This is a genomic window from Methylobacterium sp. M6A4_1b (assembly GCF_053345175.1).
The window spans coordinates 1-214663 of record NZ_JBKEZQ010000007.1 but is presented as its reverse complement, the minus strand read 5'-3'; the positions used below and the strand labels follow the sequence as shown (position 1 = coordinate 214663).

Genomic DNA, 214663 nt, shown 5'->3' with positions numbered 1-214663 from the left:
CTAGGTGTCGTTGCCCAGAAGGTTGTTCAGCCTTTGCCAGGGTGTCTGTCGGCTGAGGGCGGAGTGGGTTCGGCTGGTGTTGTAGTGGTCGATCCCGGGGCTCATGGCGCGTATCCGCTCGGCGGACGAGGCGTAGGGCTCGGCGTAGATCCATTCGCGCAGCGAGGTCTGGATGAAGCGCTCGGCCTTGCCGTTGGTGCGCGGCGTGTAGGGCCGCGTCCGAACGTGGCGCAGGCCGGCCTCGGCGAGCAGATCGCGGAAGGCATGGCTGCGGTAGGCCGAGCCGTTGTCGCTCATCACGCGCTCGACGGTGACGCCGTGCCGGGCAAAGAACGCCAGCGCCTCGTTCATGAAGGTCAGCGCGCTCTGCTTGGTCTCGTCGGGCAGGACCGCCGTGTAGGCAAGACGCGAGGCGTCGTCGATGGCGACATGCAGGGCCTCCCAACCGATGCCGCGCCGGCCATCGCGCCGGTTGCCGGTGATGCGGTGACCGACGCCCTCGATCCGGCCGAGCTTCTTCGTGTCGATGTGGATGAGTTCGCCCGGCCTCTCGCGCTGGTAGCGGATGACCGGCGGTCGGGCTTCGAGCGCGCTGAGACGGCCGAGGCCCAGGCCGCGCAGGACTCGGCCGACGGTGGAACGTGGCAGGGCCAGGCGCTCGGCGATGACCTGACCCGTCAGCCGCGTGCGCCGCAGAGCCTCGACCTGCGTGCGGATCACGGGCGTGACACGCACCTTCGGTCGGAGGGGCGCCGAGCTTCTGTCGCGAAGCGCCCCCGCGCCACCCGCCCGAAAGCGGGCCAGCCACTTGTAGGCTGAGCGCTCGCTGAGGCCGGCGGCCTGCGCCGCCTCGGCCACGCGCCAGCCTTCGACCAGGATCCGGTTCACCAGGAGGGCTCGACCATGGACCGTCATGCGGGCATGCTGATGCGTGTTCATCCGGGGCGCTCGGTCAGGGTTGGTCGGCTTCGCAACCCCAGCCTCTCACCCCCGCCTCGGGTGAACAACCTTCATAGCTTCGACAGCTAGCCCGGTCCTCCCCAGACAGGATGTCCCATGCTCGCTTGCGCGATCCTCGACGATTACCAGGGCGTCGGCCCCACCATGGCGGATTGGTCGGATCTGGCGGACCGCCTCACCTTGCGGGACCTGCGCACCACCTTCGCGACCCGGGACGCCCTCGTCGATGCGATCCGGGATTGCGAGATCGTGGTGATGATGCGCGAGCGCACACCGTTCCCGGCCGAGCTGTTCGCGCGGCTGCCGAAGCTGCGGCTCCTCCTCACCAGCGGGATGCGCAACCTGTCGATCGATCTGGCCGCCGCGAGGGCGCACGGCGTCACGGTCTGCGGCACAGCCAGCCACCCCGAGCCGCCGGTGGAACTGACCTGGGCGCTGATTCTCGGCCTCGCCCGGCACCTCGTGCCCGAGGTGCAGGCCCTGCGCACGGGCGGCCCCTGGCAGGGCAGCATCGGCAGCGATCTGGCCGGACGACGCCTCGGCCTCCTCGGCCTCGGCAAGACGGGCGCTCGCGTCGCCCGGATCGGACAGGCCTTCGGGATGGAGGTCAGCGCCTGGAGCCCCAATCTCACGGCCGAGCGGGCCGCGGCCGAGGGCGTCGCCCTCGCGCCTTCCCTGGAGGCGCTGCTGGCGGTGAGCCACGTCGTCTCGATCCACCTCGTCCTCGGCGAGCGCACCTGCGGCCTGGTCGACGACGCGGCGCTGCGCCGGATGCGGCCGGACGCATTCCTGATCAACACCTCCCGCGCCGCGATCGTGGACGAGGCCGCGCTGCTGGCGGCCCTCACCGAGAACCGGATCGCCGGCGCCGGCCTCGACGTCTTCGAAACCGAGCCGCTGCCGCCGGATTCACCCTGGCGCACCCTGCCCAACGTGCTGGCGACGCCGCATCTCGGCTACGTCACGGAGCGGAACTACCGCACCTACTTTCCCGAGATCGTGGAGGACATCCGGGCGTTCCTCGATGGGGCGCCGATCCGCGTCCTGGGCTGAAACCGTCCGGAGCGGGTCTCAGGCCCGCTGCTCCACGAAGGCCCGCATCAGAAGGTTCGCGATCGCGAGCGGCGGCGGCGTCGTGAGTCCGTCGGGATGGCGGCCCTCGAGCATCGCCGCGACGCTGTCCCGCGAGAACCAGCGCGCATCGGCGAGCTCCTCGGGATCGAGGGTGATGGCCGCGTCGAGGCTTTCGGCCACGCAGCCGATCATCAGCGAGGACGGGAACGGCCAGGGCTGCGAGGCGTGGTAGCGCACCGCCCCGACGGTCAGGCCGACCTCCTCGAAGGTCTCGCGCCGCACGGCGTCCTCGACGGTCTCGCCGGGCTCGAGGAAGCCGGCGAGGCAGGAATACATGCCCTCATGGAAGCGTGGCGAGCGCCCGAGCAGACAGGAATCGCCCCGGGTGATCAGCATGATCACCACGGGGTCGGTGCGGGGAAAGTGGTGCGTCCCGCAGGCCGTGCATTCGCGGCGGTAGCCGCCGGCCGCGAGGGTGGTCGGGCTTCCGCAATTCGCGCAGAAGCCGTGGCGCGCGTGCCAGCCGAGCAGCGACTTCGCCGTGGCGAGGAGCCCGAGTTCGTGGGGCGCGATCCGGCCCTCGCCGGCGAGGCTGCGCAGGTCGTTGGTGCGGAAGTCCGGGTCGGCCTCGATGCCCTCGGCCATCTCCGCCGGCAGGGCCGCGGCGAAGACCGGGGCGCCCTCGAGGCGCCCGAGAAAGAGCGTCAGGCTGCGCGGGCCCATAGGGGCGGCCGCCTCCGGCGTCAGGAGCGCCGTGTCGCCCGCCAGGACGATACGGTCGCCGGCCAGAAGGACGATGTGGGCATCGGGCGCGGCGAGGTCGGGAATCGCGGAGGCGCTCTCGGCGGAGTGGCGCACGAGGCGGTTGTGGACGTAGCCGAGCCGGCCCTGGAACTCGGCCATGCCTCAGGCCGCCGCGAAGAGGGCGCCGATGCGCTCGATCATCTGGGCGCGGGCATGGTGCGGGTAGGGGGTCGCGGTGCCGATGCCCCAGACCGGCTTCGGCCAGGCGGGATCGGAGCGGAAGCGTCCGATCACGTGGACATGGAGCTGGGCCACGACGTTGCCCAAAGCCGCGACGTTGACCTTGTCGGGCTTGGCGAGGGTCAGCATCACGCCCGTCGCGATCCGCATCTCGTCCATGAGTGCCTGCGCATCGGCCTGCGACAGGTCGGTGAGCTCGCTGGCGCCGGCCCGCCGCGGCACGAGGATCAGCCAGGGGAAGCGGGCGTCGTCCATCAGCAGGACGCTGCACAGGGCGAGGTCGCCCACATGCACGGTGTCGGCGGCCAGTTGCGGATCGAGGGTGAAGTCGGTGCTCATCGCGAGGCGATGTAGAGCGGAACCGTGGCCGATGCGAGGGGTGGCCGGCGTCAGATCCCGCTGAACCAGTTGTAGCCCTGGTCCTCCCAGTAGCCGCCCGGATAGTCGTTGGTCACGAAGATCACCGCGATGTGCTTGGGGCTCTTGAAGCCGAGCTTCGTCGGCACCCGGACCCGGAGCGGATAGCCGTACTCGGGCGCGAGGGGCTGGCCGGCGAAGTCGAGGGCCAGGATCGTCTGCGGGTGCAGGGCGCTCGGCATGTCGAGGCTGCCGTAATAGCGGTCGGCACATTTGAAGCCGACATACTTGGCGGTGAGATCGGCGCCGCTCCGCTCGAGGAAGGTCCGCAGCGGCACGCCGCTCCACTGCCCGATCTGGCTCCAGCCCTCGATGCAGATGTGGCGGGTGATCTGGCTCTCCTGTGGCAGGGCGCGCAGCTTCGCCAGCGTCCAGGGCGCCTTGTCGTCGACGAGGCCGGAGACTTCGAGCTTCCAGGTCGCCGCGTCGATCTCCGGGATGTTGTCGGGCGGGTAGAAGGCGTTGAAGCGGAAGGGGCTGTCGATCATCGAGGCCGGGTAGGTCGGGGCCAGGGTCGCAGGATCGAACAGCCATTGCTGGACCCGGTCGTTGGCCCGCGACATCGCCCAGAGCATCCGGTCGGCCAGGGTGCCGTTGCTGCCCGTGGAGAGATCGCAGCCGGAGAGGAGGGTCAGGGCTCCGAGCGAAAGGCCGCCGCGCAGCACCGTCCGGCGCTCCAGGCGGGCGAGGGCGGGGGCGAGGTCGCGGCGCAGGGCCTTGAGCCGAGCGGCATCGTCGGGGTCGCGCGGCATCAGCGGACGGTCTCCTCGGTGACGCGGGCGCGGCCGGTGATCATCGCCAGCAAGGTGCTCGGCACGATGACCACGAGGGCGAGGTGCAGGAGGATGAAGCCGGCGAGGCCCGCCATGGCGCCGAAATGGACGCGCCGCGCCCATTCGTAGCCACCGAACAGATTCGCCAGGGCCTGCCACTGCACGGGCTTCCAGAGGGCGCATCCGGAGGCGACCAGGAGGAGGCCGAGCGCGATGGCGACCACGTAGGCGAGGCGCTGTACCGCGTTGTAGCGGCCGACCCGGTGGCTGAGCCGCAGTGCCAGCGCGGCGCGGGCGTCGCGCCAGACCGCGCCCGGGCTCAGGGGCAGGAAGGCGGTCGCGAAGTGCCGGGCGATGAGTCCGTAGACGAGGTAGGCGAGGCCATTGAGGGCGAAGAGCCACATGGCGGCGAAGTGCCAGGCGAGCGCGCCGCCGAGCCAGCCGCCGAGAGTCGCCCATTTCGGGAAGGCGAAGGGGAAGAGCGGCGAGGCGTTGTAGATCGCCCAGCCGCTGAACAGCATGCAGAACACCGCGACCGCGTTGATCCAGTGGGTGATCCGCACCACGAGGGGATGGATGACCACGAGCCGCGACGGGGTTTCGGGGACGATCGTCAACGGGACCTCGGTCTCACGGGGCACTCGGTTTCTTGAAGTGCCTGGTTTCTTGGGAGCGGCGACGTTTCCCGGAGGCGGTCACCCCGGACCCGCCCGCGGCTGCGGACAGGGCCGGGGACGGGATCACATCGACGGGACGGTGCCGTTGCGGCCGACGATCAGCACCACGGCGTTGAGCTTGCCATCGGCGCCCGCCTTGGTGAAGGCCACGACCTTTTCGCCCGCCACCACGATGCTCTTCTCGCCCGGGTCGACGAGGGTCACCGGCACGTCCTCGGGCACCACCACCTTCTTCTCGCCGCCCTGGTACTTGACCAGCATGGTGCGCCCCTCGGTGCCGGACAGGCTGCCGATGGCGCCGTTGGTCATGGTGGAGTTCGAGCCGAGGTCCCACGGATAGTGGCCGTCGGCGGTGCCGCGCAGGGAGGAGGCGAACACCGTGACCTGCAGGGCCTTCTGGGTGCCGTCGGGCTGCGGGATCGCGGCGGTGCCGATGTAGCTCTCGGACTTGATGTCGGACAGCTTCCCGGTGCTGGCGGCGAGGATCTTGGTGTCGTCCCCGAAGGTCACGGTCTTGCTCTCGCCCATGCGGGGCTTGATCGTCACGGTCGATCCGTCGACGGATTCGATGGTGCCGCGGTAGCGCACCACATCGGCGGCCCGGGCCGGTGCGGCGGCGAGCGCGAGGCCGACGGCGAGGCCGGTGAGCAGCGTCTTCATCATGGCGTCCCTCCTGGGTTGTTGTTGAGCGGGCAACCAAAGCCCGCTCCGCCCGATGCTCCGGGCGTCCTGAAACCGGTTCTGTCGGCCCCGAGGCTCCGCTCACATCGGCGGAACGGTGCCGTTCTCGCCGACGATCATCCGATCTGCCACGGCGAGGCCGCCGGCATCCGCCTTGGTGAAGGCGACGACGCGGGCGCCCGGCTTGATCTTGCTGGCATCGCCGGGGGCGAGGGCCACGACGGGCACGCCTTCCGGCACGGTGATGGTCTTCTCGCCGCCCTTGTAGGTCACCCGGATCGTCCGGTCGGCGGTGCCCGAGAGCGCGCCCACCGCACCGTTGGTCATGGTGTTCTCCCTTTCGAGATCCCACGGGTAGTGACCGTCGCCGGTGCCGCGCATGCTCGGCGCGAACACCGCGACCTCGAGGGCCTTCAGGGTGCCGTCCGCCTGCGGCGTGGCGGCGGTGCCGATGTAGCTGTCGGGCTGGATGTCGCTGATCTTGGCGGTGTTGGCGGTGGCGACCCGCACGGCGTCGCCGAGCCTGACCTGCACGGGCGCCCCGAGGCGCGGCTTGATGGTGACGCTGGTGCCGTCCACCGCCTCGATCGTGCCCCGGATGCGAACCACCGGGGAATCGGCCATCGCCGGCAGGCAGAGCCCGAGGCTGGACAGGGCGAGGACGAGGGTCAGCGACTTCATGCAGATGTTCCTGGCGACCGGTCCATGCCGGCGGCCGGGACGCTGCTCCCGATCGTTCGCGTGCGCAAGTCAATTGCGCGCGATTCGTCTGCGTCACTGTGCCGTGCGTTCAGTATGCCAATGGCTCAACGCGACCAGAGTTCGGTGTGCAGGACGTTCAGTGAGCCATGAGCATCGGGATCGCCGCATGGGCGAGAAGATGGCTGGTCGGTCCCCCGAAGATCATCTGGCGCAAACGACTTTGGGTATAGGCGCCCTTGATCAGAAGGTCACAGCCGAAGGCTTCGGCTTCAGCGAGATAAACCTCGCCCGGCGTTCGCCGGCCGGCCGAATGGGCCCGAAAATCGGCGCTGATCCCCTCGCAGGCAAGGGCACGGGCCAGCTCCTCGGCGGTGGGACCCGGCACCGTCCCGCCCTCGACGCTGATGACGCGGATCCGCTTCGCCTGCCGCAGGAAGGGCATCGCGAAGGCCACGGCCCGGGCCGTCTCGGTGGAGCCGTTCCAGGCGATCAGGATCGCCTCGCCCAGGGTCGCGGGGGCGATCGGCGGAGCCAGCAGGATCGGCCGCCCGCTCTCGAACAGGGCGGTTTCGAATGTGGTCATGCGCGGTGCGCCGTCCTCGGCACCGGGCCGGCCCACCACCGTGGCGGTGAACAGGCGCGCATACTGGCCGAGGAAGCTGTCGCCCGCCGGCACGTCGGGTCGCCAGCGGTAGCGCGGACCGGCCCCGAGGGCCTCGGGATTGCACGGCCCCTCCGCCGCGAGCGGCACGCCGGCCCGGGTCATGAAGTCGATGAACTGCCCGCCGGCCCGCTCGGCCTCGACCTTGTCGGCCTCCTCGTCGCGGAGCCAGGTCATGCCCCCGACCATGTCGACGGGAACGTACTCGGCCAGGGCCGGCCGCAGGGAGACGCCCTCGATGAGGCTGCCGAACCGGCGGGCGGTGAGGATCGCGGTCTCGAAGACCGAGGGCAGGGCGTCATGGGATGCGACGGGAACGAGCAGGGTCTTCATCGGGGAGCCTTCCTCGCAGCGGCACGATGGGTTCAGGCTAGTGCGAAACGTCGTTCCGGAAAACAGGACGACCCAGGGCGATGAGAGTTTTCCCGGCGTGCCTGTGCGGGCATGCCGGACAGCGCGGAATGCAGCCTATTTCCCCAATAAGCTTGGCCGGCTCAAAGATCAGTCCCGATCGAGAAGGGCTCAGAAAAGAGTCGGTTCAAGCTCGGAACCCAATCGAGCCTTCATCGTTGGCCCACCAATCATGACAGGCAGGTTCCGCAACACGGATGAATAGCCTTTGGCCGTTTAGACTGCACTGTCCCGCCAAATTAGAGGAACACATGATCAAGAAGACTCTCGCTCTCACCGCCGTGATGACCGCCCTCTCCGCACCCGCCTTCGCGCAGGGCATGGGCGGTGACTTCCGCATGGATGCCATGCAGGCCAACGCCTTCGAGATTCAGTCGAGCCAGATCGCGCTCGACAAGAGCCGCAACCCGCAGGTGCTGCGCTTCGCCCGCGACGCGATCCGTGACCACCGCGCCGCCAACGTCGCCCTGGCCGGTGGCGAGGGCAACTACGCGGCGGTGCGCGGCAACGAGGGCCTCGGCAGTCTGGTCACGGCCCCGCTCGCGGTGGCGGGTGGCGCCGTCGGCGCGGCCACGGGCGCGGCCGTCGGTGCCGTGGGCGGCACCCTGAGCGGCGGTCCCGTCGGGGGCGTCGAGGGCATCGGTTCGGGCGCGGCTCGCGGTGCGGCGACGGGCAGCCGGGCCCTGAGCGGCGACGTGGACACCACCGCGGGGACCACCATCATCCAGCCGAACCCGCAGCAGCAGGCGATGCTTGCGGAGCTATCGCAGACGCCGGCCGGCCCGCGCTTCGACCGCCTCTACGGCCGCATGCAGGTCCAGTCGCACGAGACGACGATCGGCATGTTCCGCTCCTACGCCGCCTCGGGGCCGAACCCGGCCCTGCGCGCCCATGCCGAGCAGGCCCTGCCGGTCCTGCAGGCCCACTACCAGATGGCGCAGAGCCTTCCGGGCGCCCGCTGAAGCCGCACCGGCGACACGTCGGGCCGAGTGCCCGGCGTGAGGCCTCGATCGGAAAGGACGCCGGGCCCCAGGGCCCGGCGTCCTTCTTCGTTTCAGGCCTCGGCGCAGCCGATCATCGCGGCGGGGCTCAGGCTGCGGCCGGCCTGATCGATGGCCGGCTTGAACGCGCCCGTCTCGGGGTCGCGCAGGAGCAGCTCACCGCGCGCGATGCCGAAATGGGCGCCGTGCAGGGCCAACTGCCCGCTCTCCACCCGCTTGCGCACGAACGGGAAGGTCATCAGATTCTCGAGGCTCTGCGCGACCATCGCGTATTCGAGGCGGGTCAGGTAGTCCGGGGCCTCCGTGTCGCCGGCCTTACTGGCGGCGGGCTCGACCAGGGAGACCCACTTGCCGATGAAGTCGCCCTTCGACAGGGGCTTGGCGGGGTTCGCGTAGGCCTTGATGCCGCCGCAGGTGGCGTGACCCAGCACCACGATGTGCTTGACCTCCAGCCCCTCCACCGCGAACTCGATCGCCGCCGAGGTGCCGTGAAAGTCGCCGCCGGTCTCATGCGGGGGCACGATGTTGGCGACGTTGCGGATCACGAAGAGTTCACCGGGTCCGGTGTCGAAGATGACCTCGGGGGAGACGCGGCTGTCGCAGCAACTGATCATCAGCACCTGGGGGCTCTGCCCCTCGGCCAGCTTGGCGTAACGCTTGGCCTCGTCGGTGAGGCGTCCGTCGATGAACGAGCGGTAGCCGGCTTTCAGCGTCTCTGGAAACATGGGGGTCCTCCCTCGGGGTGTCATGAATGGCACGCCGTCGAGCGGCGTGCCGGTGGTCAGGGTTGTCCTCGCCAGTTTAGGACGACGGGTGTGGGGGGTATCGTCCCGGCGACGATGTCGCGGGCGACCGCGACGAGGCCGTTCGGCTCGATACGTTCGGAGGTGGCCTCGAGTTCGGCCAGGGTCCACCAGCGGGTACCGAGGACCGGGTTGTCCTCGGTCTCGGCGAGGCGGCGCGTATCCACGGTCGCGTCGGGCAGGCGGACGACGAAGTAGCGCTCGCGGGCGTAGCGGGAGGTCCGGAACAGGTGGAAAGGGCCGTCGCAGGACGCGACCTGCGGCCCGATCTCGGCATTCGCCACGCCGATCTCCTCGGAGAGTTCGCGGCGGCAGGCTTCCACATGCGTCTCGCCGGCCTCCAGCCCGCCCCCGGGCATGAACCAGAAGGTGCGCTCCTCCGGCCGGACCGGATCGATCGGGCGCACCGATTCGTAGGCGATGAGCAGGAGGCGATGGTCGGGGTCGAACACCAGCGCCCGGGCGATGTCGCGAACGGTCAGATCCTGCGTCATGTCCCCCTCACGGCTCCGCTTCGATCTCCGATCTAGCAGGGAATCCGCCTGCGGCCAGGGGGCGATCCGCCGGCGGGGCCGGCATCCAGATCACGATAGGAAGACCCTCTTCGTCCGAACCGGGCGGATCGGGCAGCGGACGGGCACGGCCTTCGGCGAGATCGCGGGCGACCACGAGGGCGGCCAGCGCATCGAGATGGTCGTCCGCGCCGGTCCCCGAGGGGCGCGCCGCGATCAGGCCCTCGGGCAGTCCGGCGCCGGCGAGCAGGGCCCGGCGCTCGGCCAGACCCGCACGGCGCATGGGACCCTTCTTGCTCGCCGCGAGGGGACGTCCTCCGTTGAGGCAGTGGAACACGATCTCGGGATGGACCTCGTGGAGGCGCGTGACCAGGTCGGGACGGGCCCGGAGCGTCGCGTCGACGGTCCGGATGGCGGGGAGGATGTTCCAGCACTGGATCGAGGGCGCGAAGGGCGGCGTACTGTGCGCGCGCGACAGCACCTTGGCCTCCTCGTAGGTCGCCGCGTAGACCGCCGCGCGGGCCGGCACCGGGAATACGCTCGCGCGTCCGGCGCCCAGGACGGCGCGCGCCGCCCGGTCCGCGCTCCGGCCGCCGCCCGTCACATGCGCCTCAAGGCCGATGGGACAGTCGATCCCGACGCGGATCGGCGCCTCGGGGCCGTCGAGGAAATCGACCGGCCGGGCGACGCGCACGGCACGGAAGCGGGTCGCGTCGTCGAGGTCGAGGAGCACCCCGGCCCAGGCCCCGCGGCACCCGTCGAGGCCGCCGATCCAGCGCGTCATCGGCGTGGGCCGGACGCGGTCGACACGAACCGGATCGGGCCTGGCCCGTTGTCGCTGCTCAGGGCCGCCGCTGCCGGCGGCCGCCGAAACGGGAATGCGTTCATGGACATCGCCGTCGATAAGGTCACCGAAATCATTCTGCGCGTGCGCGCCGTCGATGTGAAGGAAGGGCCGACCGACCCCGATTCCGGCTCGAACCCGACCGATGACGGGGCCACGGACGTGCTCATCTCCGGCACCGACGACGCCACCGAGGAGGAGTTGCGGGCGATGATCGGTGCCCTCAACGACGACGAGCGCGCCGACCTCCTCGCGCTCCTCTACGTCGGGCGCGGCGACATGGAGCCCGAGGAATGGTCGGAGGCGGTGCGCTTCGCCCGCGAGCGGGAAGCCGCCGGCGAGGGCGCCGCCCGCGAGATCCTCGGCATCCCCAACGCGGGCGACCTTCTCGAAGAAGGCCTGTCCAATCTCGGCATCACGCCGGACCTGCCCTAGGCCGCAGGCAGGACGAACCAGGGGCGGGCCGGCGGCTCGCCCCTGGGCGCGGCGTCAGAGGCAGGGCAGGACGAGCGCGGTGTCGGCGACGAAGCCGGCCGTGTCGCGCAGGCTCCGGGGCTGGGCCGGATCCTCCGACACCGCCTCGGCCTCCGTGTGCAGGCGGTCGTTGCAGGCGCAGGTGGCAATCTGCCCCCTCGGCGGCGAGCAGATGTCGTGGTGCATGCAGGCGACATCGAGGGCATCGATGGGCGGGAGCGGGCTGCGGTTCCCCGGGCCGCAGTAGTTGCCGTGGATCAGGAACGTCCCGCGCTTCAGGTTGACGTAGGGCGTCTCCTGCGCGCGGACGGCGGGGATCGCGGCGGCCGACAGGGCTGCGGCGAGTGCCAGGCGCGCCACGAGGGGCCGGAAGGGTCGTTCTGCGTTCATCATGAAAGCCTCGTCCACTTGGTCTGATCGCGCCCTCGACGGAGGAGATGGGGCCGCGTCTCCGAGTGACAAGCGTCAGGCTATTTCGATGTCGCGGCCGACGCGCCGACGAACCCATTCCTGTTGCGATCCGGTCGATGCTGGAGCAGCCATGAACCGGCAAAACAATCGCCATGGGAGAGACTGTCGTGGACTGAATTTCCGTATGCCGGATGCTTCCAAAGGGCGACTGCATGCGGGAACGGGACGACCTGGACGGCATCGGCCGGATGCCGGCGCGGCCAGGGGCGCCGGGCGTCATCCACACCGTTAACCTTTTCTTAACCCGCCGATTGTGGTGCAACGCCGGGCGTGGGACATTCGTTAACAGAAGCTTAACGGGGCCAAGGGCGGTCATGCGGTACGGGTTTTCCCTGCGTTTCTCGGCTCTGACGTCCCGGGTCGCCGCCTTCGGCGCCGCGACGCTGTTCGTCGGCCTCGCCGCCCTGTCGGGTGCGGAGGCGCAGACCCTCGCCGCGCTCCCCACCGTTCCGAGCGCGATCAGCGCCGGCGTCCAGACCCGTCCCATCGCCGCCTGGGTCGATTTCTGCACCACCTACGCGACGGAGTGCGCGGTGAACACCGCCGAGCCCGCTCAGATCACCCTCACCCCCGCGATCTGGAACACCATCGTGTCGGTCAACCGCCGGGTGAACAAGTCCCTCGTCGCCGTCACCGACATGGATCACCTCCACGTGGCTGACCGCTGGGACCTCGCCGAGGACGGCTCGGGCGATTGCGAGGACTTTCAGCTCCTCAAGCGCAAGCTCCTGGCCGAGACCGGCCTGCCGCGCCGGGCGATGCGGATGACGGTCGTGATCGACGAGAAGGGCGAGGGGCACGCCGTGCTGACCCTGCTCACCGATCGCGGCGACCTCATCCTCGACAACAAGACCAGCACGATCCTGCCCTGGCGCCAGACGGGCTACACCTTCATCAAGCGCGAGAGCCAGGACGCCGTCGCCTGGGTTTCCCTCGGCCGGGCCGCCTCGCCGGTCACCACCGCCAACCGCTGAACCGTCCCTGCACGGGATCGTGGAAAACCCGATCCTTTAAGGCGCGGTTAAGCGTGGCGGCGCGAGGGTGATCCTGCTCCGGGATCCTCCGCCATGACGTTTCGCGATCTTCTCCGCGCCGGCGCAGCGCCCGCGCTGCTCTTCGCCTTCGTTGCCTCCGCCGCGGCTCAGGAGGCCCCGAGCGTGGCCGAGCGCCACGCGTCGTGGCGCGCCTGCCTCGATCGCAACTTCGCCCTCGAACGCGCCCTCTCCAGCCGGGTCATCGCGGCCGACGCGGCGCTTCGCGCCTGCCGGCCGAGCGAGCAGGCCTACCTCGCCGCCCTCTCGGCCTCGCCCCTCGTCGACGGGGACGACGTCGCCCGGGTCCGGCCGGCCCTGCTCCTGCGTGCCAGGGGCTGGCTCCTCGACGGCGGGCGCCAGCGCCCGCTCTGACGGACCGGGTTCGGGGCGCGGCCTGATCGCCCGCGAAAGGCCGGCGACTCAGGCGAAGGATTTGCGCGGGTCGAAGGCGTCGCGCACGGCCTCGCCCGCGAAGACCAGCAGGCTCAGCATCAGCGCCACCACGAAGAACCCGGTCAGCCCGAGCCAGGGCGCCTGGATGTTGTCCTTGCCCTGCGCCAGGAGTTCGCCCAGCGAAGCCGAGCCCGGCGGGAGACCGAAGCCGAGGAAGTCCAGGGAGGTCAGGGTCCCGATCGATCCGTTGAGGATGAAGGGCAGGAAGGTCAGCGTCGCCACCATGGCGTTAGGCAGGAGGTGCCGGCTCATGATGCGGATGTTCGAGAGGCCGAGCGCCCGGGCGGCGCGCACGTACTCGAAGTTGCGCGCCCGCAGGAATTCTGCCCGCACGACTCCGACGAGGGACACCCACGAGAACAACAGCAGGATGCCCAGCAGCACGAAGAAGCCCGGCTCGATGAAGGCCGAGATGATGATGATGAGGTAGAGGGTCGGGATCCCGCTCCAGACCTCGATGAAGCGCTGCAGGGCGAGGTCGACCCAGCCGCCGAAATAGCCCTGAACCGCTCCGGCAATCACGCCGATCACCGACGAGATCAGGGCGAGGGTCAGCCCGAACAGCACCGAGATGCGGAAGCCGTAGATGATGCGCGCCAGCACGTCGCGGGTGGTGTTGTCGGTCCCGAGCCAGTGCTTTTCCAGCTCGGCGCAGGGCTTGCCCCCGTTCTGGCACTGGGCTTCCGTCAGCATCCAGGTCGGGGGCGACGGGGAGGGGGTCGGCAGGCCGTCGATGATCGTGTCGTAGGAATAGGGGATCGCCGGCCAGATCGCCCAGCCGTTGTCGGCGATCTCCTTGCGCGTCTCCGCCGAGCGGTAGTTCGGCCGGGCATAGAAGCCGCCGAACTTCTCGTCCGGGTAGTCGACGACCACGGGGAACAGGATCTCGCCCTTGTAGGAGACCACCAGGGGCCGGTCGTTGGCGATGAACTCGGCGAACAGGCTCGTGACGAAGAGGCCCGTGAAGAGCAAGAACGACCAGTAGCCGAGCCGGTTGCGCCGGAAATTGGCGAGGCGCCGCCGGTTGAGCGGCGACAGGCCGCGACCGGTCGGGGGCGGGGCGGCCGCCTGAGTGGACTCGGGACGCACGACCTCGTTCATCGGGTGCGCCCCTGTCCGTCGGATGTCAGCCGTCGATGCGCGTCGCCGTGCCCTCGATCTCGTTCGGGCGCAGGCCGCCATGGCGCTCGAGGTGTCGCCGCAGCAGGCGCACGTTGCGGCGGTTGGCCTTGAACGCCGCATCGAACAAGTCGCCCGCCAGGGGCACGGCGCCGAGCGCCCCATCGGCCGCGATGTTCAGCGCCATCCGGGCGATGAGCCAGCGCGGCGCTCCGAGCCGGCGCGCCTCCACCACGATGTAGGAGGCCAGCAGCATGCCGGCCACGTCGCCCACCACCGGGACGAGACCGACCAGGGCGTCGAGGCCCACCCGCCGGTTGATGCCGGGAATCACGAAGGCCGAGTCCATGAGGTGCGCGAACGCCTCCAGGCGCAGCAGCGTCGCCTCGCGGTCGTCCGTCTTCGGCCGGAAGCGGGTGGCGACACCGGCGGTCTGGGTGAAGTCCATGGTCGGGCTCCGGGGCAAGTCCAGCCTGGGGGAACGGTGCGGCGTGGTCATGGTCCGGGATGTGGCCCCGGCCCCGCGCGCCCGCAAGCACCGCCCGCACGAACCCGCCCATCAGGCTGCCTGCCGCGCGACGCTGGAGAGCCGGTCGAGGGCCCGGTCGAGGACGTCGTCCGTCTTGGCGAAGCAGAGCCGCACGAGGTGGCGCACGGAAGCGTCGGGATAGAACGCGCTGATCGGGATCGCGGCGACGCCGTGCCGGCGCACCAGGTCGTCGCAGAACGCCACGTCGTCGTCGCAGCCGAGCGGCGCCAGATCGACGTTGAGGAAGTAGGTGCCGTAGGAGGGCAGCACCCGGAAGCCCCGCTCGGCGAGGCCCGTCGCGAGGCGGTCGCGGGAGGCCGCGAAGCGTGCGCGCATGCCGGTGAAGTAGGCGTCCTCCTTGGCCAGGCCGTAGGCCACCGCCTCCTGCAGGGCGGGCGGCGTCGTGAAGGTGAGGAACTGATGCGCGTTGGCCACCACCCGCATCAGGGCCGGCGCCGCCATCACGAAGCCAACCTTCCAGCCGGTTAGGCCGAAGATCTTGCCGGCTGATCCGATCTTCACGGTCCGGTCGCGCATGCCGGGAAGCGCCATCAACGGGCAGTGCCGCGCGCCGTCGAAGACGATGTGCTCCCAGACCTCGTCGCAGACCGCCACCACGTCGTGCCGCGTGCAGCAGGCGGCGAGCAGCGCCAGGTCCTCGCGCCCGAAGATCGTGGCGCTGGGATTGAGGGGATTGTTCAGGACGACGAGCTTGGTCCGGTCCGTGAAGGCCTCCGCGAGGGCGTCCGCGTCGAGGCGGAAATGCGGAGGCTGGAGCGGCACGATGCGGGCGACGCCCCCGGCCCGGCGCACCAGCGGCAGGTAGGCGTCGTAGAGGGGCGCGAACAGCACGACCTCGTCGCCCGGCGCGATCAGGGCGAACAAGGCGGCCGCGATGGCCTCGGTAGCGCCCGAGGTCACCATCACCTCCGCCATCGGGTCGAGGTCCAGATCCTGATGATGCGCGTAATGCGCCGCGATCGCCCGGCGCAGATCGGGCAGGCCCATCATCGGCGGGTACTGGTTGTCGCCGTACAGGACGGCCTCGGCGGCCCTGCGCCGGACGTCCTCCGGTCCCGGATCGTCGGGGAAGCCCTGGCCCAGGTTGATCGCGCCGAGTTCGCGGGCGAGGCCCGACATCACCGTGAAGATGGTCGTCGGCAGATCGGCGAGGACGGGATTCATGGAGCGGGATTCACGAGGAACGGGGTTTCGCCGGGTGGGACGGTGTCAGGGCGTGGCGTAGCACGCCCCTTCGTCCCGAAGAAATGTGCGTCCTCGCACGCGGCTTCGCTCGCATCTTTCCACCGCGCCTGACGATTGTTGACTTTCATCAGCCATCACGTAACTTCCGATCCACGGCTGGAGCGGTGATGGCCGGCACGGGACTTCGCCCCCTCGTTCCGTGCTCGTGTCGTCGCCGCTCCGGTCCGTCTCAAAAGAGGTCGTCGCTCCCCCAGCGGCGGCCTTTTTCATGTCGTCGCACAACACCGACGCAAGAGGCGGTTTCGACAGCCGGTTCGCGCCGACCGCTTTGCAGCAATACGCCGGAAACGCGAAGGCCGCACTGGAGTCGCATTGGTCGCCTAGGTCGTCTTCCATGCCGCGCCGCGACCGCCTTCGAGACCTGGGACCGGCCGGTGCCGAGACCCGATTCCGAGCCATCGCGTGTCGGCCGGGATTCGGCTGCGCGGCGGGTGGGGTGCGACGTCGTTCGATCCTGTCCCGGACCGTCCGGGGGCCTTATCTCATCCCTGTCGGCGGGCCGCGCGGGTCAGGCCCGGCGCGCGGCCCGGGATTGCGTCGCGTCCAGGACCGTTGGTCTCGGGAGGGCCTTGCGGTTCTTCCGCTCGCAACGCCGACCGCAACACGTCATGATCGTTAGGCCATGAACGAAACCTCGCCCATCCGCACCGAGACAGCGCGCGAATATCCCGGGGCGCTGCCGGGCGACGCGCTACCGGGCGACGCGCTACCGGGCGATGTACGCGGCACGCCGCCCGTCCGGCGCCGCAGCCGGGCGGGCTTCTGGTTCGTCCTGCTCCTGATCCTCGCGGGCGCCGGCTATGCCGGGTACCGCTCCTACCTCGCGCCGAAATCGGAGAGCCAGGTGGCCGCCCCGTCCGGGCGCGGCAAGGGTGGCGGACGCGGTGGGCATGGCGAGCCGGCCCAGGCGGTGGGGATCGCCACGGTGGCACCCGGCGACGTGCCGATCGTTCTCGCCGGCCTCGGCACCGTGACGCCGCTCGCCACCGTGACGGTGCGCTCGCAGATCAGCGGCTACCTCACCGAGATCGGGTTCCGCGAGGGTCAGACCGTGAAGAAGGGCGACTTCCTCGCCCAGATCGACTCGCGGCCCTACGAGGCTCAGCTGGCCCAGTACCAGGGCCAGCTCATGCGCGATCAGGCGCTGCTGCAGAACTCGAAGCTCGACCTCGCCCGCTTCCAGCGGCTCTCCCAGCAGGACTCGATCTCGAAGCAGAACGTCGACACGCAAGGGGCTCTCGTGAAGCAGAACGAGGGCACGGTGGCGGCCGACCAGGCCCTCGTCGACCAGCAGAAGCTCAACATCACCTATACCCGCATCGTCTCTCCGGTGGAGGGCCGCGTCGGCCTGCGCCAGATCGACCAGGGCAACTACATCACCGCCGCCTCCACCAGCATTGTGGTGGTCACGCAGCTTCACCCGATCTCGGTGGTCTTCACCCTGCCGGAGGACGACGTGGCGCGCGTGATGCGGCGGGTGCGCGCGGGCGCCAAGCTCGCCGTGACGGCCTACGACCGGGGCGACACCAACGTCATCGCCACGGGCGTCCTCGACACCGTGGACAACCAGATCGATACCACCACCGGCACCGTGAAGCTGCGGGCGATCTTCGAGAACCAGGACGACGCGCTGTTCCCGAACCAGTTCGTCAACGCCAAGCTCACCGTCGACACGGTGCGCGCTGCCCCCATCGTTCCCACCGCTGCGATCCTGCGGGGGACGCCGGGTACCTACGTCTACCTGATGCAGGGCGACGACAAGGTCGTGGTCCGGCCGGTCAAGCTCGGCGAGGCGGACGGCCCGCGGACGGTGGTCACCGAGGGGTTGAGCAACGGCGACCGCGTGGTCGTGGACGGCACCGACCGTCTGCGGGATGGGGCCGGCGTGCGGGTGACCGAGGAGGGCGGCAAGGCCGTCGCGGCACCCGCTCGCGAGGCGTCGGCCAACACGCCCGCGATGCCGGCGGCCGCCCCCGTGAAGGAAGGCGAGAAGGCCGATGCCGCCAAGGCGGACGCGGTCGCCCCAGAAGGCCAGAAGCGCGAGCGCCGCCGCCAGAAGCCCGCCGAGTGATGTCCTGCGTAACGCGGATCCGCCGTGCGCATCTCACTCTCCCCTCCGCAGAGAGGGGAGGGCTGGGCTCATGAACCCGTCCCGCCTCTTCATCCTGCGGCCGGTCGCCACCACGCTGTTCATGCTGGCGATCCTGCTCGTCGGCATGGTGTCGTACCTGAACCTGCCGGTCTCGGCGCTGCCGTCGGTGGATTACCCGACGATCCAGATCCAGACCTTCTATCCGGGCGCCAGCCCCGAGGTGATGACCTCGGCGGTGACGGCTCCCCTGGAGCGGCAGTTCGGGCAGCTCGCCAACCTGAACCAGATGACGTCGCAGAGCTCGGCCGGGGCCTCCGTCGTCACCCTGCAGTTCAGCCTGGACCTGCCCCTCGACATCGCCGAGCAGCAGGTTCAGGCGGCGATCAACGCGGCCGGCAACCTCCTGCCCTCCGACCTGCCCGCACCCCCGATCTACGCCAAGGTCAATCCGGCCGATGCGCCGATCCTGACCCTGGCGCTGACCTCGAAGACCCTGCCGCTGACCGAGGTGCGCGATCTCGCCGAGACGCGGCTGGCGCAGAAGATCTCGCAGGTGGCCGGCGTCGGCCTCGTCAGCACCGGCGGCGGACAGCGGCCCGCCGTGCGCATCCGCTTCAACGCCCGGGCGCTCGCGGCCTACGGCCTCAACATCGACGACCTGCGCACCACGGTCACCAACCTCAACGTCAACACGCCCAAGGGTACCATCGACGGCCCGACCCAGTCCTACGCCATCAACGCCAACGACCAGATCCGCGACCCGAAGGCCTACGACGACGCGATCATCGCCTACAAGAACGGTGCGCCGGTCCGGCTCTCGGACGTGGCCGACGTGGTGAACGGGCCGGAGAACACCAAGCTCGGCGCCTGGATGGACGAGACGCCGGCCGTCATCCTCAACATCCAGCGCCAGCCCGGCGCCAACGTCATCGCCACCGTCGACAAGATCAAGGCGCTGCTCCCCCAACTCCAGGCGACCCTGCCGGCCGCCATCACCGTGACCGTGCTCACGGACCGCACCACCACCATCCGCGCCTCGGTGCACGACGTGCAGGTGGAGCTGGCGCTGGCCATCGGCCTCGTGGTGCTGGTGATCTTCCTGTTCCTGCGCAGCGTCTCCGCGACCCTGATCCCGAGCCTGTCGGTACCCCTCTCCCTGATCGGCTCCCTGGCCGTCATGGACCTCTACGGCTTCTCCCTCGACAACCTGTCGCTGATGGCGCTCACCATCGCCACCGGCTTCGTGGTCGACGACGCCATCGTGGTCATCGAGAACATCGCCCGCCACGTGGAGGAGGGCGATTCCCCCCTGGAAGCCGCGCTCAAGGGCAGCCGCGAGATCGGCTTCACCATCATCTCGCTCACCGTCTCGCTGATCGCGGTGCTGATCCCGCTCCTGTTCATGGGCGACGTGGTCGGGCGCCTGTTCCACGAATTCGCGATCACGCTGGCGGCCACGATCATCATCTCGGCGGTGGTCTCCCTGACCCTCGTGCCGATGCTGTGCGCGCGGCTGCTCAAGGCCCACGTGCCCGGGAAGTCCGAGCGCCGCGAGGGCGTCATCGCCCGCACCGCCCGCCGGGGCATGGACGGCATCATCGCGAGCTACGGCCGCATGCTGCGGGTGGTGCTGCGCCACCAGACGCTGACCCTCCTCGTCACCCTCGGCACGATCGCGCTCACCGCCTACCTGTTCGTGGTGATCCCGAAGGGGTTCTTCCCGGTGCAGGACACCGGCGTCATCCAGGGCGTGACCCAGGCCGACCAGACCGTCTCCTACGCCGCCATGGCCGAGCGCCAGCAGAAGCTCGCCGCCATCGTGCTGAAGGACCCGGACGTGCAGAGCCTGTCCTCCTTCATCGGGGTCGACGGCCAGAACGTCACCCTGAATTCCGGCCGCTTCCTCATCAACCTGAAGCCGCAGGACGCGCGCACCGCCCGCGCGCCCGAGATCATCGAGCGGCTGAAGGCGGCCACCACGAACGTGGCCGGCATCCGCCTCTACCTGCAATCGGTGCAGGACCTGACCATCGACACGGCGGTGGGCGCGACCCAGTACCAGGTCATCCTGGAGAACCCGAACCTGACGGAGTTCGAGACCTGGGTGCCGCGCTTCGTGCGGGCTCTGCAGGCCTCGCCGCTCCTCATGGACGTGGCGAGCGACCTGCAGGCGAGCGGGCTCGCGGCCTACATCACCATCGACCGGCCCACCGCAGGGCGCTACGGCATCACCCCGGCGACCGTCGACAACGCCCTCTACGACGCCTTCGGCCAGCGCATCATCTCGACGATCTTCACCCAATCGAACCAATACCGGGTCATCCTCGAGGCCGACCCCGAGCTGCACAAGACGATCGAGAGCCTGGACCACATCTACCTGCCGTCCTCCACGGTCGCCTCCGGCCAGGTCCCGCTCTCGGCGGTGGCCCAGGTCAGCGAACGGCGGGCACCGCTGCTGATCAGCCATCTCGGGCAGTTCCCCGCCACAACCGTGTCGTTCAACCTCGCCCCCGGCGCGGCCCTGGGCGACGCGGTCTCGGCGGTCGAGGCGGCGCGGCAATCCATCGACCTGCCGCCGAGCTTCCGCGTGGTGCCGCAGGGCTCGGTCTTCGCCTTCCAGTCGGCGCTCTCGAACCAACTGTTCCTGGTGCTGGCCGCCATCGTCACCGTCTACATCGTCCTCGGCGTGCTCTACGAGAGCTTCATCCACCCGATCACCATCCTGTCGACCCTGCCCTCGGCCGGCATCGGGGCGCTGATCGGGCTGATGCTGTTCGGCCTCTCCCTCGACATCATCGCGATCATCGGCATCGTGCTCCTGATCGGCATCGTGAAGAAGAACGCGATCATGATGATCGACTTCGCGCTCCAGGCCGAGCGCGAGGAGGGGATGAGCCCCCGCGACGCGATCTACGAGGCCTGCATCCTGCGCTTCCGGCCGATCCTGATGACGACGCTGGCGGCGCTGTTCGCGGCCGTGCCGCTCATCGTCGGCACCGGCGTGGGGTCCGAGCTGCGCCAGCCACTGGGCATCGTCATCGCCGGCGGCCTCATCGTGAGTCAGGTGCTGACCCTGTTCACCACCCCGGTGATCTACCTCGCCTTCGACCGCCTGGAGCGGCGCCTCTCCGGCCGCCGTGCCGGCGGCGCCGACAGCGTCGAGGCGCTGCCGTGAACGTCTCCGAGCCGTTCATCCGTCGGCCCGTCGCCACCACGCTGCTGACCATCGGCGTGCTGCTCGCCGGCATCTTCGCCTTCATGAAGCTGCCGGTGGCACCGCTGCCGCAGGTGGATTTCCCCGTCATCCTGGTCCAGGCGCAGATGGCCGGCGCCTCGCCGGAGACCATGGCCACCACCGTGGCGGCGCCGCTGGAACGGCGCCTCGGCTCGATCGCCGACGTCACCGAGATGACTTCGACGAGTTCGCTCGGCTCGGTACGCCTCGTGCTGATGTTCGGGCTCAACCGCGACATCGACGGCGCGGCCCGCGACGTCCAGGCGGCGATCAACGCCGCCCGGGCCGACCTGCCGACGGCCCTGCGCTCGAATCCGACCTACCGGAAGTTCAACCCCGCCGATGCGCCGATCCTCATCCTGGGGCTGACCTCGAACACCCTGATACCGGGCCAGCTCTACGATTCCGCCGCCACGGTGGTGCAGCAGAAGATGTCCCAGCTTCCCGGGGTCGGGAACGTCGACATCGGCGGCTCGTCGCTCCCGGCGGTGCGGGTGGCGCTCGATCCGACCGCCCTGTTCAACTACGGCATCGGCCTCGAAGGCATCCGTGCGGCCCTGGCCTCGGCCAACGCCAACTCGCCCAAGGGCGCGATCGAGACCGAGACGCGTCACTACCAGCTCTACGCCAACGACCAGGGCCGGGTGGCCGCCGATTACCGCGACCTCGTCGTGGCCTATCGCAACGGCGCCGCCGTGCGCCTCACCGATGTCGGCACCATCGAGGATTCGGTGGAGGACCGGCGCAACCTCGGCCTCGTCAACGGCAAGCCGGGCGTGATCCTGTTCATATACAAGCAGCCCGGCTCCAACGTCGTCGAGACGATCAAGGGGCTCAAGGCCGCGATCCCGCAGGTGACGGCGGCGCTTCCCGGCGACATCGACCTCACGGTCACGGGCGACCGCAGCGCCACCATCCGCGCCTCGCTGGCAGAGACCGAGGAGACGCTGGTCATCGCGGTCGTCCTCGTGATCTTCGTGGTGTTCCTGTTCCTGCGCTCGGGACGCGCCACCCTGATCCCGGCGGTGGCCGTACCGATCTCCATCGTCGGCACCTTCTCGGCGATGTACCTGCTCGACTACAGCCTCGACATCCTGTCGCTGATGGCGCTGATCATCGCCACGGGCTTCGTCGTCGACGACGCCATCGTGGTCCTGGAGAACATCCAGCGGCACATCGAGCAGGGCAGGCCGCGGGTCGAGGCGGCCCTGCTCGGCTCCCGCGAGGTCGGCTTCACCGTCATCTCCATGAGCCTGTCCCTGGTGGCGGTGTTCCTGCCGATCCTGCTGATGGGCGGCATCGTCGGGCGGCTGTTCCAGGAGTTCGCCGTCACCCTGTCGCTGGCGATCCTGATCTCGCTCGTTCTGTCCCTCACCACCACGCCGATGATGTGCGCGCTATTGCTCCGGCGCGAGGCAGCGCACGGGGCGGCGCGGCCGAACTGGCTCGTGCGCGGCCTCGAGGCCGGGTTCGACGGGATGCTGGCGGGCTACGAGCGCACCCTGCGGGTCGCCATGCGGCACCGGCGCCTGGTGGTCCTCACCCTGCTGGCGACGGTGGGGCTCAACGTCTATCTCTACATCATCGTCCCGAAGGGCTTCTTCCCCGAGCAGGATACCGGGCAGATGATGGGCGGCATCCAGGCCGACCAGCGCATCTCGTTCCAGTCCATGAAGCAGAAGCTGGAGCAGGCCACCGCCATCGTGCAGGCCGATCCGGCCGTCGACAGCGTCGTCGGGTTCACCGGCGGTCGCGGCACCAACTCGGCCAACGTCTTCGTCGGCTTGAAGCCCCGGGGCGAGCGCGAATCCATCACCGCCGTGATGGCGCGCCTGCGCCCGAAGCTGTCCCGCGTCGCCGGCGCCCGGCTCTACCTGTTTCCGCGCCAGGACCTGCGCATGGGCGGCCGCCAGAGCTTCGCCCAGTACCAGTACACCCTCCAGGGCGACACCGCCGAGGAACTGTACCAGGCCGCGCCGAAGCTGGTGCAGGCCCTGCAGAAGAACCCGATCTTCGCCGACGTCACCTCGGACCAGCAGGAGGGGGGGCTCGAGAGCCGCCTCGTCATCGACCGGGCCAGCGCCTTCCGCTACGGCCTGACCCCGGACAAGATCGACAACACGCTCTACGACGCCTTCGGCCAGCGCCAGGTCTCGACGATCTACAACCCGCTGAACCAGTACCACGTCGTGATGGAGATCGCCCCGCGCTACCTCCAGAGCCCCGACACCCTGAAGATGCTCTACGTCTCGACCTCGGGCGGCAAGGCGCGGGGCTCGGCCACCACCAACGCGGTGGCCGGCACGGTCGCGGGCGCCCCCGCCGCGGCGGCCCCCACCGGCGCCGTGGGCTCGACGGCGACCGCCGATGCCAGCGCCGCCTCCATCGCCACCGATTCCGCCCGCAACGCCGCGGCCAACGCCATCGCGGGCGGCAAGGGCGGCGCCTCCTCCAGCGCGCCGGTGTCGAGTTCCAAGGAGACGATGATCCCGCTCTCGGCCTTCGCCCGGCTGGAGACCGGCAACGCGCCGGTCCAGGTGAGCCACCAGGGCCTGTTCGTCGCGACCACGATCTCGTTCAACCTCGTGCCGGGCAAGAGCCTCTCGGATGCCACCGCCGCCATCGACGCGGCGATCACCGACCTGCGCCTTCCGGCCACGATCCACGGCGAATTCGCCGGCTCAGCCAAGAGCTTCCAGGAATCCTCCTCGCGCCAGCCGCTTCTGATCCTGGCCGCTCTCGTCGCCGTCTACACGATCCTCGGGATCCTCTACGAGAGCTTCGTGCACCCGATCACGATCCTGTCGACGCTGCCTTCGGCCGGCATCGGCGCCCTCCTGGCGCTCCTCGTCTCGGGGACCGAGTTCACCGTCATCGCGCTGATCGCGGTCTTCCTGCTCATCGGCATCGTGAAGAAGAACGCGATCATGATGATCGACTTCGCCCTCGATGCCGAGCGCACCCGCGGGGCCTCCCCCCAGGCCGCGATCTTCGAGGCCTGCCTCTTGCGCTTCCGACCGATCATGATGACAACGCTCGCCGCGATGCTCGGTGCATTGCCCCTCATCCTCGCCGGCGGGGAGGGCTCCGAACTGCGGCGGCCCCTCGGCATCGCCATCGTCGGCGGCCTGATCGTGAGCCAGATCCTGACCCTCTACACCACCCCCGTCGTCTACCTCTATCTCGACCGGCTGCGCCGCCGCGCACCGGCGTCCGGCGCCGCGCTGAGCCCCGCCGAATGAGTCCCATGTCCGCCGTGGCAGGCCGTTGCGTGCGCATCTCCCTCCCCCCCCTGCGGGGGAGGGTGCCTGCGGAGCCGGCGGGAGAGGGGGCGAGCGCTCCGGATCACGCGCTCCCCTCTCCCGACCCGCTGCGCAGGCCACTCTCCGCCGCGGAGGGGGGAGGGAAGGGGCGTTCGTGCCTGACTGCCATCCTCCTCGCCGCCACCCTCTCCGGCTGCATGGTCGGTCCGGACTATTCGCGTCCCTCGGTGGAGACGCCCCTGGCGTTCAAGCAGGGCGGCACCCGCGAGGACAGCGCCGCCTACGTGGCGAGCCGCAAGGGCTGGCGACCGGCCTCGCCCGATGACGGGGCCGAGCGTGGCGACTGGTGGCAGGTGTTTCGCGACCCCACCCTCGACCGGCTGATCCGCCTCGTCGACGTCGACAACCAGAGCCTGCGGGCCCAGGTCTCCGCCTACGAGCAGGCCCGCGCCTTCGTCGCCCAGGCCCGCGCCGCGCTCTTTCCCACGGTCACGGGCGCCCCCGGCATCTCGCGGTCCCGCTCCCTCGGGATCGAGCGCACCAACGTCTCGCTCCAGGGGCAGGCGAGCTGGGAGCTCGACCTCTTCGGCCGCATCCGCCGCAACATCGAGAGCGAGGTCGCCACGGCCCAGGCGAGCGCCGCGGAACTCGCCCTGGTGCGCCTCACGCTCCAGTCCGAAGTGGCGACCAACTACCTGACGCTGCGCTACCAGGATTCCCTCCAGCGCGTGCTCAACGAGAACATCGAGGGCTACAAGAAGAGCCTCGCGATCACCGAGAACCAGTACAACGCCGGCGTGGCCGCGCGCTCGGACGTGATCACGGCCCAGACCCAGCTCCAGACCACCCAGGCCCAGGCCATCGCCGTCGGCCTCCAGCGCGCCACCTTCGAGCACGCCATCGCGCTCCTCGTCGGCCGACCGCCCTCCGAGCTGAGCCTGCCGGTGGCGCCGCTGCCCGCGCGGCCGCCCGCGGTGCCGGTCGGCATTCCCTCGGCGCTCCTCGAGCGGCGTCCCGACGTGGCGCAGGCCGAGCGCAACGTGCAGGCTCAGAGCGAGCAGATCGGCGTCGCCGTGGCGGCGTTCTACCCCACCGTCACCCTGTCGGCTTCCGGCGGCATCTCGGGCAACCCGGCCAACGGCCTGTTCTCGGCCGTGAACCAGGTCTGGTCCGTGGCGGCCGCCGGTTCGGAGGTGTTCTACGATGGCGGCGCCCGCGCGGCGGCCCTGCGCATCACCCGCGCGGCCTACGACGCCAGCGTGGCCAATTACCGCCAGACCGTGCTCACCGCCTTCTCGGAGGTCGAGAACGGGCTGGCCGGCGTACGCATCCTCGCCCGTCAGCAGGTGGCGCAGGACGAGGCCGTCGCCTCGGCGCGGCGCGCGGTGGAGATCACCCTCAACGAATACCGGGCCGGCACCCAGAACTTCACCACCGTGGTCACCGCGCAGGCGATCGCCCTCAACAACGAGGTCAACGCCCTGCAGGTCCGGCTCAACCGCTTCACCACCGCCGTCTCGCTGATCCGCGCCCTCGGCGGCGGCTGGGACGTGCGCAGCCTGCCGAGCGGCGACGAACTCAAGGACGCCCGCCTGCCGGTGGATTCGGGCCAGGCCGTCCGCACCGACGAATAGGCGCCGATCGGGCCAGCCCGTGCGATCCGGCACGACCTTGGCCGGAACGTCGCCGGACGCCGCAGGTTGACGAGCGGATTTTGCCGTCGCGCCGCGCGGCAATCGCCAGTGGAGGCCGTGGGCCATGGACCAGACACCCCCCGCCAAAGCGCCCGCCGAGGCTCCCGGGCATCAGCCCGTCCCGGCGGCGCCGCCCTGCACCCTGGTGATCTTCGGGGCCGGCGGCGACCTGACGAAGCGGCTGCTGATGCCGGCCCTCTACAACCTCGCGGCCGGCGGCCTCCTCGATCCGGAATTCCGGATCATCGGCGTCGATCACAACGCCAATACCGACGAGGGCTGGCGCCAGAATCTCACCGACACGATGCAGTCCTTCACCACGGACCGCTCCTCCGAATTCCATCCCGATCACATCGATTCCGAGGCCTGGGGCTTCGTCCGCGAGCGCCTGCACTTCCGGCAGGGAGATTTCACCGCCGCCGAGACCTTCTCGGGCCTCGCCCAGGCGCTGTCCGGCAACGTGATCTTCTACCTCGCGGTCTCCGCCCGCTTCTTCGGACCGATCGTCGACGCCCTGGGGCAGGCCGGCCTCCTGAAGGAAGGGACGGACGCCTTCCGCCGGGTCGTCATCGAGAAGCCCTTCGGCAGCGACCTCGATTCGGCGCGGGCGCTCAACGCCCGCATCCTGAAGCAGGGCGCCGAGAGTCAGTTCTTCCGCATCGACCACTTCCTCGGCAAGGAGACGGTGCAGAGCATCCTGGCGATCCGCTTCGCCAACGGCCTCCTCGGCCCCGTCTGGCATCGCGACCACATCGACCATGTGGAGATCACCGCGGCGGAGACCATCGGCGTCGAGGAGCGCGGCGCCTTCTACGAACCGACCGGCGCCCTGCGCGACATGGTGCCCAACCATCTCTTTCAGCTGCTCTGCATGGTGGCGATGGAACCACCCAGGACCCTGGACGCCGAGGATGTCCGCGACGCGAAGGCCCGCCTGATCCAGGCGGTGCAGCCGGTCCAGCCCGGGCAGGCGGTGCGCGGGCAGTACGGCGCCGGCCAGGAGCACGGGCACGCCGTGGCGGCCTACCGCGACGAGCCGAACGTCGCCGGGGAGTCTCGGACCGAGACCTACGTCGCCCTCGAGCTCGCCATCGACAATCCGCGCTGGACGGGCGTGCCGTTCTACTTGCGCACCGGCAAGCGGATGACCGACCGCGTCACCGAGATCGCGCTTCACTTCCGGCCGCCGGCGTCATCGCCGTTCGCGACCCCCGACGCGCCCGTGACGCCCGACGTCCTGCGGTTCCGCATCGATCCCGAGCAGGGGATGGACATCGTCATGAATGCCAAGCGGCCCGGGCCGCGCCTGGATCTCGGCCGGGTCACGGCGGCCTTCGACTACGGCGACTTCTTCCGCGAGACGCCGAGCGTCGGCTACGAGACGCTGCTCTATGATTGCCTGATCGGCGACGCGACCCTGTTCCAGCGCGCCGACAGTATCGAAGCCGCCTGGGCGGTGGTCGATCCGCTGCTGAAGGCCTGGGCCGAGGCCCCGGTGGAGCCGTACGCCGCCGGCAGCGACGGCCCGGAGGGCGCGACCGTGCTGCTGGCGGCGCAGGGGCACTGCTGGCTACCGCTCGGCGAGGGTTGAGCGCGCCGGGCGCCGCCTCGCACTCGCCGGCGTCGCGGACGTCGCCGGCTGCAGATCGGCGAGCGCGTCGTGATGCAGGAGCAGGACACCGGTGGCGGCGGCGAGCTTGCGCGCCGCGGGCGTGAACCCGGCATTGGAGACCACCGCCGCCATGTCGCCCGACCAGTAGCGCATCGCCGCGGCGACCTCCTGCACGGCGCCGTTGCCCACCGGGCGCCCGTAGCGCTTGCACTGGACCACGAGACGGATCCCGCTCCGCTCGGCGACGATGTCGGCGCCCTGATCGCCGCTGGCCTGGGTCGCGCGGGCCTGCCAGCCCCCGTCTCGCAGGCGCTCCGCGCAGTAGCGCTCGTAGGCGACGCCCTCCGTCGGCGCTTCGCTCTCGTCCGGCACTGGCACGCCATCCGCCACCCGCTCGATGATGGCGAGAATGTCATTCCAGGCGCCGTCCACCGCGTCGCCATGGCCACGCGCTTCGAGCTTCGGCAACACGGTGCGCTCCGCGAAGTAGGCGCGCTCGCGCTCCCATCCGTCGCTGATCAGGTTGCCGTAGGCATCGACGAAGCATTCCTGCCGGCGCCGCAGAGCCAGGGTCGCCGCGTGCGGCCGCGCGATCCTTCGGATCAGGCGGCGCAGGCGCCGCGGCCGGTCGAGATGGTGGAGGAGGACGCCGGCGAGCGCGAGGCCGGTGCCCACGGCACCGGGTTGCCCGAGCCACAGGGCGCAGCCGCCGCCGATCACGGAAGTCCAGAACAGGCGCGCCACGAGGCGCGATCGGCCCGACATGCGGTGGTCCCAACCCGAGGGGTGCCGCGATCGTGCGACCGCCGGCATCGTCGAGCGCGACCGTGCCAGCGTAGGGTTGCACGATCTCTAACGGAGGGCGATCCCGGGACCGCGCGCGTGCGTCGGGCGGCTCGCCGATGCTGACGCCGCCAGGATGGAAGTGTGAACGCCGGGTCGCCTGTCGCTGCGAATACCGGGCTGACCTGTGAACCGAACAGCATCGGCCGGAAGGCCGGGCATTCGTCCAGGAGCGTTTGGATAACCTGTGGATAAAACGGAGAGGACCGGGGTGTCAGGCCCCGGCCCTCTGATCCGTCGATCTCGGTCCGCCACCCGCGGGTCACCCGGCCTCAGGCCTGGGCGGCCACCCGGGGACGGCGTCCGCGCGGGGCCGGCGCGGCAGCCTCGATCTCGGCGGCGGGAACGGTCTCCTGCTTACGGCGCTGCTGGCCGAGGCCCATGTTCTTGGCCAGTTCCGAGCGGGCAGCCGCGTAGTTCGGGGCGACCATCGGATAGTCGCTCGGGAGATTCCACTTGGTGCGATACTGCTCCGGGGTCATCTCGTAGCGCGTGCGCAGGTGGCGCTTGAGCGATTTGAACTTCTTCCCGTCTTCCAGGCAGACGATGAAATCCGGCGTGATCGAGCGCTTGATCGAGACGGCGGGGGTCAGAGGCTCAGCCTTCTCCTCGGTCCCGACCTGATTCAGCTTGCCGAGGGTGAGGTAGACCGAGCCGATCAGGGCGGGCAGGTCCGCGATCGGAACCGAGTTGTTGCTCACGAAGGCAGATACGATGTCTGCCGCGAGTTCGATGTAGTCCGGCAGGGGTCCGTTCTCAGCGCTCATTCTGAATCTCTCGTTGCATTTCGGCTGCCGCCACCCCCACTGCGATCCGCTGTTTCGGAGGTTTGGGATGTAGCGGCATGGTTGTGACTTGTCGGTAGCTATGATGAAGACAAGCAAAACGCAAGAGCCCAGTCAGGTGTCGTAAAGCTGGCGTTCGGTTTCTTCCTGTTGAACTGGAATAGATCAGCAGCAATAGCCATTCCGAAAATCCAGCCTGATTTTGCCCAATTTTCTACCTTTCTGCACAAGGTCTGAAGGATCATCCTCCAGCGCCTATATGTCGCCCGAGGCAGACGGTAAAATTAATTTTACCTGGGATCTTGATTGATCTGATAGGGCTCAGATGCCGCGCTTCATCTGATCCAATTAAGTCCTATTGGGTCGTAACTTAGCAAACTGGGGCGAAGAACTAAAAAGGTCCTTGAATACAGAATTCTAATGCGTTCCGGCGCGGGCAGTCTGCGATGAGGGCGAAATTTCTGGCCGATCGGTGCGCATTCTCCCGCAAAAATTTATGCCGGGCAGATGTGGATGATCCGAAACGGATGATCTCGGCACGCGCCCAAGTCGTCTCAGGCCCAAGTCGTCTCCCGCGCAAGTCGCCTCGCGCCAGGTTAGTCATCGCTGCGGTTGCGCGGACCGTAGGACTTGAACCGCTCGACTGTCCGCCAGATCTCGTCGTCCGCCAGGACGATCGGCGTCCCGACCTGCAAGGCCATCGCGTATTGTCGGCAGAGGGCCTCCACCTCGACCGCGAGCCAGAGTGCCTTCGGGAGGTCCGCGCCGACGGCGATCATGCCGTGATTGGCCAGGAGGCAGGCCGTCCGCCCCTCCAGGGCCGCGAGGGCCGCGGCCGACAGGGCCTCGGTGCCGTAGGGGGCGTAGGGGGCGCAGCGCACGGTCGGGCCGCCGGCGGCCGCGATCATGTAGTGCACCGCCGGGATCTCCTGCCCGCACATCGCGAAGGCGGTGCAGTGGGTCGGGTGCGCGTGCACGACCGCGTTGACCTCCGGCCGCGCCGCGAGGATGTCGCGGTGAAAGCGCCATTCGGACGACGGCGCGAGGGGGTGCGCGTGGCCACCGTCGAAATCCATCGCCACGATGTCCGCCGCCTCCAGGGACTCGGCCGGGATCCCCGACGGCGTGACGAGGAAGCCCGCGCCCGCCCGCACCGAGACGTTGCCGGAGGTGCCTTGGCTCAGCCCGAGGGTGATGAGGTCGCGCATCGTCGCGACGATGCCGGCGCGGGCCGCCGCATCCGCGGCTTCGGGAGAGGTCAGGGACTTCGGCATGCGGGACTCCGGGCGCGAACGCCCTACCGGTCGGGCGCGGGCGGTCTATAACACCGCCTGCCGGATGCGCTCGCCGTCCGGCCCGGTTCAGGGGCGGTGGCCCCGTCACCCGAGCAGAGGCGTCCCGCCTGATGAGTACGTACCGCTTCGAGGCGTTGCTCGCCCCGCGCGCGATCGCCCTGGCCGGTCTCGAGGCGGGGCCGGCCGGGTTGGCCGAGGCCGTCCTGGCCAACCTGCGCCGCGGCGGCTTTCCCGGGCCGATCCACCGGCTCGGACCGGACGCGGCGGCCGGGATGGTCCCGGGTTTCGCCGACCTGCCGGAGGCGCCGGACCTCGTGATCCTGGCGACCCCCGCCGCCGAAATTCCCGATCGGGTCGCGGAAGCCGGGCGGCGCGGCGCGGCCAGCGCCGTGATCCTGACGCCGGACGTCGGCGACGCCGTCTGCGAGGCGGCCCGGGCGGAGGCGCGCCGCCATGGCCTGCGCCTGCTCGGCCCCGGCAGCATCGGCCTGTCCGTGCCGGGCGCGCAGCTCGACGCGAGCCTTCTCGCGCGTGCGCCGAAGGCCGGCGACCTTGCGCTGGTCTCGCAGTCGGGCACGGTGGCCGCCGGCATCGTCGAGTGGGCGGCGCGCCGGGATGTGGGCTTCTCGGCGGTGCTCTCCCTCGGCATCGCCTGCGACATCGACGTGGCGGACTGCCTCGACCACTTCGCCGCCGACATCCGCACCCGCGCGATCCTGCTCTCCCTCGATGCGGTCATCGATGCGCGCAAGTTCATGTCGGCGGCGCGGGCCGCCGCGCGCGCCAAGCCGGTGGTGGTTCTGCGGGCGGGGCGGCACCGGGCGCCGACCCGGCACGCCGCGACCCATACGGGCGCGCTCGCGCGGCCCGACACCGTCTACGAAGCCGCGTTCCGGCGCGCCGGACTGCTCTCGGTGGAGAGCCTGGATGCGATGTTCTCCGCCGTGGAGACCCTCGGGCGCCAGCGCCCCTTCCCGGGCCACCGCCTCGCGATCCTGGGCAACGGACGCGGCATCGGCGCCCTGGCGGCCGACCGCCTCGCCGACCGCGGCGGCACACTCGCGGCGGCGGGGACGCTGGGCAATCCCGTGGATCTCGGCGTCGCCGCCGGGCCCGCGGATTATGCCGAGGCCCTCGCGCCGCTGCTGGCGGATCCCGGCAACGACGCGGTCCTGGCCGTGCACGTGCCGACGGCGCGCTCGGACGGCACGGAGGTCGCCGCGGCGATCGCCGATACCGTCGCCCGCATCCGCCGGAGCGGCGCGCGCAGGAAGCCGGTCTTCGCGGTCACGATCGGCGAAGAGGCCGAGGCCGTCGGCCGCCTCGCCGCCGCCGGCATCCCGCGCTTCTCCACCGACGACGCAGCGGTCGAGGGATTCCTGCACCTCGTGCGCTACCGGGAGGCGCAGAACGACCTGATGCGCACGCCCGATTCGCTGCCGCGCGACTTCTCGCCCGACGTCGAAGCGGCCCGCGCCGTCGTCGCGCAGGCGGTGGCCCAAGGGCAGACCTGGCTCGATCCCGTGGCGGTGGCCGACCTCCTCGCCGCCTACCGCATCGACAGCGTGCCCCTGACGCTCGCCCCCGACATCGATGCCGCCGCGACGGCCGCCTGGCCCATCATCGCCCGCGGCGGCGCCGTCGCGCTCAAGGTCGTCTCGCCGGACATCGTCCACAAATCCGACATCGGCGGCGTACGGCTCGACCTCACCAGCGAGGCCGATGTGCGGGCGGCCGCCGCCGACATCCTGGCCCGGGCCCGCCGGCTCGCGCCGGAGGCGCGGATCACCGGCTTCGCGGTGCAGCCGATGATCCGGCGCGGCAAGCAGCGCGAGCTGATCGCGGGCCTCGCCGAGGACCCGACCTTCGGGCCCGTGGTGGTTTTCGGGCGCGGTGGCACGGCGGTGGAGGTCATCGACGACCGGGCCGTCGGCCTGCCACCCCTCGACCTGCGCCTCGCCTCCGAGCTGATCGACCGCACCCGGGTCGCCCGGCGCCTGGCGGCCTACCGCGACGTTCCGGCGGTGAACCGCCACGCGGTGGCGCTGGTCCTCGTGAAGCTCGCGCAGCTGGCCGCCGATTGTCCGGAAGTGCGCGAGCTCGACATCAACCCGCTTCTCGCCGACGAGACCGGCGCGCTCGCCCTCGATGCCCGCGTGATGGTGGCGCCCGAAGCCGTGGCCGGACGGCGCGCCCGGGGCGCTTACCATCCGCGCTTCGCGATCCGCCCCTATCCGGTGGAATGGGAGCGCACCCTCCACCTCCGGGGCGAGACCGTCACGGTGCGTCCGGTGCGTCCGGAGGACGAGGCGCTGTTCCTCACCTTCTTCCAGTCGGTCAGCGCCGAGGATCTGCGCCTGCGCTTCTTCGCGCCGGTGCGGGACTTCAACCACGCCTTCCTCGCCAAGCTCACCCAGCTCGACTACGCCCGCGCCATCGCCTTCGTGGCCATCGATGCCGCCACCGGGATGATGCTCGGTGCCGTGCGGCTCCACGCCGACGCCAATCACGACAGCGGCGAGTACGCCATCCTGATCCATGGCGACCGCAAGGGCACCGGCCTCGGCCACGCCCTGATGAGTCTGATGATCGACTGGGCCCGCATCGAGGGACTCGCACGGGTCGAGGGGACGGTGCTGCGCGAAAACAGGCCCATGCTCGCGGTCTGCCGCCAGCTCGGCTTCACCACCCGGCCGGACAAGGAGGATGGCGGCGTGATCAAGGTCTCGCTGGCCCTCTAGGGCGGCTGCCCGATCCGCCTCAGGCCCGCTCGGCGATCCGCCGGACCCCGCCGGGATCGGCGCTCGCGCTGAACTGCGACGGCGACATTCCGAAATGCTGCCGGAACGCGCGGCTGAGCTGGGCCGCGCTGCGGAATCCCACCTCCTCGGCCAGCACCGCGATGGGATGCGGCTGGGCCGGCGCGCCGAGGGCCTCCTTGATCCGTTCGAGCCGGGCCGTGCGGATGAAGCATTCGACCCCGCCCACCGGCTGGAACAGCGCGAACAGCTTGGAGCGCGAAGCGCCGATGCGGCGCGCGACTTCGGCGGCGCTCAGGTCCGGGTTGCCCAGGTTCGCCTCGATGTAGAGACAGGCCTTCTGGTAGAGCCGGGCCGGGTCGTTCAGCGCTGTCCCGTGTCCGAGGGCGGCCGTGACGGCCTGGGCCATCAGCGTGGCCGTATGGCTCATCGTCTCGGCATCGAGGGCCGTCAGGCGCGGCAGGCGCTCGCGCATCCGCAGGAGATGCGAGGTGTAGGGATCGGCGATATCCGGCGGGATGACGAGGCCGTGGATCCGGTCCAGGGGGCCGAACCAGCGCCGGGCGAAGGCGCGCGGCATGGCGACGAAGTTGCGTCGCTGGCGCGGGATGCCCTGGGCGTCGCGAATGATCGTCGGACGGGAAAAATCGATGACGTAGACCGAGCCGGCCCCGGTCCGCACCTCCCGGCCGTCGAAGTTGCCGATGATGTCGCCCGTCTCGACATGCTGCAGGACGATCGCGTCGAGGCCGTCGTAACCGAGCTTCTGCGCCGGCCGATGGAAGACGAAGGGGACCCCGTCCATGAAGTGGAAGCGCAGGTGCTCGGACCAGAAACTGGTGATCTCCACATGGAACGGCGTCACCAGCGGCGTCATCAGCGCCGCGCTGGCGAACATCAATTGGTAGACCTGTGCGGCGTCGGCCTCGGGATAGTCGCCACTGGAGAAGCGCACCTGCCGGAGGGGGAAGGTCCCGTCTTTGACGTGCCGGTCCGAAAGCGAAGTTTGCAAGGTTGGGATCACGAAAGCGGGCGAAGGGTCGGAGTGATCAATGACTTTCGCATCCTCCGGTTCCGCCGCCGCGGCTGGATCGATTCGCGCGGAGAAAGTGCTGGTGCGTGGTCGGCGTGGCCAAGTCTGGCGCCCCGGACCGCGGGATCGGTGCGCACGACGCGCCGCGCCCCGGATCTACGCTGGACTCACGCCGGAGATCGCGATCGACCATCGGCTGCCGCAGCGACGTCTTTCCATCGAAATTCGGGACCTGCGACACCCGATCTGACTTTCGATTTGCTAAACGGCGGCTGAGCGCGTACAGTTTCAATATCAATTCAACGGCAGAACCTCGGTGGCGCGGTTTCGTTTACGAAATCGAGCCGAGGATTTTTAGGCCCTGAACTGGTGACGGAGACGGCCGCGCATGATCGCGTGGACCTCCGGTAGATGAAGCCCGCAAGGGCGAAGGAATACGATGGCTGTCGGTACTGTTAAGTGGTTCAACGAAACAAAGGGTTTCGGTTTCATCCAGCCGGATAACGGCGGAAGCGACGTGTTCGTGCACATCTCGGCTGTCGAGCGCGCCGGCATGCGCGGCCTCGCGGAAGGCCAGAAGGTCTCCTACGAGATGGAAACCGACAAGCGCAGCGGCAAGCAGTCCGCCGGCAACCTCCAGACCGTCTGATCACGGCGGGCTCCCGTGTGGAGCCCGACCTGTTTCGAGAGCCGCCTCCCGAACGGGAGGCGGCTTGCTCGTGTTCTGAGACCCGATTCCAGGGGAGCGCGCCGAGGGCGGCCTCCCGCATGACAGGATCCTGTGTGAGCCAATTCAACCCGAACTCGATGACCGACCGCCTCAAGGCCGCGACCGAAGCCCGTGCCGCGGCACTGGCGCGCTTCCGCGATCGCCCGGCAGCGGATGATCCGGCCGTGGTCGCCCGCAAGGCGGAGCGGGCGCAGATCGCTCGGGAGCGCGAGATCCGCGTGGCGGCTCGCGAGCAGGCCCGGCTCGAGGCCGAAGCCCAGCGTGCCGCCGAGGCCGAGGCCGAGCGCGAGCGTCAGGCCGCCGAGGAGATCCGTTCCGCCGAGGAGAAGGTGGCCCAGGCCGCTGCCGCCCGTCTGGAGCAGAAGGCCCAGCGCGATGCCCGCTACGCCGCCCGCAAGGCCAAGGCGCGCCGCTAAGAACGGCGCCGGGATCCGTTGATCCTGCGACGAGACGCGGCGGGTTCGGCGCGAACCCGCCAGGCGGCGCGTCCCATGGGACGGGCCCGCATCACCGGGACCGCCGCGGCCGGCGGCACCACCCTTGGCGCGACCCCGGTCCGCCAGACCTCCACCGAGGAGACAAGCGCCATGTCCCACAAGTTCAAGATCGGCCAGCGCGTGCGCCGCGCCCAGATCGGCTACACCTCCCCGAAGACCGACATCACCGACGTCTTCGAGGTGATCCGCCTCGTTCCCGAGGACCAGACCGGCGAGCCGTTCTACCGGATCAAATCCGGCAGCAGCGAGCGCGCGGTGCGCGAGGGCGAGATCACCGAGGCCTGAGGGGCGTACCGCCGCGCCCGTCACGGGGGCACCGCGCAACTCCACCGAGATTCGACGGCAGCGGCCTCTTCCTCACGCCGTGAGGGGGAGGCCGTTCGCGTCAGCCCAGCACCACCACGCGGGAGCCGATCTCGACACGGCCGTAGAGGTCGATGACATCCTGGTTGATCATCCGGATGCAGCCCGACGAGACGCTCTTGCCGATCGATTCCGGCTCGAGGGTTCCGTGGATGCGGTAGAGGGTGTCCTTGTTGCCCTGCCAGAGATAGTGCGCCCGCGCGCCGAGGGGATTGCGCGAGCCGCCGGGCACGCCGAGGCCGCTCTGGAGCTGGGAAACGGAGCGCGCCAGCTTCGGCGTGCGCGCGATCATCTCCTTGGGCGGATACCAGTCCGGCCACATCTGCTTCGAATTCACCGTCGAGGCGCCGGACCACGAGAAACCCTGCTTGCCGACGCCGACGCCGTAGCGTCGCGCCCGGCCGTTCGGCTGGACGAGGAAGAGGTGGTGGGCCCGGGGGTCGATCACGATGGTGCCCGGGGTCTCCGAGCCCGTATAGGCGACCTCCTGGCGCAGGAAGGACGGGTTCGCCTTGCGCCAGTTGAAGGCATAGACCGGAAAGGGCTCGTCGGTGATCGCCGCGTAGGCGCGGTTGAAGTCGATGGGGCCGTTGTCGACGGGCTTGGCCGGAGCGGCCTGCTGGGCCGAGGCCGGGGGCACCTGGCGCGGGGCGTAGAGGTCCGCATCCGGATCGTCCGCCATTGCGGGCCGGCCGCGCTGGCTCCGCACCGGGTCGAGATCGCGTTCGGCCCCGCGCTCGGAATAGGGCACGTACTGGCCGCCCCGGCGCCGGTAGAGCCGCCCGTCCTCGTCGCGATAGAGGCGCTCGTCGTCGTAGGCGCCATCCCCGTCGATGGCGCCGCCGAAGAGGCCGCGTCCCTGGGCGAGGGCGGACCCGACGGGCGTGAGGAGCGCGAGGCTCGTCGTCGCCCCGGAGAGAAGCGTGCGGCGGGTCGTGTGAGACATGGGGCGGTGCTCGGGCAGTCGTCGGAGATGGGTCGTTCGTGCCCGGGCCTAGCAAGTCGACGCAGAGCCGTCACGTCGTGTGGACGAAGGGCAGCCCTGCAAGAGCGCTAAAGTTCGCGGGCGATGCAGTGCGGGCACAATCACCGCCCTTGGAAACCATCCGGAAAACCTTTCGAAGACCCGCGCGAATACGGTGGTATCGCGCTTTCACCATGTCGACGAAAAAACGGTGCCCAGTGCCGCGATCCGGTTGCGGGCCGGTTGCAAAACCCCGGGCCGTGCCGACATAGCTGCTCACACGCCGACCCCCATCCTCGAATACATGGAACGCGACCCGTGCCGGTCCCTCCGCGTCCCCGTAACCGCGCGCCCCATGCGGCGCTCGCGGCGCTTCTGCTCGTCACGCTGATGGCCGGCGAGAGCCAGGCCGGCCGCAGCCGCACCCCGCCCGCGCCGGAGCCGTCCGCACCGGTGACAAGCTGGACCTCCACCGAGCCGGAGAACCCCACCTGCCAGCGCACCCGTCGCAAGCTCTGGCAGGCCGGGGAGGGCTGGGTGGTCCGCGGCGTCACGGTCTGCCGGTGAGCGGGGTCGCGCGCCGCGCCGGAGGTCCCCACGGGAAATCGACGCTGGCTGCGCGCTTGAGCGTAGGACAATCGCCCGCGCTTGGTTAAAGCTTGTCGGGCCATGCGTCGGATCCTGAGAACGGCCACCTCGATCGGGGCGAGGCGCGTCGGCGGGAGCGTGGCCGGAGGAATGCTTGAGTAGGATCGGCGACGCGCCCGAGACGGGGCCCGAGGCCCTCGCGCGCTACGACATCCTGGACACCGCCCCCGAGGACGCGTTCGAGGACATCGTCACGCTCGCCTCCCGGATGCTGGAGATGCCGGTCTGCCTGATCTCGCTGGTGGATACCGACCGCCAGTGGTTCAAGGCCCGGGTCGGGTTCCCGCGTCCCGAGACCGCGCTCACGGAGTCGATCTGCGCCCACGCGGTGCAGCAGGACGGCCTCTTCGTCATTCCCGACACGACCCGGGATCCGCGCACGGACGCGAACCCCCTCGTCACCGGTACGCCGCACGTGCGCTTCTACGCCGGCATGCCCCTGCGCACGCCGGAAGGGGCGGCCCTGGGCACCCTCTGCGTCCTCGACACGAAGCCGCGCGCGCTGACCGAGGCGCAGGGCTTCATCCTGCGCACCCTGGCCGGTCGGGTCATGACCGAACTCGGCCTGCGGCGCGCCCTGAAGGAGCGCCGCGCGAGCGACCGGCACAACGCGGCGATCATCGGGAGCGCCATCGACTACGGCATCATCACCCTGGACCTCGCCGGCCGGATCACGAGCTGGAATGCGGGGGCCGAGAGCGTCCTCGGCTGGAGCGAGGCCGAGATGACGGGTCGGGCCGCCGACCTCTTCTTCACGCCGGAGGACCGGACGCGCGGCGTGCCCGATCACGAGATGCGGCTCGCCCGCGAACTCGGCCGGGCCAACGACGAGCGCTGGCACATGCGCAAGGACGGCTCGCGCTTCTGGGGCATGGGCGAGATGATGCCCCTCAGGGACGAGGCGGACCGCCACATCGGCTATCTCAAGATCCTGCGCGACCGGACGGCCGAGCGCCGGGCCGAGGAGGACCTCCGGAAGCAGACGGCCCTGCTCCAGACCGTCACCGACCACTTGAGCGAGGCGGTGGTCCGCCTGAGCGAGGACGACGTCGTCACGTTCGCCAATCCCGCCGCCGAGGCGATGCTGGGTTGGCCCCGCGGCGGCCTGATCGGCCGCAACCTCCACGACACGGCGCATCACCACCATCCCGACGGCCGGCCCTTCCCGCGGGAGGAGTGCGAGGTCGTCCGGTCCCTGCGCAGCGGCGTCGCCCTGCGGGACCGCGAGGCGACCTTCTTCCGCCAGGACGGCTCGCCCATCGACGTGATCACCAACAACGCGCCCATCATCGAGGACGGGGTGGTGCAGGGCGGCGTCCTGACCCTGACCGACATCACCGAGCGCAAGGCGGCCAATGCCCGCCTGCGCCGGAGCGAGGAGCGCCTGAGCCTCGCCCTCAACGCGTCCGGCATGATCGGAACCTGGGACTGGGACCTGCGCGAGGACGTGATCTACGCCGATCCGAACTTCGCCCGGATCTACACCGTCGATCCGGACCGCGCCGCCCTCGGGGCGCCCCTGGCGGAGTACATCCGCAACTTCCATCCCGACGACATGCCGCGGTTCCAGGCCGAGCTCGACCGCCTCTTCGCGGGCGCCAAGGAATTCGCCTGCGAGTACCGCATCCTCCAGCCGGACGGCTCCCATCGCTGGGTGATCGCCCGCGGGAGCCTGGTGCGGGCCGCAGACGGGACGCCGCTGCGGTTTCCGGGGGCTTCGGTGGACATCACCGAACGCAAGCGGGCCGAGGAGCGCCAGGCGGCCCTGGTCGAGCTCGGCGAACGCCTGCGCGAGTTACGGGACCCCGGCGAGATCGCCTTCGTGGCCGCCGAGATCGCCGGCCGCACCCTCGGGCTGACCCGCGCGGCCTACGGCGTGCTCGACGATTCCGGGGTCTACCTCGACATCGTCCGGGACTGGACCCTGCCGGGGGCGGGCACCCTGGTCGGCCGCCACCGCTACGCCGATTACGGCTCCTACCTGCCGGAGCTGCGCCGGGGGCTGGCCGTCGTCATCGCGGACGTGGAGACCGATCCGCGCACCGCGGACCGGTCGGCGGCCTTCCGCGCCCTCGACGTGCGCACCGTCATCAACCTGCCGCTGATGGAGCGCGGACAGCTCGTGGCGGTGTTCTGCCTGCACGATTCGAAGTGGCGCGACTGGACGCCGGACATCCTCGACTTCGTGCGCAACGTCGTCGACCGCACCCGCGCCGCCGTGGCCCGCCTGCGGGCCGAGGAGCAGCAGGAGCTGGTCAACCGCGAACTCAGCCACCGCATGAAGAACCTGCTGGCCATGGTGCAGTCGATCGCGACGCAGACCATGCGCACGGCCGTCGACGTCGATACGGCCAAGGAGGTGCTCGCCGGCCGCCTCATCGCGCTGGGCCAGGCACACGACCTCCTGATGGGAGGCGCCCTCGGCAGCACCCTGATCGGCCCGGTGGTGCGGGGCGCCCTGAAGCTGCACGAGGACCGGGAGGGCCGTTTCCGCCTCGACGGACCCGAACTCGAGATCGGCGCCAAGCCGGCCCTGTCGCTGGCGCTGATGCTGCACGAACTCGCCACCAATGCGGCCAAGTACGGGGCGCTCTCCGAGGAGAACGGGCACGTGGCGATCCGCTGGGACGTGCGCGACGAGGCCGGCGAGCCCAGCCTCGCCTTCTCCTGGGCCGAGATCGGCGGGCCGCCGGTGACGCGGCCGACCCGCAAGGGATTCGGCTCGCGCTTCATCGAGCGCGGACTCGCCGGGCAGGTCGGGGGCACCATCGACCTCGACTTTCCCGCCGATGGCGTCACCTGCGTGATCACCGCACCCCTAGCAGCCTTCCAGGCCGACGGCTGAGCCCGGGACCTGCGCCGAATAACTTCTGGGCAGTGCCGCCTCGTGCGGCAGCCCGATGCCGCTGCCGTCGGCAGCCAGATGCCCGCGGACCGGGCAGGCATGGGCGTGGACGACCTCCGAAGATCTGGCACGTTCGGTGCTTGGCTCGACTCGTCGCCAGTCGGCGACGCGCGGAGCAAAGGCGCTCCGCACGCGGACGGCGTGAGTCCGGATCCCTTGGCACGAACGGCCGCTCCGCGGCCGCGAACCTCGAGACGCACTCCATGGCCAGCTTCAAGACCGTGATGAAATCCGGTCATCCTCCGACTCTGTTCGCCGCCTTCCTCTACTTCGATTTCTGCTTCGCGATCTGGGTGCTCAACGGCGCCATGGGTCCGTTCATCACCGAGACCTACAAGCTGACCCCGGCCCAGACCGGCTTCATGATCTCGCTGCCGATCCTGGCGGGCGCGATCATGCGCTTCCCGCTCGGGATCCTGGCCCAGTATATCGGCCGCAAGAACGCCGCCATCACCGAGATGACGGTGATCATGTTCGCGATGGCCTTCGGCTTCTTCTACGTGGACACCTACGACGAGGTGCTCGCCATGGGCGTGCTCCTCGGCATCGCCGGCGCCTCCTTCGGCGTCGCCCTGTCCCTCGGGTCGGGCTGGTTCCCGAAGGAGCACAAGGGCCTCGCGATGGGCATCGCCGGAGCCGGCAATTCCGGCACGGTGCTCGCCGTGCTGTTCGCGCCGCCCCTGGCCCAGGCCTATGGCTGGCAGACCGTCTACGGCTTTGCCGGCTGCGTCATGGCGATCCCGCTGATCGTGATGATCGTCTTCGCCAAGGAGCCCCCTGACGCCGAGCACCAGTCCTTCAAGGAGCACGTCTCCTGCCTGTTCCAAAAGGACGGCTGGGCCTTCAACCTCATCTACATCATCACCTTCGGCGGCTTCATCGGCCTGTCGAACTTCCTGCCGACGTTCTTCTACGAGCAGTTCGCCGTGACCAAGGTCGAGGCCGGCCGCCTCACCATGCTGGCGGCCCTGATGGGCTCCGGCATCCGCGTCGTCGGCGGCTACTTCGCCGACCGGCTCGGCGGCATCCTGGTGCTGTCCGTGGTGCTGCTCGCCGCCGTCGGCTCGTTCCTGCTCCTCACGGCCTCGCCCTCGCTGGCGCTGACCACGGCCCTGTTCATGCTGTGCTTCGCCGCCCTCGGGGCCGGCAACGGCGCCCTGTTCCAGCTCGTGCCCCTGCGCTGGCCCGCCAACACGGCGGTGGCCGGCTCGATGATCGGCGAGGTCGGGGCCCTCGGCGGCGCGATCCTGCCCAACGTGATGGGCCTGTCGAAGCAGTATACCGGCTCCTTCGCCCTCGGCTTCGTCGGCTACGCGGTCTTCGCCGCCCTGGTCCTGGTCTGCCTGCTGGTCTGGCAGCGCAAATGGGTCGGCACCTGGGTCGGCCCGCGCGGCAAGGTGCTGGCACCGAGCACGCCCGAGCACGCCGAGGCCGGCCGCCTCGATCCGCTCACGGCCTGAGCGGCACCGCCGGCGCTCAGCCGATCTCCTCCGCCACCAGCGCGAAGGTCAGGACATCCACCGAAGCCGCGCCGCCGCGCAGGAGGACCCGCGCGGCGGCGTTGGCCGTGGCACCGGTGGTCATCACGTCGTCGATCAGGAGGATGCGTCGGCCCTGCAGCCGGGGCCGCGCCGCCTCCGGGACCCGGAAGGCGCCCTGGAGGTTCGTCGCCCGGGCCACCCGGCTCAGGCCCACCTGCGGGCGCGTCGCCTTCACGCGGGCGAGGTAGCCCGGCTCGGCAGGCCGCCCGGCGATGCGGCCGATCCGCCGCGCCAGGAGGGCGGCCTGGTTGAAGCGGCGCCGCCACAGGCGCCACCGGTGCAGCGGCACCGGCACGAGGCAATCCGCCCGGGTCAGGAGGTCGGTCCCGGCGCCCGCCATCATCCCGGCGAGCGCGGGACCGAGATCCAGGCGGTCCTCGTATTTCAGGCGATGGACGAGGTCGCGGGCGACGCCCTCGTAGAGGGCCACCGCCCGCGCCTGTCCGAAGACCGGTGGATCCGCGATGGCGCGCGGGGAGAGCAGCGTGCCGGTGCCGTGGTCGATGGCGAAGGGCGTGCCGAAGCGGGCGCAGCAGGGCTGCTCGATCAGCCGCAGGCCCGACCAGCAGCGGGCGCAGAGGGCGTGCGGGTCGGCGATGGCGCCGCCGCAGCCCGGGCAGGTCGGCGGATAGACCAACGCGAGGGCACCTCGGAGTGAGGCGCGCAGTCGAAGCGCGACGAGGCGGGCGGCGGGTGCCATGACGGCCACCCTACCACCCGCATCGCCGGGATACGATCTGTGATTGTGCTCAGCGGGCCTGCTGCTGCGGCTGAGCCTGGTTCTGCTCGCGGTCGCGCTTGTTGGCCTGATGGCGGCCGACGACGCAGCCGGCCGCGGCGCCGAGGACCCCATGGCCCGCCACGTGGCCGGCGACGCCGCCGACGAGCGCACCCTTGATGCAGCCCTTGGCCTCGGCGCCGGTGGTGCCGAGGCTGATCCCAGCGAGGGTGAGGGCCGCGCCGAACAAAATGGACTTCATGGCGTCTGATCTCCTCGATTCGTCGTCGAATCGCTGGGCCTTAACAGCGAGGGCCGGAATCACGTTCCGTCCCCGTTGCCGCTGGCGCGCACGATCCCGGCGCGCCATCTAGATCGTGATGACCGCGCCCCCGCTGTTCGATACGGGCCTCGCCCGCCGCCGCCTCGCCCGTGCCCACCGGGCCGGCTATGCCGACTTCCTGCTGCGCAGGGTCGTCGACGATCTGGAGGACCGCCTCGGGGCGGTGCTGCGGACCTTTGCCGAGGCCGTCGACCTCGGCACCCCGTCGTCGCTCGCCGCCGGGCGCCTGCGCGAATCCGGCCGGGTCGGGCACCTCACCCGCCTCGCGCCCCGCGCGGAGGCCGGCGCGGTCCTCGCCGACCCCGAGATCCTGCCGCTGGCGCCGGGCCGGTTCGACCTCGCCGTCTCGCTCCTCGCCCTGCAGCACGTCAACGACCTGCCCGGCGCCCTTGCGCAGCTGCGCCGGACCCTGCGCCCCGACGGGCTGTTCATCGGCTGCCTCCTCGGCGGCCGGACCCTGACGGAGCTGCGCCAGGTCTTCGGGCAGGCGGAGAGCGAGGTCGAGGGCGGCGTCAGCCCGCGCGTCGCCCCCTTCGCCGAGGTCCGCGAGATGGGCAGCCTGCTGCAGCGGGCCGGCTTCGCCCTGCCGGTCACCGATGTCGAGACGGTCACGGTGCGCTTTCCCGACCCGTTCGCGCTGATGCACGACCTGCGCGCCATGGGGCTGACCAACGTCCTGATCGACCGCCGCCGCACCCCCCTGCGCCGCGACACGCTCCTGCGTGCCGCCGCCCTCTATGCCGAGCGCTTCTCCGATCCCGACGGGCGCATCCGCGCCAGCTTCGAGATCCTGTGGCTCTCGGGCTGGGCCCCGCACGAGAGCCAGCAGAAGCCCCTGAAGCCCGGCACCGCGCAGACGCGCCTCGCCGAGGCCCTGGGCACCACCGAACGCAAGCCCGAAGGACAGAACCCGTGAGACACGAACCATGAGGCAGCCCGGACCCGACCATCCGATCGCCATCGTCCCGCATACCGGCCGGCTGCGGATCCGGCTCGCGGGGACGCTTCTCGCCGAGACCGAGTCCGCCCTCGTGCTCACCGAGGCGGACTATCCGCCGGTCTTCTACGTCCCGCGGGCCGACGCCCGCTGGGAGCATTTCGCCCCGAGCGCCCGCCGCAGCCACTGTCCGTACAAGGGGGATGCGAGCTACTTCACGCTGACGACGCCGGACGCCGACCGGCCGGACGCGGTCTGGAGCTACGAGGCGCCCTATCCGGCGGTGGCCGCCATCGCCGGGCATCTCGCGTTCTATCCGGACAAGATCGACCCGATCGAGCAGGACTGACCGAGCGCGGCCGTCAGTCCCGGACCTGGGACCAGAACGCGGCCTTGCGTCCGTGCAGACGACGCAGCGTGCCGCGGTAGGCCTCCGGATCCTCCGTCAGGCCGTCGAGGGCGTCGAGGTAGCGGGCGGCGTGGCCGTAGGCGGCGCTGCGCCCGTGTTCCAGGATGGAATCGATGAGCAGGCGGTAGAGTTCGGCCGCCGCTTCCGGCCGGGTCCGCTCGAGAGCCTCGGCGGCGGGCGCCAGGATCTCGTAGCGGGTCCCGTCCCAGCTGCCGCGATGGGCCAAGACCAGGCGGGCGGCGCGGTCCGCATTCGGCCAGTGGGTGAGGAAGGCCAGGGCCCGGTAGCGGTCCGGATGGGCTTCCGCGTGGTCGAAGGCGCGCTCCAGCGCCTCGTCGTCCTCGAAATCGGGCAACTTGGCGAGGTAGGCCCGCAGCATCGCCGGATCGAGGTTGCGCCCGAAGGCCGCCCAGCGCAGGGCCTGTGCGGCCTCGGTTTGCCCGAGGCTGTCGAGGATTCGGATCTCCACGGCCTGGCGCGCCCGTTCGGGAGCGTCAGGGTCGAAATGCCCCGTGAGCAGGGCCTCCCGGGTGACCACGACCGGCCCGCGCTTCTGCGGCCGGCGGATCCAGTCCAGCGCCTCCGCTGCCCGGCCCGCCGCCAGCAGCCGCTCGGCGATCCGCACCCGGTCCGGCTGCTCGGGGGACACCGCCTGCTCGAAGCCGATGAAGGCGTCGACGTCGCCGGCCCGGTCGGCCAGGGCCTGACGCATCCGGACGACGCGGCTGCGCGCCAGCCGGGCGGCCCAGGCTCCCTGGTCGCTGGCCCGGCCCTCCGGAGCCGGGGGCGTGGCGGTCGCCAGCGCCACGTCGAGGGGCGCCAGCGCCCCCTCGGGCAGCCGCGGGATCAGATCGTGCAGCAGGGTTTCGACGAAGCCGTGGCCGTCCGCGCCGAGGCGGATCACCAGTCCGGTGGCGACCCCGGCAGCCTCCTCCGTGGGCAGGTCGACGATCAGCGCGGCGGCCGCATCGGCCGCGCGCTCGTAGACGCCGTGGATGCGTCCGCTCGAATCCTCGGCCCGCCCAAGGACGTCGCCGGCGCCGCCGAGGAAGCGGATCAGCCGGTCGAGGGCCGATCGGGGGTCCAGGGCGGCGAGTTCGGTCACCACGGTGGTGAGCATGGCGTCGAGGTCGGCCGCGAAGGCGCGCTGTTTCTGCCAGTCGATGTAGCCCTGGCCCCGCTCCAGGGCGGTGAGCCGCCGGTCGACCAGCGCCGCGATGGCGTCCGGCCCCTGCAGGCTCGCCACCGCCGCGGTCACCAGCTTCTTGAAGGTCGGGTTGCGCGCCGTCTCGGACAGGACGAGGCCGATCAGGCGCTCCAGCCCGAGCTCGGTCAGGGTCTCGGGGCTCGGCGTGGTCTTTCGCGACGCGCGCTTCGGCTTGGCCGGGCCGGGCTTGCTGGTACCGGGCTTGCCGGTACCGGGCTTGCCTGCACCGGACTCGCCGGCTCCGGATTTGCCGGCACCCGGGGCCTGAACGTGACCCGCCTTCGTCGCCGGTTTCGCCGCTGCCCTGCGTGCCATGCGCTCCACTCCTTCTCCCGACGGGGCGGGTCGCGCCGGACGGGGTCTGTGCCTCGGAAGTGGATCAGGGGCCGAGCAGATCCAGCAGGAAGGGGATCAGCGGTGCATCCGCCGGCGGCATCGGCTGGTCCTTGAGGTCGCGCGGGCGCACCCATTTGAGGACCTGACCCTCCATGGAGCGTGGCAGGCCTTCCCAGCGCCGGCAGATGTAGAGCGGCATAAGGAGATGGAAATCCGGATAGGCGTGGCTCGCGAAGGTGAGGGGGGCGAGGCAGGCCTCCCGCACGCCGATGCCGAGCTCCTCGGCGAGCTCGCGAATCAGGGTCTCCTCCGGCCGCTCGCCCGGATCGACCTTGCCGCCGGGAAACTCCCACAGGCCGGCGAGCTGCTTGCCCGGCGGGCGCTGGGCGAGGAGCACGCGCCCGTCGGCATCGACCAGGGCGACGGCGACCACGAGGAGGATGCGCAGGGGCGCGGGCGCCGCGGCGGTCACGGGGCGATCGCGAAGGTCGCGGCGACGTCGGCGGCGGTCTCGATCGTGCCGGCGACGAGGGGCACCGGAGCGCCGCCGCGCTTGGACCGCATCGGCGCGGGCGCCGCGAAGGCGATCGGCGGGGGGCTGCCCGTGGCCGGGGACTGGATCGACACCACCCGCCCGAGCGTGACGCCGGCCGCCTCCGCCAGGCGCTCGGCCTGGGCGCGCGCGTCCTTCATCGCCGCGCTGCGCATGGCGCTTTCGGCCGTGTCGGGATCGCGCAGGCCGAAGCTGACGCCGTCGATGCGGTTCGCGCCGCCGTCGAGGGCGCGGCGCATCAGGTCGCCGAGGCGCCCCATATCGGCGAGGCGCACCCGCACCGTGTTGCTGGCCCGGTAGCCGTCCGGCTTCTCGGTGAAGGTCCCGTCGGACTGGCGGACCGAGCGTGTGACCGGCTGCAGCGTCACGGCGGAGGTGCCGAGATCCGCCTCCGGGACCTGAAACTCGGCGGCCAGGACCAGGATCGCCTTGGCGGCGGTGCTGGCGCCGTCGAGGGCGACGGCCGGGGTCGCGCCCCTGGCCTCGACGCCGATCTCGACCGACGCGAAGTCCGGCGCCACCTCGGAGCGGGCGCGCCCGACGACGCTGATCCGGCCCTCGGTCGGCCCCGGCCTGTCCTCGGCCCGCACCGCGCCGCCGGCGCCGAGCAGCGCCAGCGCGAGGAGGGCGAACGCTCCGGCGCGCCTCATGAGCGGTAGTCCCCGTTGATCTCGATGTAGAGCTTGGTCAGGTCGCAGGTCCAGACGCGCGCGCTGCCTTCGCCGAGGCCTAGGTCGACCCGCACGGTGACGTCGGGCTCGCGCATCACCGCGCTCGCCGCCGCCTCGCTGTAATCCGGGTCGCGGGCGCCTTCGCGGGCGACGCGCACGTCGCCGAACCAGATCGCGAGGCGGTCGCGGTCGGCCGGTTCGCCGGCCTTGCCGACGGCCATCACCACCCGGCCCCAGTTGGCGTCCTCGCCCGCGATGGCGGTCTTCACCAGGGGCGAGTTGGCGATGGACATGGCGATCCGATGGGCCGAGGCGTCGCCGGTCGCGCCCGTGACCTGCACGGTGACGAACTTGCGGGCGCCCTCGCCATCCTTGGCGACGAGCTGGGCCAGCTCCACTAGGAGGTCGTCGAGGGCGGCGCGGAACGCGGACAGGCGCGGATCGTCGGCGGTGGAGATCGCGGCGTTGCCGGCGGCACCGGTCGCGAACAGCATCAGGGTGTCGGAGGTGGAGGTGTCGCCGTCCACGGTCACGCAGTTGAAGCTCGTGGCCGTGCCGGCGGTGAGGAGCGCCTGGAGCACGTCCTGCGGCAGGGCGGCGTCGGTGAAGACGAAGCTCAGCATGGTGGCCATGTCGGGCGCGATCATGCCGGCGCCCTTGGCGATGCCGTTGAGGGTGACGGTGACGCCGTCGATCGTGGCCCGGCGGGTGGCGAGCTTGGGGAAGGTGTCGGTGGTCATGATCGCCTGGGCGGCGGCGGCCCAGGCCTCGGCACCCTCCTGCGTCCGGCCGGCGCAGTCGGCGAGCACGCCCTCGAACTTCGTGGCGTCCAGGGGCTCGCCGATGACGCCGGTCGAGGCGATGAAGATCTCCTCCGGGCGGCAGCCCGCCGCCTCGGCCGCGATCCGGGCCGTCAACGCCACGGCCTCGCGCCCGCGCAGGCCCGTGAAGGCGTTGGCGTTGCCGGAATTGACCACGAGGGCGCGGGCGCCCGGGCTGCCCAGCGCCTCGCGGCACCAATCCACCGGGGCCGAGGGGCATTTCGAGCGGGTGAACACGCCGGCCGCCTGCGTGCCCGCGGCGAGCGCCACGTAGAGCACGTCCGTCCGGCCCGAATAGCGGATGCCCGCCTGCGCGGTCGCGAGCCCGACGCCGCGAATCGCCGGCAGCTGCGGTTGGGTCCGGGGCGCCAGCGGCGAGACGGGGGGGCTCTTGGCAGACGACATGGACGGGGGCTCCGGATCTCTGCGGCCGTCTCGGGCGCGCGGCGTGGCCGGTGTTGCCCCGCCCGCGCCGCCTTCGTCAACCGCGGTGAGCGTCATCCGGCCGTCGCATCCCGACCCGGTGTCCCGAAGCCTTGCAGATCAAGCACTTGCGCGCTCGCCGCAGTGCAGCATCGCGGGGCGCCCGGGGACGTCCGGATCGAGCGAAACGGAGACGGACGGAACCCGAAAGTCGTCCGCCTCCAGGGGAAGAGGGCTTGTCTGTTCGAGCGAACGTGACATAGCATGCTGCGACGCACAGTTTCCGAGGTGATCGGCACGGATGTCCAGGCGCGACGGGAGAGTGTCGACTATGGAACGACCGATTTCACCAGGTGGCGCCTATGGCGTCCAGGTCCTGATCGCCGGCCGCCAGAAGCATTGGCGCGACGAGGTCTCGTCCCAGATCCGGCGGGCGGGATTCGCGGCCACCACGGTGGATTGCGGCGTCGATGCGATGACGGTCCTGGCTCTGGGCCTTCCCGTCGATGTTCTCGTCACCGACGTGAGCCTGCAGGGCAAGCTCTGCTGCCAGAAACTCGCCCTCGAAGCCCGGGCCCTTCGCCCGGACCTGCGCATCGTCTTCGCCAGCGACCTCGAATCCCTGGCGAGCGAGGAAGACCCGACCCAGTGGCTCGAAGACCTGTTCGATGCCCAGTTCCCAAACGACCGCGACGGCCTGATCGCGCTCCGGCGCATCGACAACGTCGCCAGCACGGTGTGGGACGCTCTTCGCAGCCCTGCGTGATGCGAGGCCTCTCCGGGGCGCGACAAACCGGATGCTCGCCACCTCCCGCCGGGATCGACCCGCTCCGCTCGGCGAGCCGGATACCCCGATCACGTGACGGTTTTCTGACGATCGGCGCGAGCGTATCGGTCGCGCTCCCGGACGGGCAAAGCCCTCGCATGGAAACGGCCCTCGCGCGGACGCGAAGGCTTTCGAGAGTTGGATCGCGACGAACGCGAGGTGGCGATCCTCGGGGCGATCACTGCGCCTTGGGGGCGTCCGCCGGCTTCGGGTCGGGATTCACCTTCGCATCCGTGTTCGTGGTGGCGTCCGTCGTCGGCTTGGCATCGGCGTTCGGCTTGGCCTTGCCGAGATAGATGTATTCCGGCGCGGCGCGGAGCTGATCCTTGTTGGTGTCGATCGTCGCCTTCAGGGTGGCGTCGTCGACGCGCACGAGCTTCAGGGCGCTGGGGTCGACGGCGACGTACTTGGTGCCGATGCCGAGGAAGCCGCCGACGCCGACCACCCAGGATTTCACGGTGTTCTTCTCGTCGAGCACCACGTCGGCGATCTCGCCGATGGTCTCGTTGCCGGCGTTCTGGATGGTGAGGCCGACCAACTTCGAGGTGACCATGTCGCTCTTGTTCTGCACCACGAAGGTGGGGCGCAGATCGTTGGCGAGGGTGGCGGGAGCGGCCTGGACCGGTGCCGACGCGGCGGCGGGCGCGTTGGCACCCGGCGACTGAGCGAGGGCGAGGGTGGCGCTGGCAGCGAGAAGAGCCGTGCCGAGCAACAGGCTGCGCATGGGCGGAGTCTTTCGAAAAATCGAGCCGAAGGTCGAACGAGGGGGCCGTGATGGCACACGCTCAAGTTCGGGCCTCCGCCAAAGGTTCCCGCGATACGGCATGGTGAATGGACGAACGCCGGTCCGGCCTTAGGTTCCTGGGCATAGGGGCGGCGGAACCGGTCCGCGCGCCCGCCAAGGGGTGCCGTACCATGTCGAACGCCAAGTGGAACGCCATGTCGCCCGAGTCCCGTTTCGCGCTGCCGCGCCGTCACGCCCTGGCGATCCTGGGCGGTGCCCTCGTCTGCGGCGTCCGCCCGGCCCTGGCCGATGCCGCGAAGGCGGGCGCCTTCGCCTTCGAGAAGCCGGAGGGCGGCACCCTGCCGCTCTCGGCCTATGCCGGTCGGCCCATCCTGGTGGTCAACACCGCCACGGCCTGCGGCTATGCCGGGCAATTCACCGGACTGCAGGGCCTCTGGACCCGCTTCGGCGACCGGGGCCTCACCGTCATCGCGGTTCCGTCGCCCGATTTCGGCAATCAGGAGCCCCTCGACGGGGTCGCCATCGCGGAGGCGGCGCGCCGGAACCACGGCGTCACCTTCCCGGTGACGGCCAAGACCCATGTCCGGGGGCCGGCCGCGCACCCGTTCTACCGCTGGGCCGCCGCCGAGAAGCCCGGCAGCACGCCGGGCTGGAACTTCCACAAGTACCTCGTCGACCGGGACGGCAGCCTGATCGGCGCCTTCCCGTCCTCGGTCGAGCCCAACGATCCGCGCATCGTCACCGCGATCGCCAACGCGCTGCCCGCCGCCTGAGGCGTCAGCGCGGGATGTCCCGCGGCGGGCGAAGCGCCTCCGGCTTCGGTGGCGCGCGGCGGAGACGCCGCGGCCGTTCGGTGCTGCCGCGCGCCGGCGGCGAGGCGTAGTTCGATGCGAAGGGATTGGCCGGCGTCCGATCGGCGCTGCCGAACAGGCTGAACTGGGCCCGGGCGTCGGAGCCCGCGCACAGAATCGTCACGAGAAGGGCGAGGAGGAGGGGGCGCATGCGGCTCCTGGGGCCGGCCGCATCCGGCCGGATCGATGGGGTCCCTTGCTCCGATACCGCAAGCCCCCACATCCGGCGAGATGCGGGCGCCGGATCGCCGGGGGGGCCGGGACGATGTCGAGGGACGGAACGATGAAGCCGCACCGGTTCGAGCAGGCGGGGACCGTCTTCGAGATCGCCTTCGAGCGGGCGCCCGAGGGCTGGGTCGCCCACATTCGCCGGGAAGACAGCGAAACCACCCACGCGATCGGGTTCCCCGACGGGCCGGGCTACGATCCGACGGACGTGCGCGGCTCGCTGATCGCGGGCTGCGAGGCGGCGCTTCCGAACCTGTCCTGGGCGCGCCCGACGCGTCACTGAGGGGAACCTCCGGAAGCGCCCCGTGTTCGCCCTCCCACATGCGCCCGGCACCCGTGCCCGCGCGCGAAACGGGAAGGAACGGCCGATGTCCGAGATCACCTATCGCATCGTCGAACACGACGGCGGCTTTGCCTACAAGGTGGGCGACGTGTTCTCCGAGACGTTTCCGAGCCACGACGAGGCCCTTCAGGCGGCCCAGGCCGCCGCGGCCGAGCAGCAGGTTCCGGGCTCGACGGAAGGCATCCGCTACCAGGACAGCAAGGGCGCCTGGCACGACGAGACCGCCCAGGGCAACGACCGCCCCACCGCCCGCGTGGTCGATTGAGGACCGGTTCCGGGCACGCTCAGGCCGTGCGTCGCAAGGCCGGGGTTCCGCCGGCCGGCCATGCCGCCAGGGCCGCTTGCGGGCCGGGATCCGCCTCCGGGCGGTGCCGGGCGCTGCCGGTGCGGTTCCGCCCGGCCGACTTCGCCCGGTAGAGGGCTTCGTCGGCCGCCTCGAACAGGGCGGTCGGCGTCGCCGCGCCGTCGCGGCTCGTGGCGACGCCGACGCTGACCGTCACGTGATCCAGCCCGTCGCCGCGCCCGGCATGGGGCAGGGCCAGCGTGTTCAGCGACAGGCGCGTCCGCTCGGCCAGGGCGATGGCGGCCTCGCTGTCGAGACCCGGCAGCAGCAGGGCGAATTCCTCGCCGCCGTAGCGCGCCACGAGATCGGCGGCGCTTCCGGCCCGGGCGGTCAGCAGGCGCGAGACCGCGCACAGGCAGGCGTCGCCCGCCCCGTGTCCGTAATGATCGTTGAAGCGCTTGAAGTGATCGACATCCACCAGCATCAGCGCGAACGGATCGCCGTCCCGGGAGGCCTGCCACAGGGCATCGAGGCGTTCCGAGAAGGCGCGCCGGTTGGCGAGGCCGGTCAGCGGGTCGGTGGTCGAGAGGCGCATGAGGCGCGCGTTGGCGACGACGAGCTGCTGCGCCCGCAGGGATTCCCGTAACGTATAGAGATAGTTGCGCCGGTTGGCGCTCTCGATCTTGTGTGCGGCTGCCAGACTGAAGGCGATGCCGATCAACATGTCGAGACGGATCAGGTCTGCGAGATCGGGGGCGATCTCCGGGTGGGCCGCGATGGCGAGGCCGCCGAGGAGCGCGGCCGTGCCCGAGACGATGCAGGCCCAGGTGAACCGCAATGCCAGGGAGATGTTGGCGAAGATCACCGTCAGCCAGATCGCCGTGGTCGCGTGGGCGAGGTTGGGTCCCTGCCCGAGCCAGAGGGTGCCCGCGGGGATCATCGTCGCGGCCAGGACGCCGAGGCCGCACAGGGCCTCCCGCATCCGCGCGCGCACCCGGCTCAGGGCCACGAAGATCGCGACCGCCATCGGCGTCACCAGGCCGATCCGGAAGGCGAGATTCAGCGTCGCGAGGTTGGGCGTCGTGACGTAGGCCGCCCAGGCATAGAGGTGGAAGACTGCCAGGCCGATCAGGGTGGCGCGGCGCAGGTGCCGGACCCGCCGGTGGCCGGTCTCGGCCTCGAACCGGGCCTCGAGCTCGGCCGGGAAGGCGAGGCGCCAGCGCGTCGCCTGCAGGGTCCGCTCGATGAGCATCAGCAGGTGGTCGCTGGCGCGAAACGACAGGGAGCCCGGATCGTCGGACGATCGGGCGGCAGACGAAGCGGTCACGCGTGGGGAGATCCATCGGCGGGCCGGCGGCGGCCCGGACGCAAGATTGCCTGCGACCCGTGTGGGCATGCTTTCCCCGATCCGTAAAATGCGACCGATCCGTTGTGCGCGGCCACCGCGCCGCAGGGGGAACCCCCCTTGCGGCGATGGGGGACCGAATGGACAATTGCCTCGCCGGCCCCACCTCGTGCATGCCTCGCCGTGAGCGGGGCCGCGCGCCGCGGCGGATCGGCCCTGCGAAGGGGCCGCCCGACGCCGCCCACCCCGGCCCTTCCGCCTTCTGGAGTCTGCCCGTGACCGTCTCGAACCCGCGCCAGCCCGACCATGCCATCGACCCGCTCTTCATCGAGCGGTGGTCGCCGCGCGCCTTCACCGGCGAGGCCGTGCCGGAATCCGAGCTGCTGCGGATGATCGAGGCCGCGCGCTGGGCCCCGTCCTCCTACAACTCGCAGCCCTGGCGCTTCGTCTACGCCCTGCGCGGCACGCCCGAATGGGAGACCTTCCTCGACCTGCTGGTGCCGGGGAACCGCAAGTGGGCGGAGGGCGCCGGCGCCCTCGTCATCCTCGTCTCGAGCAAGCTGATGAAGACCGGCGACGGGCTGAAGCCCTCGGCCAGCCATTCCCTCGACACCGGAGCCGCCTCGGCGAACTTCCAGCTCCAGGCGATCCGGCAGGGCTGGCACGTGCACGGCATGGGCGGCTTCGACAAGGAGCGCTCCGTCACCGCGCTCGCCGTGCCCCCGGACCATCAGGTCGAGGCGGCCTACGCCGTCGGGCGCGCGGCGGACCCGGCCGACCTCACCGAGGAGCAGCGGGCCAAGGAGGTGCCGAACGGGCGGCGCCCGATCACCGACTTCGCCTTCGCCGGCGCCTTCAAGGCCCGCGAAGCCTGAGCCGCCCGCCGTGCTGAGGCCCGCACCCGACCATGCCGCGCTCGTCGCCGGTTTCGCCTGGGACATCCCGGAGCGCTTCAACATCGGCGTCGATGTCTGCGACCGCTGGGCCGCGCGCGAGCCCGGCCGGGTCGCGATCCAGGAGGTGGTCGGCGCGCGGGTCTCGGAGTTCACCTTCGGTGACCTGCGGGACCGCTCCGACCGCCTGGCGGCGGGGTTGCGGAGCCGGGGCGTGGCGCCCGGCGACCGCGTCGGCGTGCTGCTGCCGCAATCGGCCGCCGTGGTGATCGCGCACGCGGCCGCCTACAAGCTCGGGACGATCGCGCTGCCGCTGGCCGGCCTGTTCGGACCGGACGCCCTGCGCTACCGGCTGACCGATGCCGGCGCGCGGGTCCTGATCACCGACGCGGCGGGCCTTGCCAAGATCGACGCGATCCGCGCCGACCTGCCGGCGCTCGAATGCGTCGTCTGCGTCGACGGCGCGCAGGGCCGGGCCCTCGGCTACGACGCCCTGCTGGCGGAGGCGCCGGACGGGTTCGTGCCGGTGGACACCCGGGCCGACGACCCCGCCCTGATGATCTACACTTCCGGCACCACCGGGCCGGCCAAGGGCGCGCTGCACGCCCACCGGGTGCTGCTGGGGCACCTGCCGGGCTTCTGCATGATGCACGATTTCCCGCCGAAGCCCGGCGACCGGATGTGGACCCCGTCCGATTGGGCCTGGGCCGGCGGCCTCCTCAACGCGACCCTGCCGAGCCTGCATTTCGGCCTGCCGGTGGTGGCCTGCCCGAGCTTCCGCTTCGAGCCAGAGGCCGCCTTCCGGCTGATCGCCGAGCGGGCCGTCACCCTCGCGTTCCTTCCGCCGACCGCCCTGCGCATGCTGCGCGCCGTCGCCGACCCGCGCGGGCGCTTCGACCTCGCGCGCCTGCGCAACATCGCCTCCGCGGGCGAGGCCCTCGGCCCCGAGACCTTCGACTGGGCGCGGCGCGAACTCGGGCTCACCATCGGCGAGGCCTATGGCCAGACCGAGTGCAACCTGGTCCTCGCCGCCTGCCGCTCCGCCGGGGTGGCGCGGGCCGGCTCCACCGGGCGGCCGGTGCCGGGGCATCGGGTCGCGATCCTGCGGCCGGACCGGACCGAGGCCGCCGACGACGAGCCGGGCGAGATCGCCATCGCCCGGCCCGACCCGGTGATGTTCCTGCGCTACTGGAACCAGCCGGAGGCGACGGCCAGGAAGTTCGCCGGCGACTGGATGCTCACCGGCGACACCGCCCGGCGCGACGCCGACGGCTACGTCCACTTCGTCGGGCGCGAGGACGACCTCATCACCTCGGCGGCCTACCGCATCGGCCCCACCGAGATCGAGGATTGCCTCGGCGCCCATCCGGCGGTGGCGCTCGCCGCCGCGGTGGGCAAGCCCGACCCGCTGCGCACCGAGATCGTGAAGGCCTATGTCGTCCTGCGCGAGGGATTCACCGCTTCCGACGCGCTGGCCGCCGAGATCCAGGCCTTCGTGCGGACGCGCCTCTCGGCGCACGAGTATCCCCGCGAGATCGCGTTCCGCGACAGCCTGCCCATGACCACCACGGGCAAGATCATCCGCCGGCAGCTGCGCGACGCGGGTTGAGGTGGTCGAATCGTGGCGCGGGTGCCGGCCGGACCGATCTCCCGCGTCCCGCGAAGCCCCCCGACCGCGACGGGGCGCGGACAGGCGCCCCCGTGGTCGCCGGCACCTCGCGGTTCGCGCAAGCTCAGACGCCGCACCGGCAGCGGACGAAGCCGTTGGGGCGAGGTCTCGCGCCCCCGTCCATCCGCCCGGCGGCGAACCCGCGCGTGGCCGAGCTTCGCATCTGGAATAGGTCGCATAAAGACATCTTTATATCTTGATTGCCTCCGGTCCGACGCCCTGCTATAGGCCTCGCCGACACGCAACGAGAGACGGAGCGAACCCCCATGGCCCAGGATTACATCGTCAAGGACATCGGTCTGGCCGATTACGGCCGCAAGGAGATCTCGATCGCAGAGACCGAGATGCCGGGCCTGATGGCCACCCGCGAGGAGTTCGGTCCGTCGCAGCCGCTCAAGGGCGCGAAGATCGCCGGCTCGCTGCACATGACGATCCAGACGGCCGTGCTGATCGAGACCCTGAAGCATCTCGGCGCCGACATCCGCTGGGTCTCCTGCAACATCTACTCGACCCAGGACCATGCCGCCGCCGCCATCGCGGCCGCCGGCATCCCGGTCTTCGCCATCAAGGGCGAGACCCTGGAGGAGTACTGGGACTACACCTCGAAGCTGTTCGACTGGCATGACGGCGGCATGCCGAACATGATCCTCGACGACGGCGGCGACGCCACCATGTTCGTGCACCTGGGCCTGCGCGCCGAGAACGGCGACACCGCCTTCCTCGACAAGCCGGAGTCGGAGGAGGAGGAGATCTTCTTCGCGCTCCTCAAGAAGAAGCTCGCCGAGAAGCCGAAGGGCTGGTTCGCGGGTCTCGCCGACTCGATCAAGGGCGTCTCGGAAGAGACCACCACCGGCGTGCACCGCCTCTACAACCTCGCCAAGGAGGGCAAGCTGCTCTTCCCGGCCATCAACGTGAACGACGCCGTCACCAAGTCGAAGTTCGACAACCTCTACGGCTGCCGCGAGTCGCTGGTCGACGGCATCCGCCGCGGCACCGACGTCATGATGGCCGGCAAGGTCGCCATGGTCGCGGGCTTCGGCGATGTCGGCAAGGGCTCGGCCTCCAGCCTGCGCCATGCCGGCTGCCGCGTCCTCGTCTCCGAGGTCGATCCGATCTGCGCGCTCCAGGCCGCGATGGAAGGCTACGAGGTCGTGACGATGGAGGACGCCGCTCCGCGCGCCGACATCTTCGTCACCGCCACGGGCAACAAGGACATCATCACCATCGAGCACATGCGGGCGATGAAGGACCGCGCCATCGTGTGCAACATCGGCCACTTCGACAACGAGATCCAGGTCGCCGGCCTGAAGAACCTCACCTGGTCGAACATCAAGCCGCAGGTGGACGAGATCACCTTCCCCGACGGCCACCGCATCATCCTCCTGTCGGAGGGTCGCCTGGTGAACCTCGGCAACGCCACCGGCCACCCCTCCTTCGTGATGTCGGCCTCGTTCACCAACCAGACGCTGGCCCAGATCGAGCTCTGGACCAACCCGGGCAAGTACGAGAAGCAGGTCTACACCCTGCCCAAGGCCCTCGACGAGAAGGTGGCGCTCCTCCACCTCGAGAAGATCGGCGTGAAGCTCTCCAAGCTCCGCCCCGACCAGGCCGCCTATATCGGCGTCTCCGAGAACGGCCCGTTCAAGCCCGACCACTACCGCTACTGACGCGATCTCCGGCCGATCGCCCCGGATCGAACGGACGCCCGCTCCCGTCTCCGTACCGATCGCGCGGGCAGCGCGGGTCCCCTCTCCTGAAGGAAAGGGAGCCGGTCGTGCTCGACAAGACCCATCGAGGCTCGCGAAAGCGGCCTTGGACGAAAGCGGCCTTGGACGAGAGCGGCCTTGGACAAGTGCGGCCTTGGAGAAATGAGAAATCCGGTCGCCGACCGGGTCTGACGCACCGGCCGGGGGACGACGGCGCCTCCTGACGCGAAAAGGCCCGGCCCGAGATTGGGCCGGGCCTTTTCGTTTGGCCTGTCGCGAACCGGGATCGCGCGATCCCGGTGCTGGAGACCTCAGGCCGCGCGGACGGTGCCGAGGAAGCCGCTCATCTCGGCGCCCAGCCGCTCCGACTGCGCCGACAATTCCGTGGCCAGGGACAGGACCTGCGTCGCGGCGGCCCCGGTCTCACCCGTGAAGCCGGCGACGCCCGCGATGTTGGTGGTCACCCGCTCGGTGCCGGCCACGGCCTCGGCCACGTTGCGGGTGATCTCCTGGGTGGCCACGCCCTGCTCCTCGACGGCGATCGCGATGGAGACGGCCCGGTTGTTCAGCTCCGCGATCCGGTTGGTGATCGTGCCGATGGCCGTCACGGCATGGCCCGTCGAGCCCTGGATCTGGTTGATCTGCGCCGCGATCTCGTCCGTAGCTCGGGCCGTCTGGTTCGCCAGCTCCTTCACCTCGGCGGCGACGACGGCGAAGCCCCGTCCGGCCTCACCGGCCCGCGCGGCTTCGATGGTCGCGTTGAGGGCGAGCAGGTTGGTCTGCCCCGCGATGGCCGAGATGATTCCGATCACGTCGCTGATTCGGGCCGCGGCCTCGCTCAGGTTCTGGACCATGGCGGCGGCCTGGGTTGCCTCGGACACCGCCGTCTGCGCCAGGCTGGACGAGCTCGACACCTGCCGGGCGATTTCCTGCACGGACATGCCGAGCTTCGCGGTCGCCGAGGCCACCCTGGAGACGTTGCCGGAGGCTTCATCGGCGGCGGCCGCCACGCTGTTCGACTGGCGGGCCGTTTCGTCGGCGACGGAGGTCAGGCCCTGGGCGGCGTGGCGCAGGTGGGAGGCCGCCGTCGAGACGGTGCCGAGAGCGTTGCCGACGGCCCGTTCGAAGTCGTCCGCCATTCCCCGCATGCCGATCCTGCGCTGGGCCTCCGCGTCGAGGCGGGCGGTGGCCGAGGATGCCTCGATCTCCCGCGACCGGATCAGGCTGTCCCGGAACAGGCCCAGGGCGCCGACGATGTCGCCGATCTCGTCCCGGGCGCAGGCGAGCGCGATGGGGCCGTCGAGATTGCCCTGCGCCATGTCCCGCATCCGGGCGACCACGGGGCGCAGCTGCCGGATCGAGACGATGTTCCAGGCCGCCAGGCCCAGGCCGATGAGGAGGGCGACGCCGCAGAGTCCGAGCATGACCGTCTGGAAGCCGGCCGTCACCTCTCGGGTCTCGGCCGTCAGGGTCCGGTTCTTGGCTTCCTCAAGGTCGATGAACTGGTTGATTCGGGCCAGCCATTCCACGAAGGCGGGGCGCCCTTCCGCGAGAAGCTGCGCCTTGGCGCCGGCGAGGTCGCCGCCTTGCGTCTTCTCGATGACGGCGGCCACCACCGGCATCGTGCGCGCCTCGACGCCCTTGATGCCTTCGAGAATACGGATTTCCTCCGGGGAGGCGTCGCCCTTCGCCAGCATCGCGTCGAGCTTGACCGCAGAGGTCGCATACTGATCGGCCAGGTGCGTGATGGTGCTGAGATTGTCCCGCAGGTTCTCGGGTCCTGACATGAGAACCACGTCGCGCAGGCTGATGGCCCGGTCATGGACGCTGCCGCGGAAATTGATGGCATAGCGCTGTTTGACGCTGTTGACGTCGTTCGCCGTCGTCAGGCTCGCTTCGATCGAGCGGACTTGTGTCATGGCGAAGCCCGCCAGGGCGATCATCAGGGCGATGATGATTGAAAAACCGGCGATCACGCGGCCACTTAGGCCAAGGAAAACACTCATCGTCGAAAGCTCCTGGCACTAATGCCGGACGCTGGAAATAAACAAAAGTTCTTAAAATTGCGCTGTACTGATAAACCCCGGCGTTGTCCGCTCGATCCCGAATCCGCCCGGCGGAACCGGGAACTGTGGCTTTTTGGGATCATTCGGGAGCGGACGAGCCGAAAGTGCCAAAGTTAAGCTTAACCCTCTTCCGGGACGATTCCGCCTCGCGCTAGTGTGGGCTGATTCCTCAGATGGAGTGGCTCGCAGCCGGCCTCCGGGCGGGTGCGGGATGGACGCCCTTCGGCGTCTCATCGAAGATTCGTGGAGGCGGGACGGATCATGAGGGTCGAACCAACGGCGCGCGCCCTGCTGTGCGCCGGCTCTCTCGTCGTCGCCGTCCGACCGGCCTGGGCGGCCGGGACGGGGATGGATGCCAGCGCCGCCGTCTCGGGATTCGGGCAACACACCCACAACGCCGCCGGTCTCGCGATCCTGATCGGCCTGACGGTGTTCTCCACCATCGTCGCCCTGCTGCACATGCGCGAGCGCAGCCGCTGGGCGCGGCGCGAGCGCGACCTCGTCACGGAGTTGTCGGCCCTGCGCGAGTGCCACGACCGCGCCGAGATGCTCCTGAACGCCGAGCGCCAGGTCCTCATCACCTGGTCGGGCCGCGGGGCGCCGGCCATCGAGGGCGATGTCGGCCTCATCGATGGCCGGCGCGCGCCCGGCGACGCCGACCTCGGCCTGCCCGCCTTCGAGACCTGGCTGCACGCGGTGGATGCCGATGCCCTGAACACGGCGGTCGAGGCGCTGCGCGCCCGCGGCGCCGGCTTCCGCCTGAGCCTGCGCACCCAGTCGGGCCGCTTCATCGACGCGCACGGGCAGGCCCTGTCCGGCCGCGCGATCCTGCGGCTGCGGGAGACCACGGACGAGAAGCGCGAGCTGATCGACCTGCGCCTCACCCTGCACGAGGCCAAGCGCGGCCTCTCGGCGCTCGGCAGCCTCCTCGACGCGATCCCGCAGCCGGTCTGGCGCCGCAACCGCGACGGCGTCCTCGCCTGGGTCAACCTCGCCTACGTGGCGGCGGTGGAGGCGGGCACCCGCGAGCGCGCCCTGGAGGGCGGCGTCGAGCTCCTCGACCGGCAGGCCCGGGAGCTCATCGCCCGGGACGAGGCCGCGCGCCCGATGGCCGGGGGGCGTGCGGCCCACCGCCTGTCCGCGGTCGTGGCGGGCGGACGCCGGACCCTGGACGTCACCGAGAGCGCCATCGAGACCGGCCGCGTCGGCATCGCCGTCGATGTCTCGGAACTGGAGAGCGTCCGGGCGGACCTCCAGCGCCAGATGGACGCCAACGTCCGCACCCTGGACCAGCTGCCCACCGCCGTGGCGATGTTCGACGCCCGCCAGCGCCTGATCTTCCACAACGCCGCCTACCGGCAGCTCTGGGACCTCGACCCGGCCTTCCTCGACGGCCGCCCCCTGGACGGCGAGATCCTCGACCGGCTGCGGGCGGCCCGCAAGCTGCCCGAGCAGGCCGATTTCAAGTCGTGGAAGGCCGACGTGCTCGCCGCCTACCGCGCCGTGGAGGCCAACGAGGCCTGGTGGTACCTGCCCGACGGGCGCTCGCTGCGGGTCGTCGCCGACCCCAACCCGCAGGGCGGCCTGACCTACCTGTTCGACGACGTCTCGGAGAACATGAAGCTCGAATCCCGCTACAACGCCCTGATGCGGGTGCAGGCCGAGACCCTCGACACCCTCAAGGAGCCCGTGGCGGTGTTCGGCGCCGACGGCCGCCTGACCTTCGCCAACCGCGCCTTCGCCACCCTGTGGCGCCTCGACCCCGAGACCCTGGGCGAGCGCCCCCGCGTCGATGCCGTCATCGCCGCCTGCCAGACCCTCTCGCCCGACGAGGACCCGTGGATCGACATCCGCGGGGCCATCACCGGCCTGGAGAGCCGGGCCGGCCTGACCTGCCGCCTGGAGATCGTCGACGGCACCGTGCTCGACTGCGCCGCCCAGCCGCTGCCCGAGGGCGCGACGCTGCTCACCCTCATCGACGTCACCGCCAGCGTGAACGTGGAACGCGCGCTCACGGACAAGAACGACGCCCTGGAGCGCACCTCGCAGCTGCGCGACACCTTCGTGAACCACGTCTCCTACGAGTTGCGCTCGCCGCTCACCAACATCATCGGCTTCACCCAGCTCCTCGGCGACGAGACGGTCGGCGCCCTGAACGAGCGCCAGCGCGAGTATTCCGGGCACATCATGCGCTCGTCGGGCGCGCTGCTCGTGATGATCAACGACATCCTCGACCTCGCCTCCATCGACGCGGGCTCCCTCGAACTCACCCGCGAGGTGGTCGACGTCCGGGCCACGGTCGACGCCGCCGTGCGCGGCCTGGAGGACCGGCTCGCCGATTCCGCCATCACCCTCGCCCTCGACGTGCCCGACGACGTCGGCACCTTCGTCGCCGACGGCAAGCGCGTGCGCCAGATCCTGTTCAACCTCCTGTCGAACGCCGTCGGCTTCTCGGCGCCGGGCCAGCAGGTCCGCGTGGAGGTTCGCCGCGACGCCGCCGAGCTCACCCTGGCGGTGGCCGACCAGGGCCAGGGCATGCCGCCCGACGTCGCCGCCCGGGTCTTCGACCGGTTCGAGAGCCACACGCTCGGCACCCGCCACCGCGGCGTCGGCCTCGGCCTGTCGATCGTGCGCTCCTTCGTGGAGCTGCATGGCGGGCGGGTCAGCCTGGAATCGGCCCCCGGGTCCGGCACCCGCGTCACCTGCACCTTCCCGATCACCGAACCGAGCGCGCGCCGGGACGCCGCCGAGTAGGGGGCGTCCCGGCGTAATCCCCATGGAGCCTTCGCCCCGCCCGCGATTTGGTTAAGGATGCTCCGGTATGACAGCGGGGCTCCGCGCGATCCGGATCCGGCCGCGGCGGCGCACGGCCATGGAGGAGTTGGGCGTTGAACGAGGATGGTGCCGACACGCCCCAGCGTGAGGTGAAATCGGCCTGGGAGATCATGCTTCCGGAGGAGGGCGCCACCGAGGATCTCGGCCGCTTCCTCGCGGGCCTCCTCGTGCCGGGAGACATCGTCGCCCTGTCCGGCGGCCTCGGCGGCGGGAAGACCACCCTGGCGCGCGCGCTGATCCGCGAGCTCGTGGGCGATCCGGACCTCGACGTGCCGAGCCCGACCTTCACGCTGATCCAGCCCTACGAGGCGGCCGACGGGCGCCCCATCGTCCATGCCGATCTCTATCGCCTGCGCAGCCCCGACGAGCTCGTCGAGCTCGGCTTCGACGAGATGGCCGAGACCGCCGTCACCCTGGTGGAATGGCCCGAGCGCCTCGGACCCCGCGATGCGCCGATGCTGACCGTCGACCTCTCCCTGCGGGCCGAATTCGGGGACGGCGCGCGCTTCGCCCGCATCGACGGCAGCGGCGGCATGGCCGCCCGCCTGAAGCGGGCCCGCGCGCTCCGCATCCTCCTCGTGCGCAGCGGCTGGGACGAGGCCGCGCGCACCAACATGCAGGGCGACGCCTCCTCGCGCGCCTACGAGCGGCTGGTGAAGCCGGACGGCAAGAGCGCCGTGCTGATGATCTCGCCACCCCGCGCCGACGGACCGCCGGTGCGCAACGGCCGCCCCTACAGCGCCATCGTCAAGCTCGCCGAGAGCGTGCACGCCTTCGTCGGCATGGATCGCGGCCTGCGGGCGCTGGGCTTCTCGGCGCCGCGGATCTACGGCGAGGACCTCGCCGAGGGCCTGCTGATCCTGGAGGACCTCGGCTCCGAGCCGGTGGTCGACGCCAACGGTCCGCGCCCGGAGCGCTACGCCGAGGCGGTGCGCCTTCTCGCCAAGCTCCACGCCACCGAGCTGCCGGGCGTCCTGCCGGTCGCCGACGGCATCGACCACGTGCTGCCGCCCTACGACCTCGAAGCCCTGGTGTTCGAGACCGAGCTGCTGCCGGACTGGTACTGCCCGGCGATCCGGGGGGCCGAGCTGCCCCACGCGGCCCGTTCGGAATTCGTGGCCCTGTGGGCGGAGGTGCTCGACGGCATCAAGCCCGACCGCCCGACCTGGACCCTTCGGGACTACCACTCGCCGAACCTGATCTGGCTGCCCGAGCGCGAGGGGCTGGAGCGCATCGGCGTCATCGACTTCCAGGACGCGGTCCTCGGCCATCCGGCCTACGACGTCGCTTCGCTCCTCCAGGATGCGCGGGTGGACGCCAGCGCCGAGTTCGAGCTGCGCCTCCTCGGCCTCTACGTGCGCGAGCGCCGCGCCCGCGAGCCCGATTTCGACATGCAGGCCTTCGCCCGCGCCTACGCGGTGCTCGCGGCCCAGCGCGCCACCAAGATCCTCGGCATCTTCGCCCGCCTCGACCGGCGCGACGGCAAGCCGGCCTACCTCGCGCATCTGCCGCGCATCGAGGGCTACCTCGCGCGCAACCTCAACCACCCCGCCCTGACCCACCTGCGCCTCTGGCACGAGGCGCACCTGCCGCACCTCGTGCCCAAGGCCGCGGGCGCGTCCGAGCCGGGCGAGGGCGCTCAGGGCCCCGCGATGCCCGCGTGAGGCTGCCGGACGGCAGCCCGCGCCCGCCCGAGACCTTCTGCACGAGACGAAGCCGCCATGTCCGACACAGCCCCCATCACCCGCGCCTTCGTCCTCGCGGCGGGTCTCGGCAAGCGCATGCGCCCGATCACCGCGACGGTGCCCAAGCCCCTGGTGGAGGTGGCCGGACGGGCGCTCCTCGACCACGCCCTCGACCGGGCGGCCGAGGGGGGTATCACCGAGGCGGTGGTCAACGTCCACTACCTCGCGGACCTGATCGAAGGCCATGTCGGCAAGCGCCGGACGGCCCCGAAGATCGTGCTCTCGGACGAGCGCGACGTCCTGCTCGAGACCGGCGGCGGCGTGAAGAAGGCCCTGCCGCTCCTCGGTGACGACCCGTTCGTGGTCTTCAACGCCGACTCGTTCTGGCTGGAGGGGCCGGACTCGAATCTCGGCCGCCTGATCGCCGCCTGGAACCCGGAGGCGATGGACATCCTCCTCCTCGTCGCCCCGACCGCGACCAGCCTCGGCTACGAGGGCAACGGCGACTTCGTGATGGATTCCTCGGGCGCCCTGGAGCGCCGCGGCGAGCGCGAGGTGGCACCCTTCATCTATGCCGGCGTCGCCATCCTGAAGCCCGGCCTCTTCGCCGGGACCCCCGAAGGCGCCTTCTCCCTCAACCTCGTGTTCGACCGCGCCATCGCGGCCGGCCGCCTGCACGGCCTGCGCCTCGACGGGCAATGGCTCCATGTCGGCACGCCGGAAGCGATCACGGCGGCCGAGGCGCGGGTGAAGTCCACGGCTCCGACGATCTGAGCGCAGGCTCCCGATCCGTCAGGGCGTCGCATTCCAGGGCACGGGATTTGGTGGCATGGAGGGTGAGATGCCGACCTCAGACGTCTCGTCCCCCCACGTTTTCTCGATCCCGCCGGGTGCGTCCTTCCTGCCGACCCTCGCCGATGCCCTGATCTCGGGGCGCCTCGTCGGCGCGATCGGCGACGACCCCTTCGCGCTCGCCTCCGTCACCCTCTACCTGCCGACGCAGCGGGCGGTGCGGGCGCTGGCCGCGATCCTCGCCGCGCGCCTCGGCCAGGCGGCCCTGCTGCCCCGGATGGTGCCCCTCGGCGAGGCCGACGAGGCGGAACTGGACCTCGCCGCCAATCCGCTCCTCGAGAACGGCCCCGACCTCCTCGCCCCGGCGATGCCGCCCCTGGAGCGCCGGCTCATCCTCGCGCGCCTCGTCCAGGGCTGGGCCGAGGCGGTGGACCGCACGCTGCTGCCCATCGACGACGACGTGCCCTTTCTGGTCCCGTCATCCCCCGCCGACGCCATCGGGCTCGCCGCCGACCTCGAACGGCTGATGGACGCGCTCACCGTCGAGGGCCTGCCCTGGGCGGAGATCGGCGGCGCCGTCGAGGCCGAGTACTCGCGCTACTTCGGCCTGACCTTGGACTTCGTGAAGATCGCCGCCGAGGCCTGGCCCGGGATCCTCGCCGAGCGCGGGATGAGCGACCCGGTCTCGCGCTCGCGCCGCCTCGTCCTGGCCGAGGCGGACCGGCTCGTCCGCGACCGCCCCACCGATCCGGTGATCGTGGCCGGCTCCACCGGATCGGTGCCGGCCACCGCCCGGCTGATCGCCGCGGTGGCGGCGCTGCCGCGCGGCGCCGTGGTGCTGCCGGGCCTCGACGACGCCCTCGACGCCGCCGGCTGGGACGCCATCGAGACCGGCGAGGGCGTCTCGCGCGAGATCGCCCACGGTCACCCGCAGGCGATCCTGCACCGCCTTCTCGGTCCGGCTTGCCTCGACCGCGACCGGGCGCTGGTGGCGACCCTCGGAGACCCCTCCGCCCAGGCCCGCGCCCGCTTCGGCCTGCTGTCGCAGGCCCTGCGGCCGGCCGAGACCACGGAGGCCTGGGCCGCCCTCGACCCGGCCGAGCGCGCCCGGCTGGCCGAGGCGGGGATGCAGGGCCTCGCCGTGGTCGAGGCCAGCGACGAGCGGGAGGAGGCGCTGATCATCGCCATCGCCCTGCGCGAGACCCTGGAGATTCCCGGCGCCACGGCCGCCCTGGTGACGCCGGACCGCTCCCTGGCGCTCCGGGTCGCGGCCGAACTCGCCCGCTGGGGCATCGTCGCGGAGGATTCGGGTGGCGAGGCCCTGTCGCGCAGCCGGGCCGGGCGCCTGGCGCGGCTCGCCGCCGAGGTCGCGGCCGATCTCCAGCCGGCCCGGCTGATCACCCTCCTGTCCCATCCCTATGTCCGCCTCGGCATGCCGCGCAGCGACGTGGTCCGGGCCGCCGCCGCCCTGGAGATCGGCGCCCTGCGCGGGCCGGCCCCGGCGCCGGGCTTCGCCGGGCTGCGGCAGGCGCTCGCCGACCAGCGCGCCGCCACCGGGCGGCGGCCCCGGGCCAAGCGCCGCCTGACCGACCGCGACTGGGACCTCGCCGCCGGCCTCCTCGACCGGCTGGACCTGGCCTTCGGCGGCTTCCTCGACGCGGATCACCGCGGCGTCGGCAACCTCGTGGCCTACGCCGCCTCGCATCGCGCCGCCTTCGACATCCTGATCGACGCGGCCGAGGGCGAGGCCGTCGACGACGCCTCCCTGGGCGTGCTCGACACCCTGTTCGACGACCTCGAAATGGCCGAGCCCGGCCTGCTGCCCGGTCGCTTCGGCGACTACCCCGCCTTCTTCACCGCCCTCGCCCGCGAGCGGATGGTGGCCTGCAGCGACGGGCGCCCGCATCCGCGCCTGCGCATCCTCGGCCTGCTGGAGGCGCGGCTGATGAGCGTCGACCGGGTGGTGCTCGGCGGCCTCGACGAGGGCGTCTGGCCCATGAAGACCACCACCGACGCCTTCCTGAACCGGCCCATGCGCGAGCGCATCGGCCTCAACCCGCCCGAGCGCCGCATCGGCCAGAGCGCCCACGACTTCGTGCAGGCGCTCGGCCACCACGACGCGCTGATCACCCGGGCGGCCAAGCGCGAAGGCGCGCCGACCGTGCCCTCGCGCTTCCTGCAGCGCCTGCGCGCCTTCACGGGCGACGCCTGCTGGAACCGGGCCCTCGACGCCGGGCGCCGCTTCTCGGCCTATGCCGCCGCCCTCGACCAGGGCACCGGCCCGGCGCAGGCCCGCCTGAAGCAGCCGCGGCCGAAGCCCGACCCGGCCCTGTTCCCGCGCTCCCTGAGCGTCACCGAGGTCGAGACCCTGGTGCGGGACCCCTACGTGATCTTCGCCCGGCACGTCCTCGGCCTCGACCCGCTCGACCCGGTGGCGGCCGAGCCGGGCGCGGCCGACCGCGGCACGCTGATCCACGAGATCCTGGGGCAGTTCGCTCAGGATCATCCCGAGGCGCTGCCCGAGACGGCGGTGGAGCGTCTGTTCAGCCTCGCCCTCAACGCCTTCCGGCCGATCTCCGACACCTACCCCGAACTCTACGCCGAGTGGTGGCCGCGCTACGAGCGGCTGGCCGCGCACTTCCTGGCCTGGGAGGTCGAGCGCCGGGCGCAGCTGGCGCGGGTCCACCCGGAGATCTCCGGCAAGTGGGTGATCCCGATGGGCGCCGAGACCTTCACCCTGCGGGCACGGGCCGACCGGATCGAGCGCCGCCGCGACGGCGGGGCCTGCATCGTCGACTTCAAGACCGGGCTGCCGCCGAGCAACAAGGAGGTCTTCGCCGGCTTCTCGCCCCAGCTCACCCTGGAGGCGGCGATGCTCATGGCCGGCGCCTTCGACGGCTTTCCGGCCTCCACGCTGACGCCGGACCTCCTCTACGTCCACGCCTCGGGCGGCCGCAAACCCTTCGAGCCCCTGGCGGTGAAGCCGCCGCGCGGGGACGAGCGCGAGGTCGCCGCCATCGTGGCCGAGCACGTCGCGCGCTTCCGCGGCCTCGTCGCCCGCTTCCTCACCGGCGAGGCCGCCTACACCTCGCGGCCCTATCCGAAATACGCCAAGTCCTACGGCGACTACGACCACCTCGCCCGGGTGCTCGAATGGTCGCTCGGCGGCGAGGGGGACGTCTGAGACAATCCGCGGCGCGAGCCGGGTTTCGATCTTGCCCGACATCGCCCGCGATATCATTGTGTGAACATGATCGTCGTCGATGCCAACGTCGTGCTTGGCGCGCTTCGATCACGCAACGGAGCATCCCACGTCGTGCTGCGTGGTCTGCTCGCCCGCCGGTTTTCGTTCGGGCTCTCACCCGCGATGGTTCTCGAGTACGAGGAAGTCCTCAAACGGCCGGGACTGCTGGGTCCTGCGCCCGGGATCGACGAGGCCGGGATCGACGCGATCCTCGATGCCCTGTGCGCGACCGCTGTCCTGACCCTGCCCTGGTTCCGGGCCGTACCTGGATGATCCGAAGGATGATCTCTATGTCGAGTGCGCCCTGGCCGCCGGAGCCGAGCCGATCCTGACCCACGACCGCCACTTCCGGAACCCGGTCCTGTCGGCGTTCGGCCTTCAGGCGATGGCACCGCAAGCCTACCTGACCCGCTGACAGATACGAGGATGGGCCATGCCGAACTTCGCACTCCGCCTGCCCGACCACGTCATGTCCCAGGCCAAGACGGCGGCTGACGAGGACAACGTCTCCATCAACCAGTTGCTCGTCGCCTTCATCGCGGAAGGCCTCGGGCACCGCCGAGGCCTGAAGGCGCTCCAGGCGCGTGCCGGGCGCGCGGACGTGGACGCGGCCCTGGCCCTGCTCGACGGCGCCCCCGACGTCCCGCCCGAGCCGAGGGACCGGATGAGGCTGGATCGATGAGCGGGATGACCGTCCGCGAAGCCTTCGTCGTCGACGACCTCACCAAGGCGGCCCAGCGCCGGGCCGCCGACCCGCGGGCCTCGGCCTGGGTCTCGGCCAATGCCGGCGCGGGCAAGACCAAGGTGCTCACCGACCGGGTGGTGCGCCTGCTCCTCGACGGGGCGCCCCCGGCCCGCATCCTCTGTCTCACCTTCACGAAGGCGGCGGCGGCGAACATGTCGATCCGGGTCTTCCGCGTGCTCGGGCGCTGGGTGACGCTGGACGACGCCACGCTCACGGCCGAACTCACCGAACTCACGGGCGAACGCCCGCCGCGAAAGACCCTGCAGGTGGCCCGGCGCCTGTTCGCCCGCGCGGTGGAGACGCCGGGCGGCCTGAAGATCGAGACCCTGCACGCCCTCTGCGAACGCCTGCTGCACATGTTCCCCTTCGAGGCGAACGTGCCGGCCCGCTTCGTGGTGCTGGACGAGACGCAGGCGGCGGAGGCCTTCCGGATCGAGACCGGGAACGTGCTGGCCGACGCCATCGGCGGCCGGCATCCGCATCTCGGCGAAGCGCTGGCCGTCGTCGGGCCGGAGGCGACGGGGGATGCCCTGCGCAAGGCGATCCGCAGCGCCATGCGGGCGCGGGACGTGCTCGACAGCCGCTCCGGCCTCGACGGACCCTTCGCCGCGCTGGCCGACGCCCTCGGCGTCCGGCCCGGGGACAGCGCCGCGGCGATCGAGGCGCGCATGCTGGACGGCGTGCTGGGCGATCTCACCGACCTCGCCGGGCGGCTGCGCACCGGCAAGGCCACCGACGACGGCATCGCCGACAGGCTCCTGGCGGTGGAGGCGGCGGCCTCGCCCGGCGAGGCCCTGGAGAGCTATCTCGGGATCTTCTTCACCAAGGAGGGGGCGCCGAAAGCCGACAAGAGCCTCGGCACGAAGGCGGTGCCGGAGGAGGCCAAGCAGGCCCTGCGCGACGAGCGCGACCGGCTCGAGCCGCTGCAGGACGCCCTGCGCGGCGTGCGCGCCCTGGAACGCACCCACGCGCTCTTCACCCTCGCGGGCGAGATCCACCGCCGGGTGGAGGCCCAGAAGGCCCGCCTCGGCGCCCTCGACTTCGACGACCTGATCCACAAGACCCTCGACCTCCTCGGCCGGGTCGATTCCACCTGGGTCCTGTACAAGCTCGACCGCGGCGTCGACCACGTGCTCATCGACGAGGCGCAGGACACCAACCCGCACCAGTGGGAGATCCTGCGCCGCATCACCGCCGAATTCGCCTCCGGCGAGGGCGCCCGCGAGATCGCCCGCACGCGCTTCGCCGTGGGGGATCCCAAGCAGTCGATCTACAGCTTCCAGGGCGCAGAGCCCCGCGAGTTCGAGACCACCCGGCGCGCCTGGCAGCGGGCGGCCGAGGGGGCCGACCTCGCCTTCGAGGACGTACACCTGAACCTGTCGTTCCGCTCCGCCGGCGGCGTGCTGCGCGCGGTGGACGCCACCTTCGCGGTTCCCGAGCACTACGAGGGCCTGTCCTTCGAGGACGCGGCCGTCGGCACCACCCACAGCACGGCGCGGACAGCGGCGCCCGGCACCGTGGAGCTCTGGCCCATCGAGGAGCCGGCCGACGAGCCCGAGCCCGACGCCTGGGCCGCCCCGGTCGACGCGCCCGAGACCAACGCGCCGGCCATCGTCACCGCCCGTCGGGTCGCCCGCGCGGCGCTCGCCTGGATCACCCGCGGCGACGAGACCGGCCGGGTCTGGCGCCCGGGCGACATCCTCATCCTGGTGCGCAAGCGGTCGGCGGCCTTCGAGGAGGTCATCCGTGCCATGAAGGCCCTCGGCGTGCCCGTCGCCGGCCAGGACCGCCTCGACATCGCCGCCCACATCGCCGTCAACGACCTCGTGGCGGTGGGCCGGGCCGGGCTCCTGCCGGCCGACGACCTGACCCTCGCCGGCGCCCTGAAGACGCCCCTCGTCGGGCTCGACGACGACGACCTCGTGCGCATCGCGGCCCGTCGAGACCTGCACGAGACCCTGGAGGACGCGCTCGCCCGGCACGCCGCCGCCGGCGACCCGGCCGCGATCCGGGGGCACGCGGCCCTGCGGTCCTGGATCGACCTGGCGGCCTGCGAGGGGCCGTTCGGGTTCTACGCCGCGCTGCTCGGCGCGCGGGGCGGCCGGCGCGCCCTGGTCTCCCGCCTCGGCGGCGAGGCCGGCGATGCCATCGACGTCTTCCTGATGACGGCGGCCCAGGCCGAGCAGGCGCCCGACGCCCCCTCCCTCGGCGGCTTCCTCGCCCGCTACGACACGGTGCCGGGGCGCGGGGAGGGCGGCCACACGGTCAAGCGCGACCTCGATTCCGGTCGCGACGAGGTCCGGGTGATGACCGTCCACGGCGCCAAGGGGCTCGAGGCGCCGGTGGTGGTCGTCATCGACGGCTGCGAGGCCCTGGGGCGCAACGACCCGCCGCTGCTGCCGCTCCTGCCGGGGGTGCCGCGGTTCGGCCAGGGCGCCGCGCCGCTGCCCCCGATCTGGGCCGGGGCCAGGGCGGGCGACTGCGAGGCCGTCACCCAGGCCCGCGCCACCCTGCAATCCCGAGCCCGCGAGGAGCACAACCGCCTCCTCTACGTGGCGATGACCCGCGCCGCCGACCGCCTCGTGGTCGCCCCCTATCGCGGGCACGAGGCCCCGAGCGAGGCGGCCTGGTGCGAGATGATCCGCACCGGGCTGGAGCGCTCCTTCGGCCCCGGGGAGGGGCTGGAGACGCCCCACGGCCCCGCCACCCTGTGGCGCGACGGCGGCGCGGCGGAAGCGCCGGCCCCGGCCCCCTCCGCCGTTCCCGGGCCGCCGGAACTGCCGGCCTGGCTGGAGGCCCCCGTCCCGGCCGAGATCGAGGCCGCCCCGCCGGTGACGCCCTCCGGCGCCCTCGGGGCCGCCGACATCCGCCGCGAGCCGGGCCAGCGGCAGGCCGACGGCGAGGCGCGCCGGCGCGGGACCCTGATCCATTCCCTGGTGGAGCATCTGCCGCGGATCGAGCCGGCCCAGCGGGCGGCCGCCGCGAGCGCCTTCGTGCGCGCCCGCGCGCCCGGATTCGATCGGGCCAAGCAGGACGGCATCGTCGCCGCGACCCTGCACCTCTTCGACGAGCCGGACCTGGCGCCCCTCTTCGCGCGGGAGGCCCGGGCCGAGGTGACGCTGTCGGGGCGGGTCGTGGTCGGCGGGGTCTCGCGCCCGGTCTTCGGCCGCGTCGACCGCCTGGCGATCACCGGGGACACGGTCTGGGTCGCCGACTTCAAGACCGGCCGGCCTCCGCGGGAGGACGCGCCGCTGCCGCGCGCGGAGGCCGGACAGATCGCCCTCTACGCCGCGCTCCTGGCGGAGATCTACCCGCGCCACCGGGTGGTGCCGATGCTGGTCTGGACCTCGGGACCGGTCATCCGCCGGCTCGATGCCGATGCGGTCGCCGCCGCCCTCGACGCGCTGGCGCGGAGGGCGGCGTGAGCGCGCCCTAGCGCCGTCCGCCGGCGGCCCGCTTCGGCGGCGCCGGCGTGCCGGCATCCTCCTCGAAGAGTTCGGCGAGCTTCTCGGTCATCGCGCCGCCGAGTTCCTCCGCGTCGATGATCGTCACGGCGCGGCGATAGTAGCGCGTCACGTCGTGGCCGATGCCGATCGCCAGCAGTTCCACCGGCGAGCGGGTCTCGATGTCCTCGATCATCCAGCGCAGGTGGCGCTCGAGGTAGTTGCCGGGGTTGACCGAGAGCGTGGAATCGTCGACCGGCGCGCCGTCCGAGATCACCATCAGGATCTTGCGCTGCTCGGGCCGGGCCAGCAGGCGCTTGTGCGCCCAGTCCAGCGCCTCGCCGTCGATGTTCTCCTTGAGCAGGCCCTCGCGCATCATCAGCCCGAGATTCTTGCGCGCCCGGCGCCAGGGCGCGTCGGCGCTCTTGTAGACGATGTGGCGCAGGTCGTTGAGCCGGCCCGGCATGTTCGGCTTGCCGCCGGCGAGCCACGCCTCGCGCGACTGGCCGCCCTTCCAGGCCCGCGTGGTGAAGCCGAGGATCTCGACCTTGACGCCGCAGCGCTCCAGGGTGCGCGCCAGGATGTCGGCGCAGGTCGCCGCCACGGTGATCGGGCGCCCGCGCATCGAGCCGGAATTGTCCAGCAGCAGGGTCACGACGGTATCGCGAAAATTCGTGTCCTTCTCGCGCTTGAAGGAGAGCGGTTGGAACGGATCGGTGACCACGCGCACGAGGCGGGCGGGGTCGAGCTGACCCTCTTCGAGGTCGAAGTCCCAGGCGCGGTTCTGCTGGGCGAGGAGCCGGCGCTGCAGCCGGTTGGCGAGGCGCCCGACCACGCCCTGGAGATGGGCGAGCTGCTTGTCGAGGTAGGTCCGCAGGCGCGCGAGTTCTTCCGCGTCGCAGAGATCCTCGGCGTGGATGATCTCGTCGAAGCGCGGGTTGAAGACCTTGTATTCCGGCCCCCGCGGCTCGTTCGTCCGCTGCGACGGCGGACGCCAGGCTTCCGAGGCCTCCTCGGATTCGGCGTTCTCCGCCTCGTCCGGCAACTCGCCCGAGGGCGCGTCGGCGGCCTCGGTGGCGCCTTCCTGCAACTCGTCCGTGGCCTCCTGCGAGGTCTCCATCTCGGAGCGGTCGCCCTGCGACTGCTCCTCGGCCTCGCCCTCGCTCGGGGTCTGCTCGTCGTCCTGCGACTCGTTCTCGTCGTCGTTCTCGTCGTCCTCGGGGTCGAACGGCGTCTCGTCCGCCATGTCGAGGGAGGACAGAAGCTCGCGCACCGACCGGGCGAAGGTACGCTGGTTCTCGAGGGAGCCGATCAGCCCGTCGAGGTTCGCGCCGGCCTTCTCCTCGATGTGGGAGCGCCAGAGGTCGACGATCTTGCGGGCCGCCTCGGGGGGCGCCGCGCCGGTCAGCCGCTCGCGCACCATCAGGGCGACGGCATCCTCCATCGGGGCGTCGGCCCGGTCGGTGATGTCCTCGTACTTGCCGCCGCGATGGTAGCGGTCCTCCAGCATGGCCGAGAGGTTCGAGGCGACGCCGGCCATGCGCCGCGAGCCGATGGCCTCGACGCGAGCCTGCTCGACCGCGTCGAACACCGCCCGGGCGCCGGCATTCTCGGGCGCGAGGCGGCGGTGCACGGCGACGTCGTGGCACCCGAGCCGCAAAGCCATCGAGTCGGCGTTGCCGCGCAGGATCGCCACGTCCTCGGGCGTCAGCTTGCGCGGCGGCTCGGGCAGGCGCGCCTTGTCGCCGGTCAGCGCCGGGCGGTCGCTGGCATAGACCACCTCGATCTCGGAACGCTTGGCGATGGCGCGCAGGCAGCCCGCCACCGAGCGCTTGAGCGGTTCGGCAACGGGCTCGCGCCGGTCGCCGGGCTTGCGGTTGGAGATCGACATGCGGGTCGACGGCTTCCTCGAAACGGGCGGGAGGGGGTCAGCTCAGGGCGACGTTCGACGCGCTCTCGGGCAGGTCCTTGCCGAAGGCGCGCTGGTAGAACTCCGCCACCAGGCTGCGCTCCAGCTCGTCGCACTTGTTGAGGAAGGTCACCCGGAAGGCGAAGCCGATGTCCTGGAAGATGTCGGCGTTCTCGGCCCAGGTGATCACCGTGCGCGGGCTCATGACGGTGGAGAGGTCGCCGTTCATGAACGCGTTGCGGGTCAGGTCCGCCACGCGCACCATGCGGTTGACGATGTCCCGGCCGCCGTCGCGCTGATAATGCGCCGCCTTCGACAGGACGATGTCCACCTCCCGGTCATGGGCCAGGTAGTTCAGGGTGGTGACGATCGACCAGCGGTCCATCTGGCCCTGGTTGATCTGCTGGGTCCCGTGATAGAGGCCCGAGGTGTCGCCGAGGCCCACCGTGTTGGCGGTGGCGAACAGGCGGAAGGCCGGGTGGGGGCGGATCACGCGCTTCTGGTCGAGGAGCGTCAGGCGCCCCGACAGTTCCAGCACGCGCTGGATCACGAACATCACGTCGGGCCGGCCCGCATCGTATTCGTCGAAGACCAGGGCGACGTTGTTCTGCAGCGCCCAGGGCAGGATGCCGTCCTGGAAGGCCGTGATCTGCTTGCCGTCCTGCAGCACGATCGCGTCCTTGCCGACGAGATCGATGCGCGAGACGTGGCTGTCGAGGTTGATCCGGATGCAGGGCCAGTTCAGGCGCGCGGCGACCTGTTCGATATGCGTCGACTTGCCGGTGCCGTGGTATCCGGTGACCATCACGCGGCGGTTGCGGGCGAAGCCCGCCAGGATCGCCAGGGTGGTCTCCCGATCGAAGATGTAGTCCGGATCGAGATCCGGCACGTGCTCCTCGCTCTGCGAGAAGGCCGGAACCCGGAGATCGAGGTCGATGCCGAAGGCCTCTCGGACGGAGACTTCCCGGTCGGGGAGCGAGGCGGGCGAGACGTCAGAAAGCATAAGGACCTCGTCGGGGCGCGGGCGCCGTGGGCGTGTCACGGAACGCGCGGGCTGTGTCGGACTTCGGGGTCTCGCGGTCCGGGGACGATGAACCGCGCGCGACCGCCATCTAAAGGTCGACGCCGGGCGGCGCCAAGGGGTGTCTGCGCTGCATATAGGGCCTCGCCCTGCGATTGCCGCCCACCCAGAGCAGGGGAGCCCCGGAAAACGTGCATCGATCGTGCCGGAACTCCGGACGCGGCGGCGCCCGGCCCCTCAGCAGAGGCCGGCGCCGCGCAGGGCATCGTGCGCCCGGATGATGTCGCGCAGGCGTTCCTCGAACGAGCGGTCGCCGCCGTTGGCGTCGGGATGGAAGCGCTTCACCAGGATCTTGTACTGCGCCTTGATGGCGGCCGCGTCCGCGTTCTCGTCGAGGCCGAGCACGTCGAGGGCCTTCAGGGTCGCGGCCGAGTGCCGGGGCCGGCGCGGCTCGGGGGCGGCCTTGCGCCGGGCGGGCTCGCCGACGCCCTCGGCGCGCAGGATGTCCAGCGGGTCGACATAGGCCCAGTCGCGCTTGGGCGCCGCCTTGCCGCGCTCGCCGGCCGTGGCCGGGTTCACGCCCATCGCCCAGGTCGGGCGATGCCCGATGATCGCATCCTTCTGGAAGGCCTGCACGGCGGCGTCGTTCATGCCGTCGAAGTAGTTGTACGTGGCGTTGTAGGCCCGCACGTGGTCCATGCAGAAGCGCCAGTACTGCCCCTCCGCCTTGCGGCCCTTGGGCGCGCGGTAGAGCCCGGGGTTCTTGCACCCGGGGGTCTCGCAGGTCTGGGCGGCCGCCGTCTTCGGCTCGTCGCAGGACGGCTTGATGCGGATACTGTCGAACAGGGGCGAGTTGAGATCCATGATAGGGCGATTATGAGGGGGCGGGTCGGAGACACAAGAGCGACGGGCCTGATGCCGCATGCGGTGTTGGGGGGTTGACGCAGGCCGGGCGCCGTAGCCCGACCCCAGGAAACATGAGGAGACGCCCGCGATGACCGAGACCGTGACCCTGAAGGAGTGGATCACCGACACGCTGCGGGCGCAACTGGCGCCGCAGGACCTGGCGGTGATCGACGAATCGCACCTGCATGCGGGCCATGCGGGGGCGCGGCCCGAAGGCGAGACCCATTTCCGCCTCGAGGTGGTCGCGGCCGTCTTCGAGGGCAAGAGCCGCGTGGAGCGCCATCGCATCGTCAACGCCGCCCTCGAGCCGGCGTTCAAGCGCGGGCTCCACGCCCTGGCTTTGCGCGCCCGCACGCCCGCCGAGGCGTCCTGACCGAATATTTCCGCGAGAGACCCCGCCGTGGCCCTTCAGTGCACGCCCCACATCGCCATCGACGAGGCGGAGCTGGAGGAGACCTTCGTGCGCGCCTCCGGCCCCGGCGGCCAGAACGTCAACAAGCTCTCGACGGCGGTGCAGCTGCGCTTCGACGCCCGGCGCTCGGCCTCCCTGCCGGATGCCGTGGCCGTCCGCCTGATGCGCCTGGCGGGCCGGCGCCTCACCGTCGACGGCGTCATCGTGATCAGCGCCCAGCGCTTCCGGACCCAGGACCGGAACCGGGCCGATGCCCGCGAGCGGCTGGCCGAGCTCGTGGCCGAGGCCGCCGTGCCCCCAACGCCCCGGCGCGCCACGCGCCCGACGCTCGCCTCGAAGAAGCGCCGCCTCGACGACAAGTCGAAGCGGAGCGCCACCAAGCGCCTGCGCGGCAGCAGCGGGGATTAGGGGCCGGGTCCGAGGCCCTGGCCTCAGATCTTGACCGCCGCCGTGCCGTCCGGCGGATGCGTCTCGACCTCGCCGCTGACGTAGCGGCTGCCCGGCTTCATGATCGTCAGAACCAGGGCGACGACCGCCAGCAGCGCCGAGACCGCGGCCGGGAACAGGAAGGCGTCCTCGCCGTAGCGCATCTGCAGGAAGCCGCCGACCACCGCCCCGGTGCTCAGCGCCGCCCAGAGGGGCGCCTGGATCCAGAACGAGGGCGCCACCGTGCCGAGCATCAGGTTGGCGAGGCCGGTCCCGAACCGCACCACGGCGCCGGTGACGTAGGTGAGCGCGAGGCTGCGCCCGCCCTCGTCCTGCAGCGTCGCGTTCTGCAGGCCGAGCGCGATGACGATCGGGTAGGCGTGGAGCGGGAAGGCGAAGCTGCCGTGCGGGACGATGAGCCCGATCGTCAGGAGCACCGATTGCAGCAGGAGCAGCACCGACAGGCGCCAGCGCCCGACCCAGGCCGCGATCAGCGTCCCCGCGAAGGCGCCGAAGCAGAACAGCACGATGACCGAGGCGACCCGCGAGGTGCTCTCCCAGTCGAACCGGCTGACCGAGACGCCGAAGCGCGTCGTGTTCCCGCTCATGAACGACATGAACAGCTGCGAGAATTCGAGGAACCCGATGGAATCGGCGCAGCCGGCCACGGCCGAGAGCGCCAGCGCGAACGGGATGCGCGTCGCGGCGCTCGCGGGAAACGACTTGTTCTGCGTCTCTGCCATAAGTCTGCTGTCCTCCGTTCCGTGCGGGGGTTCGAATGAAGGGTCGTCGGGCCGATGCGCCCGGTGCGGCGTCGGACCCCGACGTCAGGTCTGGGGCGGGGCGCACCGATGCGTCCGGAGCAACAGTCGCGCTCCGGGTTGGTTCAACCGCGTCGTGCGCTGGCGCTCAAGGGCCGCAACGCAAACGTGAAGGGTCCGGCCGCCGGGCCACGATCACCCGGCCCGGGACGTCGACCCCGTTTTCCCGCCGCGCGACGGCGGGCCGGCAGAGTTCGAGATCGAAGCCCGCTCCGGCCAGGATCTCCCGCACCAGCGCGTCGCCGTGGGCGAAGCGGGCATCCGCCCCCAGGACGAGCCCGTCGCCCGGATGGGATTGCACGGTGAAGGCGAAGCGTCCGCCGGCCCGCAGGACGCGGGCGCTGCCGGCGACCATGCCGGCGACATCGCCCACGTAGATCATGACGTCGGCGGCCGTGACGCAATCGGCCGAGGCGGGATCCTCGGCGCCGAGCGCCGCCACCAGTTCGCCCTCCACCAACCGGTGATAGAGGCCGCGCCGCCCGGCCTCGGCCAGCATGCCGGGCGAGAGGTCGATGCCGGTCAGGTGCGCCGGCCGGCCGGCGAGGGCGGCCCCGACGAGGCCCGTGCCGCAGCCGAGGTCGACGACGCGCCCCAGCGGCGCGGCCGGACCCGCGGTGGCATCGAGGGCGTCGGCGACGAGCGCATGCCCGCGATAGGACAGGCCCTCGACGAGGTGGCGGTCGAAGCGCGGCGCGTAGGCATCGAACAGCGCCCGGACGTAGCCCGGCGAGATCGCCGTGACCGCGTCGCCGGCGCCGATCCGCACCAGGGCCAAGCGGGCGCCCTGCGCATCCTCGGGGTCGATGTCGAGGGCGTTGGCGTAGGCGCGCAGGGCCGCGTGATGGTCGCCCGCCCGTCCGCCCCGGGCGTACCGGGCCTCGCGGGCGCGGCCGAGGAGGAACCAGGCCGGGGCGAAGCGGGGCGCGATCTCCAGGGTCTGCTCCGCCATCTCGGCGGCGCCGTCGGGGTCGCCGTCGTCGAGGCAGCCCTGGGCGTAGGCGTAGCGCCGGTCGGCGCGAAGGTCGCCGGAGGTGATCGTGCGGGACATGTGGCTGCGCATGGGTCTCGGGCGCCCTATATGCCGCGCCGATGAGTTTCAGCGCCAGCGATCTTCTCACCCTGACCCGCGAGGGCCTGTACTGCCCCCTCGGGGGCTTCCACGTCGATCCGACCTGGCCGGTGCCGCGCGCCCTGATCACCCACGGGCACGCCGACCACGCCCGGGCGGGCCACGGCCGGGTGCTCGCCACGGGCGAGACCCTGCGCATCATGGCGGTGCGCTACGGGGCGGAGTTCTGCGAGAGCCGGCAGGAGGCGCCCCTCGGCCAGGAGATCCGCATCGGCGACGTCACCGTGCGCTTCGCCCCCGCCGGGCACGTGCTCGGCTCGGCCCAGATCGCGATCGAGGCGCGGGGCGTCCGGGTGGTCGTCTCGGGCGACTACAAGCGCGCCTACGACCCGACCTGCCTGCCCTTCGAGGTGGTGCCCTGCGACGTCTTCATCACCGAGGCGACCTTCGGCCTGCCGGTGTTCCGGATGCCGGACACCCGCGACGAGGTGAGGAAACTCCTCGATTCCGTGGCCCTGTTCCCCGAGCGCGCCCACATCGTGGGCGCCTACGCGCTCGGCAAGGCCCAGCGCGTCATGGCGCTCCTGCGGGAGGCCGGCTACGACCGGCCGATCTACCTCCACGGCGCGATGGAGAAGCTGACCGAGCTCTACAAGCAGGAGGGCGTCCCCCTCGGCGAGACCCCGAAGGTGGTGGCGGCCGACCGCGCCAAGCTGCACGGCGCGATCGTGCTCTGCCCGCCTTCCTCGATCCAGGACGTCTGGTCGCGCAAGTTCCCCGACCCGGTGACTTCCTTCGCCTCGGGCTGGATGCGGGTGCGCGCCCGGGCCCGCCAGAAGGGCGTCGAGCTGCCCCTCTGCATCTCCGACCATTCCGACTGGCCCGATCTCTGCCGCACCATCCTGGAGACCGGGGCCGGGGAGGTCTGGGTCACCCACGGGCAGGAGGACGCCCTGGTGCACTGGTGCGGGACGCGCGGCATCGCGGCCAAGCCCCTGCACCTGCTGGGCTACGGCGACGACGGGGAGGCCGAGCCGGCCTCCGCTCCGGAGGAGGCCGCGTGAACGACTTCGCCCACCTCCTCGACCGCCTCGCCTACGAGCCGCGCCGCAACGCCAAGCTGCGCCTGCTGCAGGACTACTTCGCCCACGCCCCGGACCCGGAGCGCGGCTACGCGCTGGCCGCGATGACGGGCGGACTGACCTTCCGCGAGGCCAAGCCCGCGATGATCCGGGGGCTGGTCGAGGCGCGGGTCGACCCGGTGCTGTTCGCGCTCTCCCACAATTATGTGGGGGATCTGGCCGAGACCACCGCGCTGATCTGGCCGGCGCCCGCGGCCTCGGCCGATGAACCGGTCGTCGGCCCCGGCCACAACAACCCGCCGCCGCACGTGCCCACCCTCGCCGAAGTCGTGGAAACCCTCGGCACCGTGAAGAAGGCGGATCTCCCCGCCCGCATCGCCGAATGGCTCGACGCCCTCGACGAGACCGGGCGCTGGGCGCTCCTCAAGCTCATCACCGGCGCGCTGCGCGTCGGCGTCTCGGCCCGGCTCGCCAAGACCGCCATCGGCGCGCTCGGCGGCCACGAGGCCGACGCCGTCGAGGAGGTCTGGCACGGGCTGGAGCCGCCCTACGCCACCCTGTTCGCCTGGGTCGAGGGCCGGGCCGAGCGGCCCGCCACCCTGAACCCGGCGCCGTTCCGGCCGCCGATGCTCTCGCACCCCATCGACGAGGAGAGCGACTTCGAAAAGCTCGATCCGGCCGCCTTCTCCGGGGAATGGAAGTGGGACGGCATCCGCGTCCAGCTCGTCGGGGGCCGCGACGAGGCCGGCGTCCAGGTGGCCCGCATCTACTCGCGCACCGGGGAGGACATCTCCGGCGCCTTCCCGGATCTCGCCGAGGCCGTCACCTTCTCGGGCGCCGTCGACGGCGAGCTGCTGATCCTGCGCGAGGGCCGCGTGCAGAGCTTCAACGTGCTCCAGCAGCGCCTCAACCGGAAGGCCGTCACCCCGAAGCTGCTGGAGGAATTCCCCGCCCATGTCCGCGCCTACGACCTGATGCAGGCGGACGGCGAGGACCTGCGCCCGCTGCCCTTCACCGAGCGCCGGGCGCGCCTGGAGACCTTCGTGGCGGCCCTCGACCATGCCCGGATCGACCTCTCGCCCCTGGTGCCGTTCGCCACCTGGGAGGATCTGGCCGCCGCCCGCGCCGACCCGGCCGCATCGGGGGCGGGCGCGGATGCCGACGCCATCGAGGGCGTCATGCTCAAGGCCCGCGACAGCGCCTACCTGCCCGGTCGCCCCAAGGGGCCGTGGTGGAAGTGGAAGCGCGAGCCGTTCCGGGTCGACACCGTGATGATGTACGCCCAGCGCGGGCACGGAAAGCGCTCGTCGTTCTACTCCGACTACACCTTCGGGGTCTGGCGGCCGCGCGAGGACGGCAGCCCCGAGCTCGTGCCCGTCGGAAAGGCCTATCACGGCTTCACCGACGCCGAGCTCGCGAGGCTCGACCGCTACGTCCGCAACAACACCACCAAGCGCTTCGGCCCGGTGCGCGAGGTCGCCTACGGGCTCGACCACGGCCTCGTGCTGGAGATCGCCTTCGAGGGCGTGCAGCGCTCGACCCGGCACAAGTCGGGGGTCGCCATGCGGTTTCCCCGGGTGGCGCGCATCCGCTGGGACAAGCCGGCGGCGGAGGCCGACCGGATCGAGGCCCTGGAGGCCATCCTGGCCCGGGGCGAGCGCGAGATCGCGCCGGGCGAGACCCCGAAGGAGGCGGACGCATGAGGACGGGCGGCAGGATCGGCGCGCTGGAGGGGTTCTCCAGCGGACCCGTGGAGCGGCAGGCGGGCGCGACGCTCACGGTGTCGACGCCCGGCCCGGGCTTCACCGACATCACCCGCGCGGTCGCGGAGTTCCTTCAGCGCAGCGGGGTCGCCACGGGCCTCGTCACCGTGTTCTGCCGGCACACCTCGGCCTCCCTGACCATCCAGGAGAATGCCGATCCCGACGTGCAGACCGATCTCCTCACCGCCCTCGACGGCCTCGCTCCGCGTCATGCCGGCTACGTCCACGGGGCCGAGGGACCGGACGACATGCCGGCCCATATCCGCACGCTGGTGACCGACTCGGCCCTCAGCGTGCCGGTGCGGGGCGGACGCCTCGGCCTCGGCACCTGGCAGGGCCTCTACCTGATCGAGCATCGCGACCGGCCCCATCGACGCGAGATCCTGCTCCAGGTCGTCGGGGCCTGAGCCCCGCCCTCAGCGCCGGATCAGGATCACCCCGCCGATCAGGAGCCCGACGCCGAGGAGGCGCGGCCCGTCCAGGGCGCGCTGGGCGAGGCCGAGCCAGCCGAAATGGTCGAAGGCCACCGAGGCCAGCATCTGGCCCGTGACGAGGAGCGCCAGGAAGGTGGCCGCGCCGAGCTGCGGCACCAGGATCGTGGCCAGCGCGATGAAGACCGCGCCGAAGAACCCGCCACTCCAGGCCCACCAGGGGATGCGCGCGGCGAGATGGGCCGAGGGCAGCGGATCGCGCAGGGCCAGGGCCAGCACCACCATGGACAGGAGGCCGACGAAGTAGCTCGCGAAGCCCGCCCAGGCGGAGGAGTTCAGGGCGATCCGCAGGTTCGCGATCAGCGCCTGCTGCACCACGATGCTGGCGCCCGCCATCACGGAGAGGGCCAGGGGAAGCAGGAGGTTGAGCATGGGCCTCGGAACCGGTTCGGGAGACGGGTTCCTTGACAACCATCCCGCGGCCATGCCGTCAAATGACGGATCGGCGCATTTCCATGCGGACGCGGCATGATCAATCCGGCCCATCTCGATCTCTTCCGCGCCGTGATGCGCCATGGCGGGATGACCCGGGCCGCCGCGGCCCTCGGGGTCGGCCAGCCGCATTTGAGCCGGGCCATGGCGCAGCTCGAGGCCGAGACCGGCCTGTCGCTGTTCGTGCGCGGCCATGGCAGCGCCCGGCCGACCCCGGAGGGCGAGGCCTTCGCCCGGGAGGTCGAGCGCAGCTATGCCGGCCTCGACCATCTGCGCCACGCCGCCCGGCAGATCCGCGAACTCGGCACCGGACCCCTGCGCATCGCCTGCCAGCCCTCTCTCGCGTCGCGCCTGCTGCCGCGCGCCATCCGGCGCCTCGTCGCCGACCATCCCGGCGCCCGCGTCGCCGTCCACGTGCCGAGCCCGGACACGATCTGGGCCTGGGCCGCCTCGGGCCAGTGCGACCTCGGTCTCGCCCGCCCGCGCGCCGGCCATGCGGGGGTGACGGCGGAGCGCTTCCTGACGGTCGATGCGGTCTGCGCCGTGCCGCGCCGGCATCGCCTGGCCCGCCGGCATGCCATCGCGGCGGAAGACCTCGCCGGCGAGACCCTGATCGCCGGTGGCCCGGGCCTGTTCCAGGAGGCGGTCGAGGCGCGGTTCGCGGATGCCGGCTGCGTGCCGCGCTTTCCCCTGATGGCCCAGTACACGGCGGCGCGCTGCGGGCTCGTCGCGGAAGGGCTGGGCCTCGCCATCGTCGACCCGGTCCCGGCCGGCGAACTCACCGGCCTGCCGATCGTGCTGCGCCCGTTCCGGCCGGCCCTGGCCATCGAGACGATGCTGGTCCGTCCGGCGGGCCGTCCGCCGGGGCGCCTCGCGGAGCGCCTGGTCGAACTTCTCCGGATCGAGCGCGACGCGCTGGTCTCGGTGCGGCGCGTCGCGCCCGTGTGAGGCGCGATGCTCGAAACCGCCCCGACCGGGACCGAACCCGTGCCCCGCCGCTCGGTTCTCCGCATATCGACGACACGAAACCGTACGTGGGAGAGATGCGATGAAAGCCCTCGTCTGGCACGGCGCTCAGGACATCCGCTGCGAATCCGTTCCCGATCCCCGCATCGAGGACGACCGGGATGCGATCATCAAGGTCACGGCCTGCGCGATCTGCGGCTCGGACCTCCACCTCTACGACCACTTCATGCCCGGCATGGAGAAGGGCGACGTCATGGGCCACGAGTTCATGGGCGAGGTGGTCGAGACCGGCAGGGGCATCAACGGCACCCTGCGCAAGGGCGAGCGGGTGGTGATCCCGTTCACGATCATCTGCGGCGAATGCGACCAGTGCCGGCGGGGCTTCTTCTCGGTCTGCGAGCGCTCGAACCGCAACAAGCACCTCGCCGCCAAGGCCTTCGGGCACACCACCGCGGGCCTGTTCGGCTACACCCACCTCACCGGCGGCTACCAGGGCGGCCAGGCCGAGTACGTCCGCGTACCCTTCGCCGACAAGACCCACATCAAGGTGCCGGACGAACTCACCGACGAGCAGGTGCTGTTCCTCGGCGACATCTTCCCGACCGGATGGCAGGCGGCGGTGCAGGCCGACATCCAGCCCACCGACACGGTGGCGATCTGGGGCGCCGGCCCGGTCGGCCAGATGGCGATCCGCTCCGCGATCCTGCTGGGCGCCAAGCAGGTGGTGTGCATCGACCGGGTGCCCGAGCGCCTGGAGATGGCCCGCGCCGGCGGCGCCGTGACCATCGACAATGCCAGCGAGAGCACGGTGGAGCGCCTGAACCAGCTCACCGCCGGCAAGGGCCCGGAAAAGTGCATCGATGCCGTCGGCATGGAGGCGCATGCCCCCCGCGCCCTGGAACAGGTCTACGACCGCGTGAAGCAGGCGATGATGCTGGAGAGCGACCGCGCCACGGTGCTGCGCGAGATGATCTACGCCTGCCGCCCGGCCGGCATCCTCTCGGTTCCGGGCGTCTATGGCGGGCTCGTCGACAAGATCCCGATGGGCGCCCTGATGAACAAGGGGCTGACGCTCCGCACCGGGCAGACCCACGTGAACCGCTGGACCGACGACCTCGTGAAGCGGATCGCCGACGGGCAGATCGATCCCTCCTTCGTCATCACCCACCGGGGCAGCCTCGAGGACGGCCCCGAGCTCTACAAGACCTTCCGCGACAAGAAGGACAACTGCATCAAGGTCGTGCTCCGGCCCTGATCGTCCCCCGATCCCGCTTCGAGGAGCTTCGCATGCCCGCATCCGCGTCCCGACAGGATCCGCCAGCCCGCCAGGGGCGCCCGGATTCCGACGCAGCCCCCGCCCGCCTCGCCGCGGACCGGCGGCGCCGGCCCGATCCGGCCACGCGCCAGGTCGCGCAGGGCCTCGGCTGGTTCTCCCTCGTCCTCGGCGTGGCGGAGCTGACCTGCGGCGACGCGATCGCGCGCTGGCTCGGCATGCCGCGCGCTGGTCCGCTGGTGCGGGCCTACGGGGTGCGCGAGCTCGTCCAGGGGGCCGGCATCCTCGGCTCCCGCGATCCGACGCCCTGGATCTGGGCGCGGGTCGCCGGGGACGGCCTCGACGTCGCCACCGTGTTACCCGGGCTCGGCGGCGACCCGCGCCACCGGACCAACACCGTCGTCGCCCTGACGGCCCTCGCGGGGGTCGGCCTGGTCGACATCCTCTGCGCACGGGCCCTCTCGGACGCTCCGCTGGCCCCCTCGAAGCGGGTCCGGGCGGATTACCGGAACCGGAGCGGCTTCCCGCAGGGAATCGAAGCGGTCCGCGGCGCCGCCCGCGACGTCCGGCCCCGGGACTTCACCACGCCGGAAGGGCTTCGCGCCTGGAGCTAGGGCGGGGACCCGCGGCCTCGGGACCAAGCGCCCTGAGCCGTCCTGTGCCGTCCTGGGCCAGCGGGTCCGGTCGCCGGCGGTCTCAGTCCGGGGGTCGGCGAGAGCCGAGGGCGCGCAGGCGCGTCTCCAGGTCGGCGGCCAGCGCCGCGTAGTCGCGCAGGTGCACCCCGTCCGGCGCCGCCGCCTGCCTGGTCAGGCCCGCCTCGCCGTCGCGCAAGGCCGCGAACGGATCGAAGAACCGGCACCCGTGCCGGGCGCACAGGCCGCGCAGGGCCGCCGAGTAGACCGCCACCGCTGCGGGATCGCGGTCCGCCCGCGCCTCCGGGCCGATCGGCGGAACAGCGGCGACCAGCACGAGATCGGCGTTGGCCCGCAGCCGTTCGAGACTGCGCGCAGCGGCCGCCTCGAACCCGCCCAGCGTGCCCGCCGACAGGGGGGCGGCGCGCCGCAGGATGTCGTTCGTGCCGAGGAACAGCACCGCGACGCCGGCCTGGACCGGGAAGGTCAGCCCGTCGAGTTCCGCGGCGTAACGGCGTGCCGAGGTCCCGCCGATCCCGCCATTGACGAGCCCCGGGAGCCGAAGGGCGAGCAGGTCGCCGATGAGTTCCGCGTGGGAATTGCCCGCCAGGAAGACGAAACCCGGCCGTGCCGCCGACAGTGCCGCGCGGATCGCCGGCAGGCGCTGCGTCCGGTGCGCGTCGGCCAGTTGCGTGTTGCGCTGCGCCTCGTCGGTCGAGCCGGCCGGCGCGGCGGCGGCCAGCGTGACACCCGCGGCGACGCCGATCGCCCGCACGGTCCGGCGCATCCCCCGGCCGTCGGGCGATCCGGGGAGGCCGTGGCCGGGATCGTTCATCCGCATCCTCGCAGGGCCGGGTTCCGCCCGGGATCGTGGCTGCACCGGGGTGGGGCGGGCCGCGTTCGGAAGGCCGGGGTCAGGCCCCCGGGGCGGCCACGGCCTCGGCGGTGAAGCGCGCGTAGCCCTTGGCCCGCAGGTCGCAGGCCGGGCAGGCGCCGCAGCCATGGCCCCAGGCATGGCGCTCGCCGCGCGTGCCGAGGTAGCAGGTGTGGCTGTCCTCGACGATGAGGTCGACCAGCGCCGGGCCGCCGAGATCCTGGGCCAGTCGCCAGGTCTCGGCCTTGTCGATCCACATCAGCGGCGTGTGCAGGACGAAGCGGCGGTCCATGCCGAGGTTCAGCACCACCTGCAGCGCCTTGATGGTGTCGTCCCGGCAATCCGGGTAGCCGGAATAGTCCGTCTCGCACATGCCGCCGACGATGTGGGTCAGCGACCGGCGATAGGCGAGGGCGGCCGCGAAGGTGAGGAACAGGAGGTTGCGCCCCGGCACGAAGGTGTTGGGCAGGCCGCCGTCCTCGAAGGCGATGGCGGTGTCGCGGGTGAGCGCCGTCTCGGAGACCTGTCCCAGGGCGTCGAGGGCCAGCGTGTGGTCGTCGGCGAGCCGCGCCGCCCATGCGGGCTTCAGGGCCGCGATGCCCCGGCGCAGGGTGTCCCGGCAGTCGAGCTCGATCCGGTGGCGCTGGCCGTAGTCGAAGCCGAGGGTCTCGACCCGCGCGAACCGCTCCAGCGCCCAGGCGAGGCAGGTGGTCGAATCCTGGCCCCCCGAGAACAGGACCAGGGCGCCGCCGCCGCCGATCGCCGGGTCCCTCATCGCCGGGTCCTTCATCGCCGGGTCCTTCATCGCCGGGTCCTTCATCACAAGGCCTCGCCCTCGTACTCGGCCCAGGACATCGGCGTCTCGTAGACCTTCACGGAGGCGAGGGCCGGCAGCGCCGCCTTGGTGCGCTCCCAGATCCAGGCGGCGATGTGCTCGGCGGTGGGGTTCTCCAGCCCCTCGATCTCGTTGAGGCAGTAATGGTCGAGGCGGGCCAGCACCGGCGCGAAGGCGTGCTCGACGTCGAAGAAGTCCACCACCCAGCCGGTGGCCGGGTCGACGGCGCCCGAGAGGGTGAGCTCGACCCGGTAGGAATGCCCGTGCATGCGGTGGCAGCGATGGGTCTCGGGCACGTTCGGCAGGCGGTGGGCCGCCTCGAAGGTGAAGGCTTGGGTGATCTTCATCGGGCCATCTTCAGGGTGCGAGCGGGCGGGTTCCTCCGGGTTCCTCACGGAATCCCGATGATCTTGTGCGTCTGGAGCGAGAGGCGCCAGCGCGCGTCGCGCCGGCAATAGGCCACCGCCTCGGCCGTATGGGCGAGCCGGTCCGGCCCGTCCATCGGCTGGAGCCAGTGGTGGCGGAACGCGAGCTCCGCGAAGGCCTCCGGCGCCGCCTCGGCCTGCGGGAAGACGAGCTTCAATTCGTGGCCGCTGCGCTGGACCAGGGGATTGCCGGCCTTCGGGCTGACGCAGATCCAGTCGATGCCGGCCGGGGCCGCCAGAGTGCCGTTGGTCTCCACCGCGATCTCGAAGCCCTGCGCATGGACGGCGGCGATCAGGGCCTCGTCGAGCTGGAGGAGCGGCTCGCCGCCGGTGAAGACGACGTAGCGGTGGCGCGGGCCGCCGGCCCAGGTCTCGGCGATGGCGTCGGCCAGGGCCCGCGCCGTGGAGAAGCGCCCGCCGCCCTCGCCATCCATCCCGACGAAGTCGGTGTCGCAGAAGCGGCAGGCGGCGCTGGCGCGGTCCTCCTCGCGGCCGGACCAGAGATTGCAGCCGGAAAAGCGGCAGAACACCGCCGCGCGGCCCGCCTGCGCGCCCTCGCCCTGCAGGGTGTGGAACAGTTCCTTGACTGCGTAAGCCATCACGTCCTCGGCGCCCGCCCCGGCGGACCGTCCGGGCGCGCGCAGCTGATCCTCTGAAATCCTTCGGCCGCCGGAGACGGCTGCCGCGCACATAAGCGGTCCCCGCCACGGGCACCACGGGGCGCGGGCGGCCCCCACCCATGCGGAGACCGCCGGTATACCATGAATCCGCCGGCTTCTCGCATCTGCGAGACCGTCTGCCATGCTCCTGCCACGGAACGCGGCTTTGTGGAGACCGTGTCACGATCCGGCGCGGCGCGCTTGCCCTCGCTCCCGGAGGGGTGCCATGCCAGCTTGGCCGTTGACCGGCTTCCCGCCAGGGCCGATCATCGATCGGGCCGGGGCGTTCCTTGTTGAGACAGGCCTGATGTCGAACGGATTGTTGAGACGCCTCGTCGTCGGTCTCGCGGTGGCGGCAGGCCTGCTCGGCGCAGCGTCGGCGCGCGCGGCCACGGCCCCGATCCTCGTGGTGGACGTCGATTCCGGCAAGGTGATCTACGGGCAGGCGGCCACCGACCCCTGGTTCCCGGCCTCGATCACCAAGCTGATGACGACCTACGTCGCCCTGGACCTGGTGCGGCAGGGCAAGCTCTCCCTCGATTCGCTGATCACCGTCTCGCCGGCCGCCGCCGCCGAGCCGCCCTCGAAGATGGGCTTCCGCCCGGGCACCAAGCTCACCCTCGACAACGCCCTGAAGATCATCATGGTCAAGTCGGCCAACGACGTGGCCTGGGCGATCGGCGAGAACCTCGGCGGCTCCGTCGAGGGCTTCGCCCAGATGATGAACGAGACCGCCCAGCGCATCGGCATGCGCGAGAGCCGTTGGACCAACCCGAACGGCCTGCCCGATGCCCGGCAATGGACCTCGGCCCGCGACATGGCCGTCCTCGGCCGCGCCCTGATCCGCGACTTCCCCGAGAGCCGCGCGCTGTTCTCGATCAGCGCGATCCAGTTCGGCCGCTCGGTGATGGCCAACCACAACGGCCTGCTCGGCCGCTACGCCGGCGCCGACGGCATGAAGACCGGCTTCATCTGCTCGGGCGGCTTCAACGTCGTGGCCACCGCCACCCGCAACGGCCGCCGCATCCTCACCGTGGTGATGGGCCAGCCGAGCGCCCGCGAGCGCGATCTCAAGGCGTCGGACCTGTTCGATTACGGCTTCAGCCAGTCCCCGGGCTGGGGCGCCCAGACCCTCGACGCCCTGCCGGCCTCCGGCATCTCGGAGCCGCCGGACATGCGGCCCTACATCTGCGACCGCAAGAAGCCGATGCCGGTGGACGAGGGCCAGGGCGCCATCACGGCGAGCGCCGGGGCCGCCGGCGCCAGCGCCGACAACGCCAACGCGCAGCTGATGGCCGCCGCCGCCCCGCCTTCCGCGGCGCTCGCCTTCGCCACCATGAACAGCGCCGCCCTGCGCACCCGCGCCCTGCCGCCGCGCGCGCCGCTGCAGCCGGTCCTGGTCTGGATCGGGCGCGATCCGGCCGAGGGCGCCATCGCCCTCAACGAGCAGGAGGAGGCCGAGAAGGCGGAGAAGGCCGCCAAGGTCGCCGAGGCCCGAAAGGCCAAGCTCGAGGCGGTCGCGGCCAGGCGCGAGGCCGCCCGCCAGGCCAGGGTCGCCTCCGGCACCAAGGCCCCCTCCGCCGCCAAGCCCGAGCCGAGGAAGGCGCTCGCCCGCGGCAAGGCCGGCGTTCCGGCCACGGCCAACGCCTATGCCCCCGCCGAGTCGACGCCGGTGATGGAGGGCGCGCCGAAGCTGAAGGTCGGCGCCGTCAAGAAGCCTGCGGCGAAGGCGGCCCCCAAGGCCGCGGTCAAGGCCGACGCGAAGGCCGAGCACAAGCCGGCCAAGCCCACCGCGAAGGCGGCCAGGGGCACCAAGTCCGCCAGCAAGGCGCAGGCGGACGAGTAGGACTTCTTCGACGCGCTCGCCGACAGGCTCGTCGCGCCACCGCGTGATTCCGGGGCGCCACAGGCGAGCCCGGAATCCGGAACCGCCGGCCGCGAAAAGTCCTGCACAGCCTGCAGGTCTGATTCCGGGCTCCGCTACGCGGCCCTGGATTGACGGTGTGCGGTCCACGCGACTCTTCGGGCGGACGGCCACCGGCGGCTTGCGATCTGCGGATGGCCGCCTTCGCGGGCTCCCGGTGGGCTGGCCCGCCGACGCTGCGCTGCGTGCGATCTGTAACAGTGTTACATCGCCGAGGATTGAGCGCCGCCGCCGGGAGGGCTAGGTCAGGGTGATGACCGACCTGTCCAAGCCCGATCCCCGCGCGCCCGAGCCGATCCCGCTCACCGTCCTCACCGGCTTCCTCGGAGCCGGCAAGACGACCCTGCTCAACCGGATGCTGCGCGATCCGGCCCTCGCCGACACCGTGGTCATCGTCAACGAGTTCGGCGAGATCGGCCTCGACCACCTGCTCATCGAGCGGATCGACGAGGACATGGTCCTGCTCGGGGCGGGGTGCCTGTGCTGCACCGTGCGGGGCGACCTGATCGCCACCCTCGAAGACCTGCTGCGCAAGCGCGACAACGGCCGCATCCAGCCCTTCCGCCGGGTGGTGATCGAGACGACGGGCCTCGCCGACCCCGCCCCGATCCTGCACGCCCTGATCTACCATCCCTACCTCGTCATCCGGTATCGCCTCCAGGGCGTCGTCACGGTGGTCGATGCGGTCAACGGCGCCGCGACCCTGGACGCCCATGGCGAGGCGGTGCGGCAGGTGGCGGTCGCGGACCAGATCGTGGTGACGAAGCGGGACCTGGCGGAGGACGACGGCCGCGCCCTCGAGGCCCGCCTGCGGGCGCTGAACCCGGCGGCGCCCCTGCGCGACGCCGCGGTGGCGCCCGCCGATCTCCTCGGCGGCCTGTTCGGCCTCGACGGCAAGAGCGCCGACGTGCGCGCCTGGCTCGGCGCCGAGGCCGAGCGCGAGGCCCGTCACGACCATGGGCACCATCATCACGGCCACCACCATCACGACGTGAACCGGCACGACGCCTCGATCCGGGCCTTCAGCCTGACGAGCGACGCGCCCGTGCCCCGCGCCGCCTTCGAGATGTTCCTCGATCTCCTGCGCTCGGCCCACGGACCGAACCTGCTGCGCCTGAAGGGACTGGTGGCCCTGGCCGACGCCCCCGACCGGCCGCTGGTGGTGCACGGGGTGCAGCACGTCATCCACGCCCCGGTGCATCTCGATGCCTGGCCCGATGCCGACCATCGCTCGCGCCTCGTGCTGATTCTGCGCGACCTCGATCCGGCCTTCGTCGCCCGCCTGTGGGACGCCTTCCTGGGCCGGCCGCGCGTCGACGGCCCCGATGCGGCGGCGCTCACGGACAATCCGCTGGCGATCCCCGGCGGCTGAGCCGCCCACCGTCCGGAAACGGGCGGCACCGATCTTGAAACTTCCAGACCGACCGGCGCCCGCGGGCGCCCCCTTGTCCCAGGATGGGACGTCGGCGGGATCGGATCGAGACATGAGACAGCGCTTCACGGTGATCGAGGGCGGCGCGGCGGCACGGGCTCCGGCGGCCGACGCGGCCCTCACCACGGACGCGCAGGTTTCCACCGACGCCTCTCCGGTCGCCGCGCCGCTCGCCTGGCGGGTCGACCTGCGCCGGGCGGCGGCGGTGAGCGAGGGCGAGATCGCGGCCTGGCGCGCGCTCCTCGTGCGTGCCCGCGTCGCGGATCCGGTGCTGGCCGACCCCGATTACCTGCTCTCGGCGGCCCAGCACCAGTCGGGCGGGCGCGACCTTCTCTTCGCCCTGGCCTGGACGACCGGCAACGGCCCCGACCAGCTCGCCGCCGTGCTGCCGCTGGCGCTGCCGCACACCCTCTGGGGCCAGGAGCGGATCGGGCTGTGGCAGCCGTACGGCATCGCCCTGGCGCCCACGATCGCGCCCGACCGCGCCGCACCCGTGCGCGCGGCCGTGGCCGAGCGCCTGCGTCTCCTTCGCCCCCGCGCCGTCCTGGTGCTCGATGGCGCGGCCCGGCCGGCCGCGCAGGCGCCCGCGGCCCAACTCCAGTCGGTGCCCCGCCGCGCCGGCATTCCCGCCCGGAGCCTCGTCGGCGTGCGTCCCGGCCGGGCGCCGTCGCAGGTGGAGCGGATCGGCGAGCCGGGCCGGGTCCGCGACGCGGTGGAGGAGTTCCTGCTCCTCGACGCCGAGGTCTCGGTCGCCCCGATCATCGGCGATCCGTCGGAGGCCGCGCTCGTGCGGGTGGTGACGCGGCTCTTCGCCCAGCGCCGGCAGGTCACCGTGACGCTGACGCGGCAGGAGGGGGCGATCGTCGCCGCCGCCATCACCCTCGGGCACGGGGCGCAGGCCGTCGCCTGGCGTCAGGTCGCGGGCACGGTCGCGCCGGAGCGGATCGGGCGCTCCGCCTGAGGGGCGGTGCCCGGGTCGCCGCTACTCGTCCTCGCCGAACTTGTTGGCGAGGAGGTCGGTGATCGCCGTCATGCAGGCCTCGGCATCGTCGCCGGAGGCGACCACGGCGATCGAGGTGCCCTGCGCCGCGCCGAGGGTGAGCAGGCCCATGATCGAGCGGCCGCCCACGGTCTCGCCGGAGCGGGTCACGGTGACGGCGGCGTCGTAGCGTTCGACGGTCTGGACGAACTTGGCCGATGCCCGAGCGTGCAGGCCGCGCCGGTTGATGATCGGAAGCACCTGGATCAGTCCGCCCTCGGGCACCGGCGGCAGGGTGTCGTCGGCATCGTCGTCGTAGCTCATGGGCGTCGGCCGTCCCCTCGCTGGCGTCCCGCGCCGCGTTGCGCGGCATCGGCGGGCCCGCCATTCACGCGCAGGGCCCGAGATTGCCTGTAAGCCGTGGATGCAGGGGAAGAAAGCCTATTTGCCGGCCAGCACGCGCGACGCGACATTGATGTACTTCCGGCCGGCTTCCTGGGCGTGCAGGACGGCGTCGCCGAGGGGTTCGGCATCGCGCACGCTGGCCAGCTTGATCAGCATGGGCAGGTTGATGCCGGCGACGACCTCGACCTCGCCGCCGTTCATGCAGGACAGGGCGAGGTTCGAGGGCGTGCCGCCGAACATGTCCGTGAGCACCACGACCCCGTTGCCGGAATTGACGCGGCTGACGGCGTTCATGATGTCGAGCCGGCGCAGCTCCATATCGTCCTCGGGACCGATCGTGATGGTCTCGATCTGTTTCTGGGGCCCGACGACGTGTTCAAGGGCAGCCTTGAACTCGGTCGCCAATAGCCCGTGGGTGACGAGCACCATTCCAATCATCGACGCGGGTTCCAACGCCTTGTGAGCGGAGCCGCCATTTTGTGCAGCGCAAGGTCGAGCGCAAGGTGAATGCGGCATTTTGTGTGCTCGAACGTCATGATCATGCCACGGTGGTGGCCCCGGCGCTACGGTCTCGGGAGCGGCGGCAGGCGCAAGACCGGGCGGTGCGTCCCGGACGCCACGCCGTGGCACTCCGCGAGGGCATCGAGGACGAGGCGCGGCGCGAGGCCCGCGCGCAGCAGGGCCGCGTCGAGGCGCAGGGCCGGCAGGTCGAGCCCGAGCAGGGTCGTGCGGCTCAGGGGATTCTCCGGCAGGCGCGGCGCGTCGGCGACGAGATCGACCACGAGGCGGACCGGCACCGCGGACAGGATCTCGGTCGCCTGGAGCAGGCCGAGGCCCCGCACCTCGATCCGGTCTGCGAGATCCGGATTGGCGTGGGCGACCAGGGTCGCGCCGTCGCGGCCGAGGCGGACCCGGTCGTCCGCGACGAGGCTCGCCGGCCAGTCCATCACCGAGGCCCGGTCGAGGAGGAGGAGCGCCAGGGTCGACTTGCCCGCGCCGGAGGGGCCGCGAATCAGCAGGCCCGCCGCGCCCAGGGCGATGCAGGTGGCGTGCACCGAGTCGCTCCGGCTCGCGGGGTCTGGCATGGCGCGGCCGGGCCTCGGGCTCAGCGGGTGGCCGGCAGGCGCACGATGAAGCGGGCGCCGCGCACCGTCGGCTCGCCGTCCTCGTCCGCCGGGCCGGGGCGGTTCTCGGCCCGGATCGTGCCGCGATGGGCCTGGACGATCTGGCGCGAGATCGAGAGGCCGAGGCCGGAATTCTGGCCGAAGCCCTGCTCCGGGCGGTCGGTGTAGAAGCGCTCGAAGATCCGCTCCAGGGCGTGCTCGGGAATGCCCGGGCCTTCGTCCTCGACGATGAGCTCGACGTCGCTGCGCACGCGGCGCAGGGCCACCCGGACCTTGGCGTCGGGGGGCGAGAACGAGCGCGCGTTGTCGAGGAGGTTGTTGACCACCTGGCCCAGGCGGCTGTCGTGCCCGAAGATCGTGAACGGCGACTCCACCTCGCCGGCGGCCGTGTCGACGTCGAACTGGATCGGGGCGTCCTTCGGGCGCCGGCGCTCGTTGGCCACCGAGACCACGGTGGTCATCAGCTTGCGCATGTCGACCCGGCGGGCCTCGGCGCGGGCGAGTTCGGCATCGAGGCGCGAGGCGTCGGAGATGTCCGAGATCAGCCGGTCGAGGCGCTTCACGTCGTGCTGGATGATGGCGAGGAGGCGCCCGCGCGAATCGTCGGATTTGGCCAGCGGCAGGGTCTCGACGGCGCTGCGGAGCGAGGTCAGCGGGTTCTTCAGCTCGTGGCTGACGTCGGCCGCGAAGCTCTCGATGGCGTCGATCCGGCGGTAGAGCGCCTGGGTCATGTCGCGCAGCGCCCCCGACAGGTGGCCGATCTCGTCGGTGCGCCAGGTGAAGTCGGGGATCTCCTCGCGCGACTTGATGCCCAGCCGCACCTTCTCGGCCGCATCCGCGAGGCGCCGCACCGGCCCCGCGATGGCGCCCGCGAGCAGGATCGACAGCACGAGCATCACCGCCGCGGCGATGAGGAAGACCTGGAGCAGACCGAAGCGCTCCGAGGCGATGACGCGGTCGATGTCGCCCCCTTGGGTCGACAGCATCAGGGCGCCGCGCACGGAGTTCGCCCGCTGGATCGGCACCGCCACGGAGACGATGGTCTCGCCGGCCGGGTTGCGGCGGACGATGGTGCCGCGGGCGCCGCCGAGCGCCACCTGCACCTCCTTCAGGCCGTGGCCGCTGGCCGGGCCGACATCCTCGGTGACCCCGGGCGCGGCGCCGTCGCCGTCGAGCTTCGCCCCGAACTTCGCCTGCACGGTCTCCCAGGCCTTCTCCAGCCAGGTGCGCTTGCGCGGGCGGACGTCCGGGTCGCTGCGGTTCATCTCGCCCCGCGCCGAGAGGGTGCGGGTGTCGAACAGGAGGCCGCCCTCCTGGTCGTAGACCCGGGCGCGGTTGCCCGTGGGCGTGATCAGCCGGCGCAGGAGCGGGGCCACCCGCTCGGGGTTGAGGGAGAAGGTGAGGGGGGAGGAGGGCTCCTCGCCCTCGCCGGCCTGGAGCTGGAGCAGCTTGTCGGGGTCGATCCGGATGGCGTCGGTCTCGACCGAGGCCGAGGAGGCGATGGCGCCGGCGATGATCTCGCCCTGGATCAGCAGGCTCTGCACCCGGGCCTGGATCAGCCCCTGGCGGAACTGGTTCAGGTAGAGGAAGCCGAACAGCAGGGCGATGAGCCCGACGAGGTTGAGCACGACGATGCGTCGCGTCAGGCTCGACGAGGCCCGTTGGCCGATCCCGTTCCAGATCTGGCGCGGCCAGCCCAGCACGCCGCGCGACGGGATTTCGGCTTGGTCTGAGGTGGCCACGAGCGTCCGGTGGTGAGGGATCGGCGGTGCGGGCGGAGGTGCCTGAGGCCCGGGCGGGCGCTCAGCTCTCCTTGAAGCGGTAGCCGACGCCGTAGAGCGTCTCGATCATGTCGAAGCTCGTGTCGGTCACCTTGAACTTCTTGCGCAGGCGCTTGATGTGGCTGTCAATGGTCCGGTCGTCGACGTAGACCTGGTCGTCGTAGGCCGCATCCATCAGGGCGTTGCGGCTCTTCACGACGCCGGGGCGGTGCGCCAGCGCCTGCAGGATCAGGAACTCCGTCACCGTCAGGGTCACGGGCTCGCCCTTCCAGGTGCAGGTATGGCGCTCGGGGTCCATCATCAGGAGCCCGCGCTCCAGGGAGCGCGCGGCGGCATCGGCCTCGCGGGCGGCGGCGCCCGGGCCGTCCTTGGGGGCGAAGCGCCGGAGCACGGCCTTGACGCGCTCGACGAGGAGGCGCTGCGAGAACGGCTTATGGATGAAGTCGTCGGCGCCCATCTTGAGGCCGAACAATTCGTCGATCTCCTCGTCCTTCGAGGTCAGGAAGATCACCGGAAGGTCGGATTTCTGCCGCAGACGCCTGAGAAGCTCCATCCCGTCCATGCGCGGCATCTTGATGTCGAAGATCGCGAGGTCCGGCGGGGAATGCTTCAGGCCGTCGAGCGCCGAGGCGCCGTCGGTGTAGGTCTGGATGCGGTACCCTTCCGTCTCGAGCGCGATCGAGACGGAGGTGAGGATGTTTCGGTCGTCGTCCACGAGGGCGATGGTCGGCATGCGCGTGTCCTGTTGCTCGGATGCGGCTCGGCGGACGTCTGATGGCGCCAGCCCCTCCGCATCCCACCCCGTCCCCCGTCGCGGACGGCGGGCAGAGATCGGCAAAAACGCGGTGGCGACCGTGCCGGGGAGGCGGGCCGCGTTCGCGCGGAGAGTCAGGCTGTGTAATGGCTATGTGCTGAAAAAGCGAGCGACCTCGGTCGTTTGTTCGTTTCCGGCTTGACTGATGCCAACGGGCCGCAGTCCGGCGCTCTCGTACGAGGGGCCGGACCCTGGCTATGATCCCCCGGCTGAACGCGGCCTGAGCACCTGTCCGCGGGCACCGATTCGAGGGACTCTTCATGGCCGAGGGCGAGACCAGGACCGGGGGGGAACGGCGCGGGCCGGCGGCGCCGCTGCCGGCGGCCGAGGCGCCGTTCGATGCGATCGGGCTGGCCCGCCACCTCCTGCGCAGCATCCGCTCGGGCGCGCTCGCCACCCTCGACCCGGAGGACGGCACGCCCTTCGCCTCGCTGGTGACCATCGCCACGGATGTGGACGGCACGCCCCTGATGCTGCTCTCGCGGCTCTCGGCCCATACCCGCAACCTGCTGAAGGACCCGCGCGCCTCGCTGCTGTTCAGCGCCGGCGGCAAGGGCGACCCGCTCGCCCATCCGCGCCTGACCGTGACGGGACGGGTGACCCAGACCATGGAGCCGCGCGCCCGCGCCCGCTTCGTCGCCCGCCACCCGAAATCGAAGCTCTACGCCGATTTTCCCGATTTCGGGTTCTTCGCCCTGGAGCCCGCGGCCGGGCATCTCAACGGCGGTTTCGCCAGGGCCGCGGTGCTCACCCCAGACGAACTGCGCCTCGATCTCGCCGGCGCCGAAACCCTGGTGGCCGGAGAGGCCGGCGCCGTCGAGCACATGAACGCCGACCATGCCGACGCCCTCGCGCTCTACGCGGTGGCGGCCGGGGCGGAGCCGGGTCCCTGGCGCCTCACCGGCCTCGATCCGGAAGGCATGGACCTCCTCACCGGAGACCGGACCGCGCGGGTGCTCTACCCGGAGCCGGTCCGGGAGATGGGAGCCCTGCGCAAGGTGCTGGTGACGATGGCCGCGCAGGCCCGGGCGGGGGACGCGCCGAGCGCGGATTGATCCCCTCCGGCCGCCGGCCCGGTCGGCGGCCGTCCGAGGGCATCGGGGCCGCCGCCCCGATGCGTCGGCGGGCGGGCGCCGGCGCGCCCGATCGCGGGCCTACTTCTTGTCGTGGCTGTGACCGTGGGCGTGCCCGTCATTGGCCGAGTGCACGGGCTTGCCGTCCTTGGTCACTTCGCGGCTCTCGCTGACGCGCGGGTCGTCGCGATGGGCCGGACCGCCCGAGACGGTGCCGGTATTGGGCACGGAGACCGACGGATTGGCGGCATTGCCGTGGCCGTCGATGGCGGAGGCCGGACCCGCCAGCGCGGTCATGAGGGCGACCGAGAGCAGGGTGAGCGTGGTGCGGGTCATCGTGATCCTCGTCTGGGCGCAGCCCCGTCGGCTGCGGTGAGGGTGGAGATGGCCCGGCCGTTCGACCGCCGTGTGCCGGGTTCGTGACGAAGTGTGTCGATCCGGGTCCCGGCGACGGCGCGTGACGGGGCGGGGTCGCTTCCGCCGCGGGCGCGCTGTCCGCCTCGTCCTCGGTCTCACCGGGATCCGGCGGACGATCGCCGCCCCGCCGCGCGGGCGGGCCGCGATGGGTCGGGCTCATCGGGGTCGGGCTCATCGGGGTCGGGTGTCAGCCGGGCGGACGGGGCAGGACGATGCGCACCCGCAAGCCGCCGCCGGCCCGGTTCTCGAGGTCGATGCGCCCGCCCTCGGCCTCCACGACGCGCCGGGCGATCGTCAGCCCGAGACCGGTTCCGCCGCTGTTCCGGTTCCGCGAGCCTTCGAGGCGGGTGAAGGGCGCGAAGGCCCGCTCCGCCGCGTCCGGCGGAATGCCGGGGCCGTCGTCGTCGACGCACAGCACGAGCGTCGAGGCCTCGACCGCGAGGTGCAGGCGGGCGCGATCCCCGTAGCGGACGGCGTTGTCGACGACGTTGTCCAGCGCGCGCCGGAGGGCGACCGGGCGGATCGCCGCGAGGACCCGGCCGGGTCCGTCGTAGCGGATCGCCTGCCCGGCATCCTGTCCCGCATCGGCGATGCTCATCAGGAGGCTGGCGACGTTGGTGACCCGGCGCGCCTCCGGGTCGGAATCGCCGCGCAGATAGGCCAGCGTCGAGTCGATCATGGCCAGCATGTCGTCGAGGTCGGATTCCATGCCCCGCCGCTCGGGCGCGTCGCCGAGCCCGTCGAGCCGCAGGCGCAGGCGCGCGATCGGGGTGCGCAGGTCGTGGGAGACGGCGGCGAGCGCCTGGGTGCGCTCGGTGAGGAGATCCTCGATCCGCGCCTGCATGCCGTTGAGGGCGCGGGCGATCTCGCGGGTCTCGTCCGGCCCGGCCTCGGGCACGGGAACCCGCCGGCCGTGACCGATCAGGCCGGTCAGGCGCGTCAGGCCGCGCAGGGGGCCGGCGATCCGGTGCATCAGCAGCACCGCCGCGAGGCCGACGAGGACGGCCATGGCGGTCGCCAGGGAGGCCCAGGGGTTCCGCAGGGCGAGGCTCGGCGCATGGGCGGAGCGGAAGGTCAGGGCACTCCCGTCCGGGAGCACCAGCGTCCCGGCGAGATCGTTCCGGTGGAGGGGATCGTCGCCCCCCTCCAGCGCCAGGGCGAGGCCGCCGCCGAGACTGGGGTCGAGGGCGGTCAGACGGTCGCGCAGGGGCGCGAGGGGCGGATCCATCCGCGACCGGTTCGGCGCGATGGTCTCGGACCATCCGATCTCGAAATGCGGATTGGACAGGGCCTTCGCCTCGGCGTCCCGCTCCGCCGGCGGTCGCCGCATCACGGCCTCGCGGGCCAGGGCGAGCTGCGTGGCGACTTGGGCCGCGAAGGCCTCGTCGGCCGCCGCGGCGGCCGACTGGCGATAGAGCAGCAGCGCCCCTCCATGGACCGCCAGGATGGCGACGAGCAGGACCGCGACCGTGCGGGCCTCGAGGCTTCGGGCGAGGGGGCGCAGGCGGCCGGCGAACGACCCGCCGACGGGCCGGGGACTCATGCGCGTTCGACCCGGGTCGCCAGCATGTAGCCCGACCCCCGCACCGTCTTGATCACCGGCTGGCCGCCCTCGGGGGGATCGAGCTTCCGCCGCAGCCGGCTGACCAGGGTGTCGACGCTGCGGTCGGAGGGCGAGCCCAGACGGGCGCGCGACAATTCGAGGATCTGCTCGCGGCCGAGGACCCGTCCCGGATGGTCGAGGAACACGAGGAGGAGGTCGTACTCCGCGCCCGAGAGATCGACCCCGGCCCCCTCCGGATCGACGAGCGCGCGGCTGCGCAGATCGAGCCGCCAGCCTGCGAAGGTGAGGGTCGCCTGGCCGCGCGCGGCGAGGGGGGCCGGCGCGGCGACGGAACGGCGCAGGACGGCGCGGATCCGGGCGAGCAGCTCGGGGCGCCCGAACGGCTTGGCGATGTAGTCGTCGGCGCCGAGCTCCAGGCCGAGCACCCGGTCCGCTTCCTCGCCGCGCGCGCTGACGATGATCACCGGCACCCGGGACCGGGACCGCAGGGTGCGCAGCAGGTCGAGGCCCGAGGCGCCGGGCAGCATGACGTCGAGGAGAATCAGGTCGACGCCGGCCTCCGGCAGCAGCCGCCACAGCTCGGCGCCGCTCCGGCATCCGGTGACCCGGAAGCCGCTCTCGCGCAGGGCGCGGGTCACCAGCATGCGCATGCCGTCATCGTCCTCGACCAGGAGGACGTGGCCCGCCTCCGGCATCGGACCGGCGTCCTCGTTCGGGATCATGGCTCGACCTCGTTCGGTTGCGGGAAGGGGCGTCACCTCGGGACCAGCCGGAAATCAGGCGTGGCCGCAAGCGCGTTCCGCGGGCCCGCTGTGCGAGCCCGTTCCGCGAGCCCGTGCCGGTCCGGGTCCCGGCGCCGCGTCGTTCGCCCGGGTCCCTGAGACATCGCCGGGCTCGCCCTGCGCTTGGCGCGGGGGACGGGCGCTGCTATCTGCGGCGTTCAAATTCTTCACCCCCTTATGACCGTGCGCCGGGTCCGTCCGATGACGGCGGGCCGCGCGCGCCGGAGATCGCATCCTCGATGACAACGACCCCCATCGACAACATCCGCAATTTCTCCATCGTCGCGCATATCGACCACGGCAAGTCGACGCTCGCCGACCGGCTGATCCAGACCACCGGCACGGTGGCCCTGCGCGACATGAGCGAGCAGATGCTCGACTCGATGGACATCGAGAAGGAGCGCGGCATCACCATCAAGGCGCAGACGGTGCGCCTCGAGTACAAGGCCGAGGACGGCAAGGACTACGTCCTCAACCTGATGGACACGCCCGGCCACGTCGACTTCGCCTACGAGGTGTCGCGCTCGCTCGCCGCCTGCGAGGGCTCGCTACTGGTGGTGGACGCCTCCCAGGGCGTCGAGGCGCAGACGCTCGCCAACGTCTACCAGGCGCTCGACGCCAACCACGAGATCGTCCCCGTCCTCAACAAGATCGACCTGCCGGCGGCGGAGCCCGAGCGCATCCGCGCCCAGATCGAGGAGGTGATCGGCATCGACGCCTCCGAGGCGGTGGCGATCTCGGCCAAGAGCGGCCTCAACATCGAAGCGGTGCTGGAGGCCATCGTCACCCGCCTGCCGCCGCCCAAGGGCGACCGCGACGCGCCCCTGAAGGCGCTCCTCGTCGACAGCTGGTACGACGTCTATCTCGGCGTCGTCGTGCTGGTGCGCATCGTCGACGGCGTCCTCAAGAAAGGCATGAACATCCGCATGATGCGGGCCGATGCCGTCCACGGCGTCGACAAGATCGGCGTGTTCCGGCCCAAGATGGCCGATATCGGCGAGCTCGGCCCCGGCGAGGTCGGCTTCTTCACCGGCTCGATCAAGGAGGTGGCCGACACCCGCGTCGGCGACACGCTCACGGAGGACAAGCGCCCCTGCGAGGAGATGCTGCCGGGCTTCAAGGACGTGCAGTCGGTGGTGTTCTGCGGCCTGTTCCCCGTGGACGCGGCCGAGTTCGAGACCCTGCGCAGCGCCATGAGCAAGCTCCGGCTCAACGACGCCTCGTTCTCCTACGAGATGGAGACCTCCGCCGCGCTCGGCTTCGGCTTCCGCTGCGGCTTCCTCGGGCTGCTCCACCTGGAGATCATCCAGGAGCGCCTGGAGCGCGAGTTCAACCTCGACCTGATCTCCACGGCGCCTTCCGTGGTCTATCGCCTGCAGATGACGGACGGTTCGCTCAAGGAGCTGCACAACCCGGCCGACATGCCGGACGTGATGAAGATCACCGCCATCGAGGAGCCCTGGATCCGCGCCACCATCCTCACCCCCGACGAGTATCTCGGCGGCGTGCTGAAGCTCTGCCAGGACCGGCGCGGCACCCAGGTCGACCTCAACTACGTGGGAAAACGCGCCATGGTCGTCTACGACCTGCCGCTGAACGAGGTGGTGTTCGACTTCTACGACCGCCTGAAGTCGATCTCGAAGGGCTACGCCTCCTTCGACTACCACATCTCCGACTACCGCGAGGGCGAACTCGTGAAGATGTCGATCCTGGTCAATGCCGAGCCGGTCGACGCCCTCTCGATGCTGGTCCACCGCACCCGCGCCGAGCATCGCGGCCGGGCCATGTGCGAGAAGCTGAAGGATCTCATCCCGCGCCACCTGTTCCAGATCCCGGTCCAGGCGGCGTTGGGGGGCAAGATCATCGCCCGCGAGACCATCAAGGCCCTGTCCAAGGACGTGACCGCCAAGTGCTACGGCGGCGACATCTCGCGCAAGCGCAAGCTCCTCGACAAGCAGAAGGAGGGCAAGAAGAAGATGCGCCAGTTCGGCAAGGTCGAGATCCCGCAGGAGGCGTTCATCGCCGCCCTGAAGATGGACGATTGAGCCGGCCCGTCCGGAAAGGGGACTCCCCGTTGGACCCGAACGCGCCCATCCCGCTGACCGTCCTGATCCGGACGCTGAACGAGGCGGACCGCATCGAGGCGGCGATCCGCTCGGCCCTGCCGCTGAAGTGCGAGATCCTCGTCATCGACGCGGGTTCGACGGACGCGACCGTGTCCATCGCCCAATCCCTCGGCGCGCGGGTGGTGGTGAACCCCTGGAAGGGGTTCGGGCCGCAGCGGCGCTTCGGCGAGGCGCTCTGCGCCCACGACCACGTCTTCAGCGTCGATGCCGACGAGATCCTGACGCCGGAGATCGTCCGGGAGATCCGGGGGATCTTCCTGGCGCCCAAAGTCCCGGGCCGGATCCCGGCGCTGATGATCGTCCGCAAGGCGATGGTGCTGCCCCACCACGCGCGTCCCTCGCCCTGGGCCTTCTGCACCGAGAACGTCTACCTCTACGACCGGCGCGTCGCCCGCACGACCGACAACCCGAACTGGGACAAGCTCGCGATCGGCACGGACGAGAAGCCGGTGACGATCCGGTCCGTGGTCTGGCACCACACCTTTCGCGATTGGAACCACGCCATCGCCAAGTCGAACTACGTCGGGCAGCTCGCCGCCGACACGCAGCCCATCGGCTCGCGGTTCGAGACCGGCCTGCGGCTGGTGTTCGAGTACCCCCTGAACTTCCTGAAGTTCTACCTCCTGCGGCGCTTCTTCCTCGCCGGCCTCGACGGCTTCGTGATGGCGAGCGTGCTCGCCTATGGCCGCTTCATCCGGATCGCGAAGATGCACGAGGCGACCCGCGGCCAGCCCTCGACGGGGCTGCCCTTCCTGCGCCGGGCCAAGCGCCCCGCGCCGGACGCCCCGGCCGGACCCGGCTGAGGCGGCGACCCCGGCCGCGCGCCGCCGTCCCCAGCCGATCGCGGCCGCCGGATCGCCCCGGCCACATCCGCGACGCATTCCCCCTGCTCCTGATCGCGGTTGACCCCCGCCCCCGGCGCCCGGCTTGCCGGGCGGATCGGGGCGCGGCACGGTCGGCTTGGCCATACGCGTCGCGGTTCCGCCGAAGGATCGGCCCATCGCGCGACGGAACGACGGGACGTCCGGGATGATCAGGGACACGGGGAATGCCGCCCACGGCACGGCGGATGCGGGGTCCGGCGGGCGGACGGGCTTCCTGAGCCGCCGCGCCTTCCTGGCCGGCACCGGGGCGGGTCTCGGCGCCCTCGGGCTCGCCGGCTGCGTCTCCTCCGACGGCGCCCTGCGCGCCGAGGCGGCCAGGACCTACGGCCCGATGCCGGGCGAGAAGTTCCCGATCCCGGCGACCGACATCAGCAGGCTCGATCCGAAATACTTCCGCCGCACGGTCCCGTACGAGACCCGGGAAGCCGCCGGCACGATCATCGTCGATCCGGCCAATTACTACGTCTACCGCGTCGAGGGCGACGGGACCGCGACCCGCTACGGCGCCAATGTCGGCCGCGACGGCTTCCGGTGGAGCGGCGACGCCTATGTCGGGCGCAAGTCCGAATGGGCGACCTGGACCCCGCCCAAGGAGATGATCCGGCGCCAGCCCGAGGCGGCCAAGTACGCCCGCGGCATGCCCGGCGGCCTCGACAACCCCCTCGGCGCCCGCACGCTGCACCTCTACCAGAACGGCGCCTACACGCTCTACACGATCTACGCCTCGAGCGAGCCCGACACGATCGGCTCGGGCATCACCAGCGGCTGCGTCGGCCTGCTGAGCCAGGACATGATCGATCTCTACGCCCGCACGCCGGTGAAGACGAAGGTCGTCGTCCTGCCGGCCTGAGGGCGGCCCCTGCGCGACGGACGGGCTCAGCGCGGCGCGGCCATCCGCAGGGTCCCGCGGCCGGCCGCCTTGGCCGCGTAGAGGGCCGCGTCGGCGTCGCTGAACAGGTCCGCGGGCGCCGACCACGCCGCCCGCGCGATGCCCACGGAGGCGCCGAAGCGCAGGCGCCGGCCGCCGTGGAGGACGGGCTCGTGCAGGGCGGCGACGATCCGCCGGCCGAGCGCCTCGCAGAGGGCCGCATCGGCCTCCCGCCGGAGCAGGACCGCGAACTCGTCCCCGCCGATCCGGGCGACGAGGTCGGCCTCGTGGCAGATCTCGCGCAGCCGCCGGGCCGCTTCCCGCAGGCAGGCATCGCCCACGGCGTGCCCATGGGTGTCGTTGATCGCCTTGAAGCCGTCGAGGTCGACCAGCATCAGCGCGCCGGTCTCGGAAAGCTCCGCCAGCCGGCCGTCGAACACCGTCCGGTTGGCGAGGCCCGTCATGCCGTCGAACTCGGCGAGGCGGCGCGTGCGGTCCGCCAGCAGCTTCTGCTTGGTGATGTCCTGCTTGAACCCGAACAGGCGGACCGGAACGCCGCCTTCCGCTTCCACCGTCGCGGTGATCCGGATCCAGCGCCGGCTGCCGCGCCGCGCGACGATCTCGGATTCCAGGGTGAACGAGGACCGGCGGCCGATGGCCTCCGCCCGCACCGCCTCGAGCTGGCGGCGCGCCTCCGCGGTGTAGCAGGCGAGGGTGTTCCGGCGGATCAGTGCCGATCCGCGCGGGAACTCGAAGAGGTCGTAGACGCCCCCGCTCCAGGACAGCGTCTCGCTCGGCAGGTCGCAGTGCCAGAGGCCGATCCCCGCCTCGGCAGAGGCCCGCTCGAAGACGCGCGTCCGGTCGGCGAGGGCATCGGCCTGACGTTGGATCAGGGCCGCCTGGGCGGCGAGTTCGCCGCGCAGCGCGAGGATCGTCGCGGTGTCGTGCCAGCGCTGCGCCGCCGCGGCGTCGACGGCATGGGTGGCCACGCGGAGGGCGGCGGAGGCCAGGCGTCCGCGACGCGGTATCCGCAGCGGATCGGTGGGATCACCGGAAGACGTCAAGGGTCGTGCCCCGTTCGAGCCGAGGCACGAGACCCGAATCGCGCGAAGATCGCCGTCAGCGAGCTCCCCGGTTCCGAGATGTCCTCAGGTGCCCACGATAGGGGCAGCCAGGTTAACGGAGGTTAACCGCCGCCGCGCGTCCTGTCACGCTTCGCCTATTCGGCGGTCTTGTCCGCGTCCTGGGCCTCGGCCTTGTCGACCGGCGGCTCGGCACTCGCGACGGACTTGCGCTCGAGCATCGGCTGCAGGCGCTCCGCCAGCTGCTGTCCGAGGTGGCGGGTATAGGCGTTCTGGAAGTAGCGGGCGCCGGTGCCGCGGCCGTAGAGCCGGTCATGGGCCTGGATCATCGCGTCGACTTCCGGGCGGCACAGGAAGCCGGTGACGCCGGCGGCCTCGTACCAGCGGCCCGCCCGGGCGTGCCGGGTGGCGGCCGGATTGGACAGCACGGTCTCGGCGAAGCACGCCGTCGCCGACCGCTCGAGGGGCGACATCACCGCGTGGGGTTGGGCCGGATTGCGCCCTGCCGCCTGCGCCGCGGCGCCCCATCCCAAGGCCGTCACCAACGCGCCGAACAGCAAAGCCTTCATCGTCGGAAGCCCCGTGCGAACTCGATCTCGATCCGACGCGAGTATTCACCAGGGATTGGGTCCGGAGAAGGGCGGAAGTCCGGCACTCCGGCGTCGGACGACGATCGGCGCGCGGTTGTGGCGCGCTCATCACAGGGTGGCCCGTCAGCCCCGGCGCTCGGCGTTCCAGCGCCCGCTGCAGGCGATCAGGCCGGTGGTGGTCCAGGTGCCGTTGCCGGTGCCCGAGCGGCCGAGCCGCCCGACCACGTCGGCGGCGTCGCTTCCGCGGGAGATCACGGCCCGCACGGCGCCGCTCTGGGAGACCCGCCCGTTGATGTTGAACTCGCCGCCGGCATAGCTCGCCTCGCCCCGCCGGATCTGCACGCCGTAGCGATAGGCCCGGTCGCAGGGGCCGTCGAGGGTGACCACCTCGATGCTCCAGGTGCCGTCGTAGCGATTCGGCACCTGGACCTTCTTCTTGGCGGCGTCGGCGACCCCGGCGGAGGCGGTCAGGAGGGCGAGGGTGGTCACCGCGAGGGCTGCGCGTCGCATGGCATTCCGTTCGTGTTTCGACTCGACTGGGCCGAGAACGAGCAGGGCCGCCCGTCGGTTGCGTCCCTACGCGTTCGTCGCGTGCGCCAGCGCTCCCGTGAGCAGCGCCAGGACGTCGCCGCCGGCATGGAGCTCGCCGTCGACGCCGGCCGCCTTCAGGGGCTCGGCGAGGTCGCCCGCCTTGCCGGCGAGGTACAGGGTGGCGGCGCCCGCGGCCTTCAGCGCCCGGGCGGCCTCCACCGCGTGGGCGGCGTAGAGGGCGTCGGAGGAGCACAGGCAGGCGATGCGGGCGCCCGAGGCGCGGAACGCCTCCGCCAGGGCCGCCGGATCGGTGAAGCCCTCCTGGTTCACCGCCTCGATGCCGCCGGCCGCGAAGGCGTTGGCGGCGAAGGTCGAGCGGGCGTTGAAGACCGCCACCGGACCGAGATTGGCCAGGAACACCGAGGGGCGGCGGCCGCTCGCCGCGAGCGCCGCGTCGGAGGCGTCGCGCAGGGCCTCGTAGGGCTCGGCGAGGCGCAGGGACGGCAGGGGCGTGCCGGTCATGGTCTGACCGCGGCCGAAGCCGGCGGCCGGGGGCGCCGCCACGGGGGCGACCTCCAGCACCGTGACGGGCTTCTCCGCGAGGTAGGGGAACTCGCTGGCGCCGGTCAGGGCCTCGCGCCGGGTGGCGACGTTCCGAGCGCGGGTCGCCCGCGTCGCGGCGATCCGCTTCTGGATCGCGCCGGTCCGCAGGCTGGCGACGATGCCGCCCTCGTCCTCGATCTCCTGGAAGGCGGCCCAGGCGGCCGTGGTCAGCTCGCCCGTCAGCGTCTCGAAGCTGCCGGCGCCGGCGGCCGGGTCGGCGACGCGGGCGAGGTTCGATTCCTCGATGAGGACGATCTGGCTGTTGCGCACCACGCGCCGCGCGAAGGCGTCGCTCAGGCCCAGAGCCGCCGTGTAGGGCAGGGCGGTGATCGCGTCGGCGCCGCCGAGGCCGGCCGAGCAGGCGGCCATGGCGGTGCGCAGGATGTTCACGAAGGGATCGCGGCGGGTCATCATCCGCCAGGCGGTCTCGGCATGGAGGCGCAGGGGCCGGGGCGCGAGGCCGCAGGCCGATTCCACCCTGGCCCAGAGCCGGCGCATGGCCCGGAACTTGGCGATGGTCAGGAACTCGTCGGCATCGGCGGTGAGCAGCACCGCGACGGCATCCCGGGCGCGCTCCAGCGGGTGCCCGTCGGCCTCCAGGGCGCGCAGGTAGTCCACGGCGGTGGCGAGCACGGCCGCGAGTTCGGCGGCCTCGCTGGCTCCGGCCTCGTGATAGGGCCGGCCGTCGGCGAGGCAGGCGCGTCCCGTGAAGCCCTCGGCGTCGAAGGCCGCGAGGGTGCGGCCGATCTCGGCGCCGTAATTCTCCGCCAGGGACCCGCCGGCGGCGAGGGTGCCGACGGGGTCGAGGCCGAGGTCGAGGTCGAGGCCCTTCAGGGTCTCGCCGCGGGCCTTGACCACGTCCTTGATCAGGAAGGCGGCCTCGATCCCGCGCGCGCCCGCATCGAGGCGGGCGGCGATCAGCGGCAGCATCACGTTGCCGAGAGCCGCGTCGAGGTCGGCGGCGTTCGTGGCGGTGAGGCCGTAGCCGCGGGCGGCGGGGGCGCCGGCGAAGACCAGGGCGAGGGCGTCGGTACCGCCCTCCAGGTCGGCGAGGGCGAGGGCGCTCGCCTGGGTTCCGTCCGGGTGGTCGACCCGCTGGGACACGCGCCACGGGCTGGGCGCCCGCACGGGCTGCGCCACCGGCGCGGCCGCGTCGTAGAGGGGCTCGATGCGGATGCCGTCGGCGGTCTTCGAGACGAGGCGCTTCTCGAAATCCCCGCCCTTCAGGACGCCGTCGACGAGGCCGAGCCAGCGCTCGCGGGTCGCGGGCGGAAACAGGTCGGCGAGGGGACGGTCTTCCATCGGGGTTGGCCTCCGCATGTGCTCGGCTCCGGCCGAACCGCTCGGCCGGAGCCGAGCGCGGCCGGGCCGTCTTTGCGGACAGCCCTTGCACGAGGCGGCGCGCGGACGCAATCGCCTCGCCCGGCTGTATTCTTTATCCCGGCCGATCCGGGGATCGGCCTCCGCGCTTCAGCCGAAGAGGATCAAGCCGGCGAAACCGAGGGAGCCGACGATGATGCGCCACCAGGCGAACAGCCGGAACCCGTGCGAGGCGACGTAGTCGAGCACCGTGCGCACCACGATGAAGGCCGAGATGAAGGCGACGATGAAGCCGATGATGATCAGGCCGGTGTCGTCCCGCGAGAGGTTCTTGTAGTTGTCGAGCAGGTCCTTGGCGAAGGCCCCCGCCATGGTGGGGATCGCGAGGTAGAACGAGAACTCGGTGGCCGAGCGCTTGTCGGCGCCCATCAGCATCGCGCCCACGATGGTGGCGCCCGAGCGCGACACGCCCGGGATCATCGCGATGCACTGGAACAGGCCGATCTTGAAGTCCATCGGCAGGGTGAAATCGAAGACGTCGCGCTTCTTCACCTCGAGTTCGGTCTCGTCGAGGACGAGCAGGACGATGCCGCCGGCCACCAGGGTCGCGCAGACGATCCAGGGGTTGAAGAGGTAGTACTTGATGTATTTCGAGAAGAGGCCGCCGATGATCGCCGCCGGCAGGAACGCCAGCAGGATGCCGAGGACGAAGCGGCGCGCCTTGGGGTCGTTGGGCAGCGACAGGGTGATGCCGAGGAGCCGGCGGAAATAGACCGCCAGGATCGCCAGGATGGCGCCGAGCTGGATCAGCACCTCGAAGGTGTTGTTGGGCGATTCGAAGCCGATGAAGTGGCCGACGAGGAGCTGGTGCCCGGTCGACGAGACGGGGATGAACTCGGTCGCCCCCTCCACCACGGCGAGCACGACCGCCTTCGCGATGCCCATCGCATCCATCATCTCAGCGCCTCGACGGTTGGGGTGTTTCGTGGGACCGGGCCGGCCCGAAGCGGGTGGTGCATCCACCTTCCGCGGCCTTCGCGGATCGGGGCCGATCCGTCAAGGTTGACGGATGGTTATCGCCTTCGCGACGAGCGTGTTAATGAGGCGGCAACCATCGGGCCATAAGTGTCATCGCTGCCGACCCTCCTCGCGGGGTCTCGACGCGGCCCGTCCCCCGGCAAACCCTCCCCGTGCGAAACGGCCTCGATGGCGACGCTTTACCACTCTCCCTTCTGCCCGCATTCCCGCTTCATCCGCCTCGTCCTGTCCGAAATGGGCATGGAGCCGACGCTGATGGAGGAGCGTGCCTGGGACCGGCGCGAGGCCTTCCTGCTGATCAACCCGGCCGGGACGACGCCGGTGCTGGTGGAGCAGACCGGGCTCGCCGTGCCGGGGGCCGGCATCATCGCCGAGTATCTCGACGAGACCCGCGGGCTGGGCCTGAGCGGCCGGCGCCTCCTGCCCGAGACCACGGCGGCCCGGGTCGAGGTGCGCCGCCTGCTCGACTGGTTCCTGGTCAAGTTCAACGCCGAGGTGACCGAGTACCTCGTCACCGAGAAGATCTCGAAGCGCTTCATGAACAGCGCCAACGGCGGCGGTCCGCCGGACATGAACGCCATTCGCGCCGCGCGCACCAACGTGCGCTACCACATGAAGTATATCGGCTACCTGATGTCCCGCCGGAAATGGCTGGCGGGCGACCATCTGACCTATGCGGATCTCGCGGCGGCGGCCCACCTGTCGTGCGTGGATTATCTCGGCGACGTGCCATGGGACGAGGACGAGACGGCGAGGGACTGGTACGCGCGGGTGAAGTCGCGCCCGTGCTTCCGCACCCTGCTGGCCGACCGGGTGCCGGGCATGGCTCCGGCGGACCATTACGCGAACCTAGATTTTTGAACGCACCGCCGCAGGCGCGCGCCGCGAGCCGAGCGCCGCAGGCATCCGCCGCGAAAAAGGCGCCGCGAAAGATCCTCGCGGGCGCCGACCTGCGCCGGGCGGTCGAGGCGCGCGCCCGCCTCCTCGGCTTCGAGGCCGTCCGCGTCACCCGGCCGGACGCGGTCCCCGAACTCCAGGCCCGGCTGCCCGCCTGGCTCGCCGCCCGGCACCACGGCGGGATGGACTGGATGGCCGAGCGCGCCGACCAGCGCGCCGACCCCGCCACCCTGTGGCCCGGCGTCCGCAGCGTGGTCATGCTCGGCATGAATTACGGCCCCGCGGCCGACCCCCTCGCGGTGCTGGCGCGGACGGACCGGGGTGCCATCGCGGCCTACGCCCAGCGGCGGGACTACCACGAGGTGGTCAAGGGCAAGCTGAAGGAACTCGGCGGCTACCTGTCGGCCAAGGGCGACGTCCGCGTGAAGGTCTTCGTCGACACGGCGCCCGTGATGGAGAAGCCCCTGGCGGCCGCGGCCGGCCTCGGCTGGCAGGGCAAGCACACGGTGCTGGTCTCGCGGGCGCTCGGCAACTGGCTGCTGCTGGGCGCGATCTACACCTCCGCCGAGCTGGAGCCGGACGCGCCCGAGTCCGACCATTGCGGCTCGTGCCGGCGCTGCCTCGACATCTGCCCGACCGACGCCTTCCCGGCGCCCTACCAGCTCGATGCCCGCCGCTGCATCGCCTACCTCACCATCGAGCATGCCGGGCCGATCCCGACGGAGTTCCGCGCCGCCATCGGCAACCGGGTCTTCGGCTGCGACGACTGCCTGGCGGTCTGTCCCTGGAACAAGTTCGCCGCCACGGCCGCCGCGGGCCGCATGGCCGCGCGCGCAGACCTCGCCGCTCCGCCCCTGGCCGACCTCGCCGGCCTCGACGAGGCGGCCTTCCGCGCGCGCTTCGCCGGCACGCCGGTCAAGCGCACCGGGCGCGACCGCTTCCTGCGCAACGTGCTCATCGCGATCGGCAACTCCGGCCAGCCCGCGCTCGCCGGCGCCGCGGAGGCGAACCTCGCCGATCCGTCGCCCCTGGTGCGCGGCATGGCGGTGTGGGCCCTCGGCCGCCTCGTCGCCCGGTCGCGGCTGCGGGACCTTTTCAACGCCCGGGGTTTGGGCGAAACCGACGACGCCGTCCGGGCCGAGTGGCGCCTCGCCCTCGACCCCGCCGGCCCCGAGACGACAGGACCCGCCGCTCCATGAATCGCTTGACATGAATCTGTTCGTCTTCGGCCTCGGCTTCACCGCCCGCCGCTTCGTGGCGCGCGCCCGCGACCGCTTCGACACGGTGCGCGCCACGGTCACCGATCCGGCGCGGACCGGGCCCGGCGACATCGCCGAGCTTCGGGCCTTCGGACCCGATTCCGACGACCCCCGCATCGCCGCCGACCTCGCCGACACGGATGTGCTCCTCGTCTCGGCCCCTCCGGTCCGCGACCTCGACACGACCCTCGCGGTATACCGCGACGCGATCGCGAACAGCCGCATCGGCTGGATCGGCTACCTCTCCACCATCGGCGTCTACGGCGATCACCACGGCGACTGGATCGACGAGGACACGGCCCCGAGCCCGGTCAGCGGCCGCTCGCAGGGCCGCCTCGCCGTCGAGGCGGCCTGGCTGTCCCTCGGGCGCGAGACCGGCAAGCCCGTCCAGGTGTTCCGCCTCTCGGGCATCTACGGCCCGGGCCGCAACCCGATCGTGAAGCTGCGCGAGGGTAAGTCGCAGCGGATCATCAAGCCGGGTCAGGTGTTTAACCGCATCCACGTGGACGACATTGCCACGACGCTGCTGGCCTCGATCGACCGGCCGCGTAACGGCGCCGTCTACAACGTCACCGACGACGAGCCGACGCCGCCGCAGGTGGTCACCGAATACGCCGCCAAGCTCGCCGGCCTGCCGCTGCCGCCGGAGGTCGATTTCGAGACCGCCGATCTCAGCCCGATGGCGCGCAGCTTCTACGGCGAGAACAAGAGGGTGCGGAACCACCGCATCCGCCAGGAGCTCGGCGTCGACCTCGCCTATCCGACGTACCGGGAAGGCCTCGCCGCCCTGGTGGCGGATGCGCGGACCTGAGACCCGCTCAGGCCGCCTGCCGATTCGCTGGCACGCCGAAATGGTCGCGATAGCGCGCTGCGATGGCCGAGACGGGCAGCACCACGAAGACGTCGGTGGTGCCGAACTGGCGGTCCACCACCGCCCCATCGCCGAAGGTGGCCCCGACGCGCAGGTAGCCCTTGATCAGCGGCGGCAGCGCCTGTAGCGCCGCCTTCGGGTCGACGGCCTCGCGCGCCAGGCGGTTCATCGCGACGTAGCGCTCCGGCAGGGCGCGGGCGCACCATCCCTCGGCGGCGCGGGCGTGGTGATGGAGGAAGCTCAACGGCAGGGCCAGGCGCTCGGGGTCTGTCCCCTCCAGGCTGGCGCAGCCGAGCATGGCGTCGATGCGGTGATGCTGGACATAGGCCCAGATGCCGGCCCAGAGCAGTTCCACCGTCCGCTTGGTCCGGTAGGGCTTGAGAACGCAGGAGCGTCCGAGTTCGAGGAAGCGCGCGCCCGGATTGGAAGCCATCATCGGGGCGATGTCGTACTCGCCAGCGGTGTAGAAGCCGAAATGGCGGTCGGCCGCCTCCTGGCGCAGGAGCCGGTAGGTGCCGACCACCTTCGGTCGGGTCCGGCCGAAAGGCTTGTTTGCGAAGGGTGAGGCATCCACGGCGGCGTGATCGATGACGAGGAGGTGATCGCAGATCGCGTCGTAATCGTCGATGTCCCGCCGCGACAGCATCGCGAGTCCGCTCGGGATGGCCGACATCTCCTCGTAGAACACCCGGTAGCGCAGGCGCTGTGCCCGCCGGATCTCGGAGACCGTCGTGGCGAGCCGCACTTCCAGGGTGCCGATGCGGCCGAGCGTCGGCGCCAGGCCGGGCGCGGCCAGGGGCTTCCTGAGACGGGGCTTGAACCGGATCGGCGCCGTCCCCGGCGGAAGCAGCAGGCCGCGCGGATGAAAGGCGGGCAGACCGGCACGGCCCGCCTCGGCGGTGCGCTGCTTCAGCCTGGCGAAAGGGGCGTGCACGTGCGCCTCCCAGCCATTGAGCCACGCCGTGGAGGCATCGCGCGCGAAGTTCGGGACCATCGTCCAATCCGCCCTGTCGGGACACCGAGGCGGCTCCGCGGGAGCCCCTGGCCTCGTGCCTTCGGGAGGTCACAAAATCACGAAGCCCACACCCTTTTATGACAGGGATTACTGTTTTTCCAGAGGGGTTTGCAGGGGATGAGAGCCGGCCCTTCGGCGATGTCCAGATGGGTAGTCGCCGAAGGATCGGACCCGTATGATCTCAGACGAACTGGTTCAGGCCCGGGATCGAGCCGACGATCGGTCCCATCACGTCCTCGCCGGCCTTCTCGCGACCATAGGCGAACAACTCCTGGCCGAGGGGCTGCATCTGGCCCATCGGTACGCCGGCCGACATCAGCTTCTGGCCCAAGGCCATGACACCGCCGCCGCCCATCATGCCGCCGAGCATGCTCATCAGGCCGCCGCCGCCCTCGCCGGTATTGGACTCGGCGATCGCGGTCTCGGATCCCGGCAGGGCGCTGAGCAACTGGCTCACCTCGGTGGCGGGTCCCTCCTTCTGGAGGAAGGCCAGAATGTGGGCAATGGCGGTCTGGGCCGTCGCGGCATCGAGGCCGGTCCGGGTCGTGACGCGGGCGATCAACTCTTCCATCTCAAACGGGCTCCTGGGTGGCCGTGTGTTCCGCGCGGCCGGGATTGCTGCTCGGTCGGGATGTTGTCCTTCCGGCCTCCCCGTCCCGAAATCAAGGCCGCCCCGCGAAGCGCTGGAAAATGCCGCGGTCGCGGCCCATAACCGTCAAGGTCGATGCCGCCGCGCCCAGGCCGGCGAAGTGGAGCGGACGGTCATGCAGGACGACGGCACGATCCTGGTGGGCAAGGCGCCGCTGAAGGACGGGAGCCTGAAGCCCGAGGGCCTCACCCTCCGGCTCGCCAACCGACACGGTCTGGTGGCGGGGGCCACCGGCACCGGCAAGACGGTGACCCTGCAGGTGCTGGCGGAGGGCTTCTCCAACGCCGGTGTCCCCGTCTTCGCCGCCGACATCAAGGGAGACCTCTCCGGCCTCGCGGCGGCCGGGGAGTCGAAGCCGGCCTTCGTCAAGCGCGCCGAGGAACTGGGGATCCCCTACGAGCCCGACCGGTTCCCGACGGTGTTCTGGGACCTGTTCGGAGACCAGGGTCACCCGATTCGCTGCACCGTCATCGAGATGGGACCCCTGTTGCTCGCGCGCCTGCTGGAGCTCAACGATACACAGGAGGGCGTGCTGAACATCGCCTTCCGGGTCGCCGACGACAACAAGTGGCCGGTCCTCGACCTCAAGGACCTGCGCGCCCTGCTCCTCTATCTCACCGAGAATTTGAAGGCGGTCTCGGGCCAGTACGGCAACGTCTCGGCGGCTTCGGTCGGCGCCATCCAGCGCCAGCTCCTGATGCTGGAGAATCAGGGCGCCGACCGCTTCTTCGGCGAACCGGCCCTCGATCTCAATGATTTCATGCGGGTCGATCGCGAAGGGCGCGGCGTCGTCAACATCCTGGCCGCCGACAAGCTGATGCAGCGGCCCCGTCTCTACGCCTCGTTTCTGCTCTGGATGCTCTCCGAGCTGTTCGAGCAGCTGCCCGAGGTCGGCGACCTCGACAAGCCCAAACTCGTCTTCTTCTTCGACGAGGCGCATCTGCTGTTCGACGACGCCCCGAAGGCCCTCCTCGATGCGGTGGAGCAGGTGGTGCGCCTCATCCGCTCGAAGGGGGTCGGCGTCTACTTCGTCACGCAAAATCCTCTCGATGTGCCGGAATCCGTCCTGGGCCAGCTCGGCAACCGGGTGCAGCACGCGCTGCGCGCCTTCACGCCGCGTGATCAACGCGCCGTGAAGGCCGCGGCCGAGACGTTTCGCCAGAATCCCGGCTTCGACGTCGCCCGGGCGATCACCGAGCTCGGCGTCGGCGAGGCGCTGGTGAGCTTCCTGGAGGCCAAGGGGACGCCCTCGGTCGTGGAACGTGCCCTGATCGCCCCGCCCCAGGGCCGCGTCGGCCCGATCACGCCTGCCGAGCGCGCCGACCTCATCGCGAAGAGCCCGGTGCGGGGCAAGTACGACCAGTCGGTCGACAACGAGAGCGCCTACGAGATGCTCGCGGCCCGCAAGGGCCTCGACGGCGCCGGCCCGGACGGGGCCGAGCCTGCAGAGGGGGGGCTGGGTGGCATGCTCGGCGGTTGGCTCGGAGGCGTCCTCGGCTCGAAGCCCACGGGCAAGGGCGGCCGCCGTCCGGCCCCGGGCCTCGCCGAGCAAGTCCTCGGCAACGCCGCTCGCTCCATGGCCCGTAAGGTCGGGACCGAAGTTGGTAACGCGATCTTGCGGAACGTGCTGGGTGGGCTGACGAAGCGCTAGGGTGTCGGGCACCGACGCGGTGCGCCAGCATTGACAAATTACCCCGTCACCGCCTATCCACCGCCTCTCGCGCGGCTTCCTCGACGGAGTCCGCGCGTTTCGCGTTCGCCCCCGGCTCGATCCGATGGTGCGGATGACCTGAACAAGAAGACGGTCCAGGATTCGCCGCGAGGTGCGCCGGAGGCCGGCAGAGAACACGAAGAGAGAATGATGTTCGCAGTCATCAAGACGGGCGGCAAGCAGTATCGCGTTGCCGCCAACGACACCATCACGATCGCCACCCTCGAGGGCGAGGCCGGTTCGGCCGTCACCTTCGGTGATGTGCTCCTGTTCACGAACGGCGAAGGCGCCACCCAGGTCGGCGCGCCGCTGCTCTCCGGCATCAGCGTCACCGGCGAGATCGTCAGCCACGGTCGCGACGCGAAGGTCATCGCCTTCAAGAAGCGGCGCCGTCAGAACTCCCGCCGCAAGCGCGGTCACCGTCAGCACCACACGGTGGTTCGCATCACCGGCATCAGCGCCTGACGGTTCGACCTGAGATCCCAGATTCGGAGTAAGTCCCCATGGCCCATAAAAAAGCAGGCGGCTCGTCCCGCAACGGCCGCGATTCGGCCGGCCAGCGCCTCGGCGTCAAGAAGTTCGGTTCGGAAGCCGTCATTCCGGGCAACATCATCGTGCGCCAGCGCGGCACCAAGTGGCACCCCGGCACCAATGTCGGTATCGGCACCGACCACACCCTGTTCGCCAAGGCCGCCGGCCGGGTGCTGTTCGAGACGAAGCGCGGCCGCGCCTTCGTCACCGTCGTGCCGATGCAGGAAGCCGCCGAGTAAGGCGCTTCCCCGGGGCCTCCCGTCAGGCAGGCCCGACCACCAGATGATCCCGGGGAAGATGGGAAACCGTCTTCCCCGTCGTCGTTTCGGCGACGCCTTCACATCCTGATGCCCGAACGAAGCCGAGCCCGCCCGTGAAATTTCTCGACGAAGCCAAGGTCTATGTCCGCTCCGGCGACGGTGGCGCCGGCTGCGTGGCCTTCCGCCGCGAAAAGTTCATCGAGTTCGGCGGCCCCAACGGCGGCGATGGCGGGCGCGGCGGCGACGTCTGGGTCGAGTGCGTCGACGGCCTCAACACCCTGATCGACTATCGCTACCAGCAGCACTTCAAGGCCAAGAAGGGCGAGCACGGCATGGGCTCGAACCGCCACGGGGCCAACGGCGCCGACGTGGTACTGAAGGTACCGGCCGGCACCGAGATCCTGGCCGAGGACGGCGAAACCCTGATCGCCGACATGACCCATGTCGGCCAGCGCGTACGCTTGGCCAAGGGCGGCAATGGCGGCTTCGGCAACGCCTACTTCACCACCTCGACCAACCGGGCTCCGAAGCACGCCAACCCCGGGCTGGAAGGCCACGAGCAGTGGGTCTGGCTGCGCCTGAAGCTCATCGCCGATGCGGGCCTCGTCGGCTTGCCCAATGCGGGCAAGTCCACTTTCCTCGCCACCGTGACGGCGGCCAAGCCCAAGATCGCCGATTATCCCTTCACGACGCTGCACCCGGGCCTGGGCGTGGTGCGCTCCGACGAGCGCGAATTCGTCCTCGCCGACATCCCGGGCCTGATCGAGGGCGCCCATGACGGGGTCGGACTCGGAGACAAGTTCCTGGCGCACGTGGAGCGCTGCCGGGTGCTGCTGCACCTCGTGGAAGCCACCAACGAGCATGCCGGGCAGACCTACAAGCTCGTCCGGCGCGAACTCCAGGCCTACGGCCACGGCCTCGACGAGAAGCCCGAAATCGTTGCGCTCTCGAAGGCCGACGTGGTCGATCCGGACGTGCTCAAGGAGCAGGTCGCTCGTCTGAAGCGCGCCTCGAAGAAGAAACCCCTGGTCCTGTCGTCGGCCACCGGCCTCGGCGTGCAGGATGCCTTGCGAGCCCTCGCCCGCGAGATGGACGAGGCCAGACTTGCCGAGGCCGAGGCGCGGCCGGCCGAGGCGTGGCAACCCTGAGGGGAGGCTCCAAGCCCTTGTGCGAAGGGCGACCGGTCGTCACAAGCGGACCATCGTCCTCCCGCCGACGCTGCCGATGACCTCCGACATCCAGATCCCCAACCTCCAAGATTTCCGTCGCATCGTCATCAAGGTCGGCTCGGCCCTCCTAGTCGACCGGATGCGCGGGCGCCTGCGCCATGCGTGGCTGAGCGCGCTCGCCGAAGACATCGCAGACCTTCATGCCAGCGGGGCCGACGTGCTCGTGGTCTCCTCCGGCGCCATCGCACTGGGTCGCACGGTGCTCGGCTACCCGCCCGGGACCCTGCGCCTGGAGGAAAGCCAGGCGGCGGCGGCCGTCGGGCAGATCGCCCTGGCGCGGCACTGGTCGGAGGCTTTGGGACATCACGGCATCGCGGCCGGCCAGATCCTGGTGACGCCCCAGGACACCGAGGAGCGCCGGCGCTACCTCAATGCCCGTGCCACGGTGCTGAAACTCCTCGAGGTGCGGGCCGTGCCCGTGGTCAACGAGAACGACACGGTCGCCACCAGTGAGATCCGCTACGGCGACAACGACCGTCTCGCTGCCCGCGTCGCGACGATGATCGGCGCCGACGTGCTGGTGCTGTTCTCGGACATCGACGGTCTCTACACTGCGCCGCCGCACACCGACCCTGACGCGCGCCACCTCCCTCTGATCGAGCGGATCACCCCCGAGATCGAGGCTATGGCCGGCGGCCCCGCCTCGGAACTCTCGCGCGGAGGCATGCGCACCAAGGTCGAGGCGGCCAAGATCGCCGCGAGCGGCGGTACCCACATGATCATCGCCGACGGGCGCGAGAAGAATCCCCTGCGCACCATCCTCCGGGGCGGGCGCTGCAGCTGGTTCCTGTCCGGCTCGAACCCGGTCACCGCCCGAAAGAGTTGGATCGCCGGATCCCTGGAGCCACGCGGCATCCTCACCGTCGATGCCGGCGCGGCGCGCGCCCTCCAGGGCGGCGCGAGCCTGCTGCCGGTTGGGGTCACCAAGGTCCAGGGCGGGTTCGGACGGGGCGACGCGGTGGTGATCCGCGACGAGACCGGGCGAATCCTTGGACGGGGCCTGGTGGCCTATGACAGCGACCAGGCCCTGCGCATCATCGGCCGGCCGAGCCGCGAGATCGCAGATCTTCTCACGCACCCCGGCCGCGCCGAGATGGTGCATCGCGATGACCTCGCCATGGTGGGGGAATAGCTGATCTGTCAGCGGGAATGCTTGTTTCGACCGTATCCGGCGTGGCATGACGGGCGGGAACACATGGCGGCCGCGCCTCATTTCCGAGACGGTCGCGAGGATGAAGGCCGTGCCCGTTCTGAACCTGCGAACCGATTTTGCGCCCTCCGGCGATCTCTCCGAGGAGATGAACGCCATCGGCCGGCGCGCCCGTGCCGCCGCCCGCCAGATCGCCCTCGCCCCAGCTCAAACCAAGGACGCGGCCCTGCGCCTGATCTCCGAGCGCCTGCGCGCCGAGCGGGATATCATCCTGGCGGAGAACGCCCGCGACGTCGAGGCGGCTCGCGCCGCCGGACAGACCCAGGCGCTCATCGATCGGCTCACCCTCGATGCGGGCCGCCTCAACGGCATAGCGGACGCGGTGGCCAAGATCGGCGCGCTGCCCGATCCCGTCGGACGGCAGGTGGCGGCGTTCGAGCGGCCAAATGGCCTGCTGATCGAGCGCATCGCCGTGCCCCTGGGGGTGATCGGCGTGATCTTCGAGAGCCGGCCCAACGTCACTGCCGATGCCGGCGCGCTCTGCCTCAAGGCCGGCAACGCGGCGATCTTGCGGGCAGGCTCGGACAGCCACCGCTCCGCGATGGCCATCGCCCGCGTCATGCGCGCCGGACTGGAGGAGGCGGGCCTGCCCGCGGACGCCATTCAGATCGTGCCGACCCGCGACCGCGCAGCGGTGGGCGCGATGCTGACCGGCCTCGACGGGGGCATCGACGTCATCGTGCCTCGCGGTGGGCGCGGCCTCGTGGAGCGGGTGCAGGCGGAAGCCCGCGTGCCGGTCTTCGCTCATCTCGACGGCATCTGCCACGTCTACGTGGCGGCGGGTGCCGACCTCGAGATGTCCCTCGCCGTTGTCCTGAACAGCAAGATGCGACGCACCGGCATCTGTGGCGCTGCCGAGACCCTGCTGGTCGACCGTGCCTGCGCCGACACCCACCTGGCCCCCCTCGTCTCCGCCCTGCTGGCGGCGGGCTGCGCCGTGCGCGGCGACGCTGCCACCCGGGCCGTCGACGACCGGGTCACTGCCGCCACCGAAGCCGATTGGCGTACCGAGTACCTCGACGCGATCATCGCGGTGCGCGTGATCGACGGCCTCGACGCCGCGATCGAGCACATCGAGACCAACGGCTCGCACCACACCGACGCGATCATCACGGAGGACATGGCCGAGGCGACCCGCTTCCTCGCCGAAGTCGATTCGGCGATCGTGACCCACAACGCCTCGACCCAGTTCGCCGACGGAGGCGAGTTCGGCTTCGGGGCGGAGATCGGGATCGCCACAGGTCGGATGCACGCGCGCGGGCCGGTGGGCGTCGAACAGCTGACCACCTTCAAGTACCGCGTCCACGGAAACGGGCAGACGCGTCCTTGATGCGGGGCTGCCCGATCCGTCCGGACCCCGATGCGCCTTGACGCGTCGGGGCCGGCGCACCTGCCCCCCGTCTCGCCGGGCCTGCGCATCGGCCTCTATGGCGGCTCCTTCAACCCGGCCCATCTCGGGCATCGGCACGTCAGCCTCGTCGCCCTCAAACGACTGCGCCTCGACCGCGTCTGGTGGATGGTGACGCCGGGCAATCCATTGAAGGACCCGGGCGAGCTGGCGGCCATCGACCGGCGGGTCCAGCGGGCGGACCGCGTCGCCCATCATCCGCGCATCGCGGTGACGGATTTCGAGTCCCGGATCGGCGCGCGCTACACCCGTCAGACCCTGCGCTTCCTCAACCTCCGCAACCCGTCGGTGCGCTTCGTCTGGATCATGGGCGCCGACAGCCTCGCGACATTTCATCGCTGGCAGGGATTTTTTGAGATCGCGAGCCTGATGCCGATCGCGATCATCGATCGGCCGGGCTTTACCCTGACGGCGCCGGCCGCCCGGGCGGCCCGGGCGCTCGGGCGCTGGCGCATTCCGGAGGCGGAAGCGCCGACGCTGATCGACCGACCGGCTCCTGCCTGGGTCTTCCTGCACGGGCCGCGCTCGACCCTTTCTTCGACGGCGCTGCGGGCCGGGACGGACAGCGGCGGGTAGACCGGTCATGGAAAAGGCAAGAGCCACGTTCCACTTTATCCGCATACAGGGTACGATCACGGGATGACGATGGCGATTGCAGGAACCCAGACGCTGAACGACGCGGCCCACACCGGATCCTCAGGCTCCGAAGATTCCACCGACCGGAAGATCGACGATCTCCGAAGCTTGGCTCTCGACTGCCTCGAGGACATGAAAGCCGAGGAGACGATCGAGATCGATCTGATGGGCCGGACCTCCCTGGCGGACACCATGATCATCACGTCCGGTCGCTCCCAGCGCCACGTCGGCGCCATCGCCGACCGGGTCCTGCAGGAGATGAAGGCGAAGGGGCTCGGCACCGCGCGCGTCGAGGGCCTTCCGGCCTGCGACTGGGTACTGATCGACGCTGGCGACATCATTCTGCACATCTTCCGTCCGGAAGTGCGCGGCTTCTACAATCTCGAGAAGATGTGGGGCGCCGACCGTCCCACCAGCGACCGTCCCCTTTCCGCCCTGGCCGAGTGAGCGCCGGCGCCGCTCCGTGCGCCTCCTCGTGGCGGCGGTCGGTCGCCTGAAAGCCGGACCCGCGCGCGATCTCGCCGCCCGTTACCGCGAGCGGGCCGCGCAAGTCGGACGGGGTCTCGGCTTCACCGCTTGCGACATCGCCGAAATCCCAGAGAGTCGGGCGCGTCGTGCCCAGGATCGCGCCGCCGAAGAGGGGCTCGCAATCCTCGCCCATGCGGCCACTGGCGCGGTGCTCGCGGTCTATGACGAGCGCGGGCGCTCCGACCTCACCAGCGAGACCATCGCGATGCGCGTCGGCGGCTGGCGCGATGCCGGCCGCTCGATTCTCGTCCTCGCCATCGGAGGCGCGGACGGACTCGATCCTGGCGTACGGAACCGGGCTGAACTCGCCCTGTCCTTCGGTGCCGCCACCTTGCCGCACGGGCTTGTGCGCGTCCTCGCCCTGGAGCAGGTGTATCGCACGCTGACGATCCTTGCCGGCCACCCGTACCACCGCGGAAATCTCGACGATCGATGAATCCGGCCACGCGACGCAGGCGAGACGGCATGAGGGGCGGCCTGCTGGCGCTCGCGTTCCTTGCCACGCCGCTCCTCGCCCTGCCTGCCGCACTCCGCGCAGAGGAGCCAGCGACGCCGGAGGCGGTCCAGAGGGCGCTCGAGGAGAAGACCCGCCGGGCCGAGAACCTCCGGCGCATCGAGGAGGCGCTGGCCGCCAGCACCGGGGCTCGCGCCAAGTACGAGGCGGAGATCGCCAGCATCGGCGGCGACCGGGCCAAGCTGAACATCGCGCTCGTCGACGCCGCGCGTCAGGCTCAGGCCACCGAAGTGCGGATGAGCCGCCTGGAGGAGCGCTTGAAGACGCTGGGCGCCAGTGAGGCGGCCCTGCGGCGGTCGCTGGACTCCCGGCGCGGCGTCATCGCTGAGATCTTGGCGGCCCTGCAGCGGATGGGGCGGCGGCCGCCACCGGCCGTGCTGGTGCGGCCGGAGGACGTGCTCGCGGTGATCCGGACCTCGATGCTCCTCGGCGCCGTCGTGCCCGAACTGCGTGGAGAGGCCGAGACCCTGGCGGGTGACCTCACCGAACTCGTGCGGCTGAAGGGCCTCATCGCTTCCGATCGCGAAGGTTTGACGAACGATCTCGCCAATTGGGCCCGCGAGCAGCAGCGGCTGAACGCCCTGATCGCGGCGCGGCGCACCCGCCAGGCCGAGATCGAGAGCGGACTCGCCGCGGAGCGGACTCGAACCGCCGAACTGTCGGTCCAGGCGCGCAGCCTCAAGGACCTCCTCGACCGGATGGAGGGGGAGGTCGCTTCCGCCCGCCGCGCGGCGGAGGAGGCCCGGGCGGCCGAGACCCGCGAGGCCCGCGCGACGCAGGAGCGCTTCGCCGCCGCCGGCGCTCGGGATCCGGCCCGGCTGGCGCCGAAGGTGCGCTTCGTCGATACCCGTGGCGACCTGCCGCGTCCGGTCAGCGGTGCGCTCCTGCGCAGCTTCAATCAGCCCGACGGCAATGGCGGCACGACCCGCGGCATATCGCTCGCGACCCGGCCGAAAGCCGTGGTTTCATCACCGGCCGATGGCTGGGTGTCCTTCGCCGGGCAGTTTCGCTCATACGGGCGTCTCTTGATCATCAACGCCGGCGATGGCTACTATCTCTTGCTGGCGGGGATGGACCAGATCAACGTCGAGGTCGGCCAGTTCGTGCTCGCGGGCGAGCCGGTGGCGGCGATGGGGGAGAGCGGGACCGGTGCCGATGCGGCAGCCGGTGATCGCGGCGATCCGGTCCTGTACGTAGAGTTCAGAAAAGACGGCGGCTCCATCGACCCGGAGCCTTGGTGGGCGAAAAGCCCCAGCGAGAAGGTTCGCGGATAATGCGCAAGGTTTCCCTCGTTCTGCTCGGCGCGTTCATCGGCGTCGGGTCCTCCATGGTGGCGACCCAGACCCGCCTGCTCTCCGGGACGAGCGCGGTCGCGGCCTCCGCCGAAACCTACCGCCAGCTCAGCCTGTTCGGCGACGTGTTCGAGAAGGTGCGCACCGATTACGTCGAGAAGCCCGACGAGGCGAAGCTGATCGAGGCGGCCGTCAACGGCATGCTGACCTCCCTCGACCCGCATTCGAGCTACATGGATTCCAAGAGCTTTCGCGACATGCAGGTGCAGACCCGCGGCGAGTTCGGCGGCCTCGGCATCGAGGTCACGATGGAGGACGGCCTGATCAAGGTCGTGACCCCGATCGACGACACCCCGGCCTCGAAGGCCGGCATCCTCACCAACGACGTCATCACGCAGATCGACGAGGATCAGGTCCAGGGCCTGACCCTGAACCAGGCTGTCGACAAGATGCGCGGCCCGGTGAACTCGCCGGTGAAGCTGAAGATCAGCCGCAAGGAGTCGAAGGACCCGATCGAGGTCACGCTCAACCGCGACGTGATCAAGATCAAGCCGGTGCGCTCCCGCGCCGAGGGTGGCGACGTCGGCTACATCCGCCTGACCCAGTTCAACGAGCAGACCTTCGACGGCCTGCGTGCGGCGATCGACAAGTTGAACACCGATATCGGCGCCGACAAGCTCAAGGGCTACGTGCTCGACCTGCGCAACAATCCCGGCGGTCTCCTCGATCAAGCCGTGATGGTGTCGGACGCCTTCCTCGACCGGGGTGAGATCGTCTCCACTCGCGGCCGCAACCCGGACGAGACCCAGCGCTTCTCGGCCAAGTCCGGCGACCTGACCAAGGGCAAGCCCATCGTCGTTCTGGTGAACGGCGGGTCCGCTTCGGCTTCCGAGATCGTGGCCGGTGCCCTGCAGGACCACAAGCGCGCCACGGTGCTGGGCACGCGCTCGTTCGGCAAGGGCTCCGTGCAGTCGATCATCCCGCTGGGCGGCAGCGGTGCCCTGCGCCTGACCACGGCGCGCTACTACACGCCGTCGGGCCGCTCGATCCAGGCCAAGGGCATCGAGCCGGACCAGGAGGTACTGCAGGAAGTGCCGGACGAGCTGAAGGGCAAGGACGAGACCAAGGGCGAGGCCGGCCTGAAGGGTCACCTCAAGCAGAAGGACGTCGAAGAGCGCGGCGGTTCGTCTGCCTACGTCCCGCCGGACCCGGCCAAGGACAAGCAGCTCATCGCAGCCTTCGATTTCCTGCGCGGCATCCAGAAGGGGGCTGCCAATACGCCGAAGGCAGCCGTCCCGAACTAGCCGGGTCCGCCTCGCCTTAGCGAAGCGTTAACCATGACGGCCCCCAATGTCGGTTCAGGACCGACGCTGGGGGCCGTCGCCGTTTCGGCCACGACCCCGACGATCGTCGGTCCAGGAGCCTGGGGAAGCGGCTGCGCGTGGCCACCGACGACATCCTGACCCGTCCGCTCGGCGGCAAGCCGACCGCCGGCCAGCGCCTGCGGTCGCTGCGACAGGTGCGCGTGAGCCCGCCGATGGTGTTCGGCGGACTCCTCGCGGGTCTCGTCCTCGGAGCCAGCATCCTCGTGGTAGCCGGCGATCCCGAAGGGGGCGAACCGAGCGCGGTGGCGGTCATCGCGCTTCGCGAACAGGCGGTTCCGGAGCCGGTGGTGCAGGCAGCCGCCCGGCCCGAGGCGCCGAAATCCGGTCCGAGCAGTGCAAGCGACGTCGAGAACGCCTCGGGCGTGACCGTGGTGCGCCCGACCGGCACGGCGGCGCCTACCGACGCGGTGGTGATCCAGGTCCCGTCGGCGGCGCCGGTGAAGCTGAGCGTCGCCCCGGATCCACGCCTCTCCGAGCGCGGGCGCCACGGCACTCTTCCGCGCCTTGGGGACGGGCGCCTGCGCGCCCTCGACGTCTACGCGCGGCCGGATACCGGCGGCCCCGGTCCCCGGGTCGCCATCCTGGTGTCCGGCCTGGGGATTGGGCAGGCAGCCACGGCCAGCGCCATCACCCGGCTGCCGCCCGCAATCAGCCTCGGCTTCGCACCCTACGGCAGTGACCTCGAGCGGACCGTGGCGCGCGCCCGCGAAGCCGGGCACGAAGCCCTGCTGCAGGCGCCGATGGAGCCCTTCGACTATCCCGACAGCGATCCCGGTCCCCAAACGCTTCTCACGAGTTCGCGCCCCCCGGAAAATCTCGATCGGCTGAGCTGGGTCATGAGCCGGTTCTCCGGCTTCGTCGGTATCGTCAATTACATGGGCGCGAAGCTCACCAGCGACCCGGCCGCCCTGGAGCCGGTCCTGCGCGAGATCGGCGCTCGCGGCCTCGGATTCGTCGACGACGGTACCTCGCCGCGCTCTCTCGCCGCCTCACTGGCCGCCAAGGTGAAGGTACCCGTCGCCCGCGCCGAGATCGTGCTCGACGCCCTGCCGCGTCCCGAGGCCATCGACCGGGAACTCGCCCGGCTCGAAGCCCAGGCCCGGCAGAAAGGCTTCGCCTTCGCCTCAGCGTCCGCCCTGCCGATGAGCATCGAACGGATCGCCCGCTGGGCCGCCGAGGCGGAGGCGCGCGGCATTCGGTTCGTCCCCGTCAGCGTCGCCCTGCGGGGCGGCGGTCCGAATACCCGGCTCACCAGCGCCAAACCCTGAAGCGTTCGCGCCGACGGCCCGACCTGGAATTGCGCTCAGCCTCCGTTTCGTGCGTTGCGGCACCTGCTGCGCCTGCCTATGGTCGCGCCCATGACCGCATCCCCGATCGCCGGCGGCGCCGACCTCCCGTACCGTCCCTGCGTCGGCATCACGCTGATCTCGCGCGCCGGTCTCGTCTTCATCGGCCGGCGGCGTGCCGATGCCGGGCCGGAGCACGTGGCGGACGGACGGGCCTGGCAGATGCCTCAGGGCGGGATCGACGAGGGCGAGGACCCGGCGGCGGCCGCCCTGCGCGAGCTCTACGAGGAGACAAACGTCGCGGCCGGCTCGGTGGTCCGCCTCGGTGAGACCGCGGGTTGGCTTTCCTACGACCTGCCGCCGGAGGTGCTGAAGCAGGTCTGGAAGGGACGCTACCGCGGCCAGACCCAGAAATGGTTCGCCTTCGGCTTCCTCGGTTCCGATGACGAGATCGACGTCGCGACACCCGGAAACGGTGCCTTCAAGTCCGAGTTCGACGCCTGGCGCTGGGAGCCCATCGCCGGGCTGCCGGACCTGATCGTGCCGTTCAAACGGCCGGTCTACGACGGCGTGGTGCAGGCCTTCGCGGGACTCACGGCGTGGCGCGCTCCCGCGTGACGGCCTGACGCTCGATGCGGTGGTGCTCGATTCCGATCCTGTTGGCGCTCGGATGGTTCGCGTACACGCTGACGCCGCTCTGGGCGCTCTACGACCTCGCGCGTGCGGTGCAGGCGCACGACACCGACTACATCGGCCGGCACGTCAACTTCCGCACCCTGCGGCTGTCGGTGATCCGCCAGGCCGCGGCGGCCGCGCAGGCGCGCGATCCGGCGGCACCCGACGCCGAGCCACGGGATCGCCAGCGCATCGCCGAGGCCGCCGCCGCCCTGGCGATCCCCATTGCCGAGGCCCTGGTCACCCCTGCCACGGTGGTCGATCTCCTCGATGACGGCTGGCCGCAATCGGTGGAGCTCGGCCGCGACCCGCCGGAGGGCAAGTCCAGGGGGGGCGGCCTGCGCATCGACAGCCTGCGCCGGCTGATCCCGTTCTATCTCGCCTCCGAGATGCGGGGCTTCCGCACGGTCGTGATCGGCGTCCCGCCGGAGGCCGGCCGCGACCGCCGCCTTCGGATTCGCTTGCGCCTGCGCGGCTGGACCTGGCGCCTCGTCGATATCGAGCTCAACGACGAGCTGCGCGAGCGTATCGCCCAGGCCTTCGCGCGCACCGGCGCGAAGGCCCGCTGAGAGCCGGATCCGCTTCAATCCGCGTCCTCGGTATCCCGATTGGTGAACCGCGCATTGCCGAGCCCGGTGCCGATGGTGAGAACGCCCCACCGCGTCACGGTCTTGCGTTCCGGAACCTCGCTGAGGCCCTGCACCACGGCGTCGTTGTGCATCACCACCATCGTCGGATGCTCGCCGATGCGAGGGATCGCCGCCGTGATGCGCTCGACGAGATTGAAATCGCTGCCTTCCCAGTTGCCGGGCAGGTTCTGCCCGCCGCGATCGATCGTGCCATCGGCCTCGATCATGCCGGGGCAGCCGATTCCGATGAAGGGCGCCAGGGTGAGGTTGGCGCGGTCCGCCCGCCGGATGAGATCGTTGAGCATGCCCACGAGGCGCTCCACCGCCTCGTCACGGCTGGGCATCGGGTCCTCGTCGCAATGGCGCCAGATTTCGGAGCGCCAGACTTCGCTGCGCGACAGATCCGCGGCTTTCCTCAGGTTCGTGACCACGACTCCCGCGCGGATGTTGCTGCCGCCGATGTCGACGGCGAGCAGGCTGTCGTAACCGGAGAACATCCAGGACGGGGCTAGGTGCACTGCGCCGATCAGGCCGCCCTCGTCGGGATGGTGCCGGATCGGTTCGAGGGTGATGTCGAGCCCCCCGACCCGCAGGAGGAAGCCGGCGCGCGCGACTGCGAGGCGGCCGGCACGGCTGTCGGAGAAGCCGCCGCCGACCACGATCGCCTCGGTGCCCTCCCAACCGTCCTGGCCGAGGAAGAGTCGGGCCACCCGCGCGAGTTCCTGGGCGAAATCCTCGACGGCACTGAGCACCACGCCGGAGGCGAGGGGATCGTCGCCGAGCAGGATCTGGTCCAGCCGACGCTTGGAGAAGTCGCAGCTGTCCTTGTCGCCGAGAGGATCGCGGCCGAGCGCGCGCAGGCGCTCGCGGCACGCTTCCAGCATCTCGCGGAACGCAGACTTCGAAACGCGGTCGCCGATGAAGCCGTCGCCGTCCTTCAGCTCGATGTTGTAGTCGTCGACCACCACCGACGGCAGCCGTTGCGCCGCGTGCGCGATACCCGCTTCGCGGATCTGAGTGTCCTTCGCCATGCCTATCCGCCTGTCCCGTGCCTGGTCCTTACGCGCAGCTCAACAAACGGCGCGTTCACTTGGGCTTGGCGGATTCGCCCGGGGCCGGCACCTTCGGCTCGCGAGCCTCCATCAGGTCCTCGGCCTTGTCCTCGTCGGTGTCGCCGCCGCGCTCGATCGTCTTCTCGGGATTGGCGGCCAGGGCGCGCACGATCTCGACCAGGCGCTCGCATTCTGCGGCGTACTTGTAGGTCTCCAGCACGATGGCGGCGTCGCGCAGCGTGCGCAGGTCGCGCACCGTCTGCTTGTTGGCGGTCTCGCGCAGCTCGGACTTGCCCGCGATCGCCTCCTCGAGCTTTGCGCCCTTCACGTCGCAGGCTGCCGAAGCTGCCGCGGTGGTGGCGAGGAGGACGAGCAGAGGGGCGAAGAGATGGCGCATGCGAAGGCTCCGGATTTCGGCGGCCGAACCCGCGTCGCGCGCGGTCCGGTCTCAGCCGTGATGGGGGTGGGAACGCAGGATCTCGTTGGCCAGGGCCACGAGATGGCTCAGGCGGTAGGGCTTCGGGACGAAGACGGACTGGGCGACCGCATCGGCCTGGGAAAGATGGCCGCGCCCACCCGAGGTGTAGACCACCGGCAGGTTCGGCAAGTGCCGGCGGGCGCGATGCGCGAGGGTGATCCCGTTCGTGTTGCGGGCCAGATCGATATCGGTGAAGAGCAGGTCGACGCGTTCCCGCGCCAGGATGTCCTCCGCCTCATCGGCATCGGCGGCGGTGAGGACGCGGTAGCCCTCGTCGAGCAGCGCCTCGGCGGCGAGCTCGCAGACCATGGCTTCATCCTCGACCACCAGGACGGTCTCGGCGGCGGCGCGGGGGCTGAAGGCGGGATGGGCCGGAAAGGCGCAGGCGAAGGAAATCATGACGCAACTCCTACTCACCCGGCGTGAGCCCCTGGGGGCCGGGCCGGATCGCAAGACAAACGGGTCGCCGAGGCGCATCGTTCGCCGCCGATCACTCCAATTGCGCGGACTTGGTAAGCGAAGCTTTAACCCTGCGGGTCGACGGGTGAATGGACGCGCGTCCCGCCGATGACCCGTCCCTGGCACCTCGGCTTCGGCCTGATCCTCACGGCCCTGGCCGGCTACGTGGACGCCCTCGGGTTCATCCGGCTCGGCGGCCTCTACACCTCGTTCATGAGCGGGAACACGACCCAGTTCGCCGTCGCCCTCGGGCATGGCGACCCGCATCACGCCATCCTGCCGGCCCTGCTGATCTTGGCCTTCCTCCTCGGCGGCATCTGCGGCGGCGGCCTCTCGGCCCTGACGCCCGCACGCTGGGTCACCCCGGTCATCCTCGGCTTCGAGACCGCGATCGTCGGGGCCGCCTTCGAGGCCGCCACGGCCGCGCCGGATTCGGGCATCGCCTCGCTGATGCTGGCCCTGGCCATGGGCGCGCAGAACGCCGTCCTGTCCCACGTCCAGGGCTTCCGGGCCGGAACCACCTTCGTCACCGGCGCCCTGTTCGGCCTCGGCCAGAAGCTCGCCCTGGCGCTCGCCCGGCGGGGGGCCCGCACGGCCTGGATCGGTGACGGCGTCGTCTGGTTCTCGCTCCTCGTCGGATCGGTGGCGGGGACGGTCGCCTACGGGAAGCTGGCGTTGTATGCCCTCGCCATTCCCGCCGGCATCGCCGGCCTGCTCGCGCTCCTCGCGACGGTCCTGACGGCGCGTGCGGCGCCGGCGACGGCCGCCGCGGGAAAGTGAGCCCGCGAGACCCTGGTTGAGAGATCCGCTGCGATGAGTGCCCCTTCCCTCCTCGATCACGTGACGCCGGTCGCGGCCGGCGCCCATGTCACCGCCACGGTCTGGTTGAGGGACACCCTCGCCCTCGCCCTCGGGGACGGGGGTGTGCTCCTGGCCTCCGGTGCAGAGACCCGCCGGGTCGAGGTCCACCCGGAAGCGGGCATCCTCGTGGCGGCCGGCGACGGTCGCCGCCTCGTGACCGGCGGCGACGATGGCCGGGTCGTCGCGACCTCGGACAGGGGCGACGTCGTCGAGGTCGCGACCGCCAGGAACGGCGCCTGGATCGACGCGCTCGCCCTGCATCCCGAGGGCGGCCTCGCCTATGCGGCCGGGCGCAACGTCGTCGCCCGCGATGCGAAGGGACGGGAAAAGGCCTTCACTGCGCCCTCCACGGCCCGCGGCCTCGCCTTCGCGCCGAAGGGCTACCGCCTCGCGGTCGCGCACTACAACGGCGCCACCCTCTGGTATCCCAACCTCGACACCGCCCCCGACTTCATCGAGTGGAAGGGCTCGCATATCGACGTGACCTGGTCACCGGACGGCCGTTTCGTGGTCACGACGATGCAGGAGAACTCTCTGCATGGCTGGCGCCTCCAGCCCGATCGCGGACACATGCGGATGTCGGGGTATCCCGGCAAGGTTCGCTCGGTCTCCTGGTCGGGCGACGGCCACTGGCTCGCCACCAGCGGCGCAGAGGCCGCCATCGTGTGGCCGTTCGATTCCAAGGAAGGTCCCACCGGCAAGGCGCCGCGGGAATGCGGCGTCCGACCCGCCCGGGTCTCGCGAGTGGCGTTCCACCCCAAGGCCCTGGTGCTGGCCATGGGCTACGAGGACGGCTGCATCCTGCTCGTTCGCTTCTCCGACGCATCGGAACTGCTGGTGCGCCACGCGGTGAAGGGCAGTGGCATCTCGGCCCTGGCCTGGGACGGACGCGGCAGCCGCCTCGCCTTCGGCTGCACCGACGGGCAGGCCGGCATCCTCACCCTGCCGGCCTGACGGCGATGGCGCTGTTCGGCTTCGGTACCCGCCGGCCTCCGGCTGACCAGGGTGCCCGGGAAGCGATCGTCGCCTGGGTCCGCCGCCACGGCGGCCTTGCGGACCCCGTCGTCGTCAAGGCGAGCGAGATCGTCTGCGCCGATCCGGCCTGCCCGGGCACCGAGACCGTCATTTTGATCCTGGCGCCCGGGCGCCCGACCCGCGCCCTGAAGGTCGCGCGGCCCATGCCCGAGGTCACGGAAGCCGATATCGTCGCGGTCCTCGCGGGGGAGGGGGCTTCGTCGGAACCTTGAGCGTCCGGCCGGAACCTGCCGTGCCGTCGCACCCTTGTCCCACACCGTCACCCGCGCGGAGAGGCCGGTGTTTCGTGTTCTACGCACCCTGGGGCTCGCCCTCGGACTCCTCGGCGGCGCCATCGCGGCGCAGGCTCCGGAATTCGCTCAGCAATACGCTCAGCGCCTCGGCGGCACCCTGGACGAATTGCGTCGGGTGGTCTCCGGCTTCGAGGCCGATGCCGCCGCCACCGGCCGCAGCCGCGACGATGCGGTCGCGCGCCTGCGCGGCGACGGCGACCCTCTGGTCTCCCGCCGCGGCGAAGCCGCCCGACAGGACATCGCGCGCCTCGCCGCCCTGGAGCGCCAGCGGCAGGAACTCGCGGAGGCCGGCGGTCCCCTCGGCCGCGTCGTCGCGCTGATGCGCGATCCCGACCTCTCCCTCGCGCGGGCCACCTACCAGGATTACGCCCCCGCCATCCCGACCACCGCCGATGGCCTGACCGCGGGCCTCGTCGGCTTCCTCGCCACCTGGGCTGGCTGGCGCGTCCTCGCCGATCTCGGCCGGCGCCTGATCGGGGGCCGCAACCGCCGGTCCGTGACCCGGCCGGCGTGAGGCGCCCCGTCCGCCCGCGAGGGCGCGACTGTTGCGCGGCGTCTACAGCTTGGCCCTCGCGGCTGCACTAGGGTCGGGTCGTTAGCGCACGGGCCTCATCCTGGCGCCGTTTCACGGCCTCCATCGAACCCATGGCGCGCGCTCCTTCCACCCCGGTCGATCCAGCCCTCGATGCCGCGGCCCTGCTGCGCCGCATCGGCTTCATCGGCCTGTTCGTGATCATCCCGGTGGCCGCCCAGGTCGCCAGGAGGGCCGTGGTCATCCTGGCGCCGATCGCCATCGCGCTGCTGCTCCTGGCGAGTGCCATCGACGGCCGGGCGCGCCCGGTCCGGCCGGCCTCGTCCCGCCTGTTGCGCTCGTCCGCCTTCCTGGCCGGCTGCCTCGTGATCCTGTGGTCCGCCCTGTCGCTGGTCTGGACGCCGTTCCTCAGCCTCGCCACCGAGCGGCTGCTGAACGTGATCGCCACGCTGCTGATGATCATGGCCGCGTATCTCGCCCTGCCGGACCGCATGCGCTCGGCCAATCTCTATCTCCTGCCGGTGGGCGTGGCCGCGGCGGCCGTCTTCGCCATCGGCCTCGGGCTCACGGGGCAGGGGCCGTTCGGCCAGGGCCTGCTCGGCGCCGACGAGGACGCGATCCTGGATCGCGGCCTGATCCTCCTCGTCCTGTTCCTCTGGCCGGCCGTGTCCTGGCTCCGGTCGCGCGGGCGCAACGGCGAGGCCCTCGGACTCGCGCTGCTGGTGTCGGTCGCGCTCCTCGTCTCGCCCGGACCGACCACCCTGGTCGCCCTGGCGGTGGGTGCCGTCGCCTTCGCGCTCGCCGCGTTCCGACCGGTCGTGGCGCCTCGGCTCCTCGGCATCACGGCGGCCGCCCTTCTGGTGCTGGGTCCGATCCTGCCCTTCGTCGCCCGGCCGATCGGCGCCACGGTGTTCGGCGGACGTGCGCCCGGCGTTCTCAGCCTCAAGGCTTGGCAGACCATCGTCACCAGCGAGCCCTTGCGGCTCGTCACCGGGCACGGCCTCGAGACGGCCCTGCGTGGGCGCTACGTCAATCTGCTGCCGATGAACGCGCCGCGCACCCTGCTGTTCGAGCTCTGGTACGAGCTCGGCCTGGTGGGAGCCTTCGCCGCCGCGTTCGCCCTGCACGCCGCGATCCGGCGGGCCGGACGCGAGGCGTCCGTGCTGGTGCCGGGCGCGATGGGGGCCTTCGCCTCGGCCTTCCTCATCGCCTGCATCGGCGTCGGGATGACGGTGATGTGGTGGCTCACCACCCTGGCGGTCGCCGTCCTGGTCTTCGTCGCGGTGGAGCGCGGGCAGTTCCGCACCCGCCGGCCAAAGGCCAGCCTCCTCGCCTCCATCCGGAAGGCTTGAGCGCCTCAGGCGTCCGCGGCCGCCTCGATCGCCTCCATGTCGGCGTCGGACAGGCCGAAATGGTGACCGATCTCGTGGACGAGGACATGCGTGACGAGGTGCCCGAGGGTCTCGTCGTGCTCGGCCCAGTCGTCGAGCAGGGGGCGGCGGTAGAGCCAGACCTGGTTCGGCATCTGGCCGGTCGCCACCTCGCCGCCCTGGGCGAGACCGATGCCGCGGAACAGGCCCAGGAGATCGAACGGGCTTTCGCAGTCCATCTCGCGCAGAGTCTCTTCGTCGGGGAAGTCCTCGACGTGGATCACGAGGCCGGTGCAGAGATTCCGGAACGCCAGGGGGAGGTTGGCGAACGCCGCGTGTGCCAGGTCCTCGATCGCGCCGAGATCCGGCGCCCGGGCCGCGGCCCAGTCCGGGACGGTCCCGCCGCTCATGCGAATTCCGGCAGCACGCGCTGCGCCAGGAAGCCGGCGAGGTCGCTGGTGATGTGGTCGATATGCGGTTCGCGCACCGCCTCCTGCTCGAAGGCCTCGCGGAACGGATCGATCGTCGGGGGGACCACCAGCACGGTGGACATGCCGATGTCGTGCGGCACGATGAGGTTGCGGGCGATGTCCTCGAACAGCGCCGCCCGGCGCGGCTCGACCCCGTACCGCTTGAGGAAGCGCTCGTAGGTGGAGCGCTCGGGCTTGGGGATGAAATCGGCGTCGGCGATGTCGAACACGTCCTCGAAGTGATCGAGGATGCCGAGCTTGGACGCCACGTTCTCGGCGTGCCGGCGCGAACCGTTGGTGAGGATGAGCTTGCGGCCGGGCAGGCGCTCGATGGCGTCGCCGAGCGCCGGATCGAGGCGGATCGACGAATGGTCGATGTCGTGGGCGAAGTCGAGGAAGTCGTGCGGGTCGATCGCGGCTTCCACCATCAACGCCTTCAGGGTCGTCCCGTAGCGATGATAGAAGTACTTCTGCAGGGCCCGGGCCGAGAGCCCGTCGAGCCCGTAGAGGCGCATCACGAAGAGGGTGATGCGCTCGTCCACTTGCGGCCAGACGCGGGCATCGCTCGGATACAGCGTGTTGTCGAGATCGAACACCCAGGTGTCGACGTGGCGAAAGCCGCGGGATTGGGCGGTGGTGAAGTGAGTTTCGCCGGGAAGGAACAAGGTGTGTCGACGTGGTTCTGGATGGGCCGCGAAGCCTGGCCGTTCGAGATGGGGGCCGGGTGCCGCGAAGGGAAGCGGGGCGCCTGCTTTTCAGAGCATGGCCTTGGGCATCCCGCAAGCATCCCCGTGGTTCCGGCGTTTCACCCGCCTCGTCCGACCGGCCGGCGAGACCGCCATTCCTGCGCAGCGCAGAGGTAGAGTGATCGGCATTTAGGCAAAATCGGGCCGACCTGGAATCCAAATAGGCATCCTATTCGAAAGTCGGGTGCTATTTTGCTTGCCGGCGGAAAGACTTTGCGCAGGCGGCAATTTAACCCGACATATACGAACGCCGCGCTATTCGATGATGACGGCATTGGGCGACATCAGAGTCTGCTGCCGGCCCCGTGTGGCGGGAGAAGTTGCATTGCTTGCTCGCGATTTCATGAACTTCTTCGACGCCTCCAGACGGCAGGGTGTCATCCTCTCCTTCGGCGGCGACATCTCCGAGAATGTGATGTTCTCCCTCGGCGAAGTGCTCAAGCTGCGGATGAGGCAGGGCGAGACCGACGCGTCGGTGGCCAAGCGCGTCTTCGCGATCTTCGTCGAGCAGGCCCAGAACGTCATCCGCTACTCGGCGGACAAGGTCGTGAAGCCGGCGGGCCCGCAGGCGGGCCTGATCAGCAACGGCGTCATCGTGGTCGGCATGGAGGGCGGGCGCTTCTACGTGGTCTGCGGCAACGAGCTGCCCGGATCCGACGTGCAGCCGTTGCGCGCCCGCCTCGACCACATCGCGAGCCTCAGCACCGACGAACTGAAGGCCTTCTACCGCGAGAAGCTGCGCCAGCCGCCGGACGAGGGCAGCCTCGGCGGCAGCATCGGCCTGATCGAGATCGCCCGGCGCTCCAGCGCACCGGTCGAGTTCGACTTCCAGGAACTCGGCTCCGGGCGCAGCTTCTTCTGCCTCAAAGCCTATATCTGACGGGCCGACCACCGATGGACCGAATCCAGCTTGCCGCCACGGACCGCTCGCCGCGGGTCGATTTCGACTTCGCGACCGGGCACCTGTCCCTGCAGGGCGAATCCTACCCCGAGGATGCGGCCGCCTTCTTCGGCCCCCTGCTCCAGGCCCTGCGCACCTACCTGACGCACGCGTCCGGACCGCCGATCGTGTTCGAGGTCGCACTTGCCTACTTCAACTCGTCGAGCGCCAAGGCGCTGATGAACCTGTTCATGCCCCTGGAGGATGCGGCCGAGCAGGGGCGCTCGGTGACGGTGCGCTGGCGCTTCGCCGACGGAGACGAGACCATCGAGGAGGCGGGTGAGGACTTCGCAGGCGACTTCTGCCATGCGCGCTTCGAGATGGTGAGGGCGGCGGCATGACCCGCGCGATCAGGGGTGTCGCCGACGCCGCCGAATCGGCGCCCGATTCCTTCAGTCTGTACGACGCCGAGGAGGCCGTGCTGACCCGCACCGAGGCAATGCTCTCGGGCCTCTCAGACGTGGCCGGCGGCGTCCAGGCGCTGGCCGACGCCTATCGCCGGGGCTACCGCGAGCAGCGACGGTTGGTGCGGATGAGCGACCGCATGCAGCTCGACCTGCAGAAGGCGAACCATTGCCTCGCCGAGCAGCGTCGCGACCTTCAGGCCCTCAATGCTGCCCTGTCGAGCGAGATCGAGCACCGGACCCGCCTGGAGGCCGAGTTGCGGCGCCTCGCCGACATCGACGATCTGACCGGTGCCCTGGCGCGTCGCCGCTTCATGGAGGTCGCGGCGCGCGAATGGCTGCGCCACGGCCGCAGCGGCGCCCCGGTCTGCATCCTCATGCTCGACCTCGACCGCTTCAAGCTCCTCAACGACAGTTTCGGCCACGCCGCCGGCGACGCCGCGCTGGTATCCTTCGTGGCGACCTGCCGGGCCAGCTTGCGCACCCTCGACTTCATCGGCCGCACCGGTGGGGAGGAATTCGCCATCGTGCTGTCGGACACGGACCTGCAGGCGGGCGTCGCCTTCGCCGAGCGCCTGCGCGAGGCCGTCGCCGCGACGCCGGTGCCGACGATGGATGCCGCCATGCGGATCACCGTGAGCATCGGCGTCGCACAGGCTCACCCTGGGGAGAGCCTGGAGAACGCGATGCAGCGGGCCGATGCGTCCCTCTACGCAGCCAAGGACGGCGGCCGTAACCGCGTCGCGCTCAGGTCCGGCGCGCCCGATGCTCCCGGAGATGCGACCCGCCGATGAATGCCGAGGCCGCAAAGATCGAATCCGCGAGCCTGGAGGCCGCAGGGTCCCAGCCCGCCGCGTCCGCGCCCCCGCGGGGCGGTTCCCTGCGTGGAGCCGGTCCTCGACGCAGCAGCGATTTCCTCGAGGCCGCCGGCTTCATCGACGTGCCGAGCGCCGAGCCGGGGTCGATGCGCCCAGGCGCCCTGCGGGGTTCTGCTCAAGGGCGCGACCTCGACAGCCTCGCCCACACCCTCTTCCTGCGGATCTACCCCGTCATCGCGGTCGTCGTGCTGGTCACGCAGATCGGCATCGCCTGGGTGAATTACCGCGATCAGCTCCACCTCTACACCGAGCGCGCCGACCTCATGGCGTCCCTGACCGCCAAGGCCATTGCCGGCCCCGACTGGAGTGCCACCCCGCAGGTCTATCGCCGGCCGATGGAGGCGCTGGCCCTGGATCCTGCGTTCCGTGCCGCCACCTTGCACGATGCCGCCGGCAGCGTGGTGATGACCCTCGGCGAGGCGCGCCGCGTTCGTTCGTTCGAGGAGATCACCGCCCGGGCCGACCTCGCCGGCGCCCCGGGCGGCGCGCCGGTGGGACGGCTGACCCTGTCGATCTCGGCCGAGGCCCTGCGCGGCAATGCCGAGAAGCAGGCGGTGCTCGCCGTCGTCACCAGCCTGATCCTGATGCTCGCCTTCGTGCTGACCCTGCACGCCAACGTGCGCCGCCACGTGCTGGGTCCACTGAAGCGCCTGCTGCTCGCCATGCGCGAAGTCGAGCACAAGCGCTGGGTGCCGGTGGAACTGGACGGGGCGTTCCGCGCAAGCAACGAGATCGACGTCATCTCCCAGGCCTTCAACCGCATGGTCGACGGCCTGCGCTCCGGCGACGAGGCCAGGCATCTGCTGCAGCAACTCGAACAGGCGCACCGGAAGCTGGAGGACGCCAACCATCTCGTGATGGAGAGTATCGGCTATGCCCGCCGCATCCAGAGCTCGGTGCTGCCCGAGCGCTCCGCCCTCGACGGCAGCGGCCTCGAGGTTGCGGTGCTCTGGGACCCGCTGCACATGGTCGGCGGAGACTACTTCTGGCTCGAGGAGATCGACGGTCTCGGCATCCTGCTGGTCGCCGACTGCACCGGGCACGGCGTGCCGGGCGCCTTCCTCACCCTCATCGTCGCCACCGCCCTCGACCGGCTGATCCACGAACGCGGTCTGCGCAACCCGGCCGCGATCCTCGAGGCCCTCGACGGCATGGTCCGGACCCAGCTGCGCCAGGATGGACGCGGCGCGGAATCCGATGACGGCCTCGATTGCGGTCTGTGCATCTGGGACCCGGTCGCGTCCGAGATCCGCTTCGCCGGCGCCGGCACGGCGCTGACCACCATCGACGGCGCGGCGGTGACCCGCATCCGAGGGGGCAAGCGCGGCCTCGGCTATCCGCAGCGTCCGGGCGAGCGCTTCGCCGTCAAGGAGAGCCGCCTGCGCGTCACGCCCGGCATGACCCTCTACCTCATGACCGACGGCATCACCGATCAGATGGGCGGGACCGGGCCGGCCCGCCGCCTCCTCGGCCATCGCGGGGTGACCGAGATCCTAGGCAATCACCAGGCGGCTCCCCTCGCGGAGCAGGTGGCGATCCTCGACGCGGCCCTCGCCGAATACCGCGGCGGCGAGAGCCGGCGGGACGACATGACCCTGGTGGCCTTCCGGCCCCGCGCGGCCTGAGCGCGGGCCCGGTTCAGCCCCGGCGGATCAGGGTGCCGGCACCGTAATCGGTGAACAGCTCCAGCAGCACCGCGTGGCTGACCTTGCCGTCGAGGATGACCACCGCCTCGACGCCCTGCTCCAGGGCGTAGATGCAGGTCTCCACCTTGGGGATCATGCCGCCTGTGATGGTGCCGTCCGCGATCAGCCGGCGGCAATCGTCGATCGACAGCTCCGGGATGAGCTTCTTGTCCTTGTCCAGCACGCCCGGGACGTCGGTGAGCAGCAGCAGGCGCTTGGCCCGCAGGGCCCCCGCGATCGCACCCGCGAAGGTGTCGGCGTTGACGTTGTAGGTCTGCCCGTCGGCACCGAAGGCCACGGGGGCCAGGACCGGGATCAGCTCGGCCTTCAGCACCGCGTCGAGCACGCCGCGCTCGACATGCTCGGGCTCGCCGACGAGGCCGAGATCGACCTCCTGCTCGGTCTGGCTCTCGGGATCGATGATGGTGCGGGTGGCCTTGCGGGCCCGCACCATGTTGCCGTCCTTGCCGCAGAGGCCGACGGCACGCCCGCCCTCGGCCGAGATCCAGCCGACGATCTGCTTGTTGATCGAGCCGGCCAGCACCATCTCGACCACCTCGACGGTGGCCTCGTCGGTGACGCGCAGGCCGCCGCGGAACTCCGATTCGATGCCGAGCCGGCCGAGCATCCGCCCGATCTGCGGGCCGCCGCCGTGGACCACGATCGGCTTGAGGCCGGACTGCTCCAGGAGCACGATGTCCTCGGCGAAATCCTCCGCCGCCGCGCGGTCGCCCATGGCATGGCCGCCATACTTGATGACCACGATCTCCTGGTCGTAGCGCTGCATGTGCGGCAGCGCCTGAACCAGGACCTCGGCGCGCACATGGACGTTGGGCAGCGGTTCTTTCATCGTGGGGCTCGTCCTCGATGGCGCGTCGGGCAGCGCGCGCGACGCGGGGCTTCTAACGCAGCAAGGCGACGGTGCGAAGCAGCGCGCGGACGAATTTCGGCGGGCAGGGCGGGTTTCGTCCGGCACGGCCGGGCGTACGGCCGCGTGGCGGCGATGCCGCCGGCTGCAACCGCGCCCCGGTAAGCGTTCCTTAAGGTTGACGAATCATGATCGATCCACCGCCGGGGATCCTGCACCATGCCCAATGCCGATCCGTACCTTCCGCGTCCCACCTTGCTGAGCCCGCACCACATCGCCAGTGCGGTCGACCGGTTCGGCGCCCAGGCCGCTTCGCCCTCCGAGGTCTGGCGGCTCCTGACCGAGCACTTCACCGTCGACCTCGACGCCGTCGCCGCCATTCTTCCGCGCGCCGAGCCCGAGCCGCACTGGCTGCAGACCCGCCGCTGAACCGCACCGCCGGCGGACCGCTCTCCGCCGGAAGCTGATCTGCTTCCAGCAGGAAACGACCCTGGCACACGCCGTGCTTGGCGCTCTTCAACGACAACAACGACGCGGGGAACACCAAGGCAACGATCACGCGGCCGCTCGAACGCCGGAGCCACACCGCGGACCTTATTCGCCATCTCGAACAAGGGGTCCGTCATGTCCGAACTGCTCTCCGTCGCCCTCGTCTGCGCCGCGACGCTCCTCGCCAAGGATTGCTCGCGCGACACCGCTCTCGACGTCATCGTCGCCCCCGCTCGCACGCCGATGGATTGCCTGATGCACGGGCAGGTCGCGGCGGCCTCCACCGGCCTGACCAGCGGCGAGAACCGCTACCTCAAGGTCACTTGCGAGCGCCGCCACGCCGACCTGCGCCACCTGCGCCGCGCCGGCTACGCCGCCGCGATCGTGCTGGTGGCCCGCGAAGGCTTGTGACGCCGTCGGATCGGATTGAATCGCCGCGCGACGGATCGGTCATCGGCCCGGCCGCAACCGGCTCGTGCGACGGTTTGACGGGGTTGCGTCCGTCTGGTCTTTGTCTGCGTCCGATCATCGATACCGGATGCCTGCATGCCACGTTTCCTGCCACTGGTCCTCGCCGCCGTGCTGGTTCAACCGAGTCTCGCCTGCGCCGAGGCCCTCACGATCGAGGGAGTCGGGATCAGCCGCGACGTCGATTGCGGGGGCAACGATGTCGGGATCTACGGAGCCGAAAACGCGATCGTTCTGACCGGCCGGTGCGGCCTCATCACGGTGCATGGCTCGAAGCACACGGTCAGCTTCGAGGAGGGGGCGGCCGTGGCCGTCTCCGGGGCCGACATCCGAGTCACGGGCGGCCGCACCCAGGACGTGACCGTCAGTGTCGCCCAGAACAGCGTCACGGCGACCCTGGGCAGCGCAGGCAGCCCCGGCACGCTCGACGTCTCGGGCGCGCAGAACCGCGTCTCCCTGGTGCTGGCCGGCCCCACCCGCTTCACCGTACAGGGCGCGGACCACGCGGTGGAATGGACGCGCAGCGAGGGGGTCCCGAACCCACAGGTCCAGGCCTCGGGCATCAAGAACACCATCAAGAGGAAGCCGTGAGTCAGGTGGAAGCCGTAGGTCGCGCGTCGGGTCGACCGACGAGCCAGGCGATTCCGACCTTCCCCGGCCTCCCGTCCCTCGCCAGGTCGGAGGGGTTCCGGGCCAGCGCCCGCAGCGCCTCCGGGGTCACGGTTTCGAACGCGCTTGCTTCCGCGGATGGCTCATATCGCGGAAGGAGCGGGACGCGGCCCGCTAGGCGGTCTCGACCCGAATCGTGTCTCCGGACCGAAGCGTTCCGCCCGCCAACACCTCCGCGTAGACGCCGCAATCGGTATGGCCGAGATGCTGTGAGAGCGTGCGTGGGATCGCGAGGTCGCGCTGGCCCGTGGCCGGGTCGACATTCGTCGCGGCGCAGCGCTGCGTGCGCTTGTGGATGCGCAGGCGCACGCCGCTCGGCGCGGTGAGCGTGCGGTCGACGAGGTCGAGTTCGGCCCAGGGGGCAAGACCCGTGATGTGGAGGTTCGCCCGGAACCGGAGCGGGTCCACCGCCGCGCCGGTCATGGTCTCGAGTGCCGCGACGCTGGCGAGGTTGAGGAGCGAGACGAAGCCGCGCGGCGAATCCGTGAACCGATACCCGGGGGGCGCCGTGAGCACCCGCGCGGCTCCGCGCAGCGACCCCGGCATGTAGCCCGTGAGGAAGGCCTCGATCGCCTCGCGTCCCTCCGGTCGGGCGAGGTCACCGCGCGCCGCGACCCCGTCGCCCTGGCGGATCGTCAGCGTCCCGTCCTCGGGGTCGTAGCGCGTGTCGAGCTGCGCCAGCGCCTCGTCGCGCATCAGCATCAGGAACTTGATCTTCGGTTGATGCACCGGTGCGGCCGGGTCGAAGCCCGAGGATCCGTTCTCCACGGCGAACAATCGGTCGCCGGGAAAGTAGTCCCCCGCCGTGAGCGTCGCGTGCGTCATCGGCTCGGGCGAGAGCCCCTTCACGGGGTAGCGGTAGAGGGCGTCGAGGTGGAGGCTTGGCGCGTCGGTCATGCGCCGAGCGTGGTCCTGAAATGCATCCGCGCGCAAGGCTTCGCCGCGCTCGCATTCCGTGATGGCTCGTACCCTTGTGGTGCCGATATGCAACACCACATCCCGTTCACCGGCGGCCAGGTGGCGCCGGGGTCTCCAGCGGCACCGGCCGTGGGGGCGACGTTTCGGCGACCGGCCGTGCCGCGTGGAGCGGGCAGCGGGTCGAGCCGTCACGGGGAGGTGGGACACAGATGAATTTCGAGATCTATACCGAACGCGCTCGCGGCTTCGTCCAGGCGGCGCAGAACCTCGCGATGCGCGAGGGCCATCCACAATTCCAGCCGGGCCACATCCTCAAGGTGCTGCTCGACGATCCCGAGGGCCTCTGTGCCGGTCTCATCGACCGGGCCGGCGGCCAGTCGCGGGTCGCCCTCGCACAGACCGAGGCCTGGCTCGCCAAGCAGCCGAAGGTGTCCGGCAACGCGTCCCAGCCGCAGGCGACGCGCGAGCTCGTGCGCCTGTTCGACACCGCCGAGAAGGCCGCTGAGAAGTCCGGCGACAGCTACGTCACCGTCGAGCGCCTGCTCCTCGCCCTCGCGGTGGAGAAGGACACCGAGGCAGGCCGCGCGCTCGCGGCGGCCGGCGTCACCGCGGCCTCGCTCAACGGCGCGATCAACGCGCTCCGCAAGGGCCGCACCGCCGACAACGCCACGGCCGAGAACGCCTACGATGCCCTCAAGAAATACGCCCGTGACCTCACCGAAGCGGCGCGCGAGGGCAAGCTCGACCCTGTGATCGGCCGCGACGAGGAGATCCGCCGCACGATCCAGGTCCTGTCCCGGCGCACCAAGAACAACCCCGTCCTCATCGGCGAGCCCGGCGTCGGCAAGACCGCCATCGTCGAGGGCCTGGCCCTGCGCATCGTCGACGGCGACGTACCGGAATCCCTGCGCGACAAGAGCCTGCTCGCCCTCGACATGGGCGCGCTGATCGCGGGCGCGAAGTATCGTGGCGAGTTCGAGGAGCGGCTGAAGGGCGTGCTCTCCGAGGTCACGGCGGCCGAGGGCGGCATCATCCTGTTCATCGACGAGATGCACACCCTGGTCGGGGCCGGCAAGGCGGACGGGGCGATGGACGCCTCCAACCTCCTGAAGCCCGCGCTCGCCCGCGGCGAACTGCACTGCGTGGGCGCGACCACCCTCGACGAGTACCGCAAGCACGTGGAGAAGGACGCGGCGCTCGCCCGGCGCTTCCAGCCCGTCTTCGTGTCGGAGCCCACCGTCGAGGACACGGTCTCGATCCTGCGCGGGATCAAGGAGAAGTACGAGCAGCACCACGGCGTGCGCATTCAGGACGCGGCGCTTGTCGCGGCCGCGACCCTGTCGAACCGCTACATCACCGACCGCTTCCTGCCGGACAAGGCCATCGACCTGATGGACGAGGCCGGTTCGCGCCTGCGCATGCAGGTCGATTCGAAGCCCGAGGAACTGGACAACATCGACCGCGAGATCGTGCGCCGGAAGATCGAGGGCGAGGCTCTGAAGAAGGAGACCGATACCGCCTCCCGCGACCGCCTCGTGCGGCTGGAGAAGGAGTTGGCCGACCTCGAGGAGCAATCCGCCGCGATCACGTCGCGCTGGAAAGCCGAGAAGGACAAGCTCGGGGCGGCCGCCGACCTCAAGAAGAAGCTCGACGAGGCCCGCAACGAACTCGCCTCGGCCCAGCGCCAGGGCCAGTACCAGCGCGCGGGCGAACTCGCCTACGGGGTGATCCCGGGACTGGAGCGTCAGCTCGCCGAGATCGAGGCGCAGGCCGAGAGCGCCGTCGAGCGCGACGGGATGGTCGAGGAGGCGGTGACGCCGGCCCATATCGCGGGCGTCGTCTCGCGCTGGACCGGGGTTCCCGTCGACAAGATGCTGGAGGGCGAGCGCGACAGGCTCCTGGCCATGGAGACGGCGCTGGGCGAGCGCGTGGTCGGGCAGCGCGAGGCGGTGGAGGCGGTGGCGACCGCCGTGCGCCGGGCTCGTGCCGGACTCCAGGATCCGAACCGGCCGATCGGCTCGTTCATCTTCCTCGGACCCACGGGTGTGGGCAAGACCGAGCTGACCAAGGCCCTGGCCGGCTTCCTCTTCGACGACGACACGGCTCTCGTGCGCCTCGACATGTCGGAATACATGGAGAAGCACTCCGTGGCCCGGCTCATCGGCGCGCCCCCGGGCTATGTGGGCTACGAGGAGGGCGGGGCGCTGACGGAGGCGGTCCGGCGCCGGCCCTACCAGGTCGTGCTGTTCGACGAGATCGAGAAGGCGCATCCGGACGTGTTCAACGTCCTGCTGCAGGTGCTCGACGACGGACGACTGACCGACGGGCAGGGTCGGACCGTGGACTTCCGCAACACGCTCCTGATCATGACCTCGAACCTCGGCTCGGAATACCTCGTCAACCAGGGCGAGGGCGACGACACCGATGCCGTGCGCGAGGAGGTGATGGGAGTGGTGCGCAGCCACTTCCGGCCTGAGTTCCTCAACCGGATCGACGAGATCATCCTGTTCCACCGCCTGAAGCGGTCGGAAATGGGAGCGATCGTCGACATCCAGCTGAAGCGCCTGCAGAAGCTCCTCGACGAGCGCAAGATCACCCTCGACGTCGAACCGGACGCCCGCGACTGGCTCGCCGACAAGGGCTACGACCCGGCCTACGGGGCCCGTCCCCTGAAGCGGGTGATCCAGAAGGCGGTGCAGGACCGGCTGGCCGAACAGCTCCTGTCGGGAGTCATCCACGATGGGGAGGCGGTGCCGGTGGAGGTCGGCCCCCTGGGCCTGAAGGTCGGAAAGTCCGGCCTCAGCACCGAACGCCGCCCGGAGAGCGCCACGCTCAACTGAGACGCTGCACCCCGGAGGGGGGATCGGGCCCGCGACGGCAGCCGCCGTCGCGGGCCTCGTCGTGTCAGGTGGTCACTGTCCGGAATGCAGGACCAGCTTGCGGATGCGGCCGTCGAGATCCTGGAACCGGGCCGAGATGCCGCGCCCGGCGCAGGCCTGGAAGGTGTCTCCGGCGAAGAAGCCGCGGGCGCTCTGCTCGCGGCACGCCATCAGGGGCGGCACCAGAACGGCGCCGAGCCCGACGATCAGCACCAGGGCGATGTTGAGGATGACGGCGATGAGCCAGCCGAGCGGCGACAGGAACGGCTTCTCGAAATCCGTCCGGCGCCGGTCCGGACGGGTCAGGTCACGCACCGTCACGCCGGCGTGACGCCGTTCCGCCATCCTCGCATCGAGGTCCCGGAACTTCGAGATTTCGGCCACGGACACCCTCTTCCACACGAGAACTTCGCGCAACCTGCGCACGGAACCATCAAGGAAGCCTGAAGCAGCAGCCCTGACATTCGCGCGCAACCTTCCTCACCAAGGCTGTGCACCGGCGCGAATACGTCTTGAGCGGATTCGGCATTTGCGGAGAATGCGGCCCCCAAGGCCACGTTCCTCGTTCCCAGGACCTTCCGATGTCGACACCTACGCCGCAGCGCAGCGCTGATCCGGCCGCGACGGACGGTGCCCTGTCGCGGGCGGGCGTCCGCTTCACCGCCTGGGCCGAGAAGTGGTTTCCCGACGCCTTCATCTTCGTGGCCATCGCGGTGGTCGTCGTGGCGCTGGGCGCGCTCGCCAACGGTGCCCCGGCGCCGGCCATCGCCAAGAGTTTCGGCGACGGGTTCTGGAGCTTGATCCCCTTCACCATGCAGATGGCCTTCGTGACCATCGGTGGCTACGTGGTGGCGACGGCGCCCCCGGTCCAGGCGCTGATCGACCGGCTGGCGAGCATCCCGAAGACCGGTCGCGGCGCCGTCGGCTTCGTCGCCGCCGCCACCATGCTGTCCTCGTTCCTCAGCTGGGGCCTGAGCCTGATCTTCGGCGGCCTGCTCGCCCGCGCGCTCGCCCGCCGCACGGAACTGCGCATGGATTACCGTGCCGCGGGGGCGGCGGCCTATCTCGGCCTCGGCGCCACCTGGGCGATGGGCTTGAGCTCCTCGGCGGCCCAGCTCCAGGCGAACCCCGCCAGCCTGCCGAAGGCACTCCTGCCGATCACCGGCGTGATCCCCTTCAGCGAGACCATCTTCCTGTGGCAGTCGATGCTGATCGCCGCGATCCTGTTCGTGATGTCGGTGATCATCGCCTACGCCTCCGCGCCGCGCCCGAACACCGCGGTGACGGCCGAGGATCTCGGTGTGAACGTCGACCGTGAAAAGCCCGATCTCGGGCGGCCCGAACAGCCCGGCGAGTGGCTGGAGCATTCACCGATCCTGACGATCCTCCTCGTGTTGATCGCCGGCGCGTGGATCTACCAGGAGTTCGCGCGGCAATCCTGGATCACCGCGATCTCGAACCTGAACACCTACAACCTCCTGTTCATCACCCTCGGCCTGCTGCTTCACTGGCGCCCCAAGCGCTTCCTCGTGGCGGTGGCCAAGGCGGTGCCGGCGACGGCCGGCATCCTCATCCAGTTCCCCCTCTACGCCGCCATCAGCGCGATGCTGACCGGGCCGAAGAACGCGGCCGGGATCTCGGTCTCCGAGGTGATCACCCACGCCTTCGTCAGCCTGAACACCACGGGCAGCTTCCCGATCTCGATGGGCGTCTACTCGGCGGTGCTCGGCTTCTTCGTGCCGTCGGGCGGCGGCAAGTGGCTGCTCGAGGCCCCCTACGTGATGCAGGCGGCCAACGAGCTCCAGGTCCACCTCGGCTGGGCCGTGATGGTCTACAACGCGGCCGAGGCGCTGCCGAACCTCATCAATCCGTTCTGGATGCTGCCGCTACTGGGCATCCTCGGTTTGAAGGCGCGAGACATCGTCGGGTTCAGCTTCCTTCAGCTCCTCATCCATCTGCCCGTCGTGCTTTTCCTGCTCTGGGCGCTGGCCTTCACGCTGACCTACCACCCGCCGGTGATGCCGTAGGCCGCGAGATGGATCAGAGGACAAAGTTCATGCGCATCGCCGTCCTGACGGTCCTGTCGATCCTTCTGTTCGGGAGCCTGCCCGCCTTGGCCCAAGACCGCCTGCCGCCGATCCCGGCCGATGCCCTCAGCCCGGAGCAGAAGGCCGCCTCCGAGGCTTTCCTCGCGGCGCGAAAGACACCGGTCTTCGGTCCGTTCGTGCCGCTCCTGCGCAGTCCCGAGCTGATGACCAACGCCAGCAACATGGGACTGCACCTGCGCTACCGCAGCGTGCTGCCCTTGGTGTTGAGCGAGTTCATCATCCTGATCACCGCCCGGGAATGGACGCAGCAGCTCGAGTGGCACATCCACGCGCCGATCGCCCTGAAGGCCGGCCTCGCCCCGGCCATCGTCGCGGCGATCCAGGAAGGCCGGCGGCCGGATGCGATGGGACCGGAGGAGGCGCTGGTCTACGCGTTCTCGATGGAACTGCACCACAACAAGGCGGTGAGCGAAACCACCTACGCGCGGGCGGTCCAGACCTTCGGCGAGCAGGGGGCCATCGAGATGGCAGGGATCAACGGCTATTACACGCTGCTCGCCATGAGCATGAACATGGCCCGTACCGCCCTGCCGGACGGGGCGGCGCCGCAGCTACCGCCCCTGGTCCCCTGAGGAGTCCGCCTCGCGGGAAGCGTCGGCAGGCGGGTCGTCCGTCGCGCTTCAGGCGGCCCGGACGGTCGCGAGAAAGCGCAGCATCTCGACGTTCAGATGCTCGGCTTGGCGCGTGAGATCCGAGGCCGAGGTCAGCACCTGGGTCGCCGCCATTCCGGTTTCCTCCGCCGTGCGCGCCACGTCCGCCACGTTCGTCGTCACCGCATCCGTCCCGGCGGCGGCCTGGCCGACATTGCGCACGATCTCCTGCGTGGCCGCTTCCTGCTCCTCCACCGCCGCCGCGATCGAGGTCGCGACCCCTGAAATCTCCCGGATGCGCGCTCCGATCCCGCCGATGGCACCCACGGCTTGGCCGGTGGAGGTCTGGATCTGGCCGATCTGAGCGCTGATCTCGTCGGTGGCCCGGGCGGTCTGGTTGGCGAGTTCCTTGACCTCGGCGGCGACCACCGCGAAGCCGCGCCCGGCTTCCCCGGCCCGGGCCGCCTCGATGGTGGCGTTGAGCGCCAGGAGGTTGGTCTGGCCCGCGATGCTGGAGATGAGCGCCACCACGTCGCCGATGCGGCTGGCGGCATCCGCCAAGTTCCGCACCAGATCGGCGGTCGCCGTCGCCTCGGTCACCGCCGCCTGCGCCAAGCTGGCGGATTCCGAGACCCGACGTCCGATCTCCTGGACCGACGCACCGAGTTCTTCGGCCGCGGCCGCCACCGTGGTGACGTTGGTGGCGGCCTGAATGGCGGCCGCGGCCGCGCCGGACGCCTGCGCGGCGGTCTGACCGGCGGCCGAACTCATGCCGCGCGCCGTCCCGTACAAGGTACCCGCCGCCGCCGACACGCTGCCGACGATGCCGCCGACCGTCGCCTCGAAGCCGTCCACCACCTGTTGCATGCCGGCTCGGCGCTGGTCTTCGGCCGAGGCCCGTGCCAGGGCCGTCTCGTGATCGAACTGCCGGGTCCGGAGCAGGTTGTCGCGGAACACCTGCACCGCGCCCGCCATCGCGCCGAGTTCGTCTCGACGCCCGGCATAAGGGACTTCGGAGATCGCGTCTCCGTCGGCGAGACGGCGCATCGCGCCGGTCATGCGCTCGATGGGGCGGGTCACGCCGCGCACGACCCAGATCAGGCTGGCGACACCCAGCAGGAGCGCGAAGGTCAGGACGGCGACCTGCGTCATCGCACCGGTCCTGGCGTCCAGGGCCGCCTCGGTCGCCGTGGCATCGAGCTGGTTCACGGCGGCGAGGGGGATCGCCATGATCAGGTCGATCGCCGGTGTCGAAAGCGCACGCGATTCCGCGAGGGTCGGGCGCGGCAGCGTGATGTCCGCCAGCGTGGTGAGGAGGGCCTGGTTGCGGGCCGGGAAGGCGCCCTTGAAGTAGCCGTCACGGGCCTGTCGGACGGCGGCTTTCAACGCCTCCGAGTTCGGCATGGCCTCGACGATGGACTCCACGATGCCGAAGGCGAACTCGGTCTGGCGGCTCAGGACGGTGTAGTCCTGGACGTCCTTGGGGGTGATCGCGCGGTTCTGCGCCAGCACGTCGTTGACGATGAGGTTGGTGTTCCCGGCCAAGGTCCGGGCCGACCAGCCGAGTTCCCGCACGCGCAGCAGGTTGGAGAAACTCGAATCCAGCTCGCGGATTCGGGTCTCGGTCGCGGCCAGGAGCCCTTCGATCGCGGCGATCAGGTTGCCGATCGCTTCGTTGACCCGCTTGGTGAGGCCCGGATCGCGCGCGGCCACCGGGAGAGCCAGATTCGTGTCGACCTCCTGGCGAACCTGCTGCAGCGCCTTGAACCGTTCGGCGAACCGGCGCGTATCGAGGCCTTCCTGAGCCGATTGGCGCTCGAGGGCGACGGGGAACGCGTCATCGCTGATCTTGCGGCGGGCCGCGATCTCACGGAGGTTCGGTCCGAGCTTGTCGGTCTGGAGCGCCAGCGCCGAAACCATGGAACCGCGCTCGAATCGAAGTTCCGAAAGACCTCGGGACAGCATCAGTTCGCCGCCGGAGAGTTGCGAAACGAGATTCGACCGTGTCCATCGTCCGAGCGATCCATGGAGATCTGTCGCGGCTTCGTAGAAGACGAAGAGACCGAGGACGGAAATGATTGCGAACAGTCGCGACTTGATGGACATTGCTCGACTCGGACTATACGAAATAGAGATGGGTGCTCGTGTTATCCTTTATCAGATCAATCGTTGAAAATGTGTTTGGGTTTCGCAGTTTAGTTCATGTCTAGACGTGACGGATCGTAGGTGGGGGGAGACCGCCCGGGTCGAGCCTTCCGCCCCGGACCAGCGTGAAGCCGGTCCGTCGCATCGCCGTGGCGGCGCCGGCCTCAGGCGCGTCGGACGGGTACGGCGGCCGACAGCGCGGCGAGCAGCCAGCCGGCCATCAGAGCGAAGCCGCCGGTCGGGGCCGCCATGGGAAACAGCGGCGTGCCGTGGAGCGCCCGGAGCGCAAGGTCGCCCGAGAACAGCGCGAGTCCGAGCACGAGTGCACCCGCCGCGAGGCGGGTCATCGGCCGGTGCGTCGTGCCCGTGGCAGCCAGCCCCACGAGCGCGAGGATCGCGGGGGCGTGGAACAGCAGGAACTGCGCGGCGGTCTTCAGGCTGTCGGCTCCGCTGACATGGGCGGCCGCCGCACTCGCGGCCACGCCGAGGAGCCCCGCGAGGGCGCCCATCGCCAGGAGGGCGCGGTCGAGGCCGCTCACGCGCCGCGCTCCTGCAACAGCCGGGCGATGCTGGCCCGCAATTCGGGCACGCCCCGGTCGTCGCGGCTCGAGGTGAGCAGGATCTCCGGATAGGCCGCAGGGCGCCGGGCGATGGCGGCCTGAACCCCGGCGATGCGCGCATCCATCTCGGACTTCTTCAGGGCGTCGCCCTTGGTCAGCACGATCTGGTAGCTGACGGCGGCCTTGTCGAGTCCGTCGAGGACGTCCGCGTCGATGCTCTTCAGGCCGTGGCGCGAGTCGATCAGCATGAACACCCGGGCGAGGTTCGAGCGGCCCTTCAGGTAGTCGTGGATCAGATCGGTCCAGGCCTCGACCTTGGTCTTCTCCACCGCGGCGTAGCCGTAGCCCGGCATGTCGACCAGGGTCAGGCGGCCGCCGATGTCGAAGAAGTTGAGCTGCTGGGTGCGACCCGGCGTATGCGAGGTCCGCGCGAGGGTGTTGCGTCCGGTGAGGGCGTTGACGAGGCTCGACTTGCCGACGTTCGAGCGGCCCGCGAAGGCGATCTCGACGCCTTTCATCGACGGCAGGGCAGGGACGTTCGGCGCCGAGGCGATGAAGTCGGCCGCCCCTGCGAACAGCAGGCGTCCCGCCTCCAGAAGGGCGGCATCGTCTTCGGCTTTTGACATCGGGCGGCTCCGGACGGATGAGGCGCATCCGCCGCCCTCGCGAGCCGACACGCCGGAAACAGGAAGTCCTCCCCGTCGGGAGACGGAGAGGACCGGTTGGACTGTCGTGCCGTGGCCGAAGCCTCGGAGCGCCTCAGTTCTTGGCGACGGCGTTCTTGTCGGTGGTTTTGCCTCGGAATATCCCCCGCAGGTTGTCCCACAGCTCCACCTTCACGCCGTTGCGACGCATGATGACGTATTGCTGGATCACCGACAGGGTGTTGTTCCAGGCCCAGTAGATCACCAGGCCGGCCGGGAACGAGCCGAGCATGAAGGTGAACACGATCGGCATGAAGGTGAAGATCTGCGCCTGGACCGGGTCCGGCGGCGCGGGGTTCATCTTCATCTGGATGAACATCGTGATGCCCATGATGATGGGCCAGATGCCGAGATGCACGAAGTCCGGCGCCGCGTAGGGCAGCAGGCCGAACAGGTTGAGGAAGCTCGTCGGATCGGGCGCCGCCAGATCCTGGATCCAGCCGAAGAACGGCGCGTGCCGCATCTCGATGGTGATGAACAGGACCTTGTACAGCGCGAAGAAGACCGGGATCTGGATCAGAACCGGCCAGCAGCCGGCGACCGGATTGATCTTCTCCTTCTTGTACAGCTCCATCATCGCCTGCTGCTGCTTCATCTTGTCGTCCGCATAGCGCTCGCGGATCGACGCCATCTCCGGCTGCACGGCCTTCATCTTGGCCATGGACTGGTAGGACTTGTTGGCGATGGGCAGGAACAGCAGCTTCAGGCAGAAGGTCACCACCAGGATCGACACGCCGAAATTGCCGAACAGGTGGAAGAAGAAGTCCAGCGCCCGGAACATCGGCTTGGTGATGAAGTGGAACCAGCCCCAGTCGATCAGCAGGTCGAACTGCTTGATGTTCTGGTTCGCCTGATAGGCATTGACGGTGTTGACCTCCTTGGCGCCGGCGAAGAGCTGCTGCGTCGCCGCGGCCGAGGCGCCGGGCTGCACCACCTGCACGTTGCCGAGCACGTTGGCCTGATAGACCTTGGTGGCGCCGTCGGTCCGCTCGGTGAAGCTGCCGGTATAGGGGGTCGCCTGGTCCGGGATCGCTGCGGCGGCCCAGTATTTGTCGGTGATGCCGACGAAGCCGCCGGTCACGCCGGCCCAGGTCTTGCCCTTGGTGCTGGCATTGCCGAGGGCCGGCTCCTTGGCGAGGTGGTCGTAGGTGTATTCCTGCAGGCCGTCGGCGCCGAGGACGCCGATCAGACCCTCGTGCAGCACGTAGTAGCCCTGGGTGTGGGGCTTACCCCAGCGCGAGACGAGGCTGTAGGGATAGAGGCTGACCGCGTTGGCGCCCTTGTTCTCGACCTCGTCGCGGACCGTGAACAGGAACTTGTCGTCCACCGCGACGACGCGCTTGAACACGAGGCCGGCGCCGTTGTCGTAGCTCAGGGTGACGGGCTTGCCCGGCGCCAGGGTCTCGGCGTCGGCCGTCCAGACGGTGTCGCCGTTGGGCAGCGGACCGGCATTCTGACCGACCCAGCCGAACTCCGCGTAGTAGGGGTTCTCGGTGCCGGTCGGCGAGAGCAGGACGATGCGCGGGCTCTTGTCGTCGACGGTCTCGTGGTAGCTCTTCAGCGAGACGTCGTCGATGCGGCCGCCCTTCAGAGCGATCGAGCCGGCGAGCGCCGGCGTGTCGATGGCGACGCGCGGAGAGCGGGCGATCGCCGCTTCCCGGGGCATGACGCCGGCGCCGGCGCCGGAAGCGCCCGGCAGGGTTCCGGGAACGGGATTGGCCGGACCGCCCTCCTTCGGGCTGGCGCTCGGCACGCCGTCAGGACCGGCCGGCTGCGTGGCCGCCTTGTTCTGGAGGGCGGCCTGACGCTGCTGCTCCACGCGCGGGGCGGCGACGAAGTAGTTCCAGCCGAGCAGGACCGCCAGCGACAAGGCGATCGCGACGATCATGTTCGTCTTGTCATTACCCATCGGTCGGTCCGTCGCATGCGTTGGGAGAAGGGGAGGGCGCGTTCGCGCGGGCCGGTACCGGGCCGGACGCCGCGACGGAGGCCGTCGCGCCCGAGGCCAATACCGGAGCCGCCGGCGATGCGCCAGACTTCGAAGCCTCAGGCACGGGCGCGCCTTTGCCGCGTCCGCGCCGGGCGGGACGCGGAGGAGACGATTCGGATTTCGGTCCTTGCGGCTTCGTCACCACGGCGACGGCACGGCGCAGGTCGTCGATCAGGGTTTCGAAGGGCGCGTGCAGCGCAGGGCGCCGCGCCACCAGCACCACGTCGGCCGGGCGCACCGGCAGGTCGCCGGCGGCCTGCGCCACGGCAGCGCGCAGGCGCCGCCGGATGCGATTGCGCTCCGTGGCGTGCCCGACCCGCTTGGTGATGGTGAAGCCGATGCGCAGGCCGTCGTCGGGCAACCCGCCGAAGACGCCGTCGAGGGGCGGCTCCGCGGTGCGGACAAGGCCTTGCGCCGACAGGCGTTCGTTGTGGAAGCGGCGCCCGCCGGCCGCAGCCAGGAACTCGGAGCGTCGCGTAAGCCGCCCGATCGTCGAGGTGGCCGATGACATGGCCGATCCGATCCCGCAGCGGGTCCTGTGGCCCTGGGCCAGACGCATGATGTGGCGCGCCGCCCGTGACGGCGCCGCCGATCTCTTAGGCCGAGAGCTTCTTACGGCCGTGGGCGCGACGGGCCGCGATGACCTTGCGGCCGCCGGCCGTGGCCATGCGGGCACGGAAGCCGTGACGGCGCTTACGCACGAGCTTGCTGGGCTGATAAGTTCTCTTCATGGCGCGATCTCCGAATGGCCGAGGATCGATCCGGGCCGCACCGAAGGCCGCGCCGGATATTCACTCGCCCTGAAATGTGTCTGCAAGCGCGAACAGCGCCCCTCAAGGGCGCCGCGTCGCGATGGCGCGGCTTATGGGGCAAGGTCCCGCCCAAGTCAATTCCGCGGCGTACCGAAACGGCAGGATCCGCGACCCCGAACGCGGCGCGCGGGCCGCGACGGCATCAACCAATCGTTAACCGACTTGCGCCATCCTGTGATCCTGTTCGGTGCTCCCGGACAGCGTGCGGACCTTTCCGTTCGCTCGCTTGGACTGCTCCCGAAACTCGCCTGACAGGCCGCCCCGCAACGGGCGGCCTTTTTTCGTCTCCGGTCCTACGCGGACACCAAGCGCTGCGCGGTCACCCGCTGCACCGATGGCACCGGCCGGTCGGGTTAACGTTAACAACCGGTAAAAGCCGCGGACCGGGACGTTCGGCGCTAGAGTTGCGCAGACAGGTGCAAACGCGTCGCCTTCGTCCCATTTCGGGACGCAATCGGTCCGGTCGCGGCACAGGAGGCACCATGAGCGGGTTCGACGTCATGTTCCGGGACGAGCGCGACTGGGTGAATTTCGGTGACACCTACGTCACCTCGGAGGCCTTCAAGGTCCTCTTCCGCGAGGGCATGACCCTGGTCGAGGAGGCTGCGGCCTATCTCGACGGCACGGGTCGCGAGGAATCCCGCCTGATGTCTCGCGACGGCACGCTGAGCTATGCCAGCGAGAGCATGCGCCTCACCACGCGTCTGATGCAGATCGCCTCCTGGCTCCTCGTTCAGCGGGCCGTCTCCGAGGGCGAGCTAACGCCGGCCGAGGCGATGCAGGAGAAGACCCGGGTGCGACTCACCACGCCCGAGACCTTCCGCAGCGACGTGTTCGGCGTCCTGCCCCCGACCCTGCAGGACCTCATCGTGCGCTCGCGCCGGCTCCACAGCCGGATCCTGCACCTCGACGGCCTGATCGCCGACGAGCGCCCGACTCCTCAGCCCCAGGAGAGCCCCGTCGTCGCCCAGCTGAGCCTGCTCCGCTCCGCCTTCGGCGCGGCCTCCGCCTGACACGGCCGCACGCCCGGTCTCGAACCGGGCGAGGGGCTTCCGAACGCAGAACGGGCGGCACCGAGGGTGCCACCCGTTCTGCGTCGTTCCGATGGCCTCGCCGCGTCGCCGCGGCGGAAGTCCGGGGCGACCTTACTTCTTGCCGAAGGAAAGAGCGCCGAAGCGCGAGTTGAAGCGCGACACGCGTCCGCCGCGATCGAGCATCTTCTGCTCGCCGCCGGTCCAGGCCGGATGGGTGTTCGGATCGATGTCGAGGTTGAGGGTGTCGCCCTCCTTGCCGTAGGTCGACCGGGTCATGTACTCGGACCCGTCGGTCATCACGACCTTGATGAAGTGGTAGTCGGGATGCTCGGTACCCTTGGCCTTGTCGGCCGCGCTCTTTGCCATGACGAAATCCTTGAATAGCCAAGCCGACCGGCCCGTCTGGCGGCCCGCGGCCATAGATCACGCGCAATCGGATGAAGGCGCGCCTATACCTCACGCACCTTCGCCCGACAAGCGTGCGCCGATCGAAGAGACCGCTGGACGGTCGCTTTTCCTCAAAGACCAATGATGACGAGGCACCATGGCTCGCGGCCGTGACAAGAAAATTCCCGGGGAGGCCCGGCCGAAGGCTCCGCTCGGGTCGCTGCGCCCGCTGATTCCGTTCGCGATGGTCTATCGGGGCCGGATGCTGGCGGCGTTCCTGGCGCTCCTCGCCGCTTCGGGCGCGACCCTCGTGGTCCCGATCGCCCTGCGTCGGGTCATCGACCATGGCTTCTCGCCCGAGGGTCAGAGCGTGATCGACACCTACTTCGCCGCCCTGATCGGCGTGGTGGCGGTCCTCGCCCTGTCGAGCGGCGCGCGCTACTACACCGTCGCGACGCTCGGCGAGCGGGTGGTGGCGGATCTGCGCACCGCCGTGTTCCGGCGTCTGACCCAGCTGGACCCCGCCTTCTTCGACCGCTCGCTCTCGGGCGAGATCATCTCGCGCCTCACCGCGGATGCCACACAGGTGAAGGCCGTCTTCGGCGTCTCGATCTCGATCCTCCTGCGCAACGCCTTCCTGTTCACCGGCGCCGTGGTGATGATGGTCATCACGAGCCCGAAGCTGTCCGTCCTCGTCCTGGCGGCCATTCCGCTCATCGTCTTTCCGCTGATTCTCTCCGGCCGCGGCGTGCGGCGCCGCTCCCGCGCGGCCCAGGACCGCCTCGCCGACGCCTCGGCCTATGCCGCCGAGGCGGTGAACGCGATCCGCACCATGCAGGCCTTCGGCATGGGCCGGACCACAGCGGCCCGCTTCGCCGCCGCCGCCGAGAACGCCTATGGGGCCGCACGCGACTCGATCCAGGCGCGGGCGCTCCTCACCGGCGTCGCCATCTTCCTCATCTCGGCCAGCGTCGTCGGCGTGATGTGGTACGGCGCGCAAGGGGTCCTGGCCGGCACCATGACGGCGGGTCAGCTCTCACAGTTCGTGCTCTACGCGGTGTTCGGGGCGAGTGCCCTCGGACAGCTCTCGGAGGTCTACGGCGAGCTTGCCCAGGCGGCGGGCGCGGCCGAGCGTCTCGGCGAGATCCTGGCCGCCGAATCGACGATCCGCTCCCCGGCCGATCCGCTGGCCCTGCCGGTCCCCGCCAGGGGCGCCGTGGCCTTCGAGAGCGTGCGGTTCCATTACCCCACCCGGCCGGATCATCCGTCCCTCGACGGCATCAGCTTCACCATAGCGCCCGGCGAGCGGGTGGCCCTCGTCGGTCCATCGGGCGCCGGCAAGACCACGGTGCTGCAGTTGCTGCTGCGCTTCTACGATCCGCAATCCGGCTTCATCCGGGTCGACGGCGTCGACGTCGCCCGGGTGGACCCGGACAGCCTGCGCGAACGACTCGCCCTCGTGCCGCAAGACCCGACGGTGTTCTCCGGCTCGGTGCTCGAGAACATCCGCTACGGGCGGCCCGAGGCGACGGAGGCCCAGGTCCAGCGCGCGGCCGAACTCGCCCATGCCGACGGCTTCATCCAGGCCCTGCCGCAGGGCTACGCCACCACGGTGGGCGAGCGCGGCGTCACCCTCTCCGGTGGCCAGCGCCAGCGGGTGGCGATCGCCCGGGCCATCCTCAAGGATGCACCGATCCTGCTCCTCGACGAGGCGACCTCGGCCCTCGACGCCGAGAGCGAGCGCGCGGTGCAGACCGCCCTCGACACGCTGATGCGCGGCCGAACCACCCTGGTCATCGCGCACCGCCTCGCCACGATCCGCAAGGCCGACCGCATCCTCGTCCTCGACGGGGGCCGGATCGTCGAGAGCGGGACCCACGAGAGCCTGCTGGCGCAGGGCGCCCTCTACGCGCAGCTGGCCGCACTGCAGTTCACCGATGCCCACGACGACGGCCTGCGCGCCCGCGAGCCGCGTCCGCTGCTCGACGCCCTGCCGGCGGAGTAGGGCGCGAGGGCGGGGTCGGCCCCGGGGTCAGCCCGCCGCGCCGGTCCCGTTCAGGGGGTTGGCCTCGTCCCAGGCGTAGCCCAGGGTCTCGAACCGCATCGCGCGGGTGTCGACCATGAGGAGGCGCCCGACGAGGGGCTCGCCGAACTCCGTGACCGTGCGGATCACCTCCAGGGCCATCAGCGACCCCATGATGCCCGCGAGCGCGCCGAGCACGCCGGCCTCGGCGCAGGGCGCGACGCTGCCGGGCGGCGGGGGGTTCGGGAACAGGCAGCGATAGGTCGGGTTCGGGCGACCGCGCGCATCGGTCCCGTAGGGGCGCAGGGTGGTCAGCGAGCCGTCGAAACGCCCGAGCGCCGCCGTCACAAGCGGGCGCCGGGCGTGGAAGCAAGCGTCCGAGACCGCATAGCGCGTGGCGAAGTTGTCGGACCCATCCGCGACCACGTCGTAGGCGCCGATGAGCGCCTGCGCATTTTCCGGGGTCAGGCGCGTCGCGTGCGTCTCCACGGCCACGTGCGGGTTGAGGCGCGCCACCGCCTCGGCCGCGCTCTCGACCTTGAGGCGGCCGATGTCGGGGGTCGCGTGGATCACCTGCCGCTGCAGGTTCGACAGGGAGACGGCGTCGTCGTCGACGATGCCGATCGTCCCGATCCCGGCGGCGGCGAGGTACTGGATCAGCGGCGCGCCGAGGCCGCCGGCCCCGATGACGAGGACGCGGGCGGCCTTCAGGCGGGCCTGGCCCGGACCGCCGACCTCCGGCAGGACGAGGTGGCGGGCGTAGCGTTCGACTTCGTCGGGGGAGAAGGCCATGCCCGGCAGATAAGCCCCGCCGACGTGCGGCGAAAGCCCGGCCGCGAATTGCACCCCCGCGCGACGGCGCTTATGGCCGTCCGCACCAGGACACCCAGCGAAGAGTCCCGCCCGTGCCGAACGTGCCCCGCGACCGCTCCCCCCTCGCTCTCGCCCAGAGCCTGATCCGCTGCCCCTCGGTGACCCCGGAGGAGGGAGGCGCGCTCGCCTGGCTCGCCGGCATCCTCGAAGGGGCCGGGTTCACCGTGGAGCGCCCCTGCTTCTCGGAGCCCGGCACGCCCGACATCGACAATCTCTACGCCCGCATCGGCACGGGCGCTCCCTACCTGCTGTTTGCCGGCCACACCGACGTGGTGCCCCCCGGCGACGTCGCCCGCTGGCGCCACGGCCCCTTCGCCGGAACCGTGGAGGACGGGGTGCTGTACGGGCGCGGAGCCGTCGACATGAAGGGCGGCATCGCCTGCATGCTCGCCGCCGCCCTCGACTATCTGGACGTGGCCGGTCCGGACTTTCCGGGTTCGATCGGCTTCCTCATCACCGGAGACGAGGAGGGGCCGGCGATCAACGGCACGGTCAAGCTCCTCGAATGGGCGCGGGCGCGCGGCGAGCGCTTCGACCACTGCCTCCTCGGCGAGCCGACCAACCCGGATTCGCTCGGAGACATGATCAAGATCGGCCGGCGCGGCTCGCTCACGGGACGACTCACCGTGCAGGGGCGCCAGGGCCATGTCGCCTATCCGGATCTGGCCGAGAACCCGATTCCCGGCCTGCTGCGCCTCGCCTCGGCGCTTCTCGCCGCGCCGCTCGATGCCGGCACCCAGCATTTCGGCGCCTCGAACCTCGAATTCACCACCCTCGACGTCGGCAACACGGCCACCAACGTCATCCCGGCCGAGGCGCACGGCACCTTCAACATCCGTTTCAACGACCGTTGGACCGCCGAGACCCTGGGGGCCGAGATCCGGGCTCGCCTCGACGCGGCGGCCGGGCGGAGCGTGCGCTACGGCCTCGACCTGCTGCCCTCGAACGCGCCGGCCTTCCTCACGGAGCCCGACGCCTTCACCGAACTCGTCGCCGGCGCCATCGCCACCGAGACCGGCCGCCGCCCGGTGCTCTCGACCACGGGCGGCACCTCGGACGCGCGCTTCATCAAGGATGCCTGCCCGGTCATCGAGTTCGGCCTCGTCGGCCAGACCATGCACCAGATCGACGAGTGTGTGCCGGTGGCCGACCTGAACCGCCTGACGGCGATCTACACGCGGGTCCTGGCGGCGTATTTCGCCGCCCGATAGGGCCGCCTCGCCCTCACGGGCCGTTCGCGGCGGTCGTCGCCCCGGGGGCGCCTCCCGTCGCGCCCGCGGGCTGGTTCCGGAAGCGTCGGCAGTCCGGCCCGAGGCGATCGCCCACCGCGATGAAGATCTGGCGCAAGCGCTGGACGTGCGGGTCGTCGAGCCGCAGCTCGATGCTGGCGACCACGAGATCGACCGCCGCCTGCCGGTCCGGCGCCGCGTCGATCAGGTTCCCACCCAGGACGATGCGGCCGACCTCGAGAAGCAGGGCCTCGTTGCGCACTGCGCTCGGGGCCGCGAGCCGTTCGAGGTCGAACAGGGTGCGTACGCCGAGGGGCCAGAGCCGAATCACCTTCTCGCGTCCGACCGAGCAGCAGAGCTGCGCCTGCGCCACCCAGTCCATGATCTGGTAGACGCCGTAGGGCGTCTCCACGAACAGCATCAGCGGGTTGGCGGTCGCCAGGTTCTGGGTCGAATGAATGTGGTGGTCGTCGAGACGGACGCGGATCTCGCTGTCGATCCCGTCGATGATCTCCACGGGCGTGATCTTGAACGCCCGGTAGACGTCGTACTCCTCTCGCTTGAAGTTCTTCAGCTTGTCGCGCTGCAGGATGTTGCGGAGCACGACATCGGGCATGATGCCGGCGACGAAGCATCCGGTGATCGCCAGGGCCAGCAGCAGCGGAGAACTCATCGGCTCGTCGATCCTGGCAAGGCCCTCCGCCGCGCTCGCCCCGACCCGCAGCAGGCCGATCACCAGGATCGGCGCGAGCACGATGCCGATCACGATCTTGATCGTCTCGCCGATGATCGTCGCCGGGCTGAGGTCGAAGTTCTTGATCGCGCGATACAGGTTCCGCAACGCCGTGAGGTAGCTGCCGGCGAAGGCGGCACAGGCGCCGAACAGCCAGACCGTGGTCATGCCCTGGATCTTCGGACAGATGCCGTCCGGGCCGATCAGGCTCGGTGAGTTCGCGCAGAGCAGCGTCGCGAGAAGCGAGAGGCTGTGGAACACGGCGACCGCCGCGAGCAGGCTGAAGGCGACGCTGCCGAGGATCCAGTCGGTCGCGGTGAAATCCTCGCGGTGCCGGGACTGATCGAACACATCCAGCGACCCGTCGGACGCATCGATCGATCCGCTCTTTCCGAAGACCTTCGGCCGGCCGACGAAGTACTTGTACTTCACGAACTCGAACGAGGGGATCAGTCGTTGGCTCGAAGGCCCTGCAATGTCGAAGACGGCCGCGAGGTCCCGGACGACCTCCTGTCTCTGGCGCTTCACCGCCTCGCGGATCGCAATGAAGAAGAACGGCGACAAGGCCGCGAAGATGGTGGCGCCAAGGATGAACAGATGAACGGGAAGCGTCGTCACGGGAATTTCCATCGTTTCCGACGCGGATCGCGGCAGACTCGACGGATGATCGCCGTTCCCGGCGATTCATCAACTCCAAGTTAAATCATATTAACTCAAAGTTGCGTGATCGCCGTAATCCACGCCCACCAGCGTCAGCCCGCAGGCCGGTGCCAGCGGCCCGCAGCGGCTGCGGTCCCGACTCGCCAGGATGTCCCCGACGTCGTCGGCGCTGAGCCGGCCGCTGCCGGCCAGCATCAGGGTGCCGACCATCGAGCGGACCTGATGGTGCAGGAAGGCGCGGGCCGAGGTCGCCACCACGATCTCGTCGTGCAGGCCCATCGGCAGAGCCGCGACGTCGAGCTGATCGAGGGTTCGCAGCGGGCTCTTCGCCTGGCACTCGGCGGCCCGGAAGGCGGTGAAGTCGTGCAGGCCGAGGAGGCGCGCGGCCGCGGCCCGCATCAGCGCGACGTCGAGGGACCAGGGCACCTGCCAGACCTGGGCACGGTTGAGCACCGGCGGGGTGCGCCGGTTGAGGATGCGGTAGCGGTAGTGCCGGCGGGTCGCGGAGTGGCGCGCGTTGAAGTCGGCGCCGACGATCTCCGCGCTGAGGATCGCGACGGGGTTCGGGCGCAGGTGGGCGTTGAGCGCGTCGCGCACGACGTCGGTGCGCCAGGCCCGCGCGAGGTCGAGATGCGCCACCTGATGCGTGGCATGGACGCCGGTATCGGTGCGGCCGGCGCAGGTGAGACCCGCGATCTCACCGGAGAAGCGCTTGACCGCCGATTCGATCGCCGCCTGGACGGAGGGCTGCGCGGTCTGCCGCTGCCAGCCGCAGAACGGGCTGCCGTCGTACTCGATGACGAGCTTGTAGCGCGGCATCAGGCGCGGCCCGGAACGGTCATGCCAGCCGCGTGCCCGGCACGCGGTGGGTGCCGCGCACGAACTCGGCGCCGTCGCTGACGCCGCCCTTGCCGGCGCGGCGCAGAGCGCCGAGGCGCACGGCACCGTCGCCGCAGGCGATCGTGCCCTCGGTGTCGATGAGCGTGCCGGGGGCTCCGGAACCCGGAGCCGCCGCGGCCGCGAGAACCTTCACGCGTTCCGGCCCCTTGCCGAAATCCGCCTCGAAGAAGGCGCCGGGGAAGGGCGACAGCCCGTTGATGTGGTTGGCGACCTCGCGGGCCGGCCGGGTCCAGTCGATGCGCGCCTCTTCGTTGGTGATCTTGTGGGCGTAGACGACGCCGCCTTCGGCCTGAGGCGCGAAGGCCAGGTCGCCCCCCTCGAGCCCCCGGAGCGCGCGCGCCATCAGGTCGGCGCCCAGCGGCATCAGCGCGTCGTGGAGTTGGCCCGCGGTCATGCCCTGCGTGATCGCAAGACGCTCTTCCAGCGCCACGGGACCGGTGTCGAGGCCGGCCTCCATCCGCATGATGCCGACACCGCTCTGCGCATCCCCCGCCATCACCGCGCGCTGGATGGGCGCCGCGCCGCGCCAGCGGGGCAGGAGCGAGCCGTGCAGGTTGAGGCAGCCGTGACGGGGCAGGTCGAGGATCGCCTGCGGCAGGAGCAGACCGTAGGCCACCACGACGCCGACATCGGCCCCGTGACCGGCGAAGGTCTCGGCGGCCTCCGGTCCCTTCAGGCTGGCGGGCGCGAGCACCGGCGCGCCGAGGCTCTCGGCCAGGACCTGTACGGGAGAGGCTTTCAACGCCATGCCGCGTCCGGCCCTGGCCGGCGCGCGGGTGTAGACGGCGGCGATCGCGTGGCCGTCGGCGGCGAGGCGCGCCAGGGTCGGCACGGCGAAATCCGGCGTGCCCATGAAGACGACGCGCATGGCTCTTGATCCCCGAGGCCGGCCTCAGACGTCGCCGCGCTTGGCCGCCTTGGCGAACTTCTTAACCACCCGGTCGCGCTTCAGCTTCGACAGGTGGTCGATGAACAGCACGCCGTCCAGGTGATCGATCTCGTGCTGGATGCAGGTCGCGAGCAGGCCGTCCGCCTCGATCTCCCGCTCCTCGCCCTGGAGGTCGCGGAACCGCACGCGCACCCGGTCGGGCCGCTCGACCTCGCCGTAGAATTCCGGGATCGACAGGCAGCCCTCGTCGTAGATCCGCTTCTCCTCCGAGGCCCAGACGATCTCGGGGTCGAGGAAGACCTGCGGATGGCGGTCGTTCTCGTCCTTCGAGGTGTCGATCGTGACGACGCGCTTCGGCACGCCGATCTGGATCGCCGCGAGGCCGACGCCGGGGGCGTCGTACATGGTCTCCAGCATGTCGGCGGCGAGCGTGCGGATCTCGTCGGTCACGGGACCGACCGGCGCGGAGGCAAGGCGCAGGCGCGCGTCGGGCAGGATCACGAGGGGGCGGATGGTCATGGGGCGATCGGACTTGAAGCGGGATGCGGGGCGGGCGGCGGCCTGAGCCCCCGCAGATACGGGGGCGCCGGGAGTGGGTCAAATACCCGGTCCGCGTGCCCCGGGCTCAGAACGGCGTCCGGCTGCGGATGGCCGCGGTGAGGGTCCCCTCGTCGAGGTAGTCGAGCTCGCCGCCGACCGGGACGCCGTGGGCGAGGCGCGTCACCTTGAGGCCGTGCGCCTTCAGGGATTCGGTGACGTAGTGGGCCGTGGTCTGGCCATCGACGGTCGCGTTCAGCGCCAGGATGATCTCGCGCATGGCCGGGTCTGCGGCACGGGCCACGAGACTGTCGAGGTTGAGGTGCTCGGGCCGCACGCCGTCCAGGGCGGAGAGCACGCCGCCGAGGACGTGGTAGCGCGCCGTCACGGCGCCGGAGCGCTCCAGCGCCCAGAGGTCGGAGACATCCTCCACCACCACCAGGGTGGCCGGGTCGCGGCTCTCGTCGCAGCAGATGGTGCAGGGGTCGCGGGTGTCGACGTTTCCGCAGGCGCGGCAAACCACGATCCGCTCGGAGGCCACCCGCATCGCGTCGGCGAGCGGCGCCAGCAGGGTCTCGCGCTTCTTGATGAGCTGCAGGGCGGCGCGCCGGGCCGAGCGGGGCCCGAGGCCCGGCATGCGGGCCAGGAGCTGGATCAGGCGCTCGATCTCGGGACCGGCGACGGCTTGTGCCATGGACGACAGTTCTCGTGACGGTTGAGGTACCCACACGGCACACTGCGTAGGAGGCGGGCGGGTGACGGGGCGCGGCGGCACGGGTCCGGTGCGTTCGATCGCGTCCAGCCCGTCGGGAGATCCCTGAAATAGGGTTTTCGGATCGGGATTTCGCCCCCACCGCCGACGAATCGCACCGAAAAGGCTCCGGCACCGAGGCGCTTCAAATGCATCTTCGCCGGTAATCCCGGTCATGTAAGTTTTTTTGTCAGCCAACAGGCGGATTGACGGCAAATCATCCGGCTCTATGCAGGAGATGCGCAGTTCCGGAGCGGTGAACCTGCGCGCGGTGGACCTGACCAACCGCGCGGACGCTCCGGAGGCGAACCGATATGGAGAGCCGATGCGGCTTCCTGTCATGGGGCGGCGACGCGATCAGGGGCCCGAGGAGAGATGAGCGTGACCAATATCGGCGAGTTCAACGCAGCGCACGGTTCCGAGGCCATCGGGCTGCGCAACCTGAAGGCGGTTCACTGGAACCTCGACGTTCCCCGTCTCTACGAGGAGGCCCTGGCCCGCGCCGAGGGCCAGCTAGCCCGCGGCGGCGCCTTCGTGGCGACCACCGGCTCCCATACCGGCCGCTCGCCCAAGGACAAGTTCGTGGTGCGCGACGCCGCCACCGAGAACGAGATCTGGTGGGACAACAACGGTGCGATCACGCCCGAGCAGTTCGAGACCCTGTACGCCGACTTCCTCGCGCATGCCGAGGGGCGCGAGCTCTTCGCCCAGGACCTGCGCGGCGGCGCCGATCCGACGCATGGCGTCAATGCCCGGGTCTTCACCGAATTCGCCTGGCACTCGCTGTTCATCCGCAACCTGCTGATCCGGCCGGACCGTGCCACGCTCGCGAGCTACGTGCCCGAGCTCACGATCATCGACCTGCCGAGCTTCCAGGCCGAGCCGCACCGGCACGGCTGCCGCTCGAAGACCGTCATCGCCATCGACTTCTCGCGCAAGCTCGTCCTGATCGGCGGCTCGGCCTATGCCGGCGAGATGAAGAAGTCGGTCTTCACCTACCTCAACTACATCCTGCCGAAGGCCGGCGTGATGCCGATGCACTGTTCGGCGAACGCGGCCCTCGACGAGGCCGGCGAATCGGCCCTGTTCTTCGGCCTGTCGGGCACCGGCAAGACCACGCTCTCCAACGATTCCTCGCGCCAGCTTCTGGGCGATGACGAGCACGGCTGGAGCAAGGACGGCATCTTCAACTTCGAGGGCGGCTGCTACGCCAAGACCATCCGCCTCTCGCGCAACGCCGAGCCGGAGATCTACGCCACCACCGAGCGCTTCGGCACCGTGATGGAGAACGTGGTGATCGACCCCGAGACCCGGGTCCCGGATTTCGACGACGCTTCGCTCACCGAGAACACCCGCTGCGCCTACCCGCTCGACTTCATCGCCAATGCGAGCGCCACGGGCCGGGCGGCCCACCCCAAGAACATCGTGATGCTGACGTGCGATGCCTTCGGGGTGATGCCGCCGATCGCGAAGCTGACCGGCGCCGAGGCGATGTACCACTTCCTCTCCGGCTACACCGCGAAGGTCGCCGGCACGGAGCGCGGGCTGACCGCACCGGAGGCGACGTTCTCCACCTGCTTCGGGGCGCCGTTCATGCCGCGCCATCCCAGCGTCTACGGCAACCTGCTGCGTGACCTGATCGCCCATCACGAGGTCGATTGCTGGCTCGTCAACACCGGCTGGACCGGTGGCGGCGTCGGCACCGGGCGCCGCATGCCGATCCGGGTCACCCGCCGTCTGCTCACGGCCGCCCTCGATGGGTCGCTCGCGAATGTCGAGTTCCGCCGCGATCCCTATTTCGGCTTCCAGGTCCCCGTCGCGGTGCCGGGGGTCGAGACCGAGGTGCTGTCGCCGATCGAGACCTGGACCAACAAGGCGGCCTTCCACGAGACCGCGACGCGTCTCGTCACGATGTTCCAGGAGAACTTCAAGCGCTTCGCCGCCCACGTCGACGCGGATGTCCGCGCCGCCGAGCCGGTGCTCTCCGCGGCCGCCTGACCGCTGGCCATCCGGGGCGCGGCGCTGGGCGTCCGCGTCCCGGCACGCGGTGCGATGCGGGCGCTACGATTTCCGGATCGCGCCGCCCGCAGCACCTTCGTTGTGCAGGACATCGTCGCCGAGGACATCGTCGCACAGGACTTCGGGGGCGTTCTCCCGCGCTTCGCGGAAGAGGACGCCGACTTCGTTCCCCTTGGACCAGATCCGGTGCGCCCGGTAGGCATTGTCGCCCGGATCGATGAAGAGGTCGAAGCTGTCCGGAACCTCGACCTTCGTACAGAAGGCGACGCGGGCCCCGATGGGCGACAGGTTGCGCACGAGGCAGGGCGTCGTCTCGGCCGATGCCGCGTCCAGGGCGACACGACCGGACAGATACGTCAGGGCTCGAACGGCGTTGCGATGCTCATCCATGGCTCCAGAAGACACGCGCATCCGTTAAGACACAGAGACTCCGATCCGTGAAAACCGGGGCTATCGGCTGCCGACCGGTTGATGGCGGTGCAGATCGGTTCCCCGCCCACGGGTTCGAGGGTCTGAAGCCCCGAAACGGGCCGTGCGGGCTTCCTCAGGCCGCTTCGTGCACCATCGCCTGGCGGACCTTGAGAGCCAGCTGCTCCAGGGTGTAGGGCTTGGCCAGCAACTGCACGTCGGCCTCGACGAGTTCGTTATGCACGATGGCGTTGCGGGTATAGCCGGTCGTGAAGAGCACCGGCAGGTCGGGCCGACGCGCGTGGACGGCCTCGGCGAGTTCGCGGCCGTCGACCTCCGGCATGACCACGTCGGTGAAGAGCAGCGCGATGTCGGGATGCGTGTCGAGCATCTGCAGGGCGTCCTTGGCGCCTTCCGCGTGGATGACGGTGTAGCGCAGGTCGCGCAGCGCCTCGACGGCGAGGTGGCGCACGCCGTCCTCGTCCTCGACCACGAGGATCACCTCGCGGGGCGAGCCTTCCGGGAGCATCGTCGGCGTGACGTGCTCGGTCTCGGCGGCGTCGCCGAGATGGCGCGGCAGGTAGAGCCGCACCGTCGTCCCGCGGCCGGGTTCGGAATAGATCGCCACGTGCCCGCCGGACTGGCGGACGAAGCCGTAGACCTGACTGAGCCCGAGCCCCGTGCCCTGGCCCGCGGGCTTCGTCGTGAAGAACGGGTCGAACGCCTTGGCGGCCACGTCGGGCGCCATGCCGCTGCCGCTGTCGGTCAAGGCCACGAGGACGTACTGGCCGGCCGGCACGCCCGGATTCCGCGCGGCATAGGCCTCGTCGAGGTGAACGTTGTCGGTCTCGATGATGAGCCGCCCGCCCTTCGGCATCGCGTCGCGGGCATTGACCGCGAGGTTGAGGATCGCGTTCTCGAGCTGGTTGGCGTCGGCCTTCGTGGTCCAGAGGTCGGGGGTCGTCACGGTTTCGATGCGGATGGCTTCGCCGAGGCTGCGGCGCAGCAGGTCCGACATCGCGCCGATGAGCCGGTTGCACGCGATGGCCTCCGGCGCCAGCGGCTGCTTGCGGGCGAAGGCCAGCAGCCGGTGCGTCAGGGTCGCGGCCCGGTCCGCCCCCTTGAGCGCCTGCTCGACGTAGCGCTCCACCCCACGCTCGCCCCGCTCCAGCCGGCGCTTGAGGAGGCTGAGATTGCCGATGATGATCGCCAGCATGTTGTTGAAGTCGTGCGCAAGGCCGCCGGTGAGCTGGCCGAGGGCCTCCATCTTCTGGGATTGCCGCAGGCGCTCCTCGAGCATGTCGCGCGTGGCGGCGGCCTCGATCAGGGAGGTGTTCGCTCCCTGCAGGGCCGCATGGGCGCGAAGGGTGCGCTGGTGACGCCGGCTCGCATCGCTCACCACGTAGCCGCCCAGGACGACCACCAGGACGACGGCAGCCGCGACGGCGAACTGGATCTGCCGAGCCGACTCGCCCGCCTGTTCCTGACGGCTGATCAGGCGGCTGTAATTGTCGGCCTGAGCCTCCCCGAAGAGCGCGCGGACCTCGTCCATCAGGTGCTTGCCGTCTCCGGAGCGCATCCGGGCCAGGGCGGCCTCGTCCTGCCCGGCGCGCCGCAGGGCCACGGTCTCCCGCAATTCGGCGAGCTTGGCCTCGGCGGCCCGGCTCAGGCGGGCGACGATCGCCGCCATGCCGGGGTTTCGCGCCACGGCCTCCGCGATGGTGGACAGGCGGCCGGGCGTGCTCGCGACCGCGTCCGCGCAGAGCTTGAGGTAGGTCTCGTCGCCCGAGAGGAGGTAGCCGCGCTGTCCGCTCTCCGCATCCTGGATGCCGGAATACAGGGTGAAGATCGCGTCGCGGATGCGGACGCTGCGGCGCAATTCGGCGCGGTTCGCATCCTGCGTCGCCACGAGGCTGGCGGTCGCCGCGACCATGGCGATCAGCAGCAGAAATCCCACCATCAGGGGCGCGATGTCCCTCAGACGTCCAGGTAGAGCGAGCGGCTGCGCCTCTGTGACTCGAGGAGAGTGCGAACCAAAATTCATGATCCGGCCGGAGGAAGGACGTTGGAGACCCAACGTTCCACTCCGCCCGGGTTATGGCAACGCTTCGACGACCAAATTGTGATCGATGTTGCCGAATTGCCGGGTTGACGGGCTCAGAACAGTTTCATGCCCGGCGGGATCGGCAGACCCTTGGTGAGTTCGGCCATCCGCTCGGCCGCAACCTGCTCGGCCTTACCGCGGGCATCGTTGACGGCCGCCACGATGAGATCCTCGAGGATCTCGCGCTCGTCGGCCACAAGCATGGCGGGATCGAGCTGAACGCCCTTCACCAGGCCCTTGGCCGTCATCGTCACCCGCACGGCGCCCCCACCGGAGGCGCCGGACACCTCGACGGTGTCGAGCTCGTCCTGCAGGGAAGCCATCTTCTCCTGCATGGCCTGGGCCTGCTTCATGATGCCCATGAGGTCGCGCATCGGGTCTGCCCTCTCTGTCGTTCCGAACCGGGTGGATTCACATCTGGGGCAGGGGCGCTCCAGGGACTATGCCTCGTCGTCGGGCTCGTCGGTCTCGGCCTCGCCGGTGGGCGCGGCCTCGACGGCGGGCGATGCCTCGGGGGCCTTGTCGCGCACGTCGACGATCTGCGCGCCCGGAAACCGGGCCAGGACCTCGCGGACCAGGGGATGGGCGGCGGCGTTCTGGTGCCGGGTCTCGGTGGCGGCACGTGCGGTGGCGTCGAGGGTCGGCTCACCGGCCTCCTTGGAGAGGGCGACGATCCAGCGCCGCCCGGTCCAGGCGTCGAGGGCACGGGCGAGGTCGTTGGCGACGCTCTGACGCCCGCCCTCGGCGAGGCGGAACTCGATGCGGCCCTCCTCGAAGCGCACGAGATGGACCTCGCGCTCGAGCGCCATCTTCAGGCCGATGTCGCGCCTGGCATCCGCCAGAGCGACGACGTCGGTGAAGCGGGCGAGGCGCGGCCCCTCGGGTTGGGGAGCCGGCGCCGGGCTCGCGAGGGCGGGGCGGGAGCCGCCGCCATGGGCCGCCATCGTGAGGGCGGGGCGGGGCGAAGGCGCCGCGCCGGAGAAGGTCGGGATCGGTGGCAGGGCCGGGCGGCCCTCGGCCACCACGGGTCCCGGGGCCGGGGCCGCCGGCGTGGCGCCAGACGTCGCCGCGCCCGGGGCGGCCAGCGCCTGCGCCTTCATCTGACGCAGGGCCTCGTCCGGAGTGGGAAGATCGGCCGCGTAGGCGAGGCGCACCAGGGCCATCTCGGCCGCGGCCAGGGGGCGGGTCGCCGTCTGCACCTCGGGGATCGCCTTCAGGAGGATCTGCCAGGCCCGCGACAGCACCCGGACGGAGAGCTTCCTCGCGAAATCGCCACCGCGCGACCGCTCCGCCTCGCTCAGGGTCGGGTCGGCGGCGGCCTCCTCCGGCACCAGTTTCAGGCGGGTGACGAGGTGCGTGAAGCTCGCGAGGTCGGAGAGGATCACGGCGGGGTCGGCGCCGGCCTCGTACTGCCCGCGCACCTCGGCGAAGGACGCCGGGATGTCGCCGCGCATCACCGCCTCGAACAGGTCGACGATGCGTCCGCGATCGGCCAGGCCCAGCATGTCGCGCACGCTCTGGGCGCTGACGAGGCCGGCCCCGTGGGCGATCGCCTGGTCGAGGAGCGAGAGCGCGTCGCGCACCGAGCCCTCGGCCGCCCGGGTGATGGCCGCCAGCGCCTCCGCATCGGCCTCGACGCCCTCGGCGGCGCAGATGCGGGCAAGGTGCCCGACCAGGGTCTCGGCCTCTACGCGGCGCAGGTCGAACCGCTGGCACCGGGACAGGATGGTCACCGGCACCTTGCGGATCTCGGTGGTGGCGAAGACGAACTTGGCGTGCGGCGGCGGCTCCTCCAGCGTCTTCAGGAAGGCGTTGAAGGCCTTCTCCGAGAGCATGTGGACCTCGTCGACGATGTAGACCTTGTAGCGGGCCGAGACCGGCGAATAGCGGATGCCGTCGATGATGCCGCGTACGTCGTCGATGCCGGTATGGGACGCGGCATCCATCTCCAGCACGTCCATGTGCCGGGATTCCATGATGGCCTGGCAGTGCCGGCCGAGCTCCGGCATCGCGATGGTGGGACCCGTGTCGGGATGCCCGTCGCGGAGGTAGTTCAGGCCGCGGGCGAGGATGCGGGCGGTGGTGGTCTTGCCGACGCCGCGCACCCCGGTGAGCATCCAGGCCTGCGGAATGCGGTTGGCCGCGAAGGCGTTGGCGAGGGTGCGCACCATGGCGCCCTGGCCGATCAGGTCGTCGAAATTCTGGGGGCGGTACTTGCGGGCCAGCACCCGATAGGGTGTGGCGGCCGGGGTCGGCTCGGGAAGCCCGGGCAGGAGCCCGGCGTCGCTCAGAGGACCGGAGGTCGCGTCCATGCCGCCTTGCTGGGTTGGTGCGGCTCCGGTCGGAGGGTGCCGCCACGCGAGCCCGAGGCATCGATCGAGGTGGGAGGCTGGACGAAGACCCGCTCGGTCTCGTTAGGGCTGCTTCCTTCCGGACCTGACCCGGTTGGCGAGTGAAACGTCCCTCGCCAACCTCCCGAGGGCTATATGGCCGCCGCGCGCGGCGGATGCAAGCGGACTCGTGCGAGCGGACCCGTGCGAGCGGACTGGGGGCACGAAGAAGCGGGCGCGCCGTGGGGCAGGCCTCGGCGTGCCCCCAAATCGCCCGATCCCTGCGCCAGGCTCGGTGCTCTGTCTGTATCGAGAAAGAGGGAGGCGCCGATGACGCGGCGGTTCGGCGAAGGGCCGATGGCCCTGGCCTGTCTGATGGCGGCGCTCACGGCGGCAACCGCCGCGGCGCCCGAAGCTCCGAGGGCCTGGGCGGGCCGCTACCTCTACGAGCACGACGGGGGCCGCACCGTCGGCGGATCGCCGATCGTCGTCACCTACCAGCTCGACATCGCCCCGGGACGGGGAAACCCGGACTGCCTGCTGCGGATCGAGGGCTTCCAGACCGACGAGACCATCGTCTGCAAGGCGAGCGGTACGGCCGAGAGCGTCGCCGTCGTCTTCCACACCTTCGGGGACGGCCGCACCGTGAACGCCTACGGCACGCGTCTCTACGAGGTCGGGACGGATTTGTTCGAGATGCGCCGGGGCGGCGATGCCGTCCTGACCCAATGGCGGGCGCTCAACCCGAGCGGTGCCGGCTCGGCCGCGCCGGCCGGCACCTACTTCACCCGAAAGGGCTGACATTCCGGCGCGGTACCCGCCCCGTCGGAGAGCCGCGAGACGCCTCCGCTTTGAAGACTACTCGGCCTTGCGCTTCACGATGGCGAAGGTCTTGGGGTCGAGTTCGAGGTCGAACTGCTTGCCGCTGGCGTCGATGGCGTCATCGACCTCGATCTCGTCGTCCTCGACTTCGATCTTCTTCCACTTGGTGAAGCCTTCCTGCTTCAGCACGGCCTCGATCTTGGTCTGCTCCTCCGGGGTCGGCTTCCGGTCGGCGAAGGCCGAGCCGGTGAAGGCGAGGCCGAGAGCGAGGGCGGCGAGGCCGGCGATCTTGATCGACATGGTGTCTCCCTGGGGTCCGAGGATTGTTTCTGACCTCTTCCGAACCACGCAGCGAAGGTGAGGTTCCTGCCGAAATTCCGGGATGTCTGCGCCTTTCGGTTGTGTGGCCGCGCGGTGCCGCCTAGGGTCGCGAGGCCTTCGCGCCTCCAGGAGCGGTCCAGAATGGTCACTCGCGTCGCCACCGTGGCCTTCGAGGGCATCGAAGCGCGGGCCGTCGACGTCCAGGTCCAGATCGCGCCCGGCATCGTCGCCTTCACGGTGGTGGGCCTCGCCGACAAGGCGGTGGCGGAGTCCCGCGAGCGGGTGCGTTCGGCGCTCATCGCCTCCGGTCTCGCCCTACCAGCCAAGCGGATCACCGTGAATCTCGCCCCGGCCGACCTGCCGAAGGAGGGATCGCACTACGACCTGCCCATCGCCCTGGCGGTGATGGGTGCGATCGGCGCCCTGCCGGCCGATGCGCTCGCGGGCTACTGCGTGCTCGGGGAGCTCGCCCTCGACGGGACGATCACGGCCGTTTCCGGCGTCCTGCCCGCCGCGATGGCCGCCAACGAACGCGGTCTCGGCCTGATCTGTCCGGCCGCCACCGGGCCGGAGGCCGCCTGGGCCGGCGGCGACCTCGACGTGCTGGCACCGCGTTCGCTGATCCAGCTCGCCAACCACTTCAAGGGCACGCAGGTCATGGCCCGGCCGGAGCCGGCGGTGGCCGCGTCGGGCGCCGCCCTGCCGGATCTGCGCGACATCAAGGGCCAGGAGGGGGCCAAGCGCGCCCTGGAGATCGCCGCGGCCGGCGGTCACAACCTCCTGATGAACGGACCGCCCGGAGCCGGCAAGTCGATGCTCGCCGCGCGCCTGCCCTCGATCCTGCCGCCGCTGGCCCCGCGCGAACTCCTCGAAGTCTCGATGATCCAGTCGGTGGCGGGCGAACTGAAGGGCGGCGCGCTCTCGAACCGGCGCCCGTTCCGGCAGCCGCACCATTCCGCCTCCATGGCGGCACTCGTCGGCGGCGGCATCAACGCCCGCCCGGGGGAGGCCTCGCTCGCCCATGGCGGCGTGCTGTTCCTCGACGAACTGCCGGAGTTCACGCCCCAGGTGCTCGACTCCCTGCGCCAGCCGATGGAGACCGGGACGATCATGATCGCGCGGGCCAACCATCGGGTGACCTATCCGGCCCGGTTCCAGCTCGTGGCGGCGATGAATCCCTGCCGCTGCGGACAGGCCCTGGAGCCGGGCTATGCCTGCCGGAAAGGCCCGAACGAGCGCTGCGTCGCCCAGTACGGCGCGCGCATCTCCGGCCCGCTCCTCGACCGCATCGACCTGCGCATCGAGGTCGGCGCGGTGACGGCCGCCGACCTGATCCTGCCGCCGCCCCCGGAGGGGTCGGCCGAGATGGCGGCCCGCGTCGCGGCCGCCCGCGCGCTGCAGACCGTGCGCTACGCCGCCTACGATCCGGAGGGATCGTTCACCAACGCCACCTGCCCACCCCCGGTGATCGAGGCGGTGGCCGCCCCGGACCCGGAGGGTGCCGCCCTGATCCGCTCGGCCGCCGAGACCATGCGGCTCTCGGCGCGCGGCTTCCATCGGACCCTGCGCGTCGCCCGCACCCTGGCCGACCTCGACGGCGAGGACCGCGTCCGCCGCATCCATCTGGCCGAGGCCCTGTCCTATCGCGGACGGGCGGAGCAGCCGGCCGCGGCCTGACCTCGGGCGGCGGGAAGCGCCCGGGAGGCCGGGTGCCGCCGCCGATGCCGGATCAGCGAGTGGGTCAGGCCCGACAGGGTGAGCGGGTCGCAGGTGAACCCGGAGACCGAGCCGACGAGGCCGTCGCCAGGAGGGCGCCGAGACGCAGGTCGAGCAGACCGAAGGCGGTGGCGCAACCGGCGAGGCCAGCAGCATTCCGCGCCGATGCGGCATGGTCCGCGCCCGGTCGGCACGGAAGCGCGCCGCAGGCGCCAGGTCGTCAGGGTGACCGGTCGGTCGACGCGTGTGTTCTGCCGCCGGACCCGTCGTCCGGGTACAATGGCGGACGGCTGGGGGCCACCCGCCGGGGGGCGTTACTCCGCGGCTTGCCGCGCCGCGTAGCCGAGGCGGCCGTTGAGCTCCTCGATCAGCTTCACCGCGGCCTCCGCGATGACGGTGCCGGGTGGGAAGATCGCCGAGGCGCCGGCGGCGTAGAGGGCGTCGTAGTCGCCCGGCGGAATCACGCCGCCGATGACGATCATCACGTCGCCGCGGCCCTGCTCCGTCAGGGCCGCCTTCAGCTCGGGCACCAGCGTCAGGTGGCCGGCGGCCAGCGACGATACGCCGACGATGTGGACGTCGTTCTCCACCGCCTGCCGCGCCGCCTCGGCGGGGGTCGCGAAGAGCGGCCCGATATCCACGTCGAAGCCGAGATCGGCGAAGGCGGAGGCGATGACCTTCTGGCCCCGGTCGTGCCCGTCCTGGCCCATCTTGGCGACGAGGATGCGCGGGCGACGCCCATCGTTCTCCTCGAAGGTCTCCACGAGCTTGCGAACGGTCTCGACCACCGGCGACATGCCACCCACCTCCCGCTTGTACACGCCCGAGATCGAGCGGATCTCGGCCCGGTGACGGCCCCAGGCCTTCTCCAGGGCGTCCGAGATCTCGCCCACTGTGGCCTTGGCCCGCGCCGCGTTCACCGCGAGTTCGAGGAGGTTGCCCGTCCCCTGCGCCGCCGTCGTCAGCGCCGCCAGGGCCGCGTCGACGTCGGCCTGGCTGCGCTCGGCGCGCAGGCGCTTCAGCTTGTCGATCTGCAGGGTGCGGACGTTGCCGTTGTCGACGCGCATCAGCTCGATGGCGCGGTCGTCGTCCGGCTTGTACTTGTTGACGCCCACGATGGTCTGGCGGCCGGAATCGATCCGCGCCTGGGCGCGGGCGGCCGCCTCCTCGATGCGCAGCTTCGGGATGCCGGCCTCGATGGCCTTGGCCATGCCCCCGAGTTCGTCGACCTCGCGCAGGTGCTCCCAGGCGCGGACGACGATGTCCTGGGTCAGCTTCTCCACGTAGTAGGAGCCGCCCCACGGATCGACGATGCGCGTCGTGCCGCTCTCCTGCTGCAGGAAGAGCTGGGTGTTGCGGGCGATGCGGGCCGAGAAGTCGGTGGGCAGGGCCAGCGCCTCGTCCAGCGCGTTGGTGTGCAGGGACTGGGTGCCCCCTTGGGTCGCCGCCATCGCCTCGATGCAGGTGCGGGTGACGTTGTTGAACACGTCCTGCGCGGTCAGCGACCAGCCCGAGGTCTGGCTGTGGGTGCGCAGGGGAAGGGACTTGTCGCTCTTTGGCTCGAATTCCTTGACGAGCTTGGCCCAGATCAGGCGCGCGGCCCGCATCTTGGCGATCTCCATGAAGAAGTTCGTCGAGATGGCCCAGAAGAACGACAGGCGCGGGGCGAACTGGTCGATGGTCAGCCCGGCCGCCAGGCCCGCCTTGATGTACTCGACCCCGTCGGCCAGCGTGTAGGCGAGCTCGAGGTCGTTCGTCGCCCCGGCTTCCTGCATGTGGTAGCCGGAGATCGAGATCGAGTTGAACTTCGGCATGTGCTTCGAGGTGTAGGCGAAGATGTCGCCGATGATCCGCATCGAGCCCGCTGGCGGGTAGATGTAGGTGTTGCGGACCATGAACTCCTTGAGGATGTCGTTCTGGATGGTGCCGGCGAGCTTCTCCGGCGGCACGCCCTGTTCCTCGGCCGCGACGATGTAGAGGGCGAGGATCGGCAGCACCGCGCCGTTCATCGTCATCGACACGGTCATTTCGTCGAGCGGGATGCCCGAGAACAGGGTGCGCATGTCGTAGATCGAATCGATCGCGACGCCGGCCATGCCGACATCGCCCGAGACGCGCGGGTGGTCGGAATCGTAGCCGCGGTGGGTGGCGAGGTCGAAGGCCACCGACAGGCCCTTCTGCCCGGCGGCGAGGTTGCGCCGGTAGAACGCGTTCGAATCCTCGGCCGTGGAGAAGCCGGCATATTGCCGGATCGTCCAGGGCTGCGTCACGTACATCGTCGGGTAGGGGCCGCGCAGGTAGGGTGCCACGCCCGGATAGGTGTCGAGGAACTCGATGCCGTCGCGGTCCTGCGGTCCGTAGACGCCCTTCACCGGAATGCCTTCCGGCGTCATCCAGGGCTCGCCCGTCGGCGGCACCGGGGCCGGGACGGCATCGGCCGCGTAGGGAACGGTCGCGAAATCGGGGATGCGAGACGTCATGGGCTCTGGCTCGTGCGGCGGCAGCGTGCGTGCATTATAGGTACGCGCCCGGTCTGGGCTACTCCTAACCGGACTTGCGCCGGATGGGGCCGGCAAAACCGTCACTTTCGCGCGCGGGCCGGACAAATCTTTTCGGGCCGCACCCAAAACTTTCTTGTCGAACCCGCCTATTCGGCGGCCATCCGGGCGGGGGCGAGGCCCTGCACCTCGGCGGCGACGGCGCCCACGATGCTGCGCAGGTGCCAGACCAGTTCCGAGAAGCCCGGGGTGATCGCGAGGGTCGCCTCGTTCATGTAGAGGCCCCGGTTGATCTCGATCTGCAGGGCGTGCCGCTCGACGTTCGGCTCGCCGTAATGCTCGGTGATGAAGCCGCCCGCATAGGGCTTGTTGCGCAGGACGCGGTAGCCGCGGGCGCGCATGTGGTGCTCGAAGGCGTCGATCAGGATCGGCGCGCAGGCGGTGCCGAAGCGGTCGCCCAGGATGATGTCGGCGCGCGCCGCCTCGTCGCGTCCGAGGCTCGACGACGGCATCGAGTGGCAATCGATCAGGATGGCGTGACCGAACTGGCGGGAGGTGCGCTGGATCAGGCCGCGCAGGGTGCGGTGATAGGGCTTGTACAGGGTCTCGATCCGCTCGACCGCGGCCTCGACCGGCAGGCGTCCGCGATAGATCTCCTGCCCGTCGGCCACAAGGCGCGGGATGGTGCCGAGGCCGCCGGCCACCCGCATGGAGCGGGTGTTGGCGAAGGCCGGCAGGCGTCCGTCGAACATGCGCGGGTCGAGTTCGTAGGGCTCGCGGTTCACGTCGAGGAAGGCCCTGGGGAAATGCGCCCGCATCAGGGGCGCCCCGAGGTCGACCACCGGCGCGAACAGCCGGTCGACATGCGCGTCCTCCGACCGCCGCAGCGCGAGCCCGTCGAGGCGCGAGGCGGCGAGGAAGGCCGGTGGGTAGACCGCGCCGGAATGCGGCGTGTTGAAGACGAAGGGGAGGGTGTGCGCCGTCGGCTCGTCCACCGTGAAGGGCGGATCGAAGGCGGCCGCTCCGATCGCGTCGGGGGTCTGGAACGGCTCTGTCATCGCGGCGCGGGCGCCTCGGTGCGGACGGGACAACGCATCCGCTCACCTTGCGGTTTGCCGACTCGCCTGTCCAGCATCACGGGCGCTCCAAAATGCCCCTGGCGGTGCCGTGGGACACCTGGCCCGGGCGGGCTGGCAACGTTCTGTTTACCAAGCCGGTGCTTTGTGGAAAGAACACATCGAATCAAAGGTACGGGACGCTGCTCGATGAAGATCCTCCTGGCGGAAGACGACAACGACATGCGCCGCTTCCTGGCCAAGGCGCTGCAGAACGCGGGCTACGACGTCCTGTCGTTCGACAACGGCCTCTCGGCCTACAATCGCCTGCGCGAGGAGCCCTTCGAACTGCTCCTCACCGACATCGTGATGCCCGAGATGGACGGGATCGAGCTGGCGCGGCGCGCCACCGAACTCGATCCCGACATCAAGGTGATGTTCATCACAGGCTTCGCCGCCGTGGCCCTGAACCCGGATTCGAAGGCTCCGAAGGACGCCAAGGTGCTCTCGAAGCCGTTCCACCTGCGTGATCTCGTCAACGAGGTCGAGAAGCTCCTGGCCGCCTGAGCGTAACGCCCGTCGCGCCCGCCGAATCGAGGCAGTAGGAAGAGCCCGCGGGCTCGCCTATATGCTGATGGGATTGGGATGGGGCGCGACGACGATGAAGCCGGTCACGATCTATACAACCGCGTGGTGCCCGTACTGCTCGGCGGCCAAGAGCCTGCTGCGCGACAAGGGCATCGCCTTCACCGAGATCGACGTCGAGAAGACGGCCGGCTCGCGCACCGCCATGGTCCAGCGTGCCGGGGGCCGCACGAGCGTGCCGCAGATCTTCGTGGGGGACGCCCATGTGGGCGGCTGCGACGACCTCTACGCCCTCAACGGTGCCGGCAAGCTCGACGCGCTGGTGGCCGCATGAGCGACGCGCCGACCTTCACCGCCGCCTGCGTCCAGATGCGCTCGGGCCGCGATCCCCTCGCCAACCGCGATGCCGCCGTGGCGCTGGTGCGCGAGGCCGCGAGCGCCGGGGCGGACTACGTCCAGACGCCCGAGATGACCTCCCTGGTGGAGCGCAGCAAGGCGAGCCTATTCGAGAAGGTCACGGCCCAGGACGACGACCCGACGCTGGCGGCGCTGCGCGACGTCGCGCGCGAGCGCGGCATCGTGATCCAGATCGGGTCGCTCGCCGTGCGCAACGGCGACAAGGTCGCCAACCGCGCCTTCCTGATCGACGCGACGGGTGCGATCACGGCCTCCTACGACAAGCTTCACCTCTACGACGTCGACCTGCCGAACGGCGAGCGCTGGCGCGAATCCGCGACCTATACCGGCGGCGCCTGCGCCGTCGTCGCCGAGACGCCCTGGGCGCCCATCGGCCTCGCCATCTGCTACGACATCCGCTTCCCCGCCCTGTACCGGGCGCTAGCCGAGGCGGGCGCCACCCTCCTGACGGCTCCTGCCTGCTTCACCAAGCAGACGGGCGAGGCGCATTGGCACGTGCTGCACCGGGCCCGCGCCATCGAGACCGGCTCGTTCATGATCTCGGCGGCACAGGGCGGCCACCACGAGGACGGGCGCGACACCTACGGCCACTCCCTGATCGTCGATCCCTGGGGCCGGGTCCTGGCCGACGCGGACGGGGCCGAGCCGGGCGTGATCCTGGCCGAGATCGACCTTTCCCGTGTCACCGACGCCCGCGCCCGCATCCCGACCCTCCAGCACGCCCGGCCCTTCACGATCGAGCGGGTCGGCCGCCCCGCCTGATCCCGCCCGCGCAACCGTCGCGAAACCTCTGGTCCCATGATCCGCTACACCCTCGTCTGTGAGGCCCGGCACAGCTTCGAGAGCTGGTTCCCGTCGAGCGATTCCTTCGATGCGCAGGCCGCGCGGGGCCTCGTGGCCTGTCCGGTCTGCGGCTCGGCCCGGGTCGGCAAGAGCATGATGGCGCCCTCCGTCGCCCGCACGGATCGCGGGAGCCATGCCCTGCCACCGCCCGATTCGGCGTCGAAGGCGAACCTTCCCGCCGTCGCCGCGCAGCCCATGCCGCAATTGGCGCCCACCGAACCCGAGCAGCGCCTGCGCGCCTTGATGCGCGCCCTGCGCGAGGACGCCACGCGGAACGCCGACGACGTCGGGACGCGCTTCCCCGAGGAGGCGCGCCGGATCCACTACGGCGAGACAGAGACCCGCGCGATCTACGGCGAGGCGAGCCTGGAAGAGGCCCGCGCCCTCCTCGACGAAGGCATCGCGGTGGCACCCTTGCCGCCGGCCTCCGACGACCGGCACTGAGCCTCAGCGCTTCAGCGCGGCCGTGCCGGCGATCGACGCGAGGAGGAAGGCGATGAGCGCGTTCCAGCCCGCGAGGGAGATGCCGAACAGGCGCCACGCCGCGGTGGAGCAGTCGGCCACCCGGGTGTGCTGGAGGGCGTTCAGGAAGTCGCCGACATCGGCGGGGTTGGCACCCGCGCCGCCGCCGCAATCGGTGGGACCGGCCCAAAGGCTCCATTCCGCACCGGCGTGATAGACGCTGAGGCCGGCCCCGTAGAGCAGGCCGAGGGCGGCGAGGCCGAGGGCGAGGCGCGCGGCCCAGGCCGGGAGGAACAGGCCGAGCAGCGCCAGCGGAATCGCCGCGTAGTAGGGAGTCCGCTCCTGCAGGCAGAGCTTGCACGGCACGTAGCCGAGCCCCCACTGGAAGATCCAGGCTCCCGCGAGCGTCAGCACGGACCCGACGAGGACGAGAAGGGCGGCGCGGCGCAGGCGCAGGAGCGAAGCGTAGTCCATGCCGGAAAAGCACCTTGTCTACAGGAGCACCTTGAACAGCACGAAGCCGAGGATGATCACCGCGACGGAGATCGCCGCCACCACGTTGAGGTGCCGGTCGAGCACCCCACGGATCTGAACGCCGTAGCGGCCCAGAAGTCCCGCCAGGATGAAGAATCGGGCGCCCCGCGTCAGCAGCGACAGCACCACGAACCAGAACAGGTCGTAATGGGCGAAGCCCGAGGTGATGGTCACGAGCTTGAACGGGATCGGCGTCAAGCCCTTCAGCAGGATCACCCAATGCCCGTACTGGGCATAGGAGGCCTGGAAGGTCGCGGCCTTGTCGGAGAGGCCGTAGACCCGGAACACCCATTGCCCGATCGAGTCGAAGAGCAGGGCGCCGATGGCGTAGCCGACGAGGCCGCCGGCGACGGAGGCCAGCGTGGTGACGAGGGCGTAGAACCAGACCCGGTCCGGCCGGCTGACGGCCATGGGCACCAGCATCACGTCCGGTGGCACCGGGAAGAACGAGCTTTCGGCGAAGGCCACGGCGCCGAGGGCGTAGGGCGCGGAGGGCTTGCCCGCGAGCGCGAGGATCCACTCGTAGAGGCGACGGATCATGGAGGGTCCGGGAAGGCTGGAAGGCGGGAAGGCAGGGCCGTGCCCTTTGATCATACGGGGCCGTTCCTGGCGAGCGCCCGCATATCGCACTGCGAAGAAAACGCCACTGGCCGAATCCGGGAAGGTGTGCGATGACGCGGACGCTGCGGGCGTGGTGGAACTGGTAGACGCGCCGGACTCAAAATCCGGTTCCGCAAGGAGTGTCGGTTCGATTCCGACCGCCCGCACCATTTCTCCTACCGGACGCCCGATCGTCAGCCGCGGCTCGCCGTCCCCTGGTGCTCCTTGACCCGCCGGACCTCGGCGAGCTGCCCGCGCAGGATCAGGAGGGCGTCCTCCTCCGCGGGGCTGAGGTGATCCAGTCGGATATGGCGCAGCAGAACCTCGAGCGCATCGCCGATCCGACCCAGCTGGCGGCCGTAGCTGCCCACGTCGTCGAGGATCTTCTGCTCCAGCTCGGGATTCGGCGTGTGGCCGAGGTCGATGTTGACCAGTCCGACCTGCGCGCCCTGCTGGTAGAACGTCCAGGGGTTGATCGACTGCCAGAGCTTGTCGGGGGCGATGGAGAACTGAGCGCTGCGCTGCATGTGGGGTTCCCTCGATCCGATCCGCATAAGGCTAGAGTGAAGGGCGGGGATTCGCCTAGCCCGGCCGGGATCGCTCCGTGAGGAAGCGCCGGATCCATCCGCCGACCCGCGCGCCGTCGCTCGGCGCGGCGAGGGAGGCAAGCGCCCGAGCGCGCAAGGCTTCGTCGAGTTCGCCCGGGCGGTGGCCCGCGATGAGGGCGCGGGCGTAGGCGCGTTCGAATTCCGGATGGAACTGGAACGAGACGGCGCGCCGGTCGCAATAGGCGAGGATGCCGTGGGGCGTGAAGCCGTTGCCCGCCAGCGTCCGACTCGCCGACGGCGCCTCGATCACCTGGTCCTGGTGGATGGCGGGAGCGGCGACCTCCGGACCTGCGTCCATCCAGTCCGCCGCGTGCGCGATGCGATAGGCATGCAGGCCGATCCCCCAGCCCTTGGCCGACTTCTCGACCCGCCCGCCGAAGGCGGTCGCCATGACCTGATGTCCGAAGCAGATTCCCACCAGGGGCTTCTCCGGATCGAGGCCGCGCAGGTACGCGATCAGCGTGCCGATCCAGGGCAGAGGATCGTAGACGCCCGCGGGCGAACCGGTGACGAGGGTGGCGTCGAAGGCGCCCGGATCGGTCGGCCAGTCGCCGCGATGGACTGGAAACACCGTGAGGTCGTGCCCGGAACCGAGGCGGTCGGCCGTCATCCGGCCATAGCCCGGGTAGCGGCCGGCGAGCCGCTCCGGCGGGGCGCCGGCTTCGAGGATCGCGATTCTCATGGGCGGCCTGCGGCGTAGGCGGACATCGGCACTCCGGGCATGGCGCGGACGTCCGTCGCGATGCTTCGCGGGACGTCGGCTCTCCGATGCGACGCGTCGGGAGACCGGCCGGCGCAGCCCCGGTCGAGATCGCCGATCATCCTACCCTTTATGGGCCGCCAGGGTGTGCGCCACGAGCGCATTGGCATGGCCATGGCCCATCGCATGGTCGGCCTTGAGCATGGCCACCAAGTCCATGTGCTTCGCGGGAAGCCGCTCGCGCAGCAGGTCCTGCCATTCCGCGACCGGTCGCCCGTATGTCTTCTCGATCGACGGGAAGTAGGAGGCGGGCCCCTTGATCGGTCCGTCGGTCATGGCGGTCGTGGCTCCAGGAGATACGCTGACCCGGTCGGCGCTCCCGGCATTCTGGATCGTCGGTCTCGTTTTGGAAATGGCCGCGGCGGCATGTGACGCCGCCATGGCCGACCCCGCGCGTCGGTGCGAATCGTCGGGACCGAACCCCGGCGATGCCGCCGCGTGACGAGGGCGCAGGGGAAGCCGAGGACGCCCCTCTCACGCTGCGATCAGGCGGCGCTGGCGCGGGGCCGCAGGCGGCGCCAGGGTTTGCGGGCCGTGGGCTCGGGCGCCTTCGTCCGGATGTCCATCGGATTGCCGCGCCAGACGATGGCGCCGCGCATCCAGGCGCCGATCCAGAGGAACGGGATCAGCGCGTCGCGGATCAGGAAGGCGAGGAGGAGCCGGGGATGCCGGTACCAGCGCGCCCGGGCGGCCAGGACGATCTCGGCCCCGTACCAGAGTCCGGTGAGCCCCAGGAGAAGGCCCGCCAGTGAGAGGGAGGGTGCGGCCGCGAGGGCGAGGGCGAAGGGCAAGAGCGGGCCGCAGCCTATCTCGGGGGCGAAGAACAGCGGGAAGGTGACCCGCCGGAGCCGCGCCCAGCGCAGTTGCCGCGACCAGATCTCGGACAGGGTGCGGTGCCCGAGGGGCTGGTCGAAGGGCGCGGCCACGAGGTGGACCCGGGCGCCCGCCGCGCGCACGAGCTTGGTCGCCGCCGCATCCTCGGCGATTTCCGCCGCCAGCGCCCGGATGCCGCCGCGCGCCTCCAGGAAGGGCTTGTGCCAGAGCATGCTCTTGCCCTGGGCGAAGCCGAGGCCGAGGGCCTCGCCGGTATATTGCCAGCGCGCCTGCAGGGTGTTGAGGAAGGCGCATTCCACCGCGGCGAACAGGCCGGAGGGACGTGCGCCGATCGGCGTCGAGCAGACGAGGCCGGTATCGGGGCGCCAGGCCGCCTGCAACTGCTGCAGATAGTCCGGCGGCATCGCGACGTTCGAGTCGGCGAGCACCACCCAGTCGTGACGGGCCGCCTCCCAGCCACGCACGCAGTTGTTCAGCTTGGGGTTGTCGCTGATCCGCTCGTCGCCGACGATCAGGCGGGCGGGCACCCGCGGATGCGCCGCCATCAGGCGCTCCAGAAGGGGAACGATGGGATCGGCCCCGTCGGCCACGCAGAAGATCAGCTCGTAATGGGGATGGGCCAGCTGAAAGCCGCGGGTCAGCAATTCCTCGCTGAAGGCCTCGATGCCGCAGACCGGCCGCACCAGGGAGACCGGGGCGTCCCTCGGGAACACCGAGGCGCCGTTGCGCCGTCCGATCCGCAGGGCCGCCACCGTGATGCCCACGAGGTTGACCAGCGTCAGGGCGACGCACAGCCCCAGGGCAACGGCGGCGCCCGGCTCCGACAGCTCCCGCAACGCCTGATCCCACATTCGCGACGTCTCCCGCTCGCGAGGCTCTGAAAAACGCGGCCGGGCGCGGTCTGGACACCGCGTCGCGTCTCCGGCTGCACAGCGCCCCTAACAGCCGCGCTGCTTCAGTCGTATGACAGCCTCTGACGACGAAGGGGGACAGGGGTGGCGGGACCGGCGCAGGTGGCGATCGTGGGGGCCGGGATGGCGGGGGCGAGCGCGGCGCGCCGGCTCCACGAGGCCGGCCTCTCCGTCGCGGTGTTCGACAAGGGCCGGCAGCCCGGCGGCCGCATGGCGAACCGCCGGGACCGTGAGACCGACCTCAGCTTCGACCACGGCGCGCAGGTGATGCGGGCGCACGGCCCCGCCTTCCGCCGCCGCCTCGGCGACTGGAGGGCCCGCGGCCTCGTGGCGCCCTTCGACGCGGACGGCGCCGTCACGGCCGTGCCCGACATGACCGCGCCGGTGCGCGATCTCCTCGCCGGCCTCGACGTGCGCGTCGGCCGGACGGTCACCGCCCTGGCCCGGACGGAGCACGGCTGGCGGGTCGCCCTGGCGGAGGCGGACGAGGACAGGGCGTTCGACGCGGTGGTCCTGACGCTGCCGGGACCGCAGGCGCTGCACCTCCTCGCGGCGAGCGGGTGCGCGCTGCCCGGCGTCGAGCGGGCGACCTACGCGCCCTGCTGGTCGTTGATGCTGGCCTGCGAGGCGGAGCTGTCCGTCTCGGGCGGCGTCCTGCGCCCCGCGGCCGGTCCCATCGCCGCGCTGTTCCGCGAGGGCGTGAAGCCCGGGCGCCCGCAGGCGCCGCCGGCCTACACCATCCACGCCACGCCCGCCTGGTCGAAGGCCCATCTCGAGCAGACCCCCGAGGTGGTGCGGGCGAGCCTCCTCGCGGCCATCGGCGACCTCGTCGGCGGGGCCGTCACGCCCCTGCAGGCCCGCGCCCATCGCTGGCGCTACGCCCTCGTCGAGGAGACCTGCGGCGCGCCCTGCCTCTACGATCCGGCCCAGCGCCTCGGCTATGCCGGCGACGGCTGCCTCGGGCCGCGGATCGAGGCCGCCCACGACAGCGGGCTCGCCCTGGCGGAGCGGCTGATCGCGGATCCGGCCATGAGCCCGTCCCCATGAATCCGTCCCCATGAATCCGTCCCCATGAATCCGTCCCCATGAATCCGTCCCCATGAATCCGTCCCCATGAATCCGTCCCGATGAGCCTGCCCATCGTCTTCCATCCGGCCTACGAGGCGACCCTGCCGGAGGGACACCGCTTTCCCATGCGCAAGTACGGGCGCCTGGCCGAGCTCCTGGCCGAGCAGGGGCTGGCCCCGGACGGCTTCGCGCGGCCCGAGCCCGCCGGGGCCGACCTTCTCGCCGCCGCCCATGACCGCGCCTACGTGGAGGCCGTGCTCGCCCTCGACGTCCCGCGCGAGATCGAGCGCAATATCGGCCTGCCGGTGGGCGCCTCCGTCGTCGCCCGTTCCTGCGCCTCGGTGGGCGGCACCCTGCTGGCGGCCCGCCTCGCCCTGGCGCACGGCCTCGCCGGGAGCACCGCCGGCGGCAGCCACCATGCCCGGCGCGAGACCGGCGCCGGCTTCTGCATCTTCAACGACGTGGGGGTGGCCGCCCGCACCCTGCACGCGGAGGGTGCCGTCGCGCGCGCGCTCGTGGTCGATTGCGACGTCCACCAGGGCGACGGCACCGCCGACTGCCTGAGCGGGACGCCCGACCTCTTCACCCTGTCGATCCATGCCGAGAAGAACTACCCGGCGCGCAAGATCGCCGGCGACCGGGATGTCGGGCTGCCCGACGGGGTCGACGATGCCGCATACCTCGCGGTGCTGGCCGCCCATGTCGGGCCGCTGCTCGACGCGCTGCGCCCCGACATCGTGTTCTACAATGCCGGGGTCGATCCCCACCGCGACGACCGGCTCGGGCGCCTCGACCTCACCAATGCGGGCCTGCTGGCCCGCGACCGCTTCGTCGTCGGCGAGGCGCACCGCCGCGGCATTCCGTTCGTCGGTGTCATCGGCGGCGGCTACTCCACCGACATCGACGCCCTCGCGGCCCGCCACGCCCTGGTCTTCTCCGCCATGGCCGAGCGCGCGACCTGACCGCCCGCCCCCGGCGATTTTGCCGTGGAAAATTCGGCTCTCGGCCCGGTTGCACCTCGATCCGCCGGGGTGGTTCCGACCCCGTCAGACGGCTTCGCCGACCTCGACGAGGCAGGTCGTGAGGCGGTGGACAGACACCGCAAGGCCGCGATCGGAGAAGATTGTCTCGGCTGTCGAACGTTTGCGACACGCCCGGGCCGGCGGCCAGGCCTCGGGCGGGCCGAGCGCCGTCCCGGACCTGTCGGGCGTGCGGATCCCGGCGCCGGTGGCGCTGCCCGCGTCGAGGAAAGCCAGGGGACGGGTCAGGCGCCGGGCGATCCGGATCGAACGGGGCTCGCGGTCCCCGCCTAGACCATTCCGGGCCGGCAGCCTTGCGCCCCGCCCCGGTGAGATCCGTCCCCCCCATCGGACCGGGAGCCGTCGACGGCCGCCGTCGCGACCGTGACTGTGCCAGGGGCTGGCTGGGCGAGCGGGCGGGCGCGGGCGCGCGTTCAGGCCTGTGCGCCCGCCTTCGGCAGGCTCTTGGCGGCGTGCTCCATGGCATCGAACAGCTTCTCCAGTTCCGGTCCCTCCAGGCAATGGAATCCCAGCGTCCGGGTCAGCAGGAGCCCCAGGGTGGCGAAGGTCAGCATCGCCCCGGCACCCGGGCAGCAGGCCACGTCCTCCATCTGGGCGAGCCGCTGCGTCAGGAAGGCGTTGAAGCCGGCGAAGGCCTCGGGACTCTCGGCGGAGGCCAGCAGGAGCGCGCGCGGAAACCCGTCCTCGTCGGCATAGACCTGGCGCGCATGCGCGATCAGCGCGAGGGGAAGGGCGGCCGCGCCTGGTCCTTGCTCCGCTTCGTGCGTCGCCACGCTCTCGCGGATCTCCCGCAGCTTGCGCTCGGCCAGTGCCGAGATCAGCGCGTCCTTCGAGGCATAGTGGTGCAGGACGCCACCCTTGCTGAGGGAGGCCTCGGCCGCGACGGCGTCGATGGTGAGCGTGCGCGTGCCCATGCGCCGAATCAGGCGTTCGGCGGCATCGAGGATCACCAGGGGTCGGTCTTCGCGGCGGGTACGCGCCTTCATCATCGACAATCCAGCCAGGCCGCCAGTGCTTTCGAGGGAGGAGGATCCGCCGCCTGAACCTGCGAGAAGACCGATAACTTCAATGGGATACTTGGGAACGCGCGAGCCGGGAAGACGGTTCGGCGAAAAAAACAACCGTCTGGACGGTCGGTAAGATTGCCGATATGGGTGGCGCGAGGCGGGGGCTTCCGAGTTCGAGGACGCGATGGTGGGTTGGCTGACCGTGGGGCCGCGCGGGTGCGGGGCCTTGGGCCTTGTGCTCGTGGCCTGTTCCGCCGCGACACCCTCCGCGTGGGGCGCCGAAGGGGACGCCAAGGTGGCGAAGAGGCAAGCGGGTCCCGCCGTCGCGGTGGTGCGCACCGCGGTGGCCCGCGCCACCACGATCGCCTCCGACCTGATCTTCACCGGCGACATCCAGGCTCAGTCGCAGGTCAACGTCGCCTTCCGGACCAACGGCAAGATCGCCAAGCGCCTCGTGGAGGTCGGCGACCACGTGACCGCCGACCGGGTGCTGGCCAAGCTCGACCCGCAGGAGCAGCGCGCCAACCTCAACAACGCCCAGGCCGCGCTCACCTCGGCCGAGGCGCTGCTGACCCAGGCCAAGCTGAACTTCAAGCGCCAGGAGCAGCTCATGGCCAGCGGCTACACCACCCGCCCGAGCTACGACGACGCCGAGCAGCAACTGCGCACCACGCAGGCCTCCGTGGACTCCGCCAAGGCGGCCCTCGGGAGTGCCGAGGAGCAGTTCTCCTACACGGACCTGAAGGCCGGCGTGGACGGCATCGTCCTCAGCCGGACCTTCGAGGTCGGCCAGGTGGTGCAGACCGGCCAGACCGTCCTGGCGATGGCCCAGGACGGCCCGCGCGACGCCGTCTTCAACATCTTCGAGGCGGTGCTCGCCGCCCCGCCCGGGAGCAGGACGGTCGACGTCACGCTGCAGGCCGATCCGCGGGTCAAGGCGACCGGCCGGGTGCGTGAGATCTCTCCCAGCGTCGACGCCGCCTCCGGGACCGTGCGGGTCAAGGTCGGGCTCGACGAGACGCCCAAGGCCATGAGCCTCGGCGCGGTGGTCATCGGCACCGGCAAGTTCCGGCCGCGCGAGGCGATCGTGCTGCCCTGGTCGGCCCTGTACCGCTGGGAGAACGGCCCGGCCGTCTGGGTGCGCGATCCCGCCAGCGGCACCGTCGCGCCCCGCTCCGTCACGATCGAGCGCTACGGACCCAACACCATCGCGCTGAAGGGCGGGGTCGAGCCCGGCGAGGAGGTCGTCATCGCGGGGATCCAGCTCCTTCGTCCGGGGCAGGCCGTCGCCGTCGCCGAGACCCTGGAGGCGACGCGATGATCCGCCCGAGCCTGCGCGCCCTCGCGCTCGTCATCCCGCTCGGCGCCTGCCAGGCCGCCCAGGAGACCGCCCCGCCGCCCGTACGGCCGGTGCTGTACCGGGTCGTGAAGCCGGTGGCGGCTCAGGTCTTCGGCCCCTTCGCGGGCGTGGTGGCGCCGCGCTACCAGTCGGAGATCGGCTTCCAGATCGCCGGCCGCATGATCGCCCGCGACGTCACCGTCGGCGACCTCGTCCAGAAGGGCCAGCGCATCGCCGCCCTCGATCCGGTGGTGACGCGCTTCGCCCTGACCCGCGCGGAGGCCGACCTCGCCGATGCCAGGGCGCAGGCCGAGAACGCCAGCGCCACGGAAGCGCGCCGCCGCCGGCTGCTCGCCGGCGGCAACGTCGCCCAAGCCCAGCTCGACACCGCCGTGGCGAGCCGCGACACCGCCCAGGCCCGGGTCTCCCAAGCCGAGGCGAGCCTGCAGCGGGCGCGGGACCAGATGGGCTATACCGAGCTGCACGCGGATTTCGACGGCGTCGTCACGGTGCGCAGCGCCGAGGTCGGCCAGGTGCTCAGCGCCGGCCAGGCCGTCGCGACCCTGGCCCGGCCCGAGGAGCGCGAGGCCGTGGTCGACATTCCCGAGGAACACGTCGGCACGATGCCGGCCGAGGCCCAGTTCACGGTGTCGCTGCAGAGCGCCCCGGACGTGACGGCGACGGCGCGGGTGCGCGAGATCGCACCCTTCGCCGACCAGACCACGCGCACCCGGCGCGTCCGCATGACCCTGATCAAGCCCTCCGAGGCCTTCCGCCTGGGCTCGACCCTCACGGTCACCCTCGCGCGGGCCGAGCCGCCCCACATCGACCTGCCCGCCACCGTCGTGCTGACGGAGGAGGGCCGCGATGCGGTCTGGGTCGTCGCGCCGGACGGGAAGAGCGTGCTCAAGCGGCCCGTCACCGTCACGCGCCGGGACGCCGAGCGCGTCAGCATCGGCGCGGGCCTGGATGCCGGCGACCGCGTGGTCGTGGCCGGGGTCCACTCGCTCAAGGAGGGGCAGGCCGTGCGCCTGCCCGACCGGGCGCCCTGACCCGCGCGAGCCCGACGTCGTCCATCATCAGCCGCCACCCCGGTGAGGCGAGAGCAATCCCGTGAAGAACTTCAATCTCTCCGAATGGGCGCTGGAGCACCGCTCCTTCGTCTGGTTCCTGATGCTGATCTCGGTGGTGGCCGGGTTCCTGGCCTACGAGCGCCTGGGGCGCGAGGAGGACCCGCCCTTCGCGATCAAGACCATGATCGTGCAGGCGCGCTGGCCCGGCGCCACCATCGGCGACACCCTCGATCAGGTCACCGAGCGGATCGAGAAGGAGGTGCAGCAGATCGATGCCGTCGATTTCAGCCGCAGCTACACCACGCCCGGTCAGACCACGGTGTTCGTGCAGCTGCGCGAGACGACGCCGCCCAAGACCATCCCGGCGATCTTCTACCAGGTCCGCAAGCGCATCGGCGATATCCAGAACACCTTCCCGCAGGGGATCCAGGGTCCGTTCTTCAACGACGAGTTCGGCGACGTCTTCGGCAACATCTACGCCTTCACGGCCGACGGCGTGACGCCGCGACAGCTGCGCGACTACGTCGAGCGCGTCCGCGCCGCGGTGAAGAAGGTGCCGAGCGCGGGCAAGATGCAGATCCTCGGCGCTCAGGACGAGGTGATCTACCTCGACTTCTCCACCCGCAAGCTCGCAGGCCTCGGCCTCGACACCAACTCGGTCATCCGCACGCTGCAGTCGCAGAACGCCATCGCGCCCTCCGGGGTGATCCAGGCGGGACCGGAGCGGGTCTCCGTCCGGGTCGGCGGGCAGTTCGTCAACGAGGAGAGCCTGCGCGCCGTGAACCTGCGGGTGAACGACCGCTTCTTCCGCCTCTCCGACGTCGCCGAGATCTCCCGCGGCTTCACCGACCCGCCGACCGACCTGTTCCGCTTCAACGGCAAGCCGGCGATCGGCCTCGCCATCGCGATGCAGCCCTCGGGCAACCTGCTCACCTTCGGCCGCGACCTGAAGGAGCGCATGCGCAAGCTCGAGGGCGAACTGCCGGTGGGCGTCGGCATCCACCTCGTCTCGGACCAGCCCCGAATCGTCGAGGAGGCGGTGGGCGGCTTCACCAAGGCGCTGGTGGAGGCCGTGCTGATCGTGCTGGCGGTGAGCTTCATCAGCCTGGGCTGGCGCGCCGGCCTCGTGGTCTCGCTCTCGATCCCGCTCGTGCTCGCCATCGTGTTCGTGGTCATGCAGATCATGGGGGTGACGCTCCAGCGCATCTCGCTGGGCGCGCTCATCATCGCGCTGGGCCTCCTCGTCGACGACGCCATGATCACGGTGGAGATGATGGTCGCGCGCCTGGAGGTCGGCGACAGCCTCAAGAAGGCGGCGACCTTCGCCTACACCTCCACCGCCTTCCCGATGCTCACCGGCACCCTGGTGACGGTGGCGGGCTTCCTGCCCATCGGCTTCAACGGCTCGTCGGCGGGCGAGTACACCTACTCGCTCTTCGTCGTCATCGCCGCCTCGCTGCTCGTCTCCTGGGTGGTGGCGGTGCTGTTCGCTCCCCTCATCGGCGTGAAGCTCCTGCCGAAACAGATGAAGCACAAGGATCACGACGCCCCGAGCCGGTCGATGCGGCTCTTCACCGGCATGCTCACGGGCGCCATGCGCTGGCGCTGGACCACCGTGATCGTCTGCGTCGGCATGCTCGGCGCCGCGATCGTCGGCATGGGCTTCGTGCAGCAGCAGTTCTTCCCGGCCTCCGACCGGCCCGAGCTCCTCGTCGACATGACGCTGCCGCAGAACGCCAGCATCGCCGAGACGAAGGGCCAGATGGACCGCTTCGAGGCGACCCTGGTGGGCGACCCGGAGATCGTGCGCTGGTCGTCCTACGTGGGCCAGGGCGCGGTGCGCTTCTACCTGCCGCTGGACCAGCAGCTCGGCAACGCCTTCTTCGGCCAGATCGTCATCGAGACGAAGTCGATCGAGGCGCGCGAGCGCATGAAGGTCAAACTCGAAGCCCTCGCACGCGAGAAATTCGTCGGCACCGACTTCCTCATCCACTCCCTCGATCTCGGCCCCCCGGTCGGGCGCCCGGTGCAGTACCGCCTCAGCGGCCCCGACCTGCAGACCCTGCGGACCCATGCGCTCACCCTCGGCAACATCGTCGGCGCCAACCCGCATCTCGACGTGCCGACCTTCGACTGGAACGAGCCCGGCAAGGTGCTCAAGGTCGACATCATCCAGGACAAGGCGCGCCAGCTCGGCGTGACCTCGGAGGACATCGCCGGCCTCCTCAACGGCATCGTCGGCGGCCGGTCGATCACCCAGGTCCGGGACTCGATCTACCTCGTCAACGTGGTCGGCCGCGCGCAGGCGGTGGAGCGCAACTCCCTCGACACCCTCCAGAGCCTGCAGGTGCCGCTGGCCAACGGCAGCGTGGTGCCGCTGCTGGCCTTCGCCACCATCGGCTACGAGCTGGAGCAGCCCATCGTCTGGCGCCGCGACCGCCTGCCCACCATCACGGTGCGGGCCTCGATCTCGGACGACACCCAGCCCGCCACGGTGGTGGGCCAGCTCGACGAGACGATCGGCGCGTTCCGGAAGAGCCTGCCGGACGGCTACGTCCTGGCGGTGGGCGGCGCCGTGGAGGAGAGCGCCAAGGGCCAGGGGCCGATCGCGGCCGTGGCGCCCGTGATGCTGCTCACCATGGCGATGTTCCTGATGATCCAGCTCCAGAGCTTCCAGAAGCTCTTCCTCGTGGCGAGCGTCGCGCCGCTGGGGCTGATCGGCGTCGCGATCGCGCTGCTCACCTTCAACAAGCCGATGGGCTTCGTGGCGATCCTCGGCGTGCTGGCCCTGATCGGCATCATCGTGCGCAACTCGGTGATCCTGGTGACCCAGATCGACGAGTACGAGCGCGACGGCCTCCCCCCCTGGGACGCGGTGGTGGACGCCACCTGTCACCGCATGCGCCCGATCCTGCTCACGGCCGCCGCGGCCAGCCTCGGCCTGATCCCCATCGCCCGCGAGGTGTTCTGGGGGCCGATGGCCTACGCCATGATCGGCGGCATCCTGGCGGCCACCTTCCTGACACTGTTCTTCCTGCCCGCCCTCTATGTCGGCTGGTACCGGATCAAGGCGCCGCCGAAGGGGGCCCCGCGCAAGATCCACGGTGCGGACGGCCGGGTCCACGGCGCCGAGGAGCCGACGCCGGCCGGGTGACCCCGCGAGCCCGGGCCGGGGCGCCGCCTCACCGCGGCGCCGTGCCGGCCCGGTCCACGGTGGCGCCGGGGCGCGAATCCGTCGTCGCGAAGTAGGGCTTGATGTCGAGGAGCGGGGTCCCGTCGCGGCAATCGAGGCCGCGCACCCGCAGGCTCGCCCCGTGCCGCTCGAGAAGCTCGACCACCGACAGGGCGATGGGGTTCGGGCGCACCGGCGAGCGCAGGGAGAAGGTGCCGCGGCTGCCCTCCGCGTGGCGGGGGCGCTGGAGCGCGAGGTCGCGGGCGGCCTCGTCCATCCAGTAGAGCACGATGAGATGGCTCGCGCCCTCGACGTTCTGGAGGCCTTCGGCGAAGGGCGCGTCGACGCGGAGCGTGCAGGTCTCCTCGGTCTTCAGGCCGTTCTTCGGGCATTCGCCGCGGGTCGCCCAGGGGGTGCGGATGCGGCCGATGAAGTACAGCCCGGCATCGAAGGTCTCGGGCAGCGGGATCGCCGCCTCGCCGGGGCGATGTCCGGTCTCGTCGTGCATGGGCGGCCTCTCTCCTCCGGCGCGGGCCGATGCGCCGGGCCTTCCGTTTCGGGCAAGCCGCATGCGGGAGCAAGCCGGCCGGCGAGGGTCAGGCGGCGACCGGCGACCGGCGGCGCGCCCGGCCCGTGTGCTGCTCGAACCCGCTGATCGGCCCGGGCCGGCCGATGTAGTAGCCCTGCGCGGCATGGCACTTCTCGGCGACGAGGAAGGCGAGCTCCTCCGCCGTCTCGACGCCTTCGGCGATGACCGGCAGGCCGAGGCCCGCCCCGAGGCCGAGCACCGAGCGCACGATGGCGGCCGCCTGCGGGTTAGAGTCGACCGCCGCGATGAAGGAGCCGTCGATCTTGATGGTGTCGAACGGGAACATCCGCAGGTTCGAGAGCGACGAGTAGCCGGTGCCGAAATCGTCCATGGCGATGCGCAGACCCAGGGCCTTCAGCTGGCGCAGGTTGGTCCGCGCCCGGTCGGGATCGCGGATCAGGGCGGTCTCGGTGATCTCGAGTTCGAGGCGCGCGGGGTCGAGGCCGGTCTCGGCCAGGATCGCCTGGACCGCGGGCGCGAAGCCCGCATCGTGGACCTGCACGCCCGAGACGTTCACGGCGACGCTCAGCGGGGCATGCCAGCGCGCGGCCTCCCGGCAGGCCTCCCGCAGCACCCAGGCGCCGATCTCCCGGATCAGCCCGCTCTCCTCCGCGATGGGAATGAACACCGTCGGCGAGACGAAGCCGCGGGCGGGCTGGTGCCAGCGCAGGAGGACCTCGAAGCCGAGCACCGCCCCGGTGCGGGTCTCGACCTGGGGCTGGTAGACGAGGCGCAGCTGGTCCTCCGCTAGGGCGCGGCGCAGCTGCTTCTCGAGGAGGCGGCGCTCGCGCACGTCCTGGCCGACCGAGGCCTCGAAGAAGCGGTAGCTTCCGCGTCCCTCCGCCTTGGCGAGGAGGAGGGCGGTGTCGGCCGCGTTGAGGAGATCGTTGCGGTCGCGGGCATCGTCGGGAAACACCGCGATGCCGATCGTGGCCGCCGGGACCGGCTCGCCCTGGGCCGCGGTCTCGGCCGCCGCCTCGAGGGTGGCCCGGATCTCCTCCGCGAGGCGCCCCGCCGTGACCGCATGGGAGCAGGGCGTCAGCACCGCGAACTCGTCGCCGCCGATGCGCGCGACCATCTGCGTCGCGTCGAGGAGGCCGCCGAGAAGTCGGGCGACCCGCACCAGCGTCCCGTCCCCGATGGCGTTGCCGAACAGGTCGTTGATCTCCTTGAACCCGTCGAGGTTGATGTGGAGCAGGGCGAGGCGGCCCCCGGAGGCGGCGGCGCGCCGGAGGCCCTGATCCAGGCCCGAATGGAAGTACTGCCGGTTGGGCAGTCCGGTGAGCGGGTCATGGCCGACGAGGAACTGGATCTGGCGCTCGGCCCGCCGGCGCGCGGTGAGGTCGCGCACCGCGAGGGCGACGTGCGGCGTGCGTCCATAGGCGACCGGCCGCATGATCAGCTCCACCGGCAGGGCGGCCCCGTCGAGCCGGTACAGGGTGCCCTCGACCGCGGCGTCGCGTCCCGCCTCCAGGCTCCGCAGCGTCCCGGCGTCCGGGATGAAGCGGGACAGGGGCACGCCGTCGAGGCTTCGCGCCTCGGTGCCCGTGAGCGCGGCGAAGCTGTCGTTGGCGCTGACGACGACGCCGTCCTGGCAGATCACGAGGCCTTCCACCGCGGCATTGGCGAGGCTGAGGAGGCGTCCGCGATAGACCGCGCGCTGGCGCTCGCGCAGATCGAGGGCCAGGGCGGTACAGGCCATGACGAGGATGGTGAGGCTCGCGAGCCCGACCGGCAGGGCGAGCCAGAGCGGCGGCACCGTCTCCTCGGGAACGATCACGCGCGGGTCCGGCACCATCGTCAGAGCGCTCATGCCGAGGACATGGTGGGCCCAGATCGCACCGGCGAGGAGGGCCGCGCCGACGATGCGGCCCCGCGCCCGTCGGCTGGTCAGCCCCACCCCGAGGGCGGCCGTGGCGAGACCGATGCCGGCGATGACGGAGAGCGCGACCAGGCCGGGATGCCAGTCCATGCGACCGGCGACCTGGTAGGCCGCCATGCCGGTGTAGTGCATTGCCGCGATGCCGAGCCCGACGATGGCCCCGCCCGCCAGCGGGGCGCCGCGGGCGCTCCAGAACACCGCGGTCGCGAGGCCGGCCCCGCTCACCAGGACGGCCAGCACCAGCGACAGCACGGTCAGGCCGACCGCGTAGGCCGCGACGAGGCCGGGTTCGAAGGCGAGCATGCTGAGAAAATGCGTGGCCCAGATGCCCGAGCCGCCGGCCACCGCCGCGACCGCGACCCATCCGCTGCGCCAGCCGACCCGGGTCTGGCGCGCGTGGTGCAGGAGCGCGATCGTAGACGTCGCTGCCAGGATGCAAATGATCGCGGCGAGCGTCATCAGCCACGGGTCATTCTCGGCGATGAAACAACCCATGACGGTGAGCATCGACGCTGTGTTTCCCCTGTCGTCGCCGCTTATGCCGGTCCGTGGAACCAGTCTTCAATTTCGTGGGACGGAATGGATGCCTCGCATATGTTAAGGGAATCATAGGCGCAGTGGAATGGTTGGATTGGAACCTATGGACGGTTCGGACAGGTAAATCGGGAGCGCCGGCGCCGCGCGACTCCGACGGACTCCGCCGCGCCCAGGCGTTCGCCTCTCCGGTTCCCGGGGTGTAAGACGCTGGGGACCGAGGACCTGGCCAGGAGTCACTGTGATCCGCGACGAGTTGCGACCGATGGAGTCCGTCTCCGACCCCGAGACCGCCGTGGACCGCCTAGCGGCCTTGCATGCCGGGGCGATCGAGGCGCTGCGTTCGGCCCTCGCGCGCTACCTCGACGGCGGGCCGCCGCCGGACGCGACGGAGCGGCTGCAGTTCCGCTACCCGGAGTTGCGGGTCACCTACCAGCCCGCCGGGCCGATGCCGCAGGTCTCGCGGGCCACGGCCAAGCTTCAGGCGCCGGGGGCCTACGCCACCACCGTGACCCAGCCGGCGCATTTCCGCGGCTACCTGCTCGAGCAGCTGCGTCCCCTGGTGCGGGACTACGCCGTCACCCTCGAGGTCGGCCTCAGCGCCCAGGAGATCCCCTATCCCTACGTCATCGAGCCGGGCGCCGATCTCGGACGCAGCGGCGTCACCCCGCGGGACCTCGCCACCTACTTCCCCGTGCCGCTGCTCTCGGTGGTGGGCGACGAGATCGCGGACGGGCTCTGGCACGACGTGCCCGACGCGCCGCGCCCGCTCGCCCTCTTCGACGCGATCCGCACCGACTACTCGCTCCGCCGCCTCGTGCACTACACGGGCAGCGACTGGGGCGACGTGCAGCCCTGGATCCTGCTGACGAACTACCATCGCTACGTCGACGGCTTCATCCGCCACGGCCTCGAGCGCCTGAAGCGCGGCGACGAAGGCTTCGAGCGGATGATCCTGCCGGGCGGCGTCACCGTCTCGCGGGCGGAGGCCGCCTCCGTCGATCCAGCGGCGCTGATCGCCGCCTCGCCCTGGCACAAGTACCAGATGCCGGCCTACCACCTCGTGGCGCGCGGACCCGACGGCAGCCAGCAGGGCACCACCCTGGTGAACATCGGCGTCGGTCCCTCCAACGCGAAGACGATCACCGACCACCTCGCGGTCCTGCGTCCGCATTGCTGGCTGATGGTCGGCCATTGCGGCGGCCTGCGCCAGTCGCAGACCATCGGCGACTACGTCCTCGCCCACGGCTACCTGCGCCGCGACCGCATCCTCGACGAGTTGGTGCCTCCCGACGTGCCGGTGCCGGCGCTGGCCGAGGTGCAGCTCGCCCTTCAGGCGGCGGCCGCCCACGTCACCGGCGAGCAGAGCGAGGCCCTCAAGCGCCGGCTCCGGACGGGCACGGTCGTCACCTACGACGACCGCAACTGGGAGCTCCGCTTCAGCCAGGAGCGGCGGCGCATCAACCTCTCCCGCGCCATCGGCGTCGACATGGAGAGCGGCACCATCGCGGCCCAGGGCTACCGCCTGCGGGTGCCCTACGGCACCCTGCTCTGCGTGTCCGACAAGCCGCTCCACGGCGAGATCAAGCTGCCGGGCGCGGCCAATGCCTTCTACGAGCGGGCGGTGGCCGAGCACCTGCTCATCGGGCTCGCGGCCCTCGACAACCTGCGCGCCGAGCGCCACGGCCTGCATTCGCGCAAGCTGCGCAGCTTCGACGAGCCGCCGTTCCGGTAGCGGGTCGCCATCCATCAGGCGGGCTCGGCCAGGGCCTCCCGGGTCTCGGCGACCACGAATTCCGGAAAGATCGCCCGCACGGTGGTGCCCTCGTCGGGCACGCTCTCGATGATCAGGCGGCCCCGGTGCCGGTTGACGATGTGCTTGACGATGGCGAGGCCGAGGCCGGTCCCGCCCTGGTCGCGGCTCGAGGCGACGTCGACCCGGTAGAACCGCTCGGTCAGGCGCGGGATGTGCTCGGCGGCGATGCCCGGTCCGTAGTCGCGCACGGCGAGTTCGACGCCCGCCCGCCCGCTCGCGGCATCGGTCTGGCGGCGAAGGGCGATCTCCACGCGGCCCCCGCTGCCGCCGTACTTCACCGCGTTCTCGATCAGGTTCTCGACCACGCGCAGCAGCTCGTCGCGCTCGCCGAGGACGGGAAAGGCGCCCTCGGCCGCGACGCTCAGCGCGACCCCGCGGTCGCGGGCCAGCGGCCCCTGCGTGTCCACCATCTGCCGCGCGATCCGCGTCAGGTCGACGGGGCGCGTCGGCGCGACGTGCTCGCGCAGCTCGATCCGCGACAGGGACAGGAGGTCGTCCACGAGGCGCGCCATCCGCTGCGCCTGGGTCTTCATGATGCCGAGGAAGCGCTCGCGCGCCGGCGGGTCGTTGCGGGCGGGGCCCTGCAGCGTCTCGATGAAGCCGAGGAGCGAGGCCAGTGGCGTGCGCAGTTCGTGGCTGGCATTGGCGACGAAATCGACCCGCATCGCCTCCAGGCGCCGGGCCGAGGTGAGGTCGCGCAGGAACAGGACGACGTTGGGCTGCCCGCCCACGACCCCGTCCGGCATCGGCAGGGCGCCGATCTGCACCTCGAAGGCGCGCTCGGTGGGCACGCGCGTGGCGTAGAGGGTCTTGAGCGGGGCGCCGGTACGCAGCACTTCCTCGATCCCGTCGAGGACGTCCGGCGCGCGCAGGGCGAAGGAGAGCGGGTGGCGCAGCTTCAGGGCCGGCAGCAGGGCGCGGGCGGCGGGGTTGACCTCGATCACCACCGCGCGGCGATCCACCAGGATGACGGGGTCGGGAATGTTGGCGAGCAGCGCCTCCGCCACGGAGTGGCGGCTGGTCCCGGGGCTCTCGGGCGTGCGCACGATGCGGGTGCGTCCGAGGCTGCCGATGAAGCCGCCGAGGCAGAGGACGACGAGGGAGGCCGCGATCATCGGGCCGTCGAGGGTGCCCCGGCCCGCGGCGAACACCCCGAGGCCGAGGGTCGCGACGGCGGCGGCGGTCCAGGATGATCGGCGCGCGCCCCGTGCCATGCGAACCCTCCCGGCTCTACGGCGCGCCTCGGGTCCTGGCGCCCCGGCTGCGCTTGACGACCTCGTACACGGTCAACATGACCAGTGCGATGACAAAGGGCACGAGGTAGTAGCAGACCCGGAACAGCAGCAGCGATCCGAGCACCTGGTCGCGGGGCAGGCTCGACAGCGCGAGCAGGATCGTCGCCTCGAACACGCCGATGCCGCCCGGCGCGTTCGAGGCGATGCCCAGCATTGCTGCCAGGACGTAGATCGCCACGAAGGTGGTGAAGCCGATGGAGGTGCCCGCCGGCAGGAGCACGTAGAGCGTGGCCGCCGCCGCGCAGACGTCGCCGATGCCCACCACCATCTGGCTCAGGGAGACCGAGGCGCCGGGCAGCTCGAGCCGCCAGCTCTTCACGCGCACGTGGCGGCGCTTCAGCGAGACCCAGAGCAGGTAGGCCACGACGGCGACGAGCGCCCCGAAGCCGACGCCCTGGTTCAGGGCGATGCTGGTGAAGGTGAGGGCGGCGAGCTGGCCCGCCTCCACGATGAGGCTGAGGCCGAGGACCACGCCCATCCCGAGCCAGAAGGTGAAGCCGGCGATCACCGTCAGGGCGGCGATCTTGGCCGGCCCCAGGCCTTTGTCGGAGTAGATCCAGTAGCGGATCGTCCCCGCCGTCAGGAGCGGGAAGCCGAGGGTGAAGCTGACGGCGTAGCTGGTGAACGAGGCCAGGGCCGTCGTTCGATAGGGCACCTTCAGTTTGAGCTGCCGGAGCGCCAGGGCGTCGTAGCAGGTGAGGAAAAGATAGCTCAGCCCCACGAACAGGAAGGCGAAGGTGAGCTGTTCGGCCGAGGCGCCGGTGAAGGCGGCGTGCATCTCGGCCCAGGTCACCGTCTCGACGAGCTTCCACAGCACGAACAGCGAGCCCGCCAGGATCGCGAGGCTGGCGATGGTGCCGAGCCAGGCGTAGCGTCCGCGAAGGCCGGATTTCGGCGGTGCCTCGTCCGCCGCGTCGATCGGAGACGCCTCGGGCGCGAGCGCCTCGGCCGTCTCGATCTGCTTCTGCTGTCTGGCAAAGTTCATCGTGTCGGCGTCCGCCTCCGCTGGGCTCCCCGCACGCGGCCGCATCGGCGGCATGGGTCAACCCGAGCTTGTGCCGGACCACGGCCCGTCGCCCGCATTTAGGGGCTTCGGCCGGCAATTGCCAGCGAGAGAGGCGCAATGCCCACCGGCGATGCAAGCCTGCGCCTCGGCCAGGCCCGCCCGGATGCGCTCGGCGACGCTCGGCGCGGTGCAGACAAAGGTCGGGCTCGGATGCGGCACCGCGATCACCGTCAGGTCCGGGCGAAGGGCCTCCAGCTCAGGCCGCGCCATGCCGGCGACCCGTCCGGACAGCACGACGACGCGGAGCAGCGGCAGGCAGGCGAGGAGCGGTGCGAGGCAGGGCAGGGCCTGCGTCACCTCGGACCGGCGCGGGGCGCGGTTCAAGGCGCCGGGCGCGTGGATCACCCACGGGATCGTGTTCCAGATCAGGCTGTCGCGGCGGGCGATCCCGGCCCCGGCGAGGAAGCGGAACAGGTTGGCGGCGGTCCCGGTGGGGTTGTCGCGCGAGACGAATCCGGTGCCGCGGATGCCCGGCCCCGGCGTCTCCAGGAGCAGCAGCAGGCGGGCCTCGATGCCGCCGTCGAGGGGATCGGGATCGGGAACCTCGGCGCCGCGGGCCTCCGCGACCTGCCGGGCGAGGGCACGGATCGGAGCGATGTGGGGGCTGTCGAGCAGGGCCCTTCGCGCCACGAGGACGTGCGGGTCGCGCAGGCTCATCGGGTCGGCGGGCAGCGCCTCAGCCGGCATCGGCGAGGAGGCGCCCCAGGCCGTCCGGCAGGCTGCCCTGCCGGCGGAAGCGCTCGATGCCGCCCTCCTGTGCCAGGCGCCGGACGAGGCCCTCCGGGCCGCCGAACTGGAACCCGAGCTGCGTCGCATAGGCGGCGCAGGCCGCGGCCTTCGCCTCGCGCCCCTCGGGGCCGAAGCGGATCTCCGCCTCCGGCAGGTCGGCGAAGCGCGCGCGCAGGGGCTCCTTCGGGCTCTGGTCGCGCACGGTGTAGGGAAAGTCGCGCCACCACAGGATCGGCGCCGTGGGCTCGGTCGCATCGAGGGCGCGGACCAACTGGACGTGGTCGACATGGCCGCCGATGGCCTGGGGCGCCAGGATCAGGTCGGGCGCCGTCTCGGAAAGGAGCGCCCGGAAGGCCGCGGTCAGGTCGGGCACGATCCCGTCGTCGGCCCGGACGTCCCGGAACAGCTCGGGTGCCGCGGCGTAGCCGCGATGGGGCGCCTCGCGGAAGGGCAGGTGGCGCGGGGGCGCCAGCCCGAGGGCGCGGATCGCCGCCGCGTCCTCGGCCCGGCGCAGGTCCATGTAGTCGACCTCCGGCCCGAGCCCCTTGTCGGTCTGGCAGGCGAGGGCGAAGCCGGTCGGGTTCGCCACGGAACCGGTGAACACCGTGACGGTCGCCACGCCCCACCCCGCCGCGCCGAGGGCGTGGAGGAGGCCGCCGCAGGAGAAGGCGGCGTCGTCGAGATGGGGCGACAGGGCGAGCGCGCTGGGCATCGGCTCAGAGCAGGTGCGGTTCGGCGCGGAAGCGGCAGGACGGATCGTGCGGCAGGGTCGGGGCGAAATCCCCCGCCGGCCGCTCGTTCACCACGCTCCCGTAGACCTCCATGATCTGGCGCCCGACCGCACGCCAGGAATAGACCCGCCGGCACTCGGCGAGGCCATCCTCGGCGAGGCGCCGGCGCAGGGGCGCGTCCTCGATCACCCGGGCCAGCGCCTCGGCCAGCGCGGCCACGTCGCCGGGCTGGACCATCAGGCCGTTCTCGCCGTCCCGCAGGCAGTCCGAGACGCCGACCGAATGGGTCGAGACCACGGCGAGGCCGGCCGCCATCGCCTCCAGGATGGTGTTGGAGAACCCTTCCGCGTAGGTCGGCGACACGAACACGTCCGCATTCCGGTAGAGATCCGGGACGGTGTCGTAGTCGGCATAGCCGGTGAAGCGGATCTCGGCCTCCGAGAAGTCCAGTTCCGCCGCGCGGGCCTTCGAGGAGTCCACGTCCGGCCCGATGCCCGAGATGATCGCCTCGAACGGGATGGCGAGGGCGCGCACCACCGCGAGGGCGTCGATGAAGTCGAGCACGCCTTTCCGGCGGTCGACGCGGCCGTGATAGAACAGCCGGACCGGGCCGGGATGCCCGCCGGGTCCGGGCGTGAAGCGCGCGGTGTCGACGGCGCCCGGCACGATGGTGAAGCGGGCCGGATCCGAGCCGAGCCGGTCGCAGACCTCGCCCACGAAGGAGGCGCCCCCGATCAGGAGCGCGTTGGCGTGGGCCAGCACCGCGCACATGGCGACCCGGTGCGTCTCGCAGCAGGAGCCCACCCAGTGGCCGTCGCCGCCCTGGATCGAGACCACGTTCGGCACGCCGATGGCTCGCGATGCCAGGAGCGTGGCCCAGCCGGTCGGGTAGCCGTACTGCGCGTGCAGGATGTCGAAGGGTTTCTTCGCGTGCTCGGCCTGGATGGTGGCGACCATCGTGTCGATGTCGCGCTCGAAATCGCCGCGCTCCTGCTCGCCCAATTGCTCCAGGCCGATGACGGTGACGCCCGGCACGGCGGGGGGCGGGCCGCCGCCATAGACGCGGGTGCCGAAGGCGTCGCCGCGATACTGGGAGATCATCGTGACGTCGTGGCCGGCCGCGACGAGCTCGCGCAGGAGGTTCTGCGCGTAGACGCTCATGCCGGAGATCGCCGGGAAGTAGCGGCGCGAGACGAAGCAGATCCTCACGCGGAGGCTCCCGGGTTGGGATTGCGGCAGTCGCGCAGGTATTTCAGCGAGGCCGGCACCATCAGGTCGGCCCGGTGGCTCTCGCGCGAGAGCTCGACGCAGACCAGCTTTTCGAAATGGATCGCGTCGAGGGCATCGAGCACCGACGGGACGTCCATGTCGCCCTCGCCGAAGGGCAGGTGGACGTGCACGCCGCGCGCCATGTCCTCGATGGCCACGGTGCCGATGCGGTCGGCGAATTCGGTCACGGCGGCGGCCGGGTCGCGCTCGTTCGTGACGAGGCAGTGGCCGGTGTCGAGGGCGAGGCGCAGGCCGGGAATGTCGAGGGCGGCGTAGTCGTCCAGGGTCTCGATCAGCATGCCGGGCTCGGGCTCCAGGCAGGCGACCACCTTCTGCTCGGCGGCGTAGGCGAGGATTTCGGTCAGGCCCTCGCGCAGCCAGCCGCGCGCCTCGTCCGCGTCGATGCCGGGCTTCGGCACGCCGGCCCAGAACGAGACGGCTTCCGAATGCAGCACCGCGCCGATGTCGATGGCCCGCTTGAGGAAGCCGATGCGGCGGGCCCGGCCGGCGGCGTCGCCGCTCACCAGGGTCGGCTCGTGCTTGGCCCTGGGGTCGAGGAGGAAGCGCGCGCCGGTCTCGATCACCGAGCCGAGGCCGAGGCGCTGCAGGCGGCTCGACACCCGCTGCGCCTCCTGCAGCCAGGTCTCGGCGAAGGGGTCGAGGTGGTGGATGTCGAGGGTCAGCGCCACGCCCTGGTAGCCGGCCTCCGCGATGAGGTCGATCGCGTCGTCGAGGCGGTGGTTGGCGGTGCCGTTGGTGTTGTAGGCGAAGCGCAGACTCATGCGGCGCGTCCCTGCTGCGCCAGACGGAACGGCGCGTGGTGCGATTCCGGCTCGCGGTAGAGCGGGTAGTGCGAGCCGACGATCCGGTCGGCAAGCGCCGTGTCGAACAGCGGCTGCCCGCCGAAGCGCTCGATGGCTTCCGGTGTGAGGCGCACGGGCTTCAGGGTGTCGGTGGCGGTCCCGAAGCGGATCAGCGGGTGGTCGCGCTCGATGAGTTTGCGCGCGTTGCGCTCGCCGATGCGGTGATAGCTCATGGTCTCGACCTCGAGCCCCGGCACGATGGCCTTGACCACGCCCACCGAGCCGCCGGGCGGCGAGCATTCCACGTAGAGGACGTCGAAGCCGGCCTCTTCCAGCCGCTCGCGGGCGATGCGGCCCCGGGCATGCCCGTCCGGCGCGTCCGTCGTCGGCAATTCCGAGAAGCGCTTGGTGGCGCGCTCGGAATAGACGGTGTCGCGCAGGGTCGCGGCGATGCCCTCCGGCGGCTGCACGATCCATTCGAGCATCGCCTTGAGGGCGCGGCTTTCCTCCAGGTCGAGGCTCGGCAGCGCCTTGTCGATGAACGCCTTGACGTAGCCCGGGGGCGTCACCCGCTCGGCGAAGGCCAGCGGGCCATGGCCGAAGGCCTTGCGCACGCGGGCGGCCTGGAATTCGAGGAGCGCCTTGCGCAGCGCGCGCTCGCGGTCCGGATCGCAGGCTTCGCCGCAAGCGGAGAGCGCGATCGGCACCGGCGTGTCGGCGAGATTCCGGTCGTAGCCGACGACGTACAGGTTGGTCAGGCCGAACTGGTCGGTGGCGAATTTCGGCAGCGCCTTGATCCCGAGGGATTCGAGCCGGTCGAGCATGCCGCGCGTCTCGGGGCCGAGCCCCTCCGAGAGATCGAGCAGCACGCCCTGGTCGAGGGCGCGGAACAGCAGGCCGTTGCCGTCCCGCTGCAGGAGTTCGAGGAGGCCGTGGCCGAGCGCGAAGTCCACGTCCGGCCCGGCGCCGAGGCCGTTGGTGATGAGGTTGGTGAAGGGCTTGTAGCCCTCCGACAGCTCGAAATAGTCGGTGGCGGCGATGTCGAGCGGCATCAGCACCGTCTCGCCGGTGCGGGCGCGCAGGCTCGGCGTCCATTCGAGGGTGGTGGCGCGCCCCACCGGGCTGCCGGCCGGCAGGCAGAGCGTGAGGGGGTCGGCGACCGCTCCGGCGCCGTAGACCCGCACGAGATCGTCGTAGCTGGCGCGCTCCTTCTGGCGCGGCATCACCGCCAGCGACGGCATCAGGTTCTCGGCGATCTCCGCCACCGCGCCGATGAGCGCCTCGTCGTCGGTGGCGCCGTAGCCGATGCCGCTCGGCATGGCGCCGACGAAGAACGGATCGTCGAGGAACAGGGACACGAACCAAACTGGGATGCCGGTGCGGTCCAGCGGCGCCAGGGGGAAGCCGACGATGCGGCCCTCGGGCAGGATGTCGAGATAGGCGCGCACCGGTTCGGGCAGCGCCGCGGGCAGGCCCTCGATCCGGCGGGGGGCGCCGTAGGTGTAGGCGCGCGGCGCCTTGATCCGGCTGTGGCGGGCGCGGTCGTCCTGGTCCTGCTCGTTCACGGTCGTGGTGTTCCGTTCCTCAGGGCAACGCGGCGTAGGCGCGGGCCAGCAAGCGCATGGTGTGAAGGTCGCGCGTCGCGCTGTAGGCGTCGCGCTCCGCCGGCCGGCGCAGCGCCGAGCCGAAGGCCTTCACCTGTTCGAGGAAGGGCGAGGCCTCCCCGTCGAAGGGCAGAGTGTCCGATGCGCCGGTTGACCCGTCGGTGAACGACAGGGTGCCGCCGGCCACCTGGCCCATGGTGTCGACCGCGGTGAGCAGGCCCTTCGTGCCGGTCACTTCGAGCCGCCGCCGCGGCAGGGCGTCCGGGCAATTGTAGGCGACGTGCAGGTTGGCGAGGATTCCGGAGGGCGTGCGGCCGATCAGGAGGGCGCCGTCGTCCACGGCGTAATCCTGCGCCCGGGTCTGGGTCAGGGCGGAAAGATCGTGGATCGATTCGTCGAGGAGGAAATCGACGAGGTCGAGGCCGTGCGGCGCGAGGTCCATCAGGGCGCCGCCGCCGGCCTTGGCCGGATCGATGCGCCAGTTGTCCTGGCCACTGAACGAGGTCCAGGCCCGCGGAAGCCAGCAGGCATAGACGATGCGGATCGCCGTGACGGTCCCGAGACGGCCCGCGCGGATGGCGGCCCGCATGGCCCGGTGGGCCGGGTGATGGCGCTGATCGAAGGCGGTGCCGTAGAAGGTGTCGCCACGCGCCAAGGCCGCCACCATCGCCTCGGCGTCACCGAGCGAGGCCGCCATCGGCTTCTCGCACAGGATCGCCTTGCCGGAGCCGGCCAGCGCCTCGATCGCCTCCCGGTGCAGGTGGTTCGGCGTGGCGACGTAGACCGCCTCGATCTCCGGGTCGTTCACGAGGTCGGCGAGGCGCGCATAGGCCCGGGCGCCCTCGGCTTGCGCCGCGGCGCGCGAAGCCTCGCCCGGATCGGCGACGGCGACCAGCCGGTGCCCCGCCGCGCGGATGCCCGGCGCCATGTAGTCGCGTGCCACCCAGCCGTACCCGACGATGCCCCAGGCGACGGGAGCCTGATCCGGCGAGGCCATCACCAGCGCTCCGGCAGGTCGACATAGGTCCGGTCGCGGACCCGGTCGGCCTCGGGCGCGTCGAGGTCGCCCTTCCAGTCGAGGGTGCCCGGCCCGGTGAAGGTCGGCGGATAGGTGGCGCGCGCCGCATATTCCGCCTCGTAGCGCTCGGACGGCCAGCGGATCGCGTGCCGGCCACTCCCCCCGCCGACGTAGAGCGGGTTGAGACGGAGCATCCGGCCGGGGCGCGGCACGGTGATGCCGTCGATCACGGACCGTGGGGCCGGGCGCATGCCGGGACCCGCCACCACCGAGAAGGCCTCGCAGCCCATCAGGTCCTGGGGCTTGCGGGGGGAGGGCGCGCGCCGCTCCAGCATCGCCCTGGTCAGGTCGCCGTCGTCGTAGACGAGGCCGTCGGGAAAGAGCTCGTCGATCTCGGCCGCCGAGACGGCCCGCCCCGCCGAGAAGCCCGGGCAGTCGCTGTTGTGGATGTGGCTGAGGGCGAGCCAGCCGTCGTCGCCGGCGTTCTGGCGCAGATTTTCCAGCACCTCGGCCTTGCGGTCGAGGAAGTAGAACGCGTCGTTGCAGACGACGAGGTCGATCGGCGCGTCCGGGATCGGCCAATGGGGCGAATTGGCATCGAAGCAGACGAGCTGCGCCGATTTGCCGACCACCCAGTGCCGCGCGACCCAGAGCTTGGCGAAGACGACGTCCGCGCCCGCCACCTTGACGCCGCGCGTCTGGAACTCGCGCAGGTAGTGGCCGATGCCGCAGGCGAACTCGAACACGCAGATCGGGTCGTTCCAATGTGCCTCGAGAAGGGCGAGGCCAGCCAGGAAGGTCGGATCGGTCCAGCGATGCAGGAAGTAATCGCCGACCCGGCCCCAGCCGAGGAGCCGGACCGCGTCGCGCAACGAGCGCCTGTCCCGCTCGCGCACCAGTTCGTGCAGTTCGAGGGGGTCGGCCGGCGGGCCGGTCCACCATTCGTCCTGGTCCGCGAGGAGCCCTTCGAGGGCGAGGTCCGCCTGGCCGGCATCCAGCAGCCCGAGCGTCTGCGCGACGAGGTCGGCGCGGTTGGTCCGCAGATAGGGGATGCCGTCGATCACCGGCCAGCGCGCACCGCTGCGGGCCTCGCGGAGCGAGTGCGCGGTGTCGGCCTTGAGGGGCTCGCCGGTCTCCGGCGAGCGAAGATCGAAGGGGATCATGACGGGGCGCCCGCGCGGTCGCGAGGTGAGTTCACGGGATCTGCATGTCCTTCAGCACGCGGTCGTGGAAGCCCTTCACCGGGCCCGCATGCACGAGTTCCATCTCGTCGAGGACGGTGCCCATGGTCAGGGTCGCGGCCCGCAGGTGCTGCGCGATCTGGAGCACGCGGTCGATGCAGTCCGCGGAATGGAAGGCGCGGCCCTCCGCCGTGGCGTCGTCGGGCAGGACGCCGCGCGCGCGCTCCACCGTCTCGCGCAGGGCGGGGTCGAGTTCGTCGAGGGCCCATTGCGTGGTGCGCGCCATGATCGGCAGGAGGTGGTCGCCGAGCAGCATCTCGCCGGTGAAGCCGGCATCCGGCATGGCCGCGTTGTGGAAGTGGTGCGCCATGGCGGCGAGGAAGACCATCGTCGGGTCGGCCCGGTAGAACGGGCTGAGCACGACGCCGTAGACCGCCACCATGAGGCAGTGCTCGGCATGGTTCTCGGGCGGCTCCAGCAGGATGCGGGGCTTGCCGGGACAGGTCACGCCCGCGCGCGGCTGATGCGCCAGGGCGGCGACGAAGCCCGGCAGGGGACCCGGCACGACGGTCGCCGGCACGCGCAGGGCCGCCCGCAACCGGTCCCGCAGACCGGGCTCGACGCTGTCGGTGACGGCGTCGAAGCCCGAGACCAGGATGTCCGCCGTGGTCCGCGCGTCGAGCCCTGCGGCGCCGAGGAACGCGGCGTCGAGATCGCAGAGGCGGGCGGCGGCGAGCGCCTTGGCGGTGATGTCGAGGGCGACGGCCTCGGGCGGGGCGCCCCCGGTGAGGGCACCCCAACCCTGCGCGAACAGGCGTTCGGCGATGGAGCCGGTCCGCCCGGCGGAGTGCACGCGCTTGAGGTCGCCGACTTCGACGAGGAGGGCGCGAAGCGCCGGCGGGGCCGCGGGACCGGCGCCCTCCGTCCGGGTCGGCATCAGTGCGTGCCGCCGAGCCAATCGAGCAGCATCGTCTGCTGCTTGCCGAAGTCGTGCTCGGGGCCGTGGCCGTTCTTCACCATCGGGGCCTTGAAGAAGCTCGAGAGCTGCTCCTGGGGGCCGCCGTCGCCGCGCTTCTTGGCGAGGTCGAGCACGCGGGCGATCTCGATGACGAGGGGCGCGGCCAGGATCGAGTCCTTGCAGAGGAAGTTGACCTTGATCTGCATGCGCTGGCCCAGGAACCCGGTGACGTCGATGTTGTCCCAGGCTTCCTTGTCGTCACCGCGCGGGCGGTAATAGTGGATGTGGACCAAGTGATCCTCGACCGGGTAGCCGAGGATCGAGTCCAGCACCGTGCCCTTGGTGTTGAGCTTCGACTGGAGCGAGTCCTTGTCGTTGAGGGCGAGTCCGTCGCGGTTGCCGAGGATGTTGGTCGAGAACCAGCCGTCCACGTGCAGGGCGCGGGCCTTGAGCGCCGGGGCCAGCACCGTCTTCATCATGGTCTGGCCGGTCTTGCCGTCCTTGCCCGCCACGGGGACGTTCATCTCCTTGGCGAGTTCGAGCAGGGCCGGCACGTCGGCGGCGACGCTCGGGGTGAAGTTGGCGTAGGGCACGCCGCTCTTGATCGCCGCATAGGCGTAGAGCATCGCCGGGCTGATCGACTCGTCGCTGCTGTCGAGGCCCTTCTCGAAGGCGGCGGTGGAGTTCAGGGTCGGATCGGAGAGGTTGGGCCAGCGCTCGGTGGAGGCGAGGTTGATGACCACGACCTCGTCGAGGTTGCTCTCGGCCTTGAAGCGCCGGAGGTCGTTGGCGATGACCGAGACCGCCTCGCGGTGGTCCTTGGCGACGATGCGGTTGGCACCCTCGATGTTCTTGCAGAACTTGGCGCTGCCGACGGCAGGCCAGGGCTTGATGCCCTTCAGGACCTGGGCGCCGTTCTCGATGTCCTGGGCGGTGAGGACGCCGTGACCGGTGGCGGCGGAGCCGAGGTCATCGTCGTTCAGGTCCCATCCGCCGAACACGAGGTCCTTGTAATCGGCCATCCCGGGGACGGAGACGCCTGCGAGGGGCAGGCCATCGAGGCGGTTCGAGCCGGATTTGATCATCTCGATGCCTGCGATGGCGGTGGTGGCGACAGCGCCACCCATGCCAACGAACGCAACGCCGACTCGGCGACCGGTCTGCATGCTCATTGGAAAACGGCTTCCTTCTTCAGGTCGAACGGGAGCCTGTCCCAACCTGGGGGCCGTTCCGCTCAGGCCTCACTAACTGGGCTACCGGGGTTGCGTTCCAACCCTGGCCAGAACGCCTTTTTGACGCGGGCCGCGTGAACGGCGTCCGAACGAAGCGTTAAAAATTCGTAAACACAATGGCTTAACCCATCCTTAAGCCTGCCATCGTTGAATCACGGAGCTGTCCCATTCTGGTCACAGCGACCGGCGAGACGTCCCCTCGCTGAACGACAACGAAGCCGCGCCCGACGAAGGCGGCGGCACGAACAAGGACCAATGATGGGGGTTTTCCCGGAGCCGGCGCCCTGCGCCGACGACGTGAGCCGTCTCGTGCCCAACGGGACCTTCGAAGCCGACGATACCGTGGCGTGGCTGCCGCGGACCGGGCGCCGGACGCGCCGGACCTTCGCCACCCTTCGCCGCCGCACCCTCGCGACCCTCGTGACGGGCGCACTCCTGGGCGGCGCCCTGCCGCAGAACGCCCTGGCGCCCGCCGCGGCGGCCCACGACCGGATCGACGAGCGCGCCCAGGCGGCGCAGGCCCTCGTCCGGGACCAGTCCGCGCCCGTCCCCGAGATCTCGCTCGAGCTTCCGAACGCGTCCGACTGGGCCGGGGTTCCGGTGGTCGAGCAGGAGCCCGCGACCCTGTCGCTGATCGAGAGCGACCTCGCGTCCCTCGCGCCGAGCCGCGACGCGTCCGGCGCCGAGCGCCTGCGCTTCGGCGACATGGCCGTGCCGCGCGAGATCGTCGACACCATTCTTCGCGCCGCCACCGAGACGGGCGTCGACCCGGTCTACATGATGGCGCTGGCCGACAAGGAATCGAGCTTCTCCACCACGGTGAAGGCGTCCACCTCCTCCGCCGAGGGCTTGTTCCAGTTCCTGTCGGGCACCTGGCTCGAACTCATCCGCACCTACGGCGCCCGTCACGGGCTCGCCGAGGAAGCCGGCGCGGTGAAGGGGCGCGGCAGCGCCATCACGATCGCGGACGAGGCGATGCGCAGTCGCGTGCTGCGCCTGCGCCAGGACCCCTACGTCGCCGCCCTGATGGCGGGCGAGCTCATCAACCGCGACAAGGGCCGGATCGAGCAGCGCATCGGCCGGGACCTCTCCACCGCCGAGCTCTACTTCGCGCATTTCCTCGGCACCGCCAGCGCCGGACGCTTCCTGGCGCTGAACGCCGAGAAGCCGGGCCAGGTCGCCCAGCAGGTCTTCAAGGCCGCGGCGAAGGCGAACCGCAGCCTGTTCACCGAGAAGGCCGGCAAGGGCCGCCGCAGCCTCACGGTCGCCGAGGTCCGCGAGAAGATCGGCGGAATGATCGACCGCCGCCTCGACCGTTACGAAGGCGTCGCCGCCCTGGTGCCGTCCGAGCCGAAGGCGGAGGTGATGCTCTCCGAGATCGACACCGATGCCCCGCCCGCGACCGCCCCGGCGCTTCGCGTGCACGTCACCGAGGCGACGGCCCCGGCCGAGTGAGTCAATGCCCGGCCGGCGCGCCGCCGCCGCCGAGCTTGACCTTGCTGAGGATCATCGCGAGCGGCACCGCCGCCCCCGAGACCAGGCAGAGCGACCAGAACACGTCGATGTAGCCCCAATACGCCACCTGGGTCTGAAGCTGCTGGCCGATCCAGGCGATGGCCTGCTTCTGCGCCTCGACGCCGGACGCCCCATGGGCCTGGAAGTACTGCGTCGCCGCCCGCAGGGACTCCTGGTAGTTCGGGTTGGCGCTGGAGATGTTCTCTCCGAGCCGGCTCTGGTGGAACTGCTGCCGGTAGGCGAGCACGTTCTGGGCGAGACACACGCCCATCGAGCCGCCGACGTTGCGGGCGACGTTGATCAGCGCCGAGGCCTGGTCGGTCTGCGACTTGCCGATGCCCTCGTAGGAGGCCGCGGTGATGGAGATGAAGATCATCGGCAGGCCGATGCCGATGTAGATGCGCGACCAGGCGAAGAACCAGAAGCTGGTGTCGCCGTAGAGCCGCGTGAGGTCGTACATCGCCGCGGAGACGATCGCGGCGCCCAGCGCGATGAGGTACTTCGGCTGGACACGCCCCGAGATGCGGCCGATCACCAGCATCATGAAGACGGTGACGAGGCCCCCCGGCGCCAGGACGAGGCCCGCCAGCGTGGCGGTGTAGCCGTAATATTCCTGCACGAGCTGCGGCACGAACTGCGTCGTGGCGATCAGGATCGCGCCGGTGGCCATCATGACGAGGAAGCACGACCCGAACTGGCGGCTCCCGAGCAGCCGGAGATCGACCACCGGGTTCTTCCGGGTCAGCTCCCAGGGGATCATCGCCACGAAGGCGACGGCGCAGATCACCGCGAACACGATGATGAAGGTCGAGCCGAACCAGTCCTTGCGCTGGCCCTCGTCGAGGACGACTTCGAGCGCCCCGAGGAAGGTGGCCACGAGCAGGAAGCCGACGAGGTCGAAGCGCACGCCCTCGCGGCGCAGGCGCCGGCGCTCCGCCACCGCCCCCGGCGGATCCTGCAGCAGCACGTGCATCAGTCCGAGCGCGATCAGGCCGATCGGGCCGTTGATGAGGAAGCACCAGTGCCAGGAGACGTTGTCGGAGAGCCAGCCGCCGAGCGTCGGCCCGATCACGGGCGCCACCACCACGGCGAGGCCGTAGAGCGCGAAGGCCTGGCCCCGCTTCGCCGGCGGAAACGAATCGGCCAGGATCGACTGGGCCAGCGGCGCCATGCCGCCGCCGCCCAGGCCCTGGAGCACCCGGAAGACGAGCAGCGATTCGAGGTTCCAGGCGAAGCCGCACAGCACCGAGGCCACGGTGAAGAGCGCGATGCTCCACATGAAGAAGGCTTTTCGCCCGAATCGCTTGGCGAGGAAGCTCGACGCGGTGAGCACGATGGCGTTGGCGACGAGGTAGCTCGTCACCACCCAGGCCGCCTCGTCGGGTCCCACCGCGAGGCCGCCGGAGATGTAGCGCAGGGCCACGTTGGCGATCGTGGTGTCGAGCACCTCCATGAAGGTCGCCAGCGAGACGACGAGGGCGATGGCCCAGGGGTTGTGCCCGCCCGGCGCCGTCGCGGCGGCCTCCGCCTTTCCCCCGGCCCCGCCGCCCCGCTCGCCCCCCGCCTGCGCCGCGGCGGCGCTCATCGGACATGCACCCGGGGCACGATCGACATGCCGGGTCCGATGGCGACGTCGGTCGGCCACTGGTCGACGACGATCTTCACCGGAATGCGCTGGACCACCTTCACGTAATTGCCGGTGGCGTTCTGGGCCGGGAGCAGGCTGAAGGCGGTGCCGGAGCCGGGCTGCACGGAATCCACGTGTCCGGTGATCTTGCGCTCCGGGTAGGCGTCGATCGCGATGTCGGCGTGCTGGCCCGGCCGCATGTCGGTGATCTGCGTCTCCTTGAAGTTCGCGATCACCCAGATGTCGTCGGGCACGAAGGTCGAGAGCGCCTGCCCGGCCTGGGCGAACTGGCCCTTGGCGCCCGAGAGTTGCACGACCCGGCCCGGCTGGGCCGCCGTCACCGTGGTGTAGCCGAGGTTGAGCTCGGCCTGGGCCACCTGCGCCCTGCCGGTGGCGAGGCTCGCCTCCGCGCCCGCCTTCTGTGCGGCCAGGGCGCCGACCTGGGTGTGCGCCGCGACGAGCGTCGCCTTCGCGCGGTCGTAGGCGGCCTGCTGCTGGTCGAGCGTCGAGGACGAGGATTGCGAGCGCTGGATCGTGCCGGCGCCCTTCTCGGCGAGGTCGCGGTAGCGGGCCGCGTCCTCGCGGGCGAATTTCAGGGACGCTTCGGCCTGCGTCACCTCCGCCTCGGAGGCGGCCACCTGAGCCTTCTGGCCCTCGATCTGCGCTTCGAAGTTGTGGATCGAGGCTTCGGCCGAGGCCACCTGGGCGCGGGCCTGCGCCAGGGCCACCTCGTAGTCGCGCCGGTCGATCTGGAACAGGACGGCCCCGGTCTCGACATGCTGGTTGTCGGTGACCGGCACGTCGACGATGTAGCCGGCGACCTTCGGCGCGATGGAGAATTGCCGCGCATCCACGAAGGCGTCGTCGGTGGATTCGAAGGGGTGCAGGCGGGTCAGCCAGTAGACGTAGGCGCCGGCCGCCACGGCGACGACCGCGACCGCGACGCCGAGCGCCCAGAACGGATGCCGGCGCAGGAGGTTCGGCGCCTTCGCCGACGTCCCGCCCGAATCCGGATCGTCCGGGGACGATCCGTCGCCGGAAGGCCTGTCCGCCGCGCCGTTCCCGCCACGGGCGGATCGTTCGGGAGCGTCCTGTTCGTCGTCCCGCGCCCGGCCCGCTCCGGGCGGCGCATCGGTTTCGCGGCTTCCTCCGGGCGCCTCGCCCGCGACGGGGACCCGGCTGTTCGGGTCGAGGGGCCGCGCCGCATCATCGCGTGCGGTCCGGGGACCCACGGTCTCATGATCCTGAAGCATCGACTGATCGTCCGCACGCATCCAGAGGCTGCGCGATCGAAGACCGCGCCGCCCGAAACACCCGCCTCGGGGACAACAAGAAGTAGCGCGCACGATGGTTCCCGGCGCGGATCACGATTGCGGGCGCCTTCCGCGGCCGGACGGAACGCCGGAAATCCGGTGCGCGTTTTCGGGCATGCCGGACGGAATTTCGGTTGTCCGCAAACGACAGGAGCTGCGTATGTCGGCCGGTTCTCCCCCGATCCCGCCCGGTGCCGCCGGTCCGGGCGGCCTCGCGCGCCTCGACGCGATGAGCACGGTGCTCGCCCGCAACTGGTGGTTGATGGCCCTGCGGGGCATCGTCGCGATGCTGTTCGGCTTGATCGCCTTCGTGGCGCCGGGTGCCTTCGTCCTGTCGCTGGTGCTGTTCTTCGCCGCCTACATGCTGGTCGACGGCATCGTCGGAATCCTCGCCTCGGTGCGCGCGGCGCAGCGCCACGAGCGCTGGGGCTTCCTCCTCCTCGAAGGCCTCCTCGACATCGTCGTCGGCGTCGCGGCAATCCTCGTGCCGGCGGCGGCCGTCTGGGCCTTCGTCTACCTCGTGGCGTTCTGGGCGCTCGTCACCGGCGGCCTGATGGTCGCGGCGGGCTTCCGCCTGCATGCCCATTACGGGCGCTGGTGGCTGGTGCTCGGCGGCGGCGTCTCGATCCTGTTCGGGATCGCGCTGCTGATCGATCCCGGAATGTCGGCGCTGGTCCTGGCCTGGTGGGTCGGCAGCTACACGTTGGTCTTCGGGCTCCTGCTGGTGATCCTGGCCTTCCGCCTGCGCGGCCGCCACGCGGAGGCCGGCCGGCCCAGGCCCGCGGGCCGTCCCGGAACGGCGTAGCTTTGCCCGCGCGAGATGGTCTAGAACCGGTCGGACACCGCACGGCGCTCGCCTGCCGAGCCCCGCCCCCCGTGACCATGGCCCGCGATGACCTCCCCCGACCCGGAACGCCCGCGCCCCGTGAGGGTCGACCCGCCCGAGCCGGCCCCCGAGCCACGGACCGCCGCCGGACAGGACGCGGAGGATCCGCGCGCCGCGGCGCGGGAGG

At 70.9% G+C, this 214663-nt stretch carries 203 protein-coding genes, 1 tRNA gene and 1 other RNA gene; 99 read left to right on the top strand and 106 right to left on the bottom strand.

The features are described from left to right. Complete coding sequence (locus ACLBWX_RS10110) at positions 1–939, bottom strand: IS481 family transposase (protein WP_447676926.1); 939 nt, start codon at positions 937–939, stop codon at positions 1–3. 117 nt (positions 940–1056) lie between these two features. Between ACLBWX_RS10110 and ACLBWX_RS10105 the strand changes: the two genes are divergently transcribed. After that, complete coding sequence (locus ACLBWX_RS10105; protein WP_447676925.1) at positions 1057–2013, top strand: D-2-hydroxyacid dehydrogenase family protein; 957 nt, start codon at positions 1057–1059, stop codon at positions 2011–2013. Between the two features lie 18 nt (positions 2014–2031). Here ACLBWX_RS10105 and nudC read toward each other — a convergent pair whose 3' ends face one another. The 7 genes from nudC to ACLBWX_RS10070 all read right to left on the bottom strand — a co-directional run bounded on the left by nudC (position 2032) and on the right by ACLBWX_RS10070 (position 7262). Further along, complete coding sequence (gene nudC, locus ACLBWX_RS10100; protein ID WP_447676924.1) at positions 2032–2937, bottom strand: NAD(+) diphosphatase; 906 nt, start codon at positions 2935–2937, stop codon at positions 2032–2034. A 3-nt stretch (positions 2938–2940) separates the two neighbouring features. Beyond that, positions 2941–3357, bottom strand: a complete 417-nt coding sequence (locus ACLBWX_RS10095; RefSeq protein WP_447676923.1) for an HIT domain-containing protein — start codon at positions 3355–3357, stop codon at positions 2941–2943. Between the two features lie 50 nt (positions 3358–3407). Beyond that, positions 3408–4187: a molybdopterin-dependent oxidoreductase gene (locus ACLBWX_RS10090; RefSeq protein WP_447676922.1), complete on the bottom strand. Its 780-nt coding sequence runs from the start codon at positions 4185–4187 to the stop codon at positions 3408–3410. Then, positions 4187–4819, bottom strand: a complete 633-nt coding sequence (locus ACLBWX_RS10085; protein WP_447676941.1) for a cytochrome b/b6 domain-containing protein — start codon at positions 4817–4819, stop codon at positions 4187–4189. Before ACLBWX_RS10085 ends, ACLBWX_RS10090 begins: the two co-directional genes overlap by 1 nt. A 129-nt stretch (positions 4820–4948) precedes the next feature. After that, positions 4949–5548: a hypothetical protein gene (locus ACLBWX_RS10080; protein ID WP_447676921.1), complete on the bottom strand. Its 600-nt coding sequence runs from the start codon at positions 5546–5548 to the stop codon at positions 4949–4951. Between the two features lie 99 nt (positions 5549–5647). After that, the gene (locus tag ACLBWX_RS10075; protein WP_447676920.1) at positions 5648–6247 is read right to left on the bottom strand and encodes a hypothetical protein; all 600 of its coding nucleotides are present in this window, start codon (positions 6245–6247) and stop codon (positions 5648–5650) included. A 157-nt stretch (positions 6248–6404) separates the two neighbouring features. Then, entirely contained in the window at positions 6405–7262 is an 858-nt protein-coding gene (locus ACLBWX_RS10070) for a universal stress protein (protein WP_447676919.1), read from the bottom strand. A 329-nt stretch (positions 7263–7591) separates the two neighbouring features. Between ACLBWX_RS10070 and ACLBWX_RS10065 the strand changes: the two genes are divergently transcribed. After that, the gene (locus tag ACLBWX_RS10065; protein WP_447676918.1) at positions 7592–8302 is read left to right on the top strand and encodes a DUF4142 domain-containing protein; all 711 of its coding nucleotides are present in this window, start codon (positions 7592–7594) and stop codon (positions 8300–8302) included. A gap of 92 nt (positions 8303–8394) precedes the next feature. On the opposite strand, the gene ACLBWX_RS10060 is transcribed toward ACLBWX_RS10065, so the two are convergent. The 3 genes from ACLBWX_RS10060 to ACLBWX_RS10050 are packed head-to-tail and all read right to left on the bottom strand — an operon-like array spanning position 8395 to position 10440. Then, positions 8395–9066 (bottom strand): carbonic anhydrase, encoded by a 672-nt coding sequence (locus ACLBWX_RS10060; RefSeq protein ID WP_447676917.1) that lies wholly within the window; start codon positions 9064–9066, stop codon positions 8395–8397. 56 nt (positions 9067–9122) lie between these two features. Beyond that, positions 9123–9638, bottom strand: a complete 516-nt coding sequence (locus ACLBWX_RS10055) for an NUDIX hydrolase (protein WP_447676916.1) — start codon at positions 9636–9638, stop codon at positions 9123–9125. A gap of 7 nt (positions 9639–9645) precedes the next feature. Continuing rightward, positions 9646–10440, bottom strand: coding sequence for a DUF429 domain-containing protein (locus ACLBWX_RS10050; RefSeq protein ID WP_447676915.1), 795 nt, complete (start codon positions 10438–10440; stop codon positions 9646–9648). Positions 10441–10542: 102 nt separating this feature from the next. Between ACLBWX_RS10050 and ACLBWX_RS10045 the strand changes: the two genes are divergently transcribed. Then, positions 10543–10935, top strand: a complete 393-nt coding sequence (locus ACLBWX_RS10045; RefSeq protein ID WP_447676914.1) for a DUF3775 domain-containing protein — start codon at positions 10543–10545, stop codon at positions 10933–10935. A 54-nt stretch (positions 10936–10989) separates the two neighbouring features. Here ACLBWX_RS10045 and ACLBWX_RS10040 read toward each other — a convergent pair whose 3' ends face one another. Beyond that, positions 10990–11367 (bottom strand): hypothetical protein, encoded by a 378-nt coding sequence (locus ACLBWX_RS10040; protein ID WP_447676913.1) that lies wholly within the window; start codon positions 11365–11367, stop codon positions 10990–10992. Between the two features lie 392 nt (positions 11368–11759). Here ACLBWX_RS10040 and ACLBWX_RS10035 point away from each other — a divergent pair, with 392 nt between their 5' ends. Then, a complete protein-coding gene (locus ACLBWX_RS10035; RefSeq protein ID WP_447676912.1) occupies positions 11760–12419 on the top strand; it encodes a transglutaminase-like cysteine peptidase in 660 nt (219 codons plus the stop codon). Positions 12420–12512: 93 nt separating this feature from the next. After that, positions 12513–12851: a hypothetical protein gene (locus tag ACLBWX_RS10030; RefSeq protein WP_447676911.1), complete on the top strand. Its 339-nt coding sequence runs from the start codon at positions 12513–12515 to the stop codon at positions 12849–12851. Positions 12852–12899: 48 nt separating this feature from the next. Here the strand turns inward: ACLBWX_RS10030 and ACLBWX_RS10025 are convergent, their stop codons facing one another. The 3 genes from ACLBWX_RS10025 to ACLBWX_RS10015 all read right to left on the bottom strand — a co-directional run bounded on the left by ACLBWX_RS10025 (position 12900) and on the right by ACLBWX_RS10015 (position 15765). Then, positions 12900–14033 carry an ABC transporter permease gene (locus ACLBWX_RS10025; protein WP_447676910.1) on the bottom strand — a complete coding sequence of 378 codons (1134 nt, stop codon included), beginning with the start codon at positions 14031–14033 and terminating at the stop codon, positions 12900–12902. Positions 14034–14058: 25 nt separating this feature from the next. Beyond that, positions 14059–14499, bottom strand: coding sequence for a DUF4112 domain-containing protein (locus ACLBWX_RS10020; RefSeq protein WP_447676909.1), 441 nt, complete (start codon positions 14497–14499; stop codon positions 14059–14061). A 111-nt stretch (positions 14500–14610) separates the two neighbouring features. Beyond that, positions 14611–15765, bottom strand: a complete 1155-nt coding sequence (locus ACLBWX_RS10015) for an aminotransferase (protein ID WP_447676908.1) — start codon at positions 15763–15765, stop codon at positions 14611–14613. 703 nt (positions 15766–16468) lie between these two features. On the opposite strand from ACLBWX_RS10015, the gene ACLBWX_RS10010 reads away from it, so the two are divergent. The 5 genes from ACLBWX_RS10010 (at position 16469) to zwf (ending at position 27721) form a co-directional block, all read left to right on the top strand. After that, positions 16469–17917 (top strand): MdtA/MuxA family multidrug efflux RND transporter periplasmic adaptor subunit, encoded by a 1449-nt coding sequence (locus ACLBWX_RS10010; RefSeq protein ID WP_447676907.1) that lies wholly within the window; start codon positions 16469–16471, stop codon positions 17915–17917. 70 nt (positions 17918–17987) lie between these two features. Continuing rightward, the gene (locus ACLBWX_RS10005) at positions 17988–21113 is read left to right on the top strand and encodes an MdtB/MuxB family multidrug efflux RND transporter permease subunit (protein WP_447676906.1); all 3126 of its coding nucleotides are present in this window, start codon (positions 17988–17990) and stop codon (positions 21111–21113) included. Next, on the top strand, positions 21110–24415 hold the full coding sequence (locus tag ACLBWX_RS10000) for an efflux RND transporter permease subunit (protein WP_447676905.1): 3306 nt from the start codon (positions 21110–21112) through the stop codon (positions 24413–24415). Before ACLBWX_RS10005 ends, ACLBWX_RS10000 begins: the two co-directional genes overlap by 4 nt. Positions 24416–24594: 179 nt before the next feature. Next, positions 24595–26070 carry an efflux transporter outer membrane subunit gene (locus ACLBWX_RS09995; RefSeq protein ID WP_447676940.1) on the top strand — a complete coding sequence of 492 codons (1476 nt, stop codon included), beginning with the start codon at positions 24595–24597 and terminating at the stop codon, positions 26068–26070. Between the two features lie 124 nt (positions 26071–26194). Then, entirely contained in the window at positions 26195–27721 is a 1527-nt protein-coding gene (gene zwf, locus ACLBWX_RS09990; protein ID WP_447676904.1) for a glucose-6-phosphate dehydrogenase, read from the top strand. Here zwf and ACLBWX_RS09985 read toward each other — a convergent pair. The 3 genes from ACLBWX_RS09985 to ACLBWX_RS09975 form a co-directional block, all read right to left on the bottom strand. After that, the gene (locus ACLBWX_RS09985; protein ID WP_447676903.1) at positions 27701–28507 is read right to left on the bottom strand and encodes a restriction endonuclease; all 807 of its coding nucleotides are present in this window, start codon (positions 28505–28507) and stop codon (positions 27701–27703) included. The two genes, zwf and ACLBWX_RS09985, sit on opposite strands and share 21 nt — an antisense overlap. Before the next feature lie 350 nt (positions 28508–28857). Beyond that, positions 28858–29352 (bottom strand): MucR family transcriptional regulator, encoded by a 495-nt coding sequence (locus ACLBWX_RS09980; protein ID WP_056466294.1) that lies wholly within the window; start codon positions 29350–29352, stop codon positions 28858–28860. Between the two features lie 614 nt (positions 29353–29966). Beyond that, complete coding sequence (locus ACLBWX_RS09975) at positions 29967–30578, bottom strand: class II aldolase/adducin family protein (RefSeq protein ID WP_447676939.1); 612 nt, start codon at positions 30576–30578, stop codon at positions 29967–29969. Positions 30579–30775: 197 nt separating this feature from the next. On the opposite strand from ACLBWX_RS09975, the gene ACLBWX_RS09970 reads away from it, so the two are divergent. Next, positions 30776–33406, top strand: a complete 2631-nt coding sequence (locus ACLBWX_RS09970) for a bifunctional acetate--CoA ligase family protein/GNAT family N-acetyltransferase (RefSeq protein WP_447676902.1) — start codon at positions 30776–30778, stop codon at positions 33404–33406. A 19-nt stretch (positions 33407–33425) separates the two neighbouring features. Here ACLBWX_RS09970 and ACLBWX_RS09965 read toward each other — a convergent pair whose 3' ends face one another. After that, a complete protein-coding gene (locus ACLBWX_RS09965) occupies positions 33426–34436 on the bottom strand; it encodes a helix-turn-helix domain-containing protein (protein ID WP_447676901.1) in 1011 nt (336 codons plus the stop codon). 460 nt (positions 34437–34896) lie between these two features. Here ACLBWX_RS09965 and ACLBWX_RS09960 point away from each other — a divergent pair, with 460 nt between their 5' ends. The 3 genes from ACLBWX_RS09960 to ACLBWX_RS09950 all read left to right on the top strand — a co-directional run bounded on the left by ACLBWX_RS09960 (position 34897) and on the right by ACLBWX_RS09950 (position 35969). Then, positions 34897–35106, top strand: a complete 210-nt coding sequence (locus ACLBWX_RS09960) for a cold-shock protein (RefSeq protein WP_447676900.1) — start codon at positions 34897–34899, stop codon at positions 35104–35106. Positions 35107–35240: 134 nt separating this feature from the next. Next, on the top strand, positions 35241–35603 hold the full coding sequence (locus ACLBWX_RS09955; RefSeq protein ID WP_447676899.1) for a DUF6481 family protein: 363 nt from the start codon (positions 35241–35243) through the stop codon (positions 35601–35603). 171 nt (positions 35604–35774) lie between these two features. After that, the gene (locus tag ACLBWX_RS09950) at positions 35775–35969 is read left to right on the top strand and encodes a hypothetical protein (protein ID WP_447676938.1); all 195 of its coding nucleotides are present in this window, start codon (positions 35775–35777) and stop codon (positions 35967–35969) included. 100 nt (positions 35970–36069) lie between these two features. Here the strand turns inward: ACLBWX_RS09950 and ACLBWX_RS09945 are convergent, their stop codons facing one another. Continuing rightward, a complete protein-coding gene (locus tag ACLBWX_RS09945; RefSeq protein WP_447676898.1) occupies positions 36070–36993 on the bottom strand; it encodes a L,D-transpeptidase in 924 nt (307 codons plus the stop codon). 336 nt (positions 36994–37329) lie between these two features. Between ACLBWX_RS09945 and ACLBWX_RS09940 the strand changes: the two genes are divergently transcribed. The 3 genes from ACLBWX_RS09940 (at position 37330) to ACLBWX_RS09930 (ending at position 42024) form a co-directional block, all read left to right on the top strand. After that, on the top strand, positions 37330–37578 hold the full coding sequence (locus ACLBWX_RS09940; protein ID WP_447676897.1) for a hypothetical protein: 249 nt from the start codon (positions 37330–37332) through the stop codon (positions 37576–37578). 175 nt (positions 37579–37753) lie between these two features. Next, entirely contained in the window at positions 37754–40504 is a 2751-nt protein-coding gene (locus ACLBWX_RS09935) for a PAS domain S-box protein (protein WP_447676896.1), read from the top strand. 263 nt (positions 40505–40767) lie between these two features. Further along, entirely contained in the window at positions 40768–42024 is a 1257-nt protein-coding gene (locus tag ACLBWX_RS09930; protein WP_447676895.1) for an MFS transporter, read from the top strand. Between the two features lie 16 nt (positions 42025–42040). On the opposite strand, the gene ACLBWX_RS09925 is transcribed toward ACLBWX_RS09930, so the two are convergent. Beyond that, a complete protein-coding gene (locus ACLBWX_RS09925; RefSeq protein WP_447676894.1) occupies positions 42041–42805 on the bottom strand; it encodes a ComF family protein in 765 nt (254 codons plus the stop codon). A 49-nt stretch (positions 42806–42854) separates the two neighbouring features. Continuing rightward, a complete protein-coding gene (locus ACLBWX_RS09920) occupies positions 42855–43085 on the bottom strand; it encodes a hypothetical protein (protein WP_447676893.1) in 231 nt (76 codons plus the stop codon). 118 nt (positions 43086–43203) lie between these two features. Between ACLBWX_RS09920 and ACLBWX_RS09915 the strand changes: the two genes are divergently transcribed. After that, on the top strand, positions 43204–44082 hold the full coding sequence (locus ACLBWX_RS09915) for a methyltransferase domain-containing protein (protein WP_447676892.1): 879 nt from the start codon (positions 43204–43206) through the stop codon (positions 44080–44082). A 10-nt stretch (positions 44083–44092) separates the two neighbouring features. Then, positions 44093–44452 carry a DUF427 domain-containing protein gene (locus ACLBWX_RS09910; protein ID WP_447676891.1) on the top strand — a complete coding sequence of 120 codons (360 nt, stop codon included), beginning with the start codon at positions 44093–44095 and terminating at the stop codon, positions 44450–44452. Positions 44453–44465: 13 nt separating this feature from the next. Here ACLBWX_RS09910 and ACLBWX_RS09905 read toward each other — a convergent pair whose 3' ends face one another. The 4 genes from ACLBWX_RS09905 to argJ all read right to left on the bottom strand — a co-directional run bounded on the left by ACLBWX_RS09905 (position 44466) and on the right by argJ (position 48505). Next, positions 44466–46034 carry a DUF6880 family protein gene (locus ACLBWX_RS09905; RefSeq protein ID WP_447676890.1) on the bottom strand — a complete coding sequence of 523 codons (1569 nt, stop codon included), beginning with the start codon at positions 46032–46034 and terminating at the stop codon, positions 44466–44468. Positions 46035–46098: 64 nt separating this feature from the next. Beyond that, entirely contained in the window at positions 46099–46527 is a 429-nt protein-coding gene (locus tag ACLBWX_RS09900) for a (deoxy)nucleoside triphosphate pyrophosphohydrolase (RefSeq protein ID WP_447676889.1), read from the bottom strand. Further along, a complete protein-coding gene (locus ACLBWX_RS09895; protein WP_447676888.1) occupies positions 46524–47258 on the bottom strand; it encodes an SIMPL domain-containing protein in 735 nt (244 codons plus the stop codon). Before ACLBWX_RS09895 ends, ACLBWX_RS09900 begins: the two co-directional genes overlap by 4 nt. Then, positions 47255–48505 (bottom strand): bifunctional glutamate N-acetyltransferase/amino-acid acetyltransferase ArgJ, encoded by a 1251-nt coding sequence (gene argJ, locus ACLBWX_RS09890; RefSeq protein WP_447676887.1) that lies wholly within the window; start codon positions 48503–48505, stop codon positions 47255–47257. The genes ACLBWX_RS09895 and argJ overlap by 4 nt, the downstream gene beginning before the upstream one ends. Positions 48506–48854: 349 nt before the next feature. Between argJ and ACLBWX_RS09885 the strand changes: the two genes are divergently transcribed. Continuing rightward, the gene (locus ACLBWX_RS09885) at positions 48855–49289 is read left to right on the top strand and encodes a histidine kinase (RefSeq protein ID WP_447676886.1); all 435 of its coding nucleotides are present in this window, start codon (positions 48855–48857) and stop codon (positions 49287–49289) included. 238 nt (positions 49290–49527) lie between these two features. On the opposite strand, the gene ACLBWX_RS09880 is transcribed toward ACLBWX_RS09885, so the two are convergent. After that, positions 49528–50073, bottom strand: coding sequence for a PRC-barrel domain-containing protein (locus ACLBWX_RS09880; RefSeq protein WP_447676885.1), 546 nt, complete (start codon positions 50071–50073; stop codon positions 49528–49530). 191 nt (positions 50074–50264) lie between these two features. Here ACLBWX_RS09880 and ACLBWX_RS09875 point away from each other — a divergent pair, with 191 nt between their 5' ends. Next, entirely contained in the window at positions 50265–50867 is a 603-nt protein-coding gene (locus tag ACLBWX_RS09875; RefSeq protein WP_447676884.1) for a glutathione peroxidase, read from the top strand. 4 nt (positions 50868–50871) lie between these two features. Here ACLBWX_RS09875 and ACLBWX_RS09870 read toward each other — a convergent pair whose 3' ends face one another. Continuing rightward, complete coding sequence (locus ACLBWX_RS09870) at positions 50872–51096, bottom strand: hypothetical protein (RefSeq protein ID WP_447676883.1); 225 nt, start codon at positions 51094–51096, stop codon at positions 50872–50874. A gap of 132 nt (positions 51097–51228) precedes the next feature. Between ACLBWX_RS09870 and ACLBWX_RS09865 the strand changes: the two genes are divergently transcribed. Then, positions 51229–51456, top strand: coding sequence for a hypothetical protein (locus ACLBWX_RS09865; protein ID WP_447676882.1), 228 nt, complete (start codon positions 51229–51231; stop codon positions 51454–51456). Positions 51457–51541: 85 nt separating this feature from the next. Next, positions 51542–51781 carry a hypothetical protein gene (locus tag ACLBWX_RS09860; RefSeq protein WP_447676881.1) on the top strand — a complete coding sequence of 80 codons (240 nt, stop codon included), beginning with the start codon at positions 51542–51544 and terminating at the stop codon, positions 51779–51781. 19 nt (positions 51782–51800) lie between these two features. Here ACLBWX_RS09860 and ACLBWX_RS09855 read toward each other — a convergent pair whose 3' ends face one another. Further along, complete coding sequence (locus tag ACLBWX_RS09855; protein ID WP_447676880.1) at positions 51801–53126, bottom strand: diguanylate cyclase domain-containing protein; 1326 nt, start codon at positions 53124–53126, stop codon at positions 51801–51803. A gap of 293 nt (positions 53127–53419) precedes the next feature. On the opposite strand from ACLBWX_RS09855, the gene ACLBWX_RS09850 reads away from it, so the two are divergent. The 3 genes from ACLBWX_RS09850 to ahcY all read left to right on the top strand — a co-directional run bounded on the left by ACLBWX_RS09850 (position 53420) and on the right by ahcY (position 57373). Further along, positions 53420–54019, top strand: coding sequence for a nitroreductase family protein (locus tag ACLBWX_RS09850; RefSeq protein ID WP_447676879.1), 600 nt, complete (start codon positions 53420–53422; stop codon positions 54017–54019). A gap of 10 nt (positions 54020–54029) precedes the next feature. Further along, positions 54030–55646, top strand: a complete 1617-nt coding sequence (locus tag ACLBWX_RS09845; RefSeq protein ID WP_447676878.1) for an AMP-binding protein — start codon at positions 54030–54032, stop codon at positions 55644–55646. A 326-nt stretch (positions 55647–55972) separates the two neighbouring features. Next, positions 55973–57373, top strand: coding sequence for an adenosylhomocysteinase (gene ahcY, locus ACLBWX_RS09840; protein ID WP_238275457.1), 1401 nt, complete (start codon positions 55973–55975; stop codon positions 57371–57373). Between the two features lie 350 nt (positions 57374–57723). Here the strand turns inward: ahcY and ACLBWX_RS09835 are convergent, their stop codons facing one another. Further along, the gene (locus tag ACLBWX_RS09835) at positions 57724–59418 is read right to left on the bottom strand and encodes a methyl-accepting chemotaxis protein (RefSeq protein ID WP_447676877.1); all 1695 of its coding nucleotides are present in this window, start codon (positions 59416–59418) and stop codon (positions 57724–57726) included. 321 nt (positions 59419–59739) lie between these two features. On the opposite strand from ACLBWX_RS09835, the gene ACLBWX_RS09830 reads away from it, so the two are divergent. From ACLBWX_RS09830 to addA, 7 genes are all read left to right on the top strand, one after another. Continuing rightward, a complete protein-coding gene (locus tag ACLBWX_RS09830; RefSeq protein WP_447676876.1) occupies positions 59740–62232 on the top strand; it encodes an ATP-binding protein in 2493 nt (830 codons plus the stop codon). A gap of 191 nt (positions 62233–62423) precedes the next feature. Next, the gene (gene tsaE / locus ACLBWX_RS09825) at positions 62424–63977 is read left to right on the top strand and encodes a tRNA (adenosine(37)-N6)-threonylcarbamoyltransferase complex ATPase subunit type 1 TsaE (RefSeq protein ID WP_447676937.1); all 1554 of its coding nucleotides are present in this window, start codon (positions 62424–62426) and stop codon (positions 63975–63977) included. A gap of 57 nt (positions 63978–64034) precedes the next feature. Beyond that, positions 64035–64772, top strand: coding sequence for a nucleotidyltransferase family protein (locus ACLBWX_RS09820; RefSeq protein WP_447676875.1), 738 nt, complete (start codon positions 64035–64037; stop codon positions 64770–64772). A 67-nt stretch (positions 64773–64839) separates the two neighbouring features. After that, complete coding sequence (addB, locus tag ACLBWX_RS09815; RefSeq protein ID WP_447676874.1) at positions 64840–67974, top strand: double-strand break repair protein AddB; 3135 nt, start codon at positions 64840–64842, stop codon at positions 67972–67974. Positions 67975–68040: 66 nt separating this feature from the next. Beyond that, a complete protein-coding gene (locus ACLBWX_RS09810) occupies positions 68041–68307 on the top strand; it encodes a PIN domain-containing protein (RefSeq protein ID WP_447676936.1) in 267 nt (88 codons plus the stop codon). 160 nt (positions 68308–68467) lie between these two features. Beyond that, positions 68468–68716 (top strand): hypothetical protein, encoded by a 249-nt coding sequence (locus ACLBWX_RS09805; protein ID WP_447676873.1) that lies wholly within the window; start codon positions 68468–68470, stop codon positions 68714–68716. Continuing rightward, complete coding sequence (gene addA / locus ACLBWX_RS09800; RefSeq protein WP_447676872.1) at positions 68713–72204, top strand: double-strand break repair helicase AddA; 3492 nt, start codon at positions 68713–68715, stop codon at positions 72202–72204. Before ACLBWX_RS09805 ends, addA begins: the two co-directional genes overlap by 4 nt. A 7-nt stretch (positions 72205–72211) precedes the next feature. Here addA and cobT read toward each other — a convergent pair whose 3' ends face one another. The 3 genes from cobT to ACLBWX_RS09785 form a co-directional block, all read right to left on the bottom strand. Next, positions 72212–74113 carry a cobaltochelatase subunit CobT gene (gene cobT / locus ACLBWX_RS09795; protein WP_447676871.1) on the bottom strand — a complete coding sequence of 634 codons (1902 nt, stop codon included), beginning with the start codon at positions 74111–74113 and terminating at the stop codon, positions 72212–72214. 37 nt (positions 74114–74150) lie between these two features. After that, entirely contained in the window at positions 74151–75134 is a 984-nt protein-coding gene (cobS, locus tag ACLBWX_RS09790; protein ID WP_447676870.1) for a cobaltochelatase subunit CobS, read from the bottom strand. A gap of 255 nt (positions 75135–75389) precedes the next feature. Further along, positions 75390–76016: a J domain-containing protein gene (locus ACLBWX_RS09785; protein ID WP_447676869.1), complete on the bottom strand. Its 627-nt coding sequence runs from the start codon at positions 76014–76016 to the stop codon at positions 75390–75392. A gap of 130 nt (positions 76017–76146) precedes the next feature. Here ACLBWX_RS09785 and ACLBWX_RS09780 point away from each other — a divergent pair, with 130 nt between their 5' ends. Together ACLBWX_RS09780 and arfB are read left to right on the top strand one after the other, a co-directional pair. Then, positions 76147–76431, top strand: coding sequence for a BolA family protein (locus tag ACLBWX_RS09780; protein WP_447676868.1), 285 nt, complete (start codon positions 76147–76149; stop codon positions 76429–76431). 27 nt (positions 76432–76458) lie between these two features. Then, positions 76459–76878, top strand: coding sequence for an alternative ribosome rescue aminoacyl-tRNA hydrolase ArfB (gene arfB, locus ACLBWX_RS09775; protein WP_447676867.1), 420 nt, complete (start codon positions 76459–76461; stop codon positions 76876–76878). A 23-nt stretch (positions 76879–76901) separates the two neighbouring features. Here the strand turns inward: arfB and ACLBWX_RS09770 are convergent, their stop codons facing one another. Together ACLBWX_RS09770 and ACLBWX_RS09765 are read right to left on the bottom strand one after the other, a co-directional pair. Beyond that, complete coding sequence (locus tag ACLBWX_RS09770) at positions 76902–77639, bottom strand: YoaK family protein (RefSeq protein WP_447676866.1); 738 nt, start codon at positions 77637–77639, stop codon at positions 76902–76904. A 166-nt stretch (positions 77640–77805) separates the two neighbouring features. Beyond that, positions 77806–78768, bottom strand: a complete 963-nt coding sequence (locus ACLBWX_RS09765; RefSeq protein ID WP_447676935.1) for a methyltransferase domain-containing protein — start codon at positions 78766–78768, stop codon at positions 77806–77808. Positions 78769–78809: 41 nt separating this feature from the next. Between ACLBWX_RS09765 and ACLBWX_RS09760 the strand changes: the two genes are divergently transcribed. From ACLBWX_RS09760 to ACLBWX_RS09750, 3 genes are read left to right on the top strand one after another with little or no spacing between them, the layout of a single operon-like run. Beyond that, positions 78810–79853 carry a ligase-associated DNA damage response exonuclease gene (locus ACLBWX_RS09760; RefSeq protein ID WP_447676865.1) on the top strand — a complete coding sequence of 348 codons (1044 nt, stop codon included), beginning with the start codon at positions 78810–78812 and terminating at the stop codon, positions 79851–79853. After that, positions 79850–81574 carry a cisplatin damage response ATP-dependent DNA ligase gene (locus ACLBWX_RS09755; protein ID WP_447676864.1) on the top strand — a complete coding sequence of 575 codons (1725 nt, stop codon included), beginning with the start codon at positions 79850–79852 and terminating at the stop codon, positions 81572–81574. Before ACLBWX_RS09760 ends, ACLBWX_RS09755 begins: the two co-directional genes overlap by 4 nt. Beyond that, on the top strand, positions 81571–82041 hold the full coding sequence (locus ACLBWX_RS09750) for a secondary thiamine-phosphate synthase enzyme YjbQ (RefSeq protein ID WP_447676863.1): 471 nt from the start codon (positions 81571–81573) through the stop codon (positions 82039–82041). The genes ACLBWX_RS09755 and ACLBWX_RS09750 overlap by 4 nt, the downstream gene beginning before the upstream one ends. A gap of 9 nt (positions 82042–82050) precedes the next feature. On the opposite strand, the gene ACLBWX_RS09745 is transcribed toward ACLBWX_RS09750, so the two are convergent. Continuing rightward, positions 82051–82497, bottom strand: coding sequence for a DMT family transporter (locus ACLBWX_RS09745; RefSeq protein WP_447676862.1), 447 nt, complete (start codon positions 82495–82497; stop codon positions 82051–82053). Positions 82498–82593: 96 nt separating this feature from the next. Here ACLBWX_RS09745 and ACLBWX_RS09740 point away from each other — a divergent pair, with 96 nt between their 5' ends. From ACLBWX_RS09740 to ACLBWX_RS09730, 3 genes are all read left to right on the top strand, one after another. Further along, entirely contained in the window at positions 82594–83505 is a 912-nt protein-coding gene (locus ACLBWX_RS09740) for a LysR substrate-binding domain-containing protein (RefSeq protein ID WP_447676861.1), read from the top strand. A gap of 100 nt (positions 83506–83605) precedes the next feature. Further along, positions 83606–84778, top strand: a complete 1173-nt coding sequence (locus tag ACLBWX_RS09735; RefSeq protein WP_447676860.1) for a zinc-dependent alcohol dehydrogenase — start codon at positions 83606–83608, stop codon at positions 84776–84778. A 32-nt stretch (positions 84779–84810) separates the two neighbouring features. After that, on the top strand, positions 84811–85410 hold the full coding sequence (locus ACLBWX_RS09730) for a cyclase dehydrase (protein ID WP_447676859.1): 600 nt from the start codon (positions 84811–84813) through the stop codon (positions 85408–85410). An 82-nt stretch (positions 85411–85492) separates the two neighbouring features. On the opposite strand, the gene ACLBWX_RS09725 is transcribed toward ACLBWX_RS09730, so the two are convergent. The 4 genes from ACLBWX_RS09725 to queE form a co-directional block, all read right to left on the bottom strand. Then, complete coding sequence (locus ACLBWX_RS09725) at positions 85493–86263, bottom strand: SGNH/GDSL hydrolase family protein (protein ID WP_447676858.1); 771 nt, start codon at positions 86261–86263, stop codon at positions 85493–85495. A 79-nt stretch (positions 86264–86342) separates the two neighbouring features. Beyond that, positions 86343–87077, bottom strand: coding sequence for a 7-cyano-7-deazaguanine synthase QueC (queC, locus tag ACLBWX_RS09720; RefSeq protein WP_447676934.1), 735 nt, complete (start codon positions 87075–87077; stop codon positions 86343–86345). 44 nt (positions 87078–87121) lie between these two features. Further along, entirely contained in the window at positions 87122–87484 is a 363-nt protein-coding gene (gene queD, locus ACLBWX_RS09715) for a 6-carboxytetrahydropterin synthase QueD (RefSeq protein WP_447676857.1), read from the bottom strand. Positions 87485–87528: 44 nt separating this feature from the next. Beyond that, positions 87529–88161 (bottom strand): 7-carboxy-7-deazaguanine synthase, encoded by a 633-nt coding sequence (gene queE, locus ACLBWX_RS09710; RefSeq protein WP_447676856.1) that lies wholly within the window; start codon positions 88159–88161, stop codon positions 87529–87531. Between the two features lie 367 nt (positions 88162–88528). Here queE and ACLBWX_RS09705 point away from each other — a divergent pair, with 367 nt between their 5' ends. The 3 genes from ACLBWX_RS09705 (at position 88529) to ACLBWX_RS09695 (ending at position 92538) form a co-directional block, all read left to right on the top strand. Next, complete coding sequence (locus tag ACLBWX_RS09705) at positions 88529–90067, top strand: D-alanyl-D-alanine carboxypeptidase family protein (RefSeq protein WP_447676855.1); 1539 nt, start codon at positions 88529–88531, stop codon at positions 90065–90067. 331 nt (positions 90068–90398) lie between these two features. Next, the gene (locus tag ACLBWX_RS09700) at positions 90399–91517 is read left to right on the top strand and encodes a CobW family GTP-binding protein (RefSeq protein WP_447676854.1); all 1119 of its coding nucleotides are present in this window, start codon (positions 90399–90401) and stop codon (positions 91515–91517) included. A gap of 112 nt (positions 91518–91629) precedes the next feature. Further along, on the top strand, positions 91630–92538 hold the full coding sequence (locus ACLBWX_RS09695) for a hypothetical protein (RefSeq protein WP_447676853.1): 909 nt from the start codon (positions 91630–91632) through the stop codon (positions 92536–92538). Between the two features lie 21 nt (positions 92539–92559). On the opposite strand, the gene ACLBWX_RS09690 is transcribed toward ACLBWX_RS09695, so the two are convergent. The 5 genes from ACLBWX_RS09690 to ACLBWX_RS09670 form a co-directional block, all read right to left on the bottom strand. Beyond that, positions 92560–92880, bottom strand: coding sequence for an HPr family phosphocarrier protein (locus ACLBWX_RS09690; protein ID WP_447676852.1), 321 nt, complete (start codon positions 92878–92880; stop codon positions 92560–92562). 117 nt (positions 92881–92997) lie between these two features. Further along, positions 92998–93399: a PTS sugar transporter subunit IIA gene (locus tag ACLBWX_RS09685; RefSeq protein ID WP_447676851.1), complete on the bottom strand. Its 402-nt coding sequence runs from the start codon at positions 93397–93399 to the stop codon at positions 92998–93000. A gap of 125 nt (positions 93400–93524) precedes the next feature. Continuing rightward, positions 93525–94016, bottom strand: a complete 492-nt coding sequence (locus ACLBWX_RS09680) for an HPr kinase/phosphorylase (protein ID WP_447676850.1) — start codon at positions 94014–94016, stop codon at positions 93525–93527. Between the two features lie 50 nt (positions 94017–94066). After that, the gene (locus ACLBWX_RS09675) at positions 94067–95827 is read right to left on the bottom strand and encodes a stimulus-sensing domain-containing protein (RefSeq protein WP_447676849.1); all 1761 of its coding nucleotides are present in this window, start codon (positions 95825–95827) and stop codon (positions 94067–94069) included. Positions 95828–95888: 61 nt separating this feature from the next. Further along, complete coding sequence (locus tag ACLBWX_RS09670) at positions 95889–96599, bottom strand: response regulator transcription factor (protein WP_055947774.1); 711 nt, start codon at positions 96597–96599, stop codon at positions 95889–95891. 341 nt (positions 96600–96940) lie between these two features. On the opposite strand from ACLBWX_RS09670, the gene ACLBWX_RS09665 reads away from it, so the two are divergent. After that, the gene (locus ACLBWX_RS09665; RefSeq protein ID WP_447676848.1) at positions 96941–97735 is read left to right on the top strand and encodes a HugZ family pyridoxamine 5'-phosphate oxidase; all 795 of its coding nucleotides are present in this window, start codon (positions 96941–96943) and stop codon (positions 97733–97735) included. A 99-nt stretch (positions 97736–97834) separates the two neighbouring features. On the opposite strand, the gene ACLBWX_RS09660 is transcribed toward ACLBWX_RS09665, so the two are convergent. The 3 genes from ACLBWX_RS09660 to ACLBWX_RS09650 all read right to left on the bottom strand — a co-directional run bounded on the left by ACLBWX_RS09660 (position 97835) and on the right by ACLBWX_RS09650 (position 100456). Continuing rightward, positions 97835–98089: a hypothetical protein gene (locus ACLBWX_RS09660; protein WP_447676847.1), complete on the bottom strand. Its 255-nt coding sequence runs from the start codon at positions 98087–98089 to the stop codon at positions 97835–97837. 268 nt (positions 98090–98357) lie between these two features. Beyond that, positions 98358–99713, bottom strand: a complete 1356-nt coding sequence (locus tag ACLBWX_RS09655) for an ATP-binding protein (protein ID WP_447676846.1) — start codon at positions 99711–99713, stop codon at positions 98358–98360. Then, positions 99710–100456 carry a response regulator transcription factor gene (locus tag ACLBWX_RS09650; RefSeq protein ID WP_447676845.1) on the bottom strand — a complete coding sequence of 249 codons (747 nt, stop codon included), beginning with the start codon at positions 100454–100456 and terminating at the stop codon, positions 99710–99712. Before ACLBWX_RS09650 ends, ACLBWX_RS09655 begins: the two co-directional genes overlap by 4 nt. Before the next feature lie 299 nt (positions 100457–100755). On the opposite strand from ACLBWX_RS09650, the gene lepA reads away from it, so the two are divergent. The 3 genes from lepA to ACLBWX_RS09635 all read left to right on the top strand — a co-directional run bounded on the left by lepA (position 100756) and on the right by ACLBWX_RS09635 (position 104376). After that, positions 100756–102561, top strand: a complete 1806-nt coding sequence (gene lepA / locus ACLBWX_RS09645; RefSeq protein ID WP_447676844.1) for a translation elongation factor 4 — start codon at positions 100756–100758, stop codon at positions 102559–102561. Between the two features lie 29 nt (positions 102562–102590). Next, positions 102591–103445 carry a glycosyltransferase family 2 protein gene (locus ACLBWX_RS09640; protein WP_447676843.1) on the top strand — a complete coding sequence of 285 codons (855 nt, stop codon included), beginning with the start codon at positions 102591–102593 and terminating at the stop codon, positions 103443–103445. A gap of 226 nt (positions 103446–103671) precedes the next feature. Beyond that, positions 103672–104376, top strand: a complete 705-nt coding sequence (locus ACLBWX_RS09635) for a L,D-transpeptidase (protein ID WP_447676842.1) — start codon at positions 103672–103674, stop codon at positions 104374–104376. Positions 104377–104402: 26 nt separating this feature from the next. Here the strand turns inward: ACLBWX_RS09635 and ACLBWX_RS09630 are convergent, their stop codons facing one another. From ACLBWX_RS09630 to ACLBWX_RS09610, 5 genes are all read right to left on the bottom strand, one after another. Continuing rightward, a complete protein-coding gene (locus ACLBWX_RS09630) occupies positions 104403–105458 on the bottom strand; it encodes a diguanylate cyclase domain-containing protein (protein WP_447676841.1) in 1056 nt (351 codons plus the stop codon). Between the two features lie 155 nt (positions 105459–105613). Next, positions 105614–106045: a hypothetical protein gene (locus tag ACLBWX_RS09625; RefSeq protein ID WP_447676840.1), complete on the bottom strand. Its 432-nt coding sequence runs from the start codon at positions 106043–106045 to the stop codon at positions 105614–105616. A gap of 144 nt (positions 106046–106189) precedes the next feature. Then, a complete protein-coding gene (locus tag ACLBWX_RS09620) occupies positions 106190–106576 on the bottom strand; it encodes a hypothetical protein (RefSeq protein WP_447676839.1) in 387 nt (128 codons plus the stop codon). 66 nt (positions 106577–106642) lie between these two features. Continuing rightward, positions 106643–108502 carry a methylmalonyl-CoA mutase family protein gene (locus tag ACLBWX_RS09615; protein WP_447676838.1) on the bottom strand — a complete coding sequence of 620 codons (1860 nt, stop codon included), beginning with the start codon at positions 108500–108502 and terminating at the stop codon, positions 106643–106645. A 168-nt stretch (positions 108503–108670) separates the two neighbouring features. Then, entirely contained in the window at positions 108671–109474 is an 804-nt protein-coding gene (locus ACLBWX_RS09610) for an undecaprenyl-diphosphate phosphatase (protein WP_056467894.1), read from the bottom strand. Positions 109475–109726: 252 nt separating this feature from the next. Here ACLBWX_RS09610 and ACLBWX_RS09605 point away from each other — a divergent pair, with 252 nt between their 5' ends. The 3 genes from ACLBWX_RS09605 to ACLBWX_RS09595 all read left to right on the top strand — a co-directional run bounded on the left by ACLBWX_RS09605 (position 109727) and on the right by ACLBWX_RS09595 (position 112525). Beyond that, the gene (locus tag ACLBWX_RS09605) at positions 109727–110419 is read left to right on the top strand and encodes a glutathione S-transferase family protein (protein ID WP_056466467.1); all 693 of its coding nucleotides are present in this window, start codon (positions 109727–109729) and stop codon (positions 110417–110419) included. A gap of 89 nt (positions 110420–110508) precedes the next feature. Further along, a complete protein-coding gene (gene queG, locus ACLBWX_RS09600; RefSeq protein WP_447676933.1) occupies positions 110509–111654 on the top strand; it encodes a tRNA epoxyqueuosine(34) reductase QueG in 1146 nt (381 codons plus the stop codon). A 10-nt stretch (positions 111655–111664) separates the two neighbouring features. After that, positions 111665–112525 (top strand): SDR family oxidoreductase, encoded by an 861-nt coding sequence (locus ACLBWX_RS09595; protein ID WP_447676837.1) that lies wholly within the window; start codon positions 111665–111667, stop codon positions 112523–112525. A 7-nt stretch (positions 112526–112532) separates the two neighbouring features. Here ACLBWX_RS09595 and ACLBWX_RS09590 read toward each other — a convergent pair whose 3' ends face one another. Both ACLBWX_RS09590 and ACLBWX_RS09585 read right to left on the bottom strand, forming a co-directional pair. Next, the gene (locus ACLBWX_RS09590; RefSeq protein ID WP_447676836.1) at positions 112533–113579 is read right to left on the bottom strand and encodes a GNAT family N-acetyltransferase; all 1047 of its coding nucleotides are present in this window, start codon (positions 113577–113579) and stop codon (positions 112533–112535) included. A 202-nt stretch (positions 113580–113781) separates the two neighbouring features. Further along, the gene (locus ACLBWX_RS09585) at positions 113782–114216 is read right to left on the bottom strand and encodes a DUF2267 domain-containing protein (protein ID WP_447676932.1); all 435 of its coding nucleotides are present in this window, start codon (positions 114214–114216) and stop codon (positions 113782–113784) included. A 148-nt stretch (positions 114217–114364) separates the two neighbouring features. On the opposite strand from ACLBWX_RS09585, the gene ACLBWX_RS09580 reads away from it, so the two are divergent. The 14 genes from ACLBWX_RS09580 (at position 114365) to ACLBWX_RS09515 (ending at position 127483) form a co-directional block, all read left to right on the top strand. Next, positions 114365–115900 carry a helicase HerA-like domain-containing protein gene (locus ACLBWX_RS09580; RefSeq protein WP_447676835.1) on the top strand — a complete coding sequence of 512 codons (1536 nt, stop codon included), beginning with the start codon at positions 114365–114367 and terminating at the stop codon, positions 115898–115900. A gap of 210 nt (positions 115901–116110) precedes the next feature. Then, the gene (rplU, locus tag ACLBWX_RS09575) at positions 116111–116425 is read left to right on the top strand and encodes a 50S ribosomal protein L21 (protein ID WP_055947814.1); all 315 of its coding nucleotides are present in this window, start codon (positions 116111–116113) and stop codon (positions 116423–116425) included. Positions 116426–116463: 38 nt separating this feature from the next. Then, on the top strand, positions 116464–116730 hold the full coding sequence (gene rpmA, locus ACLBWX_RS09570) for a 50S ribosomal protein L27 (protein WP_056179428.1): 267 nt from the start codon (positions 116464–116466) through the stop codon (positions 116728–116730). A gap of 134 nt (positions 116731–116864) precedes the next feature. Next, positions 116865–117899 (top strand): GTPase ObgE, encoded by a 1035-nt coding sequence (gene obgE / locus ACLBWX_RS09565; RefSeq protein ID WP_447676834.1) that lies wholly within the window; start codon positions 116865–116867, stop codon positions 117897–117899. Positions 117900–117975: 76 nt separating this feature from the next. Then, a complete protein-coding gene (proB, locus tag ACLBWX_RS09560) occupies positions 117976–119112 on the top strand; it encodes a glutamate 5-kinase (protein ID WP_447676833.1) in 1137 nt (378 codons plus the stop codon). Between the two features lie 109 nt (positions 119113–119221). Then, on the top strand, positions 119222–120520 hold the full coding sequence (locus ACLBWX_RS09555; RefSeq protein ID WP_447676832.1) for a glutamate-5-semialdehyde dehydrogenase: 1299 nt from the start codon (positions 119222–119224) through the stop codon (positions 120518–120520). Positions 120521–120550: 30 nt separating this feature from the next. Beyond that, positions 120551–121174: a nicotinate-nucleotide adenylyltransferase gene (locus ACLBWX_RS09550; RefSeq protein WP_447676831.1), complete on the top strand. Its 624-nt coding sequence runs from the start codon at positions 120551–120553 to the stop codon at positions 121172–121174. 63 nt (positions 121175–121237) lie between these two features. Then, positions 121238–121681, top strand: a complete 444-nt coding sequence (gene rsfS, locus ACLBWX_RS09545) for a ribosome silencing factor (RefSeq protein WP_447676830.1) — start codon at positions 121238–121240, stop codon at positions 121679–121681. A 16-nt stretch (positions 121682–121697) separates the two neighbouring features. Further along, positions 121698–122198 (top strand): 23S rRNA (pseudouridine(1915)-N(3))-methyltransferase RlmH, encoded by a 501-nt coding sequence (gene rlmH / locus ACLBWX_RS09540; RefSeq protein ID WP_447676829.1) that lies wholly within the window; start codon positions 121698–121700, stop codon positions 122196–122198. Positions 122199–122227: 29 nt separating this feature from the next. Beyond that, a complete protein-coding gene (locus ACLBWX_RS09535; RefSeq protein ID WP_447676828.1) occupies positions 122228–123550 on the top strand; it encodes a murein hydrolase activator EnvC family protein in 1323 nt (440 codons plus the stop codon). Next, complete coding sequence (locus ACLBWX_RS09530; RefSeq protein WP_056466498.1) at positions 123550–124872, top strand: S41 family peptidase; 1323 nt, start codon at positions 123550–123552, stop codon at positions 124870–124872. The genes ACLBWX_RS09535 and ACLBWX_RS09530 overlap by 1 nt, the downstream gene beginning before the upstream one ends. A gap of 131 nt (positions 124873–125003) precedes the next feature. Further along, complete coding sequence (locus ACLBWX_RS09525; RefSeq protein WP_447676931.1) at positions 125004–126221, top strand: divergent polysaccharide deacetylase family protein; 1218 nt, start codon at positions 125004–125006, stop codon at positions 126219–126221. Positions 126222–126299: 78 nt separating this feature from the next. Then, the gene (locus ACLBWX_RS09520) at positions 126300–126857 is read left to right on the top strand and encodes an RNA pyrophosphohydrolase (protein ID WP_447676827.1); all 558 of its coding nucleotides are present in this window, start codon (positions 126300–126302) and stop codon (positions 126855–126857) included. A 14-nt stretch (positions 126858–126871) separates the two neighbouring features. Then, positions 126872–127483 carry a DUF2939 domain-containing protein gene (locus tag ACLBWX_RS09515; RefSeq protein ID WP_447676826.1) on the top strand — a complete coding sequence of 204 codons (612 nt, stop codon included), beginning with the start codon at positions 126872–126874 and terminating at the stop codon, positions 127481–127483. Positions 127484–127497: 14 nt separating this feature from the next. Here the strand turns inward: ACLBWX_RS09515 and ACLBWX_RS09510 are convergent, their stop codons facing one another. The 3 genes from ACLBWX_RS09510 to ACLBWX_RS09500 are packed head-to-tail and all read right to left on the bottom strand — an operon-like array spanning position 127498 to position 129472. After that, positions 127498–128574, bottom strand: coding sequence for an ROK family protein (locus ACLBWX_RS09510; RefSeq protein ID WP_447676825.1), 1077 nt, complete (start codon positions 128572–128574; stop codon positions 127498–127500). A gap of 55 nt (positions 128575–128629) precedes the next feature. Next, positions 128630–128992 carry a photosystem reaction center subunit H gene (locus tag ACLBWX_RS09505; RefSeq protein WP_447676824.1) on the bottom strand — a complete coding sequence of 121 codons (363 nt, stop codon included), beginning with the start codon at positions 128990–128992 and terminating at the stop codon, positions 128630–128632. A 51-nt stretch (positions 128993–129043) separates the two neighbouring features. Then, positions 129044–129472, bottom strand: coding sequence for a response regulator (locus ACLBWX_RS09500; RefSeq protein WP_447676823.1), 429 nt, complete (start codon positions 129470–129472; stop codon positions 129044–129046). A 168-nt stretch (positions 129473–129640) separates the two neighbouring features. Between ACLBWX_RS09500 and ACLBWX_RS09495 the strand changes: the two genes are divergently transcribed. The 5 genes from ACLBWX_RS09495 (at position 129641) to ACLBWX_RS09475 (ending at position 133605) form a co-directional block, all read left to right on the top strand. Beyond that, entirely contained in the window at positions 129641–130312 is a 672-nt protein-coding gene (locus ACLBWX_RS09495; RefSeq protein ID WP_447676822.1) for a YoaK family protein, read from the top strand. A gap of 33 nt (positions 130313–130345) precedes the next feature. Next, positions 130346–131347 carry a WD40 repeat domain-containing protein gene (locus ACLBWX_RS09490; protein ID WP_447676821.1) on the top strand — a complete coding sequence of 334 codons (1002 nt, stop codon included), beginning with the start codon at positions 130346–130348 and terminating at the stop codon, positions 131345–131347. A gap of 5 nt (positions 131348–131352) precedes the next feature. After that, the gene (locus ACLBWX_RS09485) at positions 131353–131640 is read left to right on the top strand and encodes a hypothetical protein (protein ID WP_447676820.1); all 288 of its coding nucleotides are present in this window, start codon (positions 131353–131355) and stop codon (positions 131638–131640) included. Positions 131641–131707: 67 nt separating this feature from the next. Then, positions 131708–132235 carry a DUF2937 family protein gene (locus ACLBWX_RS09480; RefSeq protein ID WP_447676819.1) on the top strand — a complete coding sequence of 176 codons (528 nt, stop codon included), beginning with the start codon at positions 131708–131710 and terminating at the stop codon, positions 132233–132235. Between the two features lie 131 nt (positions 132236–132366). After that, entirely contained in the window at positions 132367–133605 is a 1239-nt protein-coding gene (locus tag ACLBWX_RS09475) for a peptide ABC transporter permease (protein WP_447676818.1), read from the top strand. Between the two features lie 5 nt (positions 133606–133610). Here the strand turns inward: ACLBWX_RS09475 and ACLBWX_RS09470 are convergent, their stop codons facing one another. Beyond that, on the bottom strand, positions 133611–134033 hold the full coding sequence (locus tag ACLBWX_RS09470; RefSeq protein ID WP_447676817.1) for a metallopeptidase family protein: 423 nt from the start codon (positions 134031–134033) through the stop codon (positions 133611–133613). Then, on the bottom strand, positions 134030–134758 hold the full coding sequence (locus ACLBWX_RS09465; RefSeq protein ID WP_447676816.1) for a pyrimidine 5'-nucleotidase: 729 nt from the start codon (positions 134756–134758) through the stop codon (positions 134030–134032). The genes ACLBWX_RS09470 and ACLBWX_RS09465 overlap by 4 nt, the downstream gene beginning before the upstream one ends. A gap of 424 nt (positions 134759–135182) precedes the next feature. Here ACLBWX_RS09465 and ACLBWX_RS09460 point away from each other — a divergent pair, with 424 nt between their 5' ends. From ACLBWX_RS09460 to ACLBWX_RS09445, 4 genes are read left to right on the top strand one after another with little or no spacing between them, the layout of a single operon-like run. Next, positions 135183–135719, top strand: coding sequence for a SiaB family protein kinase (locus ACLBWX_RS09460; protein WP_447676815.1), 537 nt, complete (start codon positions 135183–135185; stop codon positions 135717–135719). Between the two features lie 14 nt (positions 135720–135733). After that, positions 135734–136120, top strand: a complete 387-nt coding sequence (locus ACLBWX_RS09455; protein WP_447676814.1) for a DUF1987 domain-containing protein — start codon at positions 135734–135736, stop codon at positions 136118–136120. Beyond that, positions 136117–136977 (top strand): GGDEF domain-containing protein, encoded by an 861-nt coding sequence (locus ACLBWX_RS09450; RefSeq protein ID WP_447676813.1) that lies wholly within the window; start codon positions 136117–136119, stop codon positions 136975–136977. Before ACLBWX_RS09455 ends, ACLBWX_RS09450 begins: the two co-directional genes overlap by 4 nt. Continuing rightward, the gene (locus ACLBWX_RS09445; protein ID WP_447676812.1) at positions 136974–138686 is read left to right on the top strand and encodes a SpoIIE family protein phosphatase; all 1713 of its coding nucleotides are present in this window, start codon (positions 136974–136976) and stop codon (positions 138684–138686) included. Before ACLBWX_RS09450 ends, ACLBWX_RS09445 begins: the two co-directional genes overlap by 4 nt. 13 nt (positions 138687–138699) lie before the next feature. Here ACLBWX_RS09445 and argB read toward each other — a convergent pair whose 3' ends face one another. Then, on the bottom strand, positions 138700–139596 hold the full coding sequence (gene argB, locus ACLBWX_RS09440; RefSeq protein ID WP_244013842.1) for an acetylglutamate kinase: 897 nt from the start codon (positions 139594–139596) through the stop codon (positions 138700–138702). A gap of 237 nt (positions 139597–139833) precedes the next feature. Here argB and ACLBWX_RS09435 point away from each other — a divergent pair, with 237 nt between their 5' ends. From ACLBWX_RS09435 to ACLBWX_RS09425, 3 genes are all read left to right on the top strand, one after another. Continuing rightward, positions 139834–140043 (top strand): hypothetical protein, encoded by a 210-nt coding sequence (locus tag ACLBWX_RS09435; protein ID WP_447676811.1) that lies wholly within the window; start codon positions 139834–139836, stop codon positions 140041–140043. 195 nt (positions 140044–140238) lie between these two features. Next, positions 140239–140514 carry a hypothetical protein gene (locus tag ACLBWX_RS09430; protein ID WP_447676810.1) on the top strand — a complete coding sequence of 92 codons (276 nt, stop codon included), beginning with the start codon at positions 140239–140241 and terminating at the stop codon, positions 140512–140514. 135 nt (positions 140515–140649) lie between these two features. Beyond that, a complete protein-coding gene (locus ACLBWX_RS09425) occupies positions 140650–141162 on the top strand; it encodes a DUF3060 domain-containing protein (protein WP_447676809.1) in 513 nt (170 codons plus the stop codon). Between the two features lie 192 nt (positions 141163–141354). On the opposite strand, the gene ACLBWX_RS09420 is transcribed toward ACLBWX_RS09425, so the two are convergent. Further along, on the bottom strand, positions 141355–142137 hold the full coding sequence (locus ACLBWX_RS09420; RefSeq protein WP_447676808.1) for an MOSC domain-containing protein: 783 nt from the start codon (positions 142135–142137) through the stop codon (positions 141355–141357). A gap of 230 nt (positions 142138–142367) precedes the next feature. Between ACLBWX_RS09420 and clpB the strand changes: the two genes are divergently transcribed. Continuing rightward, positions 142368–144998, top strand: a complete 2631-nt coding sequence (clpB, locus tag ACLBWX_RS09415; RefSeq protein ID WP_447676807.1) for an ATP-dependent chaperone ClpB — start codon at positions 142368–142370, stop codon at positions 144996–144998. Between the two features lie 72 nt (positions 144999–145070). Here clpB and ACLBWX_RS09410 read toward each other — a convergent pair whose 3' ends face one another. After that, on the bottom strand, positions 145071–145421 hold the full coding sequence (locus tag ACLBWX_RS09410; protein ID WP_447676806.1) for a hypothetical protein: 351 nt from the start codon (positions 145419–145421) through the stop codon (positions 145071–145073). A gap of 197 nt (positions 145422–145618) precedes the next feature. On the opposite strand from ACLBWX_RS09410, the gene ACLBWX_RS09405 reads away from it, so the two are divergent. Both ACLBWX_RS09405 and ACLBWX_RS09400 read left to right on the top strand, forming a co-directional pair. Then, the gene (locus ACLBWX_RS09405) at positions 145619–147064 is read left to right on the top strand and encodes a short-chain fatty acid transporter (protein WP_447676805.1); all 1446 of its coding nucleotides are present in this window, start codon (positions 145619–145621) and stop codon (positions 147062–147064) included. Positions 147065–147093: 29 nt separating this feature from the next. Then, positions 147094–147717, top strand: coding sequence for a carboxymuconolactone decarboxylase family protein (locus ACLBWX_RS09400; protein ID WP_447676804.1), 624 nt, complete (start codon positions 147094–147096; stop codon positions 147715–147717). 48 nt (positions 147718–147765) lie between these two features. Here the strand turns inward: ACLBWX_RS09400 and ACLBWX_RS09395 are convergent, their stop codons facing one another. The 6 genes from ACLBWX_RS09395 to rpmH form a co-directional block, all read right to left on the bottom strand. Next, positions 147766–149655, bottom strand: a complete 1890-nt coding sequence (locus tag ACLBWX_RS09395; protein WP_447676803.1) for a methyl-accepting chemotaxis protein — start codon at positions 149653–149655, stop codon at positions 147766–147768. 389 nt (positions 149656–150044) lie between these two features. Then, positions 150045–150419, bottom strand: coding sequence for a DUF423 domain-containing protein (locus ACLBWX_RS09390; protein ID WP_447676802.1), 375 nt, complete (start codon positions 150417–150419; stop codon positions 150045–150047). After that, positions 150416–151066, bottom strand: a complete 651-nt coding sequence (yihA, locus tag ACLBWX_RS09385) for a ribosome biogenesis GTP-binding protein YihA/YsxC (RefSeq protein ID WP_447676801.1) — start codon at positions 151064–151066, stop codon at positions 150416–150418. Before yihA ends, ACLBWX_RS09390 begins: the two co-directional genes overlap by 4 nt. A 133-nt stretch (positions 151067–151199) precedes the next feature. After that, positions 151200–153053: a membrane protein insertase YidC gene (gene yidC, locus ACLBWX_RS09380; protein ID WP_447676800.1), complete on the bottom strand. Its 1854-nt coding sequence runs from the start codon at positions 153051–153053 to the stop codon at positions 151200–151202. Further along, entirely contained in the window at positions 153046–153645 is a 600-nt protein-coding gene (gene rnpA, locus ACLBWX_RS09375; protein ID WP_447676799.1) for a ribonuclease P protein component, read from the bottom strand. The genes yidC and rnpA overlap by 8 nt, the downstream gene beginning before the upstream one ends. Positions 153646–153730: 85 nt before the next feature. After that, positions 153731–153865, bottom strand: coding sequence for a 50S ribosomal protein L34 (gene rpmH, locus ACLBWX_RS09370; protein ID WP_055947927.1), 135 nt, complete (start codon positions 153863–153865; stop codon positions 153731–153733). Positions 153866–154428: 563 nt separating this feature from the next. Here rpmH and rcdA point away from each other — a divergent pair. Then, on the top strand, positions 154429–154959 hold the full coding sequence (gene rcdA / locus ACLBWX_RS09365) for a protease adaptor protein RcdA (RefSeq protein WP_108038504.1): 531 nt from the start codon (positions 154429–154431) through the stop codon (positions 154957–154959). Positions 154960–155091: 132 nt separating this feature from the next. Here rcdA and rpmE read toward each other — a convergent pair whose 3' ends face one another. Continuing rightward, positions 155092–155346, bottom strand: coding sequence for a 50S ribosomal protein L31 (rpmE, locus tag ACLBWX_RS09360; RefSeq protein WP_055948879.1), 255 nt, complete (start codon positions 155344–155346; stop codon positions 155092–155094). Positions 155347–155524: 178 nt separating this feature from the next. On the opposite strand from rpmE, the gene ACLBWX_RS09355 reads away from it, so the two are divergent. Continuing rightward, positions 155525–157372: an ABC transporter transmembrane domain-containing protein gene (locus ACLBWX_RS09355; RefSeq protein ID WP_447676798.1), complete on the top strand. Its 1848-nt coding sequence runs from the start codon at positions 155525–155527 to the stop codon at positions 157370–157372. 27 nt (positions 157373–157399) lie between these two features. Here ACLBWX_RS09355 and ACLBWX_RS09350 read toward each other — a convergent pair whose 3' ends face one another. Beyond that, positions 157400–158182, bottom strand: coding sequence for a HesA/MoeB/ThiF family protein (locus ACLBWX_RS09350; protein ID WP_447676797.1), 783 nt, complete (start codon positions 158180–158182; stop codon positions 157400–157402). A gap of 122 nt (positions 158183–158304) precedes the next feature. Between ACLBWX_RS09350 and dapE the strand changes: the two genes are divergently transcribed. Beyond that, positions 158305–159474: a succinyl-diaminopimelate desuccinylase gene (gene dapE, locus ACLBWX_RS09345; protein ID WP_447676930.1), complete on the top strand. Its 1170-nt coding sequence runs from the start codon at positions 158305–158307 to the stop codon at positions 159472–159474. 13 nt (positions 159475–159487) lie between these two features. Here the strand turns inward: dapE and ACLBWX_RS09340 are convergent, their stop codons facing one another. The 5 genes from ACLBWX_RS09340 to recR all read right to left on the bottom strand — a co-directional run bounded on the left by ACLBWX_RS09340 (position 159488) and on the right by recR (position 163905). After that, positions 159488–160843 (bottom strand): hypothetical protein, encoded by a 1356-nt coding sequence (locus ACLBWX_RS09340; protein ID WP_447676796.1) that lies wholly within the window; start codon positions 160841–160843, stop codon positions 159488–159490. Between the two features lie 90 nt (positions 160844–160933). Further along, on the bottom strand, positions 160934–161704 hold the full coding sequence (gene truA, locus ACLBWX_RS09335) for a tRNA pseudouridine(38-40) synthase TruA (protein WP_447676795.1): 771 nt from the start codon (positions 161702–161704) through the stop codon (positions 160934–160936). Between the two features lie 19 nt (positions 161705–161723). Continuing rightward, on the bottom strand, positions 161724–162653 hold the full coding sequence (fmt, locus tag ACLBWX_RS09330) for a methionyl-tRNA formyltransferase (RefSeq protein ID WP_447676794.1): 930 nt from the start codon (positions 162651–162653) through the stop codon (positions 161724–161726). A 24-nt stretch (positions 162654–162677) separates the two neighbouring features. Then, positions 162678–163193: a peptide deformylase gene (locus ACLBWX_RS09325; RefSeq protein WP_447676793.1), complete on the bottom strand. Its 516-nt coding sequence runs from the start codon at positions 163191–163193 to the stop codon at positions 162678–162680. A gap of 106 nt (positions 163194–163299) precedes the next feature. Next, on the bottom strand, positions 163300–163905 hold the full coding sequence (gene recR / locus ACLBWX_RS09320) for a recombination mediator RecR (RefSeq protein ID WP_447676792.1): 606 nt from the start codon (positions 163903–163905) through the stop codon (positions 163300–163302). A 438-nt stretch (positions 163906–164343) separates the two neighbouring features. Between recR and ACLBWX_RS09315 the strand changes: the two genes are divergently transcribed. After that, positions 164344–165960 carry a phosphoenolpyruvate carboxykinase gene (locus ACLBWX_RS09315; RefSeq protein ID WP_447676929.1) on the top strand — a complete coding sequence of 539 codons (1617 nt, stop codon included), beginning with the start codon at positions 164344–164346 and terminating at the stop codon, positions 165958–165960. Positions 165961–166023: 63 nt separating this feature from the next. Here the strand turns inward: ACLBWX_RS09315 and ACLBWX_RS09310 are convergent, their stop codons facing one another. The 5 genes from ACLBWX_RS09310 to ffs form a co-directional block, all read right to left on the bottom strand. Continuing rightward, positions 166024–166371 carry a hypothetical protein gene (locus ACLBWX_RS09310; protein WP_447676791.1) on the bottom strand — a complete coding sequence of 116 codons (348 nt, stop codon included), beginning with the start codon at positions 166369–166371 and terminating at the stop codon, positions 166024–166026. A gap of 154 nt (positions 166372–166525) precedes the next feature. Then, positions 166526–168349, bottom strand: a complete 1824-nt coding sequence (locus ACLBWX_RS09305; protein ID WP_447676790.1) for a CHASE3 domain-containing protein — start codon at positions 168347–168349, stop codon at positions 166526–166528. Positions 168350–168546: 197 nt separating this feature from the next. After that, a complete protein-coding gene (locus ACLBWX_RS09300) occupies positions 168547–168867 on the bottom strand; it encodes a YbaB/EbfC family nucleoid-associated protein (protein ID WP_055947962.1) in 321 nt (106 codons plus the stop codon). A 66-nt stretch (positions 168868–168933) separates the two neighbouring features. Then, a complete protein-coding gene (locus ACLBWX_RS09295; RefSeq protein WP_447676789.1) occupies positions 168934–170805 on the bottom strand; it encodes a DNA polymerase III subunit gamma/tau in 1872 nt (623 codons plus the stop codon). Between the two features lie 68 nt (positions 170806–170873). After that, positions 170874–170970, bottom strand: an RNA gene (gene ffs / locus ACLBWX_RS09290) — signal recognition particle sRNA small type. A gap of 183 nt (positions 170971–171153) precedes the next feature. Here ffs and ACLBWX_RS09285 point away from each other — a divergent pair. Next, positions 171154–171624: a DUF5991 domain-containing protein gene (locus ACLBWX_RS09285; protein ID WP_447676788.1), complete on the top strand. Its 471-nt coding sequence runs from the start codon at positions 171154–171156 to the stop codon at positions 171622–171624. Positions 171625–171681: 57 nt separating this feature from the next. On the opposite strand, the gene ACLBWX_RS09280 is transcribed toward ACLBWX_RS09285, so the two are convergent. Further along, on the bottom strand, positions 171682–171945 hold the full coding sequence (locus ACLBWX_RS09280) for a PepSY domain-containing protein (RefSeq protein ID WP_447676787.1): 264 nt from the start codon (positions 171943–171945) through the stop codon (positions 171682–171684). Between the two features lie 162 nt (positions 171946–172107). On the opposite strand from ACLBWX_RS09280, the gene ACLBWX_RS09275 reads away from it, so the two are divergent. Next, positions 172108–173643 carry a YifB family Mg chelatase-like AAA ATPase gene (locus ACLBWX_RS09275; RefSeq protein ID WP_447676786.1) on the top strand — a complete coding sequence of 512 codons (1536 nt, stop codon included), beginning with the start codon at positions 172108–172110 and terminating at the stop codon, positions 173641–173643. 353 nt (positions 173644–173996) lie between these two features. On the opposite strand, the gene scpA is transcribed toward ACLBWX_RS09275, so the two are convergent. Continuing rightward, a complete protein-coding gene (gene scpA / locus ACLBWX_RS09270) occupies positions 173997–176162 on the bottom strand; it encodes a methylmalonyl-CoA mutase (RefSeq protein ID WP_447676785.1) in 2166 nt (721 codons plus the stop codon). A 167-nt stretch (positions 176163–176329) separates the two neighbouring features. Further along, the gene (locus ACLBWX_RS09265) at positions 176330–177238 is read right to left on the bottom strand and encodes an N-formylglutamate amidohydrolase (RefSeq protein WP_447676784.1); all 909 of its coding nucleotides are present in this window, start codon (positions 177236–177238) and stop codon (positions 176330–176332) included. Positions 177239–177445: 207 nt separating this feature from the next. Here ACLBWX_RS09265 and cpdR point away from each other — a divergent pair, with 207 nt between their 5' ends. From cpdR to ACLBWX_RS09245, 4 genes are all read left to right on the top strand, one after another. After that, on the top strand, positions 177446–177802 hold the full coding sequence (gene cpdR, locus ACLBWX_RS09260; protein ID WP_003603128.1) for a cell cycle two-component system response regulator CpdR: 357 nt from the start codon (positions 177446–177448) through the stop codon (positions 177800–177802). 94 nt (positions 177803–177896) lie between these two features. Next, positions 177897–178154, top strand: coding sequence for a glutaredoxin 3 (gene grxC, locus ACLBWX_RS09255; protein ID WP_056466766.1), 258 nt, complete (start codon positions 177897–177899; stop codon positions 178152–178154). After that, positions 178151–178999, top strand: a complete 849-nt coding sequence (locus ACLBWX_RS09250) for a carbon-nitrogen hydrolase family protein (protein WP_447676783.1) — start codon at positions 178151–178153, stop codon at positions 178997–178999. The genes grxC and ACLBWX_RS09250 overlap by 4 nt, the downstream gene beginning before the upstream one ends. A 36-nt stretch (positions 179000–179035) precedes the next feature. Then, positions 179036–179524, top strand: coding sequence for a DUF1178 family protein (locus tag ACLBWX_RS09245; RefSeq protein ID WP_447676782.1), 489 nt, complete (start codon positions 179036–179038; stop codon positions 179522–179524). A 3-nt stretch (positions 179525–179527) separates the two neighbouring features. On the opposite strand, the gene ACLBWX_RS09240 is transcribed toward ACLBWX_RS09245, so the two are convergent. Both ACLBWX_RS09240 and ACLBWX_RS09235 read right to left on the bottom strand, forming a co-directional pair. After that, positions 179528–180016, bottom strand: coding sequence for a disulfide bond formation protein B (locus ACLBWX_RS09240; protein ID WP_447676781.1), 489 nt, complete (start codon positions 180014–180016; stop codon positions 179528–179530). Positions 180017–180034: 18 nt separating this feature from the next. Continuing rightward, entirely contained in the window at positions 180035–180616 is a 582-nt protein-coding gene (locus ACLBWX_RS09235; RefSeq protein WP_447676780.1) for a YqaA family protein, read from the bottom strand. Positions 180617–180761: 145 nt separating this feature from the next. Between ACLBWX_RS09235 and ACLBWX_RS09230 the strand changes: the two genes are divergently transcribed. Continuing rightward, a tRNA-Leu gene (locus ACLBWX_RS09230) sits at positions 180762–180846 on the top strand. A gap of 24 nt (positions 180847–180870) precedes the next feature. Here the strand turns inward: ACLBWX_RS09230 and ACLBWX_RS09225 are convergent. The 4 genes from ACLBWX_RS09225 to ACLBWX_RS09210 form a co-directional block, all read right to left on the bottom strand. After that, a complete protein-coding gene (locus ACLBWX_RS09225) occupies positions 180871–181203 on the bottom strand; it encodes a hypothetical protein (protein ID WP_447676779.1) in 333 nt (110 codons plus the stop codon). 55 nt (positions 181204–181258) lie between these two features. Next, entirely contained in the window at positions 181259–181966 is a 708-nt protein-coding gene (locus ACLBWX_RS09220) for a glutamine amidotransferase-related protein (RefSeq protein WP_447676778.1), read from the bottom strand. Between the two features lie 141 nt (positions 181967–182107). Next, positions 182108–182320 (bottom strand): DUF4287 domain-containing protein, encoded by a 213-nt coding sequence (locus ACLBWX_RS09215; protein ID WP_447676777.1) that lies wholly within the window; start codon positions 182318–182320, stop codon positions 182108–182110. Positions 182321–182529: 209 nt separating this feature from the next. Then, complete coding sequence (locus ACLBWX_RS09210) at positions 182530–183714, bottom strand: ceramide glucosyltransferase (RefSeq protein ID WP_447676776.1); 1185 nt, start codon at positions 183712–183714, stop codon at positions 182530–182532. 159 nt (positions 183715–183873) lie between these two features. Here ACLBWX_RS09210 and ACLBWX_RS09205 point away from each other — a divergent pair, with 159 nt between their 5' ends. After that, positions 183874–184836, top strand: a complete 963-nt coding sequence (locus ACLBWX_RS09205) for an NAD(P)/FAD-dependent oxidoreductase (RefSeq protein ID WP_447676775.1) — start codon at positions 183874–183876, stop codon at positions 184834–184836. Positions 184837–184916: 80 nt separating this feature from the next. Continuing rightward, entirely contained in the window at positions 184917–185819 is a 903-nt protein-coding gene (locus tag ACLBWX_RS09200) for a histone deacetylase family protein (protein WP_447676774.1), read from the top strand. A 491-nt stretch (positions 185820–186310) separates the two neighbouring features. Here ACLBWX_RS09200 and ACLBWX_RS09195 read toward each other — a convergent pair whose 3' ends face one another. After that, on the bottom strand, positions 186311–186886 hold the full coding sequence (locus ACLBWX_RS09195; RefSeq protein WP_447676773.1) for a TetR/AcrR family transcriptional regulator: 576 nt from the start codon (positions 186884–186886) through the stop codon (positions 186311–186313). Between the two features lie 313 nt (positions 186887–187199). On the opposite strand from ACLBWX_RS09195, the gene ACLBWX_RS09190 reads away from it, so the two are divergent. The 3 genes from ACLBWX_RS09190 (at position 187200) to ACLBWX_RS09180 (ending at position 192470) form a co-directional block, all read left to right on the top strand. Continuing rightward, a complete protein-coding gene (locus ACLBWX_RS09190) occupies positions 187200–188225 on the top strand; it encodes an efflux RND transporter periplasmic adaptor subunit (RefSeq protein ID WP_447676772.1) in 1026 nt (341 codons plus the stop codon). After that, positions 188222–189295 carry an efflux RND transporter periplasmic adaptor subunit gene (locus ACLBWX_RS09185; protein WP_447676771.1) on the top strand — a complete coding sequence of 358 codons (1074 nt, stop codon included), beginning with the start codon at positions 188222–188224 and terminating at the stop codon, positions 189293–189295. The genes ACLBWX_RS09190 and ACLBWX_RS09185 overlap by 4 nt, the downstream gene beginning before the upstream one ends. Positions 189296–189416: 121 nt before the next feature. Beyond that, a complete protein-coding gene (locus tag ACLBWX_RS09180) occupies positions 189417–192470 on the top strand; it encodes an efflux RND transporter permease subunit (RefSeq protein ID WP_447676928.1) in 3054 nt (1017 codons plus the stop codon). A gap of 28 nt (positions 192471–192498) precedes the next feature. Here the strand turns inward: ACLBWX_RS09180 and tsaA are convergent, their stop codons facing one another. Beyond that, positions 192499–192996, bottom strand: coding sequence for a tRNA (N6-threonylcarbamoyladenosine(37)-N6)-methyltransferase TrmO (tsaA, locus tag ACLBWX_RS09175; protein ID WP_447676770.1), 498 nt, complete (start codon positions 192994–192996; stop codon positions 192499–192501). An 88-nt stretch (positions 192997–193084) separates the two neighbouring features. Next, the gene (locus ACLBWX_RS09170) at positions 193085–195466 is read right to left on the bottom strand and encodes a putative bifunctional diguanylate cyclase/phosphodiesterase (RefSeq protein ID WP_447676769.1); all 2382 of its coding nucleotides are present in this window, start codon (positions 195464–195466) and stop codon (positions 193085–193087) included. Between the two features lie 268 nt (positions 195467–195734). Here ACLBWX_RS09170 and ACLBWX_RS09165 point away from each other — a divergent pair, with 268 nt between their 5' ends. Next, positions 195735–197228: an AMP nucleosidase gene (locus ACLBWX_RS09165; RefSeq protein ID WP_447676768.1), complete on the top strand. Its 1494-nt coding sequence runs from the start codon at positions 195735–195737 to the stop codon at positions 197226–197228. A gap of 14 nt (positions 197229–197242) precedes the next feature. On the opposite strand, the gene ACLBWX_RS09160 is transcribed toward ACLBWX_RS09165, so the two are convergent. Genes ACLBWX_RS09160 through ACLBWX_RS09110 form a run of 11 tightly spaced genes read right to left on the bottom strand, consistent with a single transcriptional unit; the run spans position 197243 to position 209135 of the window. Continuing rightward, the gene (locus tag ACLBWX_RS09160) at positions 197243–198523 is read right to left on the bottom strand and encodes an ATP-binding protein (RefSeq protein WP_447676767.1); all 1281 of its coding nucleotides are present in this window, start codon (positions 198521–198523) and stop codon (positions 197243–197245) included. Between the two features lie 16 nt (positions 198524–198539). Next, on the bottom strand, positions 198540–199589 hold the full coding sequence (locus tag ACLBWX_RS09155) for a lysylphosphatidylglycerol synthase domain-containing protein (protein ID WP_447676766.1): 1050 nt from the start codon (positions 199587–199589) through the stop codon (positions 198540–198542). Between the two features lie 57 nt (positions 199590–199646). Further along, the gene (locus tag ACLBWX_RS09150; RefSeq protein ID WP_447676765.1) at positions 199647–200357 is read right to left on the bottom strand and encodes a uracil-DNA glycosylase; all 711 of its coding nucleotides are present in this window, start codon (positions 200355–200357) and stop codon (positions 199647–199649) included. Beyond that, positions 200347–201111, bottom strand: a complete 765-nt coding sequence (locus tag ACLBWX_RS09145) for a PIG-L deacetylase family protein (protein ID WP_447676764.1) — start codon at positions 201109–201111, stop codon at positions 200347–200349. Before ACLBWX_RS09145 ends, ACLBWX_RS09150 begins: the two co-directional genes overlap by 11 nt. 4 nt (positions 201112–201115) lie before the next feature. Then, a complete protein-coding gene (locus ACLBWX_RS09140) occupies positions 201116–202339 on the bottom strand; it encodes a glycosyltransferase family 4 protein (protein ID WP_447676763.1) in 1224 nt (407 codons plus the stop codon). Then, positions 202336–203181 carry a sugar phosphate isomerase/epimerase family protein gene (locus ACLBWX_RS09135; protein ID WP_447676762.1) on the bottom strand — a complete coding sequence of 282 codons (846 nt, stop codon included), beginning with the start codon at positions 203179–203181 and terminating at the stop codon, positions 202336–202338. Before ACLBWX_RS09135 ends, ACLBWX_RS09140 begins: the two co-directional genes overlap by 4 nt. Then, positions 203178–204767: a YcaO-like family protein gene (locus tag ACLBWX_RS09130; RefSeq protein ID WP_447676761.1), complete on the bottom strand. Its 1590-nt coding sequence runs from the start codon at positions 204765–204767 to the stop codon at positions 203178–203180. The genes ACLBWX_RS09135 and ACLBWX_RS09130 overlap by 4 nt, the downstream gene beginning before the upstream one ends. Positions 204768–204786: 19 nt before the next feature. Beyond that, a complete protein-coding gene (locus ACLBWX_RS09125) occupies positions 204787–205803 on the bottom strand; it encodes a Gfo/Idh/MocA family protein (RefSeq protein ID WP_447676760.1) in 1017 nt (338 codons plus the stop codon). After that, positions 205803–206987, bottom strand: a complete 1185-nt coding sequence (locus ACLBWX_RS09120) for a class I SAM-dependent methyltransferase (protein ID WP_447676759.1) — start codon at positions 206985–206987, stop codon at positions 205803–205805. Before ACLBWX_RS09120 ends, ACLBWX_RS09125 begins: the two co-directional genes overlap by 1 nt. A gap of 31 nt (positions 206988–207018) precedes the next feature. Then, positions 207019–207942 carry a hypothetical protein gene (locus ACLBWX_RS09115; protein ID WP_447676758.1) on the bottom strand — a complete coding sequence of 308 codons (924 nt, stop codon included), beginning with the start codon at positions 207940–207942 and terminating at the stop codon, positions 207019–207021. Continuing rightward, on the bottom strand, positions 207942–209135 hold the full coding sequence (locus ACLBWX_RS09110; RefSeq protein WP_447676757.1) for an inositol-3-phosphate synthase: 1194 nt from the start codon (positions 209133–209135) through the stop codon (positions 207942–207944). The genes ACLBWX_RS09115 and ACLBWX_RS09110 overlap by 1 nt, the downstream gene beginning before the upstream one ends. 318 nt (positions 209136–209453) lie before the next feature. On the opposite strand from ACLBWX_RS09110, the gene ACLBWX_RS09105 reads away from it, so the two are divergent. After that, on the top strand, positions 209454–210650 hold the full coding sequence (locus tag ACLBWX_RS09105) for a transglycosylase SLT domain-containing protein (RefSeq protein WP_447676927.1): 1197 nt from the start codon (positions 209454–209456) through the stop codon (positions 210648–210650). 1 nt (position 210651) lies between these two features. On the opposite strand, the gene ACLBWX_RS09100 is transcribed toward ACLBWX_RS09105, so the two are convergent. Next, positions 210652–212295, bottom strand: coding sequence for a DHA2 family efflux MFS transporter permease subunit (locus ACLBWX_RS09100; protein WP_447676756.1), 1644 nt, complete (start codon positions 212293–212295; stop codon positions 210652–210654). Then, positions 212292–213590, bottom strand: coding sequence for an HlyD family secretion protein (locus ACLBWX_RS09095; RefSeq protein WP_447676755.1), 1299 nt, complete (start codon positions 213588–213590; stop codon positions 212292–212294). Before ACLBWX_RS09095 ends, ACLBWX_RS09100 begins: the two co-directional genes overlap by 4 nt. Positions 213591–213810: 220 nt before the next feature. Between ACLBWX_RS09095 and ACLBWX_RS09090 the strand changes: the two genes are divergently transcribed. After that, entirely contained in the window at positions 213811–214455 is a 645-nt protein-coding gene (locus ACLBWX_RS09090) for an HdeD family acid-resistance protein (RefSeq protein WP_447676754.1), read from the top strand. The last annotated feature ends 208 nt before the right edge of the window (positions 214456–214663 follow it).

Excerpts from the sequence above, each read along its gene's own strand:
- ACLBWX_RS09280 (WP_447676787.1), bottom strand. The coding sequence starts at position 171,945 with ATGTCGATCAAGATCGCCGGCCTCGCCGCCCTCGCTCTCGGCCTCGCC.
- ACLBWX_RS09590 (WP_447676836.1), bottom strand. The coding sequence starts at position 113,579 with ATGGTCCCGAACTTCGCGCGCGATGCCTCCACGGCGTGGCTCAATGGC.
- ACLBWX_RS09120 (WP_447676759.1), bottom strand. The coding sequence starts at position 206,987 with ATGATCCCCTTCGATCTTCGCTCGCCGGAGACCGGCGAGCCCCTCAAG.
- ACLBWX_RS10030 (WP_447676911.1), top strand. The coding sequence starts at position 12,513 with ATGACGTTTCGCGATCTTCTCCGCGCCGGCGCAGCGCCCGCGCTGCTC.
- ACLBWX_RS09765 (WP_447676935.1), bottom strand. The coding sequence starts at position 78,768 with ATGTCCCGCACGATCACCTCCGGCGACCTTCGCGCCGACCGGCGCTAC.
- ACLBWX_RS09445 (WP_447676812.1), top strand. The coding sequence starts at position 136,974 with ATGAATGCCGAGGCCGCAAAGATCGAATCCGCGAGCCTGGAGGCCGCA.
- ACLBWX_RS10040 (WP_447676913.1), bottom strand. The coding sequence starts at position 11,367 with ATGATGAACGCAGAACGACCCTTCCGGCCCCTCGTGGCGCGCCTGGCA.
- queD (WP_447676857.1), bottom strand. The coding sequence starts at position 87,484 with ATGAAGATCACCCAAGCCTTCACCTTCGAGGCGGCCCACCGCCTGCCG.
- ACLBWX_RS09620 (WP_447676839.1), bottom strand. The coding sequence starts at position 106,576 with ATGCGACGCGCAGCCCTCGCGGTGACCACCCTCGCCCTCCTGACCGCC.
- ACLBWX_RS10065 (WP_447676918.1), top strand. The coding sequence starts at position 7,592 with ATGATCAAGAAGACTCTCGCTCTCACCGCCGTGATGACCGCCCTCTCC.
- ACLBWX_RS09875 (WP_447676884.1), top strand. The coding sequence starts at position 50,265 with ATGTCGAACGCCAAGTGGAACGCCATGTCGCCCGAGTCCCGTTTCGCG.
- ACLBWX_RS09925 (WP_447676894.1), bottom strand. The coding sequence starts at position 42,805 with ATGGCACCCGCCGCCCGCCTCGTCGCGCTTCGACTGCGCGCCTCACTC.
- ACLBWX_RS09470 (WP_447676817.1), bottom strand. The coding sequence starts at position 134,033 with ATGAGCGGCGGGACCGTCCCGGACTGGGCCGCGGCCCGGGCGCCGGAT.
- ACLBWX_RS10050 (WP_447676915.1), bottom strand. The coding sequence starts at position 10,440 with ATGACGCGCTGGATCGGCGGCCTCGACGGGTGCCGCGGGGCCTGGGCC.
- ACLBWX_RS09275 (WP_447676786.1), top strand. The coding sequence starts at position 172,108 with ATGGTCACTCGCGTCGCCACCGTGGCCTTCGAGGGCATCGAAGCGCGG.
- ACLBWX_RS09490 (WP_447676821.1), top strand. The coding sequence starts at position 130,346 with ATGAGTGCCCCTTCCCTCCTCGATCACGTGACGCCGGTCGCGGCCGGC.
- ACLBWX_RS09835 (WP_447676877.1), bottom strand. The coding sequence starts at position 59,418 with ATGAGTGTTTTCCTTGGCCTAAGTGGCCGCGTGATCGCCGGTTTTTCA.
- ACLBWX_RS10070 (WP_447676919.1), bottom strand. The coding sequence starts at position 7,262 with ATGAAGACCCTGCTCGTTCCCGTCGCATCCCATGACGCCCTGCCCTCG.
- fmt (WP_447676794.1), bottom strand. The coding sequence starts at position 162,653 with ATGCGCGTCGTCTTCATGGGCACGCCGGATTTCGCCGTGCCGACCCTG.
- ACLBWX_RS09160 (WP_447676767.1), bottom strand. The coding sequence starts at position 198,523 with ATGGCACGGGGCGCGCGCCGATCATCCTGGACCGCCGCCGCCGTCGCG.
- ACLBWX_RS09225 (WP_447676779.1), bottom strand. The coding sequence starts at position 181,203 with ATGCAGCGCAGCGCTCAGTTCTCCATCGCCCCCGACAAGCTCTGGCAG.
- ACLBWX_RS09895 (WP_447676888.1), bottom strand. The coding sequence starts at position 47,258 with ATGAGGCGCGCCGGAGCGTTCGCCCTCCTCGCGCTGGCGCTGCTCGGC.
- rnpA (WP_447676799.1), bottom strand. The coding sequence starts at position 153,645 with ATGTCATCGGCCACCTCGACGATCGGGCGGCTTACGCGACGCTCCGAG.
- ACLBWX_RS09325 (WP_447676793.1), bottom strand. The coding sequence starts at position 163,193 with ATGACCATCCGCCCCCTCGTGATCCTGCCCGACGCGCGCCTGCGCCTT.
- ACLBWX_RS09485 (WP_447676820.1), top strand. The coding sequence starts at position 131,353 with ATGGCGCTGTTCGGCTTCGGTACCCGCCGGCCTCCGGCTGACCAGGGT.
- nudC (WP_447676924.1), bottom strand. The coding sequence starts at position 2,937 with ATGGCCGAGTTCCAGGGCCGGCTCGGCTACGTCCACAACCGCCTCGTG.
- ACLBWX_RS09770 (WP_447676866.1), bottom strand. The coding sequence starts at position 77,639 with ATGGCAGAGACGCAGAACAAGTCGTTTCCCGCGAGCGCCGCGACGCGC.
- ACLBWX_RS09985 (WP_447676903.1), bottom strand. The coding sequence starts at position 28,507 with ATGTCGGGCCGATCGCGCCTCGTGGCGCGCCTGTTCTGGACTTCCGTG.
- rsfS (WP_447676830.1), top strand. The coding sequence starts at position 121,238 with ATGACGATGGCGATTGCAGGAACCCAGACGCTGAACGACGCGGCCCAC.
- queE (WP_447676856.1), bottom strand. The coding sequence starts at position 88,161 with ATGGCTTACGCAGTCAAGGAACTGTTCCACACCCTGCAGGGCGAGGGC.
- ACLBWX_RS09945 (WP_447676898.1), bottom strand. The coding sequence starts at position 36,993 with ATGTCTCACACGACCCGCCGCACGCTTCTCTCCGGGGCGACGACGAGC.
- ACLBWX_RS09730 (WP_447676859.1), top strand. The coding sequence starts at position 84,811 with ATGCCCGCATCCGCGTCCCGACAGGATCCGCCAGCCCGCCAGGGGCGC.
- ACLBWX_RS09700 (WP_447676854.1), top strand. The coding sequence starts at position 90,399 with ATGACCGACCTGTCCAAGCCCGATCCCCGCGCGCCCGAGCCGATCCCG.
- ACLBWX_RS10025 (WP_447676910.1), bottom strand. The coding sequence starts at position 14,033 with ATGAACGAGGTCGTGCGTCCCGAGTCCACTCAGGCGGCCGCCCCGCCC.
- ACLBWX_RS09240 (WP_447676781.1), bottom strand. The coding sequence starts at position 180,016 with ATGGACTACGCTTCGCTCCTGCGCCTGCGCCGCGCCGCCCTTCTCGTC.
- ACLBWX_RS09520 (WP_447676827.1), top strand. The coding sequence starts at position 126,300 with ATGGTCGCGCCCATGACCGCATCCCCGATCGCCGGCGGCGCCGACCTC.
- ACLBWX_RS09145 (WP_447676764.1), bottom strand. The coding sequence starts at position 201,111 with ATGCCCAGCGCGCTCGCCCTGTCGCCCCATCTCGACGACGCCGCCTTC.
- ACLBWX_RS09135 (WP_447676762.1), bottom strand. The coding sequence starts at position 203,181 with ATGAGTCTGCGCTTCGCCTACAACACCAACGGCACCGCCAACCACCGC.
- cpdR (WP_003603128.1), top strand. The coding sequence starts at position 177,446 with ATGAAGATCCTCCTGGCGGAAGACGACAACGACATGCGCCGCTTCCTG.
- zwf (WP_447676904.1), top strand. The coding sequence starts at position 26,195 with ATGGACCAGACACCCCCCGCCAAAGCGCCCGCCGAGGCTCCCGGGCAT.
- ACLBWX_RS09115 (WP_447676758.1), bottom strand. The coding sequence starts at position 207,942 with ATGCCGACCCGGACGGAGGGCGCCGGTCCCGCGGCCCCGCCGGCGCTT.
- ACLBWX_RS09095 (WP_447676755.1), bottom strand. The coding sequence starts at position 213,590 with ATGCTTCAGGATCATGAGACCGTGGGTCCCCGGACCGCACGCGATGAT.
- ACLBWX_RS09810 (WP_447676936.1), top strand. The coding sequence starts at position 68,041 with ATGATCGTCGTCGATGCCAACGTCGTGCTTGGCGCGCTTCGATCACGC.
- ACLBWX_RS09930 (WP_447676895.1), top strand. The coding sequence starts at position 40,768 with ATGGCCAGCTTCAAGACCGTGATGAAATCCGGTCATCCTCCGACTCTG.
- ACLBWX_RS09740 (WP_447676861.1), top strand. The coding sequence starts at position 82,594 with ATGATCAATCCGGCCCATCTCGATCTCTTCCGCGCCGTGATGCGCCAT.
- ACLBWX_RS09635 (WP_447676842.1), top strand. The coding sequence starts at position 103,672 with ATGATCAGGGACACGGGGAATGCCGCCCACGGCACGGCGGATGCGGGG.
- ACLBWX_RS09395 (WP_447676803.1), bottom strand. The coding sequence starts at position 149,655 with ATGGTTTCGGCGCTGGCGCTCCAGACCGACAAGCTCGGACCGAACCTC.
- yidC (WP_447676800.1), bottom strand. The coding sequence starts at position 153,053 with ATGGGTAATGACAAGACGAACATGATCGTCGCGATCGCCTTGTCGCTG.
- clpB (WP_447676807.1), top strand. The coding sequence starts at position 142,368 with ATGAATTTCGAGATCTATACCGAACGCGCTCGCGGCTTCGTCCAGGCG.
- ACLBWX_RS09615 (WP_447676838.1), bottom strand. The coding sequence starts at position 108,502 with ATGGAAGACCGTCCCCTCGCCGACCTGTTTCCGCCCGCGACCCGCGAG.
- ACLBWX_RS09250 (WP_447676783.1), top strand. The coding sequence starts at position 178,151 with ATGAGCGACGCGCCGACCTTCACCGCCGCCTGCGTCCAGATGCGCTCG.
- ACLBWX_RS09495 (WP_447676822.1), top strand. The coding sequence starts at position 129,641 with ATGACCCGTCCCTGGCACCTCGGCTTCGGCCTGATCCTCACGGCCCTG.
- ACLBWX_RS10010 (WP_447676907.1), top strand. The coding sequence starts at position 16,469 with ATGAACGAAACCTCGCCCATCCGCACCGAGACAGCGCGCGAATATCCC.
- ACLBWX_RS09865 (WP_447676882.1), top strand. The coding sequence starts at position 51,229 with ATGAAGCCGCACCGGTTCGAGCAGGCGGGGACCGTCTTCGAGATCGCC.
- truA (WP_447676795.1), bottom strand. The coding sequence starts at position 161,704 with ATGCCGCGCTACAAGCTCGTCATCGAGTACGACGGCAGCCCGTTCTGC.
- tsaE (WP_447676937.1), top strand. The coding sequence starts at position 62,424 with ATGCTTCCGGAGGAGGGCGCCACCGAGGATCTCGGCCGCTTCCTCGCG.
- ACLBWX_RS09220 (WP_447676778.1), bottom strand. The coding sequence starts at position 181,966 with ATGAGAATCGCGATCCTCGAAGCCGGCGCCCCGCCGGAGCGGCTCGCC.
- ACLBWX_RS09265 (WP_447676784.1), bottom strand. The coding sequence starts at position 177,238 with ATGACAGAGCCGTTCCAGACCCCCGACGCGATCGGAGCGGCCGCCTTC.
- ACLBWX_RS09150 (WP_447676765.1), bottom strand. The coding sequence starts at position 200,357 with ATGCCGGCTGAGGCGCTGCCCGCCGACCCGATGAGCCTGCGCGACCCG.
- ACLBWX_RS09195 (WP_447676773.1), bottom strand. The coding sequence starts at position 186,886 with ATGATGAAGGCGCGTACCCGCCGCGAAGACCGACCCCTGGTGATCCTC.
- ACLBWX_RS09430 (WP_447676810.1), top strand. The coding sequence starts at position 140,239 with ATGTCCGAACTGCTCTCCGTCGCCCTCGTCTGCGCCGCGACGCTCCTC.
- ACLBWX_RS09780 (WP_447676868.1), top strand. The coding sequence starts at position 76,147 with ATGACCGAGACCGTGACCCTGAAGGAGTGGATCACCGACACGCTGCGG.
- ACLBWX_RS09595 (WP_447676837.1), top strand. The coding sequence starts at position 111,665 with ATGAATCTGTTCGTCTTCGGCCTCGGCTTCACCGCCCGCCGCTTCGTG.
- ACLBWX_RS09695 (WP_447676853.1), top strand. The coding sequence starts at position 91,630 with ATGAGACAGCGCTTCACGGTGATCGAGGGCGGCGCGGCGGCACGGGCT.
- ACLBWX_RS09970 (WP_447676902.1), top strand. The coding sequence starts at position 30,776 with ATGAGTACGTACCGCTTCGAGGCGTTGCTCGCCCCGCGCGCGATCGCC.
- ACLBWX_RS09090 (WP_447676754.1), top strand. The coding sequence starts at position 213,811 with ATGTCGGCCGGTTCTCCCCCGATCCCGCCCGGTGCCGCCGGTCCGGGC.
- ACLBWX_RS09235 (WP_447676780.1), bottom strand. The coding sequence starts at position 180,616 with ATGATCCGTCGCCTCTACGAGTGGATCCTCGCGCTCGCGGGCAAGCCC.
- ACLBWX_RS09950 (WP_447676938.1), top strand. The coding sequence starts at position 35,775 with ATGTCCCACAAGTTCAAGATCGGCCAGCGCGTGCGCCGCGCCCAGATC.
- argJ (WP_447676887.1), bottom strand. The coding sequence starts at position 48,505 with ATGTCGTCTGCCAAGAGCCCCCCCGTCTCGCCGCTGGCGCCCCGGACC.
- ACLBWX_RS09450 (WP_447676813.1), top strand. The coding sequence starts at position 136,117 with ATGACCCGCGCGATCAGGGGTGTCGCCGACGCCGCCGAATCGGCGCCC.
- ACLBWX_RS09475 (WP_447676818.1), top strand. The coding sequence starts at position 132,367 with ATGGCGCGCGCTCCTTCCACCCCGGTCGATCCAGCCCTCGATGCCGCG.
- ACLBWX_RS09300 (WP_055947962.1), bottom strand. The coding sequence starts at position 168,867 with ATGCGCGACCTCATGGGCATCATGAAGCAGGCCCAGGCCATGCAGGAG.
- ACLBWX_RS09610 (WP_056467894.1), bottom strand. The coding sequence starts at position 109,474 with ATGGATGCGATGGGCATCGCGAAGGCGGTCGTGCTCGCCGTGGTGGAG.
- ACLBWX_RS09650 (WP_447676845.1), bottom strand. The coding sequence starts at position 100,456 with ATGATCCCGAACGAGGACGCCGGTCCGATGCCGGAGGCGGGCCACGTC.
- ACLBWX_RS09705 (WP_447676855.1), top strand. The coding sequence starts at position 88,529 with ATGTCGAACGGATTGTTGAGACGCCTCGTCGTCGGTCTCGCGGTGGCG.
- lepA (WP_447676844.1), top strand. The coding sequence starts at position 100,756 with ATGACAACGACCCCCATCGACAACATCCGCAATTTCTCCATCGTCGCG.
- ACLBWX_RS09110 (WP_447676757.1), bottom strand. The coding sequence starts at position 209,135 with ATGAGCATGCAGACCGGTCGCCGAGTCGGCGTTGCGTTCGTTGGCATG.
- ACLBWX_RS09500 (WP_447676823.1), bottom strand. The coding sequence starts at position 129,472 with ATGATTTCCTTCGCCTGCGCCTTTCCGGCCCATCCCGCCTTCAGCCCC.
- ACLBWX_RS09505 (WP_447676824.1), bottom strand. The coding sequence starts at position 128,992 with ATGCGCCATCTCTTCGCCCCTCTGCTCGTCCTCCTCGCCACCACCGCG.
- ACLBWX_RS09665 (WP_447676848.1), top strand. The coding sequence starts at position 96,941 with ATGGCCGAGGGCGAGACCAGGACCGGGGGGGAACGGCGCGGGCCGGCG.
- scpA (WP_447676785.1), bottom strand. The coding sequence starts at position 176,162 with ATGACGTCTCGCATCCCCGATTTCGCGACCGTTCCCTACGCGGCCGAT.
- ACLBWX_RS09245 (WP_447676782.1), top strand. The coding sequence starts at position 179,036 with ATGATCCGCTACACCCTCGTCTGTGAGGCCCGGCACAGCTTCGAGAGC.
- ACLBWX_RS09310 (WP_447676791.1), bottom strand. The coding sequence starts at position 166,371 with ATGGATGAGCATCGCAACGCCGTTCGAGCCCTGACGTATCTGTCCGGT.
- ACLBWX_RS09785 (WP_447676869.1), bottom strand. The coding sequence starts at position 76,016 with ATGGATCTCAACTCGCCCCTGTTCGACAGTATCCGCATCAAGCCGTCC.
- ACLBWX_RS09685 (WP_447676851.1), bottom strand. The coding sequence starts at position 93,399 with ATGATTGGAATGGTGCTCGTCACCCACGGGCTATTGGCGACCGAGTTC.
- proB (WP_447676833.1), top strand. The coding sequence starts at position 117,976 with ATGACCTCCGACATCCAGATCCCCAACCTCCAAGATTTCCGTCGCATC.
- ACLBWX_RS10075 (WP_447676920.1), bottom strand. The coding sequence starts at position 6,247 with ATGAAGTCGCTGACCCTCGTCCTCGCCCTGTCCAGCCTCGGGCTCTGC.
- ACLBWX_RS09285 (WP_447676788.1), top strand. The coding sequence starts at position 171,154 with ATGACGCGGCGGTTCGGCGAAGGGCCGATGGCCCTGGCCTGTCTGATG.
- ACLBWX_RS09100 (WP_447676756.1), bottom strand. The coding sequence starts at position 212,295 with ATGAGCGCCGCCGCGGCGCAGGCGGGGGGCGAGCGGGGCGGCGGGGCC.
- recR (WP_447676792.1), bottom strand. The coding sequence starts at position 163,905 with ATGGCACAAGCCGTCGCCGGTCCCGAGATCGAGCGCCTGATCCAGCTC.
- ACLBWX_RS09725 (WP_447676858.1), bottom strand. The coding sequence starts at position 86,263 with ATGAACGATCCCGGCCACGGCCTCCCCGGATCGCCCGACGGCCGGGGG.
- ACLBWX_RS09355 (WP_447676798.1), top strand. The coding sequence starts at position 155,525 with ATGGCTCGCGGCCGTGACAAGAAAATTCCCGGGGAGGCCCGGCCGAAG.
- ACLBWX_RS10110 (WP_447676926.1), bottom strand. The coding sequence starts at position 939 with ATGAACACGCATCAGCATGCCCGCATGACGGTCCATGGTCGAGCCCTC.
- ACLBWX_RS09350 (WP_447676797.1), bottom strand. The coding sequence starts at position 158,182 with ATGGCCTTCTCCCCCGACGAAGTCGAACGCTACGCCCGCCACCTCGTC.
- ACLBWX_RS10020 (WP_447676909.1), bottom strand. The coding sequence starts at position 14,499 with ATGGACTTCACCCAGACCGCCGGTGTCGCCACCCGCTTCCGGCCGAAG.
- ACLBWX_RS09820 (WP_447676875.1), top strand. The coding sequence starts at position 64,035 with ATGTCCGACACAGCCCCCATCACCCGCGCCTTCGTCCTCGCGGCGGGT.
- ACLBWX_RS09215 (WP_447676777.1), bottom strand. The coding sequence starts at position 182,320 with ATGACCGACGGACCGATCAAGGGGCCCGCCTCCTACTTCCCGTCGATC.
- ACLBWX_RS09860 (WP_447676881.1), top strand. The coding sequence starts at position 51,542 with ATGTCCGAGATCACCTATCGCATCGTCGAACACGACGGCGGCTTTGCC.
- ACLBWX_RS09185 (WP_447676771.1), top strand. The coding sequence starts at position 188,222 with ATGATCCGCCCGAGCCTGCGCGCCCTCGCGCTCGTCATCCCGCTCGGC.
- ACLBWX_RS10015 (WP_447676908.1), bottom strand. The coding sequence starts at position 15,765 with ATGAATCCCGTCCTCGCCGATCTGCCGACGACCATCTTCACGGTGATG.
- ACLBWX_RS09510 (WP_447676825.1), bottom strand. The coding sequence starts at position 128,574 with ATGGCGAAGGACACTCAGATCCGCGAAGCGGGTATCGCGCACGCGGCG.
- ACLBWX_RS09760 (WP_447676865.1), top strand. The coding sequence starts at position 78,810 with ATGAGTTTCAGCGCCAGCGATCTTCTCACCCTGACCCGCGAGGGCCTG.
- ACLBWX_RS09975 (WP_447676939.1), bottom strand. The coding sequence starts at position 30,578 with ATGCGCGACCTCATCACCCTCGGGCTGAGCCAAGGCACCTCCGGCAAC.
- ACLBWX_RS09125 (WP_447676760.1), bottom strand. The coding sequence starts at position 205,803 with ATGGCCTCGCCGGATCAGGCTCCCGTCGCCTGGGGCATCGTCGGGTAC.
- ACLBWX_RS09690 (WP_447676852.1), bottom strand. The coding sequence starts at position 92,880 with ATGAGCTACGACGACGATGCCGACGACACCCTGCCGCCGGTGCCCGAG.
- ACLBWX_RS09455 (WP_447676814.1), top strand. The coding sequence starts at position 135,734 with ATGGACCGAATCCAGCTTGCCGCCACGGACCGCTCGCCGCGGGTCGAT.
- rcdA (WP_108038504.1), top strand. The coding sequence starts at position 154,429 with ATGAGCGGGTTCGACGTCATGTTCCGGGACGAGCGCGACTGGGTGAAT.
- ACLBWX_RS09910 (WP_447676891.1), top strand. The coding sequence starts at position 44,093 with ATGAGGCAGCCCGGACCCGACCATCCGATCGCCATCGTCCCGCATACC.
- ACLBWX_RS09180 (WP_447676928.1), top strand. The coding sequence starts at position 189,417 with ATGCTGATCTCGGTGGTGGCCGGGTTCCTGGCCTACGAGCGCCTGGGG.
- rpmE (WP_055948879.1), bottom strand. The coding sequence starts at position 155,346 with ATGGCAAAGAGCGCGGCCGACAAGGCCAAGGGTACCGAGCATCCCGAC.
- ACLBWX_RS10105 (WP_447676925.1), top strand. The coding sequence starts at position 1,057 with ATGCTCGCTTGCGCGATCCTCGACGATTACCAGGGCGTCGGCCCCACC.
- ACLBWX_RS09625 (WP_447676840.1), bottom strand. The coding sequence starts at position 106,045 with ATGAAGGCTTTGCTGTTCGGCGCGTTGGTGACGGCCTTGGGATGGGGC.
- ACLBWX_RS09170 (WP_447676769.1), bottom strand. The coding sequence starts at position 195,466 with ATGCTCACCGTCATGGGTTGTTTCATCGCCGAGAATGACCCGTGGCTG.
- ACLBWX_RS10090 (WP_447676922.1), bottom strand. The coding sequence starts at position 4,187 with ATGCCGCGCGACCCCGACGATGCCGCTCGGCTCAAGGCCCTGCGCCGC.
- ACLBWX_RS10045 (WP_447676914.1), top strand. The coding sequence starts at position 10,543 with ATGGACATCGCCGTCGATAAGGTCACCGAAATCATTCTGCGCGTGCGC.
- ACLBWX_RS09980 (WP_056466294.1), bottom strand. The coding sequence starts at position 29,352 with ATGAGCGCTGAGAACGGACCCCTGCCGGACTACATCGAACTCGCGGCA.
- addA (WP_447676872.1), top strand. The coding sequence starts at position 68,713 with ATGAGCGGGATGACCGTCCGCGAAGCCTTCGTCGTCGACGACCTCACC.
- ACLBWX_RS09915 (WP_447676892.1), top strand. The coding sequence starts at position 43,204 with ATGACCGCGCCCCCGCTGTTCGATACGGGCCTCGCCCGCCGCCGCCTC.
- queC (WP_447676934.1), bottom strand. The coding sequence starts at position 87,077 with ATGAGGGACCCGGCGATCGGCGGCGGCGGCGCCCTGGTCCTGTTCTCG.
- rplU (WP_055947814.1), top strand. The coding sequence starts at position 116,111 with ATGTTCGCAGTCATCAAGACGGGCGGCAAGCAGTATCGCGTTGCCGCC.
- ACLBWX_RS09880 (WP_447676885.1), bottom strand. The coding sequence starts at position 50,073 with ATGCGCAGCCTGTTGCTCGGCACGGCTCTTCTCGCTGCCAGCGCCACC.
- ACLBWX_RS09745 (WP_447676862.1), bottom strand. The coding sequence starts at position 82,497 with ATGCTCAACCTCCTGCTTCCCCTGGCCCTCTCCGTGATGGCGGGCGCC.
- rpmH (WP_055947927.1), bottom strand. The coding sequence starts at position 153,865 with ATGAAGAGAACTTATCAGCCCAGCAAGCTCGTGCGTAAGCGCCGTCAC.
- ACLBWX_RS10080 (WP_447676921.1), bottom strand. The coding sequence starts at position 5,548 with ATGATGAAGACGCTGCTCACCGGCCTCGCCGTCGGCCTCGCGCTCGCC.
- ACLBWX_RS09435 (WP_447676811.1), top strand. The coding sequence starts at position 139,834 with ATGCCCAATGCCGATCCGTACCTTCCGCGTCCCACCTTGCTGAGCCCG.
- ACLBWX_RS09155 (WP_447676766.1), bottom strand. The coding sequence starts at position 199,589 with ATGAACTTTGCCAGACAGCAGAAGCAGATCGAGACGGCCGAGGCGCTC.
- ACLBWX_RS09405 (WP_447676805.1), top strand. The coding sequence starts at position 145,619 with ATGTCGACACCTACGCCGCAGCGCAGCGCTGATCCGGCCGCGACGGAC.
- ACLBWX_RS09805 (WP_447676873.1), top strand. The coding sequence starts at position 68,468 with ATGCCGAACTTCGCACTCCGCCTGCCCGACCACGTCATGTCCCAGGCC.
- ahcY (WP_238275457.1), top strand. The coding sequence starts at position 55,973 with ATGGCCCAGGATTACATCGTCAAGGACATCGGTCTGGCCGATTACGGC.
- ACLBWX_RS09295 (WP_447676789.1), bottom strand. The coding sequence starts at position 170,805 with ATGGACGCGACCTCCGGTCCTCTGAGCGACGCCGGGCTCCTGCCCGGG.
- ACLBWX_RS09605 (WP_056466467.1), top strand. The coding sequence starts at position 109,727 with ATGGCGACGCTTTACCACTCTCCCTTCTGCCCGCATTCCCGCTTCATC.
- ACLBWX_RS09515 (WP_447676826.1), top strand. The coding sequence starts at position 126,872 with ATGCGGTGGTGCTCGATTCCGATCCTGTTGGCGCTCGGATGGTTCGCG.
- ACLBWX_RS09530 (WP_056466498.1), top strand. The coding sequence starts at position 123,550 with ATGCGCAAGGTTTCCCTCGTTCTGCTCGGCGCGTTCATCGGCGTCGGG.
- ACLBWX_RS09580 (WP_447676835.1), top strand. The coding sequence starts at position 114,365 with ATGCAGGACGACGGCACGATCCTGGTGGGCAAGGCGCCGCTGAAGGAC.
- ACLBWX_RS09200 (WP_447676774.1), top strand. The coding sequence starts at position 184,917 with ATGAGCCTGCCCATCGTCTTCCATCCGGCCTACGAGGCGACCCTGCCG.
- ACLBWX_RS09920 (WP_447676893.1), bottom strand. The coding sequence starts at position 43,085 with ATGAAGTCCATTTTGTTCGGCGCGGCCCTCACCCTCGCTGGGATCAGC.
- ACLBWX_RS09960 (WP_447676900.1), top strand. The coding sequence starts at position 34,897 with ATGGCTGTCGGTACTGTTAAGTGGTTCAACGAAACAAAGGGTTTCGGT.
- argB (WP_244013842.1), bottom strand. The coding sequence starts at position 139,596 with ATGAAAGAACCGCTGCCCAACGTCCATGTGCGCGCCGAGGTCCTGGTT.
- ACLBWX_RS10035 (WP_447676912.1), top strand. The coding sequence starts at position 11,760 with ATGCGGTACGGGTTTTCCCTGCGTTTCTCGGCTCTGACGTCCCGGGTC.
- ACLBWX_RS09830 (WP_447676876.1), top strand. The coding sequence starts at position 59,740 with ATGAGGGTCGAACCAACGGCGCGCGCCCTGCTGTGCGCCGGCTCTCTC.
- ACLBWX_RS09420 (WP_447676808.1), bottom strand. The coding sequence starts at position 142,137 with ATGACCGACGCGCCAAGCCTCCACCTCGACGCCCTCTACCGCTACCCC.
- rpmA (WP_056179428.1), top strand. The coding sequence starts at position 116,464 with ATGGCCCATAAAAAAGCAGGCGGCTCGTCCCGCAACGGCCGCGATTCG.
- ACLBWX_RS09400 (WP_447676804.1), top strand. The coding sequence starts at position 147,094 with ATGCGCATCGCCGTCCTGACGGTCCTGTCGATCCTTCTGTTCGGGAGC.
- ACLBWX_RS10055 (WP_447676916.1), bottom strand. The coding sequence starts at position 9,638 with ATGACGCAGGATCTGACCGTTCGCGACATCGCCCGGGCGCTGGTGTTC.
- ACLBWX_RS09905 (WP_447676890.1), bottom strand. The coding sequence starts at position 46,034 with ATGGCACGCAGGGCAGCGGCGAAACCGGCGACGAAGGCGGGTCACGTT.
- ACLBWX_RS10005 (WP_447676906.1), top strand. The coding sequence starts at position 17,988 with ATGAACCCGTCCCGCCTCTTCATCCTGCGGCCGGTCGCCACCACGCTG.
- ACLBWX_RS10060 (WP_447676917.1), bottom strand. The coding sequence starts at position 9,066 with ATGTTTCCAGAGACGCTGAAAGCCGGCTACCGCTCGTTCATCGACGGA.
- ACLBWX_RS09750 (WP_447676863.1), top strand. The coding sequence starts at position 81,571 with ATGAGGACGGGCGGCAGGATCGGCGCGCTGGAGGGGTTCTCCAGCGGA.
- cobS (WP_447676870.1), bottom strand. The coding sequence starts at position 75,134 with ATGCTTTCTGACGTCTCGCCCGCCTCGCTCCCCGACCGGGAAGTCTCC.
- ACLBWX_RS09655 (WP_447676846.1), bottom strand. The coding sequence starts at position 99,713 with ATGAGTCCCCGGCCCGTCGGCGGGTCGTTCGCCGGCCGCCTGCGCCCC.
- ACLBWX_RS09550 (WP_447676831.1), top strand. The coding sequence starts at position 120,551 with ATGCGCCTTGACGCGTCGGGGCCGGCGCACCTGCCCCCCGTCTCGCCG.
- tsaA (WP_447676770.1), bottom strand. The coding sequence starts at position 192,996 with ATGCACGACGAGACCGGACATCGCCCCGGCGAGGCGGCGATCCCGCTG.
- ACLBWX_RS09660 (WP_447676847.1), bottom strand. The coding sequence starts at position 98,089 with ATGACCCGCACCACGCTCACCCTGCTCTCGGTCGCCCTCATGACCGCG.
- yihA (WP_447676801.1), bottom strand. The coding sequence starts at position 151,066 with ATGTCAAAAGCCGAAGACGATGCCGCCCTTCTGGAGGCGGGACGCCTG.
- ACLBWX_RS09105 (WP_447676927.1), top strand. The coding sequence starts at position 209,454 with ATGGGGGTTTTCCCGGAGCCGGCGCCCTGCGCCGACGACGTGAGCCGT.
- ACLBWX_RS10095 (WP_447676923.1), bottom strand. The coding sequence starts at position 3,357 with ATGAGCACCGACTTCACCCTCGATCCGCAACTGGCCGCCGACACCGTG.
- ACLBWX_RS09885 (WP_447676886.1), top strand. The coding sequence starts at position 48,855 with ATGGAACGACCGATTTCACCAGGTGGCGCCTATGGCGTCCAGGTCCTG.
- ACLBWX_RS09425 (WP_447676809.1), top strand. The coding sequence starts at position 140,650 with ATGCCACGTTTCCTGCCACTGGTCCTCGCCGCCGTGCTGGTTCAACCG.
- ACLBWX_RS09735 (WP_447676860.1), top strand. The coding sequence starts at position 83,606 with ATGAAAGCCCTCGTCTGGCACGGCGCTCAGGACATCCGCTGCGAATCC.
- ACLBWX_RS09670 (WP_055947774.1), bottom strand. The coding sequence starts at position 96,599 with ATGCCGACCATCGCCCTCGTGGACGACGACCGAAACATCCTCACCTCC.
- grxC (WP_056466766.1), top strand. The coding sequence starts at position 177,897 with ATGAAGCCGGTCACGATCTATACAACCGCGTGGTGCCCGTACTGCTCG.
- ACLBWX_RS09870 (WP_447676883.1), bottom strand. The coding sequence starts at position 51,096 with ATGCGCCCCCTCCTCCTCGCCCTTCTCGTGACGATTCTGTGCGCGGGC.
- ACLBWX_RS09460 (WP_447676815.1), top strand. The coding sequence starts at position 135,183 with ATGAACTTCTTCGACGCCTCCAGACGGCAGGGTGTCATCCTCTCCTTC.
- addB (WP_447676874.1), top strand. The coding sequence starts at position 64,840 with ATGCCGACCTCAGACGTCTCGTCCCCCCACGTTTTCTCGATCCCGCCG.
- cobT (WP_447676871.1), bottom strand. The coding sequence starts at position 74,113 with ATGTCGATCTCCAACCGCAAGCCCGGCGACCGGCGCGAGCCCGTTGCC.
- ACLBWX_RS09305 (WP_447676790.1), bottom strand. The coding sequence starts at position 168,349 with ATGGTGGGATTTCTGCTGCTGATCGCCATGGTCGCGGCGACCGCCAGC.
- ACLBWX_RS09535 (WP_447676828.1), top strand. The coding sequence starts at position 122,228 with ATGAGGGGCGGCCTGCTGGCGCTCGCGTTCCTTGCCACGCCGCTCCTC.